Annotated in this window: 194 protein-coding genes, 9 tRNA genes and 1 riboswitch (1 of these 204 running past the window's edge); of the genes, 109 read left to right on the top strand and 94 right to left on the bottom strand. The window is 59.4% G+C overall.

Going from position 1 to position 218778, the window contains the following annotated elements; translation table 11 throughout:
- Positions 1–65 precede the first annotated feature (65 nt).
- Positions 66–1079 (bottom strand): D-alanine--D-alanine ligase, encoded by a 1014-nt coding sequence (locus LRL22_RS02525; protein ID WP_270904629.1) that lies wholly within the window; start codon positions 1077–1079, stop codon positions 66–68.
- Between the two features lie 204 nt (positions 1080–1283).
- On the bottom strand, positions 1284–1892 hold the full coding sequence (locus tag LRL22_RS02520) for a 2OG-Fe(II) oxygenase (RefSeq protein ID WP_040066372.1): 609 nt from the start codon (positions 1890–1892) through the stop codon (positions 1284–1286).
- Between the two features lie 350 nt (positions 1893–2242).
- On the opposite strand from LRL22_RS02520, the gene LRL22_RS02515 reads away from it, so the two are divergent.
- Together LRL22_RS02515 and LRL22_RS02510 are read left to right on the top strand one after the other, a co-directional pair.
- Positions 2243–2719, top strand: coding sequence for a glutathione peroxidase (locus LRL22_RS02515; RefSeq protein WP_270904628.1), 477 nt, complete (start codon positions 2243–2245; stop codon positions 2717–2719).
- Positions 2720–2901: 182 nt separating this feature from the next.
- The gene (locus LRL22_RS02510; protein WP_266133891.1) at positions 2902–4302 is read left to right on the top strand and encodes a DEAD/DEAH box helicase; all 1401 of its coding nucleotides are present in this window, start codon (positions 2902–2904) and stop codon (positions 4300–4302) included.
- Between the two features lie 98 nt (positions 4303–4400).
- Here the strand turns inward: LRL22_RS02510 and hutW are convergent, their stop codons facing one another.
- Positions 4401–5762: a heme anaerobic degradation radical SAM methyltransferase ChuW/HutW gene (hutW, locus tag LRL22_RS02505; RefSeq protein WP_270904627.1), complete on the bottom strand. Its 1362-nt coding sequence runs from the start codon at positions 5760–5762 to the stop codon at positions 4401–4403.
- A gap of 254 nt (positions 5763–6016) precedes the next feature.
- On the opposite strand from hutW, the gene LRL22_RS02500 reads away from it, so the two are divergent.
- Positions 6017–7612, top strand: coding sequence for a methyl-accepting chemotaxis protein (locus LRL22_RS02500; RefSeq protein WP_064336256.1), 1596 nt, complete (start codon positions 6017–6019; stop codon positions 7610–7612).
- A 126-nt stretch (positions 7613–7738) separates the two neighbouring features.
- Here LRL22_RS02500 and aroG read toward each other — a convergent pair whose 3' ends face one another.
- The 5 genes from aroG to LRL22_RS02475 all read right to left on the bottom strand — a co-directional run bounded on the left by aroG (position 7739) and on the right by LRL22_RS02475 (position 13512).
- Entirely contained in the window at positions 7739–8794 is a 1056-nt protein-coding gene (gene aroG / locus LRL22_RS02495; RefSeq protein ID WP_005351268.1) for a 3-deoxy-7-phosphoheptulonate synthase AroG, read from the bottom strand.
- A 220-nt stretch (positions 8795–9014) separates the two neighbouring features.
- Positions 9015–10298, bottom strand: a complete 1284-nt coding sequence (gene aroA, locus LRL22_RS02490; RefSeq protein ID WP_270904626.1) for a 3-phosphoshikimate 1-carboxyvinyltransferase — start codon at positions 10296–10298, stop codon at positions 9015–9017.
- Between the two features lie 224 nt (positions 10299–10522).
- Entirely contained in the window at positions 10523–11611 is a 1089-nt protein-coding gene (gene serC / locus LRL22_RS02485; RefSeq protein ID WP_270904625.1) for a 3-phosphoserine/phosphohydroxythreonine transaminase, read from the bottom strand.
- A gap of 225 nt (positions 11612–11836) precedes the next feature.
- On the bottom strand, positions 11837–12763 hold the full coding sequence (locus LRL22_RS02480; protein WP_123173227.1) for an electron transfer flavoprotein subunit alpha/FixB family protein: 927 nt from the start codon (positions 12761–12763) through the stop codon (positions 11837–11839).
- Complete coding sequence (locus tag LRL22_RS02475; RefSeq protein ID WP_270904624.1) at positions 12760–13512, bottom strand: electron transfer flavoprotein subunit beta/FixA family protein; 753 nt, start codon at positions 13510–13512, stop codon at positions 12760–12762. The genes LRL22_RS02480 and LRL22_RS02475 overlap by 4 nt, the downstream gene beginning before the upstream one ends.
- A gap of 169 nt (positions 13513–13681) precedes the next feature.
- Between LRL22_RS02475 and LRL22_RS02470 the strand changes: the two genes are divergently transcribed.
- From LRL22_RS02470 to LRL22_RS02460, 3 genes are all read left to right on the top strand, one after another.
- The gene (locus tag LRL22_RS02470; RefSeq protein WP_270904623.1) at positions 13682–15325 is read left to right on the top strand and encodes an electron transfer flavoprotein-ubiquinone oxidoreductase; all 1644 of its coding nucleotides are present in this window, start codon (positions 13682–13684) and stop codon (positions 15323–15325) included.
- A gap of 293 nt (positions 15326–15618) precedes the next feature.
- On the top strand, positions 15619–16566 hold the full coding sequence (gene corA / locus LRL22_RS02465) for a magnesium/cobalt transporter CorA (RefSeq protein ID WP_026456618.1): 948 nt from the start codon (positions 15619–15621) through the stop codon (positions 16564–16566).
- Between the two features lie 149 nt (positions 16567–16715).
- Positions 16716–17177: a DUF2919 domain-containing protein gene (locus tag LRL22_RS02460; protein ID WP_247822659.1), complete on the top strand. Its 462-nt coding sequence runs from the start codon at positions 16716–16718 to the stop codon at positions 17175–17177.
- A gap of 35 nt (positions 17178–17212) precedes the next feature.
- Here LRL22_RS02460 and LRL22_RS02455 read toward each other — a convergent pair whose 3' ends face one another.
- The gene (locus LRL22_RS02455) at positions 17213–17932 is read right to left on the bottom strand and encodes a hypothetical protein (RefSeq protein WP_425292802.1); all 720 of its coding nucleotides are present in this window, start codon (positions 17930–17932) and stop codon (positions 17213–17215) included.
- A 292-nt stretch (positions 17933–18224) separates the two neighbouring features.
- Between LRL22_RS02455 and LRL22_RS02450 the strand changes: the two genes are divergently transcribed.
- Entirely contained in the window at positions 18225–18776 is a 552-nt protein-coding gene (locus tag LRL22_RS02450) for a lipoprotein (protein ID WP_270904621.1), read from the top strand.
- A gap of 195 nt (positions 18777–18971) precedes the next feature.
- The gene (locus tag LRL22_RS02445; RefSeq protein ID WP_042080399.1) at positions 18972–20969 is read left to right on the top strand and encodes a hypothetical protein; all 1998 of its coding nucleotides are present in this window, start codon (positions 18972–18974) and stop codon (positions 20967–20969) included.
- Positions 20970–21053: 84 nt separating this feature from the next.
- Here the strand turns inward: LRL22_RS02445 and glgC are convergent, their stop codons facing one another.
- A complete protein-coding gene (gene glgC / locus LRL22_RS02440; RefSeq protein ID WP_005337070.1) occupies positions 21054–22328 on the bottom strand; it encodes a glucose-1-phosphate adenylyltransferase in 1275 nt (424 codons plus the stop codon).
- Between the two features lie 189 nt (positions 22329–22517).
- Between glgC and LRL22_RS02435 the strand changes: the two genes are divergently transcribed.
- The gene (locus tag LRL22_RS02435) at positions 22518–24158 is read left to right on the top strand and encodes an EAL domain-containing protein (protein ID WP_031227665.1); all 1641 of its coding nucleotides are present in this window, start codon (positions 22518–22520) and stop codon (positions 24156–24158) included.
- Here the strand turns inward: LRL22_RS02435 and LRL22_RS02430 are convergent.
- The 9 genes from LRL22_RS02430 to LRL22_RS02390 all read right to left on the bottom strand — a co-directional run bounded on the left by LRL22_RS02430 (position 24121) and on the right by LRL22_RS02390 (position 32267).
- Positions 24121–24615, bottom strand: coding sequence for a hypothetical protein (locus tag LRL22_RS02430; RefSeq protein ID WP_042055706.1), 495 nt, complete (start codon positions 24613–24615; stop codon positions 24121–24123). The two genes, LRL22_RS02435 and LRL22_RS02430, sit on opposite strands and share 38 nt — an antisense overlap.
- Before the next feature lie 175 nt (positions 24616–24790).
- Complete coding sequence (locus LRL22_RS02425; RefSeq protein WP_005337077.1) at positions 24791–25153, bottom strand: DUF2750 domain-containing protein; 363 nt, start codon at positions 25151–25153, stop codon at positions 24791–24793.
- Positions 25154–25333: 180 nt separating this feature from the next.
- Complete coding sequence (locus LRL22_RS02420; protein ID WP_005337079.1) at positions 25334–26638, bottom strand: inosine/guanosine kinase; 1305 nt, start codon at positions 26636–26638, stop codon at positions 25334–25336.
- Positions 26639–26824: 186 nt separating this feature from the next.
- Entirely contained in the window at positions 26825–27217 is a 393-nt protein-coding gene (locus LRL22_RS02415) for an MAPEG family protein (protein WP_005346381.1), read from the bottom strand.
- Positions 27218–27251: 34 nt separating this feature from the next.
- On the bottom strand, positions 27252–28226 hold the full coding sequence (hemH, locus tag LRL22_RS02410; RefSeq protein ID WP_270904620.1) for a ferrochelatase: 975 nt from the start codon (positions 28224–28226) through the stop codon (positions 27252–27254).
- Positions 28227–28324: 98 nt separating this feature from the next.
- Positions 28325–28969, bottom strand: coding sequence for an adenylate kinase (gene adk, locus LRL22_RS02405; RefSeq protein ID WP_005337083.1), 645 nt, complete (start codon positions 28967–28969; stop codon positions 28325–28327).
- A gap of 303 nt (positions 28970–29272) precedes the next feature.
- On the bottom strand, positions 29273–30031 hold the full coding sequence (miaE, locus tag LRL22_RS02400; protein WP_005346385.1) for a tRNA isopentenyl-2-thiomethyl-A-37 hydroxylase MiaE: 759 nt from the start codon (positions 30029–30031) through the stop codon (positions 29273–29275).
- 205 nt (positions 30032–30236) lie between these two features.
- A complete protein-coding gene (gene purF, locus LRL22_RS02395) occupies positions 30237–31757 on the bottom strand; it encodes an amidophosphoribosyltransferase (protein WP_270904619.1) in 1521 nt (506 codons plus the stop codon).
- 21 nt (positions 31758–31778) lie between these two features.
- Positions 31779–32267 carry a CvpA family protein gene (locus tag LRL22_RS02390; protein ID WP_270904618.1) on the bottom strand — a complete coding sequence of 163 codons (489 nt, stop codon included), beginning with the start codon at positions 32265–32267 and terminating at the stop codon, positions 31779–31781.
- Between the two features lie 8 nt (positions 32268–32275).
- Here LRL22_RS02390 and LRL22_RS02385 point away from each other — a divergent pair, with 8 nt between their 5' ends.
- Positions 32276–32452 (top strand): hypothetical protein, encoded by a 177-nt coding sequence (locus LRL22_RS02385; RefSeq protein WP_155395816.1) that lies wholly within the window; start codon positions 32276–32278, stop codon positions 32450–32452.
- 2 nt (positions 32453–32454) lie between these two features.
- Here LRL22_RS02385 and serS read toward each other — a convergent pair whose 3' ends face one another.
- The 5 genes from serS to lrp form a co-directional block, all read right to left on the bottom strand.
- Positions 32455–33750 carry a serine--tRNA ligase gene (serS, locus tag LRL22_RS02380; protein ID WP_005337087.1) on the bottom strand — a complete coding sequence of 432 codons (1296 nt, stop codon included), beginning with the start codon at positions 33748–33750 and terminating at the stop codon, positions 32455–32457.
- Between the two features lie 306 nt (positions 33751–34056).
- Positions 34057–35394: a replication-associated recombination protein A gene (locus LRL22_RS02375; protein ID WP_100646088.1), complete on the bottom strand. Its 1338-nt coding sequence runs from the start codon at positions 35392–35394 to the stop codon at positions 34057–34059.
- Positions 35395–35470: 76 nt separating this feature from the next.
- Positions 35471–36079: an outer membrane lipoprotein chaperone LolA gene (lolA, locus tag LRL22_RS02370; RefSeq protein WP_270904617.1), complete on the bottom strand. Its 609-nt coding sequence runs from the start codon at positions 36077–36079 to the stop codon at positions 35471–35473.
- An 80-nt stretch (positions 36080–36159) separates the two neighbouring features.
- A complete protein-coding gene (locus LRL22_RS02365) occupies positions 36160–38670 on the bottom strand; it encodes a DNA translocase FtsK (protein ID WP_120414441.1) in 2511 nt (836 codons plus the stop codon).
- A gap of 202 nt (positions 38671–38872) precedes the next feature.
- Positions 38873–39364 (bottom strand): leucine-responsive transcriptional regulator Lrp, encoded by a 492-nt coding sequence (lrp, locus tag LRL22_RS02360; RefSeq protein WP_005300047.1) that lies wholly within the window; start codon positions 39362–39364, stop codon positions 38873–38875.
- Between the two features lie 150 nt (positions 39365–39514).
- Between lrp and ald the strand changes: the two genes are divergently transcribed.
- The 3 genes from ald (at position 39515) to LRL22_RS02345 (ending at position 43076) form a co-directional block, all read left to right on the top strand.
- Positions 39515–40630 carry an alanine dehydrogenase gene (gene ald / locus LRL22_RS02355; protein ID WP_005337098.1) on the top strand — a complete coding sequence of 372 codons (1116 nt, stop codon included), beginning with the start codon at positions 39515–39517 and terminating at the stop codon, positions 40628–40630.
- Positions 40631–40815: 185 nt separating this feature from the next.
- On the top strand, positions 40816–41766 hold the full coding sequence (gene trxB / locus LRL22_RS02350; RefSeq protein WP_158110050.1) for a thioredoxin-disulfide reductase: 951 nt from the start codon (positions 40816–40818) through the stop codon (positions 41764–41766).
- 62 nt (positions 41767–41828) lie between these two features.
- Positions 41829–43076, top strand: a complete 1248-nt coding sequence (locus LRL22_RS02345; protein WP_005351207.1) for a diguanylate cyclase — start codon at positions 41829–41831, stop codon at positions 43074–43076.
- Positions 43077–43184: 108 nt separating this feature from the next.
- Here LRL22_RS02345 and LRL22_RS02340 read toward each other — a convergent pair whose 3' ends face one another.
- Positions 43185–43655, bottom strand: a complete 471-nt coding sequence (locus tag LRL22_RS02340) for a glycine zipper 2TM domain-containing protein (RefSeq protein WP_058059142.1) — start codon at positions 43653–43655, stop codon at positions 43185–43187.
- 19 nt (positions 43656–43674) lie between these two features.
- Between LRL22_RS02340 and aat the strand changes: the two genes are divergently transcribed.
- From aat to infA, 3 genes are all read left to right on the top strand, one after another.
- Positions 43675–44382 (top strand): leucyl/phenylalanyl-tRNA--protein transferase, encoded by a 708-nt coding sequence (gene aat / locus LRL22_RS02335; RefSeq protein ID WP_158110048.1) that lies wholly within the window; start codon positions 43675–43677, stop codon positions 44380–44382.
- A complete protein-coding gene (locus LRL22_RS02330; RefSeq protein ID WP_005337108.1) occupies positions 44379–45095 on the top strand; it encodes an arginyltransferase in 717 nt (238 codons plus the stop codon). Before aat ends, LRL22_RS02330 begins: the two co-directional genes overlap by 4 nt.
- 68 nt (positions 45096–45163) lie before the next feature.
- Complete coding sequence (gene infA, locus LRL22_RS02325) at positions 45164–45382, top strand: translation initiation factor IF-1 (protein WP_005300033.1); 219 nt, start codon at positions 45164–45166, stop codon at positions 45380–45382.
- A 68-nt stretch (positions 45383–45450) separates the two neighbouring features.
- On the opposite strand, the gene clpA is transcribed toward infA, so the two are convergent.
- Complete coding sequence (gene clpA / locus LRL22_RS02320) at positions 45451–47706, bottom strand: ATP-dependent Clp protease ATP-binding subunit ClpA (RefSeq protein ID WP_270904616.1); 2256 nt, start codon at positions 47704–47706, stop codon at positions 45451–45453.
- Between the two features lie 59 nt (positions 47707–47765).
- A complete protein-coding gene (clpS, locus tag LRL22_RS02315; RefSeq protein WP_005337111.1) occupies positions 47766–48083 on the bottom strand; it encodes an ATP-dependent Clp protease adapter ClpS in 318 nt (105 codons plus the stop codon).
- A gap of 229 nt (positions 48084–48312) precedes the next feature.
- On the opposite strand from clpS, the gene cspD reads away from it, so the two are divergent.
- On the top strand, positions 48313–48531 hold the full coding sequence (gene cspD / locus LRL22_RS02310) for a cold shock-like protein CspD (RefSeq protein ID WP_005300025.1): 219 nt from the start codon (positions 48313–48315) through the stop codon (positions 48529–48531).
- Between the two features lie 117 nt (positions 48532–48648).
- On the opposite strand, the gene folD is transcribed toward cspD, so the two are convergent.
- Positions 48649–49503: a bifunctional methylenetetrahydrofolate dehydrogenase/methenyltetrahydrofolate cyclohydrolase FolD gene (gene folD, locus LRL22_RS02305; protein WP_005346435.1), complete on the bottom strand. Its 855-nt coding sequence runs from the start codon at positions 49501–49503 to the stop codon at positions 48649–48651.
- 213 nt (positions 49504–49716) lie between these two features.
- Here folD and LRL22_RS02300 point away from each other — a divergent pair.
- The 8 genes from LRL22_RS02300 to LRL22_RS02265 all read left to right on the top strand — a co-directional run bounded on the left by LRL22_RS02300 (position 49717) and on the right by LRL22_RS02265 (position 56084).
- Positions 49717–49793 (top strand) — tRNA-Pro (locus LRL22_RS02300).
- Positions 49794–49830: 37 nt separating this feature from the next.
- Positions 49831–49907, top strand: a tRNA-Arg gene (locus LRL22_RS02295).
- 52 nt (positions 49908–49959) lie between these two features.
- Positions 49960–50035, top strand: a tRNA-His gene (locus LRL22_RS02290).
- A 318-nt stretch (positions 50036–50353) separates the two neighbouring features.
- Entirely contained in the window at positions 50354–51064 is a 711-nt protein-coding gene (rstA, locus tag LRL22_RS02285) for a two-component system response regulator RstA (RefSeq protein WP_216977836.1), read from the top strand.
- Positions 51065–51085: 21 nt separating this feature from the next.
- On the top strand, positions 51086–52411 hold the full coding sequence (gene rstB / locus LRL22_RS02280) for a two-component system sensor histidine kinase RstB (RefSeq protein ID WP_270904615.1): 1326 nt from the start codon (positions 51086–51088) through the stop codon (positions 52409–52411).
- A 54-nt stretch (positions 52412–52465) separates the two neighbouring features.
- On the top strand, positions 52466–52648 hold the full coding sequence (locus LRL22_RS02275) for a hypothetical protein (protein ID WP_005337116.1): 183 nt from the start codon (positions 52466–52468) through the stop codon (positions 52646–52648).
- Positions 52649–52800: 152 nt separating this feature from the next.
- Positions 52801–55350: a bifunctional lysylphosphatidylglycerol flippase/synthetase MprF gene (mprF, locus tag LRL22_RS02270; RefSeq protein ID WP_270904614.1), complete on the top strand. Its 2550-nt coding sequence runs from the start codon at positions 52801–52803 to the stop codon at positions 55348–55350.
- An 11-nt stretch (positions 55351–55361) separates the two neighbouring features.
- Positions 55362–56084: an AcvB/VirJ family lysyl-phosphatidylglycerol hydrolase gene (locus LRL22_RS02265; RefSeq protein WP_270904613.1), complete on the top strand. Its 723-nt coding sequence runs from the start codon at positions 55362–55364 to the stop codon at positions 56082–56084.
- A 286-nt stretch (positions 56085–56370) separates the two neighbouring features.
- Here the strand turns inward: LRL22_RS02265 and LRL22_RS02260 are convergent.
- A tRNA-Ser gene (locus LRL22_RS02260) sits at positions 56371–56458 on the bottom strand.
- A gap of 183 nt (positions 56459–56641) precedes the next feature.
- Positions 56642–58378 carry a C4-dicarboxylic acid transporter DauA gene (gene dauA, locus LRL22_RS02255; RefSeq protein WP_270904612.1) on the bottom strand — a complete coding sequence of 579 codons (1737 nt, stop codon included), beginning with the start codon at positions 58376–58378 and terminating at the stop codon, positions 56642–56644.
- Positions 58379–58865: 487 nt separating this feature from the next.
- Between dauA and LRL22_RS02250 the strand changes: the two genes are divergently transcribed.
- Both LRL22_RS02250 and LRL22_RS02245 read left to right on the top strand, forming a co-directional pair.
- Positions 58866–58941: transfer RNA gene (locus tag LRL22_RS02250), tRNA-Asn, on the top strand.
- A gap of 4 nt (positions 58942–58945) precedes the next feature.
- Positions 58946–59021, top strand: a tRNA-Asn gene (locus LRL22_RS02245).
- A gap of 225 nt (positions 59022–59246) precedes the next feature.
- Here the strand turns inward: LRL22_RS02245 and LRL22_RS02240 are convergent.
- Positions 59247–60236, bottom strand: a complete 990-nt coding sequence (locus LRL22_RS02240) for a DUF2860 family protein (protein WP_270904611.1) — start codon at positions 60234–60236, stop codon at positions 59247–59249.
- A 278-nt stretch (positions 60237–60514) separates the two neighbouring features.
- On the opposite strand from LRL22_RS02240, the gene LRL22_RS02235 reads away from it, so the two are divergent.
- The 9 genes from LRL22_RS02235 (at position 60515) to LRL22_RS02195 (ending at position 72138) form a co-directional block, all read left to right on the top strand.
- Complete coding sequence (locus tag LRL22_RS02235) at positions 60515–61000, top strand: YqhA family protein (protein ID WP_005333692.1); 486 nt, start codon at positions 60515–60517, stop codon at positions 60998–61000.
- A 128-nt stretch (positions 61001–61128) separates the two neighbouring features.
- Positions 61129–61578: a hypothetical protein gene (locus LRL22_RS02230; protein ID WP_201936391.1), complete on the top strand. Its 450-nt coding sequence runs from the start codon at positions 61129–61131 to the stop codon at positions 61576–61578.
- A gap of 4 nt (positions 61579–61582) precedes the next feature.
- Positions 61583–64570, top strand: coding sequence for a YncE family protein (locus LRL22_RS02225; RefSeq protein ID WP_270904610.1), 2988 nt, complete (start codon positions 61583–61585; stop codon positions 64568–64570).
- A complete protein-coding gene (locus LRL22_RS02220; RefSeq protein ID WP_270904609.1) occupies positions 64570–65409 on the top strand; it encodes an FTR1 family iron permease in 840 nt (279 codons plus the stop codon). The genes LRL22_RS02225 and LRL22_RS02220 overlap by 1 nt, the downstream gene beginning before the upstream one ends.
- 102 nt (positions 65410–65511) lie before the next feature.
- A complete protein-coding gene (locus LRL22_RS02215; RefSeq protein ID WP_270904608.1) occupies positions 65512–66936 on the top strand; it encodes an FAD-dependent oxidoreductase in 1425 nt (474 codons plus the stop codon).
- Positions 66937–66970: 34 nt separating this feature from the next.
- On the top strand, positions 66971–67531 hold the full coding sequence (locus LRL22_RS02210; protein WP_139405458.1) for a hypothetical protein: 561 nt from the start codon (positions 66971–66973) through the stop codon (positions 67529–67531).
- A gap of 200 nt (positions 67532–67731) precedes the next feature.
- On the top strand, positions 67732–69060 hold the full coding sequence (locus LRL22_RS02205; RefSeq protein WP_270904639.1) for a hypothetical protein: 1329 nt from the start codon (positions 67732–67734) through the stop codon (positions 69058–69060).
- A 58-nt stretch (positions 69061–69118) separates the two neighbouring features.
- On the top strand, positions 69119–70813 hold the full coding sequence (locus LRL22_RS02200; protein WP_270904607.1) for a hypothetical protein: 1695 nt from the start codon (positions 69119–69121) through the stop codon (positions 70811–70813).
- Positions 70814–70926: 113 nt separating this feature from the next.
- On the top strand, positions 70927–72138 hold the full coding sequence (locus tag LRL22_RS02195; protein WP_270904606.1) for a Bcr/CflA family multidrug efflux MFS transporter: 1212 nt from the start codon (positions 70927–70929) through the stop codon (positions 72136–72138).
- A 75-nt stretch (positions 72139–72213) separates the two neighbouring features.
- Here LRL22_RS02195 and nhaD read toward each other — a convergent pair whose 3' ends face one another.
- Both nhaD and LRL22_RS02185 read right to left on the bottom strand, forming a co-directional pair.
- Positions 72214–73638: a sodium:proton antiporter NhaD gene (gene nhaD / locus LRL22_RS02190; protein ID WP_270904605.1), complete on the bottom strand. Its 1425-nt coding sequence runs from the start codon at positions 73636–73638 to the stop codon at positions 72214–72216.
- 107 nt (positions 73639–73745) lie between these two features.
- Positions 73746–74213, bottom strand: coding sequence for a DUF4357 domain-containing protein (locus tag LRL22_RS02185; protein WP_005333716.1), 468 nt, complete (start codon positions 74211–74213; stop codon positions 73746–73748).
- 197 nt (positions 74214–74410) lie between these two features.
- Between LRL22_RS02185 and LRL22_RS02180 the strand changes: the two genes are divergently transcribed.
- The 6 genes from LRL22_RS02180 (at position 74411) to LRL22_RS02155 (ending at position 81527) form a co-directional block, all read left to right on the top strand.
- Positions 74411–75091: an ABC transporter ATP-binding protein gene (locus LRL22_RS02180; protein WP_270904604.1), complete on the top strand. Its 681-nt coding sequence runs from the start codon at positions 74411–74413 to the stop codon at positions 75089–75091.
- A 30-nt stretch (positions 75092–75121) separates the two neighbouring features.
- Positions 75122–77545 carry an FtsX-like permease family protein gene (locus LRL22_RS02175; RefSeq protein ID WP_270904603.1) on the top strand — a complete coding sequence of 808 codons (2424 nt, stop codon included), beginning with the start codon at positions 75122–75124 and terminating at the stop codon, positions 77543–77545.
- A gap of 185 nt (positions 77546–77730) precedes the next feature.
- Positions 77731–78783 carry a lipocalin-like domain-containing protein gene (locus LRL22_RS02170; protein ID WP_270904638.1) on the top strand — a complete coding sequence of 351 codons (1053 nt, stop codon included), beginning with the start codon at positions 77731–77733 and terminating at the stop codon, positions 78781–78783.
- A 473-nt stretch (positions 78784–79256) separates the two neighbouring features.
- Positions 79257–79844: an anti-phage protein KwaA gene (gene kwaA / locus LRL22_RS02165; RefSeq protein ID WP_080768593.1), complete on the top strand. Its 588-nt coding sequence runs from the start codon at positions 79257–79259 to the stop codon at positions 79842–79844.
- Complete coding sequence (gene kwaB, locus LRL22_RS02160) at positions 79841–80830, top strand: anti-phage protein KwaB (RefSeq protein WP_042080437.1); 990 nt, start codon at positions 79841–79843, stop codon at positions 80828–80830. The genes kwaA and kwaB overlap by 4 nt, the downstream gene beginning before the upstream one ends.
- A 157-nt stretch (positions 80831–80987) precedes the next feature.
- A complete protein-coding gene (locus tag LRL22_RS02155) occupies positions 80988–81527 on the top strand; it encodes a hypothetical protein (protein ID WP_236294038.1) in 540 nt (179 codons plus the stop codon).
- 225 nt (positions 81528–81752) lie between these two features.
- Here the strand turns inward: LRL22_RS02155 and LRL22_RS02150 are convergent, their stop codons facing one another.
- Positions 81753–82544 (bottom strand): alpha/beta fold hydrolase, encoded by a 792-nt coding sequence (locus tag LRL22_RS02150; RefSeq protein WP_236294039.1) that lies wholly within the window; start codon positions 82542–82544, stop codon positions 81753–81755.
- A 118-nt stretch (positions 82545–82662) separates the two neighbouring features.
- Between LRL22_RS02150 and LRL22_RS02145 the strand changes: the two genes are divergently transcribed.
- The 3 genes from LRL22_RS02145 to LRL22_RS02135 are packed head-to-tail and all read left to right on the top strand — an operon-like array spanning position 82663 to position 83924.
- Positions 82663–83046 (top strand): MmcQ/YjbR family DNA-binding protein, encoded by a 384-nt coding sequence (locus LRL22_RS02145; protein ID WP_005333730.1) that lies wholly within the window; start codon positions 82663–82665, stop codon positions 83044–83046.
- The gene (locus LRL22_RS02140) at positions 83043–83531 is read left to right on the top strand and encodes a GNAT family N-acetyltransferase (protein WP_160880323.1); all 489 of its coding nucleotides are present in this window, start codon (positions 83043–83045) and stop codon (positions 83529–83531) included. The genes LRL22_RS02145 and LRL22_RS02140 overlap by 4 nt, the downstream gene beginning before the upstream one ends.
- A 57-nt stretch (positions 83532–83588) precedes the next feature.
- Positions 83589–83924 carry a DUF3802 family protein gene (locus tag LRL22_RS02135; RefSeq protein ID WP_005333735.1) on the top strand — a complete coding sequence of 112 codons (336 nt, stop codon included), beginning with the start codon at positions 83589–83591 and terminating at the stop codon, positions 83922–83924.
- Between the two features lie 261 nt (positions 83925–84185).
- Here LRL22_RS02135 and msrA read toward each other — a convergent pair whose 3' ends face one another.
- Positions 84186–84818, bottom strand: a complete 633-nt coding sequence (msrA, locus tag LRL22_RS02130) for a peptide-methionine (S)-S-oxide reductase MsrA (RefSeq protein WP_005352745.1) — start codon at positions 84816–84818, stop codon at positions 84186–84188.
- Between the two features lie 268 nt (positions 84819–85086).
- Between msrA and argA the strand changes: the two genes are divergently transcribed.
- Together argA and lysC are read left to right on the top strand one after the other, a co-directional pair.
- On the top strand, positions 85087–86415 hold the full coding sequence (argA, locus tag LRL22_RS02125) for an amino-acid N-acetyltransferase (protein ID WP_270904602.1): 1329 nt from the start codon (positions 85087–85089) through the stop codon (positions 86413–86415).
- A 107-nt stretch (positions 86416–86522) separates the two neighbouring features.
- A riboswitch (Lysine riboswitch) is annotated at positions 86523–86746 on the top strand.
- 90 nt (positions 86747–86836) lie between these two features.
- The gene (gene lysC, locus LRL22_RS02120; RefSeq protein ID WP_019446161.1) at positions 86837–88189 is read left to right on the top strand and encodes a lysine-sensitive aspartokinase 3; all 1353 of its coding nucleotides are present in this window, start codon (positions 86837–86839) and stop codon (positions 88187–88189) included.
- 82 nt (positions 88190–88271) lie between these two features.
- Here lysC and LRL22_RS02115 read toward each other — a convergent pair whose 3' ends face one another.
- A complete protein-coding gene (locus LRL22_RS02115) occupies positions 88272–89357 on the bottom strand; it encodes a hypothetical protein (protein ID WP_107684959.1) in 1086 nt (361 codons plus the stop codon).
- Between the two features lie 255 nt (positions 89358–89612).
- Between LRL22_RS02115 and LRL22_RS02110 the strand changes: the two genes are divergently transcribed.
- Positions 89613–91868 (top strand): LTA synthase family protein, encoded by a 2256-nt coding sequence (locus LRL22_RS02110; RefSeq protein WP_270904601.1) that lies wholly within the window; start codon positions 89613–89615, stop codon positions 91866–91868.
- A 78-nt stretch (positions 91869–91946) separates the two neighbouring features.
- Here the strand turns inward: LRL22_RS02110 and LRL22_RS02105 are convergent, their stop codons facing one another.
- Positions 91947–92963, bottom strand: coding sequence for a S66 family peptidase (locus tag LRL22_RS02105; RefSeq protein WP_270904600.1), 1017 nt, complete (start codon positions 92961–92963; stop codon positions 91947–91949).
- Positions 92964–93228: 265 nt separating this feature from the next.
- Here LRL22_RS02105 and LRL22_RS02100 point away from each other — a divergent pair, with 265 nt between their 5' ends.
- The 5 genes from LRL22_RS02100 (at position 93229) to cysG (ending at position 98782) form a co-directional block, all read left to right on the top strand.
- A complete protein-coding gene (locus LRL22_RS02100; protein WP_270904599.1) occupies positions 93229–94071 on the top strand; it encodes a patatin-like phospholipase family protein in 843 nt (280 codons plus the stop codon).
- Between the two features lie 200 nt (positions 94072–94271).
- Positions 94272–95330 carry an anaerobic sulfite reductase subunit AsrA gene (asrA, locus tag LRL22_RS02095; protein WP_270904598.1) on the top strand — a complete coding sequence of 353 codons (1059 nt, stop codon included), beginning with the start codon at positions 94272–94274 and terminating at the stop codon, positions 95328–95330.
- A gap of 1 nt (position 95331) precedes the next feature.
- Positions 95332–96171 carry an anaerobic sulfite reductase subunit AsrB gene (asrB, locus tag LRL22_RS02090; RefSeq protein WP_270904597.1) on the top strand — a complete coding sequence of 280 codons (840 nt, stop codon included), beginning with the start codon at positions 95332–95334 and terminating at the stop codon, positions 96169–96171.
- Between the two features lie 11 nt (positions 96172–96182).
- Positions 96183–97193 (top strand): sulfite reductase subunit C, encoded by a 1011-nt coding sequence (gene asrC / locus LRL22_RS02085; protein WP_270904596.1) that lies wholly within the window; start codon positions 96183–96185, stop codon positions 97191–97193.
- Positions 97194–97390: 197 nt separating this feature from the next.
- Positions 97391–98782, top strand: coding sequence for a siroheme synthase CysG (gene cysG, locus LRL22_RS02080; protein WP_270904595.1), 1392 nt, complete (start codon positions 97391–97393; stop codon positions 98780–98782).
- 100 nt (positions 98783–98882) lie between these two features.
- Here the strand turns inward: cysG and LRL22_RS02075 are convergent, their stop codons facing one another.
- The 9 genes from LRL22_RS02075 to LRL22_RS02035 all read right to left on the bottom strand — a co-directional run bounded on the left by LRL22_RS02075 (position 98883) and on the right by LRL22_RS02035 (position 109164).
- Positions 98883–99485: a hypothetical protein gene (locus tag LRL22_RS02075; protein ID WP_139731061.1), complete on the bottom strand. Its 603-nt coding sequence runs from the start codon at positions 99483–99485 to the stop codon at positions 98883–98885.
- A gap of 252 nt (positions 99486–99737) precedes the next feature.
- Positions 99738–100055, bottom strand: coding sequence for a heavy metal-binding domain-containing protein (locus LRL22_RS02070; protein ID WP_005333757.1), 318 nt, complete (start codon positions 100053–100055; stop codon positions 99738–99740).
- Between the two features lie 170 nt (positions 100056–100225).
- On the bottom strand, positions 100226–101026 hold the full coding sequence (dedD, locus tag LRL22_RS02065) for a cell division protein DedD (protein WP_005352757.1): 801 nt from the start codon (positions 101024–101026) through the stop codon (positions 100226–100228).
- A gap of 74 nt (positions 101027–101100) precedes the next feature.
- Positions 101101–102360, bottom strand: a complete 1260-nt coding sequence (gene folC, locus LRL22_RS02060) for a bifunctional tetrahydrofolate synthase/dihydrofolate synthase (protein WP_270904594.1) — start codon at positions 102358–102360, stop codon at positions 101101–101103.
- Positions 102361–102362: 2 nt separating this feature from the next.
- Positions 102363–103226, bottom strand: coding sequence for an acetyl-CoA carboxylase, carboxyltransferase subunit beta (accD, locus tag LRL22_RS02055; RefSeq protein WP_270904593.1), 864 nt, complete (start codon positions 103224–103226; stop codon positions 102363–102365).
- Positions 103227–103345: 119 nt separating this feature from the next.
- Positions 103346–104155 carry a tRNA pseudouridine(38-40) synthase TruA gene (gene truA / locus LRL22_RS02050; RefSeq protein ID WP_040066446.1) on the bottom strand — a complete coding sequence of 270 codons (810 nt, stop codon included), beginning with the start codon at positions 104153–104155 and terminating at the stop codon, positions 103346–103348.
- Positions 104156–104355: 200 nt separating this feature from the next.
- Positions 104356–106560 carry a FimV/HubP family polar landmark protein gene (locus tag LRL22_RS02045; RefSeq protein WP_270904592.1) on the bottom strand — a complete coding sequence of 735 codons (2205 nt, stop codon included), beginning with the start codon at positions 106558–106560 and terminating at the stop codon, positions 104356–104358.
- Positions 106561–106831: 271 nt separating this feature from the next.
- Positions 106832–107848, bottom strand: coding sequence for an aspartate-semialdehyde dehydrogenase (locus LRL22_RS02040; RefSeq protein WP_040066449.1), 1017 nt, complete (start codon positions 107846–107848; stop codon positions 106832–106834).
- A 194-nt stretch (positions 107849–108042) separates the two neighbouring features.
- Positions 108043–109164 carry a 4-phosphoerythronate dehydrogenase gene (locus LRL22_RS02035; RefSeq protein ID WP_270904591.1) on the bottom strand — a complete coding sequence of 374 codons (1122 nt, stop codon included), beginning with the start codon at positions 109162–109164 and terminating at the stop codon, positions 108043–108045.
- Between the two features lie 248 nt (positions 109165–109412).
- Here LRL22_RS02035 and LRL22_RS02030 point away from each other — a divergent pair, with 248 nt between their 5' ends.
- From LRL22_RS02030 to LRL22_RS02020, 3 genes are all read left to right on the top strand, one after another.
- A complete protein-coding gene (locus LRL22_RS02030; protein ID WP_270904590.1) occupies positions 109413–110156 on the top strand; it encodes a phosphatase PAP2 family protein in 744 nt (247 codons plus the stop codon).
- Between the two features lie 99 nt (positions 110157–110255).
- The gene (gene rnt / locus LRL22_RS02025; RefSeq protein ID WP_005333780.1) at positions 110256–110933 is read left to right on the top strand and encodes a ribonuclease T; all 678 of its coding nucleotides are present in this window, start codon (positions 110256–110258) and stop codon (positions 110931–110933) included.
- A 273-nt stretch (positions 110934–111206) separates the two neighbouring features.
- Positions 111207–112529, top strand: a complete 1323-nt coding sequence (locus LRL22_RS02020; protein WP_005361308.1) for a Na+/H+ antiporter family protein — start codon at positions 111207–111209, stop codon at positions 112527–112529.
- Between the two features lie 491 nt (positions 112530–113020).
- On the opposite strand, the gene LRL22_RS02015 is transcribed toward LRL22_RS02020, so the two are convergent.
- The 4 genes from LRL22_RS02015 to ydiJ all read right to left on the bottom strand — a co-directional run bounded on the left by LRL22_RS02015 (position 113021) and on the right by ydiJ (position 119292).
- A complete protein-coding gene (locus LRL22_RS02015; protein ID WP_270904589.1) occupies positions 113021–114922 on the bottom strand; it encodes a DEAD/DEAH box helicase in 1902 nt (633 codons plus the stop codon).
- Positions 114923–115102: 180 nt separating this feature from the next.
- Positions 115103–115564 (bottom strand): hotdog fold thioesterase, encoded by a 462-nt coding sequence (locus tag LRL22_RS02010; RefSeq protein ID WP_107685029.1) that lies wholly within the window; start codon positions 115562–115564, stop codon positions 115103–115105.
- A gap of 168 nt (positions 115565–115732) precedes the next feature.
- Positions 115733–116221 carry a hypothetical protein gene (locus LRL22_RS02005; RefSeq protein ID WP_120414494.1) on the bottom strand — a complete coding sequence of 163 codons (489 nt, stop codon included), beginning with the start codon at positions 116219–116221 and terminating at the stop codon, positions 115733–115735.
- Entirely contained in the window at positions 116221–119292 is a 3072-nt protein-coding gene (gene ydiJ / locus LRL22_RS02000) for a D-2-hydroxyglutarate dehydrogenase YdiJ (RefSeq protein WP_270904588.1), read from the bottom strand. The genes LRL22_RS02005 and ydiJ overlap by 1 nt, the downstream gene beginning before the upstream one ends.
- Before the next feature lie 167 nt (positions 119293–119459).
- Here ydiJ and LRL22_RS01995 point away from each other — a divergent pair, with 167 nt between their 5' ends.
- From LRL22_RS01995 to LRL22_RS01980, 4 genes are all read left to right on the top strand, one after another.
- The gene (locus LRL22_RS01995) at positions 119460–120386 is read left to right on the top strand and encodes a cation diffusion facilitator family transporter (protein WP_270904587.1); all 927 of its coding nucleotides are present in this window, start codon (positions 119460–119462) and stop codon (positions 120384–120386) included.
- Between the two features lie 300 nt (positions 120387–120686).
- Positions 120687–122222, top strand: a complete 1536-nt coding sequence (locus tag LRL22_RS01990) for a TerC family protein (protein ID WP_270904586.1) — start codon at positions 120687–120689, stop codon at positions 122220–122222.
- Between the two features lie 196 nt (positions 122223–122418).
- Positions 122419–123540 carry an alkene reductase gene (locus LRL22_RS01985; RefSeq protein ID WP_270904585.1) on the top strand — a complete coding sequence of 374 codons (1122 nt, stop codon included), beginning with the start codon at positions 122419–122421 and terminating at the stop codon, positions 123538–123540.
- 147 nt (positions 123541–123687) lie between these two features.
- On the top strand, positions 123688–124674 hold the full coding sequence (locus LRL22_RS01980) for a zinc-binding dehydrogenase (protein ID WP_270904584.1): 987 nt from the start codon (positions 123688–123690) through the stop codon (positions 124672–124674).
- 112 nt (positions 124675–124786) lie between these two features.
- Here LRL22_RS01980 and LRL22_RS01975 read toward each other — a convergent pair whose 3' ends face one another.
- A complete protein-coding gene (locus tag LRL22_RS01975; RefSeq protein ID WP_270904583.1) occupies positions 124787–125851 on the bottom strand; it encodes an adenosine deaminase in 1065 nt (354 codons plus the stop codon).
- Positions 125852–126048: 197 nt separating this feature from the next.
- Between LRL22_RS01975 and LRL22_RS01970 the strand changes: the two genes are divergently transcribed.
- The 5 genes from LRL22_RS01970 (at position 126049) to LRL22_RS01950 (ending at position 131543) form a co-directional block, all read left to right on the top strand.
- Complete coding sequence (locus LRL22_RS01970) at positions 126049–126798, top strand: HAD-IIA family hydrolase (protein WP_139405489.1); 750 nt, start codon at positions 126049–126051, stop codon at positions 126796–126798.
- A 51-nt stretch (positions 126799–126849) separates the two neighbouring features.
- The gene (locus tag LRL22_RS01965; protein WP_270904582.1) at positions 126850–128424 is read left to right on the top strand and encodes a cation:proton antiporter family protein; all 1575 of its coding nucleotides are present in this window, start codon (positions 126850–126852) and stop codon (positions 128422–128424) included.
- Positions 128425–128554: 130 nt separating this feature from the next.
- Positions 128555–128923, top strand: a complete 369-nt coding sequence (locus LRL22_RS01960) for a cupin domain-containing protein (RefSeq protein ID WP_270904581.1) — start codon at positions 128555–128557, stop codon at positions 128921–128923.
- A 192-nt stretch (positions 128924–129115) separates the two neighbouring features.
- Complete coding sequence (asnB, locus tag LRL22_RS01955) at positions 129116–130780, top strand: asparagine synthase B (protein ID WP_005352808.1); 1665 nt, start codon at positions 129116–129118, stop codon at positions 130778–130780.
- A 238-nt stretch (positions 130781–131018) separates the two neighbouring features.
- On the top strand, positions 131019–131543 hold the full coding sequence (locus LRL22_RS01950; protein ID WP_270904580.1) for an acyloxyacyl hydrolase: 525 nt from the start codon (positions 131019–131021) through the stop codon (positions 131541–131543).
- Positions 131544–131945: 402 nt separating this feature from the next.
- Here LRL22_RS01950 and LRL22_RS01945 read toward each other — a convergent pair.
- The 11 genes from LRL22_RS01945 to LRL22_RS01895 all read right to left on the bottom strand — a co-directional run bounded on the left by LRL22_RS01945 (position 131946) and on the right by LRL22_RS01895 (position 142152).
- A tRNA-Leu gene (locus LRL22_RS01945) sits at positions 131946–132032 on the bottom strand.
- Positions 132033–132073: 41 nt separating this feature from the next.
- Positions 132074–132147 (bottom strand) — tRNA-Cys (locus tag LRL22_RS01940).
- 35 nt (positions 132148–132182) lie between these two features.
- Positions 132183–132258 (bottom strand) — tRNA-Gly (locus LRL22_RS01935).
- Positions 132259–132439: 181 nt separating this feature from the next.
- The gene (gene pgsA / locus LRL22_RS01930) at positions 132440–132994 is read right to left on the bottom strand and encodes a CDP-diacylglycerol--glycerol-3-phosphate 3-phosphatidyltransferase (RefSeq protein ID WP_031227442.1); all 555 of its coding nucleotides are present in this window, start codon (positions 132992–132994) and stop codon (positions 132440–132442) included.
- A gap of 199 nt (positions 132995–133193) precedes the next feature.
- Positions 133194–135047, bottom strand: coding sequence for an excinuclease ABC subunit UvrC (gene uvrC / locus LRL22_RS01925; protein WP_270904579.1), 1854 nt, complete (start codon positions 135045–135047; stop codon positions 133194–133196).
- Between the two features lie 127 nt (positions 135048–135174).
- A complete protein-coding gene (uvrY, locus tag LRL22_RS01920; protein WP_005337448.1) occupies positions 135175–135819 on the bottom strand; it encodes a UvrY/SirA/GacA family response regulator transcription factor in 645 nt (214 codons plus the stop codon).
- 212 nt (positions 135820–136031) lie between these two features.
- Positions 136032–136781, bottom strand: coding sequence for a 3-deoxy-manno-octulosonate cytidylyltransferase (gene kdsB / locus LRL22_RS01915; protein ID WP_201906360.1), 750 nt, complete (start codon positions 136779–136781; stop codon positions 136032–136034).
- Positions 136778–136966 (bottom strand): Trm112 family protein, encoded by a 189-nt coding sequence (locus LRL22_RS01910; protein ID WP_005347033.1) that lies wholly within the window; start codon positions 136964–136966, stop codon positions 136778–136780. The genes kdsB and LRL22_RS01910 overlap by 4 nt, the downstream gene beginning before the upstream one ends.
- A 121-nt stretch (positions 136967–137087) precedes the next feature.
- On the bottom strand, positions 137088–138083 hold the full coding sequence (gene lpxK, locus LRL22_RS01905; RefSeq protein ID WP_270904578.1) for a tetraacyldisaccharide 4'-kinase: 996 nt from the start codon (positions 138081–138083) through the stop codon (positions 137088–137090).
- Entirely contained in the window at positions 138083–139846 is a 1764-nt protein-coding gene (msbA, locus tag LRL22_RS01900; protein WP_270904577.1) for a lipid A ABC transporter ATP-binding protein/permease MsbA, read from the bottom strand. The genes lpxK and msbA overlap by 1 nt, the downstream gene beginning before the upstream one ends.
- Before the next feature lie 104 nt (positions 139847–139950).
- On the bottom strand, positions 139951–142152 hold the full coding sequence (locus LRL22_RS01895; RefSeq protein ID WP_270904576.1) for a DNA internalization-related competence protein ComEC/Rec2: 2202 nt from the start codon (positions 142150–142152) through the stop codon (positions 139951–139953).
- A gap of 27 nt (positions 142153–142179) precedes the next feature.
- Here LRL22_RS01895 and LRL22_RS01890 point away from each other — a divergent pair, with 27 nt between their 5' ends.
- Positions 142180–142698, top strand: a complete 519-nt coding sequence (locus LRL22_RS01890) for a DUF2062 domain-containing protein (RefSeq protein WP_005350890.1) — start codon at positions 142180–142182, stop codon at positions 142696–142698.
- Positions 142692–143195, top strand: coding sequence for a DUF2062 domain-containing protein (locus tag LRL22_RS01885; protein ID WP_107682359.1), 504 nt, complete (start codon positions 142692–142694; stop codon positions 143193–143195). The genes LRL22_RS01890 and LRL22_RS01885 overlap by 7 nt, the downstream gene beginning before the upstream one ends.
- Positions 143196–143301: 106 nt before the next feature.
- Here the strand turns inward: LRL22_RS01885 and LRL22_RS01880 are convergent, their stop codons facing one another.
- From LRL22_RS01880 to glpT, 9 genes are all read right to left on the bottom strand, one after another.
- The gene (locus LRL22_RS01880; RefSeq protein ID WP_270904575.1) at positions 143302–144492 is read right to left on the bottom strand and encodes an amino acid aminotransferase; all 1191 of its coding nucleotides are present in this window, start codon (positions 144490–144492) and stop codon (positions 143302–143304) included.
- A 145-nt stretch (positions 144493–144637) separates the two neighbouring features.
- On the bottom strand, positions 144638–145579 hold the full coding sequence (locus tag LRL22_RS01875; RefSeq protein ID WP_270904574.1) for a hypothetical protein: 942 nt from the start codon (positions 145577–145579) through the stop codon (positions 144638–144640).
- 171 nt (positions 145580–145750) lie between these two features.
- Complete coding sequence (gene hdfR / locus LRL22_RS01870; protein WP_270904573.1) at positions 145751–146623, bottom strand: HTH-type transcriptional regulator HdfR; 873 nt, start codon at positions 146621–146623, stop codon at positions 145751–145753.
- Positions 146623–146994: a DUF413 domain-containing protein gene (locus LRL22_RS01865; RefSeq protein ID WP_005350885.1), complete on the bottom strand. Its 372-nt coding sequence runs from the start codon at positions 146992–146994 to the stop codon at positions 146623–146625. The genes hdfR and LRL22_RS01865 overlap by 1 nt, the downstream gene beginning before the upstream one ends.
- 298 nt (positions 146995–147292) lie before the next feature.
- On the bottom strand, positions 147293–147775 hold the full coding sequence (gene eco, locus LRL22_RS01860) for a serine protease inhibitor ecotin (RefSeq protein WP_005337529.1): 483 nt from the start codon (positions 147773–147775) through the stop codon (positions 147293–147295).
- A 219-nt stretch (positions 147776–147994) separates the two neighbouring features.
- Positions 147995–149083, bottom strand: coding sequence for a glycerophosphodiester phosphodiesterase (gene glpQ, locus LRL22_RS01855; protein WP_265061093.1), 1089 nt, complete (start codon positions 149081–149083; stop codon positions 147995–147997).
- A 106-nt stretch (positions 149084–149189) separates the two neighbouring features.
- Positions 149190–150677: a glycerol-3-phosphate dehydrogenase gene (gene glpD, locus LRL22_RS01850; RefSeq protein WP_201946019.1), complete on the bottom strand. Its 1488-nt coding sequence runs from the start codon at positions 150675–150677 to the stop codon at positions 149190–149192.
- A 316-nt stretch (positions 150678–150993) separates the two neighbouring features.
- Positions 150994–151752 (bottom strand): DeoR/GlpR family transcriptional regulator, encoded by a 759-nt coding sequence (locus LRL22_RS01845; RefSeq protein WP_005337538.1) that lies wholly within the window; start codon positions 151750–151752, stop codon positions 150994–150996.
- 102 nt (positions 151753–151854) lie between these two features.
- Positions 151855–153213, bottom strand: a complete 1359-nt coding sequence (gene glpT / locus LRL22_RS01840) for a glycerol-3-phosphate transporter (protein ID WP_158113941.1) — start codon at positions 153211–153213, stop codon at positions 151855–151857.
- A 489-nt stretch (positions 153214–153702) separates the two neighbouring features.
- Between glpT and LRL22_RS01835 the strand changes: the two genes are divergently transcribed.
- The 4 genes from LRL22_RS01835 to LRL22_RS01820 all read left to right on the top strand — a co-directional run bounded on the left by LRL22_RS01835 (position 153703) and on the right by LRL22_RS01820 (position 158737).
- Entirely contained in the window at positions 153703–154551 is an 849-nt protein-coding gene (locus LRL22_RS01835) for an MIP/aquaporin family protein (protein WP_042056320.1), read from the top strand.
- 54 nt (positions 154552–154605) lie between these two features.
- Positions 154606–156108, top strand: coding sequence for a glycerol kinase GlpK (glpK, locus tag LRL22_RS01830; protein ID WP_270904572.1), 1503 nt, complete (start codon positions 154606–154608; stop codon positions 156106–156108).
- 225 nt (positions 156109–156333) lie between these two features.
- Entirely contained in the window at positions 156334–158310 is a 1977-nt protein-coding gene (locus tag LRL22_RS01825) for a methyl-accepting chemotaxis protein (protein WP_270904571.1), read from the top strand.
- A 193-nt stretch (positions 158311–158503) separates the two neighbouring features.
- Positions 158504–158737 carry a hypothetical protein gene (locus LRL22_RS01820; protein ID WP_139442591.1) on the top strand — a complete coding sequence of 78 codons (234 nt, stop codon included), beginning with the start codon at positions 158504–158506 and terminating at the stop codon, positions 158735–158737.
- Positions 158738–158908: 171 nt separating this feature from the next.
- On the opposite strand, the gene LRL22_RS01815 is transcribed toward LRL22_RS01820, so the two are convergent.
- Complete coding sequence (locus tag LRL22_RS01815; RefSeq protein ID WP_043825711.1) at positions 158909–159811, bottom strand: LysR substrate-binding domain-containing protein; 903 nt, start codon at positions 159809–159811, stop codon at positions 158909–158911.
- A gap of 191 nt (positions 159812–160002) precedes the next feature.
- On the opposite strand from LRL22_RS01815, the gene LRL22_RS01810 reads away from it, so the two are divergent.
- From LRL22_RS01810 to dkgB, 4 genes are all read left to right on the top strand, one after another.
- Complete coding sequence (locus tag LRL22_RS01810) at positions 160003–160407, top strand: DUF6404 family protein (protein WP_270904637.1); 405 nt, start codon at positions 160003–160005, stop codon at positions 160405–160407.
- Positions 160408–161086: 679 nt separating this feature from the next.
- Positions 161087–161806 carry a hypothetical protein gene (locus LRL22_RS01805; RefSeq protein ID WP_236358317.1) on the top strand — a complete coding sequence of 240 codons (720 nt, stop codon included), beginning with the start codon at positions 161087–161089 and terminating at the stop codon, positions 161804–161806.
- 247 nt (positions 161807–162053) lie between these two features.
- Positions 162054–162350 (top strand): putative quinol monooxygenase, encoded by a 297-nt coding sequence (locus LRL22_RS01800; protein ID WP_270904570.1) that lies wholly within the window; start codon positions 162054–162056, stop codon positions 162348–162350.
- A gap of 65 nt (positions 162351–162415) precedes the next feature.
- Positions 162416–163219 (top strand): 2,5-didehydrogluconate reductase DkgB, encoded by an 804-nt coding sequence (dkgB, locus tag LRL22_RS01795; RefSeq protein ID WP_270904569.1) that lies wholly within the window; start codon positions 162416–162418, stop codon positions 163217–163219.
- A 161-nt stretch (positions 163220–163380) separates the two neighbouring features.
- Here dkgB and LRL22_RS01790 read toward each other — a convergent pair whose 3' ends face one another.
- Positions 163381–164391 (bottom strand): HAD family hydrolase, encoded by a 1011-nt coding sequence (locus LRL22_RS01790; protein ID WP_270904568.1) that lies wholly within the window; start codon positions 164389–164391, stop codon positions 163381–163383.
- Positions 164392–164743: 352 nt separating this feature from the next.
- Between LRL22_RS01790 and LRL22_RS01785 the strand changes: the two genes are divergently transcribed.
- Positions 164744–165922, top strand: coding sequence for an MFS transporter (locus LRL22_RS01785; protein ID WP_064338240.1), 1179 nt, complete (start codon positions 164744–164746; stop codon positions 165920–165922).
- A 143-nt stretch (positions 165923–166065) separates the two neighbouring features.
- Entirely contained in the window at positions 166066–166737 is a 672-nt protein-coding gene (locus tag LRL22_RS01780) for an NAD(P)H-dependent oxidoreductase (protein ID WP_040067796.1), read from the top strand.
- A gap of 113 nt (positions 166738–166850) precedes the next feature.
- Here LRL22_RS01780 and LRL22_RS01775 read toward each other — a convergent pair whose 3' ends face one another.
- The 8 genes from LRL22_RS01775 to LRL22_RS01740 all read right to left on the bottom strand — a co-directional run bounded on the left by LRL22_RS01775 (position 166851) and on the right by LRL22_RS01740 (position 173326).
- Positions 166851–167459: an HvfX family Cu-binding RiPP maturation protein gene (locus tag LRL22_RS01775; protein ID WP_270904567.1), complete on the bottom strand. Its 609-nt coding sequence runs from the start codon at positions 167457–167459 to the stop codon at positions 166851–166853.
- Entirely contained in the window at positions 167456–168250 is a 795-nt protein-coding gene (locus LRL22_RS01770; protein WP_270904566.1) for an HvfC family peptide modification chaperone, read from the bottom strand. The genes LRL22_RS01775 and LRL22_RS01770 overlap by 4 nt, the downstream gene beginning before the upstream one ends.
- Entirely contained in the window at positions 168243–169100 is an 858-nt protein-coding gene (locus LRL22_RS01765) for a DUF692 domain-containing protein (RefSeq protein WP_270904565.1), read from the bottom strand. Before LRL22_RS01765 ends, LRL22_RS01770 begins: the two co-directional genes overlap by 8 nt.
- Positions 169088–169417: a hypothetical protein gene (locus tag LRL22_RS01760; RefSeq protein ID WP_213389076.1), complete on the bottom strand. Its 330-nt coding sequence runs from the start codon at positions 169415–169417 to the stop codon at positions 169088–169090. The genes LRL22_RS01765 and LRL22_RS01760 overlap by 13 nt, the downstream gene beginning before the upstream one ends.
- On the bottom strand, positions 169410–170369 hold the full coding sequence (locus LRL22_RS01755; protein WP_042081514.1) for an MBL fold metallo-hydrolase: 960 nt from the start codon (positions 170367–170369) through the stop codon (positions 169410–169412). Before LRL22_RS01755 ends, LRL22_RS01760 begins: the two co-directional genes overlap by 8 nt.
- A 119-nt stretch (positions 170370–170488) precedes the next feature.
- Entirely contained in the window at positions 170489–170599 is a 111-nt protein-coding gene (cydX, locus tag LRL22_RS01750; protein ID WP_005337572.1) for a cytochrome bd-I oxidase subunit CydX, read from the bottom strand.
- Positions 170600–170615: 16 nt separating this feature from the next.
- Entirely contained in the window at positions 170616–171755 is a 1140-nt protein-coding gene (gene cydB, locus LRL22_RS01745) for a cytochrome d ubiquinol oxidase subunit II (RefSeq protein ID WP_270904564.1), read from the bottom strand.
- The gene (locus tag LRL22_RS01740) at positions 171755–173326 is read right to left on the bottom strand and encodes a cytochrome ubiquinol oxidase subunit I (RefSeq protein ID WP_224967905.1); all 1572 of its coding nucleotides are present in this window, start codon (positions 173324–173326) and stop codon (positions 171755–171757) included. The genes cydB and LRL22_RS01740 overlap by 1 nt, the downstream gene beginning before the upstream one ends.
- 122 nt (positions 173327–173448) lie before the next feature.
- On the opposite strand from LRL22_RS01740, the gene LRL22_RS01735 reads away from it, so the two are divergent.
- Positions 173449–174864, top strand: a complete 1416-nt coding sequence (locus LRL22_RS01735; RefSeq protein WP_270904563.1) for an aminotransferase-like domain-containing protein — start codon at positions 173449–173451, stop codon at positions 174862–174864.
- A 93-nt stretch (positions 174865–174957) separates the two neighbouring features.
- Here the strand turns inward: LRL22_RS01735 and LRL22_RS01730 are convergent, their stop codons facing one another.
- Together LRL22_RS01730 and LRL22_RS01725 are read right to left on the bottom strand one after the other, a co-directional pair.
- Positions 174958–175416, bottom strand: a complete 459-nt coding sequence (locus LRL22_RS01730; protein ID WP_101531498.1) for a GNAT family N-acetyltransferase — start codon at positions 175414–175416, stop codon at positions 174958–174960.
- A gap of 154 nt (positions 175417–175570) precedes the next feature.
- Positions 175571–176209, bottom strand: coding sequence for a tellurite resistance TerB family protein (locus LRL22_RS01725; RefSeq protein WP_139428430.1), 639 nt, complete (start codon positions 176207–176209; stop codon positions 175571–175573).
- A 141-nt stretch (positions 176210–176350) separates the two neighbouring features.
- On the opposite strand from LRL22_RS01725, the gene LRL22_RS01720 reads away from it, so the two are divergent.
- The 3 genes from LRL22_RS01720 to rsmS all read left to right on the top strand — a co-directional run bounded on the left by LRL22_RS01720 (position 176351) and on the right by rsmS (position 177395).
- Positions 176351–176653, top strand: coding sequence for a hypothetical protein (locus LRL22_RS01720; protein ID WP_088869296.1), 303 nt, complete (start codon positions 176351–176353; stop codon positions 176651–176653).
- A gap of 20 nt (positions 176654–176673) precedes the next feature.
- Complete coding sequence (locus LRL22_RS01715; protein ID WP_270904562.1) at positions 176674–177144, top strand: acyl-CoA thioesterase; 471 nt, start codon at positions 176674–176676, stop codon at positions 177142–177144.
- A gap of 95 nt (positions 177145–177239) precedes the next feature.
- Positions 177240–177395: a pleiotropic regulatory protein RsmS gene (gene rsmS, locus LRL22_RS01710; RefSeq protein ID WP_270904561.1), complete on the top strand. Its 156-nt coding sequence runs from the start codon at positions 177240–177242 to the stop codon at positions 177393–177395.
- A gap of 74 nt (positions 177396–177469) precedes the next feature.
- Here the strand turns inward: rsmS and LRL22_RS01705 are convergent, their stop codons facing one another.
- Positions 177470–178312: a LysR family transcriptional regulator gene (locus LRL22_RS01705; protein ID WP_270904560.1), complete on the bottom strand. Its 843-nt coding sequence runs from the start codon at positions 178310–178312 to the stop codon at positions 177470–177472.
- Positions 178313–178421: 109 nt separating this feature from the next.
- Here LRL22_RS01705 and LRL22_RS01700 point away from each other — a divergent pair, with 109 nt between their 5' ends.
- Both LRL22_RS01700 and LRL22_RS01695 read left to right on the top strand, forming a co-directional pair.
- Positions 178422–178952 (top strand): nucleoside deaminase, encoded by a 531-nt coding sequence (locus tag LRL22_RS01700; protein ID WP_270904559.1) that lies wholly within the window; start codon positions 178422–178424, stop codon positions 178950–178952.
- On the top strand, positions 178945–180219 hold the full coding sequence (locus LRL22_RS01695; RefSeq protein WP_270904558.1) for a cyanate transporter: 1275 nt from the start codon (positions 178945–178947) through the stop codon (positions 180217–180219). The genes LRL22_RS01700 and LRL22_RS01695 overlap by 8 nt, the downstream gene beginning before the upstream one ends.
- Positions 180220–180299: 80 nt before the next feature.
- Here the strand turns inward: LRL22_RS01695 and rluF are convergent, their stop codons facing one another.
- Both rluF and LRL22_RS01685 read right to left on the bottom strand, forming a co-directional pair.
- Entirely contained in the window at positions 180300–181301 is a 1002-nt protein-coding gene (rluF, locus tag LRL22_RS01690; RefSeq protein WP_270904557.1) for a 23S rRNA pseudouridine(2604) synthase RluF, read from the bottom strand.
- The gene (locus LRL22_RS01685; protein WP_005350832.1) at positions 181291–181413 is read right to left on the bottom strand and encodes a hypothetical protein; all 123 of its coding nucleotides are present in this window, start codon (positions 181411–181413) and stop codon (positions 181291–181293) included. The genes rluF and LRL22_RS01685 overlap by 11 nt, the downstream gene beginning before the upstream one ends.
- A 344-nt stretch (positions 181414–181757) precedes the next feature.
- Here LRL22_RS01685 and LRL22_RS01680 point away from each other — a divergent pair, with 344 nt between their 5' ends.
- Positions 181758–183338, top strand: coding sequence for an alpha/beta hydrolase (locus tag LRL22_RS01680; protein ID WP_270904556.1), 1581 nt, complete (start codon positions 181758–181760; stop codon positions 183336–183338).
- Positions 183339–183559: 221 nt separating this feature from the next.
- Here the strand turns inward: LRL22_RS01680 and LRL22_RS01675 are convergent, their stop codons facing one another.
- The 3 genes from LRL22_RS01675 to LRL22_RS01665 form a co-directional block, all read right to left on the bottom strand.
- A complete protein-coding gene (locus tag LRL22_RS01675; protein ID WP_005337594.1) occupies positions 183560–183928 on the bottom strand; it encodes a VOC family protein in 369 nt (122 codons plus the stop codon).
- A gap of 133 nt (positions 183929–184061) precedes the next feature.
- Entirely contained in the window at positions 184062–184355 is a 294-nt protein-coding gene (locus tag LRL22_RS01670; RefSeq protein ID WP_270904555.1) for a hypothetical protein, read from the bottom strand.
- A gap of 130 nt (positions 184356–184485) precedes the next feature.
- Positions 184486–184962 (bottom strand): very short patch repair endonuclease, encoded by a 477-nt coding sequence (locus LRL22_RS01665; protein ID WP_021230647.1) that lies wholly within the window; start codon positions 184960–184962, stop codon positions 184486–184488.
- 118 nt (positions 184963–185080) lie between these two features.
- Between LRL22_RS01665 and LRL22_RS01660 the strand changes: the two genes are divergently transcribed.
- Positions 185081–186490, top strand: a complete 1410-nt coding sequence (locus LRL22_RS01660) for a DNA cytosine methyltransferase (protein WP_080660189.1) — start codon at positions 185081–185083, stop codon at positions 186488–186490.
- Positions 186491–186530: 40 nt separating this feature from the next.
- Here the strand turns inward: LRL22_RS01660 and LRL22_RS01655 are convergent, their stop codons facing one another.
- On the bottom strand, positions 186531–187754 hold the full coding sequence (locus LRL22_RS01655) for a type II restriction endonuclease (protein ID WP_021230645.1): 1224 nt from the start codon (positions 187752–187754) through the stop codon (positions 186531–186533).
- 309 nt (positions 187755–188063) lie between these two features.
- Between LRL22_RS01655 and rsxA the strand changes: the two genes are divergently transcribed.
- The 8 genes from rsxA (at position 188064) to gloA (ending at position 195688) form a co-directional block, all read left to right on the top strand.
- Complete coding sequence (gene rsxA, locus LRL22_RS01650) at positions 188064–188645, top strand: electron transport complex subunit RsxA (RefSeq protein WP_005337600.1); 582 nt, start codon at positions 188064–188066, stop codon at positions 188643–188645.
- 2 nt (positions 188646–188647) lie between these two features.
- Positions 188648–189226 carry an electron transport complex subunit RsxB gene (gene rsxB / locus LRL22_RS01645; protein ID WP_005350799.1) on the top strand — a complete coding sequence of 193 codons (579 nt, stop codon included), beginning with the start codon at positions 188648–188650 and terminating at the stop codon, positions 189224–189226.
- A gap of 14 nt (positions 189227–189240) precedes the next feature.
- On the top strand, positions 189241–191931 hold the full coding sequence (rsxC, locus tag LRL22_RS01640) for an electron transport complex subunit RsxC (RefSeq protein ID WP_270904554.1): 2691 nt from the start codon (positions 189241–189243) through the stop codon (positions 191929–191931).
- 11 nt (positions 191932–191942) lie between these two features.
- Positions 191943–192995, top strand: a complete 1053-nt coding sequence (gene rsxD, locus LRL22_RS01635; protein WP_270904553.1) for an electron transport complex subunit RsxD — start codon at positions 191943–191945, stop codon at positions 192993–192995.
- 43 nt (positions 192996–193038) lie between these two features.
- Complete coding sequence (gene rsxG, locus LRL22_RS01630) at positions 193039–193671, top strand: electron transport complex subunit RsxG (RefSeq protein ID WP_270904552.1); 633 nt, start codon at positions 193039–193041, stop codon at positions 193669–193671.
- A gap of 15 nt (positions 193672–193686) precedes the next feature.
- On the top strand, positions 193687–194448 hold the full coding sequence (locus LRL22_RS01625; RefSeq protein ID WP_376867688.1) for an electron transport complex subunit E: 762 nt from the start codon (positions 193687–193689) through the stop codon (positions 194446–194448).
- Between the two features lie 13 nt (positions 194449–194461).
- Positions 194462–195103: an endonuclease III gene (gene nth, locus LRL22_RS01620; RefSeq protein WP_005350790.1), complete on the top strand. Its 642-nt coding sequence runs from the start codon at positions 194462–194464 to the stop codon at positions 195101–195103.
- 171 nt (positions 195104–195274) lie between these two features.
- Positions 195275–195688 carry a lactoylglutathione lyase gene (gene gloA / locus LRL22_RS01615; protein WP_005337610.1) on the top strand — a complete coding sequence of 138 codons (414 nt, stop codon included), beginning with the start codon at positions 195275–195277 and terminating at the stop codon, positions 195686–195688.
- Positions 195689–195772: 84 nt separating this feature from the next.
- Here the strand turns inward: gloA and LRL22_RS01610 are convergent, their stop codons facing one another.
- On the bottom strand, positions 195773–196648 hold the full coding sequence (locus LRL22_RS01610; RefSeq protein WP_005350788.1) for a flagellar protein MotY: 876 nt from the start codon (positions 196646–196648) through the stop codon (positions 195773–195775).
- A gap of 265 nt (positions 196649–196913) precedes the next feature.
- Between LRL22_RS01610 and LRL22_RS01605 the strand changes: the two genes are divergently transcribed.
- The 4 genes from LRL22_RS01605 to LRL22_RS01590 all read left to right on the top strand — a co-directional run bounded on the left by LRL22_RS01605 (position 196914) and on the right by LRL22_RS01590 (position 200594).
- Positions 196914–197837 (top strand): autotransporter domain-containing protein, encoded by a 924-nt coding sequence (locus tag LRL22_RS01605; protein WP_270904551.1) that lies wholly within the window; start codon positions 196914–196916, stop codon positions 197835–197837.
- Positions 197838–198618: 781 nt separating this feature from the next.
- Complete coding sequence (locus LRL22_RS01600) at positions 198619–199002, top strand: hypothetical protein (RefSeq protein ID WP_270904550.1); 384 nt, start codon at positions 198619–198621, stop codon at positions 199000–199002.
- A gap of 87 nt (positions 199003–199089) precedes the next feature.
- Complete coding sequence (locus LRL22_RS01595) at positions 199090–199473, top strand: hypothetical protein (protein ID WP_270904549.1); 384 nt, start codon at positions 199090–199092, stop codon at positions 199471–199473.
- Positions 199474–199553: 80 nt separating this feature from the next.
- The gene (locus tag LRL22_RS01590) at positions 199554–200594 is read left to right on the top strand and encodes an IS481 family transposase (RefSeq protein WP_270904636.1); all 1041 of its coding nucleotides are present in this window, start codon (positions 199554–199556) and stop codon (positions 200592–200594) included.
- Between the two features lie 224 nt (positions 200595–200818).
- On the opposite strand, the gene LRL22_RS01585 is transcribed toward LRL22_RS01590, so the two are convergent.
- The gene (locus LRL22_RS01585) at positions 200819–201856 is read right to left on the bottom strand and encodes a porin (RefSeq protein ID WP_021231018.1); all 1038 of its coding nucleotides are present in this window, start codon (positions 201854–201856) and stop codon (positions 200819–200821) included.
- A gap of 395 nt (positions 201857–202251) precedes the next feature.
- Between LRL22_RS01585 and dinG the strand changes: the two genes are divergently transcribed.
- The 3 genes from dinG (at position 202252) to LRL22_RS01570 (ending at position 206204) form a co-directional block, all read left to right on the top strand.
- Complete coding sequence (gene dinG, locus LRL22_RS01580; RefSeq protein WP_270904548.1) at positions 202252–204324, top strand: ATP-dependent DNA helicase DinG; 2073 nt, start codon at positions 202252–202254, stop codon at positions 204322–204324.
- A 142-nt stretch (positions 204325–204466) separates the two neighbouring features.
- Complete coding sequence (locus LRL22_RS01575; RefSeq protein WP_111899714.1) at positions 204467–205126, top strand: YccT family protein; 660 nt, start codon at positions 204467–204469, stop codon at positions 205124–205126.
- 181 nt (positions 205127–205307) lie between these two features.
- Positions 205308–206204 (top strand): histone deacetylase family protein, encoded by an 897-nt coding sequence (locus LRL22_RS01570; RefSeq protein ID WP_270904547.1) that lies wholly within the window; start codon positions 205308–205310, stop codon positions 206202–206204.
- Between the two features lie 156 nt (positions 206205–206360).
- Here the strand turns inward: LRL22_RS01570 and ylqF are convergent, their stop codons facing one another.
- A complete protein-coding gene (gene ylqF / locus LRL22_RS01565; RefSeq protein ID WP_005334061.1) occupies positions 206361–207311 on the bottom strand; it encodes a ribosome biogenesis GTPase YlqF in 951 nt (316 codons plus the stop codon).
- Positions 207312–207634: 323 nt separating this feature from the next.
- Here ylqF and LRL22_RS01560 point away from each other — a divergent pair, with 323 nt between their 5' ends.
- From LRL22_RS01560 to LRL22_RS01525, 8 genes are all read left to right on the top strand, one after another.
- Entirely contained in the window at positions 207635–209032 is a 1398-nt protein-coding gene (locus LRL22_RS01560) for an alkaline phosphatase (RefSeq protein WP_160881550.1), read from the top strand.
- An 11-nt stretch (positions 209033–209043) separates the two neighbouring features.
- Positions 209044–210435, top strand: coding sequence for an alkaline phosphatase (locus LRL22_RS01555; RefSeq protein ID WP_270904546.1), 1392 nt, complete (start codon positions 209044–209046; stop codon positions 210433–210435).
- Positions 210436–210507: 72 nt separating this feature from the next.
- The gene (locus tag LRL22_RS01550; RefSeq protein ID WP_270904635.1) at positions 210508–211194 is read left to right on the top strand and encodes a hypothetical protein; all 687 of its coding nucleotides are present in this window, start codon (positions 210508–210510) and stop codon (positions 211192–211194) included.
- Positions 211195–211276: 82 nt separating this feature from the next.
- A complete protein-coding gene (locus LRL22_RS01545; protein ID WP_270904634.1) occupies positions 211277–212014 on the top strand; it encodes a substrate-binding periplasmic protein in 738 nt (245 codons plus the stop codon).
- A gap of 245 nt (positions 212015–212259) precedes the next feature.
- On the top strand, positions 212260–212655 hold the full coding sequence (rnk, locus tag LRL22_RS01540; protein ID WP_005334070.1) for a nucleoside diphosphate kinase regulator: 396 nt from the start codon (positions 212260–212262) through the stop codon (positions 212653–212655).
- A 193-nt stretch (positions 212656–212848) separates the two neighbouring features.
- The gene (gene uhpA, locus LRL22_RS01535) at positions 212849–213439 is read left to right on the top strand and encodes a transcriptional regulator UhpA (RefSeq protein WP_005334071.1); all 591 of its coding nucleotides are present in this window, start codon (positions 212849–212851) and stop codon (positions 213437–213439) included.
- Positions 213436–214956: a signal transduction histidine-protein kinase/phosphatase UhpB gene (gene uhpB / locus LRL22_RS01530; protein ID WP_270904545.1), complete on the top strand. Its 1521-nt coding sequence runs from the start codon at positions 213436–213438 to the stop codon at positions 214954–214956. The genes uhpA and uhpB overlap by 4 nt, the downstream gene beginning before the upstream one ends.
- A gap of 21 nt (positions 214957–214977) precedes the next feature.
- Positions 214978–216312: an MFS transporter gene (locus tag LRL22_RS01525; protein ID WP_270904544.1), complete on the top strand. Its 1335-nt coding sequence runs from the start codon at positions 214978–214980 to the stop codon at positions 216310–216312.
- 18 nt (positions 216313–216330) lie between these two features.
- Here the strand turns inward: LRL22_RS01525 and LRL22_RS01520 are convergent, their stop codons facing one another.
- Entirely contained in the window at positions 216331–217467 is a 1137-nt protein-coding gene (locus LRL22_RS01520) for a GGDEF domain-containing protein (RefSeq protein WP_101529763.1), read from the bottom strand.
- A gap of 513 nt (positions 217468–217980) precedes the next feature.
- Here LRL22_RS01520 and LRL22_RS01515 point away from each other — a divergent pair.
- On the top strand, positions 217981–218778 hold the 5' portion of the coding sequence (locus tag LRL22_RS01515) for a transporter substrate-binding domain-containing protein (protein WP_005334079.1). The gene runs 3 nt beyond the window's last position; 798 of the gene's 801 nt are visible here — the first part of the coding sequence; its start codon is at positions 217981–217983; the stop codon falls past the right edge of the window.

Genomic DNA, 218778 nt, shown 5'->3' with positions numbered 1-218778 from the left:
CCCGCTTGATAAAGGCATAAAAAAATCCCCGCCGATTGGCGGGGATTTTTTTATTGGGTTCTGCTTCATCCCGCGAGCGGGAGAGCACGCTTAGCTGCCTTGCGCAGGATCTGCTCAAGGTAGTCGGCGAAGCGGTGACCGTGATGCTCCAGCAGTTTCGGGAACATGGAGATGGAGGTCATACCCGGGAAGGTATTGATTTCATTCAGCAGGATCTCCCCCTCCTCAGTCAGGAAGAAGTCGATGCGCGAGAGATGGGTCAGTTTCAGCTGACGGAACGCCTTGAGGGCATACTCGTGGATCGCATCGGCCTGCGCCTGGGTCAACCCCTCGGCACGCAGTGCCGTCTCGGTATGGCTGGCGCTGCTGTACTTCTCTTCATAGGTGTAGAACTTGTCCTGCGGCACGCAGATCTCGCCCGGATAAGTCGCCACCAGCTCGTCACCATACTGGTAAACCGCCACTTCCAGCTCGCGCGGCTTGACCGCCTTCTCGATCAGTACCTGCTCGGAGTAACCGAAGGCATCGGCAATGCCTTTCACCAGATCCGCTTCGTTGCTGGCGGAGTAGCAGCCAACGGAAGAGCCCTGGGAAGCGGCCTTGATAAAGACCTTGCCCCACTTGGCCAGCGCGGCTTTGGCCTCGGCCAGCGCGGCCTCATTTTGCTCGGTCAGGAACAGGTACGGAGTGTTTGGAATGCCAATGGCGGAGAGCCACAGCTTGGTGCTGATCTTGTTGAAGCAGATCTTGCTCGCCTCGGCATCGCAACCGAGATAAGGCAATCCGGCCAGCTCGAGGAAGGATTGCAGATCGCCGGTCTCACCCGGGTAGCCGTGGATGCAGGGCACCACGTAATCCACCGGACGGGCCACGCTGTCAAACGAAAGCAGCTTGTCGAGCCCCAGCTTGCACTCACGGCCATCGGCACTGAGCCAGCGATCGGCGAACATCTCGACGCGGGTCACTTCGACACCGGGCAGAAGGCCCAGTTGTTGCTCGAGGAAATTGGCGCTGCGCAGAGAAACCTCGTGCTCGGAGCCACCGCCGCCGCACAGCAGCAAGACATGCATGTTCTTCATTAGATGTGATCCCTTGGGAAAAGCGGCCTCGTCATGACCATTTGATAAGCCAACCACCATAAAAACCGGACGAAGCCAGATACGAACATAAGTGCGCGCCAGTGTAGCAAGGGAGATCAACCCTTGTCAGCTGATGGGAGACCCATGACCCCACTTCTTGCAGTGAAAAGTCTCCCCTGTGTCAAAATCGGGACACATTGCCCCTCAGCGCGGGGGATCGACCCTTCCCATGCCGTTGCCATTAACCCGAAACCAGCCGGCAATGCTGTAGCGCTCGCGATTGGCAGGCAGCACCTCGTGGGGAAACTCCTCGGAGAGAAACATGACCAGTCGCCCCCCCTTGGGGCTGACATCCATCAGAAACTGCTCCTTGTCGTCATACATGCGCAGCACTCCACCCGCTTCGGGCAGCCAGTCGTTGTTTAGGTAAAACACGGTGGTAAGACGGCGGTTGGAGCGACCGGCAAAAGCATCCCGATGAGTGGCGTAAAAATCCCCGCTGCGATAGCGCGCGAAGTGGGCCTCGTAGTCGAACAATCCCAGCATCAGCATCCGGTTGGCGGCAAGACGCAGGGACTCCATCCGGGCGAGGTAGTCGGCCACCGGCGCACCGAGGGAGGGCTCCAGCCAGTGGATCTGGTCACGGCGAATGTCGGGATTGCCCTGGTGCAGGGCGTCACGGCCGATCCCGGCCGGTTGCCATTCGCTTGGCAAACAGGCTTTGAGGGCATCCACCTCGGTGGCGGTCAAAAAATCATCCACTATCACCCATCCCCGGGTGTAAATGGCATCCATGGCAGCTTGATAGTCCAAGATTGGCTCACAATGAGTGGAAATAGGGCGCTTTGTAGCGACTTCCCGGCAAAGTCACAAACCGGTTTGCTTCTCTTGAGAAGTCCCAACATCAATACGCGAGTTGCTGCCCGCCGCCCCGCATTTTTGTCGCCAGTTGTGATCCCGCCCTGCCAAAGAGCGTATTGGCTGTCGAAACTGTGATGGCCCTTGCAATCGGGACGAGGAGGCGCCGCGGCCTCCTTGCGGTGCCAAGAGCCAGCCGATACCGTATCCGCATCGCCATGTTGCTGTTCATCCGGCGCTTGTCTCTGTCACCGACCGAACTACTCACGGCACAACCCGCGCATCACCCACGAAAGGAGCTTCTTATGCCTCTGCCCGCTCTCACTTTGCAACGACTGGATGGTACTCCCTACCCGCTGACTCAACTGGCGGGCAAGGTAGTGCTGGTGGTCAATGTGGCCAGTCGCTGCGGCTTTACTCCCCAATATGAAGGGCTGGAAACGCTCTATCGGGATCTCGGCCCCAAGGGTCTGGTGATTTTGGGCTTCCCCTGCAACCAGTTCGGCAATCAGGAGCCGGGGGATGCGGACGAGATCGCCCGCTTCTGCTCCCTCGACTATCCGGTCACCTTCCCCATCATGGCCAAGTGCGATGTCAACGGTGAGCATGCCCACCCCTTCTACCAGTGGCTCAAGCAACAGAAACCGGGCTTTCTTGGGCTGGAAAACGTCAAATGGAACTTCACCAAGTTCCTGATCGACCGCGATGGCAACGTGGTGGAGCGCTTTGCCCCCCAGGCCAAACCGGAGAGCCTGGCCGAGCAGATCCGCGAGATGCTCTGATGCTCCCGCACCGTTTTACGCCACTGCGTTGAACGATTCTATGGCGGCCGGTGCGACAGCTACTGCGCAGCGGCCGCTCTTTTGCTATATTACGGCCCCACTATCTTTTCCATATCGTGGCTGGCCCCAACATGCTAGCTACCCGTTGAGCCAAAGGCTCATCTCAGGAGTTTCTCTCGAACATGTCATTCAACGAACTGGGTCTGTCTCCGCATATTCTGCGGGCCGTCAAGGAGCTGGGTTACGAACAGCCAACCCCCATCCAGCAGCAAGCGATTCCGGCCATTCTGGCCGGTCAGGATGTGCTCGGCGGCGCCCAGACAGGCACAGGCAAAACGGCCGGTTTCACCCTGCCGATGTTGCAGCGTCTGCTGGCCAACCATGGCCGCGGCCGACGTCAGGTGCGCGCCCTGGTGCTCACCCCGACCCGCGAACTGGCGGCACAGGTGGGCGAGAGCATCATAAAGTATGCCCACCACCTGCCGTTCAAGACTCTGATCGCCTATGGCGGTGTCAGCATCAAGCCCAATCTGGACGCCATCAAGCTGGGGGTGGACATTCTGGTCGCCACCCCGGGCCGTCTGCTGGATCTGCTGACCCAGGGCGCCCTGACCCTGAGCCAACTGGAAGTGTTGGTACTGGATGAAGCGGATCGCATGCTCGACATGGGCTTTATCGTCGACATCCGCCGCATCATGAAGGCGCTGCCTGCAGAGCGGCAAACCCTGCTCTTCTCTGCCACCTTCTCAAACGACATCAAGGCGCTGGCCGATGACCTGCTGAACGACCCCACCCTGATCGAGGTGGACCCCAGCAATACTGCCGCCGAGCAGGTGACCCAACGCATCATTCAGGTGGATCGGGAACGCCGCCGCGAGCTGCTCTCCCACATGATTGGCCGTGGCAACTGGCAGCGGGTGCTGGTCTTTGTTCGCACCAAGCAGATCGCCGACCGCCTCGCCCAGCAGATGCAAAAAGATGGCCTCAATACCGTGGCGATCCACGGTGACAAGAGCCAGGGAGCCCGCAACCGGGCGCTGGCCGATTTTCGCAGTGGCGACGTTCGGGTATTGGTGGCAACCGATATCGCCGCCCGCGGTCTGGATATCGATCAACTGCCCTACGTGATCAACTTCGAACTGCCCCAGATGGCGGAGGATTACATCCACCGTATCGGCCGTACCGGCCGCGCCGGTCGTGGCGGCGAGGCAATCTCGCTGGTCAGCCAGGACGAGCTGGGTCAGCTCAAGGCTATCGAAGCCTTGATCGGCCAATCCCTGACCGTGGAGATCCTGGAAGGGTATGAGCCAAGCGGCAAGCCGAGTCGCCAGACTCTGCCGGGCAGCAAGCCGGTGCAGAACCCGCCCCGGGCTCGCGGCCATGCCAACGCCAAGAGCAATGCCAAAGGCAAACCTGCCGCAGGCAAGGGCAAAGCCAAGGATGATGCCTCCAAGAAGCCCGCCCAGTCTCCTCAAAACAAGTCCCGCAAGCGGGAAGTGGTGGGCGAGGATATCGGCTTTGCGCCAATGCGCCGCTTGCCCAAAGCAATGCGCGACAGCTATCAGGAGAGCAGCGACGAGTAAGCTCGCGCGACGCTAACTGCCAAGCCAAAAGAGGGAGCCTGCAAGGCTCCCTCTTTCGTTGTGGATCACACGGAGCCGTGCAAATGCTCCACTCGGGCTCAGACCAGCGAATGGCGCACCGCGGCGGTACCATGGCTAGGCGGCGCTGAACCATCGAGCGGATTGAGCTGCAGGAACTCGAACAAGCCAGCCTGCATATTGACGTTCCAGAAGCGTCCGGCAAGGGTGAGTTGCAGTCGCTCATGGCTTATCTCGGCCAAGCCATGCTGCTGCCAGGCTGAGATAAGCGGCATCAGATGAGCACGCAAGGAGACCGGCAGACGATCCAGCGCCAGCACGCCACTGTCGAGGGCACCGCGCAGCAGACCGTCCATCCTTGCATTGGGATTGCGCCCCATCACCATCCCGGGCGCCCGCTTGCCACTGGCCAGCGCGTCGTGCCAGGGGGCCAGATCCCGTCCATACATCAAGCCGTGGCCAAGAATGCTGCCCCCCGCACCGGCGCCAAAGGGGAGGATCTCCGCACCGCGCTTGGCCATCTGGTTATAACGACTCTGCTCGGCCGGACTGCGCCGCCAGTGACTGCAAGAGAGACGCTCCCAGCCGTGGGCTTCCAGTTGCGCCCCGCCATAGGCATACATGGCCGCCCGCTGCTGGCCATCGGCGAGCCAATCCAGGGTGCCCTTCTCCTGCGCCCGCACCAGATTGGTGCCCTGCATGGCGATGAGCTGATAGAGATCGACCCCGTGTACACCGCTCGCCATCACATCGCGGATATCCTGCTGCCACACGGCATCATCCTGACCGGGCAGACCAAAGATGAGATCCGCCACGATCACAGCCGCATCATCCCGGGTCAGCTCACCCAGACGGGTCAGCAGCGTCTCCCTGTCATCGAAACGGGCCGCCTGCTGACGCACCCGGGTATCAAAGCTCTGCACCCCGAATGAGAAGCGGTTGAAGCCCCCGGCCAGCGCCACCTGCCATTTCTCATCATCAAAGCCGTTGAGCCGCCCCTCCAGCGTCACCTCGGCATCGGCCGACAACGGAAAACGGCGGATCACGGCGGCCAGCATGGCCAGCTCGTCGGCGCTCATGTCGGTCGGAGTACCGCCCCCCACATAGACGGCTGAAAATGGCAGGCTCTGCGCCAGCGGGGTGTCAGCCGCCTGCGCAAGGGAGGCGCACAGAGCGTTGACATAGCGGTTGATCCGCGCCGGGTTGGCGCCATTTTCAAAGAAATTGCAGAAGCTGCAGCGCTTGCGGCAAAACGGAATATGGATGTAGAGGGCGCGCTCCTCAGCTTCACTCTCTCGCTGCCACCAGCTCTGCCAGCCAGCCTCATCCAGCGGGAAGGGGCGCATCCCTCCCCGACTGGCGTGGGCCGAGGTCTTGGCGCTAAAGGCAAACTTGAGGGGATCCGGCGAGGAGATACCGGTCATGGAAGGGGTCAGATTCATGGTGGTCACTATTTAGTAAATAATGACAATGATAACGATTATCGTTACTGGCATTTTGTTCTGGATCAACCCGCAGAGCCGTGCAGCTCGTCGAAGTCATTTTGGCAACCAGCATTACCGATCTGCTTAACAGATTATTTACTCAAGAGTGGTTATCGTGTGCCGATAGAGAACCATCTCCCGCCGTTTCTTCGTCTACGATCAAGATGATACGGGATCACATAACAACACCAAGCGCATGGAACTTGCCCAAAATGCATAACCTCTCCTTGAACTGGAAAATATTCCTCCCTCTTGCGCTGGTCATCAGCACCACCTTTGGCCTCTGCTTCGAACTCTCTGCCTGGCTGCAACGGGATCTCGCCATCCGGCTGGCAGAGGAGAAAGTTGAGAGCATGGCCAACACCTATATGGATCAGGTGAACGTGCTGATGATGACCGGTGGCATGGCCAATCGGCAGATAGTGCAGACCAAACTCAAGAGTGAAGCGGGCATCGTTGAAGCCCGTCTGGTACGCGCCCCCGCCGTCAGCAACCTGTTTGGCCCGGGTCACCCGGATCAGAAAGCGCAGGATCCCCTCGATGAGCGTGCCATCAATCAGGGCGAAGCCATCCTGGAGCAGCAGGGCAACCGGCTCACCCTGATCAAACCGTTCAAAGCCTACAAGGAGTATCGCGGCACCCAGTGCCTCACCTGTCACCAGGTCAATGAAGGAACAGTGATGGGGGCAGTGCGGATCAGTTATGACCTCAGCCACACCTTCGGCGAGATCCGCCACAACAACCTGATCCTGAGCGGCAGCCTGGCCGCCGTCTTCAGCATTGGCTTCGGCTTGCTCTGGTGGGTATTGCAACGCTACGTGAAACACCCACTGCGCCAGCTGCAGCTCACCATGATCCGGATGGCCAAAGAACGCGACCTCGCCCTCCCCCTGGTCAATCACAGCCGGGATGAACTGGGCCAGATGACCCGCGCCGTCAATGACATGGTGCAGGGATTCCGCCACAGCCTGCAGGAGGTGGAAGGGGCGACCCACCAGCTCTATCAGGAGTCGAACCAGATCCGTCAGGTGGCGACCCAGACCGAAAACTCGGCCCGCCAGCAAGAGGGGATGACTACCCAGGTCGCCGCCGCCGTGAGCGAGCTGGCCGCCAGCTCTCATGAGGTGCGCGAACATGCCCGCCACAGCGCCGAGCTCTCCGCCCTCACCAATCAGGATGCCGCTGACACCAGTCGCCTCGCCCAGCACTCCATCACCGATATGGGCGAGATGTCGGCAGAGATCGATCGGGTGGACCAGGTGATCCAGCAACTCGACAGCCGCTGCCTGGCGGTTGACGGTGTGCTCGAGGTGATCAAGGGGATTGCCGATCAGACCAACCTGCTGGCCCTCAACGCTGCGATTGAAGCGGCTCGGGCAGGTGAGCAAGGCCGTGGCTTTGCGGTGGTGGCCGATGAAGTGCGGGCCCTCTCCAACCGCAGCCGCGCCGCCAGCGAAGAGATCTCCCAGATGATCGCCGCCTTGCAAAATGAGGCCCAGAGCGCAGTTACGGTGATCGGGGATGCAAAAAGCAAAGCCGATGAGAGCATCAGCAAGACCGAAGCGACCCTGGCAGCCATGCAGAACATCATCGAGCGCATCGCCCGCATCAACGATCTCAACGCCCAGATGGCGCAGTCGGCCGAAGAGCAGGACAGGGTCTGCCATGAGGTAGACAGCTCGGTGAGCGATATTCGCAACACCTCCAACGACACCCTGGGTCAGGCGCACGCCGCCAATCTCGCCAGCATCCAGCTGGTGGAGCAGTGTCAGAAACTGGAGGCTCTGCTGAAAACCTACCGCTGGTAATCCACTTCACCAACAAAAAAGCGCGACCCGAGGGTCGCGCTTTTGCTTTATGGATTCGATTTGGCCGAACGGCATCGTTGCTATTCCAGCGGCGCGTTGACTATTAACAGCGCCGCAGGGATGGCTTTAGCGGGCGTTGCGGGTTGCGACGGCATCCGCCAGGTTGCGCAGCAGCACTTCGGTATCGGCCCAACCGATACAAGCATCGGTGATGCTCTGGCCAACAGTGAGTTCACACCCTTCCACCAGATCCTGACGGCCTTCCACCAGATGGCTCTCCACCATCACCCCAAACACCGCCTTGCTGCCGGCACGCAGCTGACCGGCTACATCTTCAGCCACCACCATCTGGTTCTTGAACTGTTTGCTGCTGTTGGCGTGACTAAAGTCGATCATCACCTTCTGTGGCAGACCAGCCTTCTCCAGCCCCTTCACAACTTCGCTGACATGGGCCGCGCTGTAGTTCGGCTCACGGCCACCACGCAGAATGATGTGACAGTCCGGGTTGCCGCGGGTCGCCACGATGGCGGAGTGACCGTATTTGGTGACCGACAGGAAGTGGTGCGGCGCACTGGCAGCGCCAATGGCATCGATGGCCACCTTGATAGTGCCGTCAGTGCCGTTCTTGAAGCCCACCGGGCAGGAGAGACCGGAGGCCAGCTCGCGGTGTACCTGGGATTCGGTGGTACGGGCACCGATCGCGCCCCAGCTCATCAGATCCGCCACATATTGCGGGGTGATCATGTCGAGGAACTCGGAGGCAGTTGGCAGCCCCATGTCGTTGAGATCCAGCAACAGCTTGCGACCAATGCGCAGACCGTCGTTGATCTTGCAGCTGTTGTCGAGGTACGGATCGTTGATCAGCCCCTTCCAGCCCACTGTGGTGCGCGGTTTTTCGAAGTAGACCCGCATCACGATCTCCAGCTGACCTTTCAGCTCGTCGCGCAGCGCCTTGAGGCGCTTGCCGTACTCCAGCGCGGCAACCGGATCATGGATGGAGCAAGGACCAATCACCACCAGCAGACGATCATCTTCGCCGGCCAGGATATTGTGAATGGCCTGACGGGATTCAAAAACGGTGGACGAGGCAACCTCGGTAGCCGGAAACTTCTCAAGCACCGCAACCGGGGGTAATAACTCTTTGATTTCACTGATACGAACGTCGTCGGTTTGATGCTGCATGACAATGCTTCCTGCTAGATGACTGCGATTAGGAAATCTCAACATAGCCCGCGACAGGGCATGTGTAAATAGGAAATTACAGCAATCATAAAACTATTTTATATATCAATCTTGCAAGTTATTGAAATGATGCTAGGCGAAATGGAAGTGCGGATGAGGAAGGCAAAAAGGCCCGCTCAGCGCGGGCCCGAAGCGTCGGTGATGACGGGTTTGTCAGTGATCAGCCACGCTGGCTGATACTGGCCAGCTTGTCGAAGTAATCCGGGAAGGTCTTCGAGGTGCACTTGGGATCATTGATGGTGACTGGGATATCCGACAGCGCCACCAGCGAGAAGCACATGGCGATACGGTGATCGTTGTAGGTATCGATCTCGGCATGCTTGAGCTGGGTCGGCGGGGTCACGGTGATAAAGTCATGCCCCTCCTCCACTTCGACGCCCAGCTTGCGCAGCTCGGTCGCCATGGCGTGCAGACGATCGGTCTCCTTCACCCGCCAGTTGTAGATATTGCGAATGGAGGTCGGCCCCTCGGCAAACAGCGCGGCAACGGCGATGGTCATGGCCGCATCGGGAATATGGTTCATGTCCATATCCACTCCGTGCAGCGGCGCCTGCTCCGCCTCGATGAAATCATCGCCCCAGGTGATGCGCGCGCCCATCTTCTCCAGCACGTCGGCGAATTGGATATCACCCTGAATGCTGTGCTTGCCGATACCGGTGACCCGCACCTTACCCTTGATGGCACCCGCCGCGAGGAAGTAGGAGGCGCTGGAGGCATCCCCTTCCACCAGAAAATCACCCGGGCTGATGTAGGTCTGGTTGCCCTTGATGTAGAACAGCTTGTAGTTGTCGTGCTCGATGACCACCCCGAACTGCTTCATGATGTGCAGGGTGATGTCGATGTAGGGCTTGGAGACCAGCTCCCCCTTGATGTGGATCCGGGTATCACCGGCCGCCATCGGCGCCGCCATCAAAAATGCGGTCAGGAACTGGCTGGAGACGGAGCCATCGACGTGCACATCGCCGCCCCACAGCCCCTTGGCATCCACCACCAGCGGCGGATAACCATCGTGTTTCAGGTACTGGATATGGGCACCCGCTTCACGCAGGGCATCCACCAGATGGCCGATGGGACGCTCTTCCATGCGCGGCTCGCCGCCCAGGGTGTATTCACCGGAGCCAAGGCATAGCGCGGCGCAGAGCGGTCGCATCGCAGTACCGGCGTTGCCGAGGAACAGATTGACCGGCTCTTTCACCGCGAAGCTGCGGCCCAGACCCTGCACAGTACACTCGGTCTTGTCGGCGGAGAGCTTGTACTTGACCCCGAGCTGGGTCAGCGCAGCCAGCATATGACGAATGTCATCGCTGTCGAGCAGGTTGGTCAGACGGGTGGTGCCACGAGCCAGCGCCGCCAGCAGCAGCGCTCGGTTAGAGACACTCTTGGAGCCGGGCAAATTGACCTCACCGGCCACACGTGAAATGGGTTCCAAACGCAACGAATTCATAGACTTCCTGTGCTATCTCAAAAATAAACGCCTGTCCGGACGTTAACAGCCTGCGTCCCGCTCGGCAAGGGCACTTTCAGCGGAAATCGCACGGCAAACGCCAGCGCGCTGGTTCTGTTGAAAAAAACGCCGGGGTATACCCGGCGTCTTGAATCACTGCAATAGCTGTAAGCGGCTCACGGGTTGTCACGAGAGGCCGCCAGCAAACAGGTGGAGCTCTCTTATCAGCCGTGGCGCTTGGCAAAGCCATCCATAAAGCTGACCAGGGCCTTCACCCCCTCCAGCGGCATGGCATTGTAGATACTGGCGCGCATGCCGCCGACAATGCGGTGCCCTTTGAGCGCCAGCAGACCAGCCGCTTCCGATTCGGCCAGGAACTGCTTGTCCAGCTCGGCATTTTTCAGCTGGAACGGGATGTTCATCCGCGAACGGCAGCTGACATCCACCTGATTGCCATAGAAGCTCGACTGATCGAGATAGTCATAGAGGAAGTCGGCCTTCTCCTTGTTGCGCGCTTCCATCGCCTCGAGGCCACCCTGTTCCTTGAGCCACTCGAACACCAGACCGGCCAGATACCAGGCGTAGGTGGGCGGCGTGTTGAACATGGAGTCGTTCTTGGCAGTGAGCTTGTAGTCAAAAATCGAGGGGACATCGGCTCTTGCCTGATCCAGCAGATCATCGCGCACGATGGCGATGGCAAGCCCGGACGGCCCGATATTCTTCTGGGCACCGGCATAGATGATGCCAAAGCGGCTCACGTCGAGAGGACGGGAGAGGATGGTGGAGGAGAGATCTGCTACCAGCGGCACCTCGCCGGTGGCCGGGATGTCGAACATCTCGATGCCGTCGATGGTTTCGTTCGGGCAGTAGTGAACATAGGCCGCATCGGCGCGAAACGCCGGCGTCGGCAGCAGGTGGGAGATCCCCTGCTCGTTCTTGGCAACCCCCTGGAAGGTCTGGATATCGCCATACTTTTTGGCTTCATCCACCGCGCTCTGGGACCAGACACCGGTCAGCAGGAAGTCCGCCTTCTTGTTGGCCCCGCCCAGCAGGTTCATGGGCACAGCGGAGAACTGACCGCGGCCACCGCCGTGCATGAAGAGCACCTTGTAGTTGTCCGGCACCGCCAGCAGCTCGCGCAGCTCCACTTCGGCCTTCTCGGCAACCGCCATGTAGGGCTTGCCGCGATGGGAAAGCTCCATGACCGAGGCTCCCAGCCCCTGAAAATTACAAAATTCGCGCTGGGCGCGCTCCATGACTTCAACCGGCAGCATGGCGGGGCCGGCGCAGAAGTTGTAAATCTGTTTGCTCATGACGCTTTCCGTGAGTGGATGAGAGTAATCGATGACTTGTCAGGTTTTACACAAGAGCAGCCAGCGGATCAAAGGCTTTTTGGGAGCTGGCTCAACCTTTTACCGTCACTCTGCGTCTCCCTTGCAGTAGAAAAAGCCCTGAACGGGTCAGGGCTTGCAGGGAACATGCACAGAAATGGCGGGCAGAGCGCATAAACGACCACAGCTCAGCCATTTCTGACAAATTTACAGTTTGGCGGTGAGCTCAGGCAGCAGAGTGAAGAGATCCCCCACCAGCCCGTAGTCCGCCACCTGAAAGATGGGGGCATCGCTGTCCTTGTTGATGGCCACGATCACCTTCGACTCCTTCATCCCCGCCAGATGCTGGATGGCGCCCGAAATACCGACCGCGATATAGAGCTCGGGTGCCACCACCTTGCCGGTCTGCCCCACCTGCAGATCGTTGGCGACATATCCTGCATCAACGGCGGCTCGCGATGCCCCCACCGCCCCACCCAGCTTGTCGGCCAGCGCCTCAATCAGGGCAAACTGCGCCTTGGAGCCCAGTGCCCGGCCACCGGAGACCACCACCCGGGCGGCGGTCAGTTCGGGCCTGCTGGAGCGCACCGCGCGGCGCTCGACCAGCCGGGTACGGCCAGCGAATTCGGGCACGGCCAAGTGCTCGATAAGAGCCTGTCCGCCTGTCGCCGCCTTGGCAAACGCGGTGGCCCGTACCGTCATCACTTTGACGGGCGCCGAGCTTGCCACTCTGGCAATGGCATTGCCCGCATAGATGGGGCGCAGGAAGGTGTCGCTGCTCTCGATAGCCGTCACCTCGGAGAGCATCTCCACCCCGAGCCGGGCCGCCACCTGTGGCAGCAGCGCCTTGCCCATGGTACTCGCCGCCATCAGGCAGTGGCTGTAACCCTGACACCAGCTGGCCAGCAGCTTGTCCACCCCATCCAGCAGCCCGTCGGCCAGCAGGGGATGTTCGGCAAGCAGAACCTTGTCGACACCGCCGAGAGTTGCCGCCTGTTCACCCGCCTCGGTCAGCCCCTGCCCGAGCAACAGCAGATCGACCTGACCGCCGATTGAGCCGGCTGCGGTCACCAGTTGTGCCACGTTGTCGGCCAGATGGCCCTGATGATGTTCGGCAATGATCAGCACGCTCATGGCAGCACCTTCGCTTCGTGTTTGAGTTTGTCCACCAGCTCGTCCACCGAGCCCACCTTGATCCCGGCGCTGCGGGCTGGCGGCGCCATCACCCCGAGCAAGCGGGTCTGATTGGCCACCTCAACGGCGAGTGTCGAGAACGGGGCGCTATCAAGCGGCTTGCGCTTGGCCTTCATGATGTTGGGCAAAGAAGCAAAGCGCGGTTCATTCAAACGCAGATCGGCACTTACCACCGCAGGCAACGGCATGCGCAGGGTCTCTAGGCCACCGTCAATTTCGCGAGTCACCAGCAGTTCTCCCGCTTCCACCTTGAGGGAGGACGCGCAGGTCGCCAGCGGCCACTCATTGAGGGCAGCCAGCATCTGGGCCACCTGATTGTTGTCTGAATCGATGGACTGCTTGCCGAGCAGCACCAGATCCGGCTGCTCCTGCTCACACACCTTGTGCAAGGCGCGGGCGACAGTCAGCGGGGTGAGCGTCTGATCGGTGACATAATGCAGCGCCCGATCCGCCCCCAGCGCCAGCCCATGGCGCAGTTGCTCGGCGGCAGCTTCAGGGCCAAAGGTCACAACCACCAGTTCGCTGGCAACCCCGGCTTCCCGCAGCCTGACCCCCTCCTCCACCGCAATTTCACAAAAGGGGTTGATCCCCATCTTCACATTGGCCAGCTCCACGTCGGAGCCGTCTCCCTTCACCCGAATCTTGACGTTGTAGTCGACTACCCGTTTGATTGCGACCAGCAGCTTCATGGGGTCATGCCTCGTCTCTTTGGATTGAATTCATTAGTGTGCCTCTGCGTTTGTTGCAGTACGCTCTTCCCTGATTTTTTGCTTTTTCTTGCTCAGTTTTGCTTACAACTGCTTTACGTTTACGTAAACTACCAGCATTACCCTAGGCCAACCAGAGCGCAGAGGCAAGATGGAACGGGAAGCAATGGAATTTGATGTCGTCATCGTCGGCGGCGGTCCGGCGGGGCTCAGTGCAGCCATCGCCCTGAAACAGCAGGATGCCACTCTCTCTGTCTGTCTGCTGGAGAAGGGAGCGGAAATTGGCGCCCATCTGCTCTCCGGCGCCCTTTTTGATCCCGTCGCCTTGCAAGAGCTGCTGCCGGATTGCTGGCAGCAAGCGCCGCTCGGCGTACCGGTCAACGACGATCAGGTGCATCTGCTGCAAAGCGAGCAACGCTCCCTGCAACTCCCCGCCTGGGCGGTGCCGCCCCGGATGCACAATGAGGGCTGTCACATCATCAGCCTCGGCAATCTCTGCCGCTGGCTTGGCCAACAGGCGGAAAAACTGGGAGTCGAAATATACCCTGGATTTACCGCCAGCGAACTTATCATGGACGCGGGCCGGGTCAAGGGGGTCATCACCGGCGATCTGGGGCTGGATCGGGTGGGCAATCCCAAGGCTGATCATGTGCCCGGCATGGCACTGCTCGGTCGCTACACCCTCTTTGCCGAAGGGGCCCGCGGTCATCTCGGCAAGCAGCTGATCGCCGACTTCAACCTGGCAAGCCCTGCCCAGCCCCAGCACTATGCCATCGGCTTCAAGGAGCTGTGGCAACTGCCTGCTGGCCAAGGCAAAGCAGGACAGGTGCTGCACGGCAGCGGCTGGCCCCTTGGCAAGCAGGGGGGCGGCAATAGCCACGGCGGTTTCTACCTCTATCACATGGAGGAGGATCAGGTCGCGGTCGGGCTGATTGTCGATCTCAACTACCAGAATCCCTGGCTCAGCCCGTTCGACGAATTCCAGCGCCTCAAACATCACCCGCTTATCGCTGGCGTGTTGCAAGATGGGGAGCGCATCAGCTATGGCGCCCGCGCCATCACCAAGGGGGGCTGGCACGCCCTGCCCCGCATGCACTTCCCGGGCGGCCTGCTGATCGGCTGTGATGCCGGCACCCTCGACTTTTCCCGGATCAAGGGGATCCACACCGCCATGAAGTCCGGCATGCTGGCGGCAAAAACCGTCGCGATGGCGCTGCGGGGGGGCGATGAGGGTGGCCGGGATCTGGCCCAGTATGGTGACGAGCTGCACCAGAGCTGGCTGGCCCGCGAGCTCAAGGCGGCGCGCAACTTCGGCGCGGCGCTTCACCGCTATGGTCCCTGGTTGGGCGGTGCCTTCAACTGGCTGGAGCAGCGGCTGTTTGGCGCAAACTCGCCCTTCAAGCTGCTCGATAAGGCTCACGATTATCGTCAGCTGCGTGTGGCCAGCCGCTGCGAGCCCATCCATTATCCCAAACCCGATGGCAAGCTGAGCTTTGACAAACTCTCGTCTGTGTATCTGGCCAACACCAGCCACAACGAGGATCAACCTTGCCACCTCAAGCTGCAGGACGAGCGCATTCCGGTCGAGGTCAATCTGCCCACCTGGGCAGAACCCGCTCAACGCTACTGCCCGGCCGGGGTGTTTGAAGTACTGGAAACGGAAGGTGCGGCCAAACTGCAGATCAACGCCGCCAACTGCATCCACTGCAAAACCTGCGATATCAAGGACCCCAGTCAAAACATTATCTGGACGCCGCCACAGGGGGGATCCGGGCCCAACTATCCGAATATGTGATGAAGCGGGGCAGCGGCAACAAGCAGCCCCAGCTAGCCCTCCTCCAGCCAAAGGCTGGGTTCTACCCCGCATAGCCGCTCAGGTGATCCGACCTCGCTGTTTTTTTGAACAAACAAGCTGAATCCCTGATGAATAGCCCCTGACAAGCGCGGCCCGCCCCTGTATAGTTCGCCGCATTCAGGTTTTCCATCGGCCCGATCTGCTTATCCACGGGATCGCCTTCTGCAGCGATCTAAGGCCGCATGACCTGTGCAACCATCCCTGATTACCCATGACTTTTTAAGGGGGGACAGATGATCACCGCCTACATTCTCAATAACAAGGTGCTGGACATAGTCACGCTCGGGCCTGACGACATAGTACCTGACAACACGGTCTGGCTGGATGCCTACAAGCCGGACACGGCAGAGCGAGAATGGTTGACGGGCCTGTTCCTGGAAGAGGTTCCCGACAAGGAAGAGCTCGACGACATCGAAGCATCCGCCCGTTTCTACTGGGATACCGATGGTCTGCACATTCACTCCCTGTTTCCCCAGCGGATCGGTCGTGACACCAAGGGTGTCCACGTATCCTTTACCCTGCGCAACAACCTGCTGATCAGCATTCGTGAAGATGACATCGGGCTGGTTCGTCTGCTGCGCCACTATATGCGCCAGGATCGGCTGGAGGTGGAGGATGCCCTCGACATCCTGCTGGAGGTGCAGAACCTCAAGGTAGAGTACCTCTCCGACCTTATCGAAGATGGTTACAAGACCTTGGAAAACACCGCCGATCAGATCTTCGAGCCGGATCAGATCAACCCCATGCTCAAGGAGTTGATGGCCCAGGAAGAGGCCAACGGCCAGATCCGTCTCTCCCTGCACGATACCCGTCGCGCCTTGCGCTTCCTCAAACGCAGCCTGCGCCAGCGCATGAGCCTTGAGCAGAACAAGTGGATCGACGAGATGCTGCACGACGTGGAGTCACTGCTGCCCCACACCCAGTTCCTGTTCGACAAGATCAACTTCCAGCTGGAGGCCTCCATGGGGGTAACCAATCTGGAGCAGAACAAGGTGATCAAGATCTTCTCGGTAGCCGCCGTAATATTCCTGCCGCCGACCCTGATCGCCAGTATCTATGGCATGAACTTTGGCCGCATGCCTGAGCTTGCCTGGGAGTATGGTTACCCCCTATCGCTGGTGCTGATGGTGATGTCATCGCTCGGCACCGGTCTATTCTTCAAGCGCAAAGGCTGGCTGTAACGCCGGCTGCCCGGTACAAAAAGATTCTCGCGCATTGGGGGGCATGTCCCCCCGATTAATTCCCGCCCCCTCCCGCGCCTTGCAAAGGGCTCGCCTTCGCCCCATATCCCTTGCATCACTTGCACTCTATGAATGGATATCGGGCAACCATGACCCTCTACCCCGAACACCGCTATGACGATCACGGCCAGCTTCGTCCCCCTCTCTGGTTCTGGCCCATCGCCCTGCTACTGACCCGCTCGGTCTGGCTCTTTCTGATGGCTGGCGTCACCCGCCAAAGCGGCAGCGAGATCCTTGAGCTCTTCTACCCCGACAAGCTCACCCTCTATATCAGCCTGCTGACCGATGTACCCGCCATGCTGGCACTGCTCGCCTGCGGCGGCACCTATCAGCAGACCCAAAGCATTCGCGCCAGACTCCGGCGCCACAGCCCGCTGCTGCTGCTCTGCTCTGCCACCAGCGGCCTGCTGATGCAACTGCACAGCCTCAACTTGCAGAAGTGGTCATTCAGCTGGCCCACCGCGCTGGTGCTGGTCGCCAGCCTCTGGGCGCTCTGGTATCTGCTACGCAGTCGCCAGTTGCGCGAATATGCAGCCGATGAGCCCCACTAACAGGGCTCCGGGCACGGATTGCGAAGCGTTCAGGCCTATTGGGGAGTAACCCGGATCTGCAGGGTCTGGCGATCGCTCTGGCTACCACGCCCGCCCTGCAACTGCGAACCAAGGGTGCTGCCCTGCTGCACCGAGCTGGTGGATAGCTCCCCCACCGTCAGCCACTGGCCCGGGGCTCCACTGAGCTCGGTGGCGCTCTGCCCACGATTGATGGTGCCCTGCTCCAGCCTCGCCTGCTCGCTGCTGAGCGCAACCTGCACCCTGTCCCCTATCAGGGTTGCGGTGGCATAGAGGCCGTTCACCAGCGGCATCATCCCCACTACCGCGCCCCCGTTCCACTGATAGAAGACGACCGGCTGATAGGAGCCCATTTGCAGCAACACGGGACGACCCGACAACCCGCGCACCTGCCAGCTGTCGTTCTGGCTGCGCTGGTACTGCTGGGCATTGCCATCGAGCAACCACTGCCGTTTGGCCTCGCCACGGCTTACTGAACCGCCCAGTTGTTCACTGCTGGAAAGCCCATCCACCCGCCACTCGATAAGCAGGCTTTGCGGTGGCTGGTTGATTTGCGCCAGAGTCGCCTCGGCTTCCTGCAATTGGTCCGGCGTCCCGCTCAGCACCAGCTGATTGCCCATGGCGCTTACTCCGAGCCGGGGATAGATCTCCTTGAGGGTCTGCACCGCCGCCTGCGCCTCGAATACCGGGATCACTTTCACCTCGGCCCACAACGACGGGCTCCAGAGTCCCATCATGCAGCCAAGCCACAGCAGCGCCCTGCGGCCAACCTTGCCCATCCGAACCATTACGCTCTCCTCGTTCTCTGTGCTCTTCTCGCTCTCTGTTCTCTCTCTGCTCAGGCGTAGACCTGCGCCCGCAGCCAACAGCTCAGCCCTATTCCGCTCACCCTTCGATGATGAACCCGGCGGTTGCCAAAAAACAATCGGGAATGCAGCAACTCCGTGATTTCCCACGGTATGAGGCTCTCATTCCACGCCCGTTATCGCGTAAGATAGCGCCATCATAGTTGCCCAAGCGGAATCCATCATGTTGAAACAGTTGTTGTTACTCCCCCTCGCCCTACTGCTGGGGGCCTGCTCCCTGACCCAGTACAACGTCAGCGAGGCCGAAATCAACCAGTACCTCAAGGATCTGGTCTCTTTTGAAAAACAGCTGGGGATCCCCGGCATCATGTCGAGCAAGATCCGTCTGGACGAGATGCAGAGCCGTATAGGCCGCAAACAAGCAGATCGCATCGAGCTGGACGCCGCTGGCGACCTGCAGGTGAGCAGCCCCCTTGGCAGCCAGCAGATGAAGATCCGCTTTGCCCTGAGTGCCCGTCCGGACTATGTAGCCGATCAAGGCGCCATCTATCTGCGCGACCTTGAGCTGGTCTCGGTCAAGACCGAGCCGGCCGATATCGGGGCCGCCCTCACCCCGCTGCTGCCCACCTTCAATCAGTCGCTCTCCCTGTTCCTGTCGCAGACCCCGGTCTATCGCCTCGACAGCAGCCGCAAGAACGAAGCCAGGATCAAGGAGAAGGTCGAAGCCCTCAAGGTAGAGCCAGGCCGTCTGGTCATCCCGTTCAAGCTGCTCTGATCACCGCCGCACCGGCACTTTCAGCGCGCTCAACAGATAACCGTCCTCTTCGACAGCGCACCTCCGGTTCAACGTGCAGCCGAATGGGGCGGTTTTTTACTTCTCAAGTCCCCGTCAACACAGCATAATGCAGACCATTCTCATTTAGATTCGTCATGAGAAGCGTCAATAATAAAACCAATGGTGAGAAGGGACATGAGAAAAACCGTACTGGTTCAGGCGATCGCCTGCGCACTGATTAGCGGCGCCGCACACGCTGCCGTCAAAGTCGAAGACAAAACATTCAATACCGCCGCCAACATGCTGGCCTATACCGAATTCGAGCTCTCCGGTGAGCCGCTGGCCGAAGCGCTGGGGCTGGATCTGGATGTGCTGGATGCCAACCGTGCCGATGAGCCGACCCCGTTCGACTTCGCTGCCGGCATCGAATCCTACGAATACTCCGAAGAGGCGATGTACGCCCTCAACTACCAATCCGGCATGGGCCCGCATCTGGTGAACGGGCCGCAAAACCTGGCCCGAGGCGGCACCATGGCCTCTCTGGGGCAACGGGTGTTGGCCATGGCCGATGCCGTTGGCTTCCCGGCTGATGAAGTGCCGCAGGGCATGTATCCTCTCTCCCTGCCCTACGCCTCCGCCAATCCGGAGTTTGCCCAGGCCGTCAACGCCACCCCGGTCAATGGCGACCAGATCACCATCAAGACCGCCAAAGGGACCGAGAAAACCGTCAAGACCCAGGTGCCAGCCTACTTCCGCGACTACAGCACCCTGCGCTGGAGCGGCAGCGACAACCTGCTGGTGCCCGCAGCGGTGGGCGGTATCCTGCTCAAAGAGGTGATGTGGTCGCAAGACTTCCTCGGCGGCATGCACGTGGCCAAGACCGATGAAGAGGTTGAAGCCGCCTCCGCCACCATGGATCAGGATGGCAAGCACAAGCTGGGCGTCTCTGCCGCCGATGGCTTCAATGGCATGATGCTGACCGAGCAGTCCATCGACAAGCTGGCCATCATGCAGAACCAGCTCGGCTTCGATGGCAAGCAACTGGGCGCCAAGATCACCCCGCAGTACGATCCGGCCAAGGGCGTGATTTACTTCCCCCATCAGGTGAAAGTGACTGAAACCAGCAACAACGATGCCGGTGCCATCGGCAAGCTGGAGGTGATGGATGGCTCCGCCCAGCTGCGCGATGCCTGGATGATGCTGTGGCCGCTCTCCGAGTTCTATGCCTTCAGCGATCAGCGCAGCGCCAACACCAACCAGAACCCGGCCTTCCACGCCGTGTTTGACGGCGCGCCCTTTGCCGCCGCACCGGCTGCCAACAAGGCCAATGACCTGGGCAAAGCGGTCGCGGGCAGCGATGCCTTCTCGCTGGCGATCAATCTCTCAAACCTCACCTTCAAGAACCTGGCAGCCCTGCACTTTGATGCCAAGGCTGGCACCCTGGTCGACAGCTGGCAGGCAGGCAAACAGGGCAAGCACGTCACCACCTTTGACGCTGCTTACGCACTGGTCGCCCTGCAGATCTTCCAGCGCGCTCAGGATGCGCTGCCGGTCGGTTACGCCGCCGGTGACAATGGCGAGCTGAACCTCAAGACCAAGCAGGGTCAAGAGGCGCTCGACTTGATCCGCAAACAGGCCGATTTCATCCTTGCCAACCTCAAGGGCAAAAATGGTCTGGTGCATGACGGCATCACCCTGGGTGGCAAGCTCGATGCCGGCCACTCCATCGATGCGCAGTTCGCAGCCATCCGTGGTCTGACCGCGGCGTTCCTCGCTACCTCCGATGCCAAGTACCGCACTGCCGCCCGCGAGCTGTTCATCTCTGCCGACAAGGCCTACTTCAATGCCAAGGCGGGCACCTGGCTGGCGGGTAAACAGGGTGAATACACCCCCTGGACCCAGGCTGCCATCTCCGGCGCCCTGCGCTCTGCCATGCTGAACCTGCGCAACGAAGGGGCCGAGAAGGCGCCCGAGCTGGAGCTGGCCAAGCTGACCGGTCAGTACGTCAGCTGGTTCCGTGGCACCGTCAACGGTGGCATGCAGATGGCCGAGTGGATCGGTGACTCCGGCGAGAACATCATCGAAGGCGCTGGCAGCGACACCGACGAAGATGGCGTACCGCAAGTGACCGCCGCCGGTGGCAAGCACGGCACCGCCATGGTGATGGCCGCCAAAGCAGTGGTTAGCGAGTAATCCTCGCCATTCACCAGCATGAAAAAGGGAGCCAAATTGGCTCCCTTTGCATTACAGCGTCTGACACAATTTCAAGGGCCTTCCTCAAACCAGCTTGTCCAGCATCTCCTTGGTCACCAGCACAATCCCCTGCTCGGAGCGGTAGAAGCGGCGGCTATCCTCATCGGCATTCTCGCCCACCACCAGCCCATCGGGCAGCACACATCCCTTGTCCACCACCACCCGGCGCAGACGGCAACCGGCGCCAATCTCGACCCCGGGGAAGATGATGGCCTGATCCAGGGTGCAGAAGGAGTGCACCCGCACATTGGTAAAGAGCACCGAGTTGAGCACGAACGACCCGCTGACGATGGTACCGCCCGAGAACATGGAGTTGATGGTCATGCCGTGCTGGCCATTGCGATCCTGCACAAACTTGGCCGGTGGCGTCAGGGTCTGGCTGGTCCAGATAGGCCAGTTCTGATCGTAGATGTCGAGCTCGGGCAGCACGGAGGCGAGATCCATGTTCGCTTCCCAGAAGGAGTCCAGCGTACCCACGTCACGCCAGTAGGGCTTTTGCCCCTCGCGCGCCCCGACACAGGACATGTTGAAGGGGTGAGCAAATGCCATCCCCTCCTCCACGATGCGGGGGATCACATCCATCCCGAAGTCGTGTTTGGAGTCCTGATTGTGAATATCCTCCTCCAGCAGTTGGTAGAGGTACTCCGCCTCGAAGATATAGATCCCCATGGAGGCCAGCGAGCGATCTTCGCAACCCGGCATGGCGGGCGGATTGGCCGGTTTTTCGACGAAGGCGCGGATCTTGCGCTGCTCGTCGATATCCATGATCCCGAAGGCGGATGCCTCGGCCCGCGGCACCTCGATACAAGCCACCGTCACCTTGGCGCCAAGGCGCACATGGTCGAGCAGCATGGCAGCGTAATCCATCTTGTAGATGTGATCCCCCGCCAGCACCACCAGGTATTTGGGGCCGTAGTCACGGATGATATCGACGTTCTGATAGATGGCATCGGCGGTGCCGCGATACCAGTGCACCTCGTCCACCCGTTGCTGGGCAGGGAGCAGGTCGATGAATTCGTTCATCTGGTAACGCAGGAAGGACCAGCCCGATTGCAGATGACGCAGCAGGCTGTGAGATTTGTATTGGGTGACTACACCAACGCGGCGGATCCCCGAGTTGATACAGTTGGAGAGCACAAAATCAATGATCCGGAATTTGCCACCGAAATGGACGGCAGGCTTGGCGCGGTTGTCAGTCAACTGCTTCAGGCGACTACCACGTCCACCCGCCAGCACCAGTGCCATACTCTGGTTCAATAATTGTCGTGCTTTGGCACTATTTTCGGGCTCTAACAACATGATTTACCTCTGCCTTGTTTGATCTATTTTCAACTCATCTTCGCCTGTTTCGGCACCTGTGAAAGTGGTTTCACTCACATTTAACCGATCTCAATTGACCCTTTTCACCGAGTTGCGAGGAATAGCATGCTTTGCTCCGCCAGCTTGGTTAAAATTCCCCCACAAAGCAGCCACTTCAAGGATGACAAGATGGTTCACAAGCTCGGACGTACCCTCTTTCTGATCGCCACCATAGTGACCATACCCCTGCTGCTCCTGCAAGCAGTTTGGTTAGCCCTGCAGAGCACACCGCTTACTTTGGCCATTATTCTGGCCACCACACTGCTTGGCATGATCCTGCTGTTGATGCTGGCCATCCGCACCATGGATGGCATGCTCCAGCATCAGGAGCTCACCTGGGTCAAGGCGATCAGGGGGCGGGATCCCTCACAACTCGATGAGCCCGCCTCCCAGGAGGTGCTTCAACAACTGCTGGAGCAGTTCGAAAGTGCCGAGCAGAGCGCCCATCGCCAGCTGACCGAGCTCAGCAACCTGGCTACCACCGACGAGCTGACTCAGCTACTCAACCGCCACGCGTTTCGCCGCGACATGACCGAGTTGCTGCAGCGGGATCAGGACACCCAGACCGCGACCCTGGTGCTGATCCGCGCCACCGAGCTTGGCAAGATCAACGCCCAGCGCGGCTTCCAGTCTGGCGATGCCTACATCAAGGACATGGCCGCCCTCATCAAACGGGTGGTAAGCCGCTTCCCGGGCAATCAGGTCTACCGCATTTCGGGGGCTGATTTCGCCGTGCTGGTGCAACCGGTGGCCAATATTCCTCCCCATCTGCTGGGGCAGGATTTGAAGGTGGCCTTCGATCACTATCAGGATCAGCACGAGCTGGAGAGCACCGGTTACTCGGGGCTGACCAAGCTCAGCAGCGGCCAGAAAATTGAAGCCGTGCTGGCCAGAGCGGATCTGGCGCTGGCTCGCGCCCAGACCGAAACCATCAACGGCTGGGCCATCCAGCAGGATGACAGCGCCTCCGATCTGCAGGGTCAACACCACTGGCGCGACGTGCTGACTGAAGTGCTGGCGCAGGAGCGACTCAGCTTTACCTACCAGCCGATCCAGCCCCTGCACCGCAGCATGCTGGCTTACAACGAGATCTACACCCGCTTCAGCGGCAATGACGGCACCGCCCTGCCCACCGACACCCTGTTTGCCATGGCCCAGCGGCTCGATATGGTGATGCGGCTAGAGCAACTGGTCATTACCCACATCATGCGCCAGTACCGGGCCTTTGGTGCCAACCAGAGTCGCTGGGGGATCAACCTCTCCCCCAACCTGCTGCAAAACAGCGCCTTCCTGATCTGGCTTGACCGCCAGCTGCTCAAAGATCCCAATACCAGCGCCAATCTGGTGTTCGAACTGGATGAAGAGCATCTGGAACGCAACCTGACCGGCGCCAAGCGGGTGTTTGAACTGCTGCGCCGCAACGGCAGCCGCTCGGCCATCGCCAATTTCGGCAAGGGGATCGGCTCCTTTACCCTGTTTCGCGAGCTCAAGCCCGACTACATCAAGCTGGACCCAGCCCTGATCACCGGGCTGGAGCAGGATCAGACCAACCAGCAGTTCGTGCGGATGATCGTCGATGTATCCCATCGGATGGGGTGTCAGGTGATTGCAGAGGGGGTGGAACAGCTTGGCCAGAAACAGCTGCTGCAGGGGATGTACGTGGATGGTTTGCAGGGCTATCTGATCGCCCGGCCGCAACCGCTGCGACCGGATATCAGCCAGCTGGGGCTCTTTACTGAGGATGCTTCAGCTTCAAAAGGGTCAGAATGATGTCATTGAGCTGGCGGTAACGCTCCAGCTCTTTCTGATCGTACCGGGTCGCCAGCGTGGTGGGGTTGTGGCGGTTCTTGAGGTAACGGTTGATTTGCAGGCGATTGAACCCCGCCACCTGATAGACCTGGCCAAGCAGGGTATTGAGCTCATCGTGCTCCAGACCGGCTCTGGCCAGATAGTCCCCATCGGCGGGACTCTCGGTCTGGTGACTCCACTTGCCAATGCGACCGCTCTCTTGCAGATAGCTGAGCCACTGCTCGATATAGAGCGGTTTGCACCCCGCCAACAGGTTGAAAAAGCCCACCGCGTCGCAACGACAACCGCTCAGAAGCACGACCGCCAGCTGATCGTCATCGCACTGGAAGGTCACTGGTCCGGCTTGCGCCCAATCCAGCGCCTGCACCCGAATGCTGGCTTTCTCACCCGCAGCTCCCGTTACGTCGAATACAAACATGGCGCTCCTCCCTTGGCAAAAGGTTGATGATGGACCATCCCCCTGACAGGTGCAAAGGCAAATCGGCTTTTAACTCATCAATCGGGCCATTCGACCATAAAAAAGACCGGCACCCTCACGGATGCCGGTCTTTGTCCCGATGGCCTGTGCGTTCAGGCCATCAATGGAGGCGCTTTCAGGCGTCCAGTTCAACCAGTGCCTTGGCCAGCTCGATGGGCTCGAGCTCCTGGCCTTCCAGATCGGCGTTCCAGTTCGGGCCGACCAGTACATCGTCTTCATCCAGATCGTTGATCCAGATATCGAGAAACTCTTCCAGATCGATCACTTCCGGCTCGTAATCGGCCCACTCGTCGACACAGTGCAGACGGGCGTCCTCTTCGGCAGACCAGAGCGGCATCACGTCGGCATCTTCAAATTCGGCGGAGCGGCAGACGACCCAGTCTTCCCCATAGCGCAGACCCCACACCTGACCCGACTCGCGGACTTGTTCGATAAACAGTTGGAAATTGGCGTCAAGGTTGTCGTTAAGCATGCTCATGGGATTCTCTCTTTCTTTCGGGTGCTGCGGCATTGTCGGGCGACAATACGATGGCCAAATGGTGTCGTAAAAGTGACATGGACTCAAGCATATTGGGGTTATTCCGGGAAAAAAGCCGGGATAACCCCCATTTGCCTGCAAAAACGCCTCCCGATGGAGGCGTCTTGCAGATTCAGGAGATCAACGCTCCCAGTAAACCTCTTCCAGGCTGTCCTCTTTCTCAGGCAAACCGCGGGAGAGACGTGGGCTGCTCTGGGCCAACACCTCGTAGCTGACGCGGTTGGCGTATTTGCACACCTGGGCCAGTGAGGAGTAGGTCAGGAACTCGGAGATGTGCTTGGCGGAGTTGGGCACATTCATCCGGTGATAGGAGTTGGCCACCATGTCGTGCAGCACGGCGGAAAGGGCGCCATCCCCTGCCCCGTTGGTGTTTTTGATCTTCTCCGGGCCACCCATGTACGGGGAGATGTGGGAGTAGATGCGGGCCGGTTTGCGGCACTTGGCACGGGCCATCGGGCGGCTGAACTCATACATATTGAACTCGGGGATAACGCCCGGCAGCAGGGTATGAGTGGTCTCGCGCTTGTAGTCCTCATCGGTGTAGCTCGCCATGTAGAGGCCGATGGGGCCAGCAGTACAGAGCACCATGTCGGCCCAGTCGAGCGCCTTGTCGGCCGCACCGAGCGGATCAGCGATACCGGTCAGGGCTTCACCTTCGTCTTCGTTCATCGCCAGAACAGTCACGTTCTCGGCAATGAAGTCGCGCCACCACTGGGGGTTTTCGTCGATGACGAAACGGGTGCCCAGGGTCAGCACCACGGGAATACCGGCCTCGCGGGCATAACGCACTGCGGTCATCGCCGCCTCTTTCATCGGATCACCATCATCACCGCGCACCAGATAGGCAGTGATCACCAGGGCAGACGCCCCTTTGATCACATCCTCCGGAATGTGCTGCACATCCAGCTGGTTCATCTTGCCGGCGTTGATGCCGAAGCTGCGCTCGCCGCACTCGGTGATGAAGGTGAAACAACGGCCGATTGGGCCATCAACCGGCTGCAGATAGTCCAGATTGACGCGGGAAGAGGTGTTGCACAGATAACGGTAGGCGTAGCAGCCGATGCGAATGTCCTGACTCATCACACCCAGCAGGATGGAGTGGGAGTCGGCCAGTACCGAGTAGTTGTGTACTGTGTTGCCAATGGTACCACCGGCAAACTCGCTCACTACCATGTTGTTGGCCTTGAGCTCGTCATAAATCCGTTCGGCTACATCGTCATTGATAACGACGGAGTGCCCCTTGCTCAGACCATAACGGGTCAGAAAGTCTTCATCCACATGGGCTTCGATATCAACCAGGGTCTGATCAATCCCGACCACGTAGGCTTTGCCCAGCTCGGTTAACAGGGGATTTTGCGGAACCAGGGGATCGCGTCTGTCGACAGGGAAGTAGTGTTTGGACTTGCGCTGACCGGGAAATTTCATGGCAATGTTCTGTGCTCTGGGGGAAAGAGGGGCGGGATTTTAACACAATCCGCCGCCCCGAAAAGTCGCCCTGTTTAAATAATGGAGTCAGTATAGACAAGGCTTGCAAGGAAAAACGTTTGCCTTTTCACCATAAAAAAACCACACCATCCGGCGTGGTTCCCTAGCATAAAAAAGCGCCTGTTTTCAGGCGGCCGCCATGCCCTGCAACAGGGCCAGTACCGAAAAGAGGCCGAGGGCGAGCCAGAACAGCAAGGTGCCCAAAAAACGGGGCACATTGGGGGCTTTGGGGATCTGGATGCCGATGGCATGCAGGATGCGGCCGACCAACAGCATGGCGCCACCGGCATGCAGCCAGAGCGCACCGGCACCGGATAGCTCGCACAGCGCCATCAGCAGCAGGGTCAGCGGCACATACTCGGCAAAATTGCCGTGGGCCCGGATCGCCGCCAGCAGCTCGGGGGCTTCCCCCTGCCCTATCATCACCCCGAACTGGGCACGGCGTCTGACCACCCAGAAGGAGAGCCCCAGAAACAGCAGCCCCAGCAGGCCTGCGTATATCAGCGTGATATGTACCATGACTCGACTCCTTGTTTGACTGACTGCCGGTCACTCATGCCAATTCGCGGCAGATGAGCGAGACCATCATCCTGATGTGGGCCTGATCGCTGTTGAGGGCCGGAATATATTCAAACCGCTCGCCACCGGCCTCCATGAAGATCTCCCGATTTTGTACCTGAATTTCCTCGAGGGTTTCGAGGCAGTCGGCGGCAAAGGCGGGGCAAATTACATCGAGCCGCTTGATGCCCGCTGCAGGCATACCGGCGATGGTCACGTCGGTGTAGGGCTTGAGCCACTCCTCCTTGCCAAAGCGGGACTGGAAACTGGCCGTCCACTGCCCAGCCTCCAGCCCGAGCGCCTCGGCCAGCAAGCTGGCGGTATGGCAACACTGGTGACCATAGGGGTCCCCTTCGTTCTCGTAGCGCTCGGGAATACCGTGGAACGACATCAGCAGGTGATCACCCTGACCGTGCTGCTCCCAGTGACGGCGCACACTCATGGCCAGCGCCTGTATATATTCGGGATGGGCGTGATAATCACGAATGAGCCGTACCACCGGCAGATTGCGCTCTTTCTTCATTGCCTTGCCCCAGGCATCAAAGACCGAGGCGGTGGTACTGACCGAATATTGCGGATAGAGCGGCAACAGGATCACCCGGTTGACCCCTTTGGCTTTGAGCGCCTGCCAGCCATCATTCACTGACGGGGAACCATAGGTCATCGCCAGCTCCACCGGCACATCGACCCCCTCCCGCTTGAGCTCCTGCTCCAGTGCAGCACGCTGCTGCTTGCTTATCGCCATCAGCGGCGAGCCCTGCTCGGTCCACACCTGCTGATAGAGCTTGGCCACTTTGGGCGAGCGCGTCGGCAAGATGATGAAGTGGAGCAGCGGGCACCAGAGGTAACGGGGCAGGTCCACCACACGGGGATCGTGCAGGAACTGGCTGAGGAACGCTTTGACGGCAGCGGTGGTCGGTGCGGCTGGGGTACCCAGATTGACCAGCAATATTCCGGTTTTCGTGGTCACGTTGGCTTCCTGTCTATCTGTCATTATGCAAAAAGGGCCCGACAGGGCCCTTCTCTTTATTTATCTGATGGCACGGGAAACAGTGCCGGCAGCAAAGATCAGCCCAGAATGGTGGCAAGCTGCTTGCTGACCAGATCAACCGGCTGGGTGCCGTCGATCTTGACGTAACGGGTGTGGCCCGCTTCCGCCTCTTTGCCGTAGAAACCGATCAGCGGCGCGGTCTGCTGATGATATACATCCAGACGCTTGCGTACTGTGGTCTCTTCGTCGTCGGCGCGGATCACCAGATCTTCACCGGTCACGTCATCCTTGCCTTCCACTTTCGGCGGGTTGAACACCACGTGGTAGGTACGGCCGGAGCCGGAGTGAACGCGACGGCCGCTCATGCGCTTGACGATCTCTTCGTCCGGCACATCGAACTCCAGCACGAAATCAACCACGACACCGGCGTCCTTCATGGCTTGCGCCTGGGGAATGGTGCGCGGGAAACCGTCCAACAGGAAGCCTTTGGCGCAGTCCGGCTGAGCGATGCGCTCTTTGACCAGACCGATGATGATGTCGTCAGAGACCAGCTGACCTGCGTCCATCACAGCTTTGGCTTTCAGACCGAGCTCGGTGCCCGCTTTGATCGCCGCACGCAGCATGTCGCCGGTGGAGATCTGGGGAATACCGTGTTTTTCCATGATGAACTGAGCCTGGGTACCTTTGCCGGCGCCCGGAGCCCCCAACAGAACAATGCGCATACACGCTCCTATTGATTGGTTATTCAAATCTTGCGAAGGCAAAAAAGTACACGGTTTCGCCCGTTTCTACAAGGGTGAGCCACCTGAATGAGCACTTTATCACCACAATAACCGGCTGATCGAACAGGATTTCATCGCAAGGGGAAGACGCAAAAATAGCCAGGGATTCAGCATAGAGCGCCAAATGCAGAAAGGAGGTACGGCAGAAAAAAAGATCCCGGCTCAGGGCCGGGAATTGCGCTCAAAAGTAACTACTTGTCGCTCGTAGTAGGAACAGGGCAATAGTAGTTTGCCCCCTGTGCGTCAACAACTGTCAGATGTGACAGGCAGGCCGCTATGAAACCGGAACTGCGGATCCGGCGAGCAGATTAGCTCGGCTTCCAGCTTGCCAAAGAAGGCCACCCGCTCGCTGATATCCTCCCCTGCGTACTGTTCGGCCAGGCTCAGGTAATCCTGATAGTGGCGTGCTTCGGAGCGCAGCAAAGAGACATAGAAGCGGCTCAACTCCTCGTCCAGATGGGGGGCCAGCTTGGCAAAGCGCTCGCAGGAGCGGGCCTCGATATAGGCGCCGATGATCATCTTGTCGACTATGGTGGCCGGCTCATGGGTGCGCACATGCTGCATCAACTGGCGGGCATAGCGGGAGGCCGTCACCGGCCCGTATTCGATGCCGCGGGCCTGCATGATCTCCAGCACCTGCTCGAAGTGGTGCAGCTCCTCCTGAATGAGTCGCACCATGGGAAACAGCAGTGGATTGCGCTCCAGCTCGGCAAAGACGGTGCGATCAGACTCCCCCATGCTGCGTTTGCCCAGGATCTCGGCCTTCTCCGGGATGGCATCCAGCTCGCGATAGAACTCCAGCTTGGGCAGCAGATGGCGCTTGCCCTTGGGCAGGCAGTAGCGGCGCACCAGACTGTGGGCAGTGAGTGCGGCCTTGGTCTCGCAGTTGGCGTGATCGATGAGCAGAGTCGGCAAACGGGCCGGATCTCGCGCCATCTCCACCCACTCATCCGGGGTCTCGCACTGCAAAAACTGGCGCACTGGGGCTAGCAGATCATCCATCTGAACTCTCGTCTCTTAAAAGCGTATAGATCATATATGTTGCCGCCTATGCTAGCGGATCCCGCTGGCCATGCCCATATCCGGCAAGATAAACGGATGTTTTTCAAACAGATACCCCCTCCACCTTCTGCCGGTGCAAGACAAAAACGACAATGGGGGCTACTGGCCCCCATTTCGCTATCCCATCCGGCAAAACCGCAAACGTTTAACTACCTTCGTTAAAAATTTCCAGATTGCTGGTGCCTTCCTGCCATTCACGCACCGCTTTGGTGTCATCGTTGCGCAGGGCGTTGAGGTGATCCAGATAGGTCTGATCCACGTCGGAGGTGACGTAGTGGCCATTGAACACCGAGGTCTCAAAGTGACGCAGATCCGGGTTGATCTCCCGTACGGCGGCTTCCAGATCTTCCAGATCCTGGAAAATCAGACCGTCAGCACCAATCAGCTTGCACACCTCTTCCACTTCGCGGCCGTGGGCGATCAGCTCGTTGGCGGTAGGCATGTCGATGCCGTAGACGTTGGGGAAGCGAATTTCCGGCGCTGCCGAGGCGAAGTAGACCTTGGCTGCCCCCGCTTCACGGGCCATCTGGATGATCTGCTCGGACGTGGTACCACGCACGATGGAATCGTCCACCAGCAACACCTTCTTGCCCTTGAATTCGGAGCTGATGGCGTTGAGTTTGCGGCGCACCGACTTCTTGCGCTGGGTCTGGCCCGGCATGATGAAGGTACGGCCGATGTAGCGGTTCTTCACGAAGCCCTGACGGTATGGCAGGTCGAGGGTGTGGGCGATCTCCAGCGCCACGTCACAGGAGGTCTCGGGGATGGGGATAACCACATCGACGTCGAGATCTTCCCACTCGCGGGCAATCTTCTGACCCAGCTTGCGACCCATGTTGAGGCGGGCGGCGTAGACCGAGACCTTGTCGATGCACGAATCGGGACGGGCGAAGTAGACATATTCGAAGATGCAGGAGCTCATCTGCGGGTTCTCCGCACACTGCTCGGAGAAGAGCTGGCCCTGCTCGGTGATGTAGATGGCTTCACCCGGCGCAATATCCCGCACCGTCTCGAAACCAATGGCGTCGAGCGCCACGCTCTCTGAGGCGAGCATGTACTCCACCTGGCCCTGCTCGTCCTGACGACGACCGAGGATCAGTGGGCGAATGCCGTTGGGATCACGAAAACCGATGAGACCATGGCCAATCACCAGCGAGACCACCGCATATGCACCGCGGATCTGCTGATGGGTTCTGCGCACCGCGGCGAAGATATCTTCGGGGCGCAGGGCCATCTTGTCACAGCGATCCAGTTCGTGGGCCAGCACGTTCAGCAGCACTTCCGAGTCGGAGGTGGTGTTGATGTGACGGCGGGCGACCTTGAACTGCTGCTCCTTGAGCTCCTTGGCATTGGTGAGGTTGCCGTTATGGGCCAGCACCATGCCGTAGGGCGAGTTCACATAAAAAGGTTGGGCTTCAGCGGCACTTGAGCTACCTGCGGTGGGATATCTGACATGACCTATGCCGATGTTCCCTTGCAAACGCTGCATGTGGCGCACTTCAAACACGTCCTTCACCAGGCCATTGGCCTTGCGTTGCCGGAAGTTTCCACTATCAATGGTCACGATCCCGGCGGCATCCTGTCCCCTGTGCTGCAACACCGTCAAGGCGTCGTAGAGGGCCTGATTGACGGGGGTGGTGCCAACTATACCGACAATACCACACATGTCTTTGCTACCTCGAAGTCACTATACCTGTTTAAGAAAACTGGATGAGTTCAACATGAACCCGAAAAACCACTGGATCACCGGCTTGAACTCCGGCACCAGCTTGGACGCCACCCACCAGTCGCTCTGGGAGAGGCTGGTGAAGGTATCCATGAAAAAAAGCAGGGCACTGACGATCAGCACCCCGCGAATTGCACCGAAGCAGACCCCCAGCACCCGATCGGTACCGGAGAGACCCGTCTTGTCCACCAACAGGCCCACCACATAGTTGACCACACTGCCGAGGATCAGGGTCGCCACAAACAGCGCCGCGATGGCCAGACCGTTGCGAACCAGCGCGTCGGAGAAGGAGGTGAAATAGACGGCGAGATCGGGATAGAAATGGCTGGAAATAAAGAAGGCGACGAACCAGGTGACAAGAGACATGGCCTCCTTGACGAAGCCGCGCACCAGGCTGATGAGAGCAGAGAAACCGACGATGCCGATGATGGCGTAATCAATCCAGACCATAGAAAAAGATGTCCTGCGAAATTGCGGCGCAGTCTAACAAAAACGATTGCGCATTGCTTGATAAAAATGTGTTAACTGTTCAAAGCGACGCCGAAAAGCCGCATTTTTTCAGCACTAAAACGGTTGATCGGCGCCAGAATGCACAACGCCATGGCAATGCCATGGCGTTGTGGTCTGCGGCGTGAACTTACCCGATGTGGGTCAGGCCACCCATGTAGGATTGCAGCGCAGCCGGGATGGCGATGCGGCCATCTTCCTGCTGGTAGTTCTCCATCACGGCAACCAGGGTACGACCCACCGCCAGACCGGAACCGTTCAGGGTGTGCAGCAGTTGCGGCTTGCCGTCGATGCGCACGCGAGCTTGCATGCGGCGCGCCTGGAAGTCGGTGCAGTTGGAGACAGAGGAGATCTCGCGGTAAGTGTTCTGGGCCGGCAGCCACACTTCCAGATCGTAGGTCTTGGAAGCGCAGAAGCCCATGTCACCGGTAGAGAGCGCCATCACGCGATATGGCAGCTCCAGCAGTTGCAGCACCTTCTCGGCGTGACCCACCATCTCCTCCAGCGCATCCCAGGATTTCTCCGGGTGAACCAGCTGAACCATTTCAACCTTGTCGAACTGGTGCATACGGATGAGGCCACGGGTATCACGACCGTAGGAACCGGCTTCGGAGCGGAAGCAGGGGCTGTGAGCGGTCATCTTGATCGGCAGCTCTTGCGCGTCAAAGATCTCGTCACGGGCCATGTTGGTGAGCGGCACTTCGGAGGTCGGGATCAGAGAGAACTTGCGCACCTTGCCCTCTTCTTCCCCTTCACCTTCGATACCGGTATTGAACAGGTCCTGGGCAAATTTCGGCAACTGGCCGGTGCCATAGAGGCTGTCCGGGTTCACCAGATAGGGCACGTAGCACTCGGTGTAACCGTGTTGCTGGGTGTGCAGATCCAGCATGAACTGAGCCAGGGCACGGTGCAGACGGGCAATCTGACCCTTCATCACCACGAAACGGGTACCGGAGAGTTTGACGCCGTTTTTGAAGTCAACGCCCTTGGCCGCTTCGCCCAAGTCGATGTGATCGCGTACCGGGAAGCTGAACTCGCGCGGGGTACCCCAGCGACGCACTTCCACGTTGTCGTTCTCGTCACGACCCACCGGCGTGGTCTCGCTCGGCAGGTTGGGGATGGCGTCGGCAATGGCTTTCAGCTGGGCCAGCAGGGCATCCAGCTCGACCTTGCTGGTTTCCAGCTCGTCGTTGATTTTGGTCACTTCGGCCTTGAGCGGGGCAACATCTTCACCACGACGGGCAGCTTCACCGATGGATTTGGAGCGGGCGTTGCGCTCGGCCTGCAGCTCCTGGGTACGGGACTGCAGATCCTTGCGTTTCTCTTCCAGAGCGTTGACAGCCGCTACGTCCAGAACGTAGCCACGTGTCGCCAGACGAGCGGCAGCCTCTTCGATATCGCTGCGCAGATATTTGGGATCCAGCATGGTTTACCTACTTTTTTAAAATGGGATCTGGGCCTGAGTCGTCATGACGGGCTGGGAAACAGATCCGGAAGTTAACATCGGTTGGCGCACCCCAATCGTCTTCAGAATCGGGCCTCAACAATCAGGCCTTCGAGATCAAGAAGATGGCGCAAGGCCAAGACAAGCGGGGTCAGACGGGCAGTGTAGCAGACCGCCCCCCCGCCCGAACAGGGACTATTTGTGTCGTTTTTACCGACTTTGGCACGCAAACCGTCCTGCATATTCAAACGTCTGACCAATTTTCAGCCATGCGAGGTAACAAAAGGGCTATTTGCCCCGTTGCTGCGGACTTTGCCTGTCCAGTTCATGGAGGTAATCGAGCTTCTGGCCAATCTGCTTTTCAAGGCCGCGATCGGTGGGCTGGTAGTACTGCTTGCCCGCCAGCTCGGGCGGAAAATACTGCTCGCCAGCGGCATAGGCGCCCGGCTCGTCATGGGCATAGCGATACTCGGCGCCATAGCCCAGATCGCTCATCAGCTTGGTCGGCGCATTGCGCAGGTGTACCGGCACCTCGAAGTCAGGGAGGTTTTTTGCATCATGAAGCGCCGCCTTCCAGGCGGTATAGACCGCATTGCTTTTCGGGGCGCAGGCGAGATAGACGATCGCCTGGGCGATGGCCCGCTCCCCTTCCGCCGGCCCGATCCGATGGAAACAATCCCAAGCCGACAGGGCGACCTGCATGGCGCGCGGATCGGCATTGCCCACATCTTCCGAGGCAATCGCCAGCAAGCGGCGGGCTATATAGAGGGGATCGCAACCGGCGCTCACCATGCGGGCGTACCAATAGAGCGCCGCATCCGGCGCCGAGCCGCGAATGGATTTGTGCACCGCCGAGATGAGGTCGTAGAAGTGATCGCCCCCCTTGTCGAAGCGGGCCACGTGCTCCCCCACCACGGCGGCGAGCAGGGCACTGTCGATCACCCGCCCCCCTGTGCTGTCGGTTTCGGCCATGTCGGCCAACAGCTCCAGATAGTTGAGGGATTTGCGCCCGTCCCCATCCACCGCCTTGGCCAGCGCCTCTTTGACACCGGGGGCGAAGGTGAGTGCCGGATCATTGAGACCACGGGGATCGGTCATCGCCTGATCGAGCATGGCGAGAATATCGCTCTCCTCCAGTCGCTTGAGCAGATAGACCCGGGCTCGTGAGAGCAGTGCGTTGTTGAGTTCGAACGAGGGGTTTTCGGTAGTGGCACCGATAAAGGTGATGGTGCCATCCTCGATGTGGGGCAGGAACACATCCTGCTGGCTCTTGTTGAAGCGGTGCACCTCATCCACAAACAGGATGGTGCGCACTCCGCGCCAGCTGTTCTCCTTCGCCTTGTCGATAGCGGCGCGGATCTCCTTGATACCGGAGGTGACCGCAGAGAGTCGCTCCACTTCCGCCTGACAGTAGTGAGCCATCAGCTCCGCCAGCGTGGTCTTGCCGGTACCGGGCGGCCCCCACAGGATCATCGAGTGGCAGTGACCCGCCAGAATGGCTTTGCGCAGGGGCTTGTCAGCCCCCAGGATATGTTGCTGACCGATATACTGGTCGAGGTTTTGCGGCCGCATCCGGGCCGCCAGCGGACGAAAGTCCGATGAGAAATCCAGCGACAAGTTGCTCATCTGTATTGACCACCCAACGTCACGCCACTCGCCTTTGACTGGCGCAGTGGCGAGCAATCCAACGACCGCTTGCTCATTAGCGCTGGTCGTCCAGCTCGACCCCCTTCGGGATCTTGAAAACAAATTCGTTGCCCTTGAGCACCGGCTTGCGGTTGAAGCTGCTCAGGGTGAATTCACTCCACTGCCCTTGCGCCTCTTTCACATCGAAACGACTGATGTTGTCTTGTCTGTCGAAGGTGACACGGAAGGAGGCGATCAGCTCATCCTTATTGCGGCTGGTGACGGTATAGACATCTCCCTGCTGGGTCACGTCATAGTTCTTCCAGAACTTGTCGTCATTGCCAGCGATCAGAATAAAGGGGGTGTTGAGCACCGCATCTTTCAGCTTGAGGGCTGTGACCTGCTCGACGAAGGGATCATAGACCCAGACATCCTGACCATCTGCCACGATCAGGCTCTCGTCCGGCGAAGTGGTGTGCCAGTTGAAACGGTTTGGCCGCTGCACCAGCAGGTCGCCGCTGGCCTTTTGCAGCTCCTTGCCCCTGCTGTCATAGACGGTCTGGGCAAATTTGGCGGAGAAGAGGCTCACCCCCGCCAGCTTCTGTTTGAGATCGCTGGCCGCATCGGCCCACACCTGGCTGCTGGCCATCAGCAGCACGGTACCCATCAACAGTTGTTTTTTCATCACGCTCTTCATAAAGACGCTCTCGATAAAAGGCCACGCCCGCGGAGGGCATGGCCAGGGATAGTATGAAACGGTGAGGCTTAGTCCCGCACCGGCGGCGGTGCCAGCACGTCGCGCTGACCATTGCCACCCGGTGAACTGACGATGCCCTGATTCTCCATCTGCTCGATGAGACGGGCTGCCCGGTTGTAACCAATCTTGAACTTGCGCTGGACGCTGGAGGTCGAGCCACGGCGGGACTCCACCACAAAAGCGACCGCTTCGTCGAACAGGGGGTCCAGCTCTTCATCGCCACCACCGCCATATTCGCCGCTGCCACCTTCGCCACCCGACTCACCGGAGAGGATCTCCTCGATGTAGTTCGGCTCGCCGCGCAGTTTCCAGTCTGCCACCACCTTGTGCACTTCGTGGTCATCGACAAACGCACCGTGTACCCGGGTCGGGTTGGAGGTACCGGCCGGCATGTAGAGCATGTCGCCCATGCCGAGCAGAGATTCGGCGCCGCCCTGATCGATGATGGTGCGCGAGTCGATCTTGCTCGACACCTGGAACGAAATACGGGTCGGGATGTTGGCCTTGATAAGACCGGTGATGACATCCACCGACGGACGCTGGGTTGCCAAAATAAGGTGAATACCGGCGGCCCGCGCCTTCTGGGCGATACGGGCGATCAGCTCTTCCACCTTCTTGCCGACGATCATCATCATGTCGGCAAATTCGTCCACCACCACCACGATGTGGGGCAGCTTCTCCAGCTCCGGCGGCATCTGATCCATGGAGTCACCCGGGCGCCACAACGGATCCAGCAGGGGTTCCCCCTCCTCGATGGCGGCCAGCACCTTGTCGTTGTAGCCCTTGAGGTTGCGCACCCCGACTGCCGACATCAGCTTGTAACGGCGTTCCATCTCGCCCACACACCAGCGCAGGGCGTTGGCGGCGTCCTTCATGTCGGTCACCACCTCGGTCAGCAGATGCGGGATCCCTTCGTAGACCGAGAGTTCCAGCATCTTGGGGTCGATCATGATAAAGCGCAGGTCATCGGGGGAGGACTTGTAGAGCATCGAGATGATCATGGTGTTGACCCCCACCGACTTACCGGAACCTGTGGTACCGGCCACCAGCAGGTGCGGCATCTTGGCCAGGTTCACCACCACCGGCTCGCCGGCGATGTCCTGACCCAGGCCCATGGTGAGCGGGTTGCGGCTATCGCGGAAGGCATCGCAGTCAAGGGTTTCGCGCAGGTAAACGGTCTGACGCACCCGGTTGGGCAGCTCGATACCGACATAGGTTTTACCCGGGATCACTTCCACCACCCGCACGCTGCTGGCAGACAAGGAGCGGGCCAGATCGCGCGACAAGTTGGTGATCTTGCTCGCCTTCATGCCCGGCGCCAGATCCAGCTCGAAACGGGTAATGACCGGGCCCGGATAGACACCGACTACCTTGGCCTGCACGTTGTAGTCGGCAAGCTTGGCCTCCACCAGACGGCCCATGCGATCCAGCTCATCCTTGCTCATCATCTGGGTCTTGGCCGGTGGACGGTCGAGCAGTTCGATACTCGGCAACGGCGGCATTGTTGACTGCGGACGACGCTTGGGCTTGGTCGGAGCGACAGCTACCGGCGCGGCGACCTCGTCGTCCCCTTCGGCCCACGGCAGATCCAGATCGTCATCATCATCGGCCACAGCCAGTACCGGCTGACGGCGCCCATTGGCAGCCGCCACCGCACGTTTCGGCTTGGCAGCCGGAGCCGGCTCGTCATCCTCATCATCAAACTGGGGATCGAACTCGAAGGTATCGTCGTCGAGTTCCGGCAGCCACTCTTCGGCGGCAGCCTTCTGGTTCTTGGCCTTGGGCTTGCGAGTCCAGCTGGTGTGCGGCTCATCTTCCTCGTCATCAAACGCGATGGCCCCTACCCCGCCTTCCAGCAAGGGATCCGGCCCCTCGTTGCGGGGTTGACGCCAGCCACCGGTCAGCCAGCGGCCGAGGGTGGTCGGAAAGTGGTAAACAGCGCTGACCGAACCGGTACAGGCCGCGCCGATCTGCTCGACGATCGTGAGCCAGGACCAGCCGGTAAACAGGGTGATGCCGGTTGCCACGAAGCAGAGCAGCATCAGGTTGGCCCCGACGCCGCCAAACAGCGGCACCACTGCAGAAGCAATCACATCCCCCACCAGACCACCGGCGGAGAAGTTTTGCATATCGTTGAAGTTCATGCTGGCAATGGCCGACATGCCGAGCACGGTCAGGATAAAGCCGATGATCCGCACCCCCAGGGTGAGGTAATCCACATCGAGCAGACGGCTCGGGCGCCAGAACAGACTCCAGCCCAGCAGCACCACCAGCGGCGGCACCAGATAGGAGAAGGCCCCAAAGGTAAACATGGTGATATCGGCGAGCCAGGCACCGGCACTACCGGCGAGGTTCTTCACCTCCCCTTGCCAAGAGGTCTGGGACCAGCCGGGATCAGCGGGATGATAGGACAACAGGGCAAGCAGAAGATAAGCAGCCATCAGGGTGATGGCGATCAAGACGGCTTCGAAGATCCGTTGTGTACCTGATAAAGGAGTAAACAGCTTTTTATCGGCCAAACTCCGGCTCCTTTCTGAAAACATGTAATGCAGGAAATAAGGGGGCCTAGTATCCCCGAAAAGCCCATCGATTGTCAGCCAGAGCCTGATGAGACGGGGCCATATTTGCAATTATCTTTACAAGAAGAAACGAGCGGACCGGCCGCTCGTTTCTGACTGTCATGGTGTCTCATATGGAAAAGATACCACGGCATAACCTGCTTTATCGGGTGCTGATCACCAGACGACTGCTCTGCTTGACCTCTTCCATCACCACGTAGGTGCGGGTGTCATTGACACCGGGCAGACGCAGCAGGGTTTCCCCCAACAGACGGCGGTAAGCCGACATGTCGCTGACTCGGGTCTTGAGCAGATAGTCGAAGTCACCGGAAACCAGATGACACTCCTGGATCTCTTCGAGCACCTGAACAGCCTTGTTGAACTGTTCAAACACATCAGGCGCCCCGCGATTGAGGGTTATCTCTACAAACACCAGCAGAGATGCGTCCAGATAATGAGGGTTCAGAATAGCGGCATATCCTTCGATATAACCTTGTCGCTCGAGGCGACGAACCCGTTCCAGACACGGTGTAGGACTCAGGCCAACTCGCTTGGACAACTCAACATTCGAAATCCTGCCATCCTTTTGCAGTTCATTAAGAATGTTGCGGTCAATCCTGTCCAAATCCTTTAGCCGACTCTTAGCTTCCATCATTTTATTCCATCCTTTGGCTATTTTTTGGTAAGAATCACCAGTCATTTTATAATTATGGTCACAAATCCTGTCAATACCTGAATATACTAGGCGCAAATGTTGGTTAACATTTTGGCAACATGAAACACCAATCTATAGACGAGGGATAGCATGATTATCGGTGTACCTAAAGAGATAAAAAACCATGAATACCGCGTAGGCATGGTTCCGGCCAGTGTACGTGAACTGACAGCACGAAACCATACTGTTTTCGTCCAAAGCGGTGCCGGAAACGGCATTGGCTTCAGCGATGCAGATTATATCGCTGTTGGAGCCGAAATTTTGGCCTCTGCTGCAGAGGTTTTCGCCAAAGCCGAGATGATCGTCAAGGTCAAGGAACCTCAGCCTGTCGAATGTGCCATGCTGCGTCCGGGTCAGACCCTGTTCACCTATCTGCATCTGGCGCCAGACTTGCCCCAGACCGAAGCCCTGCTGAAAAGCGGCGCCATCTGTATCGCCTATGAAACCGTCACCGACGGCCGTGGCGGCCTGCCCCTGCTGGCCCCCATGTCGGAAGTGGCCGGACGCATGTCTATTCAGGCGGGTGCCCAAGCGCTGGAAAAATCGCGCGGTGGTAGCGGTGTGCTGCTCGGCGGCGTACCCGGTGTCGAACCGGCCAAGGTGGTGATCATCGGCGGCGGCGTGGTCGGCTCCAATGCAGCCCGCATGGCCATTGGCCTGCGCGCGGACGTGACCATCCTCGACAACAACGTCGATACCTTGCGCCGTCTTGATAACGAGTTCCAGGGAGCAGCCAAGGTGGTCTACTCCAACAGCGAGACGCTGGAGCGCCATCTGCTGGCGGCCGATCTGGTCATCGGCGGCGTGCTGGTACCGGGTGCCACTGCGCCAAAACTTGTCCGCCGTGACCACATTGCGCGCATGAAGCCGGGTTCTGCTATCGTCGATGTGGCCATCGATCAGGGCGGCTGTGTGGAAACCTCCCACGCCACCACCCACCAGGATCCGACCTATATTGTCGATGAGGTGGTGCACTACTGTGTCGCCAACATGCCAGGGGCGGTGGCCCGCACCTCGACCGTGGCGCTCAACAATGCCACCCTCCCCTTTATTATCAAGCTGGCCCAGCAAGGGTATCGTCAGGCACTGCTGAGCGACCCCAACCTGTTGCACGGGCTCAACGTGATGGAGGGCAAGCTCACTTGCAAGGAAGTGGCCGTGGCACATGGCCTTGCCTACACGGATCCCCTGACCCTGCTGAACTGATCTGCGCTGGCCTGCGCCAGTTGGAGATGAGTGAAAATCCGCCCGCGATGGGCGGTTTTTTTATTCCTTTATTTTGCATGTCACCCCTTGTGAACACGATTAGTGCAATCGACTCACCAGCCTTTGACCCCGGATCACGAATTACCTACAATCGCGCAAACTCATCACATCCCGGAAATGACATCATGAGCCAAGTCACTCACAGCAAATTGCTGATCTTAGGGTCAGGCCCGGCCGGTTACACCGCGGCCGTCTACGCCGCCCGTGCCAACCTCAATCCCCTGCTCATCACCGGCATGCAGCAAGGGGGTCAGCTGACCACCACCACCGAAGTGGAAAACTGGCCAGGTGATCCGGAAGGGCTGACCGGCCCTGCCCTGATGGAGCGCATGAAAGAGCATGCAGAGAAGTTCGATACCCGCATCCTGTTTGATCACATCAACAGTGTCGAACTGACTCAACGCCCGTTCCGTCTCAAGGGCGACAACGGCGAATACACCTGCGATGCCCTGATCATCGCGACCGGTGCCTCCGCCAAGTATCTGGGTCTGCCCTCCGAAGAGGCCTTCAAGGGGCGCGGCGTCTCTGCCTGTGCCACCTGTGACGGTTTCTTCTACCGCAATCAGGAAGTGGCGGTGATCGGCGGCGGCAACACCGCTGTGGAAGAGGCCTTGTATCTGGCCAACATCGCCAAGAAAGTGCACCTGATCCACCGCCGCGACGAATTCCGTGCCGAGAAGATCCTGATCAAGCGTCTGCACGACAAGGTTGCGAGCGGCAACATCGTGCTGCACACCCACCAGACCCTGGACGAAGTGCTGGGTAACCAGATGGGAGTCACCGGTGTGCGCCTGCGCAACACTCAGGACAACAGCACCAGCGAGCTGCCGCTGATGGGCGTCTTCATCGCCATCGGCCACCAGCCCAATACCCAGATCTTCGATGGCCAGCTGGAGATGCAAAACGGCTATCTGAAGGTACGTGGCGGCCTCGACGGTTTTGCCACCCAGACCAGCATTGAAGGTGTCTTCGCTGCCGGCGATGTGGCCGACCACAACTACCGTCAGGCGATCACCTCTGCCGGTACCGGCTGCATGGCAGCTCTCGATGCCGAACGCTACCTCGACGCGCAATAAACAAGCGCAGATGTGATATAAGGCATACCAGTCGGTATGCCTTTTTTATTTAAAGGAGTCTAATGAAACAGAAGATATTGATTGTCGAAGATAGCCTGACCATCCGCCGTATGCTGACTCAGGCCATTGCCCAGCAGACAGGCCTCGAGATTGACGCCTTCGATACCCTCGAAGGCGCTCGTCACTGTCGGGGCGAGGAGTATGTGGTCGCGCTGGTGGACCTGACCTTGCCGGATGCGCCCCGTGGCGAAGCGGTCAACGAGCTGCTGGCTCGAGGTTTGCCGGTGGTGATCCTCACTGCCGACATCAGCGAGGATAAACGTGCCGCCTGGCTGGAAACCGGCGTGCTGGACTATGTGATGAAGGATTCGCGCCACTCGCTGCAATATGCCGTCAGTCTGGTGCACCGCCTCTATCTCAACCAGTCCATCGAAGTGCTGGTGGTCGACGACTCACGCACCTCCCGTCACCGCACCATGGCCCAGTTGCGCAAGCAGTTGTTGCAGGTGCATGAGGCCAGTCATGCCCGTGAAGCGATGGCGATGCTGGAGCAACACCCGGACATCCGGCTGGCACTGGTCGACTACTATATGCCGGATATCGATGGCATCAGTCTGGTGCGGATGCTGAGAGAGCGATACAGCAAGCAGCAGCTCGCGATTATCGGGATCTCGGTCTCGGACAAGCGCGGTCTCTCTGCTCGCTATCTCAAGCAGGGCGCCAACGACTTTCTCAACCAGCCGTTCGAGCCGGAAGAGCTGCAGTGTCGGGTCAGCCACAATCTGGAAGCCCTCGAGCAGTTCAACAGCATTCAGGAGTCAGCCAATCGCGACTACCTGACCGGTCTCTACAACCGACGTTACTGGTTCAACGAAGGGCAAAAATGGTTTGAAGAGCATCAGCGCCAGCAGACGCCTCTGGCACTCTGTGTGCTCGATGTGGATCACTTCAAGCAGGTCAACGATCACTGGGGCCATGCCATCGGCGATCAACTGCTCTGCCATCTGACCCGGCTACTGACCCAGTTCTTCCCCGATGCCATGATCGCCCGATTTGGCGGAGAGGAGTTTGCCATGATGGTGCCTCACTGTACCGTCCCCGTGTTGATCAAGCGTCTTGAAGGGCTGCGTCAGCAGCTGCGCCAGCAACCCTTGTCACCGGAAACCCCGCTCTTTGTTCGCGCCAGTTACGGCGTGATCAGCGTCGGGCGGATATCCATGGACGAGGCGCTGAGCGTAGCGGATCGGCTGCTCTATCAGGCAAAGAACACCGGTCGCGACAAGATAGTCTCTCAAGAGACAGCTATCTGAATCCTCAGGGCATCAGTCCCGTGTATTACCGCCCGACAGACTTTCCAGCAGGAGAGTCTGCGGGTTCCTTTCCTGCCACAGTCTCCCCATCACAATGACTATCGAAAGTCAGTAAGTCTTGTCGACCCGCACCCCATCATCGAAGTAGAGAATGCGCACCTTGTCCCCATTGGTAAAAACCATGGCGGGATCATAATCCTGGATCACGTTGATAAGGGCATTTTGCTCGTTGCGGATCAGCAGCTCCACCAGCTTGTTTTCCACCACTGTTCCCCCGGACTGGTATTGCTGCGCAGCCGCAGCACCTGCGAGCGCGCCGACGGCGGTGGCGATTTCACGGCCATGACCGCCGCCAAACTGGTTGCCCAGCAGGCCGCCCAACACGGCACCACCCAGCGTCTTCCAGCCAGAGTGCTCTGACTCCAGGATCTGGCGCTGGGTAATATTGCGCACCGTTTCGACCTGACCAAACACCACCTGATTGACCGGCCGCGCGGTATTGCGCTGGTAGACCTCCGCCCCGGCGGGCGCCGTGACAAAGCAGAGCAAGCTGGATACTATCAGGATAATGGCCTTCATCTATGAACCTCGTTGCCTTATGTCTCGCTATCTTACCCAACTGGATGATGAGCTTTGCTGGTTTCCCGACCCCAGCCATGCGCTGGAAGAGCCCAACGGCTTGCTGGCGATCGGCGGGGATCTCTCCCCAGCCAGATTGCTGGCAGCTTACCACAAGGGGATCTTCCCGTGGAATGAACCCCACCAGCCGACCCTGTGGTGGTCACCGGATCCCCGCGGAGTGATCCGCCCCGATCAGCTGCATGTGGGGCGTACCTTGCAGAAGATTATCCGCAAAACCCCATTCGATATTTCCGTCAATCGCGCCTTTAATGAAGTCATCACCGCCTGCGCCGCCCCTCGTCGCACTGCCGATGGCACCTGGATCAGCCAACCCATGATCGAGGCCTACCAGCAGTTGCACCGGCTGGGTCATGCCCACTCTATCGAGATCTGGCAGGAGGGAGAGCTGCAAGCGGGACTGTATGGCCTCTCTATCGGCCGACTGTTTTGCGGTGAATCCATGTTCAGCCGGATTGATAACGGCGCCAAACTTGCCATGGTGGCACTCTGTCGCCACTTCGCCCGCCATCGCGGCGCTCTCATCGATTGCCAGATGCAGAACCCGTTTCTGGCGACCCTGGGTATCGAGGAGTGGCCAAGGGCCCGTTTCCTGGCCGAGCTGGCGCGCCTTGGCCATCAACCACTGTTGGCTTCCTGCTGGCAAGAGGGGGAGATCAGCCTATGACTGAAGAAGTGATCCTTAAAGTAGGGCTGACTCCCAAGCATCCCTGCAGTTATCTGGACCATGAACAGGAGCAGTTGCTGGTGCTGATGGATCACAATCTGCTCAACGCCAACGGTTACGAGCGATTGTTGACTGCCGGTTTTCGCCGCAGTGGCAACGACATCTATCGCCCCCACTGCCCGGCGTGCCATGCCTGCCAATCCCTTCGTATTCACAGCGAACGCTTTCGTCCCAGCCGCGGCCAGAAGCGGATCCGCCAGCTCAACAGGGATATCGAGATCGTCCTGAGCTATGATGACAAACCCGAGTATTACCTGCTCTACGAACGCTATATCCGCGAACGCCATCACGATGGCAGCATGTATCCCCCCAACCGCAGCCAGTATCGCGGTTTTCTCCATTGTGACTGGATGCCACCACTCTATCTGGAGATGCGCAAAGAGGGCCGCCTGATCGGTGTCGCCACCACAGACCTGCTGCCCCACTCCTTGAGCGCCATGTACACCTTCTTCGATCCAGATTATGCCGATCGCTCCCTGGGCACCTTTGCCATCCTCTGCCAGCTCGATCTGGCCAAGCGAACAGGGCGAAGCTGGCTCTATCTTGGCTATCTGGTGGAGGCGTGCCGCAAGATGAATTACAAGCGCAATTATCTCCCTCACGAGCTGTTAATTCAGGGGGAATGGAAAAATATCGACACCAAGCCCGAGTAAACTTTACACATAGCCTTAAATCCGGCATGATCCAGCGGTTTTTTGTTGTGGCTTATCAAGAGGATTCAATGGCTAAAGAAGACAGTATTGAGATGCAGGGCACTATTCTCGAAACCCTGCCCAATACCATGTTCCGTGTGGAACTGGAGAATGGTCACGTGGTTATCGCTCATATTTCAGGCAAGATGCGCAAAAACTACATTCGTATCCTGACTGGAGACAAAGTAACGGTAGCACTGACTCCCTACGATCTCTCCAAGGGACGTATTGTTTTCCGCTCTCGCTAAGCCAGGAATTCAGCAAAAAACCCCAACCTTTCGGTTGGGGTTTTTTGTCGTTTTCTGATCACTGACGCTTAGTGGGAAACAGCTTCAACATTGACCTGAAAATCAAAGCTGAGGCTGTCATTTACCAACTCAACCTTCACAATTCCCCCGTCAACCAGTGAGCCGAACAGGATCTCGTTGGCCAGGGGTTTCTTGAGGTGCTCCTGGATCACCCGCCCCATCGGTCTGGCGCCCATGGCTCTGTCATATCCCTTCTCTGCCAACCAGTGGCGGGCACGCTCGGACACCTCGAGAGAGACTCCCTTCGCATCCAGTTGAACCTGCAATTCGACAATAAACTTGTCGACCACCTGATGGATCACCGTCATATCCAGATGGTTGAACCAGATGGTGTGATCAAGCCGGTTACGGAACTCCGGACTGAATGTCTTGTTGATCACCGCCATGGCATCGTGGCTCAAATCCTGTTGCTGGAAGCCAATCGATTTGCGTTGGGTCTCCTGCACACCGGCGTTGGTAGTCATCACCAAAATGACGTTACGGAAATCCGCCTTGCGCCCGTTGTTGTCGGTCAAGGTGCCGTTGTCCATCACCTGCAACAGCAGATTGAATACGTCCGGGTGAGCTTTCTCAATTTCGTCAAGCAACACAACGGAATGAGGATGCTTGATCACCGCATCAGTCAGCAGACCACCCTGCTCAAAACCAACATAGCCGGGAGGCGCACCAATCAGGCGTGAGACGGTGTGGCGTTCCATGTACTCGGACATATCAAAGCGCAGCATCTCGACACCCAATGCCTTGCCCAACTGCTGGGTCACCTCTGTTTTACCAACACCGGTAGGACCGGCAAACAAGAAGCAACCAACCGGGCGACGCTCGTTACCCAAACCTGAACGAGAAAGGCGAATCGCATCGGTCAGCACCTCGATGGCTTTATCCTGACCAAAGACCACCATCTTCAGATTGCGCTCCAGGTTCTTCAGCACCTCTTTATCCGAGGAAGAAACTGATTTCTCCGGAATGCGGGCGATCTTGGCTACGATGGACTCAATTTCCTGCACATTGATCACTTTCTTGCGCTTGCTCGCCGGCAGCAACCGCTGACCGGCACCCGCTTCGTCGATCACGTCGATCGCCTTGTCGGGTAGGTGACGATCATTGATGTACTTGGCGGAGAGCTCGGCAGCTGCACGGATCGCCTTGGCGGTATAGCGTACACCGTGGTGGGCTTCGTAGCGACTCTTGAGCCCCATCAGGATGCGAGTGGTGTCATCGATAGTCGGCTCGACAATATCGATCTTCTGGAAGCGACGGGCCAGCGCACGGTCTTTCTCGAAGATCTGGGCGTACTCCTGATAAGTGGTGGATCCCACACAACGGAGCAAACCATTTGAGAGCAGCGGCTTGATCAGGTTGGCCGCATCCAGCTGACCACCGGATGCCGCACCGGCACCAATGATGGTATGGATCTCGTCGATAAAGAGGATGGCCCCTTCCTGACGCTCAATCTGCTTGAGCAGTACCTTGAGGCGCTTCTCGAAATCACCACGGTATTTAGTGCCCGCCAGCAGACAACCCATATCCAGCGAATAGATGGTACTGCCCGCAATCACCTCGGGGACATCCCCCTTGACGATGCGATAGGCCAACCCTTCGGCAATGGCTGTTTTGCCCACACCGGCTTCACCCACCAGCAGCGGGTTGTTCTTGCGACGGCGGCAGAGCACCTGAATGGTACGATTGAGCTCCTGATCACGGCCAATCAGCGGATCGATGCGCCCTTCCAGCACCAGCTGGTTCAGGTTGGTGGCAAAGCTCTCGATCTGTGCGGCCGAGACATCATCATCAGACTCGGGATTGTTATTGCTGCCGAGATCCGGCTTGCTGTCCTTGCGCACACCGTGGGAGAGGAAATTGACGACGTCGAGACGGCTGATCTCGGCTTTTTTCAGGAAATAGGCAGCTTGTGACTCCTGCTCACTGAAGATAGCGACCAGCACGTTGGCGCCGCTGACTTCGGTATTGCCGGAGGATTGCACATGGAAGACGGCACGCTGCAACACGCGCTGGAAGCCCAGTGTCGGCTGGGTTTCACGATCTTCATCATCGCGCGGTATGAGCGGAGTGGTTTGGGTGATGAATGCGCGTATCTCCTTGCGCATCTGCTCAACATCGGCACCACAAGAGCTCAGCGCCTCATGGGCTGAACTGTTATCCAGAAGGGCTAACAACAGGTGCTCGACGGTCATGAATTCGTGGCGCTCATCACGGGCCAGTTTGAAAGCCTCGTTCAGCGTCTTTTCTAGATCTTTATTCAACATAGGCACCTCCCCTAGTACAGCTACAATGTGGTGTCACACTCGCCATCAAGTCATCAGATTCAAGCCTTTTCCATAGTACAGAGCAGTGGATGTTCGTTGTTACGTGCATAGGTGTTGACCTGGACAACCTTGGTTTCGGCGATCTCTGCGGTAAACATGCCGCAGACACCCTTACCACTATAATGCACACTCAGCATGACCTGAGTCGCCTTGTCCAAATCCATACCAAAGAACTTTTGCAGCACCTCCACCACGAACTCCATCGGGGTGTAGTCATCGTTGTTCAACACAACTTTATACATGGGTGGCGGCTGCAGCTTTGTTTTCTCTGCTTCTGCAATCTCTTCATTAGCAAAGAGTTCTTTCTGCTTGCTCATAATCGCGCTTTGGTACCTCTAGATTACTACCGTCTAACACAAGGTTGTCAATAGACTTGTTAACCAGATCACATCAGCTGTTAACAACTTCTTGACTCGCTCAAAAGTTAGACTAGATTGGTTACTTGCTAATCTGTGCCCGTCTGCTATGGGCCCATGTCCCTAGTTATAAAGGGCTGGCGCAGGTTACTCAACGACTTCTGGGTAATCAATAAAAGGATGTAGAAGTATGGCAACCGGCACAGTTAAGTGGTTTAACAACGCAAAAGGATTTGGGTTTATCTGTCCGGAAGGGGGCGGTGAGGATATCTTCGCTCACTACTCCACGATTCAAATGGAGGGCTACAAGACCCTGAAAGCGGGTCAGGCTGTCAATTTTGAACTGCAACAGGGGCCGAAAGGAAATCACGCCTCTGTGATTGTGCCAAACGAAGCACAAAATATGTAAATAACACCCGTTGGATAAATAAAAAACCGGTTCCTCTCTGAGCAACCGGTTTTTTATTGTCAGATTTCTGGCGAATCCTGCCTCCTCACGGGATCACAGAGTTATCACCAGCCATGATCAGTCGTGATATTCACTGCAGGCGATCAGGGTATTTTCCATCAGGCTGGCGACCGTCATCGGGCCCACACCACCGGGTACCGGAGTAATGAAGGAGGCATGGCTGCGCGCCGTCTCAAACTCCACATCCCCGACCAGCGAGCCATCAGCCAGGCGATTGATGCCCACATCGATTACCAGTGCCCCCGGTTTGATCCACTCGCCAGGAATGAAGTTGGGCTTGCCGACTGCGACAACCAGCAGATCGGCACGGCGTACCTGATCTTCCAGATCCCGGGTAAAACGGTGACAGGTCGTGGTCGTGCAGCCCGCCAGCAGCAATTCGAGGGTCATGGGACGCCCCACTATGTTGGACGCTCCCACCACGACCGCATGCAGACCGTGCGTCTTCACGCCGGTGGTCTCGATCAGCGTCATGATCCCTTTCGGAGTGCAGGGGCGCAGCGCCGGAATACGTTGTGCCAGACGGCCGACGTTATACGGGTGGAATCCATCTACATCCTTGTCAGGCTGGATCCGCTCCAATACCTGAGTGGTATCAAAGTGATCCGGCAACGGCAACTGAACCAGAATGCCATCTACGTGGCTATCCGCATTCAACTGGTCAATCAGCGCCAGCAGCTCTTCCTGACTGGCAGTGGCACTCAGATCATAGGAGCGGGAGAGAAACCCCACCTCCTCACATGCCCGGCGTTTGCTGCCGACATAGACCTGAGAGGCGGGATCCGCCCCCACCAGAATGACTGCCAGCCCTGGAGCCCGTTTCCCTGCCGCCAACCGCTGTTGGACTTGCGCCGCGACCTGGCTGCGAATCGTTTGCGCAACCTGTTTTCCATCTATGATTTTGGCAGACATCGTTCTCCACTCACCATGTGTTCAACTGCCGCGCATTGTCGCATTTTTTTAGCCGGGATGTTAGCGGCAGACGCGCGCCATACCTGTAGCGGGCAATAAGTAGGCACTTGAATTTACTGGGGGAAAAAGTCGTTGACGCTGGCCCTTACGCTTGGCTATGATGCCCGCCCGTTGCCCAGTACGACTCTTGTCGATATGCTGGTCAGGGATTTTCGGTGATTAGCGCAGCCCGGTAGCGCATCTGGTTTGGGACCAGAGGGTCAAAGGTTCGAATCCTTTATCACCGACCATGTTCATCGACTCGTCTTCAAGACGTGTTGGTACAAAGCGCCCTTAGCTCAGTTGGATAGAGCAACGGCCTTCTAAGCCGTGGGTCGCAGGTTCGAATCCTGCAGGGCGCGCCATTGATGCTCTCCTTTTCTTCTGGGTTGGCGAGCGTTGATGACAATTTCAGTGGTGGCTGTAGCTCAGTTGGTAGAGTCCCGGATTGTGATTCCGGTTGTCGTGGGTTCGAGCCCCATCAGCCACCCCATTATTCTGTCGATAATCGCCGTAAGGTGATGTCCATCGACTTGGTGCAGTGACCTTCTGGTCTACACCACAAAAAAACCGGCCTTGGCCGGTTTTTTTGTTTTTACGCCCGACAGCGCCTTGCCTTGTCTACAAGGCCATCATCCTCCAGATCGATAAACGCGGCTCTGCCCATTTGTCACGATTCGCGCCTCCCCATCGATACACACAGCCACACTCCCCCACGCACCAGCCTGCCCGGTTCTTTTTCTGTATTTCCCAAGCGCCATTGATATGCTGATCGCTCTTCTTCTCTCCTGCTTCCCGTTGGAGCTTTTCTATGCAACGCATTCTTTTTGTCGAAGATGATCCCGAGATTGGCCAGCTCATCAGCAGTTGGCTCGGCCGCCACGATATGGAAGTGATCCTCGAGCCCAGAGGGGACATGGCGCTGGCCCGGATCGAGGCCGAACAGCCCGATCTGGTGCTGCTCGATATCATGTTGCCGGGGCAAGATGGCATGTCCCTCTGTCGGGATCTGCGGCCGCGCTTCGACGGCCCCATCGTAATGCTCACCTCGCTGGATAGCGACATGAACCAGATCCTGAGTCTGGAGCTGGGCGCCAACGACTACATCCTTAAAACCACCCCGCCCCCCGTGCTACTGGCCAGACTGAGGGTGCAGTTTCGCCAGCACCAGCAAGCATCAACCCAACCGGCAGCCACCAGCAGCGTTCCCCAGCAGCTGCAATTTGGTCGGCTGCGGGTGGATGGCCCGGGGCGAGATGTGCGCCTCGATGGCGAGAGCATTGCTCTCTCGACCGCCGATTTTGATCTGTTGTGGGAACTCGCTTGTCACGCCGGCCAGATCCTGGGGCGGGAAGCTCTCTTTCGCAGCTTGCGCGGCCGGGAGTACGACGGTCAGGATCGCAGCATGGATGTGGCCATCTCCCGCCTGCGCCGCAAACTGGGTGATAACCCTGACAACCCGACCCGGATCAAGACGGTGCGCCAGAAAGGCTACCTCTTCGTCCCCCACGCCTGGGAATAACCCTCTTTCGGGAGCACCGCCATGCGCCGTCTCTTTATCCAGTTCTATCTGTTGCTGATCGGCTGCTTCACCCTGGCCATCCTGCTGGTGGGCGTGGTCTATCAGGTGACCGCCGAACGGGCGGGTGATCGCTATCTCGAACGCATGATGCAGGGCTCTCTTGGCCTGTTGACCGGCGAGTTGGCAAGAACCCCGCCAGAGCGCTGGCCCGATCGGCTGGCCGAGCAGAGCAGCCAGTTTACCCTCCCCCTCAAGATCGGCGAGCTGGTGCACCAGCCCCTGGCCAGCGAGGATCAGGCCTTTCTGGCTGCTGGCAACATTGTCATCGTCGAGGAGGATGACACCTTCCTGCAGCGCATCCCCGATACCGACCGGGTGCTGATTGTCGGCCCTGTACCCTACCTCTCCTACCTGCACGAGCTGCACTGGGTCGATGTGGGGCTCTTGCTGGTGATCGGCCTCTCTCTCGGCCTGCCCATCCTTCTGTGGCTGCGTCCCCACTGGCGCGGCTTGCAACAGTTGGAGCAAACCGCACGTCGCGTAGGCGATGGGGATCTCTCCTGCCGAACCAATCTGCCACCGGGAAGCAGTCTGGCCCGGGTGGGACGCACCTTCGATCAAATGGCGACCCAATTGCAGGCCATGATTGCCAGCCGCAAACAACTGACCGATGCCATCGCCCACGAGTTGCGCACCCCGCTGGTCCGGTTGCGCTATCGGCTTGCCATGCTCGATCCTGCCCCTGCCGAGCAGGAGCAGCAGGCGCTGGAGCGTGATCTGGGAGCGCTGGACGCCCTGATCGAAGAGATGCTCACCTATGCCAGGCTGGATAGACCCGAGCTGCCGTTGCAGCGCGACGAGCTGGAGCTCAGCCACTGGGCACAAACGCATCTCGGCGACTGGCAAGCGCTGGCACCCGAAAAGAGGCTCACCCTCGATCTGCCGCCACGTCACATGCCCTGGTGCGGCGATCAGCGTCTGCTGACCCGCGCGGTGGAGAACCTCATCGGCAATGCCCTGCGCTACGCCGAGAGCGAGGTTACCCTCTCCATCTCGCGGCTGCAGGAGAACTATCTGCTGGAGGTGAGCGACGATGGACCGGGGATCGATCCGGCGCTGGCGCCCCAGATCTTCGAGCCGTTCGTGCGTCTTGATCAGAGTCGGGATCGTCGCACCGGCGGAACCGGGTTGGGGCTGGCCATCGTGCGCAGCATTGCCCGTCATCACGGGGGGGATGTGGCGTTGCTGGCCAGTGACCACGGCGCCCGCTTCTGCCTCACCCTGCCTGTACATTTGGATACAAACCGTCACCAACCGCTCACTGAAGGGCCGCTGCAACCGTCATAGGATGACTGTCATGGAGAACGCTCCATAACATCAACCCGAATAAGGAAATTGAACATGAAAAAGATCATTCCCCTGACCCTGGCTGCCGTCTTCGCCCTCACCTCCGGTTTCACCATGGCGGCCACCCCGACCAAGACAGCCACGCCGCAGGCGACCCAGACCAAGGTGGTGAAAAAACACCATAAAGCCACACACGCCAAGACCCCTGCCGTCAAAGTCGCGCCGAAAACCAAGTGATCCAACCGGTCACTGGATATCACAGAGGGAGGCTGATGCCTCCCTTTCCATCTCTTCCCGAAATTTTCCTGACGAGTTCCTCCCTCGTCCAAACCGGATCCACGACCCGGCCCCCCTTTGCGGGAAACGGTCAATGACCACAGGAACATGGCATGTGGCGTCATCTGCTTAAATGGCTCGGCCCCGTGTGCAGCTTGCTGCTGCTCGGCACCGCTCTGACCGTGCTGTATCACCTGACTCAGGCATGGCACTGGCACGATATTCGTGTGGCCATCTGGTCCCAACCCCTGCCGCGACTGGCGGGCGCCCTGCTGCTGACCCTGCTCAGTTATGGTTGCCTCTGCAGCTATGACATGCTGGCGCTCCATGCGCTGGGCAAGCGCCTTCCCTGGCAACAGGTCAGCATCACCTCCTTTATCGCCTACACCTTCTCCAATACCCTGGGATTTGCCCTGCTGACCGGCACCTCGGTACGCTATCGCCTCTACTCAGCATTGGGGCTCGCCACCGGGGAAGTGGCACGCGTGGTGCTGTTCTGCTCCATCACCTTTTTCCTCGGCCTGCTGGCGTGGGGAGGTGGCGCCCTACTGACCTGCGATGTATCACAGTTGCTGCCTGACTGGCCGCAATGGGCAGATACCCTGCTCAGGCTGGCGGGCGGCATGGCTCTGCTGTTGGTGGCCAGCTACCTCTGCTGGCCTACACACCGTCTCTCTTGGCGGAAACACACCCTGACCCTCCCGGGCTTTCTGATACGTCTGTTGCAACTGCTGGTCGCGCTGGCCGACTGGATGGCCGCCGCCGCCGTGCTGTTTGTGCTGTTGCCTGCAGATAGCGTCCCCTGCCCTGTGCTGCTCAGTGCCTTCGTGCTGGCCAGCTTCCTCGGGGTACTGGCCCACGTGCCGGGTGGGATCGGCGTGTTCGAAGCGAGCATGAGCCTGCTGCTGGCTCACTACCTGCCAGCCGACAAGCTGCTCGCCTCGCTGCTGCTCTATCGCTGCATCTATTACCTGCTGCCTTTTCTCTGCGCCCTGCTGCTCTTTGCGAGTCAGGAGATGCTGCAACAAAAAGCGCGCTGGCAGCGGCTACAGGGGCTGATGAGCGCGGTGCGCGAATTTCTGCCTGCCCTTATCAGCATGGGCACCTTTGCCGCCGGCAGCCTGCTGCTCTGCTCGGGGATGATCCCGACCATACGCAGCCACATTGAAGTGTGGCTGCAGGTGTTGCCGCTCCATCTGCTGGAGCTCTCCCACGTGCTCGGCAGCGTGAGCGGTATCCTCCTGATCCTGCTGGCGCGCAGCCTCTACCGCCGTCACGACGCCGCGTTTCGCACCACCCAGCTGCTGCTGGCACTGGGGATCGCCTTCTCCCTGCTCAAAGGGGGGGACTGGGAGTCAGCCCTGCTGCTCGGCAGCTTCCTGCTCATCATGACCCCCTGCCGCGCCCTCTTCTATCGCAAGGGGTCGCTGCTCTATCCCCAGTACACCTCGGGCTGGCTCATTTCGGTCGGCGCCGTGCTGCTGGGAGCCCTGTGGCTGCTGCTCTTCTCCTACCGTCAGGTGGAGTATGACCACGCCCTCTGGTTCCACTTCTCGCCCCACGGCGGGGCTGCCCGCAGCCTGCGCGCCATGGGGAGCGTGGTGGCCGTGCTGGCCGTGGCCGGGGTTGCCCAGCTGCTTGCGCCGCTGCGCGTAGTCGGTGAAAAGCCGGACAAGGAGACGCTGGCGCGCGCCCACGAGCTGGTGGTACGCGAAGGGGGGATCCACGGCTATCTGGCCCAGTTGCAGGACAAGTCCCTGCTGTTCCACTCCGCCGGCGACGCCTTCCTGATGTATGGCATCGAGGGCAACAGCTGGATTGTGATGGGGGATCCGGTCGGTCGCCCCGAGCAGATCGAAGAGCTGCTCTGGCAATTTCGTGAGCGCTGCGACGAGCACGACGCCAATCCGGTCTTTTATCAGGTCTCGGCCCGCTATCTGCCACTCTATCTGGAGCTGGGGCTGATCCCCTTCAAGCTCGGTGAAGAGGCGATGGTCGATCTGGCTACCTTCGATCTGGCGGGCAGCCGGCTGCGCAACCTGCGCCAGAGCCACGCCAGGGGCAAACGGGAAGGGTTGACCTTCGAGGTGGTCGAGGCGAGCGCCGTGGCTCCCCTGCTGCCCAGATTGCAGACCGTCTCAGATACCTGGCTGCAGAGCAAAATGGGCAAGGAGAAGGGGTTTTCGGTCGGCCGCTTCGAGCCTGACTACCTGACCTTGAGCCCGGCTGCACTGGTCTGGCACGAGGGGCAGATTGTCGGCTTTGCCAACCTCTGGGTGAGCGATAACAAGGAGATGCTCTCCATCGATCTGATGCGTTACAGCCTGGATACCGGCACCGCCCCCATCATGGATTTTCTCTTTGTCGAGCTGCTGCTGTGGGGCAAGGCGCAAGGGTACGCCAGCTTCAATCTGGGGATGGCCCCCATGTCCGGCTTCAACGATCACCCGCTCAACAGCTACTGGGCCCGACTTGGCAATACCCTGTTTGTGCGTGGCAGCCGTTTTTACAACTTTCAGGGGCTCAGACGCTACAAGGAGAAATTTTCGCCCCGCTGGGAACCCCGCTACCTGCTCTGCAGCAGCAAGCTGGTACTGCCCAGAACCCTGACTCACCTGATCACCCTGATTAGCCGCGGCCCGCTGGGGCTGATCAAGAAATAGGAGCATGGCCAATGAGAGCCTTGATTTTGCTGTTACTCAGTCTCGTACTGCCCGTTTCGTCCTTTGCGGCGCACGCCGCCCCGGTCAAGGATGACCTGAACCTGATTGAGCTGCCGGTCAAGCAGCCATCCGAGGCCCCCATGGTGATCTTTCTCAGCGGCGATGGTGGCTGGGCAGCCCTCGACAAGGGGTTGAGCGCCCAGTTTCAGCTGCACGGCATGCCGGTCGTGGGCTGGAGCTCCCTCACCTACTACTGGAAGAAGAAAACCCCGGAGCAGGTGACCGCCGATCTGGAGCGGATCCTCGATGATTACCAGACTCGCTGGCAGCGCCCCCGCTGGTTGCTGGTCGGCTTCTCGTTTGGTGCAGAGATTGCCCCCTTCGTCATCAACCGGTTGCCGGAGCACTATCGTCAAGGGCTGGTCGGGGCCGTGATGCTCTCCCCCTCCACCAGCTCGGATTTCGAGATCCACGTCAGCGACATGCTGACCCACAAGGCCCGCAGCTACCCGACCGAGCCGCAGGTGAAGACCATCCGCGATCTGCCGATGCTCTGCCTGCAAGGAGCCGATGACGATGATGACGACCGCCTCTGCCCCCGTCTCAACCAACCCAACGTCACCAGCGTCACCCTGCCGGGAGGACACCATTTTGACGATAACTACCCCCAGCTCTATCAGGCCATCACCAAGCATCTGAACCTGCCCCCAGATCCGCTGACTGTGGAACATTAACCCGTATCACCACGGAATGCCTTTTAAGTACCGAGCAGGGCAAATCAGTGAACAATGAAAAGGGCCTCTCTTGCGAGAGGCCCTTTAACTGAATTCGACAGCAAGTTTGACAGGATCAGGCTTGGGTTCGGCAGCAAGATCAGTGCGGCTTTTCACTACGATTAGTCAATCGGCTCAACCAGCTGCTGGGCTATCAACAATGCGAATTTGCAGTCCTATGCTGACAACCGCTCGGGATTGCGCCATAAAACAAAAGCCCTGATGTTTCCATCAGGGCTTTGCAATTTGGCGGTGAGGGAGGGATTCGAACCCTCGATACGTTGCCGTATACACACTTTCCAGGCGTGCTCCTTCAGCCACTCGGACACCTCACCAAATTTTTGCTCACTGCTTTATGTGCTTGAGCTGCACATTCGCTGGCGGACCATGCCGCGGCGACGGGGCGTAATGTAAGGGATACGATGGCTTTTGGTCAATGCAATTTTTTACTTTTTGCGTTCGTTTGCTCAATATCCGAACCAAGTGACCAAAAATATGCCGTTTCGTATCCCTTTCAATCAATTTACTGCCGCTTCGTGCAAATGTTCACCTTTGAGCGCCTCTTCCAGCGAGCCGTAAAATTCCAGCTTGCCGGGCTGCGGCCGTACCTTGGCACGGGCCAGGGTCTTGAGCGGTTGGAACTGCAACTCGGCCACCCGTAACTCGACACCGGCTTTAGTCATCTGCTTGCCAAAGTGGAGGAAGGCTGACAGGCCGCCCGCATCGAGGATGGAGACCGCCTCCATCTGCAACACCAGCACCTTGTGCCCTTTCACTTGAGCTTCCAGCTCGGCAAAGACCCGTTCGGCCGCTGCGAAGAAGAGCGGGCCGTTGATCTTGTAGAGCAGGCCGTTGTCCGGCACCTCGCGGGCATAGCGTTTGTGCTCGGCCAAATCGTGCAGTTTGGTCATCTTGGCGATTTCGCGCATAAAGAGCAGGGACGCCAGGATCACCCCGAAGGTGATGGCGATGACCATGTCGAAGATAACGGTGAGCGACAGGCAGACCAGCAGCACCAGCACATCGGATTTGGGCGCGCGACGGATCAGCTCCACCACCTTGTGCGCTTCACTCATATTCCAGGCCACGATGAGCAGCAAGGCAGCCATGGCCGAGAGTGGCAACCAGGAGAGCCAGGGGGCCAGCACCAGAATGGCGGCCAGCACCACCAGCGCATGGACGATCCCCGAAATGGGGGACGTAGCGCCGGCACGCACGTTGGCGGCAGAGCGGGCGATGGCGGCGGTAGCAGTAATGCCGCCAAAGAAGGGAGCGAAGATGTTGCCAAGCCCCTGCCCCACCAGTTCGGCGTTGGAGCTGTGTTTGCGACCGGTCATGCCATCGAGCACCACAGCGCAGAGCAGCGACTCGATCGCCCCCAGCATCGCCATGGAGAAGGCGGCAGGCAGCAGCCGCTCAACAGCCGCCAGGTTCCATTCGACCGGCAAGCCATCCGGTCCGGGCAAGGCCCAGGGCATCACCAGAGTTGGTGCGATGGGCGGGATCCCCATCCCTTGGGTGCCGTCGGCCAGGGTATAGCTGAACTTGCTGCCGATGGTGGCCACATCCACCCCGAAGTAATGGAGGCCAAAACCCAGGCCCACCCCGACCAGCACCGCGGGCAAGTGGCCGGGCACAGGCAGACGCAGGCGCGGCCAGAGCAGCAGCACGGCCAGCGTTGCGACCCCCACCAGGGTATCGCCCCACTGCCAGCTTGGCAGGGCGGCGGCCAGCGCCTCGACCTTGCCCAGATAGGTTTCCGGCATCTCGGGCACGTTCAGGCCGAAGAAGTCCTTGATCTGCAAGGTGGCGATCACGATGGCGATACCACCGGTAAAGCCCAGCGTCACTGACGGGGGAATGTACTCGATAAGGCGGCCAAGACGGGCCATCCCCATCGCCACCAGAAAGAGGCCGGAGATGAGCGTTGCCATCAACAGACCACCGACCCCGAACTGCTGGGCGACCGGGTAGAGGATCACCACAAAGGCAGCGGTCGGGCCGGAGATGGAGTAACGGGAACCACCGGTCACGGCGATCACGATACCGGCGGTGATGGCGGTATAGAGACCGTGTTGCGGCGGTACACCGCTGGCAATGGCCAGCGCCATGGCGAGCGGGATGGCGATGATGCCCACCGTCACACCGGCAATAAGATCACGGCCGAAGCGGGCCATGCTATAGGGTTCATCAATACAGGACTGGCGTAAGGCTATGGCGAGCTTCACGCTATTTAAAGAGGCTTGCTTGTGCATGTATATCGTAATACCAGAAGAGGGAGATAAAGGCCGGAGAGATCCGGCGCCCGATCATCATCAAGGGCCGGCAGGGCTGTCGACGCGGCGATGGTATCCTGCGTAACCTTACTCCAGCCGGGCCATTTTTTCGATGGGCAGGATCAATGAAACGCGCGCTCACCCATTATTTGGCCTATTTGCCGCCAAATCGCCGATGTTGACGATTGTGCTCCTCAATTTAGCTGCAAAGTTCACCACTTGAGTCTTGTTGGCTTACCAGCACGTTCGCGACATCATGCTGGCATCATCAGGTTGATGCGAACCGAGCCAATAACCCCTAGGCCGGTTGGGGGCGGTGATGGCAAGGGACTGATTGTGCTGAAAATAAACCGCAAAGCACAACTTTTGGGCAAACAGTCCGAAAATCCGGTTTTCGGGAAATTCGCGGGTTGACACCCGCCGCCCTGGTCATTAATATTCGCCCCGTCTTAACGAGACAGGCAATTCCTCCTTAGTTCAGTCGGTAGAACGGCGGACTGTTAATCCGTATGTCACTGGTTCAAGTCCAGTAGGAGGAGCCACTTTTCCCTCGTAGTTCAGTCGGTAGAACGGCGGACTGTTAATCCGTATGTCACAGGTTCAAGTCCTGTCGAGGGAGCCATCTTATAAAGCCCAGCCTTTTGGCTGGGCTTTTTCGTATCTGCTGCTTGTTCCCTTCCCTGCTGCGCACGCCCCTCAAATGCCCTATGTCATAACGTCTCTTGTCTGCATGTGATGACCAACCTGCATACAGCTTGAATTGTCTATTGAGCTCCATCCCATAAACAATAGAGCTGGATTGACCAGCCCCTTTGTATGCACCTCATCTCACTGCCGGATGCCGGGATCAGAAACGGTAGAGCAGACCCGTGGTGATGCTGGTGGCGCGAATATCGTAAAAGTCGATCCTGGAGTTTGCCGTGGCGTAGCTGGCGCTCAGGAGTGCAGAGAGCGGCGCAATGCCAAACAGCTGGTGCCAGAAGAGGGTGGCATCGATGGCCATGTCGCGGCTGTCGGCACGCTGGCCAAACAGCGGGTTGGCCTCGTCATAGTCGCGCTTGCCCAGATAGAGGTTGCTGACAAATGACCAGCGGGGCGAGGTTTTGGCGTACGTGAGCTGCAACCCCTTGCTCACGTAAGACTCGGTACTGCCCGCCAGATCAGCCTTCTCATAACGCAATGCTGGCTCGAGGAACTGATCGTCTGTTAGCCGGAACTGGTAGGAGACCTCGGCGGAGTTGACCCGGCCATTGCGATCCAGCATCCCCATCACCGCACGACCATATTGCTCGCCATTTGACTCCCCATCCACCTTGACGTCGCGGCTGGTGACGCTGCCACTGAACGCGCTGCCCCAGATGTTGTCCCACGCCAGACGGGCGCCGTGGGATCGCACATCACTTTCCTGACGTGCCACACCCACAGCAAAGGGATCGCGCCACACCTTGACCGGGGTGGCATTGAACACCAGCGAACCGGCCACGATCCCCTTGTCCCCCAGCTGCTGGCGCAGCCCGAACTGCTGGGTACCGTCGCCGCGAATGGCATCCTGAATGAGGTTGCCCAAAAACAGCTGGCTACCGGTGGAGGCAAAGGTGTAGCGCAGATCCCCGTTGATCACCGGATCAAGGTGGCGCTGCTGCGCCGCAGCCCCCAAAGCGTCAATACGCTCGCTACCTGCACTCCCCGTGGCAAAATTGGACTTGGTCTCGCCAACGCTGGCTCCCGCCAGCACACTGCCGGAAAAGCCAGATTCCTCAGGAATGGCACCCAGAGCTTCAGCCTGAACCCCGCTTGCAACCAGCATCCCCATACTCAACAGCAGACCAATACGCATCGCAACACTCCTGGCAAGCGGCCACTCTCGGTGGGCCGAGCCTGATAAATAGGAGGGAGACAGTCGCCCCCCTGAATTGAGAAGCGGCATGTTACGGCAGGGAAAAATCACAAATAAGACAGCGGGATGCGGTTTTATTTTTTATGATGGCTTTTTATTTTTTTATAGGCGCAAGCAGGGGGCGACCCGGCATAATGAGCCCCCACAGCCTTGCAACGCTGCGGGCTGCTCGCGCCATACTCACTCTATTTAGCCCTGTTCCCAACATCGGAGTTCTCATGCGTCGATTCAATTTCATGCTCAATGGCAGCAGATTGATGATGTTCCCCTTCTACATTGGCATTCTCATCTGCGTGGTATTGCTGATGGTGAAGTTTGCCATGCAGCTCTATCAGCTTTCTGTAAACATTTTCGAGATCCCCTATCTGGACCTCATTACCGGCGTGCTGACCCTGGTGGACTTTATACTGGTGGCCCAGATGCTGATCCTGGTTGCTATCTGTGGCTATGTGCAATTTATCCAGACGGAAGAGCAGCGCGCCTCCCTTAGCAGCAACTGGCTTAGCAAGATCAACTTTGCCTCCCTCAAGCTCATCGTCATCAACTCGCTGGTGACTATTGCCGGAGTGGAGGTGCTCAAGGCATTTCTCGAAGATGGCATCATCAATGAAGTCGATATGAAGTGGTCCGTGGTGGTGTTTCTCGCCTTCTCGCTGGCCGCGCTCATCTATGCGGTGACCGAGCGGATGGCGGAGCATAAATAGTCGAGCTTGATCACAGTGCTTGTTCAGCCTTGATTCACCAGCAATACAATTGATAACACTTTTCATTACTCTTACTGCGTTATAAACTTGCTCCCCCCGGGCTGCCCCGCCCGGGTGCTGGAGCCTTTATGACAAGCCTTTCTCTCTCACCCCGACAATTCAGGCAGTGGCTGGCCTACCACCATCAGGCCGCCGAGGGCACCCTCTATCTGATGTTCTTCTCCGGCCTGCTGCTGTGGGAGCCGCTGACCCCGCTCTGGTCGCTGGCGCGCTGGAATCTGTTTTTCCATGTGATGCTCTCGCTCACCCTGTTCCCGCTGCTGTTTGGCGCTTTCTGGCTCTCCCATCGCAGCTTGTTGAACCGCAGCAACAAACCCTTTTTACGCACCACGGGGCGGATTATTGAAGCCCTGCTGCTGATCTGTCTGGCCAGCGGCCTGCTGCTGGTGCTGCACGGCACTCCGGGCGATGCCATGGGCAACCTCGCCAGCTGGGCCCACTGGCTGAGCGCGTTGGCGTTAACTCCTCTGGTGCTGCGCCACGCCTGGCGCTGGACCATCTTGAAATGGCGCTCCTGATCCCATGTTGAAGTCATCGTTCTCTGCATATTTGTCACACCTGCTGGCCCTCCTGCTGCTGGCCAGCCCCTTCGCGTTTGCCCAGCAGATGAGTTCAGGGATGCTCGCCTATGAGGAGGGAAGCGCCCCGCGCCTCGTCACCGCCAACCTGAGCGCAGGCTCGGTCACCCTGCTTGAGCGCGATAGCGGAAAACGCCTAAAAGAGGTGCAGCTGGGGGGCGATCTGCGCCAGCTTGCCCGCGCCGATGATGGCACCCTGCTGGTCACCGATTACAGCGGCGATCGCCTGCTGCTGCTGGATGATGATCTCGATCTGGAAAAGGCGATCCCCACCGGCCATAGACCCTATGGGGTCATCTTCGATGCCAAACGGCAGTGGTTCTGGGTCACGCTGTTCGAATCCGCTCGCCTGCAGGCCTATGACACCGCAGGCAACCTACAGCTGGATGCAAAGACCGCCGAGACTCCCCGCGGGCTGGCCTTGACCAACGACGATCGCCTGCTGCTCACCCACGCCATGACAGGCCAGCTCGCCATCTATGATCTCGCCAAGCTTGGCCACGGCGCCAAGGGATCTTCGCTTCCCAAGCCCAAGCTCATTACCCTGGCCGAGACCCATAGCGACACGCCGAGCGACTCGCAGGGATTGCCGCGCCTGCTCGATGGCATCGCCCTCTCCCCCGATGGCAGCGAGGCCTGGCTGCCCCACGTGCTGTGGAGCTTCAGCCACCCCTTCCAGTTTCAAAGCACCGTCTTTCCGGCCGTCTCCATCATCGATCTCGATGAGGAGAAAGAGCGGGTCGATGAAAGAAAGCAGCTCTTTTTGCAGATCAACCTGCCAAGCGTCGGCAACCGCAGCCAGATCGTCTCCAACCCGTTCGCAGCGCGCTTTGCCGCCGATGGCAAGCGGGTCTATCTGACCCTGGCTGGCTCGGAAGATCTGCTGGTGTTTGATCTCTCCCGCAGCGGCAAGTCCAACAACAACCGCCACCGCCGCAAGAAGTTTCAGGGGGGCGCCAAGGCGACCCAGCTCTTGCGTCACCTGCCGGGCCAGAATCCGCGGGATCTGCTGATCGATGGCGACCATATTCTGGTGCACAACGCCATGGGGCAGGATCTTACCCGCCTCAATAGTGGCGGCAGCGGCCCGTTTGCCCGAGTCACGGTCGATGTGCCCCAGTTCGCCAAACTGGTAGAGACGGATCCCCGCCCCGAGCCGCTTCAGCGCGGCGAGCGGCTATTCAACCTTGGTAACACAGCGTCCAACTCACGCTTCCCCATGGCAGGAGACAACTGGATGAGCTGCAACTCCTGCCATCTGGACGGGTTCAATTTCACCAACCGCTATCTGATGGCGGCCCATCGCCAGAAGAGCGGCGACAACGCCATCAACGGCCACGCCAACCTCACCAACATGGTGGCGGGGGATTTTGTCGGCGAATACCTGCGCATGACCCAGCAGACCCAGGGCGGCATGGGGCACGACACCCGCGATGGGGCCGAGGCAGTTGACCCCGCGAGGCCCCAACCGGAAGTGAAAGCGATGATGGAAGAGTTGCACGCCTTCGTCACCGCCGATGGCAACCTCCCCTATCTGGCCAACTGGCTGCGGCTCGATGCCCCGCGCACGGATCCCGCCAGGGCGCCGACTACCCACCCGAAAGAGTGGCTCAACTCCGCCTCCTGCCAGAACTGCCACCAGCAGGCGTTCAAGGACTGGAGCGAGAGCAACCATCGGCTGATGGGCAACTCCCACCCCTACTACAAGGTGGCGCAGGCGCTGGCACGCGAAACCGAAGGAGAAGCGTTCGGTCAGTGGTGTCAGGGCTGCCATATGCCCCAGCAGGTGATGACAGGCCAGCTGGATCTGCCCAAGGGCTCCCACATGTTCGAGCAGGGCGGCGCCTCACTGATTGCCGCCCACAAGACGGGTGAACCTGTGGTTGAGGAAGGGACCGGCTGCGTGCTCTGCCATCGCATCACCAAGGTGGAAGATGCGGGCGGCAACAGCGCCTTTACCGTGAATTTGAAAGACCGCGAGAGCTATGTGTTCGAGGATGCCCCGGGCGGCAGCCTCCAGCACTGGCTAGCCGAGCGGCAGATCAACGCCCGTCCGGCGGCCCACAAAGCCTCCTATCAGAAGGATTTCTACCGCGACGCGGCTCTGTGCAAGTCGTGCCACAACGAGTTTGCCCCCGGTACCGGCGCCAATATCGTCAACACCTGGGACGAGTGGGAAAAATCCAGCTTCGCAAACGCGGAGGATCCCGCCAAGCGGCGCACCTGTATCGACTGCCATATGAACCCGGAGCCGGGCAATGGCGGTGCGCCGGTGGCGGGCCAGTCCACCGAAAACGGCACCATGAAGGCGCGGCTCTATCGCCACAACTTTACTGGCGCCCAGCACCAGCTGGTGGGGCTGCGCAACCCCGACCTTGAACAGGAGAGTCTGGCCCTGCTGCGCTCCAGCGCTACCCTTTCGGCCCGTATCGAACAGGCTGCCGATAGTCAGCGGTTGGTGGTGCGGGTCGCCAATACCGGCGCAGGCCATGCCCTGCCCACCGGGGTGGCCGATTTTCGTGAACTCTGGCTGGAGCTGACCGTCACCGACGCCAGCGGCAAGCTGGTGCTTGCCAGCGGCCAGCCGGTGGATGGTGCAGTCCCCGAAGATGCGCGACTGTTCAGAAAAGTGTTCGGCGATGCCGAGGGCAAGCCGGTGGGGCTCAAGTTCTGGCGCTACGCCAAGCTCTTGGAAGATACCCGCATTCCGGCCGATGGCTGGCGCGATGAAGCCTGGCCGCTACCCGCAGATGCCCAGGGGCCCTTCAAGGCCGATATCAAACTCAATTTCCGCACCTACCCCAAGTGGGTCAATGATGCGGTGCGCGCCGCCGAGCCGAACTTGCCGGAGCCACCCATAGTGCTACTCAATCGGCTGCAACTGACCTTGCAGCCTCTCCCCGTCACGCCCGCTACGGAGCCTCAATCCTGATGTTTGCAAGTTTTCTCATTACTCTGCGCGAGGGGCTGGAAGCCTTCCTGCTGGTCGGCATCTGCCTCTCCTACCTCGCCAAGCTGGGGGCGAGCCGCTACAACAAGTTCATCTATCTGGGGGTGGGGCTTGGCCTTATCGCCTCACTTGTGGTCGCCTTCCTGTTCCAGGTGGTGGTGAGCCAGTTCGAGAGCGAGCGCTACAACCACCTCTTGATGGCGGGGATCCTCATCTTCGCCACTCTGGTGCTCACCTATATGGCGATCTGGATGCAAAAACAGGCTAAATCCCAGGTGGGGGCCATGACAGCGCGCATCGATGCGGCCATCGATGGCGGCAACCTGTTTGGTCTGGTGCTGCTCGCCTTTCTGGCGGTGATGCGCGAAGGGTTTGAAACCGTGCTGTTCTTCTCGGCCCTGGTTTACTCCGGGCAAGGGGTGGATCTGCACGAGGGGCTGATGGGGGCGCTGGGCGGCCTGCTGCTGTCGGTGGTGCTGGTGTGGGGGCTGCTGCGCTCCACCCGCAAGGTGGCGCTGGCCCCCTTCTTCCGCTGGACCGGCCTGCTTATCATCATCATCGCCGCAGGCTTGCTCTCGTCCGCCGTCAACATGTTGCAAGCGGCAGACATCATCACCTTCTGGACCACTCCGGTGTTCGATATCAGCCACATTCTCGACGATCAGGGGGTATTTGGTACCTTCCTGCGCGCCCTGTTTGGCTACAATGCCTCACCCGCTGGCTTGCAGCTGCTGACCTGGGCCCTCTATCTGGCGATCTTCGTTACCCTCTGGCAGCGCAGCTATCGCCCGCAGGTGAGCGCCGCATCCAGCAAGGGCTGAGCCAACACGCCCTGTGGCAACAAGGGCACGGAGTAACAACACCATTCGGGAGCCGCGCCTTGGCGCGGTTTCCTTATCTATCAAGCAGTTTCGGAATAGGTCATGAGCGATAACAACAAGAAAAGCATTGCAGTGCTGGGCGCTGGCCCCGCCGGTTTGATGGCGGCCTGGCGCCTGCGCTGCGCCGGTTTTGCCGTCACCCTGTTCGAGCAGGAGCCGGTGGTCGGCGGCATGTGCGCTACCCAGACCTTCAAGGGGCGCGATGGGGAGTATCGCTTCGACTACGGCGGCCACCGCTTTATCACCAAAAACCCCGAGCTGCTCGCCTTTATCGACGAGCTGATGGGGGACGATCTGCTCCACGCCGAGCGCAAGAGCGTGATCCGCTTTGGCGGGCGCACCTATGACTACCCCCTGAACCTGCCCAACCTGCTAAAAACAGCGCCGCTGGCCCTGATGGCCGGAGCGGTAAAAGATTTGCTGCTGTTGCCCTTTAGCAAGAAGCCGGACGATTTTGCCAAGGCGAGCTTTGCCGAGTGGATCCAGAGTCACTTTGGCCGCACCCTCTATCGCCAGTTCTTCGAGGGCTACACCGGCAAGCTGTGGGGCATCAATCCGGACAAACTCTCCGCTGACTGGGCCGGCCAGCGCATCAGCCTCATCGATCTCAAAGACGTGGCCCGCCGCCTGCTGCCAAGACGCAACGGCAGTATCTCGGTGCGCACCTATGCCCGCAAATACCGCTACCCCAAATATGGCTTTGGCCAGATCTTCACCACCCTGGGGGAGCGGCTGGTGGCAGAGGGCGTTGAGCTCAAAACCAGTGCCACCATCACCCGCCTTGAGCAGGCCGATGGCCGCATCGAACGGGTTTATTGGAAACAAGATGACGTTGAGCTGAGCGAACGCTTTGATCAGGTGATCTCCACCCTGCCGCTGCCGCTCACCTGCCAGCATCTGGGCTTGCCGTGCGATCTGCACTACCGGTCGCTTCGCTTCGTCAATATGCCGCTCAAGCAGGAGAACCTGTCGGACAACACCTGGCAGTACCTCTCCGACCCCCATATTCTGGCGACCCGTTTGCAGGAGCCGCGCCGCCGCAGCCCCTTTATGGCGCCCCAGGGCCAGACCTCGGTGATGCTGGAGATCCCCTGCAATACGGGGGATGCCACCTGGCAGGCTCCGCTGTCCGATCTGCGCGGTCGGGTTACCACTGATCTCGCCAGCCTCGGCGTCGATACCCAGAAGCTTAGTGATGAGACCTTCGAAGCCCGCAGCGAATACGCCTATCCGCTGATGGATTTGGGCTATCAGGCGCGCCGCAACGAAGCGATCAAGGCGCTGATGCCCATCACCAACCTCATCATGACCGGCCGTCAGGGGACATTCCGCTACATCTTCACCGACACCGCCATGGAGATGGGGATGATGGCCGCTGACATGGTGATCGACGGGGTGGACAGACGTCACGCCATCTTCAACCATCGCAACGAAAATACCGTGATCGAAACCCAGAGCGTGGCCTGATGGCCGCGCCATTGGCATAAGTAAGGAGAACAGGATGACCATCCGCCCGGGTTTACTCGCCCTCACCCTGCTGCTGGCCATGAGCGGGCAGGCGCAGGCTTACTCCTACGCCGCCGCCGGCAAGGAGCCTCTGATCGATGCACGCGAAGCGCTGCTGGGCGCCGCCACTGGCGGCAAGGATGCCAGCGCCACCTTGAGCGAGATTGCCGATGAGCTGACCTATCTGGAACAGCACCACAAGGTGGAGCTGCAAGGGCCGCTGGCCGCCGCCATCAAGGCCAAAGACGCTGCCGCCACCGCCGCCCTGCTTAATCGCGCCTATAAAGCGGAGATTGAGCGCCGCCTCGAAGGGGCCAGCCAGAATCTTGGCGACTACCAGACCGCCAAGGTGCTGGTGGTCAAGAGCAAGCGCTTCCTCGACTTGATCCTCCCATCACTCAATGAAGGGGATCGCAAGGCAGCCGAACAGGCGCTGGCCAAGGTGCTGGATGCCATCGGCAACCCGGGGGTATTCGGGGTGGGCGCCAAGCCCGCCGATGCCGCCGCCTTTAGCGATGCAGAAAAAGCGCTGATGGCCGTGCTGGCGCCGCTTTGATGGCAACCTGCCCATCATTGCGTCACCTCGCTGTGACTAGAGGTGGGTTTCGCTGTGCTCTACTCACCCTACGCACGGCCTGCCGATAGATGCACCCGGACGCCGGTTTGCCCCCTTCTCACCTTGCGGGAGAAGGGCTGGGGATGAGGGGGAAGGCAACGTATCGGCGTTGGGCTTCCACCAGCTCAATCACCATGTGGCTGCTTGCCCTGCTGCAACTGGCCTGGCTTGGCTGGCTGCTGACCTTCCCGGTGGCGCTGGATTCCGACGATGCCCTCAATTTCGCCCACGGGGTGACGCGCTTTAGCGTGCTGGAGTTCTCCCCCCACTTTCCCGGCTACCCCGCCTTTATCTGGCTGACGCGGCTGATAAATCTGGCGGTAGACGATCCGGCCCGCGCGGTGCAGTGGGCAAGCCTGCTCGGTAGCAGTTTGCTGGCGCCGCTCGCTGCTTTGCTGGCGGTGAAGCTGTGGCAACGGCCAAGCCTGCTGGCACCCGTCTGGCTACTGGTGCTGGCACTGCCGCTCACCCCGACGCTGGCGCTCTCCGGCCTTTCGGACGGGCCCGCGCTCGCCGCCTGGCTCGGGTCTCTCTTGGCCTTGCAGCAGCGCAGAATTGCACTGGCGGGTCTGCTGCTGGGTCTATTGCTGGCGCTGCGTCCCTCCTACTTCGTGTTGGCCCTGCTGCCCCTGTGGCTCGGGCTGGCGCAGGATGGAACGCGCGTCAGGTTTGTGCTCCCCATCGCACTGGTTGGGCTCACCAGCCTGCTGTTTGTCTGGCAGGCCGATGGCTGGGCCTATTTCAGCGAGGGGCGGCGCTTTACCGACGGCCACTTTACCCTGTGGGGCAACACAGCGGCGGCCCACGGCGATAGGCTGCTGAGCTGGGCGCGCACCTTCGACGATCAGCTGACCCCGCTTTGGCCGCTGTTGATCGGGGCATTGCTGGTGCTGCCGCTTTGGCAAAGATCAAAAAACCACCCTGCCGCCCTCCCCCCGCTCTGGACACTCTATTGGCTTGTCCTACTGCTCTGGACCCTGTTTGGCCAGAACCCTGACAATCCCCGCCATCTGGCGCCCATCACCCTGCTCGGTATTGTGCTGCTGGCAGGCTGGCTGCCGCGCCGTGGCGAGTGGGTGGTCGCGGTCGCCGGATTGCTGCTGCTCGGCGTGACCTTTACCCTGCCCCGTCCGCCCGCCATGGTGCAAGCGGCAAAACTGGCAGAAAAAGCGTGCCCGGCGCTGGTGACCCAGTGGGGGGTAAGGTTGCTGCGGGAGACCACAGCTCTGCCGGTCACGGACGGCTGGTACAAGGGGGATGCGGCGCTTGCGCTCTCTCAAGGAGCCTGTCGCCTCAGTCGCCGCCCCATCGCCGCGAGTGAGATGTCCACTGTGGTGCGCCAGCACTGGTTTGCCCCGCGCTTTGCCGCCGAGCCCGGCCTCTGGCTCGCCATTCCCTCGCTGCAGACACCCCATGGGGAAAGTGACAAGAAACACAGAAAGAGCACAAAAAACCGCCAAGACAACTAAAAAAGAGGGGAACAACTCGGGTACACTCACTGCGCATCCATAACAGACGAGTCTCCTTATGCGTGTAACCAGAGAGTGGCTTTGGGTTTTGTCGGTGCTGAGCGTGGCCTGTGCCCTCCTGTTGCTGCCATTCTGGCTGCGTGGCGGCAGTCAGGGCCATGATCTGTTTCACCACCTGCTCTCCGGTCACTTCTTTGCCGTGCAACTGTGGCAAGGTGAGCTCTATCCGCGCTGGTTGATGGAGATGAACGGCGCCTTTGGCAGCCCGGTCTTTTTCTTCTATCCCCCCCTGCCCTACTATGTGAGCGCCCTGTTCGCCGGCCCCACCCCACTGGCCCACGAGGCGATGACGCCGCTGCTCTGGAGCAGCAGCGTGGCACTCTGGCTCTCCGGCCTGTTTGCCTATCTCTGGTTGCGCCCCTTTGCCGGCCACGGACGGGCGCTGGCGGCCAGTTTGCTCTATATGGCGCTGCCCTATCATCTGGCCATCGATATCTACGCCCGCTTTGCCCTGGCGGAGAGCTGGGCCTTCGTCTGGGCACCGCTGGCACTGCTGGCGCAGGATCGCCTCTGCCGCGGCGCCCCCTTTGCGCTACTACTGCTCGCACTGGCCGTCTCCATGCTGACGCTTTCCCATCTACCAAGCACCCTGCTCATTCTGGGCTTGCTCACCCTGCGCAGCCTGCTGCTGGTCTGGCGCTACAAGGGGAACACAGCGCTTGTCAGTGTCCCTGTCACCGCCTCCCCGCTTATCGGCACCCTGCTGGGCCAGCTCTGGGGGTTGGCGATGGCCAGCCTGTTGCTGCTGCCCGCCCTGCTGGATCAGGGGGGGATCTCCATGGAGCAGATGCGCACCGGCATGTTCGAGTTTCAGCGCAACTTTCTCGATCGTTTGCCCCAAAGCCGTGATGACTGGCGCTTTCGCGGCCATCTCGCCTGGCTGACTCTGCTCACCCTGGCTCTGCTGTTGGTAGCTTGGGCTGCCGCCCGCGAGCCGCGCCATCCCGAGTTGCTGCTCTGGGGGGTCATTGGCACCCTGAGCTTTCTGATGATGCTGCCACCAAGCGAGCCCCTGTGGCGCCTGCTCACTCCGTTGCAACTGGTGCAATTTCCCTGGCGCCTAAATCTGCTGCTGGTCATCGCTACCGTCGCCGTGGTGGCGCTGGGTACCCCCACCTATCGCCCGTGGCAGTGGGTCTGGTGGCTACTGCTTGCCCTCACCCTGCTCTCGCAGGGACTCTATGTACGCGAGGCGCCGCTCACCCAGGCTCCCGTAAAGAGTCAGCTCGACGGGGAGTTCGACAGCAAGCGCAGCGCCCGCGAATACCGACCAACGCAGGTGCCACGCGGCATGTTTGCCCCCACCCTCCTGGCCTGGAAAGAGGAATTCCAGCCCGCCATCACCAGTGACCATCAGGGGGTGAAGTGGCAGATCCAGCGCTGGCAGCCTCGTCATATCGAATTGACAGTGGATGCCCCGGCGCCCGCCAAACTGATCCTGCACCAGTTTGATTACCCGGGCTGGCAGGCAAGGCTCGACCAGCATCTGCCCCTTAGCGTCAGCAGCACCCGCAACGGGCTGGTGCAGGTCTGGGTGCCCGCCGGACAACACAGCCTCACCTTTACCCTCACCGCCCGCTGGCCGGAGCGGCTCGGGTACGCCATCTCGTCGCTGGCCTGGCTGCTCTGGCTGGGGGGGGTGATCCGCGCAGCGCGCCCCCATGACCGCAAGCGTGCACCCCAAGGTGGCTGAGCCGCCGGGCACCTCCCCCTTTTGAGGGGGCAGGAACGTCATGCCGAGCGGTGGCAAACCTGATAGACTCGCCCTTCTCCCTTTTTCAACCAAGGTTCACCAGCGGATACCCTATGCCCCAATCGCCAACAGCTCAGGCTGCCGCCCTCTCCCCCCGTTTTCTGTTTATCCTGCTCGGCGCTCTGGCGGGTCTGACCCCGCTGGCGGTGGATATGTATCTGCCCGCCATTCCGGCCATCGCCCGGGATCTGGTCACCAGCATCGACGGCGCCCAGCTCACCATCAGCGCCTTTTTGGGCGGCTTTGCCATCGGCCAGCTCTTCTACGGCCCGCTCGCTGACAGCTATGGCCGCAAGCCGGTGATCCTGGCGGGGCTGGTGATGTTTGCCATCGCCTCGGTGGGCTGCGCCATGGCGGACTCCCTGCCTGAATTGCTGGCCTATCGGATGTTGCAAGCGGCGGGCGGTGCGGCGGGTTCTGTGGTGGTCAATGCCCTGCTGCGCGATCTGTTCGAGAAGGATGCGTTTTCTCGCGCCATGTCGTTCGTCATTCTGGTGATGACCCTGGCGCCGCTGGTGGCGCCTGTGGTGGGCGGCTATATCAGTGCCCACGCCGACTGGCGGGTGATCTTCTGGCTGCTGGTGGGGATCAGCCTGCTGATCTGTCTGGTGATGCAGTGGAAAATTCAGGAAACCCTGAAACCCGAGCACCGTCAGCCCCTTAATCTGGGCCAGATCCTCAAGAACTACTGGGGGGTGCTCTCCCATCGCGGCGCCATGGGCTATGTGCTGTGCGGCTCCCTCTCCAGCTCCGGCATGTTCGCTTTCTTAAGCGGCTCCCCTTATGTCTATATCGAGTACTTCAAGGTGCCGACCGAGCACTACGGCTGGCTGTTTGGCCTCAATATCCTGCTGATGATGGTGGTCACCTTCGTCAACAGCCGACTGGTGAAAGGGGTGGGCGCTGAGCGAATGCTGCAATACGGCCTGCTGGTGCTGCCCTGCGCGGGCGCCCTGCTGGTCTACAACGCCTGGAGCCAGACCGGTGGCCTGTGGGGCATCGTCATTCCGGTGGTACTGTTTGTCGGCCATATCAGTCTGGTGGGTGCCAACGCCATGACCGGCCTGATGGGCCACTTCCCGCAATCTGCGGGCACCGCCTCGGCACTGGCGGGCACCCTGCGCTTTGGCATCGGCGCCCTGGTCGGCATTCTGGTCAACCTCAATCCGCCCCACTCGCCGCTGCCGATGGCCATCGCCATCGCCTGCTGCGGGGTGGGTTCGACTCTGAGTTACTGGCTGCTGACCGGCAAGCGAGGCGATTGATCCCCCTCCCCCGGTCAGAAAAACGAAAGAGGCTTCCGTCAACGGAAGCCTCTTTTCGTACTGGCGGCCGGACGTTCAGAACTGGGCACTGTTGAGCCAGAGGTGCGCCCCTATGCTCACCAGATAACCGAGCAAGATGGCAGGCAGCCACTTCAGGTGGCCAAAAAAGGTATACATGCCGTGGGCCTGTCCCATCAGGGCCACCCCGGCCGCAGAGCCGATGGAGAGCAGGCTGCCGCCCACTCCGGCTGTCAGGGTCACCAGCAGCCACTGCCCCAGCGCCATATCCGGGTTCATCGACAGCACGGCAAACATCACCGGAATGTTATCCACGATGGCCGACAAGACCCCGATGAAGATGTTGGCCATGGTGGGCTCCCCACCGGCATACAACCAATGTGATACCAGCTCCAGATACCCCATAAAGCCCAGCCCACCGACACACATCACCACCCCGTAGAAGAAGAGCAAGGTATCCCACTCCGCCTTGGCCACCTTGTTGAACACGTCAAATGGCACCACAGAACCCAGACTACGCAACCGCACCTCATCGCCATTGCGTTCATAGAGCGCACGCTTGCGGGCAAGGGATCGTGGCAGCGACTTGCGCAAATAGAAGCCGAAAAACTGCAGATAACCGAGCCCCAGCATCATGCCCAGTACGGGTGGCAAATGGAGGAAACTGTGGCATAGCACCGCCGTGATGATGGTCAGCAAGAACAGCGCGACGATGCGGCGGGCCCCCCGCTTGAGATCGACCACCTCGTTATCAGCCTCCGGCACATGGCGCGGCACCATCAGGCTCATCAGGATGGCCGGGACCAGAAAATTGAGCAGAGAGGGAATAAGCAGGGTGAAGAACTGGCCAAATTGCACCTTGCCCGCCTGCCACACCATCAGGGTGGTGATATCGCCAAAGGGACTGAACGCCCCTCCGGCGTTGGCGGCGATCACTATGTTGATGCAGGCAAGATTGACAAAACGCCGATCACTGTTGGCCACCTTCAGCACCACGGCGCACATCAAGAGCGCAGTAGTCAGGTTATCTGCCACCGGCGAAATACAAAAAGCAAGCCCGCCGGTCAACCAGAACAGGGTGCGCAAGTGAAAGCCGGATCGCACCAGCCAGGCGCGCAGGGCATCGAACAGCCGCCGATCCTCCATGGCGTTGATATAGGTCATCGCCACCAGCAGGAACAGCATCAGCTCGGCATATTCCAGCAGGGTATGGCGGAAGGCCTGCTCGGCCGCAGGGCTCATCCCCTGCTGTGCATAGGCGATACCGATCAGGATCCAGATCACCCCGGCGGCCACCAGCACGGGTTTGGACTTGCGTAGTTGCAGATACTCTTCGGCCATCACCAGGGCGTAGGCCAACACAAACAATCCGACACAAAAAAGTCCGATTGAGGAGGATGTCAACAGAACAGGGCCACTACTGGCATGGGCGGGAGGGATAAACAGGGACAGCAGCAAAATAACAGGGGTGAGCGCAGACATGGTCTCTTCCTTTTAGAACCATCTGGCAATGATGCTAACACCTGGATGAAAAGAAAAATTCATCCAGGTCAATTAACGCTTAATTGGTTTGCTGTCGAAACGCGGGATTATTTCTTGCCGAAACCCGACTGCTTGAGGGTATAGCCTGCGCTGTTTTGCCAGGCATCCAGACCGCTGCGGTTATTGCCCGCCACCAGACTGGCGGCCAGACTCGGGCTGTTGAACAGCTGATCGGCGGTAAAGACAAAGCCGCCCTGACTGCGGGGCACTATGACCCCCTTCTCCAGCAGTTCGTGACGCAGCTCGATCACCGCTTCACGCAGGGAAGCGGCATCCTCGCCATTGGCGGTGGAACCGGCCAGCACCATAAAGCCCGGATTTTGCCGCTTGCCCACCGGATAACCGTGGGCCTCGGCCCCCTTGCCGTTGAAGTGGTAGAGCTCGCGCTCCCCCGGCCGGTTGTCGGAGAGTGCCTTTTGCAGGGTCATCAGCTCGTTGTAGATCTCGATGGGGACGACGGCAGCCTGCTTGTTGCCCTTGCTATCGATGATAAAACTGACTTGCTTGTGTAACATCCTTGCTCATCCTGTGACCCATGGAAGCCCCTATTCTAACCACCTCGGGCAAGCGGGATCCAGCGAGGATCCACTGCTCTTTTGCCGCCTTGATCACTAACTGGCACTCTTGATCAACCGTAAGGGGTGTTGATCAATGCTGGCCGTGCTAGCGTACCAAGCATGATGAAAGCCATTGACCATCAAACGGTTATCCCATGCTGACCCTGCGCAACCTCTGCAAGAGCTTCGATAACGGCAGTGAACGACTGCCGCTGTTCCACCATCTCGATCTCGCCCTCCCCGCTGGTGAGATCACCCTGCTGCTGGGCCAAAGCGGCTGCGGCAAGTCCACCCTGCTCAATCTGATCGCCGGGCTGATTGCACCGGATGAAGGGGAGATCTGGCTGGGGAAGACCCGGATCGACACCCGCTCACCCGATGAGCGGGCGCGCCTGCGGGGCCGCCATTTCGGTATCGTCTATCAGGATTTCAACCTGTTGCCGACCCTCAACGTGGTCGAGAATCTGGCCCTGCCGCTCGCCATCAACGCTCTGCCACCGGATGAGACAAGGATTGACCAGTTGCTGCACCGGCTCGATATGAGCCACAAGCGCCATGCCTGGCCGGAGCAGCTCTCCGGCGGTCAGCGACAGCGGGTGGCGCTGGCCCGCGCCCTTATCCATCAACCCGGTTGGCTGCTCGCCGACGAACCCACCGGCAGCCTCGATGAGCATAATGCCGAACAGGTGATGGCGCTGATGGTGGCGGCGGTTCGCGATACCGGCGCAGGCTTGCTGCTGGTGAGCCACAACCCCGCCTATGCGGCCTTGGCCGACAGAGTGCTGCGCCTCGAAGGGGGGCAACTTATCGAGCTCAAGGGGCCCCGCCATGACTAAGCGGCGACTGCGCCTGCCGGAGTCACGCTGATGCTGCCACTTAAAGCGCTGCTGCGCCTCTATCGCAGCCACCCTTGGTTGCTGCTGATGAGTCTGGCCGGGCTGGTATTGGGAGTGTCGCTGGTGGTGGCCATCGAGCTGCTCAATCACAGCGCCCGCACCAATTTTGTCGCCGCCCGCAGCCAACTGGCAGGGGAAGCCAACTACCGGCTGGCCCCCGCTGGCGGGCTGGATGAGCAGCTTTACGTGCAGCTGGTGACCAGCCAGCCCGCCTTGGATGCCATGCCCCAGCTCCATGGCTGGCTCAAAGATGAAGAGGGGCGCAGCTTTCAACTGCTGGGAATGGATCTCTTCAACCCCGGCCCCCTGCGCCAGCTGTTTGGCGCCCAACCCGCGAGCGAGCCCGACTTTTCCCTCAACCATGCCGACAGCATCTGGCTGGCGGCCCCCGAAGCGGAGCGCCTTGGCTGGCAAGCGGGCCAGAGCCGCCGTTTTGTGCTGAGCGGCAGCGATGGCGCCAGCGCCCTAACCCTGACGCTGGTGGGCACGTTTGAACCGGGCGCCGTGCCCATGGAGCGGCTGCTGATAACCGATATCGGCCTCGCCCAGCCGTTGCTGGATAAAGCGGGTCGGCTCGATCGCATCGTCTTCAAGCTAAGCGACGCCGAGGCTCGCACCCTGCAAGCCACCCTGCAAACCGATTACCCCAACCAGCCCTTGTGGCTTGAGCCCATCAGCCCGGCGCTCGATGCCAGCCAGCTTGGCGATGCGCTGGCCCTTAACCTGACGGCGCTGTCATTGCTCGCCATGGCGGTGGGATTGTTTCTGGTGTTCAACGCCCAGCGATTTGTCCAGAGCGTGCGTCGCCCCCAGCTGGCCCAGTTGATCATTCTGGGGATGGGGCCGAGCCGGGTGCTGCGCTGGCTCATTCTGGAGCTACTTATTCTCGCCACCATCGGCACCCTGCTCGGGGTGCTGCTCGGCAGCCTGTTGGCGCTGGCGCTGATGGGGCAACTGACCCAGGCGCTGGCCGATCTCTATGGGCCCAACCCCATCGATCTGCTTCGCCTCTCCCCTGTGAGCCTGCTCAAGGCGCTGTTGATCGGGCTGTTCGGCACGCTGGCCGCTAACCTGCCCGGCTGGTGGCAACTGCTGCGCCAATCCCCTCTCGAACTGCGTGCCGGGAGCAGCCGCCCTCCCGTGCACCCGTGGCGGCGGCGCGTGCTGGCCATCGCCATCTTGCTGCTGTGCGCTCTGTGCCTGTGGTTGCCGCAAACGGGTCTGACCGGCGCCCTCTTTATCGCCGGCGGCTGGCTGCTGGCTATGGCACTCTGGCTGCCCGATGCCCTGCGCGGCCTGCTTGGCTGGCTGCGACGGCGCGCGGGCGGCCCCCTCACCGCCCGGCTCGGGGTGGCCGAGACCCTCTATCACCTCGATCGCACCGCCATCGCGGTGATGGCGTTGCAGCTCGCCATCGCAGCGGCCATCGGCATCGGGGTCATGGTGTCAAGCTTTCGCTCCAGCGTGGAGATCTGGCTCGGCCAGCGTCTGGCCGCCGATCTCTATGTCACCGCCCCCAAGGGGGTGGCGGGCAACAAGGGCACCTTGAGCGACACAACCCTTAAGACCCTGCTCGCCAACCCGCTGGTGAGCGCCGCCTCGCGCCGCTCGGTTCACCCCGCCCGCTGGCAGGGGCAGCCCATCGAGTGGGCGCAGATGGACTTTATCCCCCAGCTTAAAGCGGCCTATCCGCTGCTGGCCGGACGCTGGCCGACCCACCCCGACGAAGTGCTGGCGAGCGAACCGCTGACGGTACGCCTCGGGGTCAAGGTGGGCCAGCAGCTGGCGATCAGCGGCGAGCAGGGGCCACGGCAGTTCACCGTCACCGGCGTCTATCAGGACTACGGCAGCGACAAGGGGCAGCTCCTGCATGCGTTCGAGGCGGGGGCGGTGCAATCCCTCGCCCTCTTTAGCGACGACCCCGAGCAGCTGGCCGACCGCCTGCGCGAGCGCTTTGGCGAGCAGCTCAATCTGCTCTCCGCCCCTGCCATCCACAGCGCGGCACTCAAGGTGTTTGACCAGACCTTTGTGGTGACCGAGCTATTGAAACTGCTGATCCTCGGCATCGCCTTTGTCGGCATTGGCTCGGCCTTTATGGTGCTGGGGCTGGCGCGCCGTGGCGAGCTGCAGATCTTGCAGAGTCTGGGCTTGAGCCCCCGCCACTGCCGCCAGCTGCTGGTGTGGCAAGGGGCGGGATTGGGGCTGCTCACCGCCCTGCTGGCCCTGCCGGTGGGGTATGGCCTCGCCTGGGTGCTGATCGAGGTGGTCAATCCCCGCGCCTTTGGCTGGCGTCTCGCCTTCGAGGCCGCCCCCCTTCATGCGGTCACCGCCCTTTTGCTGGCGCCGGTCTGTGGCGCACTGGCATCCTGGTATGCAGCAAGGAGAGTGGTATGACATATCGGTTAGCGCAGTGGCTCAGCCATGGCTTGAAGCTCCCATCGACCACTTCCCTCTCTCCGCCCCTTCTTCAGCGCAAAGAAGAGCAGAGTGCGGCATTGAACCATCCCCTCTCCCTTCGGGAGAGGGCCAGGGTGAGGGGGATCTTGTCCTCCTTACAGCTTCTGTGGCTCGCCACCCTCTTGCTCCCGCTGATTGCCATGATCGGCAGCGCGCAGGCCAGCGATCTGGGCGCCCTGCTCGGCGGTGGCAGCGACAGCTTTAAAAAGGTGCTGCCGGGGCAAACCATCCAGCTGCCGGAGGATCACGCGGCCCACCCCGATCACCGCTCCGAGTGGTGGTATCTCACCGGCAACCTCAAGGATGAACAGGGGCGCGAATATGGCATGCAGTGGACCCTGTTTAGGCAGGGTATCGAGCAAGAACTCCGCACCAGCAACCCCTGGCTCACCCCCCAGCTCTGGCTGGCCCAGTTTGCCATCACGGATCTCGACCGTGGCAGCCACCAGCAAGATGAACGGGCCAGTCGGCAGGGACCGGGACTGGCGGGGGCCAGCGGCGGCCAATATTGGCTCAGGGAGTGGCGGCTTGCCTCGCAAGGGGCGGCGCTCTTCCCCGCCACCCTCAAGGTGCAGAGCAAGATTGGCGAGCTGAACCTCACCGTCACTGCCGCCAAGCCGCTGGTGCTGCAAGGCAAGGCCGGTTACAGCGAGAAGAGCCCGGGCAACGCCTCCTTTTACTACTCCTACCCGCGCCTGCAGCTGAGCGGCACCCTGACTCGTGATGGCGAGACCCGCACCGTCAGCGGACAAGGGTGGTTTGATCACGAGTGGAGCAGTTCGGTATTGGCCGAGTGGCAATCGGGCTGGGACTGGTTTTCGCTGCAACTGGCCGATGGCCGCGAGCTGATGCTGTTTCGCCTGCGCACCAAGCCGGGCCGCGCTAATCCCGAAAACCAGCCAGAAAACCGCTACGGTATTTTGATTGAGCGGGATGGCAGCAGCCGGGTGCTCGCCCCCGACGCGATTCACCTTACGCCGGGCAACACCTGGCGCGGCCCCAAGGGGCAGAATTACCCCGTTGAGTGGCAGCTAAACGCCGCCGGAATGAGCCTCACCATCAAAGCCCGTCAGCCCAATCAGGCCATGACAGGTCGCTTTGACTACTGGGAGGGTGCGGTCTCTGTCTCGGGGGATGCCAAGGGGGTCGGCTATCTGGAGATGACCGGCTACTGAACACCCTCGACAAACGTGGCCGGTCTGCTCGATGACCTAAAAACAAATCGCCCTTATAACAGGGCATCACTGTGATATTGCCCAGACACTTCTGTCACTTGGCGCCAGTCGTCGAGGATGCCTTATCTGTTTATTTAGTGAACTCACCTCACCCACTCAACCCGCTGCCAACTTGGCTCAAGTCTGATCCTCGTCAAAAAACCTTTCAAAATCCGAGCGATATCTAACTTTTCACTCAATTAAATTGGTCGCTGTTTGATATATTGCCCATGCGGCACCCGCAGCCCCAAAAGCAACCGAGGTCAGCCCATGATTTACCCATTTTCAATCTGGTTAAAAGCAGCACTCAGGGAACTGTAACCCCGTGCGGTAGCTATCCTATCACTGACAGGCAAGAATGAATTCTAATAAAATTAAAAACTATGGGCGCTCCATATCGGTGCAATGGTTAATATTATCCTATGGTGTTATCAATGAAACTTGATGAGACATTGAAGAAATTTGAGCTCTATATAGTATCGCTATGGTTATTATTTTTTCTAATTATTGTCGTTACTGCAGACATCCCTATATGTTATGGAGAAAACTGTAATTTCATTGGCTTTAGTTCACTCTTATCAAGAAACATCATTCCCTTACTCTCATTATTATTTTTATTGATTGGTGTTTTTTCATACTTAAGGTTTGACTATAGAGTTTCTGGCAGCAAGAAAATACCTTCAAGAATAGATAAAATAGAAGATCTTAATTATGAGCACTTAACATTTCTCACAACATATATTATCCCATTGATTTGTTTTAACTTATCCAGTGCTAGATATGTTTTTGCCTTAGTATTTTTATTAGTCATCATTGGAATAATATATGTAAAAACAGATAAGTTTTATGCCAACCCAACTTTAGCTGTTTTGGGTTATAGATTATACAAAGTAACAATAACATCCCGCACAGAAGCGAGAGAGAATGTTGTATTAATAACAAAAGAAAGACTAACTAAAAACGATCAAATAAGAATTATAGATCTCGATGAAAATGTTTGTTTTGCAAGGAAAATAATATGACAACAATAGAAACTCTTAAACAAGGAATTTCCTCCATCATCAGTGCAAATGGATGTTCAGCAGAATTTTTCTTCTTGTTTGACGATAAGAATGGCATGAGAATCAAATCCGTCGATATAAATGGGTTTGATCACGATGAATTAGAAAAGATTTTCATAAAATCAATTACTGACACATTACTTTTAAATGATGACTTAACACTTATTTCACTGTCAAGTGCAGATGATCGTAAAAATGCAGTGTATCATTATGATTTGGATGACGTGCCAGTTAGTCTTACGTATTTAAAAGAAATAATTAAGAATGACAAAATAGATGGTTTTAAGTTAGCTGATGATGACTTATCAACACTAGAAGGAATATTGATCCTTATTGGAAATCAAGACTTTCAGTTTGCTTTATATAAACATCAATATCCTGTAACCCTGATGAAGCCGGATAGTGGTTTCAGCTTGATGAAACCAAAGGGGAACAATAGATTCAAAAAGTTAGACACCGACATACTAAAGATAAGTTCTAAATTTGAGTTCATTCAGTACAATAACGAGTATTACATTTTTGATATTAAAGCACTAGAAAGATTCTTCGGCTTTCATGATGCTGTAAGAAACATTGCAGTAAAGGGTGTTGAAAACATAAAGAAAACAGCAATCGTGGTGAATTGTGATGTTTTTAGTTCTCGACTAGATGACATATCTTTCGCAAGAAAGTTAGTAAAGTCCGCTAACAATTCACCTGTTTTAAATGTGATCCCAAACGAACAAATAATTAACTTTACTCAAAACCACCCTGCATTAAAAGGCAAGTTCAAATACAGCAAAGACAAACTTCAAATTAATTTAAAAACCAAAAAATCACAAGATTTGTTTTTGAAATTGCTGAATGATGACTTTCTTCAGTCAGAGTTAACCAAGAAGTATTACGATAGCATTGCAAAGGATAGTGTAGATATAACCGAGACCCAAGTAGAGTTAGCCTTAGGTTAGAAAAAAAATAATACATCCACTACTTTTCTGTATGATGCCTCCTTGCTTTAGATAAAAGCAAAACCTTATCGGAAATCGAAACAACATACATTATTTAATCAAGACAAAACCTTAAATTAAATGTAAATCCCCATTTAACATATGGAAGTATTATCAAATGAATAAGTTACTATTAACAATTGCAATTTCATTCATAAGTTACGCACATGCCGGTAATGAATTAGTGGAAAAGGCCACTGTTTTGGATGTTATAAAAAAATATTCAGAAACGGTGGCATGCTCGACAAATTTTGAAGAAAATGAATCCTTGGAATCATTTCTTAAAAATGTTTACACTATAGACAGAGACCCTGACACAGGAGCTTCAACTTACTATATTTTATGGGAAGGTGATATGGGTTGCCCTGGAGGTTCAGGCACATACTCCTATTATATTAGTGAAGTAAGCCGTCACTCAGACACCAGACCTTTCTTAGTTCAAAATGATGACGCATTTGGTAATGATGTAGCTAAAAAAGTGAATCCAAGATTCATAGAGAATCTAAAGAAAATTGATTCAAATAAATTCACTATTGTATCGTCAGAGTTCGCAGAGAATGATAGCAACAACTTCCCTAGCATAAAATATGAGTATACTATTCAACGTAAAGAGCAATGGTCACCTTGGTTGGTAACCACAAAAAAACTCATACAATAAGCATATTAATTTATAACTAATACCCCCGACAATGTTTACTCTATCGGGGGTTTATTTATCTCACAACTAACGCCACCAAAAAATCTGTGATATGGAATGCTTGTATGCAGAACCTATCTCATCTAATAGATGTTGCGACTACTCCCTCCGAGGATATTCAGCTAAACCTTCAGCGAGCAATCGATATATAATCGATTTTGTTTGGGAAGAGCTAAGGCTGAGAGATTATGTCCTCCCGCTCCCCAGCGATTGAATAAATGCCAGGGTACGACGATTAAACTGCTCCGGCTGCTCCACATTGCAGACATGGCCACACTGTTCGATCACCGCCAGTGAGGAGCTGGCATCGCGGGCCACCTGTTCGCGCACTGGCGCCAGAAACATATGATCCTCCTCCCCCATCACATAGAGGGTGGGAATGGGCAGGGAGCGTTCGCGGAAATAGCGCATCAGCGGGTTAACCTCGGTGGCGAGGCGGAACCAGCGTTTGAACTCTTTCTGGCAGAGCTTGCGGGCTTCGCGCACAAAGAGGTTGCGCGACTCCTGATGGTGCTGGCGCGGCATGATGATGAAGGCAAACAGCCGGTAGAGCCACATATAGGGGAGGAAGTGCTGGCCGAGTCGGCCCAGCTGTACCAGCACCCGCGAACGGATATCGAGCCGCAAGATAGCGCCCCCCAGTACCATGCTTTTCACCCGCTCCGGGCAGAGCTCGGCCAGATGGCGAATAAGGATGGTGCCAAGGGAGATGCCGACAAAGTGGGCGCGGCGGATATCGAGATGATCGAGCAGCCGAACGATATCTTCGGTCACTTCCCGAAAGCTGTAGTGGCCCTTGACCACCTGTTGCAGCTGGTGGGACTGGCCGTGGCCGCGCAAGTCCAGCAGCAGCACGTTGAAGTGCTCGCGATAGGCGCGCAGCTGCTTGAACCAGATGGAGGAGCTGCCACCGGCGCCGTGGACAAACACCACCCAATCCCGCTCGGGACCCAGTTCGAAAGTCTTGTGATACAACATCCAATAGGCTCCCTTGGTGATGGGGGGTATACTCGGCTGCGCGCATATTAACAGAACAGGCCCGCCGATAGATATGCGCCTGACATGACCCGGATCACCCCTTGCGCGAGAACTTTCCATGGATTTGACCCGTTTGCGCCACTTTCTGCTGACCCTGCCGGGCGCCACCGAAGATACCCCGTTTGGCCCGGAGATCCTGGTCTATCGCATCGCGGGCAAGATGTTCGCGCTGGTGGATTGGCAGGCCGAGCCGCTTACCATCAACCTCAAATGCGAGCCCGAGCTGGCGTTGCTGCTGCGCGAGATCCACCCCGAGGTCAAACCGGGCTGGCATATGAACAAGCAACACTGGAACACAGTGACCCTGAACAGCACCTTGCCAGATGATCTGTGGCAGGGCTGGGTGCACCACTCCTATGAGCGGGTTGTCGCGGGTCTGCCCAAAGCCAAACGGCCACAGGCGCCGCGCCCCCTCTCCCCCACTGACGACCCAACCTTATGACGCCAGCACTTAGTCCAGCACTGCGTATTGTCCCCCTTGGCGAGGCACATATCCCCGCCCTCGTAACCCTGTTTGAGCAGGCGGTGCGACGCAGCGGCCCCGAGCACTACAGCGCCGAACAGGTGGAGCAGTGGGCCCTCGGTTCACAACATCCGGGCTTTGTCAGTCAGCTGCGCGAGCACCACGGCTGGGTGGCGGAGCAGGCAAATGTGCCCCTCGGTTTTGTCACTCTGAGCCCCGATGGCCACCTCAGTCTGCTCTATGTCAGCGCCGACCATCAGCGCCAGGGACTGGGCAATCTGCTGCTCACCACGGCGCTCGCAGGGGCCCGAGGGCTCGGTCTGACGCTCATCACCACCGAGGCCAGCGCCTTCAGTTATGAGCTATTTTTACGACATGGCTTTACGTTGACCGGGCTGGAGTGCGTGGAGCGGGGCGGAGTCAGTTTTACTCGCCATCGCCTGCACTGCTGCTTGCCAAGCTAGGGCAAGCCACTAAAATACGCTTAATTTTCGTATTGTTACTGTATTGAGGCAGCAACCATGGTGGTAGAAAGTGAAGGCTATATCTCGCTGATCGAGTATCTGGTGGAGAGTTTGGGATTGTTTGAATCCCAGCAGCAGAACGATGGTGAAGAGACCATCGAAGATCTGGTCAGTGGCCGTGTTGCCAGCAACCTGATGGCCATTTGCGAGCAAAACCCCCAGCTCGATCCCAAGGTGCGTTTCGCTATCATGCAGGAGGCCGACGCCGTGGTCGCCGATCTGGAAGAGGTACTCTCCGCCGTCTGGCTGCGCGCCCCGACCCCGGAACAGAAAACCTTCCTCATCGAGTTTATCGATCTCATCAAGAACCTGTTCGACAGCGCCATCGGCTGATCTGCCGTCCGGCTCTCCCGCCCAACGCAAGATTTCAAAGCAGCAGATAAGGAAAAGGGCCGCCTTGGTGGGCAGCCCTGCTTGCTATCATTTTCAACCCGCCAGTGCGTTCATTCATCAGGCGGTTATCAAGGCAAGAAATGTGTCTGGACTTTGCATCCGATCCCTGGACGCTACCTAGTTAGTCCCGACTGGTCGCAATAAGTTCCCTCCTCCGACCATTTATTTTCACTTTTATTAAGAAATCGACTACAAACCTGTTCAGCGGTTCAGGCTGGGAGGTAAACAGACTCCAATGCCACCCAATCCGCAGTAACCATCCGGATTTTTCTCCAGATATTGCTGATGGTAATCCTCGGCGTAGTAGAAGGGCGCCAGCGGCAGAATGCGGGTGGTAATGGCACGACTGTCGCCGCTTGCCGCCATCGCCTGCTGGTAGGCCGCCATGCTCTGCTGGGCAATGATCTGCTGACTCTCGTCGCCATAGAAGATCACCGAGCGATACTGGGTACCAATGTCCCCGCCCTGACGCATCCCCTGCGCCGGATCGTGCTGCTCCCAGAACAGTCTGAGCAGGTCGCCGTAGCTGATCACCGCCGGATCAAACACCACCTGCACCGTCTCGGCATGACCGGTCAGGCCGCTGCACACCTCTTTGTAGGTGGGATTCTGGGTCACGCCGCCCTGATAACCTGCCGCGGTGGAGTAGACGCCCGGCTGCTGCCAGAACAGGCGCTCCACGCCCCAGAAGCAACCCATGCCAAACCAGGCGATCTCCATGTTCTCGGGCCAGGGACCCTGGGTCGGGTTGCCGTTCACCGCATGCTGCTGACCAATCACCATCGCTTCGCGTCGTCCCGGCAGGGCATCTGCCGGTGAAATAATCTGTTCCATGAATTCTGTCCTTGTATAAAACCCTGTGAAATCACACAGCTGACGAAAAGGAGCATCGAAGATAGCAGTTTATCGCGCCGGATCAACCGGCGGGCCCCTCCCCGCTCGCTCCGGCGGCCGTCTGCGCTTCCTGCCACCTGTTCCCAATCCGCACGGCCAAGCCGCGCCTCATAGACCAGAAACGGCAAAAATCAATATTTAGTCTTGATTTGTGAATTAATTTTCATATATTGAGCCAATAGCTGTTTTTTTATGGAAGAAATATCAAGTGCGTGAACGCGAACCCAGTCTGGTCAATGCCTTCCGGCAATCCACCCCCTATGTCAATGTCCATCGGGGTGCCACCTTTGTGCTGATGATGGGGGGAGAAGCCATCTGCCACCCCAACTTCGCCAATATCGTCAGCGATATCGCTCTGCTGCAGACACTGGGCATACGCCTGGTGCTGGTGTTTGGTTCACGTCCGCAAAACGATGAAGCGCTGGCCCGCGCCGGTATCGAGGCCCAGTATCACAAGCGGATCCGGGTCACCGATGACGAGAGTTTCACCATCATCAAACAGGTGTGTGGCGGCCTGCAATATGACATCACCGCCCAGCTCTCCATGGGGCTCGCCAACACCCCCATGCAGGGAGCGCGGATCAGCGTGGTGAGCGGCAACTTCGTCACTGCCCAGCCGCTGGGGGTGGATGATGGCATCGACTTTTGCCACAGCGGCCGAGTGCGCCGCATCGACGTCGAGGGGATAACCCGCCAGCTCGACCAGAAGAGTCTGGTGCTTATCTCCCCCATCGGCTGCTCGGTCACCGGTGAGAGCTTTAACCTGAGCTCCGAAGAGGTGGCCCGCCGGGTAGCGGTCGACCTCAAGGCGGACAAGCTAATCTGCTTCAGCAGCACCCAGGGGGTGATGGACAGACGCGGCGAGGCCATCTCCGAGCTCTTCCCCGAACAGGCCGAAGAGCTGCTGGTGGAGCTGGAGCAGGCGGGCGAAGAGATGTCCGGCACTGCCCGCTACCTGCGCGCGGCGATCGCATCCTGCCGCGGCGGCGTGCCCCGCTCCCATCTGGTGAGCTATCAGGATGATGGCGCCATGCTGCAGGAGCTGTTCAGTCGCGACGGCCTCGGCACCCAGATAGTGCGAGAAAGTGCCGAGCAGGCCCGCGCCGCTACCATCGAGGATATCGGCGGCATTCTTGATCTCATTCGCCCGCTGGAGGAGGAAGGCATTCTGGTGCGCCGCTCCCGCGAGCAGCTGGAGATGGAGATCGACAAGTTCACCATCATCGAGCGCGATGGCCTCATCATCGGCTGCGCGGCCCTCTACTGCTTTATGGAAGAGGCGATGGCGGAAATGGCCTGCGTCGCCATTCACCCCGACTATCGCAACTCCAACCGGGGTGATCAGCTGGTGGCCAAGGTGGCCGAGCGCGCCAAGCGGCTTGGTATTCGCCGCCTGTTCGTGCTCACTACCCGCTCCATCCACTGGTTCCGGGAGCGGGGCTTTGATCCGCTGGAAGTGGAAGATCTGCCGGTGGCGCGTCAGCGTCTCTACAACTGGCAGCGCCGTTCCAAGGTTTTGTCAAAGACCATTACCTAAGTCATTGATCCTGTGTTGAGTTAGCTGACAATTTGAACTTTTTCACAAACTCGATTGACAGTGCAATCCAACGCAGGGTATTTCTAAATGCACTCCACCGCCCTGGTGGAGCCAGAAGAGGAGCGCTGCCCAGGCAGCCCAAGGGAGGACGCCAGCGTCCGGTGAACTTGGGTCAGGGGGAGCAGCGCCGAGACGAGTGAGGAGACTGGTAACCTCAACGTCGGCTGCGGGGGCTGAATCCCCCGGGTTGTCATCGGTAGTGATCATCCCCCACCGCGCCCTGTCAGGGGCGGTACGGGATGGGCTCTGCAGGTGGAGTGCTTCTGGCCGGGATAGCTTCGTTCATTCCTGCCATTTTCAGCCTCCTCCTCTCTTTTTTGCCCGATGGAACCGGAATCTTAAAATAAGACAGGAGTAAGCAATGAGCCCGATCAATGTCGCCAAGTTTGGCGGAACCAGTGTCGCCAACTTCCCGGCCATGAATCACTGCGCCGATATCGTGCTGGCCAATCCCGCCACCCGGGTGGTGGTGCTGAGCGCCAGCGCCGGTGTCACCAACCTGCTGGTCGCTCTGGCACAAGGGGAGCTGGACGAAGCGGGCCGCGACGAGCAGCTAGCCAAACTGGCCGGGATCCAGCAGGCCATTCTGACCGATCTCGGCAACCCCGTTGATGTGAGCGCCCTTATTCATGGTCAGCTGGACGAAATTCGCCTCATGGCCCAGCAAGCCCACCAGCATACCGATGCGGAGCTGGCCGATCGCCTCATCGCCTGCGGCGAGCTGATGTCTACCCGTCTCTTTACCGAGCTGTTGCGCCAGCGCGGCGTCAAGGCCCACTGGCAGGATGTGCGCCAGCTGATGCGCACCGACAGCCGCTTTGGCAAAGCCACCGTCGATCTGGCCACCACCCGCACTCTCTGCCAGCAGACACTGGGCCCGCAGCTTGGCGACAGCCTTATCATCACCCAGGGCTTTATCGGCGCCGATGGCGATGGGCGCACCACCACGCTGGGGCGCGGCGGCTCTGACTACAGTGCGGCCCTGCTCGCCGAAGCGCTCGATGCCGCCAGTATCGAGATCTGGACCGATGTGCCCGGCATCTACACCACGGATCCGCGCCTCGTCACCCGCGCCCGCCCGATCCCGGAAATCAGCTTTGTCGAAGCGGCCGAGATGGCCACCTTCGGCGCCAAGGTGCTGCACCCCGCCACATTGCAACCGGCGGTGCGCCAGAATATTCCGGTGTTTGTCGGCTCCGCCAAGGATCCTGCCGCCGGTGGTACCTGGATCCGCGCCAGCACAGATTCAAGCCCGCTGTTTCGCGCCGTCGCCCTGCGCCGCCAGCAAGTGCTGGTGACCCTGCACAGCCTCAACATGTTCCACGCCTACGGCTTCCTGGCCGAAGTGTTCGGCATTCTGGCCCGTCACCGTATCTCGGTCGACCTCATCACCACGTCGGAGGTGAGCGTGTCACTGACGCTGGATCACACCGGCAGCCAGAGTAACGGCGAACCGATCCTGAGCGACAAGGTACTGGCCGAGCTGGGCCAGCTTTGCAAGGTGGAGGTGGAAACCGGTCTGGCACTGGTGGCGCTCATCGGCAACCGGATGAGCGAAGTGAACGGGGTGGGCAGTCAGGTCTTTGACGCCCTGCGCGAGCACAACATCCGGATGATCTGCTATGGCGCCAGCGCCCACAACCTCTGCTTCCTGGTCAAGGAGAGCGAGGCGGGCAATATCGTCAACCGCCTCCATCAGGAGCTGCTGGACTGACCCTCACCGCGAGGTGAACCAGACCATGCAACAGGGCGCCCGCAAGGCGCCCTGTTTATTTGTATTCCGCAAAGGTATCGACTCAGGCAAGGCTGGTGGCTGGCAACTGACAGGCGACGGCTTCCCGGCGCAGCTGCTGCAAGCGGGCCAGCAGCCCGGTCTGGCCCAGCTCCGTCTCCTGAGGCGAGAGATTGTCCACCAGCAGCGAATAGTGATCCGTCACCGCCTGCATCAACCAGTCGAGGCGACGCAGGGTGAGCGGGCCGCAGCTCTGGCCGCTCAGATCATCGGCCACATCGAGCCGGTGGCTGCGATACATGTCCCGCCACCAGTTGGCGACCAGCGCCTCGTCGCTCGCCAGCGCGGCACTCCACTCCCCTTGCAGGGCATGCAGGCGGGCCAGCACGGGGGCGCTGGCCCCTTCGCGGATCAGGTGGTGGATCTCCCGTTTCACCCATTTCAGACAAAGCTCACGCCAGTAGCGAAATTGCGGCAGAGGATCGGCCTCATCGAGCCAAAGCCCTGAGAGGGTGCGGGTCTCCAGTCGCTCCGGCACATGGAACTGCGGGTCGACCAGACCATTGGAGTTGTATTCAAAGCGGGGATCGAAGGTCCACATATAGCCAAAGTCGAACACGCAGATCTGCTCGCCGTCATCGAGCAGGTTGCCCGGGCTCGGGTCCCAGTCAAACCAGCCCCAGCGGGCCAGCTCCCCCTGCACCTCCAGCATCTGGGCCAGATTGCGTTCGTTGAGCTGATGGACCGGCACACCCCGCAACCAGGGAGAGACCAGCACCCCGGCCCGCGCCGAGCCGAAGCTGGTGCAGACCACGTGGGAGAGGACAGTAGGGTGCAGCTCGCGCAGCGCCTCGATTTCGCGCCGCCGCTCCAGCTCGGTCAGAAAGGCGGTCTTGCCATCGAGGTTGGCCACCAGTGAATCCTGACGGCGCCGCTTGAGGCACCAGTGATGCCCCTCCACCTTGAGGTGAAACACCTCGGCGGTGAGACCGTGGCGATACACCTTGACCACAGCCGGATGGCTATCCTTCAGCTTGACCAGTTGGGCCAGCGGCAGCGGGCAGTCGCGCTCGCGTCCGATCCGGATCTCTTCCTTGCTCTCCAGCATGCGCAGCAATCTGGCCTGACGTGCCATCACTTTGGGATTCATACATGTACCTCCAGTCGCTATCGAGAGACTAAACAGCAGATCCCTCCCAAGCCAGTGGCAAAACCCCATGATGACGCTTTCATCACATATTCCGAACAACCCCTCGATCGGGATCACAATTTGCAAGGTTGAGCTGTAACCAAATATTCATTAAGTGGTCATTAAATTGACAAGCTGAAACAAGGCCCGCACCATCGGGTCAAACTCTATGCGGATGAACGATCTCTCCCTCACTCGCTCAAAGGATGAGCTTATATGAATCGCCCCTCCTCAGGCCGCCCCCGCGTCCTGAGTCTGCCCTCTCTGCTGCTTGCCCTGCTTGGCGGATTGCTGCTGTTGACCCTGTTGTTGCCGCTGATCAATCCCGGTAGCTGGCTGGGCCGTGCCCAGCCGCTGGTGCTGGGCCCCGCCGACAACCCGCTGGCCACCCTCACCCGCCACGCCCTGCTCTATAAAAGCGACAGCCGCGGCCTCTATCTGGTGGTACGCAGTCAGTGGCAGTTGCGAGGGCCGCTGCAAGCGGGGGACAAGGTACGGGTAGAGCTGCTCAACGACAAGGGGGAGCGGATTGACCAGCTGAGTCAATCGGTGGATAAGCGTCAGGTGTGCCGCAATAACCGCTGCTCGCTGGATCTCAACAGCACCTTGCGCGCCCCGGACGATGCACTGGCCAGCCGCTATCAGCTGCGCATCGGTCTGCTGCTCAAGGATCGCCCCGAGAGCGGCGATTTCAGCCAGATCCTGCAAACCCTGCCGGAGCAGGGCTTCAACCTCACCTATCTGATGGTGAGCCTGACCCTGGTGCTGGCCCTGAGCGCCGCCGTGCTCAAAACGGTGCTGCCAACGCTGCGCCGCAGCCTGCGCTGGCGGATCATCGGCAGCCTGCTGCTCGGCAACCTCACCTTCGTGCTGCTGCACGGCTTCGTGGTGTTCAAGCTGGGGGAGTTTCTGCTCTGGTCAGGCTTTCGGCCGGAACACTACTATCTGGCCTGGGGCAGCATGGTGCTGGGCTGGAGCCTCTGCGCGCTCGCGGGCTTCAACCTCTATATGGGGCTGGTCTTTACCGCACTTTCGGGAATAGGCCTGCTGGCCAACTTTATGAAGATCGCCATCTACGGGGTGCCACTCGGGGGTGATGATTTTGGCAACCTGCTGGCGCTGCTGCGGATTCTCCTCGATCAGCACCCCATCCTACCCATCTTCACCCTTTTGCTGGCACTGTTTCTCTGCTGGCGCTTTGCCCTGTCACGCTGGGTGCTGCGCACCGCAGCCGCCACCGTCGCCTTCTTTGCCCTCTGTGTCTTTGCCACCCAGACCGGCAACAAGTTGCTGGGGGCCAACATTCGTTACGTGGATCGCGCAGTCAACTACCACAGGGACATCATCCGCTCCGGCCCCGGCCTCTATCTGTTCAATCTGGTGGACGAGATGCTGCAACGCGGCAGCGTGTTTCGCTACCCCTTGCAGATCAACGAGCTGACCCCGCAGTTGAGCCATCCGCCCCAAGGCATTGCGCCGCGCTGGGATCTGGTGATCGTGCTGCAATATGAGTCGCTCTGGCTCGACTGGAAGGGGCGTATCTGCGCCCCGGCCCCCACCCTATCCCTGCCCGCCAGCGTGCAGCAGTGGCAAAAGACCATCCACTCCCCCACCACTGGCGGCATGACGGTGCTGGCGGAGTTCGAGATGAATACCGGCCTGCCGGTGGGCTTGCTCAAGCAGGGGGTGGTGCCCTACTACTACCTCTCGGAGCAGGTGCCGGGGCTGGCCCAGAGCGCCAGACAGAGCGGCTATAAGACGCTGTTCGCCCACCCCTACGTAGAAAAATTCTGGGGCCGCGCCAAGGCAATCCCGGCGCTCGGCTATGAGGAGCGTTGGTTCGATACCCGTTTTACCACCCTTGAGTACAAGGGGCTCTATATCTCAGATGATGCGCTGATCGACCACCTGCTCAAGCGCAGCGAACAGGATGATAAGCCGCTGTTTGCCTATGCGGTCACCATGCAGGGGCACGGCCCCTTCGATGGCCCCCGCTATCAGGGGCAGGAGCGCAGCGGCGCCTGTCCGAACCAGAGCGAGAGCGACACCCAGTTACTCAACACCTATTACACAGGGGTGGTGGATGCCATGGCCTCGCTGGAGCGACTGCTCAAGACCCTAGACCAGTCGGACAAGCGCTATCTGGTGGTGGCCTTTGGCGATCACCAGCCGTTTTTGATGTCTGCCGGCAAGGGGATTCACGGTGACAAGCCGGCGCGCGATGCCACCTACCAGATCCCCATGATGGCCTTCACCCGCGCCGATGACCCCCTCAATCTGGCGACCCAGTTTGCGCCGGTGCGCCAGCTCTACCAGATGGGTCAGGCCACCCGCCAGCTGCTGGCGGGGGATATCACCCCCATCGAAGAGAAGCCCCTGCTCCATCCGGTGTTGGGCGAGGAGAAAGGCTTCGACCCATCAAGCCTGGTGCCGCAGATCCGCGCCAGCTTCCGGCCCGATGCCCTGCCCTGATCCCTCTCCACAAAAACAGACAAGGCCGCATCAGCGGCCTTGTTTTTTGACACCCATTTTTTGACATTCATTTCGCCCTCATTCTGCTCGCCACCAGGGCTCCAGCAAGGTGAGCTGCTGGCGGTCGAGATCGAGCGCTACCTCGATACCCAGCGGCAACGTCAGCATGGGGTGAGTATGGGCGCAGTCAAACTCCGCCAGAATGGGGAAGTTTGGCTCCCCCACCACCTCCAGCAGGATATCGAGGGGGCGCTTGCCGCAACCCTGATCGTTGAACAACTCGTGCTTGCCGAGGATAAGGCCGCCGATCCGATCAAACACCCCGCACAGTTTGAGATGGGCAAAGGAGCGCTCCACCGTCTCGGCAGATTTCAGGCTGTCCTCCAGCAGCAGAATGTCGCCGTGCTCGATGGGCGGCATATAGGGGGAGCCCCAGATCCCCGCCATGGTGTTGAGGTTGCCGCCCATCAGCCGCCCCTCAACCCGGCCAGAGCCCACCGAGATCAGCCGATTGGGCTGGCACTGCTTGGCCCGGGTCTGGTTCTCCCAGTCCAGCCGTTCATCGCTCCACTTTGCCGGGGTGGGCAACGTGCAGGGGACGCCAGCTTCATCGGCCAACGCAATCTGTAAAAAACTGGCCAGCGTCTCATCCACCAGCGGCGGCAACTCGCCAAAGGAGGCCACCAGCGCCGGGCCATAAAAGGTAACCAGACCAGTTTGGGCATGGATGCCGAGCAGCAACGCCGTCACATCGGAGTAGCCAACGATGATCTTGGGATCGCGCCTCAGCGCCTCAAAATCGAGGTAGGGCAACAGGGAGTTGGAGTTGCTGCCGCCAATCACCGATATGATGCAGCGCACTTCTGGGTCGCGAATAAGGGCGTTGAGCTCCTCGGCCCGCGCGGCGATGGAGCCGGATCGCCAGTGATCCTGCTGGCCAGTGAGGCTGCCCGCCTTGAGCCTAAAGCCCTGCCCCTCAAGAAAGGCTTTTGCGCGGGCAAAACGGTTGGGGGCCCAGGCGGTCGCCGCGCTGGAGGGGGAGAAAAAAGCGATGGTATCGCCACGTTTAAGCAGCGGGGGAACCAATAACGTCATGACACACTCATCCTTGCCAATATCCAGCCATCACAGAGTCGCTGAGACTCCTACACAACCCCTTTGATCACAACGGGTTTATCACTATCGTTTAGAAATACAAAACACTTGATTCATTATTAACAGATATTCTAAACACCATCCCCTTCCTAGAATGACCTCATTGCGATGGCCAGCCCCTGTTGGTTGTCAGAATGGTCGGCCTGACAGCCCGAACGTTCTCTTTTCCACTTTTTCTCTCTGACTTATCAATGAGGTGCCTGTCATGAACAAAACCGCATCCACCAGCGCATTGGTTGTAGAAGGCGGCGCCATGCGCGGCATATTTGCCAGCGGCGTGCTGGATGCGTTTATCGAGCATGACTATCGCCCCTTTGACTTCGCCATCGGCGTCTCGGCGGGGGCCACCAACTTGCTGGCTTATCTCGCCAGCCAGCATGGCCGCAGCCACGAGATCCTGACCAAACTGGCCTGCAGCCAGCAATTTATGGATCCCCTGCGCTTTGCCAAGGGGGGCAATCTGGTGGATATCCACTGGCTGTGGAACACCAGCTGCCGCAAGTATCCCCTCGACATTCACGCTTACCGGGAGACCGGTATCCCCTTCTATGCGGTGGTGACCAATACCCTGACCGGCAAGGCGGAGTACATCCGGGTCAAGCCAGAGAACATGAACGAGGTGCTGCCAGCCAGTTGTGCCATTCCCCTCGCCTCCCACGAATACCCGGAGGTACACGGGGTACCGATGACAGATGGCGGGGTGGCCGACTCCATCCCGGTGATCGAGGCCTACCGCCGCGGTGCCCGTCACCTGACGGTGATCCTCTCCGAGCCCCTTGGCTATCGGCTCAAGCCGATGCCCTTCCCCTGGATGATCCGCACTCTGCTCAAGACCCGCCCCGCGCTGGCACAGGCGCTGGAGCAGCGGGATCGCAGCTACAACGAGGCGCTCGATTTTATCGCCAATCCGCCGGAGGACTGCCAGATCGAGGTGATCGCCCCGGCCGACTACTTCCCCGTCTCCCGTTTCACCCGCGATATCAACAAGCTGGAGATGGGATACGTGATGGGCAAGTGCGCAGGCTATCAGGCCGCCCTGCTCAATTGATAAGGGTTTTACAGGCATGACCCGACCTGCCGCGACGCACGCGCCTCCAACACAATAACAATCGGGTCAGTTGAGCAACATGAGTCATAAAAACAGACCGTGGCGAGGCAAGCGCGGCCAGAACCGATGCCAGACACTCTTAGCTGCTTGCTCCTCATCCCTATGCCAGGGCATCTCACCCTCATACAAGGTGTTTATTTATGTCGTTTCTTCTCACCCATCCCGCGCTGGCGCAGCTGTTCGAGCGGCTGCTGCCCGATTACCGGATCATGGCGCCCGCGGCCGAATATCGGGGCGGCCGCTTCTCCGACACCGACAACGTCACCTACCACAGCGTCCGCCATCCGGCCGATCTGGTGTGGCAGGAGAAGTCCCACTTCTCCCCAAAAGAGGTGGTGCTCCCCATCACCCAGACCCTGTTCCACTTCGACAATCTGGAGCTGCGCGAATCAAAGGTGGAGGCCAAGCCCACCCTGCTGTTCTTGCGCAGCTGTGATATCCACGCTCTGCGCAGGCTGGATCAGGTCTACCTGAAAAATGGCCAGAACAGCGACGTCTACTACGCCCGGCTGCGCAGCAAGCTCAAGCTGGTGCTGCTGGAGTGCCGCGAGAGCTTCGAGAACTGCTTCTGCGTCTCCATGGGCAGCAACGAGACCCAGGACTACGCCGCCGCCATTCGTCTGAGCGATGAGGGTGCACGCATCGAGGTGAAGGATCCCGAGCTGCTCGGCTACTTTGCCGAACTGGGTGAATCCGACGACTTCACCCCGGAGTTTGTCCAGAGCAACCCGGTCAAGGTACGCACCCCGGACAGCGTCTGTGATGACCCCCAGCGGATCCGCCAGATCCTCACCGCCCATCCGGTCTGGGCCGAGTACGACAGCCGCTGCATCGGTTGCGGCCGCTGTACCACCTCCTGCCCGACCTGCAGCTGCTACAGCGTGCACGACCTCACCTATGCGGAGAACCCCCAGCAGGGCGAGCGCCGTCGCCAGTGGGCCAGCTGCATGGTGGATGGCTTCAGCGACATGGCCGGTGGCCACGGTTTTCGCGCAAAGCATGGTGAGCGCCTGCGTTATCGCGCCTTGCACAAGGTCAACGACTACAAGGCCCGTCAGGGAGAGGAGCACATGTGCGTCGGCTGCGGCCGCTGCGACGATCGCTGCCCTCACTACATCTCCTTTAGCAACATCATCAACAAGATGACCGATGTGGTCGAACAGACCATCGCAGCCGACAACGCGCAGGGGGCGAACTGATATGTGCCAGTGCCAGCAAACCGCAACAGCAGAACCGCAGCAGGACGTGGTCGAAAACCGCCTGCTGCCCAAGGCCTACACCATTCTGGCCATCGAGCGCCACACCGAGCTGGAGTGGAACTTTCGGGTCTCCCGCGACTTTGATGTCCACTACGGCCAGTTTGTGGAGATCTCCCTGCCCACCGTCGGCGAGGCGCCCATCTCGGTCTCCGACTATGGCGATGGCTATGTGGATCTGTTGATCCGCAAGGTCGGCAAGGTGACCGATGCGCTGTTTGCCCTCGATGTGGGCGACAAGGTGTGGATGCGCGGCGTCCACGGCAACGGCTATCCGCTGGAGACCTACCACAACCAGCATCTCATCGTGGTGGCGGGCGGCACCGGCGTCGCGCCGGTCAAGGGGCTGCTGCGCCGCTTCAGCAAACATCCGGAAGAGGTGAAATCCCTCGACATGATCCTCGGCTTCAAGAACGAGCAGGCGGTGCTCTATCGCCACGAGATGCCGCTCTGGGCCGAGCAGCAGAACCTCATCGTCACCCTGGACGAGGGCAAGGAGAGCGAGCAGTTTCGCATCGGCCGGGTCACCGACTACATCGATCAGCTGGATCTCGCTGACAAGGAAGACATCCAGGTGATCGTGGTCGGCCCCCCCATCATGATCCGCTTCGTGGTGCTCGCCTTCCTCGAACGGGGCATCCCCAAGGATCGCATCTGGGTCGACTACGAACGCCGCATGGCCTGCGCCGTGGGCAAATGCGGCCACTGCCGGATGGGCGACACCTATATCTGCGTGGATGGACCGGTCTTTCGTTTTGACCAGGCCCAGCATCTGATCGACTGAGGGAGAACACCATGAGTCTCGATATCGACATCATCAAGGCCCGCGCCAAGAACGAATACCGCCTCTCCAAAGTGCGCGGCGAAGCAATGATCAGCGTACGCATTCCCGGCGGGATCATGCCCGCCCACCTGCTGGCAGTGGCCCAGCAGATCGCCGAACAGTATGGCAACGGCCTGATCCACCTCACCACCCGCCAGAAGCTGGCGATGCCCGGCATCAAGTATCAGGACATGGACAAGGTCAACGCAGCCCTCGAACCCTTTATCAAGGAGATCGAGGTGGAGACCTGCGGCATCGAGGTAGAGGACACAACAGCCGGTTACCAGACCATCGGCGGGCGCAACATCGTCGCCTGTCAGGGCAACACCATCTGCCAGAAGGGCAATATCGACTGCACCGGGCTGGCCCAGCGGATGGAGAAACACCTCTACCCCAACCCCTATCACCTCAAGATGGTGATCGCCGGCTGCCCCAACGACTGCGCCAAGGCCAACATGGCCGACTTCGGCATCCTCGGCATCGCCAAGATCCACTTCAATGCCGAGCGCTGCATCGGCTGCGGCGCCTGCGTCAAGGCGTGCAGCCACCACGTAGTGGATTGCCTCGCCATCAAGCATGGCAAGGCGGTCAAAGAGGAGAGCAAGTGTATCGGCTGTGGCGAGTGTGTGCTGGCCTGCCCGACCCTGGCCTGGCAGCGAGATCCCAAGCAGCTCTATATGGTCAAGCTGGGAGGACGCACCAGCAAGAAGACTCCCCGTACCGGCAAGCTGTTCCTCAACTGGGTGACCGAAGAGGTGCTGCATGCGGTGATCAAGAACCTGTTCGAGTTCGAGGCCGAGATGCTGGATGGCAAACCCATCTACCTGCACATGGGTCACCTTATCGACCGGGCCGGTTATCACAAGTTCAAGGAGCGGGTGCTGCGCGGCGTCACCCTCAACCCGGAAGCCATGGTCGCTGACCGTATCTTCTGGGCCGAAGATCAGTACGTCGCCAACATGCACGTCAAAGCGGTGCAATAGGAAAAACCTCGTTTGGGGAAGCGTGATCAAGTGGCCGACACCGGTGGGGATCTGTCGTTGGCCCGGGCGTAGATCACCCTTCCCCTTTTTTATTCCCGTCGGGGGATCTTTCCCCCGACCATCCGGGCCGCGTCACGGCGCGCCCTGCTATCTCGCCCGGCGCGGCATTGCGAGCGGGCCAGCATCCGGAGCCTGTTATGGACTTTCTCCCTCTCTTCTGTCAGTTGCAAAACAAGCCGGTCCTGATCGTCGGCGGCGGTGAGGTGGCGGTGCGCAAGGCGCGCCTGCTGCTCGATGCCAAGGCGAAGATCACCATCAATGCCCCGTATCTGGAACCCCAACTGATGAGCTGGGCCGAGCAGGGTCGCCTGACCGTCTGTGCCGCCGATTTTCATCCCGAACTGCTCGATGGCAAGTGGCTGGTGATCGCCGCCACCAACCAGCCCGAGGTCAACCAGCAGGTCTTTCATGAGGCGAACCTGCGCCAGATCTTCTGCAATGTGGTGGACTCTCCGGCCCACTGCAGCGCCATCATGCCCGCCATCATCGACCGCTCGCCGCTGATGGTGGCCATCTCCAGCGCAGGTTCGGCGCCGGTACTGAGCCGCCAGCTGCGGGAAAAACTCGAAGCGTTGCTACCGCAACACCTCGGCCAGCTCGCAGCGCTGGCGGGCAAGCTGCGCGAGCGGGTCAAACTCATTCCGGACAAGCTGGCCCACCGCCGCTTCTGGGAGCGATTCTTTAGCCACGATCGCCTCGCCCGCCAACTGGCCCGCGGCCAGCAGCAAGCTGCCGAACAGAGCGTCGCCGAGCTGCTCGATGAGCAACCGCAGAGCAAGGGAAGCGTGACCCTGGTGGGCGCCGGCCCCGGCGATGCGGGCCTGCTTACCCTGAGCGGTCTACAGCAGTTGCAGCAGGCGGATGTGGTGGTCTATGACCGGCTGGTGTCGCAGGAGGTACTGGCGCTTGTGCGCCGGGATGCCGAGCGGATCTTTGTCGGCAAGGAGGCGGGTCGCCACTGCGTGCCCCAGCAGGCGATCAACCAGCTGTTGCTGGAGCAGGCTCGTCTCGGCAAACAGGTGGTCAGGCTCAAGGGGGGCGATCCCTTTATCTTTGGCCGGGGCGGCGAGGAGCTGGAGATTCTGGCTGAGGCGGGCATCCCCTTCTCGGTGGTACCGGGCATCACGGCAGCGTCGGGCTGCGCCGCCTACAGCGGCATTCCCCTCACCCACCGAGATCACGCCCAGCGGGTGCAGTTCATCACCGGCCACGACAAGGAGGGCAATATCGCTCAGGAGTGGTCGGCGCTGGCCGCCCCCCGCCAGACCCTGGTCTTCTACATGGGGCTGGCCCACGCCGCCCGCATTCAGGATGCGCTGCAAACCCACGGCATGTCCGGTCACACCCCGGTGGCGCTGGTGGAGCAAGGCACCCAGCTCAGCCAGCGGGTGGTGCGCGGCGAGCTGCAGCAGTTGGCCGAACTGGCCCGTCAGGTGAAGAGCCCGAGTCTCATCATCATCGGCTCGGTGGTCACTCTGGCCGACAAGCTGGACTGGTATGGGGAAGCCAACGCCATCCACGGCATCTAACCCCGCACGGCTATCACCCAATAGAGACAACAAAACAGAGAGCGGCCATGCCGCTCTCTGTTTTTTGCATCAATGACCAAGCCGTGGCACGGCGTGTCTGTTACTCGAGCCGGATGGGGCCGGTATTCTGAACATCGCTGTCATTCCAGTCGCTCTCATCGCGAATACGCGGATCCCCCTGCAAGGTGTAGAGGATGGTGCCCTGACGAAACTGCAGCGCGCCATCGGCCCGCTTGGCCTTCACCTTGACTCCGTTGACCCACACCTGCTCCTTGCCATCCACCTGAATATTGGCCACCGTGGCACCTGTCTCGCGGTTCTTGGCTACCCACTTGCCCTGATAGGGCGAGTCTCCCTTGGCCATCGGCAGTGCGGCTGCCTTGCCCGCCGACCAGGCGTGCACGGTGCAAAAGCCGTGGGCTCGCCGATCATGCTTGATGACGTAATCCAGGATGGGTTCGCTGGCGGGCAGATCGAAGGTGATCCCGATGACCACCTTGCCGTTTGTGGCCGAATAGGCGGCGGGCGCCAGCGTTTTCAGGGTCGCCTTCTTGCCATTGATAAAGACGTTGCCCCCTTGCGACTTGACCCGGATATCGGTGGGGCAAGTGGCGCTGAAGTTGGGCAGCGCCGCGAGGGCACTGCCGGCATGGGCGGTCATGGCCAACATGACAAGGGTCAGCAGAGCGGGTGTTTGATTCATAGTGATACGCCTTCAAGAGAAGAGAACCTCGTCCGTGAGCGGTGTCGTTCCTGATGGCGGCACTCTAGCTTGACCCTCTCGGGCCACCCAGTGAAAAAAAACAAAACCGGTCCGTGGAATTATCAATAAATATAAATATTTAAAATCAATAACTTAAGTGATGACCCTGCCAGCCACCACGTATCAGACAGGCAATAAAAAAGCCGATAACCCAGTTATCGGCTCATTGCCCATGCAGAGGCGGAGGCCCGATCAGACCACCACAGCGGTGCCACTGATGCTGACCATCAGCATGCTGCCGTTTTGCCCCACCACTTCGTAGTCGATATCGATGCCGACTACCGCATTGGCGCCAAGGGCGGCGGCACGCTCTTTGAGCTCATCGAAAGCGATCTCGCGGGCACGGGCCAGCTCTTTTTCATAGGCACCGGAGCGGCCGCCGATGATGTCGCGGATCCCGGCAAAGAGATCCTTGAAAATGTTGGCGCCGAGAATGGCTTCGCCAACCACGATGCCGCGGTATTCACGAATGGTTTTGCCTTCCAGCGTGGGGGTCGTCGAGAGGATCATCTTGAACTCCTGTGAGTAGCAGAAGGGCTCAGACTACCCCAACTGCCCGAAAATCCCAACCGGGGGGTGACCTGTACGACGCCGTCCTTAAAAATCACGACGGCCAGATAAAAAACACCGCGCACGGGGCGCGGTGTTTGTTTCAGAGGGCCATTGCCAACGGCAAGCCGTCACGGATTGTAAGAGACCACCGAGCCACTGAGGCCGGTCATCTGGGAGATCCGACCCTGCATCCCTTGCAGTTTGGCCTTGGAGACATCCGGCCCGATAAAGACCCGGTTGAGCTGACCCTGCACCGGTGTGCGCGGCGAGGTGTGGGCAGAGTAGCCCGCCGCCCGCAGCTTGCTCACCAGCGCGTTGACGCTGTCGACGTTCTTGAAGGCGCCAAGCTGGAGGATCCAGCTACCCTGTGCCGGTGCCGCAGCAGGCGCGGGGGTGGTCGGCTGGGTCATCTTGCTTTCAATCAGATCGTCGAGGGACTTGATCTGACCCGCCTGCGGCTTGGCCGGTGCGGGGGCCTTGGCCACTTCAACCGGTTTGGCTGGCGTCGGCTTGGGTGCTGGCTTGGGCGGTTCGACCGGTTTTTTGGCTACCACTTCCGGCTTGGGCTGTGGCTTGGGTTGGGCATTCTGTTGCGGCTGGACCGGTGCCGGTGCGGCAGGGGTTGTCGCCGGCTGCGCACCGTTGCCCTGACCGGCGAGGGTCATGGGGTCAGCCACCTCTTCCACTTGCCACTGCTGGGCCGCAGAGGCCTGTTGCTGGCTGGCCAGATGATCGGCTGGCAGGCTGCTGGCAGCCGAGACCTGCAGCGCAGGCTTGGCAGGCTCCAGCTCGGGGCGCAGCGGGATCTTGGCAAAGGCCTCCTCCTTTTGTGCCAGCTTGTGACCATCCAGCAAGTCCGGCAGGAAAATAACAACCAGGGCCACCAGGATGACGGTGCCCACCAGACGGTTTTGAAACTTCGAGGCCAAGTTGAATCCTACCTTTACGTAACTCAATATGCGATTTGGCTCCCCGCCCGAAGACCGGGGAGCCGGGGTGTGGCCTAGATGGCGACACCCGCCAGAATGTCGGCGACAGTGTAAAACGAACCAAACACAATGACCATATCGTCCGGACTCGATGCGGCCAACGCTGCCTGATAAGCAGCGCTGACATCATCAAACTCTCTGGCAGGCCCCTTGCCCTCCCCCAACGCCGCAGCCAGTTGCGCAGCGGTGGCGGCGCGCGGGCCAGTGAGACTGGCCAGATACCACTCGCCAATCAAGCCATCGAGTTCGGCAAGGGATCCCGCCATGTCCTTGTCTTTGAGCATGCCGACCACTGCGCGGCACACACCCGCGCAGGGCATCTTGCGCAATTGCGCGGCCAGATAGGCCGCCGAATGGGGGTTATGGGCCACATCGACGATCACCAGCGGCGCACTTTGCAACTGCTGCATCCGGCCAGCCAGCCGGGCATTGGCAAGCCCGTCACGAATGGCGGACTCCGGCAGCGGCAAGCCGAGGGATTCCAGCGCCGCCAGCACGGTCACCGCGTTCATCAGCGGCAGCGCCGGTTTTGGCAGATCCCGCCACTGGTTGAGGCCGTGATAATCCCAACCGCTCTCGTGCTCATCGCCACGAAAATCGATACCGACCTGACGCAGGTTGGCGCCAAGACGCTGTGCTTCGCTCGCAATAGTCGCTGGCGGATTGGGCTCACCGCTGATGGCGGGCTTGCCAGCGCGATAGACGCCAGCCTTCTCCACCGCCACAGCTTCGCGGGTATCACCCAGCCAGTCGCAGTGATCGAGGGCAATGGAGGTGATCATCGCCACATCGGACTCCACCACATTGGTGGCGTCGAGCCGACCACCCAGCCCCACTTCCAGCAGCAGCACATCGGGAGCGGCGCGGCAGAAGAGCCACAAGCCGGCCAGGGTGGCGAACTCGAAGAAGGTAAGGGCAATCTCGCCGCGAGCCGCTTCCACCTCAGCAAAGGCGGCGCAGTGATCGCTGTCGGCCAGCTCCTGGCCGTTGACCCGCACCCGCTCGGTAAAGCGCAGCAGATGGGGCGAGGAGTAGACGCCGACCTTGTAGCCTGCGGCTATCAGAATGCTGGCCGCCATGGCACAGCTGGAGCCCTTGCCGTTGGTGCCCGCCACCGTGATCACCTTGAACGGCAGCTGGGTAAGCCCCATGCACCGGGCGACAGCACCGACCCGATCCAGCCCCATGTCGATATTGACCGGATGGATCTGCTCCAAATAAGAAAGCCAGTCGACAAGCGACCGGCTTTGGGATTGTTGCATGTTTGAACTCATCTTCACTCTTCGATGACGTGAGTATTCAGCATTTTGGCGAGCAGGCTGGCCAGACGGTTACGCATTTCACGGCGATCGATGATGAGATCGATGGCACCCTTTTCCAGCAGGAACTCGGAGCGCTGGAAGCCTTCCGGCAGTTTCTCGCGCACGGTCTGCTCGATAACGCGCGGGCCGGCAAAGCCGATCAGCGCCTTGGGCTCGCCCACGTTGATGTCACCCAGCATCGCCAGACTGGCAGAGACGCCACCCATGGTGGGGTCGGTCAGCACGGAGATATAGGGCAGGCCGGCTTTGGACAGACGGTCCAGCGCCGCACTGGTCTTGGCCATCTGCATCAGGGAGAACAGCGCTTCCTGCATGCGAGCACCACCGGAGGCGGAGAAGCAGACCAGGCCACGGCCTTCCTTGATGCACACCTCGACGGCGCGCACAAAGCGGGCACCGACCACGGAGGCCATGGAGCCACCCATGAAGGAGAATTCGAACGAACAGGCGACAACCGGTACCCCTTTGAGGGTCCCTTTCATCACCACCAGCGCATCTTTCTCCGCCGTCTCTTTCTGAGCGGCAGACAAACGATCCTTGTAGCGCTTGGAATCCTTGAATTTCAGTACATCCTGCGGCTCCAGCTCGGCACCGATCTCGGTACGACCCTGCTCATCGAGGAAGCTCTCGAGACGGGCGCGGGCGCTGATGCGCATATGATGATCACACTTGGGGCACACTTCGAGGTTGCGCTCCAACTCTGCCCGGTAGAGCACCTGTTCACAAGCACTGCACTTGGTCCACACCCCTTCCGGAATGTTGTGACGACGGGGCGCAGTGATCTTGCTCTTGGGAAGAATCTTCTCAAGCCAGCTCATGGAATTCCTTAATGCTTTTGTGCCTGACAAAACGCATCGAGCCTAGATTGTTCAATGACTTAATAGCTCGATGGCAACAAATGACGGGTCATTAAACCACAATTTTTCGGGCGCAGTTACTAAAAACTGGTCGTACCCGGTGCCGAGTCCGGCAGCCACAGCGGGCCGAGCGGCAACTGCGGCAGAGCAAACTCGGCCGGGTAATCCACGTCGACCAGATAGAGGCCACCGGCCTTGGCGGTCGGCCCGGCCAGATTGCGATCCTTGGCAGCCAGCACCTCGGCAATCCACTCCACCGGTTTGAGCCCCTGCCCCACCAGCAGCAGGGAGCCGGTGATGTTGCGCACCATATGGTGCAGGAAGGCGTTGGCCTTGATGTCGAGCACGATGTAGGGGCCGGAGCGGCTGACACACAGATGGGTCACATTGCGCCACGGGGTGTTGGATTGGCAGGCGACGGCACGGAAGGTGCTGAAGTCGTGCTCCCCCAGCAGGCTCTGGCCCGCCTGGTGCATCAACTCGGCATCGATGGTCTCGTGGTAGTGGCTGACGCCACTGCCGAGGATCGCCGGCCGGTAGTTGTGGTTGTAGATGACATAGCGGTAGCGACGGGCGGTGGCGCTGAAGCGGGCGTGGAAGCTCTCGTCCACCTGCTTGACCCAGCGCACGGCGATATCCGGCGGCAGGTTGGAATTGAGCCCCAGGGTCCAGGCCCCTTCGGCACGGTTCGCCTCGGTATCGAAGTGGATCACCTGACCGGTCGCATGGACACCGGCATCGGTGCGTCCGGCACACTGGATGGAGACAGGGTGGTTGGCAATCCGGCTCAGCGCCGTCTCCAGTTCAGCCTGCACGCTGATCACTTCACGCTGACGCTGCCAGCCGAAATACCGGCTGCCGTCATATTCAATACCTAGGGCAATTCGCATGGATAAACTTGTCTTGTTGTGAAAACGCAGTGAAAGAAACGGGGCGGATTATACGCGCTCAGCCTGAAAAGTCCCACCACGCACGCAATTGGCCCAGATTGAGAGCCTGCGCGGCCATACTCGCACCGTTGCAACTCGCCAAAAGAAGAGGGCAGCCTGCTGGCTGCCCCCGTTTTGCTGATCCCGTGATGGGAAATGCTTTAGCCCAACCGCTTGAGCAACTTCTCGGCTTCGGCGCGCTGGTGATCGCTGCCCTGCTCCGCAGCCTCTTGCAGCAGCTCGCGGGCGCTATCCTTGTCATCAATCTCGAGGTAGGCACGGGCCAGATCCAGCTTGGCACCCACACCGCCGTCGTCGGCATCCACGTCAAATCCGGTGGATTCCGGCAGCACCTCGGGGAAGCCATCGAGCCCCACATCCAGCGAGAAGCCCTGATACGGCTCCTGCTCCGGCGCGGTGGCATCCGCTTCGGCCAGCAGCTTGTCGATCTCGACGTAGCCACTCTCCTGTGCCTGCTCACGGGGCTGGAGATCTGCCGGATGTGATTCCACCTCGGCGAACGCATCTTCGAAATCGGAGAGCGCCAGCTCGTTGGGATCCCACTCCAGATCCAGCTCGGCATCCTTCGCCTTGACAGGCTCAAGACCGAGCTCGGCCAGCATGGCATCCGCACTCTCGTCGGCGTCCTCTGCGGCACTGAGATCAATGGCGTTGTCATCTTTCCCTGTGGCGGGCTCGTCGAGGGCACTGTCGAAATCGCCGAGATCGAAGCTCGCCAGATCGTCATCAGCGGCGCCGACTTCGTCGATGGAGCTCAAATCGGGCTCGAGGTCAGCGGAGAGATCCGCATCCAGCTCGGCAAACAGGGCTGCCTGCAGCTCCTCTTCGCTCATGATCTCGTCAGCGGCCTTGGGCTTGGGGTTGAACTCGCTGGCCAGATCCATGGCGGGCTCGTTGGCCAGCGCAATGGGCTCATCCAGCGAGAGATCGAGATCCGGCACCAGGTCCGGGTCACGACTGGCTGGCTGGGCCGCCATCCGCTCAGGCTCAAAGCCCTGCAGCTCCATCTCGCCCTCATCGCTGAACACCAGATCGACATCCGGCTTGGCGGCCGGCTCGTCAGGCTCCATCGGCATAAAGCCATCCGGGGTGTTGAGATCCGGCACCGGGCGTACCGGCTCGTTGTCGGTCACATCGACGCTCAGCAGATCATCAAACTCGCTCTGCTCCTGATCCATCATCATGGCGGTGGATTCGGAGAGGCTCTTCTCCTGCTCTTCCAGCTCGCGGCGGGCACGGGCACGCAGCCACAGGGTCACCAGCGCCAATACCAGCAGCACCGGCAGCAAAATGATCATGGCGAGGTTGAGCGGTGAGGAGAGCAGGTCCATCAACCAGTTTTTCTCAGGCTCAGGCTCGGCTGCCACCGGCGGGACCGGTTGAGCCTTGAGCTCGGCAATCTCTTTTTGCAGCGCCGTCTGATCCTGCAGCTGCGCCTTGAGGGTCTCCACCTCTTCGGTCAGGGATTGCAGACGCAGCTTGAGCCTGTGGTTCATCTCGGTCACCTGGCCGAGCTGGGCATTGGCATCTTCCAGTGCCAGCGCCATCTCGGTGGCCGGTTTGCCCACCGGTTTATCCAGATCGGAAGGCAGAGGCGCCGGGGTAGTGCCTTCTGCTGCGCTCGGAGCTGGTGCTACCGCCTCTTTCGGCGCAGGCTCGCTCACCTTGGCCACTTCTTTGGTTTCAGCAGCCGGTTGCGGTGCCACCACCGGGGCGGGAATGGGGGCGGCTTTCGCCACTGGCAGCGGCGCAGGCGCAGCCTTCACCGGCTCGGTCTTGGCGGCTTCAACCTTCACGGGTTTGGTGGCAGCCGGTTTGGCGGTGTGAGCCTGCTTGTCAGCCAGATATTTGGGGCTTAACCCCTTCCAGCTGGCGTTGTCGCTACGGAACTTGGCGCGGGCCTCGGCATCGGTGATAACGCTCGCCTCGGCCGCGGTCGGCAGCAGAATGCGGGACCCCACCAGAATGTGGTTGATATTGCCATCGGCGAAACTGCGGGGGTTTTTCTCGTAAATCGCCACCATGGTCTGGTAGACGCTGACCCGATTGGAGGGACGATATTTGCTTGCCAGGCTCCAGAGGGTATCGGTCGGACGAACAGGGCCATAACTACCGGCATTGGCAGTGACCTGACGCACCACCGGCTGGGCGGTTGCTCGCACCGGTTGCGCCACGGGTCTGGCGACCGGCTGCGCCAGCGGCTGGGAATTGACGGCGGGAGGTGCGGGTTCGTCAGGGCCTTTTAGCTCGACAAAAAAAGGCTCCCGCGCCGAGTCTTCAGCCTGGACGGTGCCCAGCAGACCCAATGCGAGTAGCGTTGCCAATGTTATGCGGGAATGTCCCATATTCGTTCCTTCGTATGACGGCCCTATCACATTGAAAAATCTGGATAGTTACCCCAAAACAGTCGGTTCAATATAAATCAGGCTCGCCTGGCAAGCCAGCAGTCCGACACATTTAGCACCCAACTTGACCCTGAGTGTAGGAAAAAACTTAATCAGTTGATATCGCAACAGAATCTTGAAGTGACGGAGTGCGGCATGGGTCACACCCCGGTTTGATCACAGGCCGGATGCGCAGCACTCCCTGCTGCGCATCGGTGGCATCTGACCAGCCTTACAGATAGTCGCGAACCAGCAGCTCGGCAATCTGTACACTGTTGGTTGCCGCGCCCTTACGAACGTTATCGGCCACGATCCACATATTGATACCACTCGGGTGAGAAATATCCTGGCGCACCCGACCCACCAGCACCTCATCCTTGCCGGTTGCGTCACGCACCGGGGTCGGATAGTCCCCTTCGTCATCAAACAGGGTCACACCCGGCGCACTGCGCAGCAGATCCTTGACCTGTTCGGCATCGAGCGGCTGGTGCAGTTCGACGTGTACCGCCTCGGCGTGGCCGTAGAAGACCGGCACCCGCACGCAGGTGGGGTTCACGGCAATGCTGGCATCGCCGAGGATCTTCTGGGTTTCCCATACCATCTTCATCTCTTCACGGGTGTAGCCGTTGTCAGTGAAGCTGTCGATCTGCGGGATCAAGTTAAAGGCGATCTGCTGCGGATAGAGGGTCGGTTCCACCGGACGACCGTTGAGCAGATGAGCGGTCTGACCCGCCAACTCGCTGACCCCCTCTTTGCCGGAGCCTGACACGGATTGATAGGTGGCCACGTTGATGCGGGCAATGCCCACTTCGTCGTGCAACGGCTTCAGGGCCACCAGCATCTGGATGGTGGAGCAGTTGGGATTGGCGATGATGTTGCGATTGCGAAAATCGGCCAGCGCATCCGGGTTCACTTCCGGGATCACCAGCGGGATATCTTCGTCGTAACGGAAGCAGGAGGTGTTGTCGATGACGATGCAGCCGTGTTCGGCAGCAATCGGCGCCCACTTGGCCGAGACCTCGGCACCGGCGGAGAAGAGTGCGATCTGTACCTGGCTCCAGTCAAACTCCTCCACATCGAGGATCTCGAGGTTCTTGCCGCCAAAGCGCACGGTATCACCGGCGCTGCGGCTGGAAGCCAGCGGATAGAGGGTCGCTACCGGAAATTCGCGCTCTTCCAGGATCTCGATCATCGCCTGACCCACGGCGCCGCTGGCACCCAATACCGCTACGTTAAACTGCTGGCTCATTCTGTTCTCCTCTGATAATGCTGCAATGGCGCCGGGGTGGCGCCATGGTCGGCAGGCTCCCGCACGGCGAGATGACGCTGCCTGATATGGCTGAGCCGGCGCAGCAGGATCTGCGCCAGCTCAGTAAAAAATGGGGTCGAGGTAGCCAGTACGGCTCATCCCTTCCGGTTATCTTCCAACTCCTAGTCCCCGATTCAGGGACGTGACAGCGCAAATCCCAACGCGCCCAGCGCCTGGTCGGCAAAGGCTCCCTCAACCTGCAGGGAGGATAGTTCACGGCGCTCGGGGTAGTGTTTGCGCTGCTCGTCAAAGCTGCCGGGCAGGCCGAGTCGGGCCCGGAAACGGGCATCATCGCGGCGCACATCATAGACCAGATGCACCAGCTGCTTGATCAGCGCCTGATCCGGCGCGCGGCCCGGCACCACTGCCTGCACATCGGGGGCGGGCAACAGCCGACTCAAATCCTGACGAGGCTGGCGTCCCAGCTGCAGGCAGAGCGCCTTGTAGAGCATCGAGGTACCACGGGCCTTCCCCTCCAGGCTGTAACCGGCGATATGGGGGGTGGCAATCTCGGTATGAGGCACCAGCGCTGCCAGTGGCTCGGGCTCGTTCTCCCACACATCCATCACCAGTCGCAACGGCTTATCGCTCAGCTGGCGTGCCAGCAGGGCCCGGTTATCCCACACCTCGCCACGGGAAGCATTGATCAGGATCTGCCCTGCCGGACGGGCGGCAATCTGCTCGGCATCGAGCAGATGGTAGGTGGCATCCTGCCCTTCGCGGGTGATGGGCACGTGGAAGCTGACGATATCGGCGCCAAGGGCGGTCTGATAATCGACAAAATCCGCATCGGGGGCATTGCGCGCCTTGGGTGGATCGCAGCGCAGTACCCGCATGCCGAGCGCTTGGGCCTTGGTCGCCACACACTCGCCGGTATTGCCCGCGCCAATCACCGCCAGCGTCATGGCCGAGAGGTCGAGTTCGTAGCGCTCGGCCAGCACCAGCAGGGCGGAAAGCACATAATCCCCCACCGAATACTTGTTGCAACCGGGGGCGCTGAAGAAGGGAATATTGCGGCTTGCCAGCAGGGCCTTGTCCACATGGTCGGTGCCTATGGTGGCGGTGCCGACAAACCCGAGTTTGGGGCTGGTCGCCAGCAAATCGCCGTTGACGCGGGTGACCGAACGCACCAGCAGCACATCGGCATCGAGCAGATCGCGGGCCTGCATCTGCCGTCCGGGCAAGGGGATCACCTCGCCAAATTCGGCAAACAGCTCCACGGCATGGGGCATATTCTCATCAACGACTATCTTCATCGGGCTCTCTTTGGTCACAACCGCCACGGGGGCGCCATTCTAGCGCAAAGCCGCCCGAGATTTCAGCCTGTGATGCAATCCGGCGCGAAACGGGACCACATTGTGCGGCAGCCGTTCCATCCGCCCGCTCAAAAAGAGGATGTCGCCACAAATATGTAAGCAGAGGTAACAAACGTGCTGCTCGGCTTTGTCCGGGCATATCACGGTGGCACAATGCCCCTCTTTTTTCGCGATCGCCCATACCCACCATGCCGTCACACGCTTCGTCGCTCCCAACGTCAACCGCTTCACTCACCCGCAGTCAGGTACTTGGCTTCACTGCCCTGTTGATCCTGCCCCTGTTACTGCTCGCCACCCTGCCCTGGCAGCCTTTTCTGACCGGCTCCCTGCAATCAGGCTGGTTATGGTGGTCATACGCCCTCACCCGCATGGTCGATATTCCCGGGATCGGGGTCAGTGGCGCCCTCTTGCTGATGTTGACTCGCTACAAACTCAAACTGGAGCTGACCCCCTTCATTGCGCTGGGGTGTGCGCTGGCGGCCCTGCTCGCCAGCGACTGGGGGCTCAAGAGCCTGATCAAACACCTGACCGAAGAGCCCAGACCCTATCTGCTCTGGCTTGAGAGTCAGGCGCTGATCCCGGCCATCAAGCACTTCTACGCCAGTAGCATCGATGTGCGCAGTGAACAGGTTCACGCCGCCAGCCAGCTGCTGGCCCTGCCAGAGTGGCTCGGCCACCACTGGCAGGCCGAGGTGAACTACGCCTTCCCTTCTGGCCACAGCATCGCCGCCATCAGCCTGGCCCAATTTTTTGGTCTGATCTGGCTGGCCCGCGCTCCCACGGGCGTCTGGCTGCTGCCACTGTGGGCACTAGGAATTGGTCTGTCGCGCATGGTAATGGGGATGCACTGGCCGGTGGATGTACTGGCCAGCGCCCTGCTGGGGTCGCTCACGGCGCTGATTGCCGCCCGCTGGTGGCTGCACAGATATTAAATCGAGCGCCACCTTGCCGCAGCCGACTGCGTGGGATGGGGGGACAAGCCTGTGCTTTTTTGCCATAATGCCGCCTCATTTTATCCCGACCGAGATCCCATGACCGACGCAGTTCATACCCTCAAGGGCCGTTTCCGTGGTTTTTACCCCGTCGTCATCGATGTTGAAACAGCCGGGTTCAACGCCAAGACCGATGCCCTGCTCGAAATCGCGGCTTACACCCTGAAAATGGATGAGCAGGGCTGGCTCGTTCCCGATCAGGTATTCCACTTTCATGTCGAGCCCTTCGAAGGGGCCAACCTGGAAAAGGCTGCGCTGGAGTTCACCGGCATCGACCCCTACAACCCGTTGCGTGGCGCTGTCTCAGAAAAAGAGGCGCTGACCGAGATCTTCAAGGGGATCCGCAAGGGGATGAAGGAGCAGGATTGCGGCCGCGCCATCATAGTGGCCCACAACGCCACCTTTGATCACGGCTTCGTGATGGCTGCCGCCGAGCGCGCTGGCCTCAAGCGCAATCCGTTCCATCCATTCGCCACCTTCGACACCGCTGCTCTCTCCGGATTGGCGCTGGGGCAGACCGTGCTGGCCAAAGCGTGCCAGAGCGCCCGCATCCCGTTTGACAATAAAGAGGCGCACTCTGCCCTCTATGACACCGAACGCACCACAGAGCTGTTCTGTCATATCGTCAACCGCTGGAAGAGCATGGGGGGCTGGCCGCCAGCACATCCGGATGATGACACAACCGATGCCCCTGCCGACGATGAGGGACAAGAATAAACGGACGAAGGCTGCCACTGGCAGCCTTCGCTTTTTGGGGACGTGATTGATTGCACAGCGCACCGGAAATCGCTATCAGCGTCACTATCCACCGCAGCACACGGGATGCACGGAGACAAACAGGCCACAAACCCTCATGTTGAGCAACCTTGTGCCACATGCTGCTGCGATATGAGGGGTTTGACTGATTTTTTACTCGACATTTGTCACATTTTTCGCAAACTAACTCCCCTTCACATGACAGACAGCAATAACAAACTATAAGGAAATCAAATGAATCCAGTTGTTATCGCAGTCGGGCTGATGCTGGTGCTCAGTCTGCTGCGGATCAATGTGGTGGTCTCGCTGGCGCTGGGGGCCATTGCTGGCGGCCTGGTCGGTGGGCTGTCGTTGACCGATACCCTCACCACCTTCAGCGGTGGCCTGGGCGGTGGCGCCGAGATTGCCCTCTCCTACGCCATGCTGGGCGCCTTTGCGGTTGCCATCTCCCGCTCCGGGATCACCGACCTGCTGGCCCGCAAGGTGATCAACCAGTTGGGCAAGGATGCCAGCTCGACCCGCATCATGTGGGTCAAAACCCTGCTGCTCTCTTCCGTGCTGGCCGTGGCGATCTCCTCCCAGAACCTGATCCCGGTTCACATCGCCTTTATTCCCATCCTGATCCCGCCGCTGCTGCATGTGATGGCGCAGATGCAGATCGACCGTCGTCAGGTGGCCTGTGTCATCACCTTTGGCCTGACCGCCACCTACATGGTGCTGCCGGTCGGCTTTGGTGGCATCTTCCTGAATAACATTCTGGCCAAGAACCTGATCGATAACGGCGTGCCCATCACCACCAGCCAGATCCCGCTGGCGATGGCCATTCCGGTCGCCGGTATGGTACTGGGCCTGCTGATTGCGGTATTCATCAGCTATCGCAAACCGCGCCAGTACGATCTGGCCAAGATCCTGGATGCCGAGCCCGAAGCAGTCGAGCTCAACCTCACCCACATCTGGGTGGCCCTGCTGGCCATTGGCGTGGCGCTGGGGCTACAACTGATGACCAACAGCATCGTACTGGGTGCGCTGGCCGGTTTTGTCATCTTCACCTGCGGCGGCGTCATCAAGTTTCGCGAAAGCCAGGATGCCTTCACTCAGGGGGTGCGGATGATGTCGCTGATCGGCTTCATCATGATCTCCGCAGCCGGTTTTGCCGCCGTGATGAAGGCGACCCACGGGGTCGACTCTCTGGTTCAGGTGGTCGCCTCCGGCATCGGTCAGCACAAGGGGATCGCCGCCTTCCTGATGCTGCTGGTGGGCCTGCTCATCACCATGGGGATCGGCTCCTCCTTCTCCACCGTGCCCATCATCGCCACCATCTATGTGCCGCTCTGTCTGCAGCTTGGCTTCTCACCAATGGCGATCATCGCACTGGTCGGTACCGCAGGCGCGCTGGGGGATGCGGGTTCACCAGCCTCCGATTCAACGCTGGGCCCCACCTCCGGCCTCAACGCCGACGGCCAGCACGACCATATCTGGGACAGCGTGGTGCCCACCTTTATTCACTACAACATCCCGCTGGTGATCTTCGGCTGGATTGCCGCCATGGTGCTCTGATAGCCCCTCGGGCTGCGAACTCTGCACGTCACAATGCACAACAAGAAGGCGACCTGATGGTCGCCTTCTTCATTGATGCCAACCAATTACCCCGCTCGATATGAATAATGACGGCCAGCCAGACAAAGCCTCTGAGCGGCCAACTAGTCGCCACCCCTTGCGACCGCCGGAGTCAGCGGGCGCAATGCTGTCACTCCCCATCCAACTATCCGCCCAAGTGCACACGTCCCAACGCTTGCCAATACAAAGAAACGGCTGCCAGCCCAGACCTATGGCAGAACGGCGGATGATACCCAACCACGTCACAACCGCCTGTCGAGTAGAAAAGGTATTCTCTCTTTCCCCGACATCCAGTCATCAAATAGTGGCCATCATGCGCTCCCCCATTTAACGGCTTATGCCGATCTGGCGTTCAGTAAGAACACAGGGTAAACCGCAGGCAGAAAAAAAGGCCGCTCAATGAGCGGCCTTCTTCATAACGGGATCAGCAATCAGCTTTCGCGACGCTTGCCACCGAATTTGCGATCTTTGTTGAAGCCACCTTCACGGCGCTCCCCGCTCTTGTTGAACGGACGGTCACCCTGGGGACGGCGATCCTTGTTGAAAGGACGGTCGCCACGGAACGGACGATCACCACGGGGCGGACGGCTGCTGGTGTTGCCACCGGCCGGTACTTCGGTGTAGCGAGTGATCTGCAGCGGACGCTGGCAAACACGGGCTTTCTTGATCACTTCCAGTACATCGGCGGTCATGCCTTTCGGCAGATCGACGGTGGAGAAGTCATCAGCGATGTCGATGTTGCCGATGAAGCGGCTCTCGATATTCGCTTCGTTGGCGATGGCGCCCACGATCTGGCCCGGCTTGACGCCGTGATGGGCACCCACGTCTACGCGGTAGCGCTCCATCTCCACATCCGGGTTGTCTTTCAGCGGACGCGGCTCCAGGGACGGCATGCGACGGGCAGGACGATCACCACGGTCACCGAAATCACGACCGCCACGGTCGTTGAAGTCACGGCGCTCGAAGCCACCACGATCGCTGCTGTTGTTGAACAGCGGATCCGGAATGGAGTCATCCAGCAGCAGCGGTTGGTCACCCTGTACCAGCTTGGCCAGTGCAGCAGCCAGCTCCAGCGGATCGGCAGAATCTTCTTCGATCAGCTCGTTGACCAGGTTGTGGTAGATCTCGAGCTCTTCACCCATCATGGTTTCGCGGATGCGCTCTTTGAACTTGGCCAGACGATGCTGGTTGATGTCCTCGGTGCTCGGCATCTTCATCGGCTCGATGGCCTGACGGGTTGCGTGCTCGATGGCGCGCAGCATACGACGCTCGCGGGGAGCCACGAACAGGATGGCTTCGCCTTTACGACCGGCACGACCGGTACGGCCGATACGGTGAACGTAAGATTCGGTGTCGTACGGAATGTCGTAGTTCACTACGTGAGTGATGCGCTCAACGTCCAGACCACGGGCGACAACGTCGGTGGCGATCAGGATATCCAGCTGGCCTTGACGCAGTTTGTCGACGGTACGCTCACGCAGTTTCTGCGGGATGTCGCCGTGCAGCGCTTCACAAGCGTGGCCACGGGCGGCCAGCTTGCCAGCCAGCTCTTCAGCGGCGTTCTTGGTACGCACGAACACCAGCAGGGCTTCGTAGGATTCCACTTCCAGCAGACGGGTCATGGCGTCCAGCTTGTGCAGACCGGTTACCTGCCAGTAGCGCTGGCGAATAGTGGTAGCGGTAGCAGTCTTGGAGGCAATCTTGATCTCTTTGGGCTGCTTCAGGTGCTTCTGGGCCACGCGACGGATCTGCTCCGGCATGGTGGCAGAGAACAGGGCAACCTGACGAGTGCTCGGGCACTGCTCCATGATCCAGTCAACGTCGTCGATGAAGCCCATACGCAGCATTTCATCAGCTTCGTCCAGTACCAGAGCTTTCAGGCCGGAGAGGTCCAGGTTCTTGCGACGGATCAGGTCCATCACGCGGCCCGGAGTACCGACGACAACCTGGGCACCGCGACGCAGGGCGCGGGTCTGGGTTTCGTAGGAGGCACCGCCGTAGATGGGCAGTACGTGGAAATCAGGCATGTGGTGGGCGTAGCGTTGGCACGCTTCAGCCACCTGCAGCGCCAGTTCGCGGGTAGGCGCCAGCACCAGGATCTGGGTGTTGCGGTTACCAGCTTCCAGACGAGACAACAGAGGCAAGGCAAAAGCAGCGGTCTTCCCTGTACCGGTTTGCGCCTGCCCCAGCAGATCGTGTCCCGCCATCAGGTGGGGAATTGCTGCGGCCTGGATCGGTGACGGGCGCTCATAGCCCACGTCCTGCAGCGCTTTCAATACAGGCGCGGCCAGTCCAAGCTCACTAAAAAGGGGCAGTTGTTCGGTATCAGACATAGATTCTTCCAGATTAAGGCAGGCGGCTAACACCGCGGAATAGCAAAAAGGCGGCGATTATAGCGCCACTTTGTTCTGCTGTCTTGAAAAATGTGATAAGCCTCTCAAGACGTTGGCAATTATAGAGGGATCTGACGAGTATGGCTTGCTTATTTTGCACTCATAGTGCGTTATTATAGATCACTCCTCGCTGGAGTCCTTGCCCCGCTTGTGTTTGAGCACCGCCATGGTCAGTCGGCTGGTGCACAATAAACGCTCACGTTCATCCCGAATTTCAATCTGCCACACCTGGGTTGTTGCTCCCAGATGGAGTGGCGTGCAACGCCCGGTCACCACCCCTTCCCGCTTGGCTCGCAGATGGTTGGCATTCACCTCCAACCCCACACAGTAGCTATCTGGCCCCACCGCCATATTGGCCGCCAGCGACCCAAGCGTTTCCGCCAGCACCACGGACGCGCCACCATGGAGCATGCCAAGGGGCTGGTGGGTGCGGTGATCCACCGGCATAGTCGCTTCCAACCAGTCGGGGCCAAAAGCGGTGTAGACGATGTCGAGATGGGCCATCAGGGTGTTGCGAGAGGTGGCGTTGAGCCCCTCCAGACTCATGGGTTTACGCCAGATGGGCGCAATATCGTGACTCATTGCGAGCAGACTCCTTATGTAAGCGATGAATGCGTACCGATATGGGTGAAACGCCCTCCATCGGCAACATGGTTCGGTTATATGAGTTGTTGGTTACCGGGTGACGTGGTAACAACGCAGCCCCGACCCGGAGCTGCGTGTTACACAATCATGCCCTTAAGCGGGATGTCACCAAGGGTAGGTAACGCCGGGCCACTCGGACCAAGGCACTTCTCGCCCCGGCAGACGGGGTTCTGGCCACTGCCACACCCTGGCGAGCCAGTCGCGCAGCTGAATCTCCAGCTCCTCATCCGTGATAGGCGCCTCGGCCACCTTCCAGAAGAAGAGCTCCACCGCTACCTCCGGCAACACCGAGGGGTAGAGATAAACCCCGCCCCAAAATTGCGGCTCCCGATCCGGACTCCAGAGGCCATAGGCAAAGGAGCGCTTGGCCAGAAACTCCGACTGCTGCCACTCCAGATCCCCTTCGTGCTGGCTCAGACTGAAATTGGCGGAGGGCCAGAGATCGTTCGGGCGAAACAGCTGATGGAGCTGCTCGCGCTCGCGCAACATGGCGACAAACTCCACCACCGCCTGAGCGGGAGTGGCGGGTAACAGTAAGAAACGCGGGTGCCGATAGGCCTTCGGCACCCGAAACCGCTTGGGAAACGTCAGCATCAGAGCAGCTCCAGCAGGGCTTGCAATGGATGTTTGAGCTTTTCCCCCTCCATCCGCTTAACCTGACTGCGGCACGAATAGCCGGTCGCCAGACAGCGCGCTTTGGGTAGACGGGCGAGCGGGTCGGCCCAGCTCAACCCATAGATGCCCTTGGAGTTCTCCACCTGTTTGACGTCGTGACCATAGGTGCCCGCCATACCGCAGCAACCCACAGAGACCGGCTGCAAGCTGGCCCCGAAACGGCCAAACAGGGTGCTCCAGTCACCGTGAGTGGAGGGCTTGGCGGTCTTCTCGGTGCAGTGGGCAAAGAGATACCAGGGCTCGCCCCCCTCCTCGCTCTTGGTCTTGTCAGTGCGAGCAGGCAGTTGATCTGCTGGCAGCGAGAGCAGCCACTCCTGCGGCAACAACACCTGAAAATCACCGCGGGCCGACCCCAGCGCCTTGGCATACTCGTCGCGATAGCAGAGCACCATGGCAGGATCCACCCCCACCATGGGAATGCCAAGCGCCGCCACCTTGTTGAGGAACTGGGCGCTGTTGGCAGCAGTGCGGGCAAAGGCACGCAGGAACCCCTTGATATGCTGGGGTTTACCGTTGGGTTTAAAGGGCAGCAAGTAGGGCTGGAAGCCGAGCTTGCTGGCGAGTTTCACCAGGTCGCGCACCACGGGGGCGTCGTAATAACTGGTGAAGGGGTCCTGCACGATGAGCACTACCTGTTTGCGTTGCTCGGCACTCATCCGCTCCAGTCCCGGCAGATCAAAATAGCGGGCGCGGTTATCGTGCAGGCTCTCGGCAAGGGTCGGCACCGAGAGCAGCGGCACATCGACCATGCCGATGCTCTTCTCGGTCGCCTTCTGGGCCCACTCTTTTTCGAGGAAGAAGTTGACCAGCTTCGGCGCCTTGGCAAGCAACGGCGCATAGCTCTCCACCGTGCCGACGAAGTAATCCTTGGGGGCGCGCAGGTAGCGGCCATGATAAAGCTGCATAAAGCGGGCGCGAAAATCGGGGACATCCACCTTGATCGGGCACTGGCTGGTGCACGCCTTGCAGGCCAGACAGCCTGCCATCGCCTCCATCACCTCGTGGGAGAAATCATACTCGCCGCGCTGTTTGGCCCAGCTGTTGCGCACCTTGTCCACCAGCTGTTTGAAGCGCACGCCACCGGATTGCAGCGCCACCTCTTCCGCCAGCGGATCGAAGCCCTGCTCCGCCAGCTGACGCAACCATTCACGCATCAGGCCCGCCCGCCCCTTGGGGGAGTGGCGGCGATCGCGGCTGATCTTGACCGAGGGGCACATGGGGGAGTCGGTCTCGAAGGTGAAGCACAGACCATTGCCGTTGCAATCCATGGCGCGGGTGTAGCTGGTGCGCACGGCGAGCGGGATCTGGCGGTCATACTTGCCGCGCTTGGGGCCATCCACCGACACCAGCTCGGCGCCGCTACCGTAGGGGATACAGATCTTGCCCGGGTTGATGCGGTTGGCCGGGTCGAACGCCCCCTTGACCCGCTGCAGCTCTTCCCACAGCTCGCCAAAGAAGGCGGGACTGTATTCGGAGCGAAAGCCCTTGCCATGTTCCCCCCACATCAAGCCGCCATATTTGGCGGTGAGCGCTACCACCTGATCGGAGATGCGCCGCAGCAGCACCTCCTGCTCGGGATCGCACAAGTCGAGCGCCGGGCGCACGTGCAGCACACCGGCATCGACGTGGCCGAACATGCCGTAGTCGAGGCCGTGGGCATCCAGCAGTGCGCGAAACTCCATGATGAAATCGGCCAGTGACTCGGGCGGCACGGCGGTATCTTCGGTGAAGGCCACCGGCTTCTTGCGCCCTTCGGCGTTGCCCAGCAGCCCCACCGACTTCTTGCGCATGGTGTAGATGGTCTCGATGCTCGGCAAGTGGTCACACACCTGATAGCCGATGATCCCCGCCTCGCCCTTGGCCAGCAGCGCGTCGATACGGCGACAGAGCTCAGCTACCTTGGCCTTGTGTTCTGCCTCATCGGTATCGGCAAACTCGACGATGTTGAGCCCCTGCAGATCCTTGCCGGGCACATCCTGAATAAGTTCTTTCACCGAATGCCAGATGATGTCGGCACGGGCCAGCCCGAGCACCCGGGAATCCACCGTCTCCACCGACAGCGCCTGGGCCTGCACCATAAAGGGGGCGTTGCGCAGAGCAGAGGGGAAGCTGTCGTACTTGACGTTGACGAGAGTGCGATAGCGCGGAATGCGTGTGATGTTGAGTTTGGCTTCGGTGATAAAGCCGAGAGACCCTTCAGATCCGCACAGCACCCGGCTCACATCCAGCGTGTCGGTATCGGGTTGATAGAGGTGCTTGAGATCGTAACCGGTCAAAAAGCGGTTGAGCTTGGGGAAGGTCGCCTCGATGTCGGCGCGGCGCTCCTTGCCGATACGATAGAGGGTGCGATAGATCTCCCCTTCCCGATTCTCCAGCGCCAGCTTGTCGGCAAGCCGTTCGCTACTTAGCGGCTCGGTCGCCATGATGTCACCATTCTCCAGCACGGCTTTGAGGCCGAGCACGTGATCCGAGGTTTTGCCGTAGACCAGTGACCCTTGCCCCGAAGCATCGGTGTTGATCATGCCGCCCAAAGTGGCGCGGTTGGAAGTGGAGAGATCCGGCGAGAAGAAGTAGCCATGGGGCTTGAGATAGGCGTTGAGCTGGTCTTTCACCACCCCAGCCTGGGCGCGCACCCACCCCTCCTCCAGATTAATTTCCATGATCTGGTTCATATAACGGGAGAGATCGACGATAATGCCGCCGCCCAATGACTGACCATTGGTGCCGGTACCGCCACCACGAGGGAAAAAGCTCAGGGAGGCGAACGCCGGCTCTGCGGCCAGCTTGAGCATTGCTGCTATGTCGTCCGCATTGCGCGGATAGAGAACCGCCTGAGGTACTACCTGATAGACGCTGTTATCCGTCGCCATCGCCAACCGGCTTGCATAAGACTTTTCGATATCACCACGAAAGGCGCTGCGCCCTAGCAACTCTAGGAACGACAGGGTTGTGGGTGACAAACTGTCCTGGTAATCGAGTCTCGGGATCATGAATCCTTGTTCCCTTATTTTGCTTGATGCCGGCACCCCGGCGACTACGACTGGCCCCTCGCCTATCAATGGCAATCAGGCCAGTCCGCTCACATGTGAGCGGGCAGTATATCAGCTAGAAAACCCCTTGCGCGTAGCAATATTAACCATTTGAAAGGAGGACTTTTATGGCTCACCACAGCCATGTTATCAGTACGCTGGTCACCACAGAGAAGCAGGCACTCACCCTGTCGCTGTTTGGCTGCATCACTTTCGCCATCTTCGGCATCAGCTACGGCCTCTTCGTCGGTTCCAACGCCATCATGCTCGATGGTATCTTTACCCTGTTCAGCATGGGCATGACAGGCCTCGGTCTTGTTACCGCCTATCTCGTTACCCGCCCTTCCGATGCGCGCTTCCAGTACGGCTATGCCCACTTCGAGCCCATCACCAACGTCATCAATGGCGCCATTATCTTGCTGCTCTGTCTCGGCGCCCTCTATAGCGGCATCACCACCCTGCTGGATGGCGGACGGGAGATCGATCTCGGCCACGCCCTCATCTATGCCGCCGTCTCCACCTTCTTCTGCGCCATCATCTATCGCATCGAAGCCCAGGTCGCCGAGCAGGTAGACTCCGAGCTGGTGCGGGTCGACTCCAAAGAGTGGCTGGTGGATACCCTGCTCAGCGCCACCCTGCTTATCGGTTTCGTGGTCGCCATTGGCCTTGATGCCATCGGCTACGGCCAATACAACCGCTACATAGACCCGGTGCTGGTCTCGCTGCTGGCCCTCTGCGCCACCCTCATTCCCATCAAGGTGCTCGGCCGCAACCTGCGGGAAGTGTTGAAGATCGCCCCCAAGGGGGATGTGCCACGGCAAGTCGAGCAGGAGATCGAGGCGCTGCGCCAGCGCCACGGCATCGAGTGCTACAGCCATCTGGCCAAAAGCGGTCGCCGCTTCGATCTGGAATTGAACATTCTGGTGGCGCCGGGTCAAGAGTGGCCCGTCGAGCGTCAGGATGCCCTGCGTCAGGAGCTCTGGTCCCGCCTCGGCGATACCCTGGGGGATGCCTGGCTCTCGGTCTGTTTCACCCGCGAAAAGCGCTGGTTGTAACGACCGCACGGGGGAGCGTGGCACGGCCTCCTCCCCTGTCGCATCACAACCCCATCACGCCCCGCTGACGCTGCTCTTGCCAAATTGGCGCCAGCCGCTATCATCAGGGCTCATTTTTCACCCGAGGTTTTATTGCCCATCATGGACAATCCCCGAAGTTGCCCTTCGTCTCTCTCTGTCAAAGCCTATCTTTTTCTGCTTAATCAGCGCCTCTGAATAACACCTTTGCCTTGCTGTTACTGCGGCCATCGTGCGCCGTGATCACTGTTTGCTCTGTCTGTTTTTATTGAGGTCGTCACAATGGAATTGCTGCTGGATCCCCATATCTGGATCGGTCTGTTTACCCTGATCATTCTGGAAATCGTGCTGGGGATCGACAACCTGGTCTTTATCGCCATTCTGGTGAAAAAACTGCCTCCCGCCCAGCGGGACAAGGCACGCGTCATCGGCCTGTCGCTGGCCCTGCTGATGCGACTTGGACTTCTGAGCGTCATGTCATGGCTGGTCACCCTGACCACCCCGATTTTGCACCTGTGGGATCACCCCTTCTCCGGTCGGGACCTGATCCTGATGGGGGGCGGCCTGTTCCTGCTGTTCAAGGCCACCTCCGAGCTACATGAGCGGCTGGAAGCCAAACCCCAGGATGATGGCCCGGTCGGCGCCTACGCCAGCTTCGGCGTGGTGATCGCCCAAATTCTGGTGCTCGATGCGGTCTTCTCGCTCGACTCCATCATCACCGCCGTCGGCATGGTGGAACACCTCGGCGTGATGATGGCCGCCGTGACCATCGCCATGGTGGTGATGGTGCTTGCCTCCAAACCGCTGACCCGTTTCGTCAACGCCCACCCCACCGTGGTGGTGCTCTGTCTGAGCTTCCTGCTGATGATCGGCTTCAGCCTGGTGGCGGAAGGGTTCGGTTTCCACATTCCGAAGGGCTACCTCTACGCAGCCATCGGCTTCTCGGTGCTGATCGAGTTTTTCAACCAGCTGGCCCAGCGCAGCGCCATGCGTCACGAATCCAAGCTGCCCCTGCGTGAGCGCACCACCGCCGCCATCTTCAAATTGATGGGGAGCAAGGCGTATCAGGACAGACCGGATGACGATCTGGATGCCGCACCTGCCGAACCGCTCAGCTTTGGCGAGGAGGAGCGCTATATGGTGACCGGCGTGCTGTCGCTGGCCGAGCGCTCCATTCGCACCATCATGACCCCGCGCTCGGAGATGGCCTGGATCGATATCAACGACTCCAGCGACGAGATCCGCGCCCTGCTGCAGCGCGAGCCCCACAGCCTGTTCCCTATCTGTGACGGGGATCTGGACGAGGTGATCGGAGTGGTCAAGGCGCGCGATCTGCTGTTTGCCTTGAACGAAGGGCAATCCTTGAGCGAACTGGCCAAGCAGAACGATCCCATAATCGTGCCGCAGACCATCAACGTGATCCGCCTGCTGGCGGAGCTGCGCAAAGCCAAGGGGAGCCTTATTCTGGTCTCCGACGAGTTTGGCGTCATTCAGGGGCTGGTCACCACCCACGACCTGCTGGAGGCCATCGTCGGCGAACTGCCGGACGAGGACGAAACCCCGGATATCGTGCGCGATGGCGAAGGGTGGCTGATCAACGGCAGCACCAACATCCACCATGTGGAGCAGGTGCTGGAGTACGAGGGGCTGGTGAGCGAGAGCGATGAATACGTGACCCTGGCGGGCATGCTGCTCTCCCACTTCGGCACTCTGCCCACCCCGGGCCAGCAGTTGCAACTGCAGCAGCTCAACTTCGAGGTGATCGAGGTGAGCGAGCGGCGCATCGAGCGGGTGAAAGTGATGCCCGCCGCTGCTTGAGCCTGCCACCAGCAGAAAATAGAAGAGGGCCAGACGGCCCTCTTTTTTATGCTTCAACTTTATGCCTCAACGCCTTCTTTCCCGGCGGTTTGTGCTGATTGCTGCATCAAGCACAATTCTCTTGTGCAATTACCCCTCTTTTTCACAACAAGATGGCGGCATAAAGTGGCCTCACTTCCACCATGAGGAACTCAAGATGAGCCACGATCACCTGTTCTGCCCGCTGCGCCTCGGCCAGCTGCACCTTGCCAACCGCATCGTCATGCCCCCCATGACCCGCTCCCGTGCCAGTCAACCCGGTGATGTGGCCAACGCCATGATGGCCAGCTACTACGCCCAGCGCGCCGAGGCGGGCCTGATCATCAGCGAAGGCACCCAAATCGACCCCATGGGCAAGGGCTATGCCTGGACGCCGGGGATCTACAGCGCCGAGCAGATCGCTGGCTGGAAAGGGGTGACCGATGCCGTGCACGCCAAGGGGGGCACCATCTTCGCCCAGCTCTGGCACGTGGGCCGCGTCACCCATCCGGATAACATCGGCGGTGCCCAGCCCATCTCCGCTTCAGCCCTGCCCGCAGTGGGCGTCAAGGTGTTCGTCGATAACGGCAGCGATGCGCCGGGCTTTGTCGAGACCGTCACCCCGCGCGCCATGACTAAGGCCGATATCGATGCAGTGGTGGGCCAGTTCCGTCAGGCGGCCCGCAACGCCATCAGCGCCGGTTTTGACGGCATCGAGCTGCACGCCGCCAACGGTTATCTCATCAACCAGTTCCTCGACTCCGAATCCAACGCCCGCACCGACAGTTACGGCGGATCGCTGGAAAACCGGTTGCGCTTCCTCAAAGAGGTGACCGAGGCGGTCTGCAGCGAAATCGGCGCCGACCGGGTCGGGGTGCGTCTTGCGCCGCTCACCACCCTCAACGGCACAGTCGATGCCAATCCGCAGGAGACCTATCTGGCGGCCGCTCGTCTGCTGGGCCAGCTCAACGTGGTCTACCTGCACATTGCCGAGGCGGACTGGGACGATGCCCCCCTGATGCCGGAGCACTTCAAGCAGGGTCTGCGGGATGCCTTCCCCAACACCCTGATCTATGCCGGCAAATATGATGGCGAGCGGGCTCGCGCCGCCCTCGAAGCCGGCTGGGCCGACATGATTGGCTTTGGCCGCCCCTTCGTCGCCAACCCGGATCTGCCGAACCGTCTGCGTCACGGCTATCCACTGGCCCCCCACGATCCGGCCACCCTGTTTGGCGGCGGCGAAAAAGGGCTGACAGACTACCCCGTCTATCAGGCCGAGGACACAACAACCAGCCGCTGATTGCCGATGGCCAACCGGCCACGTAAAGCAGGCCCCACAGGTTGGGGCCTGCCGTATTGTTGCGCATTAGCAACAGTGATATGACTGACCGAATCACTGTTGCAATGATCTCGTTGTTCTCTCCCCTCGCTTTCACAAGGAGTCATCATGAATCACACCCAAGCCTGGTGCTGGCATGCCCCCGGTGAACCGACCCAGCTTACCCTCGTCGACCTGCCCCTGGCACCGCTCGCCCCTGACGAGGTACTGGTGGCAAACCGGGTTATCGCCTTCAATCCGGTGGACTGGAAGCTGATCGAGTATGGCCACTCCAACTGGCAGGATGGTCAGGTGCCCGGCGTCGATGGCATGGGCACTATCGTGGCCCTCGGCGCCAACGTCAGCCATCTGCGCCTCGGTGCCCGGGTCGCCTATCACACCGACCTGCGCCACCACGGCAGCTTTGCCCGCCACACCCGGGTACCAGCCCGCGCCCTGCTGCCAGTGCCCGATGCCCTGAGTGACGAGGCGGCCTCCGCCCTGCCCTGTCCCGGCCTCACCGCGTGGCAGGCGCTGGCCAAGCTGCCGCGCCTGCACGGGGAAGCACTGCTCATCACCGGTGCTGGCAGCAGCGTCGGCCGCTTTGCGGTACAGCTCGCCCTCAAGCAAGGAGCGCGAGTCTTTGCCAGCGCCAGCCCACGCCACCATCACTGGCTCAAACAGATCGGTGTGCAGGGTGTAGCCGATTATCGGGATCCCGACTGGCTGGCCACCTTGCAGACTGCCAACGGCAACGAGCCGTTCGAGGGGATCATCGATCTGGTCTCCAGCCAACAGGCAGAGAGCCTGCTGCCTGCCCTTGGCTACTACGGTCACATGGTGACTGTGCTCGGGCGCATCCCGCACAATCCGTTGCCCGCCTTTAGCCATTGCCACTCATTGCACGAGATTGCGCTGGGCGCCCAGCACGCCTTTGGCTCGGACAAACAGTGGAGCCGACTGGTGGCCGCCGGTGTCGCCATGATGGAGCAGATGGTGAGCGGCGAGCTGACCCTACCGCCGCTGGTGGTGGGCGACTTCGAGGCGCTGCCCACCCTGCTCGAGCGCTTCAAGCGCGAAGGACAGGGTGAGAAGTTTCTGGTGCGAGTGGCGTAACACTGCCTTCCCCGGCAACCACACCAGCCTTTGAAAGATGAGAGGCCCGCCAGTGATGGCGGGCCTCTCTTTATATCCACTGCATATCATCTCGACTTCATTGGCGCCTGACTCAATGCAGGATCACCCCGTGAGTCTCGGCATAACTGCGGATCTCCCGGGTCAGCCGCGCCTTGTCGGCCAGAGAGAGCCAGCTCGCCTCAACGGCATTGAGCGACAAGCGGCAGAGCTGACTCATGGTCGCGCCAAGGCCATCGGCCAGCGCCGCAAAGTTGGCATTCATATAGCCGCCAAAGTAGGCGGGATCGTCCGAGTTGATGGTGACGCAGATCCCCTGCTCCAGCAGTCGCAACACATTGTGCTGGGCCATATTGCCGAACACCTTGAGCCGGGTGTTGGAGAGGGGGCAGACGGTAAGTGGCAGCCTAGTATCGGCCAGATAGCGCAGCAACTCGGGATCGTCTGCCGAACGCACCCCGTGATCGATGCGGCATACCTGCAGCTCGTTGATCGCCTGCCAGATGTAGTCGGCAGGCCCCTCTTCACCGGCATGGGCCACCACCGGCAGCCCCAGCTCGCGGCATTTGGCAAAGACCCGGGCAAATTTAGTGGGCGGATTGCCCCTCTCCCCGGAGTCGAGGCCGATGCCGTGAATGCGCGACAGGAAAGGCATAGCCTCTGCCAACATCGCAAAGGCCTCCTCCTCGCTGAGGTGGCGCAAAAAGCTCATGATAAGGCGCCAGCTGATGCCAAACTCCTTCTCCCCGGTCTGCAGCGCCCGCTCGATGCCGCCCAGCACAGTAGCAAAGGGGACGCCGCGGGCGGTATGGGTCTGCGGGTCAAAGAAGACCTCCACATGCACCACCTTGTCGGCGGCGCAACGCTCAAGATAGGCCCAGGTGAGGTCGAAGAAGTCCTGCTCGGTCACCAGCACGCTGGCGCCGCGATAGTAGAGGTCGAGAAAGGATTGCAGGCAGTCAAAGTCATAGGCGGCGCGCACGCTGGCCACGTCGGGCCAGGGCAGTAGCACGCCGTTGCGGCGGCCCAGCTCAAACATCAGCTCGGGTTCGAGGCTGCCCTCGATATGCAGGTGCAGCTCCAGTTTCGGCAGTCCGGCGATAAATTGCGCGGCGGTGAGGTGTTCGGGTGTGACTGGCTTGGGAATCGGGGTGTCCATGGCAACGGCTCCATCAGCAAAGTGATCCGGCGTCAGCCCCTCCACCAGACTGACCCGACGGCAGCTTTATTGTGCACCGAAGTGGCGAGACAGGGGAGACTTGTCATCAAACAGACTTATAATGGCGTCACAAAAATCATAAATGATTGAACATCTTAACGATTGGCGGCTCGCCTGCGCCCTGACAAGGAGTTTTCATGAAGAAGAACGTCATCTGCGATATCGACGGTGTCATCCTGCACAACAACGATCTCATCCCCGGTGCCGACCGTTTCGTCCATCGCCTGCTGGAGCAGGGCAGCAAGCTCTTGTTCCTCACCAACTACCCGGCGCAGACCCAGAAGGATCTGCAAAACCGCTTCCGCTCCGCCGGGATCGACGTGCCGGAGGAGTGCTTCTATACCTCCGCCATGGGCACCGCCGACTTCCTCAAGCGTCAGGATGGCAAGAAGGCCTATGTGATCGGTGAAGGGGCGCTGACCCACGAGCTCTACAAGGCCGGTTTCACCATCACCGACATAGACCCGGACTTCGTGGTGGTTGGCGAGACCCGCAACTACAACTGGACCATGATGCAACAGGGGGCCAAGTTCGTCGATCAGGGGGCCCGTTTTATCGCCACCAACCCCGATACCCACGGCCCCATGATGCACCCGGCCTGCGGCGCCCTGTGCGCCCCCATCGAGCGGATGACCGGCAAGAAGCCGTTCTATGTCGGCAAGCCCAGCGCCTGGATCATTCGTGCGGCGCTCAACCGGATGGAGGCCCATTCCGACGACACCATCATCATCGGCGACAACCTGCGCACCGACATTCTGGCGGGCTTTCAGGCCGGTCTCGAGACAGTGCTGGTGCTCTCCGGGGTGAGCAAGGTCGCCGATATCGACCGCATGCCGTTTCGGCCGAACCATATTTTCGACTCCGTGGTCGACATCGATATCGTCTGATACCCAAGGATTTAAACAGGGCAGGTCTCCCCTGCCCCAGCTGGACCTGTTATGGAACCCATTCTCATCGCCGTGGCCTTTGGCTGCGGCATGGTAGTCAATCTGATTGGCCTGCCCCCCCTGCTCGGCTTTCTGGCCGCCGGTTTTATCCTCAACGGCATGGGATATGAAAATACCCCCGCCCTGAGCGAGGTGGCCGATCTCGGCGTCACCCTGCTGCTGTTCACCATCGGTCTCAAGCTCAATATCAAGACCCTGATGCGGCGCGATGTGTGGGGCACTACCAGCCTGCACCTGCTGCTCTCCACTCTGCTCTTTACCGTAGTTCTGCTGGTCTGCAAGGGACTGGGGCTTGAACTTGCCCTCTCGCTGGACTGGAAGCTGGCGCTGCTGCTGGGTTTTGCCCTCTCCTTCTCCAGCACCGTCTTTGCGGTCAAGGTGCTGGAAGATCGCAGCGACATGAACGCCCTCTACGCCCGCATCGCCATCGGTGTGCTGGTGATGCAGGATGTATTCGCAGTGGCGTTTCTGGCCTTCTCCAGCGGCAAATGGCCCAGTATCTGGGCACTCTGGGTGCTGGGGCTGCCGCTGCTACGCCCGCTGCTGTTCAAGCTCTTGGAGCGGGCCGGTCACGGCGAGCTGCAGGTGCTGTTCGGAGTCTTTCTGGCGCTGGTGGTCGGGGCCGCCGGTTTTGAAGTGGTTGGCCTCAAGCCGGATCTGGGAGCCCTCATCATTGGCATGCTGCTCGCCTCCCATCCTGCCGCAGCTGGGCTGGCCAAGGCGCTCTTCAACCTCAAAGACCTGTTTCTTATCTGCTTCTTCCTCACCATCGGCCTCAACGGTCTGCCGACCCACGACACCATGTTGCTGGCGCTGGCGCTGGTGCTGGCCCTGCCGCTCAAAAGCGCGCTCTACTATCTGGTCTACAGCGGCGCACACCTGCGAGTACGCACCGCGCTGCTCTCTACCCTGGCGCTCACCAACTTCTCGGAGTTTGGCCTGATCGTCGCGGCTATCGCCGCCAAGGCGGGCTGGATCTCCCACGAGTGGCTGGTGGCGGTCTCGCTGGCACTGGCGGCCAGCTTTATGATCTCCGCCCCGCTCAATGCCCAGAGCGAACGTATTTATCACCGCATCGGCCACTGGCTGCGAGGATTGCAGGCGAGCAACCTCCATCCGGAAGACAGACCCATCGAGCTTGGCGATGCGGAGGTGATCATCCTCGGCATGGGACGGATCGGTCAGGGGGCCTACTTCGAGCTGGAGAACAAGTACGGCAACGTCATCCTCGGGGTGGAGAACGACAGCGAGAAGCTGCCGACCCTGCGCGCCCAGGGGATGAACGTCATCGAGGGGGATGCCACCGATACCGACTTCTGGGACAAGGTGCTGCTCTCCAATCAGGTCAATCTGGTGCTGCTGGCCATGCCCCACCACTCGGGGAATCTCTACGCCATCGAGAAGCTGCGCAGCCACGGTTTTGCCGGCAAGATAGCCGCCATCGTTCGCTTCGAGGATGATATCGCCTCCCTCAAGGAGCAGGGGGTGGATGCAGTGTTCAACGTCTACAACGAAGCAGGCAGCGGCTTTGCCCGCCATGTGATCCGCCGCTTGCAGCCGCTCTGAGTCGTCGCCCAGCAGCCCTTGGCAAGGGAATGCGCATCGTTTAAGTTATGCACAACCTCGTTTAATAAAACGAACAAACGCGGGGCCGGGATGGCCCCGCGTTCCTATCTGCCGAAGCCAAGGAGGCACCATGAAGACCCTCAACGACTGGATTTTGCCGGACCGCCACGAGGCGGCCCCAACCCCGCTGATGCCCGCCCCCGAGCGCATTAAAGCGGGCAACCCGGCGCAAACGGTGTGGAACCACTACTCCGACCCAAGCCAGCAGTTTCACGTGGGCTTCTGGGCTTGCGAGCCCGGCCGCTGGGCCATTAACTACACCGAGCACGAGTATTGCCAACTGCTGGAGGGGGATGTGGTGATCCATGACAGTGAGGGCGGCCAGCTTGCTCTCAAACCCGGCGATCAATTCGTGATTCCGGCAGGCTTTGTTGGCGAGTGGGAGACCCTCACCCCCTGTCGCAAGGTCTATGTCATCTTCGAACCCGCCTCGACTTGACGTTCACGTCACCCTGCCCCGTTGCAGCAACCCTTATCCTGTTGATCTGCTTGACGCTTACGGCATGATTTTCTGCGGTTTTCCCGCTTGCAAAAGGTTTTTCCGCTAGGCATTGTGTCTGACGAGGAATGTAAATGGAATTTCGAGCCCAAACGTGGGGGGCTCATATAAAAATCAAGAGGATTACCGCCAATGTGTTCAATTTTCGGCATTCTGGATATCAAGTCCGATGCAGTCGCCCTGCGCAAATCGGCGCTGGAGATGTCCAAGCGACTTCGTCACCGCGGGCCTGACTGGTCCGGCGTCTACAGCTCCGACAAAGCCATCCTGGTGCACGAGCGTCTGGCCATCGTCGATCCGGGCAATGGCGCCCAGCCACTCTACAACCCCGAGCGCACCCATGTGCTGGCGGTCAATGGCGAGATCTACAACCACAAAGAGCTGGAGAAAACCCTCAAGGTCGACTTCCAGTTCCAGACCAAATCCGACTGTGAAGTGCTGCTCGCTCTCTACAAGGAGAAGGGCCCGGCGTTTCTCGACGATCTCAACGGCATCTTTGCCTTCATCCTTTATGACGCCGAACAGGATGCCTACCTGATTGGTCGCGACCACATGGGGATCATCCCCCTCTATACCGGCCGCGACGAGCACGGCAACTTCTATGTCGCCTCCGAGATGAAGGCGCTGGTGCCGGTCTGCAAGAGCGTCGAAACCTTCCCGCCGGGACACTACCTGTGGAGCAAGGATGGCGAGCTCAAACAGTGGTACAAGCGCGACTGGATGGAGTACGCCGCGGTCGAGCACAATGTCAGTGACAAGGCCGAGCTGAAAGCCGCGCTGGAAGCCGCTGTCAAGCGCCAGCTGATGTGTGACGTGCCCTATGGCGTGCTGCTCTCCGGCGGGCTGGACTCCTCCGTTATCTCCGCCATTACCAAACTCTATGCGGCGCGCCGCATCGAGGACGATGGCAAGAGCGAAGCCTGGTGGCCGCAACTGCACTCCTTCGCCGTCGGTCTGGAAGGGTCGCCGGATCTCGCCGCCGCCCGCAAGGTGGCTGACCATCTGGGCACCATCCACCACCAGATCCACTTCACCGTGCAGGAGGGTTTGGATGCCCTGCGCGACGTCATCTATCACCTCGAGACCTATGACGTCACCACCATCCGCGCCTCCACGCCCATGTATCTGATGGCCCGCTACATCAAGGCGATGGGGATCAAGATGGTGCTCTCCGGCGAAGGCTCCGACGAGCTGTTCGGTGGCTACCTCTACTTCCACAAGGCGCCCAACGCCCGCGAGTTCCACGAAGAGAACGTGCGCAAGCTCGCCTCTTTGCACCTCTATGACTGCCTGCGCGCCAACAAATCGATGGCCGCCTGGGGTGTCGAGGGTCGCGTGCCCTTCCTAGACAAGGAGTTCATGGACGTGGCGATGCGCCTGCAACCTGCCGACAAGATGTGCGGCAAGGGCAAGATCGAGAAGCACATCCTGCGCGAAGCGTTCGAGGATCTGCTGCCCCACGAAGTGGCATGGCGCCAGAAGGAGCAGTTCTCCGACGGCGTAGGTTATTCGTGGATCGACAGCCTGAAAGCCATGGTGGAACAGGAAGTGACGGATCAGATGTTCGAGGCGGCCGCATTCCGCTTCCCCATCAACACCCCGCTCACCAAGGAAGCCTACTTCTACCGCGCCATCTTCGACGAGCACTTCCCGCTGGAAGCCGCCGCCCGTACCGTGCCCTACGGCAAGTCGGTCGCCTGCTCCACCCCCACCGCGCTGGAGTGGGATGCCAAGTTCAAGGAGATGGCCGACCCGTCAGGCCGCGCCGTGATGGATGTGCACCAGCAAGGCTACTAAGCCCGAACGGGTTCACCCGAGCGGATAACGCCAGATAGCAAAAAGCCCTTCACCATGGTGAAGGGCTTTTTCATCTCCCCATTTCCACGCCCGCCAAATCACATCAGGCCATGCAGATAGTTGATTTTTCATAAATATTTAATTTTTTTAACGAGTGACCATGCATTGACAGGGAGCGCGTCGATTGACTATGCCTGAAGGGTGATCATCAGGATGACAACAAGGATCGGGAGGGGGCATGGACGCTAACACTCTATCAAGGATCGGCCTGCTGACAGCACTGCTCGCCAGTCAGGCTGCAATGGCCAATGACAATATCGTGGTACTGCAGCTTGGCAAGGCCTTCAGCAATGAAAAGCTCGACATCAACATCGCCGACGCCAAGTTCCACCATATGTTTTGGCGTTGGGGAGACTCCGGCTGCCAATTTGGGCTGGGGGTACGTGGCGGTATGCTCAAGGTTGAAGATGAAGAGAGCGCCAGACTGGGGGGCGGCGCCCGTATCGAATGCCAATGGGGTAACTGGGTAACCTGGCTCCCCGGCGAAATGGTCTGGCTCGATCAGTACCAATTTGGCACTCGCGGCCACGGCTACAAGGATTACGGCGGCCCCTTCCAGTTCGCTCTGGGTATCGGTCTCGGTTACGCCATCACCAAGAATTGGCTGATCGGCTATCAGTATGAGCACATGTCCAACGCCTATATGTATGACAAGAACCCGGGGCTGGACAGCCATACCCTCCATATCGAGTACCGGTTCTGATTACAGGCTTATGCCTCGGTCTGTAGACTACGCAACGGAATACAGGTGTGCATGGTCCAAAAGACCAGACGATAACATCGTTCACCAACGGCGATGCCACCCAGAAGAAGAATATCGACGTGCAGCTAGAAGAAACGCAGGAGTGATAACTGGATCCGAGAATGGCCCCACAATGTGGGGCCATTCTCATTTCTCTCTGACAACACACCGAAACATGGCCAGGGAAAGTCGCCGCATGAAGTGCACCATCAGGCAGAGCTGCATCCTACAAGAAGATCCTGTTACTCCACATGACAGGAAGGGTGAACCACTTAAAAAAGCGCTGTCGCCACTTTGTCGCCATTTAGACAAAAGAAAAATGGCCACTATTTCTAGTGGCCTTTCGTAACTCTTTGATTTTAATGGTGCCCGAGGCCGGAATCGAACCGGCACGACGCGAACGTCGAGGGATTTTAAATCCCTTGTGTCTACCGATTTCACCACTCGGGCACCGTAATCGGTATCAAGCTCGCGCCGCGGGCTTGTCAATATGGAGGCACGTTCCGGAGTCGAACCGGACTAAACGGATTTGCAATCCGCTGCATAACCGCTTTGCTAACGCGCCATGCAAAAGAGAGTTGACTCTCTATTGTCTGAATTTGGAGCGGGAAACGAGACTCGAACTCGCGACCCCGACCTTGGCAAGGTCGTGCTCTACCAACTGAGCTATTCCCGCATTGGTCTGGCTGACTGCCTGACTACGAGGACGCATTCTAGCGATGTTCCTCGCCCAGTCAACCAGAAATATTTAATTACCTGATCGTTCGGGCATTTTTTGCCCTTTTTGAACAGTTTTAGCGCCTTTGGCCGTTTCCTGCCTCAAATCAGCGGAAACCTCACCTTGCGGCGCAAGTGACTCACAGGTTGGCGTGGTGGGTCAAATCGCCCCAGGCGGCCTTCATGTACTGGAACATAGACCAGAAGGTGAGCACGGTAGCGACATAGAGCATCACATAGGCGAGCCACACCATCCAGACGTTATATTGCCAAATCAGACCGGTGAGTGACACCATCTGGATCATGGTCTTCCACTTGCCAATCCAGCTGACCGCCACCGAGGAGCGTTTGCCGAGCTCGGCCATCCACTCACGCAGAGCAGAGATGATGATCTCGCGGCCAATCATGGTCATGGCGGGGATGGTCACCCAGATGGTGTTGTAGTGCTCGACGATAACCACCAGTGCGGCGGCAACCATGATCTTGTCGGCAACCGGGTCAAGGAAGGCGCCAAAGGCGGTGGACTGATTGAGCTTGCGAGCCAGATAGCCATCAAACCAGTCGGTGGCAGCGGCCAGAATAAAGATGATGGCGGCAGCCAGATAGGACCATTGATAAGGCAGATAGAACAGGATGACGAAGACGGGAATGAGCAAAATCCGGAAAAACGTCAACAGGTTAGGTATATTTGTCATTATTTTCAGCCACTTCTTGTACGTCGCTACATAGTGCGCCAAAGCCGATTTGCGATGCAACCGCACTGGCGCCCGTCTTGGTCTTTTTAATCCATCAATCTTCTCAAAATGCGAGGGCCATTATGGCATTTACGGCCCCCCCGCGTCACGGCTCTTGTGCATCAAGGAGTTAGCGATTTTGCCATGCTGCTAACCCTGCTCAGGCGCTGTGCAAGCCATCGTGGATGGTCTGGGCCAGCTCCTGACTGATGCCGGGTACCTTGGCCAGTTCATCCACGCTCGCCTTTTTAACCTCCTGCAGGCCGCCCAGATATTTGAGCAGCGCCTGCCGCCGCTTTGGCCCCACCCCCGGAATATCCTCCAGCGTGCTGCTGGTGCGGGCCTTGGCCCGTCTGGCACGGTGGCCGGTAATGGCAAAACGGTGGGATTCATCGCGAATATGCTGAATAAGGTGCAAAGCGGGCATATCTGCCGGCAAATGCAGCTCTTCGTGGCTCTCCCCCATGATAAGCGTTTCCAACCCCGCCTTGCGGGTGACTCCCTTGGCAATCCCCACCAGCAGCGGGTATTTGCCGCCGAGAAACTCCAGCTGGCGCGCCAGGATCTCTTCGGCGCGGCGCAACTGGCCGAGGCCGCCGTCGATAAACAGCACGTCCGGCACCTTGTCCGGCTCCTGCTGCTTGCCAAAGCGGCGCTCCAGCGCCTGCTCCATTGCCGCGTAGTCATCACCACCGGTGATGCCGTCGATGTTGAAACGACGATATTCCGATGAGAGCGGCCCCTCCCGGTTGAACACCACGCAAGAGGCCACCGTGCGCTCCCCCATGGTGTGGGAGATATCGAAACACTCCATGCGGGCGATTGGGCGATCCAGCTCCAGCAGCTCTTCCAGCTGATCGTAGCGAGCAGTAATGGTGCTCTTGTGAGCCAGCCGCGATCGCAGCGCCGTCTCGGCGTTGATGGAGGCGAGCTTGATAAAACGAGCCCGTTCGGCGCGGGTACGGCTCACCACCCGCACCTTGTAGCCTGCGGTCTGGCTCAGAGTCTCGGCGATGACGCTCTCGTCCTCAAGGGCCACATCGAGCAGCACCTCGCTCGGGATCTGCCGCCCCCCCTGCCCCGACAGATAGAACTGCAGCAGGAAGGATTGCACCACCTCATCAAGCTGGGTATCAGCAGGCACTTTCGGGAAGTAGCTGCGTGAGCCGAGCACCTTGCCCTGACGGATAAAGAGCACGTGGATGCAAGCAGCACCTTGCTGGAAGGCGACCCCCACCACATCCAGCTCGTCCAGTACGTTGCCGCTCACCGACTGCTGTTCGGTGACCCGGCGCAGCGCCAGGATCTGATCCCGGTAGCGGGCCGCCTCTTCAAAGCGCAGATCGCCGCTGGCAGACTCCATCTTGCCCACCAGCTCGCCAATCACTTGCTGGTTCTTGCCCGCCAGAAACAGTTTGGCAAGCTCCACCTGCTGGGCATATTCGGCCTCGCTCACCAACCCGGGTACGCAAGGGCCAGCGCAACGCTTGAGCTGATAGAGCAGACAGGGACGGGTGCGGTTGGCATAGACCGCATCCTCGCACTGGCGCACCGGAAAAATCTTCTGCATCAGATGCAAACTCTCGCGCACCGCACCGCCAGAGGGGTATGGGCCGAAGTACTCCCCCTTCACCTTGCGGGCGCCGCGATGGACGCCGATGCGCGGATGCTGGTGCGCGGTGATGATGATCCAGGGGTAGGATTTGTCGTCCCGCAGCAGCACGTTGTAACGGGGCTGGTACTGCTTGATAAGGTTGTGCTCGAGGATCAGCGCCTCGGTCTCGGTGTGGGTGACGGTGACCTGAATATCGGCGATCTGGCGCACCAGGGTGCGGGTCTTGATGCTGTCGACGTTGGTGCGAAAGTAGGAGGCGAGCCGCTTTTTCAGATCCTTGGCCTTGCCCACATAGATCACGGTGCCACCGCTGTCATACATGCGGTAGACGCCACTCTGATGGGTGACGGCGCTCAGAAACGCCTTGCTGTCGAAGAGAGGTTCGGGAGAGAAGGTCATCAGCTACTCGGCTCACACAAAGGCAAAAATTGACGGGCAGAGCATACTGCCCTCGCCGCCCGAAAAGCAAAGGGGCAGAAAAGCAAAAAGGCGGCACTCGCCGCCTTTGTGACCACACGCCAGCCGATTAGAGGGTATCGGCATCCAGCATGCCATAGCGAATGGCCAGATGGGTCAGTTCCACGTCACCGTTGATCCCCAGCTTGCTGAACAGACGATAGCGGTAGCTGTTGACCGTCTTCGGGCTCAGGTTGAGCTGCTCGGAGATATCGGTCACCTTCTGCCCCTTGGTGATCATCATCATGATCTGCAGCTCGCGCTCGGAGAGGGACTTGAAGGGATTCTCGTCAGCGGAGGCAAATTGGCTGAGGGCCATCTGCTGGGCAATCTCCGGGGAGATGTAGCGCTGACCGGAGTGCACCAACCGGATCGCCTGGATCATCTCGTCGGGAGCAGCCCCCTTGGTCAGGTAACCGGCGGCGCCTGCCTGCATCACCTTGGTGGGGAACGGATTTTCTGAATGAATGGTCAGCACTATGATGCGCACATCGGGGCGGATCCGCAGAATTTTGCGGGTCGCTTCCAGACCACCAATACCCGGCATGTTCATGTCCATCAGGATCACGTCCGGATGGTGTTGGCGACAGAACGTAACTGCGGTCTCGCCGCTCTGTGCCTCACCCACCACCTTGATCCCGCGCACATCTTCAAGAATGCGTCTTATCCCTGTACGCACCAGCTCATGATCATCGACCAGGAATACATTTATCACCCAAACACCCCGTTTTATCTCGTTTTAGCCGCCCGGTTAGGGTTAACAGGGCGTCTTGCATCATAACCAAACTCGTCGCTTTGGCAAACCATGCACGCCAAAAGTTTGAGAAAACCCATGTTTAGCGTTTAAAATCAAATAATTATATAAATTTTCAAAACAAAAAACGGTGCCTTGCGACACCGTTTTTCATGACGTTAGTGCTGTGGCCATCACTTGGCCAAAAAGGCCCGCACCTTCTCCAGATCGGCCTGAGTATCCACCCCGACCGGCGGCGCTTCAAGGGCCTGGGCGACGTGGATCTTCTCCCCGTACCAGAGCACCCGCAGTTGCTCCAGTGCCTCGACCTGCTCCAGCACGCTCGGTGCCCAGTCTACGTAACGCTGGATAAAGCCGGCGCGATAGGCATAGATACCGATATGACGCTGGTAGTGGTCACCAATCTGCTCATGGCTCTTGGCAAAGCGATCCCGATCCCACGGGATGCTGGCGCGACTGAAGTAGAGGGCATAGCCATCCTTGTCAGTCACCACCTTGACCGCATTGGGATTGAACGCCTCTTCAGCATCCTTGATCGGCACCGACAAGGTCGCCATCGGCGCCGTGGCGGCGGCCAGATTGTCCGCCACCTGACGAATGATGGCGGGCGGAATGAGCGGCTCATCCCCCTGCACATTGACGATGATGGTATCGGCGGCGAAGCCGTAGTGACGGCACACCTCTGCCAGACGCTCGGTGCCGGACTGGTGATCCGGTGAGGTCATGCACACCTCGACGCCGGTGCTCAGCAGTGCCTGCTGCACCCGCTCGTCATCGGTGGCAACGATCACCCGATCGGCACCTGATTGCAGAGCTTTCTCCACCACATGCTGCACCATGGGCTTGCCATGGATATCCGCCAGCGGCTTGCCCGGCAGACGAGTTGACGCATAGCGGGCAGGAATGACGACGACGAAACTCATGACGGCAGCTCATCGCTGTTGAGAGGACGGGCACGGTTCTCCAGTAGTACCGGGATCCCCTCTTCCAGCGGATAGGCCAGCTTGTCGAAGCGGCAGACCAACTCATGAACTGCTTTGTTGTAATGCAGCTTACCCTTGCAGACCGGGCAGGCGATGATGTCGAGCAACTTGATGTCCAAAGCCAAAACGATACTCCTTCAACGATGTCGCGCTGGCGGCTTCATCACGCCAGCGATGGATGTCGAGCAACCAGCTATTCCATACGGGGCATATCAACCCCCAGCTCCCCCGCCGAGGCGAGAGAGATTAATCTTGCGCCCTGGCCGCGCCCTTTGCCTTCGCCCCCAGCTTGTGCAGCAGGGTGTCGAGCAGGGAGGCGGGCAACTCGGCGCTGACCGGTAGATACCACCAGTTATCGAGGGCAAACGGGCGGCACTTGACCGCATCCTTCTCGGTCATCAGCAGCGGCTTGCTGGCAAAGCGCCCAACCAACTCATCCCGATCGAAGGGGTGATGATCGCCATAGGCGGCCTGCTGCTCCAGCTGGTAGCCGAGCCCTTCCAGGGTGGCAAAGAAGCGGGGCGGATGACCGATCCCCGCCAACGCATCGACCGGCCCCGACAAGGGGGCGGCAAGCGGTGCATCGTCGCGCACCCGGCGCGGGGTGTCGGCGATCAGTTGCATGGGGTACTCCCCCTTGCCCGGTTCACCGCCGTTGCAGATGATGGCGTCCACCCGTTTGAGACGAGTGACCGGCTCGCGCAGCGGCCCCATCGGCAGCAGGCAGGCATTGCCGAAACGGCGCGCTCCGTCCACCACCACCAGCTCGATGTCGCGGGCCAACGCATAGTGCTGCAGACCATCGTCGGTGATGATGATATCCACTTCACCGCTCTGCTCCAGCAGTCGTACCGCGTCGGCCCGTTTTGGGGCAACCACCACGGGGCAGCCGCAGCGCCGGGCAATCAGCACCGGCTCATCACCTGCTTGCGCCGTGGTGCTGGTTTCATCCAGCCGATAGGGGTAATGGGGCGCCTTGCCGCCATAACCACGGCTCACCACCCCGGGGCGATAGCCGCGGGCTTGCAACTGTTCCACCAGCCAGACCACCACCGGCGTCTTGCCGTTGCCGCCCACCGAGATATTGCCCACCACGATCACCGGCAAGGAGGAGCGATACCCCTTGCGCCAGCCGTGGCGATAGGCGTAGCGGCGGGTGCCGCTGATGATGGCAAACAGCAGGGCAAAAGGGGCCAGCAACCAGCGCCAGCCACTTTTGCGATACCAGAGCCGTTCCAGCATCAGGCCTTGTTTCCTGCATTGCCAAACTGAATGGCACGCAGTTGGGCATAGGTGCCGCGCTGCTCCATCAATGCTTCGTGGTTCCCGCGCTCGACGATATGACCTTCGTCGATCACCAGTATCTCGTCCGCCTTCTCGATGGTAGAGAGACGGTGGGCGATCACCAGCGAGGTACGGGCCTTGCAAAGCTCGTCGATAGCCGCCTGAATGTGGCGCTCGGATTCGGTATCGAGGGCCGAGGTGGCCTCATCCAGCAGCAGAACCGGCGCATCGCGCAGCAGGGCGCGGGCAATGGCAACACGCTGGCGCTGACCGCCGGAAAGGGATGCACCGTTTTCGCCAACCACAGTGTCATACCCGTTGCTCATCTTGCTGACAAACTCGTCGGCGTGAGCGATACGGGCTGCCTGCACGATCTGGTCGCGGCTGTATTTGTCTTCCGCCGCGTAGGCGATGTTGTTGGCCACCGAGTCGTTGAACAGGTGAACATGCTGGGAGACCAGCGCGTACTGCTTGCGCAGCTCGCTCAACTTGTATTCGCGGATGTTGATGCCGTCCAGCAGGATCTCGCCCTGATCGATGTCGTAGAAGCGGGTCAGCAGGCTGGCAATGGTACTCTTGCCAGAGCCGGAACGGCCCACCAGCGCCACCGATTTACCCGCCTCCACCTTGAAGCTGACGTTGTGCAGCGCCGGGGTGTCCTTGGTCGGGTAGGTGAAGGTGACGTTGCGAAACTCGATCTCGCCGCGGGCACGTTCCAGAGTACGGGTGCCGGTATCCTGCTCCGGCTCGGTGTCGAGCAGGCCAAACAGACTGTGGCAGGCGGTGATGGCGCGCTGGAACTGGTTGTTGACGTCGGTCAGGCTTTTCAGCGGTTTGAGCAGCATCATCATGGAGGTGATCATGACGGTAAACGTACCGGCAGTCAGGGTTGACTTGACACTGTCGATGGTCGCGACGTAGAGGAAGGCAGCCAGCGCGATGGATGCCACCATCTGCACCACAGGACTGCCGATGGCATCGGCGGCGACCATCTTCATGGTCTGCTGGCGCATGTTGTTGCTGACTTGGAAGAAGCGTTTCTCTTCCACCTTCTGGCCACCAAACATCAGCACCTCTTTGTGCCCTTTGAGCATCTGCTCGGTGGAGGTGGTGATATCCCCTACCGCCTGCTGGATGTGACGGCTGATCTGGCGGAAACGACGGCTGATAAGGCCGATGATGACCCCCACCAGCGGGCCAACCACCAAAAAGATCACCGACAGCTGCCAGGAGTGCCAGAACATCAGGCCGAGCAGGCCGGCCACGGTCGCCCCTTCCCGCACCAGGGTCACCAGCGTGGTGCTCGCCGCCGAGGAGACCTGACTGGCGTCATAGGTCACCTTGGAGAGCAGATGACCGGTATTCTGACGGTCGAAGAAGCTCATCGGCATCGCCACCATGTGATTGAACACCTGCTGTTGCAGACGCATCACGACGTGGTTGCCAACCCAGGCCATGCAGTAGTTGGAGAGAAAGTTGGCGACACCGCGCAGGGCCACGATGCCGAGGACGAAGAAAGGCATCCATTTCAAAACGGTGCTGTCGTTGCCATTAATGCCCTGATCGATCAGCGGCTTGATGGAGTAGACAAAGGTGGTATCCACGGCGGCGTAGCCCAGCATCCCGATGATGCCACCGACCAGGCCCAGCTTGCGATCACGGACATAACCGAGCAGGCGTTTGAATACTGGCCAGCTCTCTTGTGAGGTTTCTTGTTGCATGAATAGCCGTTAGTAATGGAAATGACGGGCTATTCTAGCCAAAGCGCAGGCTTACACCAAGCGCCGCCACCTATATCGCATTCCTCCACGGCAGAAATGGCGGATTATTGCTCAAACCACACTCGCGGTCGCCACCAGTCGTCACTGCGCCGGTACCAGGGCCCCACATCTCGCTCGGCGGTGACGCTCAAGCCCGTTGCGGTGGGTTCGACCAGCATCGCCCCTTGCTGACCGGTGATCCACTGGCGGGCATCCCGATAGCGGGCCACTACATCGGGACGGGGAAAGCCCCACTGATTCATAAAGCCGGCGCTGTGGATCACCTCCTGCGCCGCTACCGCCGCAACAAACGGGGGCGTGGAGGAGGTGCGACTGCCATGATGGGGGCTCACCAGCAAGGTGCTGGCCAACCCCTCTCCCTCCAGCGCTACCAGCCGTTGCTCGGCCTGCCGCTCGATATCGGCGCTCAGCAGCACGCTGCGCTGCCCATCGCTGATACGCACCACGCAGCCATCGTTATTGCGCCCGCCACCGGGGCGCTCGGGCCAGAGCACTGCAAACGAGAGCCCCTGCCAGCGCCACTGTTGCCCACGCTGGCAGAGCGTTGTTCCCTCACTGAAGGGGTAAGAGGAGAGCTCGTGACGCACCGGCATGGCGCTGAACAGTCGCTTGCGATTGCCGGCATGGTCCCGATCCTTGTGACTGATGATGAGGCGATCGATGACCCGGATCCCCAGATGGCTCAGCTGGGGCAGGATCACCGCGTCCGCCATGTTGTAGCCTCCGGGATAACGATCGCCGGTGTCATAGAGGATGGCACGCTCCCCCTTGCTGATCAGCACCGCCAGCCCCTGCCCCACATCCAGCACCCGCAGTTGCCAGCGGGCAGGTGTTGGCCAGAGCGCCAACAACAGCGCACACAGACCCGGTAGCAACAGCCAGCGTGCCGGGCGCCACTGCGCGGCGAACCAGAGCAGCAACAGCAGGGTGCAAAGCGGCAGCCACCAGCCGGGCAGTGGCCACCACAGTTGCAGTTGATCGGCTAGCCAGTTCAGGATCGTCAGCACCCACCCGATCCCCAGATCCGTCAGCCAGAACAGACCATAGGCGAGCGAGGTGGAGAGCGGCGCAAGCAGCACACCGATCAGGGCCAGCGGAATGATAGCGATACAAAAGAGCGGCACCGCCAACAGGTTGATCACCATGGCAAGGGGCGCTATCCCCTCGAACAACGCCAGCTGCAGCGGCAGTAGACCGAGCAGCAGCCAGAGCTGGATCTGCCAGAGCCCCGGCTTGTCGTAGACATATCCCACCAGCAGCAAGATGGCCACCGCCAGAAACGAGAGCCAGAAGCCGGCCGAATAGAGGGAGAAGGGATCCCAGAGGGTAAGCACAACAAAGGCCCACAGCCAGATGCGCCAGGCCGGCCACTCTCGCCGGCTCCAGCGCAGCACACTCCACACCAGCACCATGATCAGGGCCCGCTCGGTCGCCACCGCAAACCCGGCCAACGCGCTGTAGACGGCGGCAAACAGCAGGGAGGTGATGATGGCGCCGCGCAGACCAAACAACCTGCCCAACCACCACCCGAGCACCGCCACCAGCGCGATGTGTTGCCCTGAAATGGCGATGATATGGGTCAGGCCGCTGCCGCGAAACAGCTCCCACTGGGCATCCGTGATGCCGCTCTGCTCGCCAAAAGTGAGCGCCGCCAGCAAGGGGGCATAGTCAAGCGGACGCCAACTCTCGGTCGCGGCCCCCAACCAGCGTTCACGCCACCCCGCTGGTGCCTGTTGAATGTCGATCACCCGCCGCAAATTGCCAGTGGCAGTGATCCCCTTGCCCAGCAGCAGACGCCGCCCATCCAGCCCCGCCTCGTTGGCCAGACCGTGAGCCGGTTTCAACGAGGTCACCAGGGTGATCCGGCTACCTACCGTCATGGCGGGCAATGCCTGATAGGCATTGACCCGGATCAGGGGCTCAGGTGTCACCGGTTGCTCGTCGAGGGTGCTCACCCGCAGCAGCAGCCGGACAAATTTATCCCCCTCGGGCTCTGCACTTTGCAGCTCTGCGGTTATCATGTGGCTCGTCTGATCGCCCAACCGCTCCAGCCAGGCCAGCCGATAGGCAAGATTGGCCTGCATCCAGAGGATGCCGAGCAGAAGAAACAGCCACAGCCAGGCACGGCAATATGCAAGGGGGATCAGCAGGGACAGCAACAGGCCCCCCCATGCGAGTGAAGGTAACCATGGCCAGAGCAGTGAGGAGCTTGCCCCTAGGGCAAACGACAACAGACGCAGATCCATGGAGCAAGTATTTAGCAAGGTTTCAATATGCCCAAACGACTCATTAAACGCTGGATGCCCGATCAGCAAACCCTGAAAGAACACAAGCACCTGCGGCTGTTCGGCAAACTGCTGCTCGATGCCAACCTCTGGCACCTCAACCGCCGCTCGGCCGCCGGGGCATTTGCAGTGGGCCTCTTCATGGCCTGGGTGCCGCTCCCCTGCCAGATGCTGTTGGCCGCCGGTGGCGCCATCCTGTGCCGGGTCAATCTGCCGCTCTCGGTGGCGCTGGTCTGGCTCTCCAACCCCTTTACCATGCCGCCCCTGCTCTATGGCGCCTATCTGGTGGGTTGCCAGTTGCTGGGACATTCGGCGCAGCAGATAGAGATTGAATTCACTTGGGAGTGGCTGGTCTCGGTACTGGGCACAGTGGCACCGCCGCTGTTGCTGGGCTCGCTGATCCTGGCCCTGCTCAGTTCCCTTATCGGCTACACCCTGATCCGCACCTTCTGGCGGATCAGCACGGTGCGCCAGTGGCAAAAACGCAAGATGGCACGCCCATGCTGAGTCGCTGGTTTGCCCGCTTCAAGCTAGATCCCGATACCCTGCGCCAACAGAAGTGGTTTGCCCTGTTTGGTGAGCGACTGCTTGCCCCAGCCCTCTGGCAAGGGGGCACTCGCGCCCTGAGCGGCGCGGTGGCGGCCGGGATCTTCGCCTGCTGGTTCCCCATCCCGATGCACTCGCTTATCGCAGTCGGTCTGGCGCTGGCATTCAGCCTCAACCTGCCGCTGGCACTGCTGGCGGTCTGGTTCAACAATCCGCTGACCCTGCCATTCATGTATCTCTACGCCTATCGCACCGGCTGTCTGGTGCTGCACAAGACGCCGGAGCCTTTCCACCTCAGCTGGACCCTCCACTGGCTGGAGCAGGAGGCGGCCACCCTGGTGCCCCCCTTCCTGCTCGGCAGCCTGCTGCTGGCGGTACTCACCGCCCTGAGCGGCGGCGTCCTGACCGCGCTGCTGTTACAACTGCGCAAGCTGTGGCAAGGTGCCCGCCAACAGTGAGTCCCCCTTCCTATCGTTTGACGATCAGCCGTTGGCGATCAAAAAAGCCCGTCACCAAGGTGACGGGCTTTTTCATGGCATAGTGCCAGAGCGCAAGGTGATGCGATTACAGCACCTTGGCGATCGCCTCGCACAGGGGATCGATATTGGCGCGGGTAATACCGGCCACGCTGATCCGGCCTGAGCCGACGATGTAGATGGCAAATTCGCTCTTGAGGCGCTCCACCTGATCCTTGGTGAGACCGGAGAAGGAGAACATGCCGTTCTGCTCGCGGATAAAGCTGAAATCCTGGCTCACGCCGAGGGCAGCCAGCTTCTCTACCAGCAATTCGCGCATCTCGCGAATGCGCACCCGCATGGCAGCCACTTCTTCGACCCACTCGGCATAGAGAGCCGGATCGCTCACCACGGCGGTGACCACAGCGGCGCCGTGTGACGGCGGGTTGGAGTAGTTGGCACGAATGACTGTCTTGACCTGAGTGAAGGCCACATCGGCGATCTCTTTGGTCGCGCTGACCAGCGTGAAGGCGCCGACCCGCTCGTTGTAGAGGCCGAAGTTCTTGGAGAAAGAGCTCGCCACCAGCAGCTCGTCATGGCACTCGGCGAAGATACGCAGGCCTTCGGCATCCTCTTCGATACCACGGGCAAAACCCTGATAGGCAAAGTCAAACAGCGGCAACCAGCCGGCGGCAGCACTCTGCTTGGCCAGAGCGCGCCACTGATCGCTAGTGGGGTCGATACCGGTCGGGTTGTGGCAGCAGCCGTGCAGCAGCACCAGCTCACCCGGCCGCACTTCGGCCAGCGAAGCCTGCATGGCGGCAAAGTCGAGCCCCTTGGTGGCGGCGTCGTAGTACTTGTACCACTTGACGGTCAGACCGGCGGCCTGGAATACGCTGACGTGGTTGGCCCAAGTGGGATCGGAGATCCAGATGGTCTTGGCCAGACCGTTGCGCACCACGAATTCGGCCGCGATACGCAGGGCACCGGTACCGCCCGGCGCTTGCGCGGTCTTGGCGCGGCCACTGGCAACCAGCGCAGAGTGCTGCCCGAACAGCAGTTGCTGCACGATGCGGCCATATTCGATATTGCCTTCAATACCGAGATAGTTCTTGGTCTTCTCGTCGGTCAGCAGCTTCTGCTCGGCTTTCTTGACGCAGTGAAGAATGGGGGTGGCACCGGACTCGTCCTTGTAGATCCCTACGCCCAGATTGATCTTGTGGCTGCGAGAGTCAGCGCGGAAGGCTTCGGTCAGGCCCAGGATCGGATCCGCTGGGGCGGCAACAACCTTTTCAAACATGGTATTCCCTGTATTCCGTTGAGTTCGTTGGGTGGCAAAGCGGCTTGATAAACAAAAGCGCTCATCTGGCGAGCGCTTCGTCAACTCTTTATATCACCGCGTTCAATGGGGGAAAACCGCTTTTTGGCTCGCTTTCAGGCCAATTTCAACCAACGGCATGCCACGCTGGCGCCAGCGCACATACCTCGGCCGACAAGCCACCATTGGACTCAACCAAACCGCTACAAACTGCTAACAATGGCTTGGGGATCCGGCTCGGCTCCCACGGCCTAGCCTCAGTCAAAGGTTGGGCATACGCACTGAGAATGGGGGCCAGATCACGGGGCAACCACCAGCTGGCCGGACGACCCAAGCGCTGGGCAAGCGCCTGCAGCCGATCCACCCCTGCAGGGTCGAGGGCGGTGAGATGACTCCACAGCACATTGGGGGGCAAGGCGGCCACCACCTGCAGCAAAGCTAGAGGAGCCGATGGGGGAGCCCACACCAGCAAGGTGCCAGCATCAAGGGGCATTTCGGCAAAGGCGCCGACGCTATCTGTGGTGATCACCCGCTCGATACTCCCCTCCCCCCACAGGATCTTGCCAAGACCCGCCAGGGTGCGCTCGGGTAGGGCCACCTCCCCCAGCGCCTGCAACCAGGGGGCTGCGTCGATCAGGGTGCCGCCGCTAAAAAAGAGGCTGAACGGCTGGGCGGCGCGCAAGCGCAACAGCTGATCGGCACAGAGCCGGATCCCCTTGTCCTCGAAATCGATCTGTTCGTTGGGGGTGAAGTTCACCTCGCTCTTGCGATAGAGCGCCGCCAGCACCCGTTCGTTGACCTGCTCCCCCAATTGCCAGCCCTGAGCATGCAACCACTCCTCGGGCTCGGGAGGAGCGGTGGCGATCTCGGCCAGCATCAGCTCGCGGGTGAGATAGCGCCGCCCGGCCGGGGTGAGCTCATAGCTGTGGCTGCCATGGGCGAGCAGCAGCTGGTTATCCTTGAGCAGGCCCACCAGCGGTTGCCACTGGCGGCCACGGATCACCACAGGTGAGTGGCTCAGCAACTGCTGCGCCAGCGCCCGCCATTCGGGGTGACTAAAGTCGATCAATTACAATCCATCCCTGTCAGTGCTCAATCGGATAAACAGCCTGAAAAGGTACCGTTACAGGCCGATGACGCCAAGCCTCCCGCGCCAATTACGTGACCTCGCTCCCTGCAATTTTCCCCAAACAGAAGAGCCCACCGTGGGGTGGGCTCTTCCTTGGATAACACTCGACGCTTATTCGACGTTGAGGCGCAGCTCGGCGTCGTGCCAACCCAGTGGCAGGGTCAACAGCTGATCGATCAGATCCCGGCGATCGGATTTCTCCAGATAGGCGAGATAGAGCGGACGGCTCAGCGGCTGGCCCCCCTCCACCAGATGGAGCGCCCCCTTCTCGAGGAAGGGGCTGACCATCCGCCGTGGCAGGTAGGCAGCACCACCGTTGGCCAGCACGAACTGCAACGCCATGCTGGCGGAGCTGGAGTGCAGCACCGGGGTCTTTTGCAGGCTCTGCAACCGGCTGGATTGCGGCTCGAAGCTGGTGCCCCAGTCGAGGTGGATGTGCGGCATCTGCATCAGGTTGTCGGCATTGGCGGCCGGATCCCGGCTCACCAGCTCGAACACCAGCTCACCGATGGGATGCAGGGCAATCTCGTCGATCTTGGTGGGCTCGGAGAGCAGGGCCAGATCGAGCGAGCGCTCCAGCAACTGGCGGCAGAGATGCTCGCGGGAGGCTGTTTCCAGCCGCACCGCCAAACCGGGCGCCAGTGCATAGATGTGATTGAGCCAGTCGTTGAAATCGAGCTCCCAGAACACCGCGGGCGCGCCGATAGCCAACTGCTGGCTGAATCCCGGTGAGAGCGCCACATCCTGCTTGGCACGGCCAAGGGTGTGCAAGATGGCGTCTGCGTAGGGCAGCAGACGCTCACCGGAGGCTGTCAGGCGGATGTTGTTGCGATGACGGGCAAACAGACTGACACCCAGTTGCTGCTCTAGCTGGCGGATCCGGAAACTCACCGCCGACTGGGTCAGGTAGAGATTTTCAGCAGCCCGGCCAAAATGCCGGGTCTTGCTCACCTCGATAAAGGTCCGAAGCAGCTCGGTATCCATTAATCGATGGACTCGTCACTGCCACCGCCGCTGCCACCACCGACATCAAAGCTGCCGCCACCGCTGCTCTCTTCGCTGGCGCCGCCAACGACGGTGCAGAGGCGATGAACGCGCTTGGGACCGATCACCTTGAGGTACTTGAACCACACCTTGGCATGGGGGTTGGCACCGGCTTCGCCGGATTTGACCTGTTCGACGAAGGCGGACTCGACATCGTCACGGGGTGCCAGGTTGCCCTGGTAGAGTGCCAGCATGGCGGTACCATACTTTTCCAGACTGTCCGCTTCGGCCACAGTGAATTCGCCACTGCGACGCAGGCCACGGGGAAAATGTTTGAAGTCGTTGAAACGCTTGTCTGATTCGAAGCTCATAGTGCTCTTTTTTCTGGTTAGTTTGACCTTTGCGGGCAAGTATCATCAGGCCATCGCCGAGTGCAAAATCAATTTTCTCACTATGTTAATAAATATCTTTTATCGAAGTCACTTTGCCCCATCGCTGACGCCGATTTTGTGGCATAACACACAAAAAACGTTGATAAATAATAAACTTATGTAAACGTGCAGCCAATTTGCACGTCACTTTTTGGACTGTGCAGGCAAAAATAAAGCGCCATACGGCGCTTTATTTATCACATCAGGTGAACCAGCTGAACCTTTGGTTCAAACATGCTTACTCAATCATGGCCGGTTGGGCCAGGTTGTCGGCACGCCACAGACGGTAGCGCACTTCATACTCCTGCGGCACGTAGATCACGAACGGCAGTTTTGAGTTGTAGTTCACGAAGAAGCCCTGACCGTAGATCTGGACGAAGGTCTCTTTCTGCTGGTTATCGGGGCACATCATCAGGGTGCTGATGGGGTCGGAGACCTTGCCCAGTTTCAGGTAGTTGTAGCCCCAGCCTTTGACGCTGTGCTGTTCCAGGTTGCCTGCAAAACGCGGTACGTTGCAATCAACCATCATCTTTTTGCCGACCTGCAGCTCGACCATCATGTCGGCTTCTTTTTCGACTTCAGGCAGGCGGATCACCACACGTTCCTGATTCACGTCAGCGGCTGGGAACATGCTGATATCAAATTTTTTCGGCTCGGCGGCGAAGGCATGGCCACCCAGCAACAAGGCGCCCAGCAGGCTAAAACGCAATACGGTTTTCATCTGTACCTCATGGGGGTTGGTTCAACGCCGCTAGACTAACCGCTCTGCCGATTTCATGCCAGCGATCTGCTACGTAAAAACTGCGTAAAATGATGCAGATCCGGCACACCATGACGTGATCTGGCTATTTTCTGACAGGGCGCACACTCCCGTTACGGGAACCTGAAACAAAAAGCGAGGCCAATTGGCCTCGCGTTGCATTCAAATGGCGCCAGTGTGCTATTTGGCCGCCTCTTGATGGGCCTTGATGACGGCCACCGCCTTGTCGGGGAAGTCACTGAACACCCCATCCACATCGGCCTGATAGAGGAAGATGTTAAGGAGATCGGTGAAGTCCTTGGCATAGGCCGGGATCTGCCCCTCATCCTGACGGAAGGTATAGGGGTGAACTTTCAGGCCCGCCGCGTGGGCTTCTTTTACCATGCCGGTGAAGACCGGTTTGCCCAAAATGCCCGGCTCGGTGACGATCATCGGCTTCCAAGGGCCAATCCCTTCGGCATAGCTGGCGATGGTTTTCATCGCCCCCGGCTTGAACATCCAGTCATAGTTGTAGGGGGTCGCCTTGCCCTTGGCATCGTAGACCATGGTCTCGTTCCAGTCGGTCTCGGCCATCAGCTGCACCAGTTTCAGATCCATACCCATGGCGGGCATCAGTTCGCTGTTGATGCGCTTGAGTTCATCGGCATCGAAGCACTGCAGATAGACCTTGTCATCCTTCCCGGTGTAGCCGTACTCCTTGAGCACCTTCAGCACCGCCTTGGAGATATCCTTGCCTTCGTGACGGAACAACCAGGGCGCCTTGATTTCCGGGTAGATGCCGATGTTCTTGCCGGTGCTCTTGTTGAGCCCCTGGATCATCTCGATCTCCTCCTGGAAGGTGTGGATCTTGAAGTCTGACTTCCAGAGCGGGAAACGGGCCGGATAGACCGGCACCTGCTTGCCATCCACCAGCTGGAACGGCTCGGTCATACGCAGGGAACGCACCTCGTCCAGGGTGAAATCCACCACATAGTAACGACCGTCCGGACGGGCACGGCCAGGGAAGCGCGCAGCCACATCGGTGATGCCATCGAGGAAGTGATCGTGCATCACCACCAGCTGGTCATCCTTGGTCATCACCAGATCCTGCTCCAGATAATCGGCCCCCATGCCATAGGCCAGCGCCTTGGACTCCAGGGTATGCTCGGGCAGGTAGCCGGAAGCGCCACGGTGGGCGATCACCACCTTGCCTTCATCGGCAGCCAACACGGGTAATGAGAGGGATGCCCCAAGGCTCAAGGCGATGAGGGAAACGGCGAGTTTTTTCATATGTGATGCTCTTTATTATTGTGTGTAGGTAATTGTTCTATCAGAGGTTTGTTGCACATTTACGGTGGAAAGCGGTGGGCAGCCGCGCACTGCCCACCGTCACTCATCAGCTCGCCTTGCGCAGAGCCTGATGGTATTGGTCAAGCCAGATCTGCAGCATCTGCTGCTCTGAATCGTTCAGGCGCAGCCCCAGCTTGCTGCGGCGCCAGAGGATATCGTCCAGTGAACAGGCCCACTCCCGCTCGATGAGATAACGCACTTCCGACTCGTAGAGGCCACCACCGAAGTGAATGCCGCGATCCTCTTTCAGCCAGAGACGGGCATGGGCGCCATAAGCTTCGGCAATGCGCAGGGCGCTGCGATCATCGAGCCAGTCAAACTCCAGCGCAAAGGCGCGGGCCAGCTCGCGTACCGAGCAGTCAAACTCGCCGCCGGGCAGCCGGCTGGTCGCAGTCCAGTCATCCCCCATCTGGCTAAACCAGGGCTTGAGCTTGTTGCAGGCGGCCTGTGCCAGCTTGCGATAGGTGGTGAGCTTGCCACCAAATACCGAGAGCAGCGGCGCGCCGTCAGACTCGCCAGAAAGTTCGAGGGTGTAGTCGCGGGTCACCGCCTGCGGCGAGTCTGACTCGTCGTCACAGAGCGGACGCACCCCGGCATAGGTCCAGATCACATCTTGCGGCGCAATTTGGCGAGTGAAGTGGGCGTTGACCACCTTGCACAGGTAGGTGATCTCGGCCTCGCTGATCTTCGCTTCCCGAGGGCTGCCGTGGTGCTCCACATCGGTGGTGCCGATAAGGGAGTAGTCCTGCTGATAAGGGATAACGAAGACAATGCGGTTGTCTTCGTTTTGCAGGATATAGGCCTCTTCGCGCTCGTGGATGCGCGGCACTATCATGTGGCTGCCTTTAATAAGGCGAATGCCGCGGGGGGATTTCTCGTGCAGGCTCTCGTCATAGAAGGTCTTGACCCAGGGGCCCGCCGCATTGACCAGACCACGGCAGGTGACGGTGAACTGCTCGCCCCCTTCCCGCTCCAAAGTGAGCGTCCAGTGTTTGGAACCGCGCACCGCCTTGATGCAGCGGGTGCGGGTCTGCACATCGGCCCCCTTGTCACGGGCCATCATGGCGTTAAGCACAACCAGCCGGGCATCATCGACCCAGGCGTCCGAATATTCAAACCCCTTATTGATCCCTGCGGTCAAGCCATCTTGCGGGAGGAAGCGCACACCACAGCTCCCCTTGAGCTTGTCGCGCTTGGCCAGATTGTCATAGAGGAAGAGACCGGCGCGGATCATCCAGGCCGGACGCAGGTGCGGGCGGTGCGGCAGGCGAAAACGCATGGGACGGGCGATGTGAGGTGCCATACCGAGCAGCACCTCCCGCTCCGCCAATGCCTCTTTCACCAGCCGGAATTCGTAATGCTCGAGATAGCGCAAACCGCCGTGGATCAGCTTGCTGGAGTTGGACGAGGTGGCAGAGGCGAGATCTTGCGCCTCAAACAGGGCAACCTTCAGACCCCGTCCTGCCGCATCGGCTGCGATGCCGACCCCGTTGATGCCGCCACCGACGACGACCAGATCATAATGTTCGCTCATGTTCACCTACTTTCATTTTTATGATTGCTATAACAGCAATGTTTGATTTCGCTCATTTTAGAACATGAAAATACAACAAACGAACATTTTATGATGAAAGTGTGATCGCCACAGCCCGCCAGAGGTGGCAAAGGGGACAGGTCAGCGGAGCAAATGGCGTCGGGCCAACATCGGCGGGTTAATAGCCAAAAAAACCAGATTGAATAGTGGTTTTGGCAATACCCATAAAGGGGTGAGATGAGTGCAGGAATGGGAGACAAAAAAGAAAGGAGGCCGCCCTGACGGGCGACCGGCACAGCCTTGGCGTGTTTCGCCGTCAGCAGATGTGGCAGGCGATCTGGTGTTGCGCCATCAATCGCGCCAGCTTTTCCGGTGGCTCCTGATCGGTAAAGAGGGCGTGGATCTGGCTGAGATTGCCCAGATTGACCATGGCATTGCGACCGAACTTGGTGTGGTCGGCGGCCAGGAACACCTGACGGGAGTGGGCGATGATGGCCTGGGCGATCTTCACCTCGTGATAGTCGAAATCGAGCAGGGAGCCGTCGTTGTCGATCCCCGAAATCCCGATGACGCCATAGTCCATGCGAAACTGGCCGATAAAGTCGCGGGTCGCCTCCCCCACGATGCCGCCATCGCGGTTACGGATCTCGCCGCCGGCAATGATGACGGTGAAGTCATCCTTGGCCGTCAAAATGCTGGCCACGTTGAGGTTGTTGGTGACGATGCGCAGCTCGCGGTGATCGAGCAGGGCGCGGGCGATCGCCTCGGTGGTGGTGCCTATGTCGATAAAGAGCGATGAGCCGTCGGGAATATTGGCCGCTACCTCGCGGGCGATGCGCTCTTTCTCCTTAAGTTGCATCACTTTACGGGCGCTGTAGGCGGTATTGACGGTACTCGAATGCAGGGAGGCACCGCCATGATGGCGCCGGATCTTGTTCTGTTCGGCGAGATCGTTCAGATCCCGGCGAATGGTCTGGGGGCTGACGTCAAAGTGGGTCACCAGATCGTCGGTCGAGACAAATCCCTGCCGCGTCAGGACGTCCAGGATCTCCAGATGTCGTTGGGTTTGCTTCACGCTTGCACTCCGATGATGAGACAAAAAAAGGCCCCGGCAGATGCGGGGCCTTTTGGCAGTTTACCTGATCCCCTTTGGGATCAATAAGCTGAGGATCACGTTTTATGCCTTATGGGCAGCCGCTTTTTTGGCCGCAACAGCAATGTTCTCGTGCTTGAGGGTCATCGCCAGCAGGATGATGGAGAGCACGCAGGAGACGGTCAGCACCATGAAGCCGCCGTCCCAACCGAAGTGGTCAACGGTATAACCCAGCATGGCGTTGGCTGCCACGGCGCCGCCCAGATAACCGAACAGACCGGTGAAACCTGCCGCAGTACCGGCTGCTTTCTTCGGTGCCAGCTCAAGGGCATAGAGGCCGATCAGCATGACAGGGCCGTAGATCAGGAAGCCGATAGCCACCAGCGCCATCATGTCGATGGTCGGGTTGCCGGCCGGGTTGAACCAGTAAACCAGCACAGCCAGGGTCACCAGCACCATGAACAGGATACCTGCCGGGGCACGGCGGCCCTGGAACATCTTGTCAGAGATCCAGCCACACAGCAGGGTGCCCGGAATACCGGCCCACTCGTAGAGGAAGTAAGCCCAGGAGGAGTTGTCGACGGTGAAGTGCTTGGCCTCTTTCAGGTAGGTTGGCGCCCAGTCCAGCACACCGTAACGAATGAGGTAAACGAAGGCGTTGGCAATCGCGATGTACCACAGCAGTTTGTTGCGCAGCACGTACTTGACGAAGATCTCCTTGGCGGAGAACTCCTGCTCGTGGCTCTCGTTGTAATCCTTCGGATAGTCGTTCTTGTACTCCTCGATGGGAGGCAGACCGACCGATTGCGGGGTATCACGCATCACGAAGAAGGCGATCACTGCGATGGCAGCCGCCGCTGCAGCAGGCACATAGAAAGCGCTGCGCCAGTCGTTGAACCAGCCCATCCCGAGGATAAACAGCGGGCCAATCATGCCACCACCCACGTTGTGTGCCACGTTCCAGACCGCAACCACTTCGCCGCGCTCTTTCTGTGACCACCAGTGCACCATGGTGCGACCGCAGGGCGGCCAGCCCATGCCCTGTGCCCAACCGTTCAGGAACAACAGCACAAACATGATGGCAATACTGGAGGTGGCCCAGTGCATGGTACCCATCATGAACATGATGGCAGCCGAGAGCAGCAGACCGGCGGAGAGGAAGTAACGGGCGTTGGAGCGGTCAGAGACGTTCCCCATCAGGAACTTGGACAAACCGTAAGCGATGGAGACCCCGGAGAGCGCGAAACCGAGATCACCACGGGAGAAGCCCTGCTCGATCAGATAGGGCATCGCCAGACTGAAGTTTTTCCGTACCAGGTAGTAGCCGGCGTAACCGAAGAAGATCCCGAAAAACACCTGCCAACGCATGCGTTTGTAGAAGGGGTCGACCTTGTCAGCCGGGAGCCTGTCGATGTGCGCCGCAGGCCTGAAGAGACTAAGCATGTTCTGCTTCCTTATTGTTGTTATGGGCGGTTGAGGATGCCCTGACCATTCCAACGAATCATGTGAGTCCGCTGATTCGTAAGCGAGCCTATTGTGCTCATATGCGCTCATTTAATCTGTGATGCATGCTCAAATATTGCAGTTTTATTACAAATAAAAGCTCCAAATGAGAAATCACTCAGCAAGCGCCAGCCCTTGTGTGGCAAGGGCTGCAAGCTACCCCATAAGTGGTAACTGGCGGTTATCAAGATGCTTTACGTCACATTTTCTTAGCAATGAGTGGGATCTTGTCCACATTTCCTATGGAGGGGGGATGGTGAAATTATTGGGAAGGGTTATTTTCTGTCACGACCGATAACGAGCGCAAACGAGCATAACGTTTGCGCAAGACGCAAAAACAACAAGGAAACGTTTTCGGCGACAACGGATAGACACAAAAAGATAAAACGGAACATCAAACCTCTACGGGTGGATATAAGGAACAAAAGTATGAGCATACAAAGACCCAATACCCTGCTTGGCGAGTGCATCGCCGAGTTTATCGGAACCGGCCTGCTGATATTTTTCGGCGTCGGATGTGTGGCGGCACTGGTGCTGGCAGGCGCCAACTTCGGGCAGTGGGAAATTTCCATTACCTGGGGTCTGGGTGTGGCCATTGCCATCTATGTGACCGGCGGCATTTCAGGTGCCCACTTGAACCCGGCTGTAACCCTGGCGCTGATGACCTTCTGCGGTTTCGACAAGCGCAAGGTGGTGCCCTACATCATCGCCCAGATGGCCGGTGCCTTCTGCTTCGCGGCCCTTGTCTATTTCCTTTATGGTAACCTTTTCACCCAGTGGGAAGTGACCCATAACGTAGTGCGCGGTAGCGTCGAGAGCCTCGGCACCGCCGGGATCTTCTCCACCTACCCCAATGCCCTGCTGACCAATATGCAAGCTTTTGCCGTCGAGCTGGTGATCACCGCCGTCCTGATGCTGGGCATCATGGCGCTGGGTGACAACAACAACGGCGCTCCCAAAGGTTTCGCAGCCGCTCTGCTGATCGGTATCCTGATCGCGGTGATCGGTGCCTCCCTTGGCCCGTTAACCGGTTTTGCCATGAACCCGGCCCGTGACTTTGGTCCGAAACTGTTCGCGTTCTTTGCTGGCTGGGGTGATGTTGCCCTGACCGGTGGTCGTGACAACCCCTACTTCTGGGTTCCGATCCTTGGCCCCATCGTTGGCGCCCAGATTGGTACCGCTCTGTATGTCAAAGTGCTGGCTCCCTGCGTCCCGGGCAACCGTGTTGCCGCCACCGAGCAAGCAGCCCAAACCGCCAAAGAAGAGGCCGCCGCCTAAGAGCGCCCCTCCCCAACGTGTAAAAACGTGGAAAATAGAAACGTGGAGAACATCATGTCTGCTGAAAAGAAATATGTCGTCGCTCTGGACCAGGGTACTACCTCTTCCCGCGCCATCGTCTTTGATCAGGATGCCAATATCGTTGGTACCTCCCAGCGCGAATTCACCCAGCACTACCCGAAAGCGGGCTGGGTAGAGCACGACCCGATGGAGATCTGGGCAACCCAATCCTCCGTCTTCACCGAAGTGCTGGCCAAGACTGGCCTGCGCAGCGAAGAGATCGCCGCCATCGGTATCACCAACCAGCGTGAAACCACAGTCGTGTGGGAAAAGGCCACTGGCAAACCCATCTACAACGCCATCGTCTGGCAGTGCCGCCGCACCGCAGCCATCTGTGAAGAGCTGAAAGCACGCGGTCTGGAAGAGTACGTCCGTGAAAACACCGGTCTGGTGCTGGACGCCTACTTCTCCGGTACCAAGGTGAAGTGGATCCTCGACAACGTCGAAGGTGCCCGTGAGAAGGCAATGAACGGCGAGCTGCTGTTCGGCACCATCGACACCTGGCTGGTCTGGAAGATGACCAACGGTGAAGTGCACGTCACCGACCCGACCAACGCCTCCCGTACCATGCTCTACAACATCCGCGACCTGAAGTGGGATCAGCGCATGCTGGACGAGCTGGGCATCCCCATGTCCATGCTGCCGGAAGTGAAACCCTCTTCCGAGGTGTATGGCTACACCACCCGTGGCGGTGGCTCCCGCATCCCCATCGCCGGTATCGCCGGTGACCAGCAGTCAGCCCTGTTCGGCCAACTCTGCTTCGAAAAAGGGATGGCCAAGAACACCTACGGCACCGGCTGCTTCATGCTGATGAACACAGGTAGCGAGCCGGTTCGCTCCAGTAATGGCCTGCTGACCACGGTCGCCATCGGCCCGAAAGGGGAAGTGAATTATGCCCTCGAGGGTGCTGTATTTATGGGCGGCGCTACCATCCAGTGGCTGCGTGACGAGCTCAAGATCATTCACGATGCCCGCGACACCGACTACTTCGCTTCCAAGGTTGGCGATACCAACGGCGTCTATCTGGTACCGGCCTTCGTCGGTCTGGGTGCCCCCTACTGGGATCCGTATGCTCGCGGCACTATGGTCGGCCTGACCCGCGGTGCCAACCGCAACCACATCATCCGTGCCGCGCTGGAATCCATCGCCTATCAAAGCCGCGATGTGCTGGATGCGATGCAGCAGGACTCCGGCATCAAGCTGGCAGCCCTGAAAGTAGATGGTGGCGCTGTGGCCAACGACTTCCTGATGCAGTTCCAGTCCGACATGATGCACACCCCGGTGGTGCGCCCGACCCGTATCGAGACCACCGCCATGGGTGCCGCCTTCCTGGCAGGTCTGGCCGTCGGCTTCTGGAAAAGCTCGGACGAGCTGGAAGACAAGTTCAGCGTGGATCGTGAGTTCATCCCGCAGATGGACCGCGACGACCGTGCCAAACGCTACAGCGGTTGGAAGAAAGCGGTCGAGCGTTCACGCCGCTGGGCTGAAGAGGATTGATCGGGCACCCGACATTCCGTTGAGATAAACAACAAAGAGGCCGACCGCAATGTCGGCCTCTCTTTTTATGCTTTCCCTTGCCGCTTTCTGCCCCCTTCCCCGCTAACTGCTCCCTCCCTTTTTCTGCCGCCCTCTGTTATTACCATCCGTCACAACGCAATTGAGTTCTCTATCTATAATCATCATCTGGGTCGCATATGCGACCTTATTTATGAGGAGAGCGATATGGAGAGGGCGATACACCGTTTTACACTGCACTCACTCTGGTCAGGGCTCGGGATCCGCACCCGGATCCTCGCTGGCGTGGCGATACTGATGGCCATTGCCATCAGCTGCATCACCTTGATCCTCGAGCAGATATCCCACAGTCAGGCCCAGCAGCGGGTCGAACGCTACGAGCTGCCAAGCAGCGTGGATCGCATTGCCAACCAGCTGACCGCCCAGCTTATCCAGCACCTGACCGAAGCGCAGGCGCTGGCCAGCAACCGTTTTGTCATCGACTGGCTGACCGCTGGCATGCCAGAGCAAGAGTGGCCCGCCATGGAACGCTACTTTCAGGATCTGCAACGGCGGATCGGCGGCAACGTCTTTATCGCCCCCCGCCAGAGCAGCACCTTGATCAACTTCAGCGGTGGCCCCACCGCCCAGAAATCGCTGAGCGAATCAGACCCGAAAGATGGGTGGTTTTTCGGCTTTCTCATACGCAGCAAACCCTATGAGCTGAACCTCGACATCTCCGATTTTGACAAGCGCGCCTCCCTCTATATCAACACCGCCGTCACCCACGAGGGCAAAACCCTGGCGGTGGCAGGCACCTCCATCGACATGAGCGCCCTGAGCAAACTCATCAGCGGCTACCGGATCGGCAAGAGTGGTCAGGTCTATCTGGCGGACATGGAGGGCAATATCGAGATCCACCCCGAGCAGGAGGTGGAGGGGGCCGCCCACCACCAGCAATCCTTCCTCGATACCGTCAAACGGCTTATTCCCAATGCTCGGGAACAGGTGGCCGTAGAGGCGCTAACACTGGAGGGGCAAACCTACCTCATCGCGGTGCGTTACATCCCCACCCTCAACCGGCTGCTGATTGGCGAGATCAACAGCGCCGAGCTGGAAGAGGGACTGCAGGAATCCCGCCAGCTCATCATCATGGTCTCGCTCGCCATCGGCGGGATCGCCATGCTGGCCTCCGCCTGGCTGGCTCACTCCATCAGTCGCCCGATTCGTCAGGCAGCCGATGGCATGCACCACATCACCGCCGATCGGGATCTGGCGACCCGCCTCGACTTCTCTGACGAGTCGGAGCTGGGCATGATGGCCCAGAGTTTCAATCAGCTGATCCAGAGCCTGAACCAGAGCTTCTCCCGCTTCCAGCAGTCAGGCAGCGCCCTTTCCGCGCAGTCGTCCCAATCCATGCAGCAGGCCCAGGCACTGGCAGGAGAAGCGTGCCAGCAGGCCCAGAGCATTCAGGAGCTGACCACTGTGGTCACCACCATCGGCGACAACGCCGAGCAGATCGCCAGCCGATCTGAGGGGGTCAACGACGTGACCCAACGCATCGCCAACCATATGCTCAGCATCGAGCAGGATGTGACCCAGAGCGCCGCGCAACTCGACAGCTTGCGCAGCAGCATCGGCAGCTCCTCGGCCCTGCTCGATGAAGTGGTGAAAGACAGCAACAACATCACCCAGATCATGAACCTCATCCGCGATGTCTCGAACCAGACCAACCTGCTCGCCCTCAATGCGGCTATCGAAGCGGCCCGGGCGGGGGATATGGGACGGGGCTTTGCGGTGGTGGCCGACGAGGTACGCCAACTGGCGGTGCGTACCCAGACCGCCACCAAGGATGTGCAGGATCTTATCTTGCGCCTGCAGGAGGGAACCCGGCAGGCCAGCAGCTCGATGGCAGACTCCCGCAACCTGAGCGAAGAGGGATACAACCGGATGAATCAGGCCAGAAAGGTGCTGGTTGATGCCACCAGCCAGATCAACCAGACCGCCCTCGAGATCAACGAGATCAGCGCGCTGGCGCAGGCGCAGAATCAACAGATGGGGCAAGCCAGAACGGCGCTGGACGAGCTGGCCATGGTGGCCGAACACCAGCGGGAACACGCGCAGGAGAGCAATGCCGCCAGCCGCGAACTGTTCGAACTGGCCAAGGCCATCGACGAGCAGATCCGCCAATACCGGATTGGCTAGACCCGGCGCGTCCCCCTCTCCCTCTCAATAACCAAGACGCCACCACAGGGTGGCGTTTTCATTTTGCAAATCATTTTGCCTGCGCTCTCGAAACGGGAATGACGACAAAACTCGCAAGACATTGATAATTAACATTAAAAAATGTGGAACGGCCATTGCTTAGTGATACCAGACTCAACAGAGGGATATCGCCATGAAACCGACTACCACTCAAGCGCCCGTAGCTCACGTCGCCACTCAAAAAGAGACACTGACCCCCCGCGAAGGCACCTTCCTGATGATGGTGGCCCAGCTGGTGGTGCTCACCTGCATCGTACTGGCCGCCACCGTCGGCGGCCTCTCCTGGCAGTGGACCCTGCTGCTGGCCATTCCGCCGGTGATCGGCGGCGCCCTGCTCAGCCGGGTATGGGGCAAACTGCCCCAGTAACTCCGCTTCAGCTCACACACCTTCCCGAACCGGCGGCCGACCCTCAAGTCGGCCGTCTGTTTATCTGCCGGCTGGCTAATGCTGATGGGCCGCAACGAAGGCGCGGCTTGTTCTTCGCCAAGCAAACCGCAGCGACGAACCATTCAAACAAACCGAACAAACCAACCTGAACTACAGGGTATGGCTGCCCAGCTGCTCTTTGAGAAAATCGAGCCAAACCCGCAGCCGGATATCCCGCTGGGCATCGGAGTAGAAGACCGCGTTGATGGGGCGCGAGGCGCCACTGTTGCTGCGGGCCAGCACCTCCACCAGCGCGCCGCTCTCCCGATCCGGCCCGGTCATGAAATCCGACAGACAGACGATCCCCTGCCCAGCCAGCGCGAGCTGACGCAAAGTTTCGCCGCTGCTGGCACGCAGGCTGGGGGTAATGGCAAAGCGATCCCCCTGCTCGGCACTGAGCAGCGGCCAGTGGTTGAGGTGATCGGGATGCAAAAAGCCAAGCAACTCGTGACCGCTCAGCAGATCCGCCGGTTGGCGCGGGGTGCCGCGCTCGCTCAAATAAGCGGGAGAGGCCAGCAGCCGCAACCGCGAACGGCCCAGCGGCAGCGCGCGTAGGGAGGAGTCGGTCAGCTCGCCGATGCGGATGGCCATGTCCACCCGCCGCTCCATCAGATTGATAAAGCCCTCCGAGCTGTGCAGCTGTAGCTCGATGGCAGGGTAGCGACGGCGAAACTCGCCGATGAGCGGCACCAGCCGGTGCAGGATAAAGGGGGTAGCGGCATCGACTCTCAATACCCCTTCGGGTTGTTCCCGGCGCATCAGCAGATGCCCCTCCGCCTCGCTCATCTCGGTCAGGATCTTCACCGCCCGCTGATAGAACCAGCTCCCCTCCTCGGTCAGACTGACCCGGCGGGTGGTGCGATTGAGCAAAACGGTGGAGAGCTTCTCCTCCAACCGCTTGATGCCACGGCTCACCACCGAGTTATCCATACCGAGGTTCTCTGCCGCCTGGCGAAAACTGCCCGCCTCCACCACCGCCACAAACAGGGTCAGTTCATCAGAATGGGTCTTCATTGCTGTTATCCGGACAAGAGTAATGGGCCTTTATAGGCGCAGCCGCTGTGGATTAGCAAGCGTGCTCAGAGAGACGATCTTGTTTTTCGAAGAGAAATAACCAGAGAGAATCACTATCGCTCATCCTGTTTAATCAGTAGAATGCCATCAGGAGGAATCGTATGAAGCCAGATCATCAAGGAGATACATTAATGGAGTTTGAAGAACGGCTGGCTATTGCCCATCAACTACTGGCTGATAGTGGCCTCAAGGAATTTCACTACAATCCGTGGCTGTTCAAATTGCTGCGTAAACTCGGCGTCCCCGTCAAGCCGCCTTATTACGCGGGCTGGCTTACCAATTTCCTCTGTTCCGGCCTCTATATTGCGCCGTTATGGGGTCTGATTATGTGGACATTCGTCTGGCATCCAGAGGGAAGGGATCTTTTATCAGCCCTGTTCAACACAGCCATGTTCGCTGGCGTATTTGGTCTTTTCACCTTAATTGGACTCTGGCTCAAGCGCCGGCAGCTTGGATTGACCCCATGGGAGCAGTTGGATCACCAGCACATCAGTGAAGGCACAGAGAAGAAGGTCAAAGCTCCTGCTGCCGATTGAAACTGGGTGCAATACAGGTTCTGAAGAGCACACTTTCACAGACTCGGACTCTCACCTTGCCAGATTTCGTTAAATTTTTTATCAGCTTTTCAATTAACTGCCTCATCCAAACCGCCATTGGCCTCTTGGTTCTCGCCTACAGGCTTTTCCGCCACCACAATGGCAACTGGCGCAGCTATCGACGAAGCTGGGATCCTCTCCCTCTATTTGCCTCCATTTTCCTTGGCATGGTGATCGCAAAAAAGCTTCATCCGGCCATCACGGCAGCCTTGTAGTGATTGGTCATAGCTTGGACAACGTTCACTGCCACAGATAACCGAACAATTCACTAGATGAACAAACAGTTGAGTGCCTACAGCAAGATATGAAGAACTCTCATCACTCAGAGCGTCCTTCTGTTAGTAAATGAGGAGGGACAAATAAGCATCTGCTAACTTAATTTCTTGATCTGACCATTGCAAGGAAGGCCTCAAATGGAATAAAATTCACATCCATGGTTTTTTGGAAAAACCATAATTTTTTGCTCTTTGAAAAAAATTAATTTAATTAATCAAAACTTATTGGATTTTCAGTAAATCATGCATCTTCACCCTAATTTAAATAATGGTTTTTATTAAGAAATGAAGTGGGGGCATGATTATAATTTACTTACCTTTTATTTATTTTGATCGGGGGTTGCATGGAAAATAAAAGTATACTTGGATGGTCTTTTGGTTTCTTAACCTCACTTCTTGGGGCCGGCTGGGCAGTATTTACATACGTTGTACCAGACCCATCAGTTTTGGGAATGGAAGCAATCAACTGGAAAAACGTCCTTTTATTTACCTCTTCCTTAGTTGCCATATCTTGGGTCGCTGTGTATTTTTTCCTTCAAAAACTCCCTTCCGTCATTCGTCACCTATCGATTGTAATTCTATATTCAGTGACGGCATTTAGCTTTTTCTGGGTGGGAACAAAATACCAAGACCCATTATTTGGAAGTTCGGAGCAAGAAGCTGTTTACGCCTACAATGACAGTGCAACTATTCTTGGAAAACGTATAGAAACCATCGAGAACATCTCGATCCAACTGCGTGGATGTCAGAAGGTAATGGGAAAAATTGCGTGCAAATTAGATCTTCTAAATAATAATGCAGATCGGGATGTTTCTTTTTCTGGTGATACTCGCGCCTTTGATGACGTAAGCAATGAGATGGAGCTTGACTCATTAGTTATAGGCTCATCAAATGTATCAACATATAAAACCTTCGCTTTGCCAAAAGGTGTAAAAACAACCGTAATGATTGCATTTAAACTGACTAATGAAAACTCCCAGAAGTTAACCTCACTACGCATAAAACTCTCTGGCTTAAATGGAGTCAGGAAAGGTGTGAAATTTGATGGCGTTCCATTAGTTTAATTGAATTGAATTGAATTGAATTGAATTGAATTGAATTGAATTGAATTGAATTGAATTGAAGTGGTGTTAACCTGTATAACACCACTTCATAATAATTAATATAAGCTCAAGCGTGAACAGTGCTGGAATAATCTGCATAGTTATCCCCATTGCTGCTCTCCCCTCAATACTGTTTTGCAACCAGCGCCCTGTTTCCAGCAAGTCACGGCAGGCATACTGACCCTTCGTTTTTGCCAAGGAGGTTCAGATGTCATCACCCGTGATTGTGATTGCCCAGCTTGAAGCCAAACCCGAATTCGCCGCCCAGTTTCGCGCCGCCCTTGAGCCACTGATTGCGGCCACCTTGCAAGAGGCGGGCTGCCAGCGCTATCAGCTGCATCAGGATCTGGACAATCCAAACAGCTGGATGCTCTACGAGGTGTGGGAGAGCGAAGCGGCCCTCACCACCCATCAGGGCCAACCCCACTTTACCAAATTTGTCGCCAAGGCCGAGCCCTGGTTTGCCAGCAGCACCATTCGCCGCTATCAGCCACTGGGCGCCTGATTGGCCCTAGAGCCTGTTTCTGTTCAGCCCATCAAGGGCCAACCACCACCCCATTGAGGAACGAGATGATCAATATGCCACCCATGGGTCTGGGCACTTTCCGCCTGAAGGGCGAGCCGCTGCTTGCCACCCTGACCAACGGTCTGGAGCTGGGCTATCGCCATATTGATACCGCCCAGATCTATGACAATGAAGCCGAGGTCGGCGCCGTGCTGACCCGCAGTACTGTTGCCCGTCACGAGATCTACCTGACCACCAAGGTGTGGACCTGCGAATTCGGGCCGGGCAAGGTGATCCCGAGCCTTGAGGTGAGCCGCGAAAAACTGGGCACCGACTATCTGGATCTGACGCTGATCCACTGGCCCTCCCCCAAAGATGAAGTGCCGATGGCGGTCTATCTGGAGCAGTTGGCCGAGGCCAAGGCCCGGGGCCTGACCCGGGAGATCGGGGTCTCCAACTTCACCGTGGCCCAGCTCAAACAGGCTATCGAGATTTTGGGGCCTGGGGCCATCGCCCACCAGCAGATCGAGGTTCATCCACTGCTGCAAAACCGCAAGGTGGTCGAGTTCTGCAAGGCCCACGGTATCGCCGTCACCGCCTATATGCCGCTCGCCTATGGCAAGGTGCTGAGCGAGCCGCTGCTGATGGAGATTGGCCAGCGCCACTGCGTCTCGGCGGCCCAAGTGTCGCTGGCCTGGCTGCTGGCTCAGAATATGGCGGTGATCCCGAGCTCCACCAAGCGGGAGAATCAGACCGCCAATCTGGCCGCTCTCGATATTACCTTGAGCAGCGAGGAGATAGCCGCCATCGCCACGTTGGATCGGGGCGAGCGCTGCGCCAATCCCGACTTTGCCCCTGCATGGGACTGACGCGAAAGGAGTGAGACTAACGCGAAAGAAAGGCTGGCTCGCCAGCAAGCCAGATAAAACAGGGAGAGCATCATGCTCTCCCTGTCTCTTTTCTTGCCTCACGCTTTGCAGCGCTTGCTGAACGTCCAGTCGCCACATTGATGCCAGATACAGCCCCGCAATCAGGGCGCGTTCTGGCAAAGGGCGGGATCGAACACTTGCTTCCAGTCTGATTTCATATCGACCACCACCCAACCTCGTGCTTTTGCCTGCGCCAGCCCGTCGATCAGTTTGCCACTGGCAGGAGGATGGCTGTCGTAGACGTATTCGCGCTTGGCATCGGTGTGGTGCACCAGCAGGCCGAAAGTGTGGTAATCCGGGTTGGTCGAAGTGTATTGCAGCATGGGCACGTCGCCATCGCTGTTACCAAAGGCGCCGACCGGACGCTGCCCCATAAAGAGGTGGATGGCGGCCGGTTTCGCCTTGCTGTCATCGAAATAGGCGCCGTTCATGGTCTTGCGGATCTCGCTGCCCTCCCCGGTCAGGGCAAACTCGCCGAGGGTAAAGGAGCCAATCACCTGCTGGGGCGGGATGCCATACATCTGCTCGGACATCACCCGCATAAAATCGACGCCGCCGCCGGAGACAATCCAGGTCTGGAAGCCATTATCCCGCAGATACCCCAACAGCTGCTTCATCGGCAGATAGCCGAGCTGATCGTAGTGGCAGCCAAAACGGGGATCCTTGCTGCTGTTGACCCAGCGAGTGACCCGCTCGGCAAACTCGGTGGTAGTCATGCCGCTGTGGGTCAGTCCCACCAGCTTGGCGAGCCCCTTCTCCCCCGATTTGGCCACGGCCTTGAGGTCGTTGTTCAGCACTGCCGCGACGATGGGGTCGGCCTTCCACTCCGGGTGTTCCGGCGCCAGGCGCTTGATCTCGTCCATCGCAAACTGCAGCTGATAGGTCATGGGCACTTCCGGCCAGAGGGTGCCGTCATTGTCAAACACCACATGGCGCTTCTCTGGCGGAATATAAGTGGGCTGCTGCTGATCGGTGGCATTGGTTACCCAGCGGGTGATCGCCTGCTTGGCCGCCGTGTCATTCCAGGCAGAGAGGGGATCGCTCTGGCCAGCCTGTACCGCAAAGGCGCCGCACAGCAGCAAAAGAGAGGAGAGTCGATTCAATGTCATCATGTTACCTGTCAGCTGGATATTGCCTGTCTATTGCCTGTAGATGAAAGCGCACGGCCATCACAACACCGGCGCACATGGGTTCAACACACACGGGTTTCACAGGAAAAATCCTATGGCTGCCAGCTTGTACTGGAGCTTAAGCAAGCTCAGAAAAGGAGCAGCGTTCATCCCGTTCTGCGAGGCAGATCACTGCGTTGCGCTCACGCCGCGGGCACCACAATCCCCTCCCCCCCCATCGCCATTGCTGCTGATTTGGCAAAAGTAATTTGATGTCATCATCATTTTTGCCAACAAAACCCATCGGCATACTGGCGCCATTCTCCCGTCGGGAGTCCCTAACCAAGGAGTTGTTATGCCACTGGCGTTATTTGCCCTTACCCTGAGTGCTTTTGCGATCGGCACTACCGAATTTGTGATAGTGGGGCTTATTCCCACCATCGCCGAGCAGCTCAATGTCTCGCTCCCCTCGGCGGGCCTGTTGGTCAGCCTCTATGCCCTTGGCGTAGCCATCGGTGCCCCCGTGCTCACGGCGCTCACCGGCAAGGTGCCGCGCAAGTGGTTGCTGGTGGGACTGATGGCACTCTTTACCGCCGGCAACCTGCTGGCTTGGCAGGCCCCAGGTTACGAGAGCCTGATCGTGGCCCGCATCCTGACCGGATTGGCGCACGGGGTCTTCTTCTCGGTGGGCAGCACCATCGCCACGGGTCTTGTGGCCAAAGAGAAGGCGGCGAGCGCCATCGCCATCATGTTCAGCGGCCTTACCGTGGCGCTGGTAACCGGCGTACCGCTCGGCACCTGGATTGGTCAGGTCTTTGGCTGGCGTGAAACCTTTCTGGTGGTGAGCCTGCTCGGCCTCGTCGCCATGGTGGGTAGCCTGCTACTGATCCCGAATAACCTGCCCAAGGGGGCAGCCTCCACCATCCGCGAACAGCTCTCGGTACTGACCAAAAAACCGCTGCTGCTGGTCTACGCCAAGACCGCCCTCGGTTATGGCGGCGCCTTCACGGCATTTACCTTCCTCGCCCCCATCCTGCAACAGGTGAGCGGCTTTAGCGCTGGTGCGGTGAGCCTGATCCTGCTGGTCTACGGGGTATCGGTTGCCGTCGGCAATATCTGGGGTGGCAAGTTGGCCGACAAGATGGGTCCCCTGCCGGCGCTCAAGCTGCTGTTTGCCGGTCTGGCGCTGGTGCTGCTGGCCCTCACCTTCACCGCCCCCCATCCAGTGCTGGCCGTGCTCACCGTGCTGGTGTGGGGCGCCTTTGCCTTCGGCAACGTGCCGGGTCTGCAGGTACTGGTGGTGAAGCAGGCCGAGCTGCACACTCCCAAGGCGGTGGATGTGGCATCGGGCCTCAATATTGCCGCCTTCAACGTCGGCATTGCACTGGGATCTGTGGTCGGTGGTTTTGTGGTGGAACACCTCGGCCTGATGCACACACCCTGGATCGGCGCCCTTATCGTGCTGCTGGCCTACGGGTTGACCCATGTCAGCGAGCGCCGCGAAGCCCTCCGGCTCGCCGCTTGTCAGGCATAAGCTGCGCCAGCAGGCGTCACGCAAGGGCGTGGCGCCTGCTGCAATCGGTGCGGCAGGCTTCTATGCTGTGACACAGCCTCAACCCCTCAACTGTTTCAGCAACCAAGCCTGTCACCCTCGCATCCTTTGCCACGGAGTCTGTTATGAAGGTGCTTATTGTCTATGCCCATCCCGAACCCAAAAGTTTCAACGGTGCCCTCTTCTGCCACGCCATCAGGGCACTGGAGCAGGCGGGTCACACAGTGATGACCAGCGATCTCTATGCCATGGGCTTTGATCCCGTCTCGGATCGGCGCAACTTCACTGCCGCCAGCGATCCCGATTTTCTCAAGCTACAACTCGAAGAGCTGGCTGCCACCGAGCAGGGCAGCTTCGCCCCGCAGCTGGAGCAGGAGATGCAAAAGCTGGAGGCGGCCGATCTGCTGATCTTCCAGTTCCCGCTCTGGTGGTTTGGCCTGCCCGCCATCCTCAAGGGGTGGGTGGATCGGGTCTTTGCCATGGGGCGGGTCTACGGTCAGGGCCATATCTACGAGAGCGGCAAGTTTCGCGGCAAGCGGGCGCTGCTGAGCCTCACCACCGGTGGCCCTGCCGAGACCTATCTGCCCGACGGCTTCAACGGCGATATCGACGGGGTGCTGCGCCCCATCCAGCGCGGGATCCTGCAATTTGTCGGCTTCGATGTGCTGCCCCCCCATATCTGTTATGCCCCGGTGCGGGTCTCGCAAGAAGAGCGGGAAGACTGGCTCGCCCAGTGGGCCGAGCGCCTTGGCCAAATTGAGCAGGAGTCCCCCATCGCTGTCGGCCGCTACCAGTAACAGCTGACGCAGCTGACACTCCCCCCACACAGCACAAAAACAGCGAGCGGCACCCGGCCGCTCGCTGTTTTTCACGCTCTGTCGTTATGGTTTTTGTTATCCGTTAGCGGGTCTTATGCCGCCTGTTGCACGCCAGCTTTGCCTGTCACCGCCCGCTTGAGCCAGTAGTCGAGGCTGACGTAGCGGCCCCCGCCGTAAACCAGCAGCACCAGCAGCATCACGAAGTAGGTAGCGGCAAACTCCATCCCGTTGTTGAGCATCACGGGATCCCCGAGCTCGGTGATGTAGTTGTAGCGACCGGGGAAGTTGGCGGCCAGCCACTCGATAAAACCATTGAGGCGCAAGGTGGCCTCCATACTGCCGGTAGTGATGGCATCCCAGCCGTGCTTCCAGTGCACCATGGCGCTCGCCACGCTCATCAGGAAGATGGTGGGAATGGCCATGATGCGGGTAAAGAGGCCAAGGGCGATGCAGATGCAGCCCAGCACCTCGGTACCTGCCGCCAGAAAGGCGAGCAGGGTCGGGAACGGCAGGTTGAGCCCCCCTTCCGAGACTGGCGCACCAAACCAGGCAACGGTGCCGGCAAAGCCCATCACCTTGGAGTGGGCCCCCACATAGATGACCGGAATGAGATAGAGGCGAATGGCCAGCAGGGCCAGAAAATCGAGCCGCTTGCACTGGGCTACCGCCCGCTCGTACCACTGGATCAGGGTGTTGTTCATGAGAATTCTCCTTGGTGTTTGCTAAATGGGGGCAAGGGGGTGCCGGACTGGCGCTCGCCAACGGACAAGGTCAACAGACCCAGCCGGTGAAAATGGCGTGCCCACCCTGTCAGATCAAAATCACGGCGAACCTGTTGCACCTGTTGCTGGAACGCGGCTTGAGTGATCCCAGGCTGCTGTTGCAGCAACTGGATCAGCGCCACATCCCATTCGCGCAGCCGCTGGGTCACCACCTGATGATCCGGGCTGCGAAACAGGCCATAGAAGTGGCTGCCCTGCCGGGTCGGCACCACGCCGCTGCGACGGATGGCAAAGGGGAGTTCAAGCAGTTGCAGGGTGGGATTGAGCAGAAGTGGACTCTCCGCCGTCACCTCAACCCCCGATATAACTTGCGGCACCACCCCTTCATCAATCTCGACACAGAGGCAGGCCCACTCATACTCCAGCAGCGCCAGCCGCTGCCTGGGCCAGTTGAGGGTGCCTTCGCGGTGGCGATGCTGCACATAGCGGACAAACTCGGTGGCGATATGGTGAAACTCGGGGGCCTCGGCGCCGTGCGCGATGACAAACCCCTCCACCAGCTGCCCTCTGTCCACCGGCGCCCAGTGAGCGTGGGTGAGCGCAAAGGCGCTCTCCAGCACCGACTCCACATTGGCTCGCACGCTGCGGGCATAGTGGCTGGCGATGCCATCCTGCGGCAGCCGCACCCGGCTCGCCAGCCAGGCGGTCTGCTGCTGCATCCGCTGCGGCGCCGTTTTGGACGTGCTGATAAGAGATAACCGTCTATCCATAGCGCACCTCCCGCACCTGACGGTCGATCGCCTCGCAACAGGCGCCGTGCACCCGTGCCAGCTCGGCCTCCAGCTCTGCCAGCGGTGGCAGATGGTGATCCCGCTCCAGCAGCAGGGGGCGCAGGCCGTGGGTCTGAACCGTATAACGGGCCAGCGCTACCACCTCCTCGCAGACCGGACGACCATGGGTATCCAGCAAGGTGCCATCCGCCTCTTCCAGATGACCGGCGATATGGAAGTAACGGATCGCACTGCCCGGCAGCCCGGCGATCATCCGTTTGGGGCAGTAACCGTGGTTGCGGCTGTTCACAAAGACGTTGTTGATATCGAGCAGCAGCTCGCAACCGCTGCGTGCCACCAGCTCGGCGAGAAAATCCTCCTCCGGCATCTCATGGTCATAGCCGTGGTAGTAGGAGATATTTTCCAGCACCAGCGGGCGGGCCAGCGCCTCCTGCACCTGCGCGATCCGCTCTGCCAGATAGGGGATGTTCTCCCACTGACGCGGCACCGGCAGCAGTTCGTAGAGATAACCCTGTTGGTCGCGGGAAAAGCTCAGGTGCTCGCTGTAGATCCCGATACCGAACTCATCCAGAAAGGTGCGGATCTGGCTGAGCAGGGTGCGGTTGAGGGGCTGACAATCGCCGAGGGAGAGGCTGAGGCCGTGGGCCACCAGCGGGTAACGCTCGGCCAGCTGATGCAGCTGCGCCCGCTTGGCGCCGCCGATGGCCATCCAGTTCTCCGGCGCCAGCTCGAGAAAGTCGATGCTGGGGCGGACGGGGCCGGAGCAGAGCGCATCCAGATGCTCCTGCCGCAGCCCGATCCCCCGACTGCGGGAGCTTATTGGCCGCATACCCCCTCCGTCATCTTGCTGCCCTTGCTGGATTTGTCGCCATCAATCCCCTCGCCCGCCACGCCACACTTGCCATCGCGGGCGCGCACCAGTCGACCCTGCGGATCACTGTCGAGGGCTTGCTTCTCGAAGCGCTTCTCGGTGCCGCACTTGCCCGCCGCACACTTGCCACCGTGCTGTTCGCTGGGGGCGGCCTTGACTGGGGCATCGCTCGGGGTGGCCGCCAGCGCCAGCCCCGGAGTCAGGGCAATCAGGCTGGTCATGGCGATGGAGAGGGTCAGTTTGCCGGTGGTTTTGTTGCTGCTTGAGTTACTCATGGGCGGACTCCTTGACGGATGAAACGGGATAGCTGGAGAGATCGCGGGCGGCCACGATCTGGCCGTGGAACTGCTGTTTGACGATGGCCATCGCCTCTTTCTTGTGATTGAGGCCAACCCCCATCCAGTGGTTGAGCACCAACAGCTTGGGGTTCACCTCGGCGGCAATCTTGGCCACCACAGATGGCTTGGCGTGAAGCGAGGCGGAGACCGGGTCGGCCCCTTCGTGGATGGCGAGCGGCATCACCAGAATGTCGGCCCCCTTGGCAAACGGCACAAAGGCCGGGTTGCTGCCGTTCTGATCCGCCGAGATAACGATGGTTCCCTCGGCGCTCTCGATACGATAGGCCAGACAGGGCACGTCACCGTGAGGGATGCCGAGGGCGGTGATGGTCAGCCCATCCTGCTGATAGACGGTGTGGGGCTGCGGGCTCTGGTAGGGCACATCATGGAGAGTGATGGGGAAGAGGCCATCGGTGCCATCCTTGAAACCGCTCAGGTAGGCATAAGCGCCCTTGTCCTTGTTGAAGAGGGCATCGAAGTAGCCGCTCATGCTGGGGAAAGCCGAGCCGGCCTCTGGCCCCGCCAGATCCAGCGGATCGCTGCGCTCGAAGAAGTAGGCCCCCTTGAGCAGGGCGGGCAGGTCGGTCACATGGTCGGTGTGAAAGTGGGTGATGCCGATAAAATCGACCTCTTCGAGCTTGGCCCCCGCCTGGCCGAAGCGCAGGTAGACGCCGCCACCGGCATCGATCAGGATGCGGGATTTCCCCTTCCACCAGATCACCTCGCTGGAGGAGGCGCGCAGATCGTCGGAGATGGGGCCACCACTGCCGAGCACCTGCAGGGTGAAGGTTTTATCCAGTGGCGTCAGTTGTACCGGTTCGGCACAGGCCGGGGCGACGGTGAGCGCGCAGCCGATGGCCAGCGCCACCGCTTTCAATCTCTGTTTCATCACAATTACCTGTCGGTTGGTTGTCGGTTGAAAGTGTGTCGTTTAAAGAGGGGGAGAGAGGGGCCGATGGCGACGTGTGAACGCCAACCACCGGCCGTGGCGGGGCGCGAACCCCGCCGTCAGTTACCGTCCCGTTCGTCCGCCTGCCAGCGCGCTTCCAGCCAGAGCAGGTTGCACAGGCCCAGCAGCAGGGCGAATCCGAGGCCCAAAATCCAGGTGAAGTACCACATAGCAGATCCCTTGAGGTCAGTAAAGTTGATGGCTGTCGCGCTTGATGCGGGCACGGTCGAGCTTGCCGCGCACCACCCGATAGACCCAGCCGGTGTAGCCCAGGTTGACCGGCATCAGCACCAGCACGAGGCCGAACATGATGGCCAGGGTCTTGTAACTGGAGGTGCTGTCCCACAGGGTCAGGCTGCTGACCGCATCGAGGGATGAGGGCAGCACGAAGGGGAACAGGGCGATGGCTACCGAGCAGAGCATGGCGGCGCAGGCGATGGCGCTGGCCAGCAGCGCAATTCGGCCCCGCTCCAGCCAGGAGGCAATCCCGCTCACCAGCGGCGCCAGCGTCCCGATGATCGGCACCAGCCACAGCAGCGGATAGTCAAAGTAGTTGCGCAGCCAGCCTCCGGCGTGGGGGATCACCCCCTTCATCAGCGGGCTGATGGCAGCATTCGGGTCAAAGGGTTGTGTGCCGACACCGGTCAGCTGAAACCCTTGCAGATCCACCAGATGCCAGCCGGCCAGCAGGTAGCAGAGGCTCACCAGCGGGGCCAGCAGGATGGCGATCCCCCGTGCGCGCAGCGCTGGGGTGCCGGTCACCTTGGCTTGCAGAAAACCGGCGCCGTGCAGCAGCAACAGGCTGATGGCAGTGGCCAGCACCGAGAGCAGCCAGCCCCAGTGGAAGTCGAAGGCGCCATAGTGCAGACGCAGCGCCGTGTCGAAGCGAAACGGCACCCCCTCCATCACCAGACCGATAGCCGCACCGAGGATGAGCGCCGGTATCAGGCCCCCGGCCACGAGCGCCCGATCCCACCAGCGGCGCCATACCGGATCGGCCAGCTTGCTGCGATAGTCAAAACCGACCGGACGCAAAAATAGCCCGAGCAGCAGCACCACCATGGGGATGTAGAGCCCCGAGAAGGCGGCGGCATAGACCAGCGGCCAGGCGGCAAACAGGGCGCCGGCACCGGCAATCAGCCACACCTGATTGCCCTCCCACACCGGCCCCACGCTGTTGATCACCAGACGGCGGTCGTCATCATCTTTCGACACCACCGGCAGCAGCATGGCGATGCCGAGATCGAAGCCATCCATCACGATAAAACCGACCATCATGAAGAGCACCAGCGCCCACCAGATGAGTTTCAGGGTTGCGTAATCCATCAGGCGATCCTCGCAAGTTCGGGTTGTTCACCGCTGTAGCGGCCGGTATGGAGAATGGCGGGCCCCTTGCGGATCACATGGCGCAACAGGAACAGCTCCACCACCAGCAACAGGGTGTAGATGGAACAGATGGCGATGAGACTGAACCAGAGTTGGCCCGGCTGAAGCAAAGAGACCGAGGCCGAGACCGGCAGCACGTCGCTGATGGTCCAAGGTTGACGGCCGAGTTCGGCCACCAGCCAGCCCGCCTCGATGGCAATCCAGGGCAGCGGAATGCTCCAGAGCAGGGTCTTGAGCAGCAGTGGCGAGTCTTGCAGCCGGTTGCGGCAGAGCTGAACAAAGCTCACCACCATCAGCCCCAGCATGGTGACACCGAGCCCCACCATCACCCGAAAGCCCCAGAAGAGCGGCGCCACCGGCGGGATGGAGTCATCGACCGCTTTGGCGATCTCCGCCTCACCGGCCTTGGCGATATTGCTGGCATAGGGGGTTAGCAGCATGCCGTAGCCGAGATCCTTGCCATGCTGCTCGAAGCGAGCGCGGTTGGCCGGGGTGTCATCGCCCCGCCGGATCTGGTCGAGGGCCTCTGCCGCTACCATGCCGCTGCGAATGCGCGCCTCGTTCTGCACCTTGATATCCTTGAGGCCGGTCACCGCCTCGTCGATGGAGCGGGTAGCGATGATCCCCATCAGATACGGGATCTTGATGGCGGCGTGGGTGGTCTCGGCAGTCTGATCCGGGAAGCCGAACAGGGTAAAGGAAGCTGGCGCTGGCTCGGTCTCCCACTCCGCCTCGATGGCGGCGAGTTTGACCTTCTGCACCTCGCCGGTGCGATAGCCAGACTCATCCCCGAGCACAATGACCGAGAGAATGGCCGCCAGCCCGAAGCCAGAGGCAATGGCGAAGGAGCGCAGGGCAAACTGCACCTCGGTTTTGCGCAGCAGATACCAACTGCTCACCCCCATCACAAACATGGAGGCGGCCACATAGCCTGCCGCAACGGTGTGAACGAACTTCACCTGCGCCACCGGGTTGAACAGCACGGCGGCGATATCTACCAGCTCCATCCGCTGGGTCAGCAGGTTGAACTCGGCCCCCACCGGGTTTTGCATCCAGCCGTTGCCGATCAGGATCCAGAGCGCCGAGAGGTTGGAGCCGAGCGCCACCAGCATGGTCACCAGCAGGTGCTTGCCGCGAGAGAGCTTGTCCCAACCGAAGAAGAAGAGCCCCACCAGGGTCGATTCGAGGAAGAAGGCCATCAGCCCCTCGATGGCCAGCGGAGTACCGAAGATGTCCCCCACATAGTGGGAGTAGTAAGCCCAGTTGGTGCCGAACTGAAACTCCATGGTGATCCCCGTGGTGACCCCCATGACGAAGTTGATGCCAAACAGTTTGCCCCAGAAGCGGGTGATGTCCTGATAGATCACCTTGCCGGTCATCACATAAGCCGACTCGGCGATCACCAGGATCCAGGACAGCCCCAGCGTGAGGGGCACAAACAGGAAGTGGAACAGGGCCGTGGCGCCAAATTGCAGGCGAGACAGGCTGACCACGTCATCCGGATTGATCATGCGTCACTCTCTTTTGTTGTATTTGCCTTGCACGTTTCGTGCGTGACAAGTACATCACGGAGCATGACACCTATAACAGATGCAGTTATATTGAATTACACCTATAACAGTTGATCCAGATCATGCCTCTTTACCAACAACTGGCCGAACGCCTGAGCCGCGAGATCGATGACGGCATCTGGCAACCGGGGGAGCGCATCCCCTCCATTCGCCAGAGCTGCAAGACCCACGGGCTCAGCCCCATGACGGTGTTGCAGGCCTATCAACTGCTCGAAAGTCAGGGGCGGATCCTCGCCCGCCCCCAGTCCGGCTACTACGTCAAAGCCGCCTCACCACAGCTCGTGCAGCACACCCCGAGCCAGACCCACTACAGCGGCTCGGTGGATATCAACGATCTGGTGTTCGAGGTGTTGCAGGCGAGCAAATCGCGGGATCTGGTCCCCCTTGGCATGTCGGTGGCCGATCCGACCCTGTTCCCACATCCCCAGCTCGGGCGGGCGCTGGCCAGCTGCATGCGCAAGCTCGATCCCTTTAGCACGGTGGCCGACCTTCCCCCCGGCAACGAAGCGCTGCGTCGTGCCATCGCCCAGCGCTACGCCAGCGATGGGGTGGCGGTCAATCCGCAGGAGATCATCATCACCACCGGCGCCATGGAGGCGCTCTCCCTCAGCCTGCAGGTGCTGACCGAGCCCGGTGACTGGGTGGTGGTGGAGTCCCCCACCTTCTATGGCGCCCTGCAGGCCATCGAGCGGCTGAAACTCAAGGCGGTGGAGATCCCGGTCATTCCGGGGGTGGGCATCGATCTCGACCTGCTGGCCGACGCCCTCAGCCAGATGCCGATCAAGGCGTGCTGGCTGATGGGCAATGTGCAGCACCCGCTCGGCCACACCATGCCTGATAGTCACAAAGCGCGGCTGATGGCGCTGCTCAACAGCCATGGGGTGCCGCTGGTGGAGGATGACGTCTATGCGGAGGTCTACTTTGGCCGCGAGCGCCCCAAGCCGATCCGCCACTGGGATCAGCGTGGCGACAGCCTGCTCTGCAGCTCCTTTTCCAAGTGCCTGGCGCCGGGCTTTCGGGTCGGCTGGGTGGTGGCGGGGCCCCATGCCGAGCGGGTGCAGCGGCTGCAACTGATGTCCACCCTCTCCACCAATGTGCCGAGCCAGCTGGCGCTGGCCGAGATGCTGCGCCAGGGCGGAGTCGATGCCCACTTTCGCCGCCTGCGCCACACCCTGGCCCAGCGCCAGCAGCAGATGCGGGCGGCCCTGCAACGGCTGTTGCCGGACGAGGTGCGGATCTCCTCCCCCGATGGTGGCTACTTCCTCTGGCTGGCGCTGCCTGCTCATTTCGACAGCCGCGCCCTGCACGCCAAGGCTCTGGGCAGCGGTTTTTCAGTGGCTCCCGGCGCCCTCTTTTCCAGTCAGGGACAACACAACCACTGCCTGCGCCTCAACAGCTCCCATCCCTGGAGCGAACAGCTGGAGCAGGCCCTCACCCGGCTGGCCGCACTGATTGCCGCACAACTCGGTGAAAAGTAACGTGGCAAAGAGCCGCTGACGAAACGAACAAAGGCCCGTAACGGGCCTGTGTAGTTGGGGAGTGACGCGCCTTGGCTCGCCATCAGAAACTGGTTATCTGGCCATGATCTGCGACTGCACCTTGAAGCCCAGCGCCTCGTAGAGCGCTTGGGCACGCTCGTTGAAGGCCATCACCTCCAGCCGGATTTGCTGAGCATCACGGGCCTTGGCCCACTCATCGCAATGGGCGATCAGCGCCTTGCCAATCCCGCGGGAACGGTGCTGCTCATCCACCACCACCGAGCCGATGCGGCAAATCGGCGCACGGGTGAGAAAAGGCACGCTCTCATTGATGTCGATCCGCGCCGTCAAAAAGCCCACCACCCTGCCATCCTGCTCGGCAACGCAGAACAGACGCCCTTCTGCACCGATGGCGCCGAGCAGAAATGCCCGCTCCTCTGGCGAAGGGGGGCTGAACACTTCGGGATAGTGCTGATGGTGGATCTCTCCTATCTGCCGGTTCAGCTCGACAATCGCGTCGATATCCAGTTCGCTTGCCTTGCGTATCTCCAACGGTTGCTCCTTGCAAAAAGGGTGATGGTCCTGCGCCATCTTAGGGGCTGTGCCCCACAATCCAAATAGGCTCATCCGTATCTTTTGGCGGGCAGCAGAAACAACAACGCCCCTTGAGCGGGGCGTTATCGGCAATCCATGGCGATGAGGGGTATCAGGCGGGGGCGTTAAGCTGGGCCACCTGCCGCTCGATGCTCCCTTTGAGGTTGTCATCGAGTTTGAGGGCCCGTGCCAGCTCGTCGAGATAGCCTCGCTCCATAAAATGATCCACTTCGATGGCGAGCAGGGAGGCGAGATAGACCTCGGTGGCCAGCTCCATATCGGTCACTTCCCGCGCCAGCGCGTGGGGATCGAGGGGACGGGCCAGCTCGGCGTCAATCCAGCGGGCGACATCGCTCTGACCCTGTTCGGTCAGGTACTCCTGAATTTTCTGGCGCTCGGCGCCGTCGATATGGCCATCGGCCCGTGCCGCAGCCACCATGGCGCGCACCAAAAGCGCCGCACGGGCATCCAGCGCATTGCCTTCCAGCCCACTGATGGGATGGGTGGGCTGGGCCGGTGCCGCCTGCTGGGCCTGCCAATCCTGATAGAGCTTGTAGGCCAGCCCGCCAAGGGCCGCCGCGCCGCCCACGGCAGCGGCCTTGCCGCCATATTTGCGCACTTTTTTATTGCCCAGCAGCAGACCGAGCGCGCCACCGGCCAGCGCCCCCTGCATCTGCCCCTTGCGCTTCTCTCCGCCTTCGTTGAGCCAGCCTTTGCCAGCCCCCAGCAACTGTTCCAGCATCTGTTTCATCGTGACACCTCGCTATTGTTCGCCCCATGCTGGCGCTGGCGTCATGAACCAAGAGTGAATGGGCCCCATTATTGCGCCGTCCCCTGTGCATCCTGCCGCCATTCGCGGTATACCTGAAACAGGTCAACAAGGAGCATCAGGATGCGCATCATAACCCCTTTCGTGGTTCTGCTGTTGTGCGGCACTGCCAGTGCCGCCAGCGAGCTGGATCGCTCAGCCCAGCAGGCCAAGCTGGATGCCGCCTGCCAGCAAGCTCAGCAGCAACTGGTCGAGCAGGGCAAGCAACAGCGGATCGACGCCTGCATCAAGGAGGGCGGCAAGGCCGACAAGTGCCAGCAGGAGTTCGCCAGCTTCGGCCAGCGCGAGGGCAACAAGCGGCCCGACCTCAACAACCTGCCCCCCTGCCAACAGGCTGACGCCTACCGCAAGAGCTACCGTCAATGACCCCGAACTAAGGAGAGAGCATGACCCCCCCCCGCGAACTGACCCTGCAATTTCTGGCCGAACCCTCCGACGTCAATTTCGGCGGCAAGGTGCATGGCGGCATGGTGATGAAGTGGATCGATCAGGCGGGCTATGCCTGCGCCGCTGGCTGGTGTGGCGGCTATGCGGTGACCGTCTATGTAGGGGGGATCCGCTTTTTGCGCCCCATCCAGATTGGCCAACTGGTAGAGGTGCACGCCCAAGTGATCCACACCGGCACCACCAGCATGCATCTGGCGGTGGATGTCTACAGCCGCCATCCCACCGAGACCGAGCGCCACAAAACCACCCACTGCATCATCATCTTCGTGGCGATGGATGAGCACGGCAAGCCGACCCCAGTGCCCCAGTGGCAGCCGGTGAGCGAGAGCGATCTGCAGTTGCAGCTGTACGCCAAAAAGCTGATCGCCCTGCGCGAGGAGATCGACAAGGAGATGCGCCAGCACCTCTGACCTTGGTGATTCCCCTTCCCGATACAGCGGGCGCTTTCGGCCTGCGGCGGCGCCCCTGTATAATCCCCCCTCTTCCCGCAACCGGAACCCTGCCCATGTCACTGGAAACTGCCCCGCCCGAGGTGAAACTCGCGGTGGATCTGATTGAACTGCTGGAAACCAACCAGCTGCCCCCCGAGCTGGTGCTGGCGGCACTGACCATCGTCAAAAATGACTACGAGCGCAAGCTGGCGGAGGAGAAGGATCACTGATCCCCCCGCACTTTTTCCGCCTTATCTTGCCGACGTCAGTTTTTCCCCACAGAAGTTTTTCCCCACATAGCCACTCACTGCGGCCCCATCACCTCGTCACAGAGGGCGATCAGGGCCGCGCTCAAGCGGGTGAGCGGCTCGCCCCCGCTTACCCCGGCATGGAGCGCCAGCTCCACCGGCGCCACCTTGGGCCACTGAGTCAGGGCCAGCTGAGCGGCGGGCATCAGCCGTTTGGGCAGCAAGCTCACGCCAATGCCCGCACTCACCGCCCCCTGCAAGCTGGCGAGGCTGGCGCTGACATAGGCGATACGCCAACGACGACCGAGGCCATCGAGCGCCTCGGTCATCTGCCGCCGATAGAGCCCTTCGCTCGGGAACACCACCAAAGGCAGCGGATCCCGTTCCCGTGCCGGCCAGTCGCGACTGTCGACCCACACCAGCGGCTCGCGCCAACTGGCAAGGGGTGCCCCCTGCCCGCGCGTCTGCTTGACCAGCGCCAGATCCAGCTCCCCCGCCTCGAAGCGCTGCCAGATCTCGTGGCTCAGGCCACTTTGCACCTCCAGCCGCACCTCGGGGTAGTCGCGGGCAAAGGCGGCCAGCACAGGGGTGATGGCGCCTGCGGCAAAATCCTCCGGCAGCCCGAGGCTGAGCGCCACGCTCCCTTCCGTCACTTGTTCTTCGGCCTGCGCCAGCAGCGCCAGAATGCGGCGGGCCAGCCCCAGCAATTTTTCCCCCTCCGCCGTCGCCACCACCCTTCGGCCAGCGCGATCGAGCAGCGGGCAGCCGAGCTGCTGCTCAAGGCGGCGGATCTGCTGGCTGATGGTGGATTGGGTCAGATGAACCCGTTCACCGGCGCGGGTAAAACTGCCGGTGTCGATAATGGCGACAAAACTGCGCAGCAACAGGGGATCCAGCATGGGGCACTCCATTTACAAAACCACTGAAACTAATTCTATCATTTAATTTCCAAATGACTTTTTTCGCCGCTAGGCTGGCATTTGTTCTGTCAAGTCAGGGTTTTTCATCATGTCACAGCCTCTTGTAGCGTCTACCCCTCTTCGCTCGCTCACCCCATCAACCTCACTCCAGACTCACCGACAATGGCTGGAGCAGGCGGTGCAACTGGCCAGAGCAAATCACCGGCAGGGCGGTCGCCCCTTCGCCGCCCTGCTGGTGCGCGATGACCAGCTGGTGGCGAGCGCGGTCAACGGCATTCATCTGGATGGCGATCCCACCCGTCACGCCGAGCTGGAGGCGCTGCGCAAGGCAAGCCAGAGCGCGCCGCTCGCGGGCAGCATCGTCTATGCCAGCGGTCACCCCTGCCCCATGTGCCTCGGCGCGCTGGTGATGAACGGTATAGCCGCCGTCTATTACGCCTTTGATAACGCCGATGCGGCCCCGTTCGGCTTTGACAGCACTGCCGCCTATCAAACGCTGGGACTGCCGCTGGCACCGCCACCTCTGCCGCTGGTCAAACTGGCCGTCACCATGACGGCGGCGGATCTCTACGGCTCCCAGTTACAACAAGCCACACAAGCAACGCCTGATCATGAGTAAAGGGACAAGCGAACGCCCGGCAGAGGGGCGCCGCCAGCAGTTTGCCCTGCTGGTGCTGGTGATCCTGACTGGCCTGAATCTACGCCCCTTTCTTACCGCCATCGGCCCGCTGAGCGGCGAGATTGGCCGCGCCCTGTCGCTCGGGATGGATACCCTGGCCTGGCTCACCCTGTTGCCACTGTGGCTCATCGGGGTCGGCGTGCTGCTCACCCCGCGCCTGCGCAGCCTTGCCAGTGCCACCACCCTGCTGGGGCTGGCCCTGCTGCTGCTCGCGGCGGGCAGTGCCCTGCGTTTTGATGCCCAGAGCGGCGCCCTGCTGATCACCACCGCTGCACTCTGCGGCCTGGGTTCGGCGCTGGTGCAGGGGGTGCTGCCCGCCCTTATCAAGCAGCACTTTGCCCGCAAGGTGCCGCAAGTGATGGGGATCTTCTCTGCCTGCATGATGGGGGGTGGTGCGCTCGGCGCCAGTCTCACGCCACGGTTGGCGGCGAGCCTCGACTGGTCGCAGGCACTGGCGCTCTGGAGCCTGCCGCTGCTGCTGGCCCTCGTCTGGCTAGGGTGGAAAGTGCGTCTGCCAAGCACCGCGGCGGTCGCCATTCCTCATGGCGAGCAGCGACTGATCACCCTGCCCCGCAGCTGGTTGCTGATCGTCTGCTTTGGCATCATCAACAGCGGCTACGGCATAGTGGTGGCCTGGCTGGCCCCCGCCTATATGGCGCAAGGGTGGAGCGCCGCGCAGGCGGGCGAGCTGGTCGCCTGGCTGGCACTGGCGCAGACCGCCAGCGGCCTTGGCTTGCCGCTACTGGCGGCGCGCAGTCTGGATCGGCGGCCGTGGATGGGGCTTGCCATCGCCATGCAGCTGGCGGGATTTGGCGGCCTCTGGCTAGCGCCAGCCAGTGCCCCGATCCTCTGGTGCATGCTGTGTGGTGCCGGTCTGGGCGGCAGCTTTTCCCTCATCATGGTGATTGCGCTCGATCACCTGCCCGACCCGCGCCGCGCCGGCACCCTGAGCGCCCTGATGCAGGGCTTCGGCTTTATGCTGGCGGCCACCGGCCCCTGGGTCGCCGCCCGCCTCTATCACCTGTTCGGCGACTTCGCCGCCGCATGGCAGTGGCAGCTGGGGGGATTGCTGCTGATGAGCCTGCTGGTGCTGCGCCTCGACCCGCACCACTACCCTCGCGTCATGCGGTTACCGATCGCCAGCGAGCCAACCCTTTCGACGGCCCTCCCGGCCAACTCTGCGGCCCAAAGCAACACACCGGCCTGAGGCCGGTGTGTTGGAGATAATAGTGTTGGGGATAACCGTATTGGAGATGACTGGCGGCTGATGCCACTCAGAGGGGCAACTCAGCGCCCCTTCTTCTGCCGTCCGCTGTTAGCAGTGCGCGGCTTGCCTGCGGCCGGTTTGCCTCCCTTGGGAGCCCCTTTGCCTGCACTGCCCTTGCCAGCGCCACCCTTGCCCACCGGCAGCTTCTTCTCGAAGGCTTCCGGGCCCGGCACATTGGGACGCCCGCCAATCTCGTGATCATCATCGCGGCGCGGCTTCTTGCCTTGGGCCGGCTTGGCGGTTTGCGCCGCAGGGGCCTTGGCCGCCTTCGGTTTGTCGCCTTTGGCCGGTTTCACCTCGGAGGAGGAGTCCTCAATCAGCTTGAACAGATCGATCAGCTCGTCGTCGGTGAGATCGCGCCACTCGCCCACCGGCAGCCCCTTGAGGCTGACGTTCATGATGCGGATGCGCTCCAGCTTGGTCACTTCAAAACCGAAGTGCTCGCACATGCGGCGGATCTGGCGGTTCAGCCCCTGCACCAGGGTGATGCGAAAGACGAACGGCGCCTCTTTCTTCACCTTGCACTTCTTGGTCACAGTACCGAGGATCGGCACCCCGGCCGCCATGCCGCGCACAAACTCGTCGGTCACCGGCTTGTCGACGGTCACCAGATACTCTTTCTCGTGATCGTTGCCCGCCCGCAGGATCTTGTTGACCAGATCGCCGTGGTTGGTGAGGAAGATCAGCCCCTGCGAATCCTTGTCGAGCCGCCCGATGGGGAAGACCCGGGTGCTGTGGTTGACGAAATCGACGATGTTGTCCTTCTCGCCCGCCTCTGTGGTACTGACGATACCCACCGGCTTGTTGAGGGCGATCAGCACCAGACTGTCCGCCTCGCGCGGCTCGATCACCTGACCGTTCACCTTGACCAGATCGCCAACCTGCACCTGATCGCCAATCCCGGCACACTTGCCGTTGATAAAGACGTGGCCCTGCTCGATAAAGCGGTCGGCCTCGCGACGCGAGCAGATACCGCTCTCGCTGATGTATTTGTTCAGGCGCATGGATTCGTTAGCCAGCATGGGTCACCTGCCACAGGGTCTGGGCCGCGCCCGGTTGTGCCATCGCCTGTTCCGGCTGCGCCGGGGAGGCTGTTTGCTGCATCAGCCAATTCACTACGTCAAAGTTCTGCATACCATTCCATCTTCAAAAAAGGCCAATGCCAGCTTATCCATCAAAAAACGCCGCTACAGTAGCATAATTGCCCCCTCTCAGGGGCAGATAGTTGCAAGGTCGCAGCGCCCAAGCGGGCATCCGCGGACAAGTTCACACCGCCAGATGGCCGCGATGCAACCTTCGAACGGCCAGCCTGATGCCAACGGCGGGATCAGGCGCCCACAGCCAGCGCGGACGAACGCCATCAACTATACATATCACCTTGTTTCCATTAGGCTTTAAGCCGGTTGGCAGCGCCTTGGATGCTGCGCCAAACTTGCCCGCCCAGAGGCGGCCCCACCCCTATCGCCAAGGATTGCACCATGCTGGCTCACACTCGCCGCCTTGTTCGCCGTGCTCTGCTAACCCTGTTGCTGCTGTTGCTGACCGCATGGGCGGTGATCGCCTACTTCGCCTGGCAGGCAGCGCCGCTGCAACTGTGGCACACAGTGGTGCCCCCCGAACTGAGCGCCGATGAGCTCGATCGCAGCGACTGGCAAGCCTATCTGGCCCGCGAAGCAGAGCTGTTCGAGCTGGTGGCCACCGAGGTAGTCGCCAAAACGCCGCCCGAGCAGCAACTGGCCAGCAATCGCTACTATCAGGGCGCCCCCATCAATCCCGCCCGCTTTCAGCAGAACTGGAACCGCTCCTACCTGCTGCGCCCCGAGGGGGAAGTCAAAGGGGTGGCGGTGCTGCTGCATGGCCTGACCGACTCCCCCTACAGCCTGCGCCATCTGGCCAGACGCTATCAGCAGCAGGGCTTTATCGCGCTGGGGCTGAGGATCCCCGGCCACGGCACCGTGCCCGCTGGCCTCGTGGATGTGGATTGGGAGACCTGGCTGGCCGCCACCCGACTGGCGGTGCGGGAGGCCAGATTGCTGGCACCGGGCAAGCGGCCGCTGCATCTGGTGGGCTTTTCCAACGGCGGCGCGCTGGCGGTGAAATATGCGCTCGATGCACTGGCCGACCCGAGCGGCACGCTGGCAAAACCGGATCGGCTGGTGCTGATCTCCCCGATGATCGGGGTGACCCGCTTTGCCCGCTTCGCCGGCCTCAAGGCCGTGCCTGCCCTGCTGCCCGCCTTTGCCAACGCTGCCTGGCTCGACACCATGCCGGAGTTCAACCCGTTCAAATACAACTCGTTCCCGGTCAACGGCGCGCGCCAGTCCTATCGCCTGACCCACGCCATCCAGCAGCAGGTGCGCCAGCTGGCCGCCAGTGGCGAGCTGGCGGCGTTTCCCCCCGCCCTCACCTTCCAGTCGGTGATGGACTACACCGTCAGCACCCGCTCCATCATTGCCGATCTCTACCACTACCTGCCGGCCAACGGCAGCGAACTGGTGCTTTTTGATATCAACCGCAGCACCCTGTTTGGCCCGCTGATGAGCTCGGCCTCCGAGCTGGCGCTGCACCGCTTGCAGCCAAACGCCCCTCAGCACTATCGCCTCACCGTGGTGGGCAATGTCGAGCCAACCTCCCCCGCGACGCAGGCCAGAACGCTGGCCAGCGCAGATCAGCCTGAGCAGCTCCGCCCGCTGGGTATCGATTATCCCAAGGAGATCTACTCCCTCTCCCATGTGGCGCTCCCCTTCCCGATGGACGACCCCCTCTATGGCATGGCGGCGCGCCCGCAGCAGCGGGAGCAATACGGCATCAATCTCGGTGGTCTGGCCCTGCGTGGCGAGCGCGGCGTGCTGATCGTCAACCCCGGCGCCCTCACCCGCACCTCCTCCAACCCCTTCTACCCCTATCTGCAGCAGCGGGTGATGGAGACCCTCACCGCCCCTCCCGTGGCCCCGTCTGCTGCCGTACCCCCTGCCAGCAGCGGTCAACCTGATGCGGCCTATCAGGCCGAGCTGGAGCAGTTTTTACAGGAGAGCGACGAGAGCAGCGCGCCTTTCTAGGGCGTGTGTGGCGAATCGGCGAAGCTGCGCGGGCACTTGGCGCGATAGCGATACGAGAAAGGGGCCGTCAATTGACGGCCCCTTTCTGTTGATGATGGCGATGGAACTGATGGCTTGGTGAACTCAGGGATAGATGCTGACTTCTATCAGGTTCTGGTCCGGATCGAGGAAATAGAGTGACTCTGATAGGTGTTACACCGTTAAGCGCCACGCCAACCCTGTCAGGGGTAGATGCTCACTTCTATCAGATTCTGATCCGGGTCGAGGAAGTAGATGGATTCTATCGGCCCGCAGGCACCGCTTTTGGTCACCGGCCCCTCGACAATCTCCACCCCGTGGCAGGCAAGCTGGGCCATCACCTGCTCCAGCGGCCAGCGGGTGATAAGGCAGACATCCCCCGACCCCACCTGCGCCCGATTGCGCGGCTCCTGCCCCAGCAGTTGCAGATTGATCTTCTGGTTGCCAAACCCTACCGCCCGGCGCCCCGCACCGAAGGTGATGGCCTCCATATTGAGCACCGAACTGTAAAATGCCACGGCCCGTTCAATATCACTGACCGTCAATACCAGATGGTCGATATGGCTGATCATGGTTACCTCCTAGTGGTGATCTATCACTGCCCAACCACAAGAGATAAAACCATATTTGATCACCAAATAATGTTAGTGCTATCTCTTTTTAGAAAAGAAAATTTCAAGCACAACCGTTAGGTGTCAAGAAAGTCTATTCTCTGCAATCAATTCCTGCCGTTTCAATTACATTTGACAGAGAACCTGAAAATACCATCCTTGTAATTAAGTCTTCGTCATCATCATATGAAAATGATAGTAACTCATACGAACCGCTATCTTCATTTTCGAAGATTACCAGTCCATTAGTTACATCACCGCTTATTAGCCATGTCTGATAAACCCAATCAGCAGACAAACCAATCATAGGGTAACGACGATTCAACACACCTATCAAAACATCAGAATTCATATCACCACCATTACCAGCCACATCATTTTTCAACATTCAGAATCATACCATCCACACATATGAATGGATAATAAAAAATAATATCCACCACACGTTTAAATCATACAAACTGATATAAAAAGGGGGTTAGATAAATAGCATCCTTCAATATTAATGTGATTATTTTCTATTCATTCTGATAATTTAACTCACATCCACCAGCAATTTCACCATGACTTGTACCACTGGTCAGCCACCAGCTGATAACCAGGATCAAACGTTCTGGATCATGTCGCAAGCGCCCTTTCAGAGCACACTCCCAGATCGTCAAACGGCGGATCCCCAGCTGTTCAAGCTCGGCTAGGTGACGAGCATCACGCGCACGATTGCTGGCAATCTTGGTCTGCCAGAAGTCGGTTCTGGTCGATGGGAGTTTGAAGAGATGGCAGTCATGTCCGTGCCAGAAACAACCATTCACCTCGATCACCGCACGGTAGCGCGCCAGCCAAAGGTCAGGCTTACCCGGCAAGGCTGCATTGTGCAGACGGTAGCGAAATCCGGCATGATGCAGCAACTGGCGAATCTGTATCTCCGGCTTGGTATTGGCATTCTTAATCCCGGACATAAACCGGCTTCTGGTCTCTGGATTCACTATGTCGGGCATACAGATACTCGTTTGAAAGCGAATGATTGATACTGTATTTTTTTACAGTCTCGGGCGTTCTCTCTGGGTTAAATGAGTGATAAGATTCCGCGCAACTGCAACACGCCCAGATTTTGATATGACATACTCAACCACCTCTGCACACAACACACCTGAAGAAGATCAGGCATTCTCCAGCAAACGCCAAGCTGAAGATCGCCATCTGATGGATAAAGTCCTGGAAATCTACGACCAAAAGCAAGTCGCTGAAAAGTTGCGTGCATTGGGCGATGCCGACTGGACTCGTGAATCCCTGAACCGCTGGCTCAATGGCAAGATCGAACAAAAGCCGCTGACTCATCTCGAAACAGAGATGCTGAAAAGTCTCATCCCTTCGCCCCCCAAGCATCATGGCCATTACGATTTCAAATTTATTGACCTGTTTGCGGGTATTGGTGGCATTCGGAAAGGCTTTGAGGATATTGGTGGGCAATGTGTCTTTACCAGTGAATGGAACGAACAGGCTGTCAGAACTTACAAAGCCAACTGGTACTGTGATGAAACTGCACACAAATTCAATTCCGACATCCGTGAAATCACCATGCCGGACAATGACGATCGTGATTTTGTCTATGCCCACATAGATAAAGAAATTCCAGATCATGACGTACTGCTTGCCGGATTCCCGTGTCAGCCCTTCTCACTGGCAGGTGTATCCAAAAAGAACTCTCTTGGTCGCGCTCATGGATTTGAGTGCGAAGCTCAGGGAACCTTGTTCTTTGATGTGGCTCGTATCATTGATGCCAAAAGGCCAACAGCTTTTGTGCTTGAGAATGTGAAAAACCTAAAGAGTCATGACAAAGGCAACACATTCCGGGTAATCAAGGAAGCATTGACCGAGTTGGGATATTGGGTTGCAGACTTGGATATCAACGGTTCAGATGACCCCAAAATCATCGATGGCAAACATTTCATCCCTCAGCACCGGGAACGTATTGTACTTGTCGGTTTCAGAAAAGATCTGAACCTGCATGAAGGTTTTACGCTAAGAGATGTTTCAACATTATTTCCTGAAAACAGGATTACTTTCGCAGATCTGCTTGAGCCAGTTGAAAAACTCGACTCGAAATATATTCTGACCCCCAAGTTGTGGTCTTATCTATATCAATATGCGAAAAAGCATCAAGCTAAAGGAAATGGCTTTGGCTATGGTCTTGTTGACCCCAAAAACCCGACAACTGTCGCTAGGACTTTGTCCGCTCGTTATCACAAAGATGGTTCTGAGATTCTGATTGATCGTGGTTGGGATATGACTCTAGCGGAGACTGATTTCAATAATGAGCAAAATCAGCAAAACAGACCACGACGTCTTACCCCCAGAGAGTGTGCACGGCTGATGGGATTTGAACAACCGGGTGAATATAAATTCAGAATCCCTGTTTCAGATACACAAGCCTATCGTCAATTTGGTAACTCTGTCGTAGTTCCTGTATTTGCTGCCGTTGCCAAGTTGATGAAGCCATACATAATGAAAGCAAAGAAAAATTAATAAAAAAGCCCGTCATATATTCTATGACGGGCTTTTTTATCTACTGACAGCCTTTTACCTCGTTAATGAAATCTCGAAATGACATTAATTGAGGTTGCTGCTGGGGCGTATAAGTTTGTTGAATAGTCGTAGGTACAACAAGTTGCAAGTTATTTGCTTGCATTTGCTCTGTCTGATTCTCACTGATTGCAGGCTCCATAGTAATCAGATGCTTACGCTCCACCCTCGCAGCCTCTGCCAAGACTTGACGCCATCTGTCTTTACAAGTGGTTTTAGCCCCTAATATTCTCAGCTTTTCGGAAGGGAAATTTTTATCTGCATAACAAGCAGAGCTTGGAAATATGAAATCCGGTTTCTGACGAGCCTCAGTCAAAGCACCTCGTTCAAAGTAAACACCAGACTTGTTTAAAATAAATTCAATATGATTTTCAAAAGCATGACCACTACGAGATTTCCGACGATTCTGCACACTCAGAGAAAAGCGAACAAACTCATCTACGTCATCACCATTTTCCCCAAAACCTGCTAACAGAGTCTTTTTTACAATATGCCTTTCCAATTGACGAAATGCAGACTCTTCTACCTCCATCCATTCAATCAGTGCACTATCGGGCTCTTCAACAGGACAAATATCTTTTCCCAATGTTCTGGTAAATGCAGAGAAGTCTTTTGTTTTAGGAAATGCAGCACCAAACTTTTCCAAAATAGTGTCTAGATAGTCTGGGCCATTATGACCAATTTCGATGCCGTAACGAGCAAGCATTAACCTGATGGGAACAGCCAACCCCATTTCAATATTTAATCGTGTCAGACCCTTTTCATTGGCTTCCACACTCCTCGCCCCGAATAGTGACCGGATTTGCACTTCAAAATCGCTATGTGGAGGACAAAATATCATCAGGAGAGAACCTTCCCGAGTCAGGGCAATCAGGAAAAAATCACCGGGCTTGAAACGGTTGCTGACATCATTTGATTTGTAGTAAAGCCGCCACTCAGCCCCTCGGTCCTCTTTTTGATACCGAGCATCATACCAAGTAACAATATCTTCCGAGACCAGCGGCTCATCATAGCTTTCGCTCAAATAGACCATCGTCGCCCGGATAGTGAGTTGGCTCCCATCGTCAGGCATCCCCAATTTCCTACCAATACCGGCATTAACAAGGCCGCCGATTTCATGCTGGTGGGAGCTTTTGGGATCCGCATCAACAACGGACAGGTACTTGAATGCGGCAGAAGAAAAAACGTCAGCAAGCTGTTCGAACATGTTCATTACTCTGTCTACAGGCGAGGAAACCATAGAGTAACGTGGCTGATTGCGTTATGCATCAATATGTTATGAGCATGTGACGCCATCACCACCCACAATCTATAAAACTGTGCGAGCATTCACACCCTTCCAGAATTGGCTACAGTCCTCTCCGCCCAAAAAGTGCGCAGAGCCTCCTGGAACTGTGTCGATATTGGCTATTTGACTAATAACCATGCGGCCTTGCGGTTGTTTAACTGGCCCTAACGTCAGATAATACCGCCCGCCTTCAAACCCCGATAACCCGACTTTCAGTGACGGTAATTGATGACTGAGTACCTGCTTTTATTGATCGGCACCGTGCTGGTTAACAACTTCGTGCTGGTGAAATTCCTCGGCCTCTGCCCCTTTATGGGGGTCTCCGGCAAGCTGGAAACCGCCATCGGCATGGGGCTGGCGACCACCTTCGTGATGACCCTCGCCAGTGCCAGCTCCTATCTGGTGGAGCACTATATCCTGCTGCCGCTGGATATCGCCTATCTGCGCACCCTCGCCTTTATTCTGGTGATCGCCGTGGTGGTGCAGTTTACCGAGATGGTGGTGCGCAAGAGCAGCCCGACCCTCTATCGCCTGCTGGGGATCTTCCTGCCCCTCATCACCACCAACTGCGCGGTGCTCGGGGTGGCGCTGCTCAGCATCAATGAGCGACACGACTTTATCCAGAGCGTGATCTACGGCTTTGGCGCCGCCACCGGCTTCTCGCTGGTGTTGATCCTGTTTGCCGCCATGCGCGAGCGTCTGGTCGCCGCCGATGTGCCCGCGCCGTTTCGCGGGGTGTCGATTGCCATGATCACCGCCGGTCTGATGTCGCTGGCCTTTATGGGCTTTACCGGCCTTATCAAGATATAACCATGATCCATATTCTCTTTGCCATTCTGGTGCTCACCCTGCTGGCGCTGGCGTTCGGGATTATCCTGGGCTTTGCCGCCGTCAAGTTTCATGTGGAAGCAGACCCCATCGTCGATCAGCTCGATGCCCTGCTGCCCCAGACCCAGTGTGGCCAGTGCGGCTATCCCGGCTGCAAACCCTACGCCGAGGCGCTCGCCAACGGCGATCAGATCAACAAGTGCGTGCCCGGTGGCGAGGCCACCATGCGCAAGATTGCCGATCTGATGGGGGTCGAGCCCCAGCCGCTGGGGGGCAGTGACGAGGCCGCTGTGCCGGTCAAGAAGGTCGCCTTTATCCACGAAGATCAGTGCATCGGCTGCACCAAGTGCATTCAGGCCTGCCCGGTGGATGCCATTGTCGGCGCCACCAAGGCGATGCATACCGTGATTGCCAACGAGTGCACCGGTTGCGATCTCTGTGTCGATCCCTGCCCGACCGACTGCATCGAGATGATCCCGGTGCCTACCACGGTCGATAACTGGAAGTGGGATCTCAATAACGTGCATGTTCCGGGCAAGATTCCGGTCAAGATAGTGGAATAAACAGCGGAGCAACCATGCATTCCTTACTCGAACGTATCAAAGCCGGCACGCTCTGGGACTTTCACGGTGGCATTCACCCCGCCGACAACAAGCTGCAATCAAGCCAGAGCCCGGTGGTAGACGCCGGTCTGCCACCGCGCCTCATCATTCCGCTGCGCCAGCACGCAGGCCCCGCCGGCGATCTGCTGGTGCAGGTGGGCGACAAGGTCAAAAAAGGGCAGCCGCTGACCCGTTATGCCAAGGGGCGGGTCGTCCCTGTCCATGCCTCTACCTCCGGCACCATCACCGAGATTGGCAACCACACGGTTGCCCACCCCTCCGGACTCGGCGATCTCTGTGTCATTCTCACCCCGGATGGGGAGGATGAGTGGGGCGAGCGCAATGGCAAAGCCGATTACTGGAATCTGGAGCGGGGCGAGCTGCTTGAGCGCATCCAGCAGGCGGGGGTGGCGGGCCTTGGCGGCGCCGTGTTCCCCACTCACAGCAAGCTCGATGGCCGCGGCCAGCTCACCGAGATCCTGATCGTCAACGGGCTGGAGTGCGAACCCTATATCACCACCGATGATCGGCTGATGCAGCAGTATGCCGACGAGATCATGGATGGCATCCGGGTGCTCAAGCACCTGCTCAAACCGAAACTCACCCTGATCGGGGTGGAAGACAACAAGCCCGAGGCAATTGAGCAGCTGACCCGCCACGCCACCGACGAGGACGTGCTGGTCAAGACGGTGCCGACCAAGTACCCCTCGGGCGGTGCCAAGCAGACCATCGAGCTGCTGACCGGCCGTCAGGTACCCAAGGGGGGCCGCGCGGTCGATATCGGCATCATGGTGCTCAATGTCGCCACCGTGTTTGCTATCAAGCGCGCCATCATCGACGGCGAGCCGCTGATCGAGCGGATCGTCACCCTCACCGGCGACAGCTTCAAGAAGCCCGGCAACGCCTGGGTGCGCCTGGGTACGCCGGTTCGCTGGCTGTTGCAGCGTTTCGAGCTGCAACCGGAAGCGGAGCAGCGGGTGATCATGGGTGGCCCCATGATGGGCTTTACCCTGCCCCACGCCATGGTGCCTGTGGTCAAGGCCACCAACTGCCTGCTGGCGCCGACGCAGGCCGAACTGCCCGCCCCCGGCCCGGAGCAGCCCTGCATCCGTTGCAGCGCCTGTGCCGATGCCTGCCCGGCCGCTCTGCTACCGCAAGAGCTCTACTGGTACAGCCGGGCCAAGGAGTATGACAAGGCCGAAAAGCTCAACCTGATGGACTGCATCGAGTGCGGCGCCTGCGCCTGGGTCTGCCCGAGCGAGATCCCGCTGGTGCAGTACTACAAGATCGCCAAGGACGACATTCGCGAAGCCCGCGCCGAGGCCGAAAAAGCCGAGCGCGCCAAGCAACGTTTCGAGGCCAAGCAGGCCCGCTTCGAGCGGGAGAAAGCGGCCCGCGAAGCGCGCCATGCCGAAGCCGCCGCCCAGCGCCGTCAGACAATGACGGCCGCAGGCGGGGAAGATCCGGTGGCAGCGGCTCTCGCCCGCATCAAGGCCAAGCAGGATGCTCCCATCACAGCCATTACCGCCACCGCAGAGGGCTTGCCTGACAACAGCGCGGTGATTGCCGCCCGCGAAGCCCGCAAACGGGAAGCGGAGGCGCGCCGCGCCGCCAAGCTGGCGGAGAGCGCAAACAGCGAAACAGCCGCTACGGCGCAACCCGCCGAGGCGGTGGACCCCGCCAGCGATCCCAAAAAAGCAGCCATCGCCGCCGCACTGGCCCGCGCCAAGGCCAAGAAAGCCGCGCACGCGGGTGATAGCGCCGAGCCTGTGACTGCCGAAGCCATTGCTGCCCCAGCGGTAGATGCTGATCAGCAAAAAGCAGAGGTTGATCCGAAAAAAGCGGCGATTGCCGCCGCCATTGCCCGAGCCAAGGCCAAAAAGGCCGAGGCGAATGGTGAACCGGTAAGCGCAGATATCAGTGCGGTAGCCGACGCAGGCTCGCAAGGCGACGCGCCCGTCGATCCCAAGAAAGCTGCAATTGCCGCCGCGATTGCCCGGGCTAAGGCCAAAAAGGCGGCCCAGCAGGGCGGCAGCGCTGAGGCCGATCTGACTGCAAACGCAGGCACCAGCGAATCCGCTGCAACCCAAAGCGATGCACCATCTGTGGCCAGCGAAGCAGTTGATCCCAAGAAAGCCGCTATCGCCGCTGCCATTGCCCGCGCCAAGGCCAAAAAGCTGGCCCAGCAGGGCGAAAGTGCCGGTGCTGAGGATGCGCAGAGTGAGCCAGCTGCCAGCGCACAGACCCGCGACATGACGGTAGCCAAGAGCGAAGTAACCACCAGCCACAGCGATACAGCTGCAAGTGAAGCGGTCGATCCCAAGAAGGCCGCTATCGCCGCTGCCATTGCCCGGGCCAAGGCCAAAAAGCTGGCCCAGCAGAGCGAGCGTATCAGTGCTGAGGTAGAGAGTGCCGGAGCTGAGGGTGAGCGCGCACCGGCCGAGCCGATGCAAAGCGATGCAGCCAGCAGTGAGCAACCACTTGCCGTCACTGCCACGCCTGAAGCGAGCGCCCCTGCGGCTGATGCCCCGGTTGATCCGAAAAAAGCGGCCATTGCGGCTGCCGTGGCCCGCGCCAAGGCGAAGAAGCTGGCGGCCGAGGCAGCCAGAGCAGCAGAGACCACCGCTGAAGATGCCCCGTCAGCCGACCGAACAACCACAAGGTAATCGACAGACTCATGTTCAATATTGCGACTGCGCCGTTTGCCCATAACCGCAAACAGACCCGAACCCTGATGCTGCTGGTGATCCTGGCCTGCGTGCCGGGCTTGCTGGCCCAGACCTGGTTCTTCGGCTGGGGCTCCTTTATCCAAATCCTGCTGGCGCTGGTCACTGCGCTGCTGTGCGAGGCGCTGGTGCTCAAGCTCCGTGGCCGCGCCATCAAGCCTGCCCTGATGGATGGCAGTGCAGCGCTCACCGCCGTGCTGATCGGTCTCTCCCTGCCGCCGCTGCTGCCGTGGTGGATGCTGGTGGTAGGCACGGCCTTTGCCATCATTGTCGCCAAGCACCTTTACGGCGGACTGGGTCAGAACCTGTTCAACCCGGCCATGGTCGCCTATGTGCTACTGCTGGTCTCCTTCCCGGTGCAGATGACCAGCTGGCTGCCGCCGGAGAGCGTGCGCGCCTACAGCCTCGGCTTTGGTGATGCGGCGTCGGTGATCTTCACCGGCTTTAGTCTCGACGGCTACAGCATGGCGCAGCTCAAGCAGGGGGTGGATGGTCTCACCATGGCGACCCCCCTCGATACCCTGAAAACCGGCCTGACTCAGGGGCTCACCACAGGCGAGATCCTGAGCGGCCCGCTATTCGAGGGTTGGGGCGGCATCGGCTGGAGCTGGGTCAACCTCGGCCACCTGCTGGGCGGCCTGTTCCTGCTGCAACAGAAGGTGATCAACTGGCGCATTCCCACCGCCATTCTCGGTGCCCTGCTGGCGGCCTCCACCATCGGCTATCTGGTGAGCCCGGATGCAACCGCCACGCCCATGTTTCATCTCTTTAGCGGCGCTACCATGCTGGGGGCCTTCTTTATCGCCACCGATCCGGTCAGCGCCTGCACCACGCCACGCGGCCGACTGTTCTATGGCGTGCTGATCGGGGTGCTGGTCTACATCATCCGCCGCTTTGGCGGCTATCCCGATGCGTTCGCCTTTGCCGTGCTGCTGGCCAACCTTTGTGTGCCGTTTATTGACAGCCTGACTCGCCCGAAAGTGTATGGAGCTCGTCGCCAATGATGTTTCTGCCCTTTTCCCCCATCACAGCTGACGGAGCCCGTACATGTTAAAGAGCATGCGCAAGAACGGCCTTATTCTGGCGATGTTCGCGCTGGGCTGTACCGCGCTGGTGGTACTGACCAACGAGCTGACCAAGGATAAAATCGCCCACCAGCAGCAGCTGGAGAAGCAGCAGACCCTCTCGGTATTGCTGCCGGAGGGGAGCTATGACAACGATCTGGTGGCCAGCTGCCAGCAGGTGACCAGCAGGAAGTATCTCGGCAGCGATCAGCCGCAGGCTCTCTATACCGCCAGCAAAAATGGCGTGGTGACCGGCTATGCGCTGGAGGCGATCGCGCCGGATGGTTACAGCGGAGCGATCCGCATCGTGGCGGGCTTTGATGCCAAGGGCACCATCACCGCCGTGCGCGTGCTCGCTCACAACGAGACCCCGGGCCTCGGTGACAAGATCGAGCTGAAAAAATCGGACTGGATCAACAGCTTTGCCGGAAAATTCCTGACCCAGGATAACGAGCCTCAGTGGGCGGTGAAGAAGGATGGCGGCGAGTTCGATGCCTTTACCGGCGCCACCATCACCCCGCGAGCCGTGGTCAAGGCGGTGAAAAACCTGCTTAAACTGCAGCAGGAGCAACCCGAACTGCTCAGCAACGCCCCGGCTTGCCCGGCGGCGAACTAACGGAGTCGAGCCATCATGAACCAGATGGAACAGATTGAAACGGGCGCAGCCCCGATTGCCGAGCTGGAAAGCCGCAAGGGCGAGCTCAAGGAGCTGATGAGTCAGGGGCTGTGGAAGAACAACCCCTCGCTGGTGCAGGTGCTGGGGCTCTGCCCGACCCTCGCCGTCTCCTCCACCTTTACCAATGCGCTGGGGCTGGGCCTTGCCACCATGGCGGTGCTGGTCTGCTCAAACCTCGCCGTCTCGCTGGTGCGCAACTGGGTGCCGAAGGATATTCGCATCCCGGTCTATGTGATGATCATCGCCTCGCTGGTGACCAGCGTACAGCTGCTGATGAACGCCTACACCTATGGCCTCTATCAGGCGCTCGGCATCTTTATCGCCCTCATCGTCACCAACTGCGTCATCATCGGCCGCGCCGAGGCCTATGCCTCCAAGAACCCGCCGCTGCTGGCGGCCCTCGACGGCCTGATGATGGGCCTTGGCTTTACTCTGGTGCTGCTGGTACTGGGCGGCATGCGCGAGATCATCGGCATGGGCACCCTGTTTGATGGCGCCGAGCTGCTACTGGGCGAGTGGGCCAAATCCCTGCGCATCGAGCTGTTCCACGCCGATGCCAGCCTGCTGCTGGCAATTTTACCGCCGGGCGGCTTTATCGGGCTGGGACTGCTGATCGCCGCCAAGAACGCCATCAACGACTTGCGGGACCGCAAACAAGCAGCCACAGTGGCCCACTGCAACGTTGCCCCGGCCCGCGTCCGGGCGACCGAGCTATGATCGGACGCAAGCCATGAACAACCAGAAACGCAGAGAGATCCTCGAGCGGCTGCGGGCAAACAACCCCCACCCCACCACAGAGCTCAACTTCAACTCGCCGTTTGAACTCCTGATCGCCGTGCTGCTCTCGGCGCAGGCGACCGATGTCAGCGTCAACAAGGCGACCGACAAGCTCTATCCGGTGGCCAACACCCCGCAAGCTATGCTGGATCTCGGGGTGGACGGGCTCAAGGAGTACATCAAGACCATTGGCCTCTTCAACACCAAGGCCGAGAACGTCATCAAGACCTGCGCGATCTTGCTGGAGCGCCACGGCGGCGAGGTGCCGGAGAATCGCGAAGCACTGGAAGCCCTGCCCGGCGTCGGCCGCAAGACCGCCAACGTGGTCCTCAACACCGCCTTTGGCTGGCCCACCATCGCTGTCGATACCCATATCTTCCGGGTATCGAACCGTACCGGTTTTGCGGTGGGCAAGAACGTGGATCAGGTGGAGGAGAAGCTGCTCAAAGTGGTGCCCGCCGAGTTCAAGCTGGATGTCCACCACTGGCTGATCCTGCACGGACGTTACACCTGTCTGGCTCGCAAGCCCCGTTGTGGTTCCTGTATCATCGAGGACTTGTGCGAGTACAAAGAGAAGGTCTATCCAGAAAGCTGAATGACTGGGCGCCACAACCGTTCTACCTGTCTCGCTCGCAAACATCCGCTGCAGTGGTTCCTGTATCATCGAGGACCTCCGCGAGTACAAAGAGAAGGTCTATCCCGAAAGCTGATAGCCTCGCAACCGAGATTGAAAGCAGTACACATCACCAACCCGGAGAACTGAGCAATGAGAATTCTGCATACCATGCTGCGTGTCGGCGATCTGCAACGCTCCATCGACTTCTACACCCGCGTCCTTGGCATGAAGCTGCTGCGCAAGAGCGAGAACAGCGAGTACAAGTACACCTTGGCTTTCGTCGGTTACGGTGACGAGAAGGATGAAGCGGTGATCGAGCTGACCTACAACTGGGGGGTGAGCGAGTACGAACTGGGCTCCGCCTACGGCCATATCGCGCTGGAAGCGGACGACATCTACGCCACTTGCGAAGCGCTGCGCGCCGCCGGTGCCAAGATCACCCGTGAACCGGGCCCGGTCAAGGGCGGTACCACCGTTATCGCCTTCGTCGAAGATCCGGACGGTTACAAGATTGAACTGATCGCCAAGAAAGATGCCGGTACCGGCCTGGGTGACAGCTTCTAAGCAGCCCTAATCCCGCTGCCGAATGGCAGGATCAAAAAAGAGCGCAGATGCGCTCTTTTTTATATCCGGCTGCCGGGGACGGCGCTAGATCTCGCCATTGCGCCCCATGCTGATCACCACCCGCCGGTTCTTGGCACGACCCTGCTCCGTTTCGTTGGAGGCAACGTGCTGCTTCTCGCCATGCCCCTCCACCGAGATCTTGCCGGGATCTATCCCCAGATCGACAAACACCTTCTTGATGGCATCGGCCCGCTTCTCGGAGAGTTTCAGGTTCGGCCAGCGGCCGCCATAGCTGTCGCTGTAAGCATCGATCACCACCACGTCGATGCCCTTGTCCGCCTTGATAAACTCGCTGATCATCGCCAGCCGCCGCTTGGAGGGAATGGAGAGCTGATCGCTGTTTTTGTCGTAGGTGAGCACGCTAAAGGCGATGTCGTTGAAGCTGTAGGGCAACAGCCCACTCAGACAGTCGATAAAGGCCTGATATTTCACCCGAAAGTTAACCGACGAGAGGGACACTCGCACCGCGCGGTTCTGGCGATACCAGTCCCGATACTGGAAGGTCGGCATCCGCCCCCCCTCCAGCTCGTCGAGCATGGTCCAGGCAGTCTGCCCCTCCACCAGCCCATCGAACTGCTGATAGAAACGCAGTTGACTCACTTCTCGCCCGGCTATTCCCGGGCGCCATACCGGCGGCATGATGCCAAGGCTCACCGTCTGGGTCTGGGCCTGCGGCCGCTTGCCCTTGAGCTCAAAGTCGAGGTTGATCTTGCGACCGGCACGACTGACAAAAGCCCCCGTTCCCCAGTTGGGAATAGGATGCTCGAGGCGACACTCAATCTGGGTATCGGAGGTCAAACGCCAGACGGATTGATCCAGACCGGCACCAAATTCGGTGACCCCAGCCTGTAACTGCATACTCACGGATATGCTGACCAACCCCAACACCCAAGCGTTCAATTGCTTGTCCTCCACACGATCTCACAAGAGATATCGGCGGCAAGAGGCCAAGCTTTAGCGACAAACTGCAAAGGCGTGCCGTTGGTGTGGCAAAGGCTTGCCCCCAAGCGGCAATCGACCGCAAGCGGCGCTTATTCCCCCCTCTTAGCTCCGTGCCAACCGGCGGGAAGCTCGCTACAGTAAAACCAGGGCAACCAGACGCCGCTTATCGGGAACCAAACTCATGCACCGCTCTTGCTCCTCTTCATTGCAGATGTTGTTGCCAATGCTGCTTGCGCTATCCGGCAGCACCGTCAAAGCTGCAACACAGGATCAGGAGTGGGCACAGGAGCGCGCCAATGCGGTGCTCTCGCTGATGACCTTCACGGTGGTGCCCGACATCACCGCCAGCAACCTCGATATCGGCAGCGGCACCAATCAATCTGCCGCCCTCAACATGACCCAGATCGGTGGCGGCGCCACCATGAGCGAAGCCGTGCCCATCTATCTGGAAGGGGCGATCGGCTTTAGCCGCTACGATCCCCAGTTTGTGGTGAGCAACGGCACCGAGAGCCGCACCCTCCCGACCAAATGGAACAGCCTGACCGCCTCTGGCGGGATCGGCTGGGATATCGCCCTCCATGAAGACCCGCGCGGTGGCCACTGGGTACTGCGCCCCATCGCCAACGTCTCGCTCGGTACCATGGCCAGCGATCTGCGGATCGGCAACTGGCTGCTGGAGCGCACCAAGGGCTACTCGCTGGATTTTCTCGATGGTGGACAGCTCAATATGTACGGACTGGGCGGCTCGCTGATGCTCGACTACGAGCTCTTTTCAAAGGCGCAGGATATCGATATCGAAGTGCGTTACTCCTACCAGCACCTGCAGAGCTTTGGCGGTACCTCGACCAGCGTCAGTGGTCACGCCGAGGCGGAGAACCTTGGTCTCTATCTGCGCCGCCGGGCCCCGCTGTTTGACTGGACTCTGCTCGACAGACCGGTGCGCTATGTACTGGAGGGGGCCCATACCGCATATCTGGGGGAACAGCGGGGGTTGCTTGGCTTTGACTCCCTCAACTCCATCGGCGCCGGTCTGGAGCTGGACAGCAGCAAATACGACATCATAGTCACCCGCACCCGGCTGGTTGCCCGCTATATGTTCAGCCACAACACCAGCGGTTATTCCATCGGGTTGGCCATGAGTTTCTGAGTCGTTATTTTTACCTGCCAAGAGTGGGCAATCCTCAGGGAAAGCAAAGTAACACTCCGGATAATTATGCCCGTATTGATGGAGAATTTATTGATCTGCCCCCTTTCATATTTCTCACGACCCAGTCATATCAGGTAAAAATATCTGCCTGCTGGTAGGCTAATTCCCCCCCCTCGCACACCGAATATTGGAGTTTTTGTATGTATATTTGCGGCGCGCAATGGCTGATTTGCCCTGTGATGTCGCCAGCCTGTACCCGCTTGCAACAGAGAAAATACTCAACTCCAGATATTGCAGCCCAATGGCCAACTTTATCGATGCCCATAAGGAACCAACCCGGAGATCCCCCATCATTTGCACAGTGACCTGAACAACACCTAACTCATTGTTTTAAATGATTTATGTTTTTTCATATTTTATGAATCCAATTAATCCTGTTTTATTTTACTTACATCACCCGACTGCTAAATTTGGCGTCATCCCGGCAGGACGAGGCGCACTGAAACGACTGACTGCGGGCTACCGATAACAGGTGTGCAATGGGCACAGAAATAACGTTAAGGCATAGCAACCGTTATTTTGACGACATCACACTTGCTGATCCTTGTTGATTTGAGGTTATCTGATGAAAAAAACGCTGCTTGCTCTCTCTGTATTGGTCATGACCGGAACCGCATATGCAGGGGTGCCTGATTGATCCGCTAGCTGTCCTGGACATATTAATCTTCGCATCGAAGATGGCACGGCTTATATCAATAACCAGCAAATTCCACTTAAAAAAGTGAATTCAAATTTCTACGAGGCGAGCAAGGGGCGCACCACCCTCTCCATGGTGAAAAATGGCGACTGGGGCATCACCTATTTTGTCAAAAATGGCGACAGCGGCGCCTGCCAGCTCAATGACGATGAGAACGATGACGACGGCGATGATGAGAACGCCAGCAGCAGTGCCTACAACGGCAGCACTGTGCAAACCAAGGTTGCCGAGAACGCCTGCATGAACGCCGTCGCCAGAAAAGCGGGCGTCAGCCGCAGCAAACTGACCCTCGACTATGTGGCCGACTCCCAGGCGGGGATGATGATTGATATCAAAGGGTCCCATGACCGGCTCTGGCACTGCCTCACCGACGCCCGCGGCCATATTTCTGGCATCAATCAGGACTGATTTCGAGCCACGGCTCAGCGGGGCCCACACCGACCGTGGGGGCTCCACCCCTTATCCATTGCAATTATTTGATACAGGTAAATGAAGATGAAATCCAAACAGACTCTGCTCAATGTCACCCTCGGTTGCCTGCTGGCGGTAGGTATCTCCGGCTGTGCCGTGGCCAAAACCCATCACGGCCACAAGACCCAAGCCCAAGCGCACGCTCAGGAAGGGGCCGTGCAGTATGGCGACGAGAGCCCGTGGGCTGGCAACTATAAAGCGGTTACTGACGATGGCCGCACCGTGGCCGAAATTCACGTCGATACCACAGGGGAGACCTATATCGATGGCAATCAGGTCAAACCAAGCCACAGCGGCAGCGACTACCTGAAATTCAAGCAGGAGACCATCACTTACACCCTGCGCAAAAGCGGTGCCAGCTGGAAAGACAGCGATGCCGGCACCAGCGGCCGCATCCTGTTCGATTGATAATCCCGACACCGGCCTTGCCAGACACCAAGCCCCGCCAAGGGGCTTTTTTGCACCTGCAAAATACTATCAGCCTCTGCATGATCACCAACGAGAAAGTAGCACGTCGCAAACTCAGCCTGCTAGCGCTCGCCAAAGAGCTCAATAATGTCAGCAAAGCCTGCAAGCTCATCGGCTACAGCCGTCAGCAGTTCTACGAAATTCGCCGTAATTACCAGACCTATGGCGCCGAGGGATTGCTCGACAAATTGCCGGGCTGTAAAGGGGCTCATCCCAACCGGGTTGCGCCCGAGATTGAACAGGCCATCCTCGATTACTCCCTCACCAGACCAACTCATGGCCCGCTGCGAGTCGCGCAAGAGCTGGCTCTGCAAGACATCAATGTCAGTGCGGGCGGTGTGCGTGGCGTGTGGCAACGGCACGACTTGCTCTCCAAACACGACCGCTTGCTGCGCCTTGAGAAAACTCACCGTGAGCAGACCATTGAGCTCAATGACGAGCAAATTCGCCTGTTAGAACGCTTCAGCCCCGAGTTTCGCGAACGCCAGATAGAGGTTCACTACACCGGAGAACTGGTGGCGGTCGACACCTTCTTCGTCGGCGCGCTCAAGGGGGTCGGTAAGGTGTATCTGCAAACCGTGCTGGACTGCTACAGTCGCCACGCCTGGGGGCGGCTCTACACCAGCAAGCTGCCGGTGACCTCGGTTCATGTACTCAATGAAACGGTGCTGCCGTTTTTCGAGGCCCACGAGGCACGGGTCTATACCATCCTGTCGGACAACGGGCGCGAGTTCTGTGGACGACCTGACCACCATCCCTACGAGCTGTTCCTGCAACTGGAGGGGATTGAGCACCGAACCACCAAGGTGCGCAGGCCGCAGAGCAACGGCTTTATCGAGCGACTGCATCGAACCTTGCTGGATGAACACTTCCGTATCAAGGGAAGGACGACCCGGTATGAGTCGGTAGAGCAGATGCAGACAGACCTGGATAGCTATCTGGAGCACTACAACACCCAACGGCCACATCAGGGCAGGATGATGGAGGGTCAAACCCCCTACAACATGTTCAAGAAGGGTCTGAAATTGATACCGAAGGAAGTGCGCACTAAAGTAGCGTAAACAAGACACCGGTTTGAGGCCGGTGTCAGGTGATAACTAGATCTGTACAAATTAACCGAGACCGGCAATTTGCCAACTATCACTAGAAATTACAATCCGGCGATTCACCAGAACTCCGTTACGCAATAGCAATGCAGCCAAAAAAGAAAATGGCCGAGATATCATCTCGGCCATTCGTAGCCTGGTCAAAGACTCAAGCCAGGATATTACTCATGTGCAACTTATTAGAAGTTGTACTGCAGAGCAACAGTCCACTCGTCGTCTTGCTTGTCGATGCCCTGGATCTTGTACTCGGTGTAAGCTTTCAGCTTCGGAGTGAAGGCATACTGAACACCCAGCAGGGTCTCGTCAACCAGATCCTTGTAAGTAGAACCGGCAGCTTGAGCGTTGGCCTTGCCTTCTTTGAAGTTGTAGCCAGCCAGGAAGGTCCAAGCGTCTACGTTGTAAGAAGCAGCCAGCTCGTAACCACGGCCGTCATCTTTCATGCCCAGGCTCTTGTTCTTCACTTCGCCTTCAGTGTAAACACCAGCGAAGTAGAAACCATTGATAGCGTAGTGCGCGCCCACAGCCCACTCGTCTTTCTTACCAGTGTGGCCATTAACTTTGTTTTGCAGGTCAGAGTAGGCATAACCGGCATTGAAGCCCAGACCGAAGTCAAAGTCATAACCAGCAGCTACGCCGTAAGCTTTCTTACGCTTAACGTCTTTACCCCAAATAGCGTCTTCTTTGATCTTCTGACCAACGTCAGTGATTTTGACCGCTACGTCATCGTTGGTTTGGTAGGAAACTTTACCTTTGAAACCACCGAAGGTGTTGGAGTAGATGATTTGACCTTCTTGACGACCGTCATAGAAGTTACCGGCATCGCCCCACTCGTTGAAAATATCGGTCGGCTCGAGTACGTCGTAGAAAGCGGTGTCGGTCTGACCGAAGATGATTTTACCGTACTGGGAACCATCAAAACCGGCATAGATGTGACGCGGATCGATGTCGCTGGTATTGCTACCAGAGTTTTCAGCAGCTACTTGCCACTCGGTTTTAGCAATGGCAGACCAAGTGTTGTTCAGAGCTACTTTACCAGACCAGCCCAGACGGGTTGCACCAACCAGTTCTGCTGATTTGTCGTTAGCTTCGCCGTAGTAGTTAGCTTGTACACGGCCGTATACGTCGAAAGTGGTACCGTCTTTGTCATAGATCACTGCGGCGTTAGCGGCGGATGCAAACAGAGCCGGAATAGCAATAGCCAGAATTGTCTTTTTCATAGTTTCCAATGCCTACTGTAATTAAACACTAAGTTGTTGTTATTCCCTGTGTTAGCGATGTTCTTTGCATCACTATGCCGCCGAGACTAGCACCGGATTTTTTGAACCGCAATGAAAAAACTTGGAACTTTTTACGGAAACCATAGTCATGGAGGCAAAAATGTGAGCCAAGTCTCACCTGACGGCAAGGCAAAAGGAAAACGTTTACAATGAATCCTGCTGATTATTTGGACTCAAATAGTCTATTTTGCATGCAAACAACGCTAACTACCTGATAAACAACCAAAGTGGTCTGAACAGCGTAAAACTGCCGTGATAATGGCTGTTGCCTCGACCTCACCAAGGGGTTGCGGGTATCCTTGTCCTTCGATTAACCCTTAACTGGCCTTCTCTTCATGCTCTCTACTCGTCTCAAAGCCACCATTCGTCAAACCTATCGCCAGATTTCGGATGGATTACCCGGTTTTGTACCGCGTAAAGAGCAGAACTTTCTGGTGGCCGAGATAGCCAAAACCCTGACCGGCGAGTACGACAAACAGCGCCGGATCCTGGTGGCCGAAGCGGGAACCGGTATCGGCAAATCTCTCTCTTATGCGCAGGGCGCCATCCCGGTGGCACGGCTCACCCAGAAGAAGCTGGTGATCTCCACCGCCACCGTGGCCCTGCAAGAGCAGCTGATCCACAAAGACCTCCCTTTTTATCATCGCCACAGCGAGCTGCCGTTTCGTTTTATGCTGGTCAAGGGGCGGCAGCGTTACTGCTGCGAGCATCTGCTGGAGCAGGCAGCCAGTGGCGCCGAGATGGCCAACTTCGAGCTCGACTTTGGCAGTCTGAGCAAATCCAAACCATCGGACAGCGACAAGGATCGCTACCAGGCGCTGTGGCAGGCCTACACCAATGGCAAGTGGGACGGGGATCGGGACAACTGGCCGGAGCCCATTCCCGACACGTGCTGGGATCGCATCGCCGCAGACCGCCACACCTGCAACAAGGCGCTGAGCCATCACCAGCACTGCCCCTTTCATCGCGCCCGCAACGACATGGAGAGCGCCGATGTGCTGGTCGTCAACCATGCGCTGCTGCTTTCCGATCTCACCATGGGCGGAGGTATCATCCTGCCACCCCCAGATGAATGCATCTATGTACTGGATGAAGCCCATCACCTGCCTACCATTGCCCGGGATCACGGCGCGGCGTCGGCCAGTATCAAAGGTTCACGCCGCTGGCTGGAGAAGCTGGTGCAAAGCGCAGGCAAGCTGGCGCGGACGCTTAATAAGGAAAGCCTGCTCGACCCCCAACTCAAATTGCAGGATGCGCTGGCCTCCATCCAACCCGACTTGAAGGCGGTCGAGCAGTGGCTCGGCGCCAACGATCGGCTGTTTGGCAGTGACCCCCACTATCGTTTCGCCGAGGGGGTGTTGCCGGATCCCCTGCCCATGCTGGCAGAGAACCTCAAGGAGTCGAGCAAGAAAGCGTTGCGGGCGCTGGATAGGATGCAGGGAGCGATCGGTGAAGCACTGAAAGATGGCGAGATCCGCCGTAAGGAGGCAGAACCCCTGCTGGCCGAGAGCGGTTTTCATCTGCAGCGGCTGGAGAGTTTCTGCGCCCTGTGGGAGATGCTGGGGCGCCATATCCCGACAGGCAAAACCCCGCTCGCCCGCTGGATGGCCAAGAGCGATGATGGCGATATCTGGCTGCATGCCTCCCCCATAGAGGTGGGATATCTGCTGGAGGAGTGGCTCTGGTCGAAATGCCTGGGGGCCGTGCTGGTCTCGGCAACGCTCACCGCCCTCTCATCCTTTAGTTATTTTCGCCATCAGGTAGGGCTCAAAGAGCATGACGGCACCCGCTATCTGCGCCTGCGTTCACCCTTCGACTATCAGAAAGCCGAGCTCTATCTGCCCAAGATGGAGCACGAACCCAACTCGCCAGCCTTTACCAACGAACTCATCAGCGTACTGCCACGCATTTTGGCGGGCAAGGAGGCGAGTCTGGTGCTCTTCTCCTCCTACCGCCAGATGAATGAGGTGGCCATTGGCTTGCGAGCCAAGGGACTGTCACTGCTGGTACAGGGGGAAGCCTCCCGCAATGCCCTGCTCACCCTGCACAAACAAAAGTGCGATGGCGGTCAGGCCAGCATCCTGTTTGGTACCGGCAGCTTCTCGGAGGGGCTGGATCTGCCGGGTCACTATCTTACCAATCTGGTGATCACCAAGCTCCCCTTTGCGGTGCCCAACTCGCCGGTCGAGGAGGCCACCGCCGAGTGGGTGGAGCAGCGAGGCGGCAACCCTTTCCTGCAACTGACAGTGCCGGAGGCATCGCGCAAACTGATCCAGGCCTGTGGCCGCCTCATCCGTAAAGAGGCCGATCGGGGACGAGTCACCATTCTTGACCGGCGTCTGCTGACCAAGCGTTATGGCAAGGGGTTACTTGATGCCCTCCCCCCGTTTACACGGCGGATCGAATAAATAAGTCGGCCGCTATTGATAAACAAACTGACAGCGGCGCAAACATCGAGCACCAGAAAGAGCCATTGCCGCAGTAGGCCAAACCTGTAAAAATGAGCCCCTGTTTTCAGTGGGCAATCGCCTGACTGTTCAAGGAGATGAAATGAAACTGACTGTTCTGGTACCGGCGCTGGCTGGTCTGTTGTGGGCCGGTAGTGCCCTTGCTGATGCCCAATTGGAAGTGTCCACCCCTTATGTCGTCCAGCTGATCGATGGTCAATCCATCAACCCCAAGCTGCTCGACAAAACCAGCACCTTCCCCCTCTCTGCCGGCAAACACCAGTTGGTCGTCGCCTTTGAAGGCAACTACTCCAGCCGTAACGAAATCAAGCTGGTCACCGCCGAGCCGCTGGTGCTGAACTTCACTGCCGCCGACAACCAACAGCTGGTGCTGGACTATAAAAAACCCCGCAACGAAGCCGAAGCCAAGCAGTTTGTCAAAGATCAGAAAGTGGCGCTGAAAGACAAGGTCAGCGGCCAGCAGGTAAGCAGCGAACAGTTCGTGATGCCGAAAGTAGAAGGCTTCCAGCTGACCCGTGACTATCAGCAAGAGCTGATCAACATGGGTAAAGCCTTCAACCAGCCTAAAGCAGTGGCCGTCTCTTCTGCTGCCGTGATGGCTGCCGCCAGCGCACCGGTTCAGGTTGCCCCCAGCAAGGCTCAAAGCAATCCGGAAGCCCTGACCCAATTGCAAAACTGGTACAATAAGGCAGATGCGGAAACCCGCAAAGCCTTCCAGATCTGGGTTATCCAGCAGCAATAAGCCGGGCTGGGATATTGACTGAAAGGGGAGCCAAGCTCCCCTTTTCCATATCCTGCGGTCTCACTCACGACGCGTCTTGATTTATGCGCAGCTACTTCCCCTTTATATAGGGAGTACATATATGGATTCATCTGCTGATTTCATATATAGAAAGCGCCACCTTGCCAGGGAGAATGGCACCATGTCGTTGCGCATTTTCTATCACCCTCTCTACTCCTCCCTGACGCTACCCGAGCGCCATCGCTTTCCGCTGGCCAAGTATCAGGGGTTGTTTGAGCGCCTGCAGGTGCAGGGTTACCCCCTTGGCGAAGCGCCGTCGGCCACCCGGGAGCAAATCTGTCGCATTCACGATGCCGATTATGTCGCAGCGGCCCTGAGCGGCCAGCTTGAAGAGCGCGCCATCCGCAAGATCGGTTTTCCCTGGTCACCCATGCTGATGGAGCGCACCTTGCGCTCAGTCGGAGCCACTATTGCCGCCAGCCGCCATGCTCTTGAGCAGGGATGCGGCTTGCAGATCTCCGGAGGCTATCACCACGCCCATCGCGATCACGGCAGCGGTTTTTGCCTGTTCAACGATCTGGTGATTGCGGCGCAAGCTTGCCTCGACGAGGGGCACTGTGAACAGGTGCTGATCGTCGATCTCGATGTTCATCAGGGGGATGGCAGTGCGGCCCTGTGTGCCGGACGGCGCGATATCATCACCCTCTCCCTCCATGGTGAGCACAACTTTCCCCACAACAAAACCACCTCTCACCTCGACTTTCCGCTGCCAAGCGGCATGGCAGACGATGCCTATCTCACCACATTGCAGCAGGCGCTCTCGCTGGCACTGCGCCTCTATTCGCCGGATCTCATCCTCTATCAGGCGGGCGTCGATGTGCATCATGCCGACGAGCTTGGCTATCTCTCCCTGAGCGATGAAGGGGTGCGCCTGCGCGATGCCATGGTATTTGACTGTGCAATCAAGCATGGGTTGCCTGTCGCCGCTGTACCCGGTGGCGGCTATCGCCGCGACTGGCAACAGCTGATCCCGCTTCATATGTCGCTGTTTGAGACGGCACGCCACCGTTTTGGCTGATGGCATGGCTTGATAGCGCGGACACCCCATCAGAGTGGGCGGCATTTCACCAGATAAAACAGAAGAGGCGACCCTTGGGGTCGCCTCTTCGTGTTTCGTCATCTGGGTCACACAAGCTCGCTCGTTGTCAGGCAAGCTCGGGACACCTGAGGATAATTATTTCTGACGCTTACGGGCGTACTTGCGACGGGCGCGGGCCTGACGCTCCTCTTCCCGCTCGGCCTTCTCTTTGGCTTTTTGCTCGGCTTCTGCGGCGGCTTCGACAATCTCGACGCTCACCATCTCCGGCGTCTCCAGCGAGATGCGGCCAAGCAAGCCGGAGCGGAACTCGTTAATCAGGATCTCGGACGCCTTGTGCAGGTCGGCCAGCCCCCCTTTGCGCATAAACGCTCGCTGGCGGGCGATCATCTCCAGCAGCTCGATCTCGGTCTCGGGCAACTCGTCAATCTGGTAGCGCGCCTTGATCCGCTCCGGATAGGCCTTGATGAAGTAATCGGCGGCAAACATGGCGATATCGGCATAGTCGAACACTGTGTCCTTGATGGCCGCGGTGATGGCCAGACGATAACCACAGGAGGGCGGGTTGAGCTTGGGCCAGAGAAAACCCGGGGTATCGGTCAGGATAACGTTGTTATCCAGCTTGATCCGCTGCTGGGACTTGGTCACCCCCGCCTCGTTGCCGGTACGGGCGATGATGCGCCCGGCCAGGGTATTGATCAGGGTGGATTTGCCCACGTTGGGGATCCCCATGATCATCGCCCGCACGCCGCGCAGCTCAAAATTGCGCTCCGGCAGCATCTCGTGACAGAGGGTCAGCAGTTGCTTGATCTTCTCCGGCTCTTGTTGCGTCAGCGGCAGCGCCTTGATCCCCTTCTCTTTTTCCATGTGCGCCACCCACAGATCGGTGATCGCCGGATCGGCCAGATCCGCCTTGTTCAGCACCTTGATCACCGGGGTATCACCACGCAGCTCGGGCACCAGCGGGTTTTCGCTGGAGAAGGGGATGCGGGCATCGAGCATCTCGATGATCACATCGACCTGGGGCATGACCTCGGCAATCTCTTTGCGGGCCTTGTGCATGTGACCGGGGAACCAGTTGATGGACATATCCGTTACTCTCTGTGGGGGCTGCGGGCGCGCGCATGGAACAACAGGCGCTCTGCCGCGGGCATCGAACGAAGGGGGCGCATTTTACCTGCTGCGGGCCTCTTTTGACAGGTCATTCTAACCATCACCTCATCAAATCAGCAAACCGCCGAGGCGGAGCAACCTTGCCGGAAGCGACCGGACCAACTGGCTCAATTGATAGATAACACATTGATATAGTGTAACATTTTCATCACTTTTTCACACAACCGTCACCGATAGTCAGTAAAAGTGTCATCTGCCCCCTCTAGGCTGCGCTCAGGTTTTACAAGGAGCGAACCCCAATGAGAAAAATGGCAGGACTTGCAGTGATGATCGGCGCCGCCCTGGCTGCCGGCTGCAAATCAGACAATGACACGGTGGCGACCAAGCCCGCAGCCCAACCCACCAACGTCATCTTCTTCCTCGGTGACGGCATGGGCCTCAACACCCTGACGGCAGCCCGCATCTACGGTGTCGGCGAAGAGGGTGATCTCACCATCGATACCCTGCCAGAGACGGCCTTTATCAAGACCTTCTCCCACGATGCCCAGGTCACTGACTCGGCCCCCTCCATGGCGGCCTACATGACCGGGGTCAAGAGCAACAACGGCGTCATCAGCATGGACGGCGATGCCACCTATGAGAGCGACTGCAGCAAGAGCGCCGGCAAGCCGGTGACCACCCTGCTGGAGCTGGCCAAAGCCGATGGCCGCGGTACCGGTGTGGTGACCAGTACCCGGGTGACCCACGCCACCCCGGCGGCAACCTATGCCCATATCTGCAACCGGGATCTGGAAGCGGATATCGCCGTCCAGCTGGTACCGGGCGGCAAAGGCTACAACAGCGCCCTCAAGGAGGGGCTGGATGTGGTGCTCGGTGGCGGCAGCAGTTTCTTCCTGCCCAAAGCTGACAAGGGTAAGCGGGAAGATGGTCGCAACCTCATCAGCGAAATGCAGGCCAAGGGCTACCAGTTTGCCAGCAATCTGGATGAGCTGAACAAGGTCGATGCGGGCAAGCCACTGCTGGGCCTGTTTGGTTCCAGCCACATGAAATATGACCTGGACCGTCCCGCCAGCGAGCCGTCACTGGCCCAGATGACCCTGGCCGCCATCAAACAGCTCAAGGGCAAAGAGAAGGGTTACTTCCTGATGGTGGAAGGGGGTCGCATCGACCACGCTCTGCACGACACCAACGCCAAGCGGGCGCTGCAGGACACCATCGCCTTCGACAACGCCATCAAGGCCGCCATCGACGAGGTGAAAAAGAGCGACCCCGAGCTGAAAAACACCCTGATCGTGGTCACCGCCGACCACGACCACACGCTCGTGCTCAACGGCTATGCCAAGCGCACCGGCAAGACCACCGCCGACAACCCCGGCGTACTCGGGCTGGTGAAGAACTACGAGACTGGCGAGCCAAGCAAGGATAGCGAGGGCATGCCCTACACCATCATAGGTTTTGGCAACGGCTACAACCGGGTGGATGGCCCGCGCAGCAGCGTCGCCCCGCTCGACGATGCCACCGTCTCCGCCAATGACTACCACCAGGAAGTGGTGGTCAAGGTAGGCGAGATCGGCAACGAGACCCACGGCGGCACCGATGTCTTCCTCGGCGCCATCGGCAAGGGGGCTGACAGCTTCCATGGCTCACTCGATAACACCGCCGTGTTCGGCAAGATCAAGGCTGCGGCCAAGCTGTAAGGAGCACTTTCATGAGCAAACAGATGAACACATCCATCAAGCACACGCTGGTCTGCGCCGCCCTGTTCAGTGCGCTGGGCGCAACCTCCCAGGCACAGGCCGGTGATGCCAAAAACGTCATTCTCTTTATCGGTGATGGCATGGGCCCCACCGTGCTCACCGCCACCCGCCTGTTCAAGGTGGGGGAGGAGGGCAATCTGGAGATGATGAAACTGCCGCGCAGTGCCCGCATCAAGACCTTCTCCAACGATGCCCAGACCACCGACTCGGCCCCCTCCATGGCGGCCTACACCACCGGGGTCAAGATGAACAACGAGGTGATCGCCATGAGCAGCGACACCAAAGCCGTCGCCCCCGGCAAAGACGTCAATGGCAACAAAACCGTCAACAATTGCAGCAGCGATAACGGCAAGCCGGTGCCCACCATTCTCGAGCTGGCCAAGGCGGCAGGAAAATCGGTCGGGGCCGTCACCACCACCGAGCTGACCCACGCGACCCCGGCGGCTACCTACGCCCACATCTGCCATCGGGATGCCGCTTATGACATCGCCGCACAAGCTGTTCCGGGAGGCGCTGGTTTCAACCAGGCGCTGGGGGATGGGGTCGATGTGCTGATGGGCGGTGGTGCCAACCACTGGACCCCCTACAGCGCCAGCAACAAGGGCGGTCGCAATGACAACCGCGACCTGACCACCGAGATGAAGGCGCAGGGATACAGCTATGTCACCACCCAAAGCGAACTGGCCAAGGTCACCAGCGGCAAGGTGCTCGGTCTGTTCAGCAGCAAATCCCACCTCGACTACGAGCTGGATCGGGTCGCCAAGGGGGCAGCCAATACCCAGCCGTCCCTCTCCGAAATGACCGCCAAGGCGATCGACCTGCTGAGCAAGAACAGTCAGGGTTACTTCCTGATGGTAGAAGGCGGCCGGATCGATCATGCCCTGCACGGCACCAACGCCAAGCGCTCGCTCACCGACGCGGTGGCACTGGATGAGGCGGTCAAGACGGCGCTGGGTAAAGTGGATCTCAACAATACCCTGATCGTGGTCACCGCCGACCATGACCACACCATGACCATTAACGGCTACTCCGCCAAGGGCAATCCGGTGCTGGATCTGGTGAAAAATGGCGATGGCTCGACCCAGAACGACGTGGATGGCAAGCCCTTCACCACCCTGGTGTTCGGTAACGGCCCCAACCGCCACGATGTACGCCCGGTCCTCACCAGCGATCAGGTGATGGCCAATGACTATCTGCAGGAGACCGGCGTCAAACTGACATCGGAAACCCACGGCGGCGGCGATGTGATGCTGTTTGCCGATGGCGCCGGCAGCAACCGCTTCAAAGGCACACTGGATAACACCAAGGTGTTTGGCAAACTGCGGGAGGCGCTCGGCCTGTAAGCAGCAGGGGCCCGGGTGCATCTGAGCGATTGACTCAGCGACCCGGGCCCCGGCTCTTTCGAGCGACAGATGATGATGCGACTTTTGCTTTCGTTATGGCTGCTTGGCAGCACCCTCGCCTTCCCCCTGCATGCTGACGACACGCCCCCGGACCTCGCCGCCCGGATCAGCTATCACGACCGGAATACCGGCAGCGATGGCATCGCCAGAGAGAGTGTCTGGCAAGAGAAGTGGCTGCGCGTGGGCAATCAGGTGTGGAGCCAGCGGCTCATTCCCCTCCCCCTTGCCCGTGCCTATCACGCCACTCACGACGCCACGCCCGGCCACAAGCACTTTACCCACCAGATGGCGGCCCGCTGGGTCAGTCGCAGTGATGAGGGTGAAATTCAGCTGCGCTATGCCGACAGCTGGCACAACCAGCTGGTTGAGGTGCCGGTGGAAGAGTATGGCCAGGTGGCCTTCAAACCCGACTGGCCGCGGATCCGCCATCTCGTCAACCCCACGCTGATCGAGGGGATGACACCGCTGGATGAGGCCGCCCCCGAGCAGGCCCGCTGGTATGAAAAGCGCGAAGGGCAGCAACGAACCCGCATTCTCTGGTCGAGTCAGTGGCAGATCCCGCTGGTGGTCGAATCGGCCAGTCTAGACGGCTATCGCAGCTACCGGATGGAGGTGACCCTGCGCAAGCTGCCTGCCCAGCTCCCCTGGCAGCGACTCGCTGATTACGAAGTGCGCGATCTGCGGGATTTCTTCGACTGAGATCCCAACCCCTCAGCAGGCACAACGACAACGCAGGCAGGAATGTTACACTCTGCATATTCGACTCTGGCTCACGACCTTGATGCGCGCTCTCTGCCTGCCCTTTTTTGCCCTGCTGTTATTGCTGGTGAACACCGGTGCCCAGGCTATTGTGCTGGTGGCGGCCGAGTTGCCCCCTTACGTCATTCAGTCTTCCCATGGTAAACCCAGCGGGGTGGGTATCGAGATCATGGAAGAGGCGGCGCGACGCCTTAAAGAACCGCTCACCATCGAGCTGATGCCACTTCCACGTGCACTGACCCAGACAATTCACCGCCCCGATGTATTGATGATACCGCCCGTGCGAAGCAGTCAGCGAGAGCACCTATATCAGTGGGTAACGCCCATCCTCGATGAACAGTTTTTGATCGTCAGCGATCGCCGGTTTCACCCAAAAGCACTGAAAAGCAGCGATTTGAAAAACCTTGATGTGGGCGTGCTGCGCTACTCGTTTGGTCAACACCTACTCAAGCAACGCATCGGGATCCGAGGAGAGACAGTGGCAGATGAGCAACTCAACGCTCATAAACTCCATCGCGGTCGCATTGATGCCTGGGTCGCCGCATGGAATGTCATCCTGTATGCCCAACAACAAGACAAACGCTCATCACAGCAGCTGGTTCGCGGGGAAGTGTTGATGAACACCCAACTGTTCCTGGCCGCTCACAAGGATTTCCCCTTCAAACAAGCGCAGCGCTGGCAAGCCGTGATCGACGAGATGCGCCATGATGGCACACTGGCGCGGATCATCCGTCAGTACAACTATCAGGCTCCTGAGTAATCACTCAATCACGGTTGCCAAGGCCGGCCAGAATGGTTATGGTAGCCCCATGAAAATACTCGCTATTTCCTCGCATTTGCTCACACCCTGCTGAGCCCCCGCCTCGCTCCTTCGGCCGCGAGTCGCTTGGGGGCATGGCATTTTCAATCGATTGAACCTGTTGAATCCATTTTTGTAACACCCAGTGTGATGGCCAACCGGCACCCGCCGGTATGGGCCTATCCGCTATTGATAAGGAATATCTTATGAAACAACCTCATCTGGTTATCTCCAGCCTTGATCTGGACCGTATTGAACAACTGCTCGGCAACCACCCGCAGCATCTGGCCCTGCAAGAGGAGCTGGACCGCGCCGAGATCCGCGAACCAGCCGACATGCCGCCGGACGTGGTCACCATGAACAGCAAGGTACGCTTCAAGATGCAGAGCAGCGGCAACGAGTTCTGCCTCACCCTGGTCTACCCGCGCGATGCCAAGGGCGACGAGAGCAACATCTCGGTACTGGCGCCGGTAGGCAGCGCCCTGCTCGGCCTGAAAGTGGGCGACAGCATCGCCTGGCCGGGCCCGGCCGGTCGCACCATCGAGGTAGAAATTCTGGAAGTGGTCTATCAGCCGGAGCGCGCCGGCGAGCTGCACCGCTGAGTACCCCGGGCTGGTCATCCCCCTGTTGATCAGCCCGTTTGCTCGCCCTTGCCAACTGATCCCGATCAAGCTTTGCGCACCTTGCCCCCCGGTTTTTAGCCCCTTTTCCTGCTGCTGCTTGAGCCTGACTCGGGGGGCAGGTATCTTGTTGGCCGCGTCATGGTCATGACGCACCGAATTTCAGGCTGACATCATGATAAAAATTGCCCTCATCGACGATCACCAGATCGTCCGATCCGGTTTTGCCCAACTGCTCAATCTGGAGCCCGATCTGCAGGTGGTCGCCGAATTCGGCTCCGCCAGCGACGCCCTTGCCGGTCTGCCCGGCAGCGGGGCGCGGGTCTGTGTCTGTGACATCTCGATGCCCGACCAGTCGGGACTGGATCTGCTCAAGCAGCTCCCCTCCGGCTTGGCTGTAGTGATGCTCTCGGTGCACGACAGCCCGGCCCTCATCGAGCAGGCCTTGCAAACCGGCGCCAAGGGGTTTCTCTCCAAACGCTGCAGTCCGGACGAGCTGATCGCCGCCGTACGCACCGCCGCCCAGGGGGGGTGTTATCTGACGCCGGACATCGCCCAGAAGCTGGCCAGCAGCAGCCGGGATCCCCTCACCAATCGGGAGCGGGAGATTGCCCAGTTGCTGGCACAGGGGCTGGAGGTGAAGGCCATCGCCGAGCAGCTCGGCCTCTCCCCCAAAACCGTCCACGTCCATCGCGCCAACCTGATGGACAAGCTCAAGGTCAGCAACAACGTCGAGCTGGCCCACCGCATGCTGGATAGCTGGTGATCTCCCGTTTTGCCAGCTATGTCGCCATCGCGCTGGCGGCCTGCTTCATCTTTGCCGCCGGCTGGTTTTGCCTCTGGAGCATCAGCCTGCATCTGGCGGGCGGCCCGGCGCTGGCGGTGTTGCTGTTCCCCTTCGGCCTGCGCCTCGGCTTGCTGCTGCAAAGCCCGGGCCACTACTGGCCGCCGCTGTTATTGTGCGAAGGGCTACTGCTCTACTGGCTCAATCTGGAGGTAGGGCTGCCCCACTGGCTTTGGCTGGTCGCGGGCAGTCTGCTGACCCTGATACCGCTACTGATTGCCCGTCGCCAGCAGGTACGCAACGACTGGCAACAACTGTTGCTGCTGCTCGCCACCGTCACGGCAGCGGCGCTGCTGCAAGCCCTGCTCTGGCATCTGGCGGGGGAAGATGGCCTTTCGGCCCTGCTGCTCAGCCTCACCGGCGGGCTGACGCTGACCTCCACCTGCATGCTGATCTGGCACTACCTCACCCGCGCCACCTGGGTGCCGCTGGGGCCTGCGCTGGTGGATCAACCGGTGGAGTGGCGCTTTCGCCATCTGGTCTGGTATCTGTTGCTGTTCGTATTGAGCCTCTGGCTGCAACTGGGATTGCCCAACTCGCTGGTACGCTTCACCCCGTTTTGTCTCGCCATCCCCATCATCGCCATGGCGTGGCGCTACGGCTGGCAAGGGGCGCTGCTCGCCACCCTGATGAACACCATCGCCCTGCTGGCCAGTCAGGCCTGGCACGATCACCCTCTCGATCTGCTGCTCTCATTGCTGGCCCAGAGTCTCACTGGCCTGCTGCTCGGCGCCGGGATCCAGCGCCAGCGCGAACTTAATCAGGCGCTGACCCGCCAGCTCGCCCACAATCGCCAGCTCACCGAGCGGCTGCTGGAGACCGAGGAGAGCATCCGCAAGGAGGTGGCGCGCGAGCTGCACGACGACATCGGCCAGACCATCACAGCCATTCGTACCCAGGCCGGGATCGTGCGCCGCCTCGCCCCCGATAATGCCGGGGTGGGCCAGAGCAGCGCCCTGATCGACACACTGTCGCTCGGGATCTATGACGCGGTGCGCGGCCTGCTCGGGCGGCTGCGCCCGCGCCAGCTCGACGACATGACGCTGGAACAGGCGGTACGGGCGCTACTCAGAGAACTGGAGTTGGAGCGTCACGGCATCGTCACCCGGCTGGAGTGGCAGCTGGCGGATGGCGATCTCTCCGATGCCCAGCGGGTCACCCTGTTTCGGGTCTGTCAGGAGGGGCTCAACAACGTGGTCAAACATGCCAACGCCCACTCGGTCACCATTCGCGCCCGAACCAGCGGCGAGCTGTTGCAACTGGTGCTGGAAGATGATGGCCGCGGTTTGCCGGAAAGCCGCCCGCAACAGGGCTATGGCCTGCTCGGCATTCGCGAACGGGTACAGGCGCTCGGGGGCAGTCTGCAACTCTCCTGCATCCACGGCACCCAGCTGACGGTCAACCTGCCCAGCCGCAGACGGGAGGAGAGTCATGGCTAATCACCACCAGAGGGCCTGCCTGTGCTCAGTTTTATGAGAAGCGCGCCGCCCCGGCCCCTTATCCGGGATCAGGCCGAGATCGATGCCACCTATCGCCACTGGCGGCTGCACCTGCTGCTGACCATGTATCTGGGCTACGCGGTCTTCTACTTCACTCGCAAGAGTTTCAACTTCGCCATGCCGGACATGCTGGCGAGCGGCATGCTGGACAAGTCCGATATCGGCATGCTGTGGACTCTGTTCTACATCACCTACGGCTGCTCCAAGTTCTTCTCCGGCATCATCAGTGACCGCGCCAACCCGCGCTACTTTATGGGTGTCGGACTGATGGCCACCGGCGTTATCAACATACTGTTCGGCCTCTCGTCGGCACTCTGGATGTTTGCCGCCCTCTGGGTCGCCAACGCCTTCTTCCAGGGCTGGGGCTGGCCCCCCTGCTCCAAGCTGCTCACCAGCTGGTATTCGCGCACCGAGCGCGGGGTCTGGTGGTCGGCCTGGAACACCGCCCACAACGTCGGCGGCGCACTCATCCCTCTCATCGTCAGCACCATCGCCCTGCAGCATGGCTGGCGCTACGGCATGATAGTGCCCGGCCTTATCGCCATCCTTGCGGGATTGTTCCTCTGCTGGCGACTGCGGGATACCCCGAGCGCCATGGGATTGCCAACAGTGGGCGAGTGGCGCAAGGATGCCATGGAGCTGGCCCAGCAGACCCAGGATGCGGGGCTCTCCCACCGCCAGATCCTGCGCAAATATGTGCTGGGCAACCCCTATATCTGGCTGCTCGCCTGCTGTTACGTGCTGGTCTATGTGGTGCGCACCGCCATCAATGACTGGGGCAATCTCTACATGACCGAGCAGCGCGGCTTCAATCTGATGAGCGCCAACTCGGCCATCTCCATGTTCGAGGTGGGGGGCTTTATCGGTGCGCTGGTGGCGGGCTGGGGATCGGACAAGCTGTTCAATGGCAACCGTGGCCCGATGAACCTGATCTTTGCGGTGGGAATATTGCTGGCGGTGGGCTCACTGTGGCTGATGCCCTTCTTCAGCTATGTGATGCAGGCGGCCTGCTTCTTTACCATCGGTTTCTTCGTGTTTGGCCCCCAGATGCTGATCGGCATGGCGGCGGCGGAGTGCTCCCACAAAAACGCGGCGGGGGCGGCCACCGGCTTTGTCGGCCTGTTTGCCTACATGGGGGCGGCGCTGTCGGGCTATCCGCTGGCCAAGGTGATGGAGATCTGGCACTGGAACGGCTTCTTCGTGGTGATCTCTGTGGCAGCGGGCGTCTCGGCCCTGCTGCTGCTCCCCTTCCTCAAGGCGCAGGCACCGCGCCCCCAGCCTGCCGAGATAACGTAATACCGGACTGAACGGGAGTTACACCTCCCGACCAGCCTGACAGACCCGGTTCTTGCCTTGCCGCTTGGCGCTGTAGAGCGCATGGTCGGCCTGAGTGAACAGAGGGTCAAAGTGCCACTCCCCTTGCCAGTGGGAGAGTCCCATGCTGACCGTGATGGAGAGGCCGCCCATGTTGCGGTTCGCGACCTCCTCCAGCAATCCCTCGCAGCGCTGCAGGGCCAGCACGCCGGGCTGCGAGAAGAGCAGCACAAACTCCTCGCCACCGAAACGACTGCACACCAGATCGGGCTGACTACCCAGATAGGCACCGAGCTCGGCCAGCACCCGATCACCCACCTCATGGCCATGCTGGTCATTGATCTGCTTGAAATCATCGATGTCGAGCACGGCCAGCGCGCCACTGTCACCCCACTTTTGCTGCTTCAGCTGCTCCATAAAGCCACGCCGGTTGAGCAGACCGGTAAGAGGGTCATGGCTAGCCTGCTGGCGCAGCGCCAGCGCACGATACTGGGTACAGAGCAGCAGCACCCCGAAGGTGGAAAGATAGCTCCCCATCAACATGGAGAGGAAGGGCAGCACATTGACCCCGCTCTTATCCATCAGCATCTGTACGTTGTCCTGCCAGAGGAACCAGAGCCGCATCAGGTAGAAGGCGTAGAGCAGCACGTTGACCAGGGTAAAGACCATCACCGCCGGCAGATAGTGGGGGTAACCGTGGCGCCAGACCAGATAGACGATCACCGCACCCAGCATCATGTAACTCAGGCAAGCCAGCAACACCCGGGACGCCATCCCCCCCTCCACAATGCACCAGCTCAGAAGCAGCAGATAGACCAGCATGAAGAGCCCCCCGGCACGCCAGTTCGGGGGCTGTCCGAAAAAGCGCTGCAGCGCCGGCGGCATCAACACAATGCAGAGCGTGATCAGGGTATTGGCCAGCCAGATGCCGGAGGAGCTGGGGAAAAATGCCTGTAACGAGAAAAGTATCTGGGCCACCAGCGCACAGAGACTGGACCACCACCATAACCCGATGCCCGGGATCTCCCGGTGGGTCGACCAGATAATGGAGAGCGTGATAAACCCGAGGCTATATCCCCCCAATGCCATCACCATCAGGGTAAATACATCCAGCTTCAGCAACAACGAGACATCCATATCAAAACCAGGCAGAGGGAGGTAAGTGAGTATATGAGAACCGTTTGCCAAGACCCAGAGACCCTGACTGTTTTCACAATAAAAACATATTGTTCGTCTGTTTTTCACACCACCAGATAATTCACACCATTCCGCTATAGCAGGTTTGAGATATGCAAGAAAGATAAGCCCAACCAGAATAGAGCCACATACGAGCCCCTCTCTATGTAACAAAATGTCTTGGGGATAATTTGGGCTTGAACCCACCCCATTAGATAGATATGTTGTTTTCGTGTGATTTTATGAATGAAGCCATGAGCAATAAATGTCTCTAACCTGTTGAGTCTTCTGACACAATCTGTTTTTGGTACATTTTTCACTCAACCACTATTCATAGCATCTCATATGGGGCTTTTGTCCCGCTCAAGACATTCATCCTGTCTTGCCTGTTGCCGGATGCAGCAGTCTCTTGTGCCACGGAGTCGCACGGGATCAGGTTCAAGGCCGAACACACCACCGACAGAGACGTCACTTATGATCAAAAAACTGATTCTTTCTACCCTGCTGTTTTGCGGGATCGCCACGGCGGCCCCGACCCCTGCCCCCACCTCCACCCTGGATGCCGTACTCGAACGCGGCGTGCTGCGAGTCGGCTTCGATGCAGGCTATCAACCCTTCGAGATGACCAACAAGCAGGGCCAATACATCGGCTTTGATGTGGATCTCGCCAAGATGGTCGCCAAAGAGATGGGCGTGAAGGTCGAGTTCGTCAACACCGCCTGGGATGGCATCATTCCGGCGCTGCTGACCAACAAGTTCGACGTCATCATGGGCGGCATGACCGTCACTCCCCAGCGCAACCTGCGGGTCAACTTCGCCGATCCCTACATCGTGGTCGGCCAGACCATAGTCCTGCGCAAAGAGAAGGCGGGCGAAATCAAATCCTTCACCGACCTCAACGACCCGAAATACAAGATCGCGGTCAAGCTCGGTACCACCGGCGAGCAGGCAGTCAAGCGCCTGATCCCCAAAGCTACCCTGCTGCAGTTTGAAACCCAGGATGACGCCAAGCTGGAAGTGATCAACGGCAAGGTCGATGCGTTCGTCTATGACCTGCCCTACAACGCTATTTTTGCCTCCCAGAATCAGGGCGCCGTAGTACACCTCGACAAGCCGTTCACCTTCGAGCCGCTGGCCTGGGCCATCCGCAAAGGGGATCAGGACACCCTCAACTGGTTCAACAACTACCTGCGCCAGATCAAGGGCGATGGCAGCTACGACCGTCTCTACAAGAAGTGGTTCGAATCCAACGCCTGGCTGAATCAGCTCAAA

This window comes from Aeromonas sp. PI_26 (assembly GCF_027854445.1).
GTDB lineage: Bacteria > Pseudomonadota > Gammaproteobacteria > Enterobacterales > Aeromonadaceae > Aeromonas > Aeromonas veronii.
The sequence above is the reverse complement of the archived record's forward strand: the minus strand, read 5'-3'. Positions and strand labels throughout refer to the sequence as shown.

Bases quoted from the DNA above. Each gene is read 5' to 3' on its own strand.
- LRL22_RS02525 (WP_270904629.1), bottom strand. From the start codon at position 1,079: ATGAAGAACATGCATGTCTTGCTGCTGTGCGGCGGCGGTGGCTCCGAG.
- LRL22_RS02515 (WP_270904628.1), top strand. From the start codon at position 2,243: ATGCCTCTGCCCGCTCTCACTTTGCAACGACTGGATGGTACTCCCTAC.
- LRL22_RS02510 (WP_266133891.1), top strand. From the start codon at position 2,902: ATGTCATTCAACGAACTGGGTCTGTCTCCGCATATTCTGCGGGCCGTC.
- hutW (WP_270904627.1), bottom strand. From the start codon at position 5,762: ATGAATCTGACCCCTTCCATGACCGGTATCTCCTCGCCGGATCCCCTC.
- LRL22_RS02500 (WP_064336256.1), top strand. From the start codon at position 6,017: ATGCATAACCTCTCCTTGAACTGGAAAATATTCCTCCCTCTTGCGCTG.
- aroG (WP_005351268.1), bottom strand. From the start codon at position 8,794: ATGCAGCATCAAACCGACGACGTTCGTATCAGTGAAATCAAAGAGTTA.
- aroA (WP_270904626.1), bottom strand. From the start codon at position 10,298: ATGAATTCGTTGCGTTTGGAACCCATTTCACGTGTGGCCGGTGAGGTC.
- serC (WP_270904625.1), bottom strand. From the start codon at position 11,611: ATGAGCAAACAGATTTACAACTTCTGCGCCGGCCCCGCCATGCTGCCG.
- LRL22_RS02480 (WP_123173227.1), bottom strand. From the start codon at position 12,763: ATGAGCGTGCTGATCATTGCCGAACATCATCAGGGCCATCTGGCCGAC.
- LRL22_RS02475 (WP_270904624.1), bottom strand. From the start codon at position 13,512: ATGAAGCTGCTGGTCGCAATCAAACGGGTAGTCGACTACAACGTCAAG.
- LRL22_RS02470 (WP_270904623.1), top strand. From the start codon at position 13,682: ATGGAACGGGAAGCAATGGAATTTGATGTCGTCATCGTCGGCGGCGGT.
- corA (WP_026456618.1), top strand. From the start codon at position 15,619: ATGATCACCGCCTACATTCTCAATAACAAGGTGCTGGACATAGTCACG.
- LRL22_RS02460 (WP_247822659.1), top strand. From the start codon at position 16,716: ATGACCCTCTACCCCGAACACCGCTATGACGATCACGGCCAGCTTCGT.
- LRL22_RS02455 (WP_425292802.1), bottom strand. From the start codon at position 17,932: ATGATGGGACTCTGGAGCCCGTCGTTGTGGGCCGAGGTGAAAGTGATC.
- LRL22_RS02450 (WP_270904621.1), top strand. From the start codon at position 18,225: ATGTTGAAACAGTTGTTGTTACTCCCCCTCGCCCTACTGCTGGGGGCC.
- LRL22_RS02445 (WP_042080399.1), top strand. From the start codon at position 18,972: ATGAGAAAAACCGTACTGGTTCAGGCGATCGCCTGCGCACTGATTAGC.
- glgC (WP_005337070.1), bottom strand. From the start codon at position 22,328: ATGTTGTTAGAGCCCGAAAATAGTGCCAAAGCACGACAATTATTGAAC.
- LRL22_RS02435 (WP_031227665.1), top strand. From the start codon at position 22,518: ATGGTTCACAAGCTCGGACGTACCCTCTTTCTGATCGCCACCATAGTG.
- LRL22_RS02430 (WP_042055706.1), bottom strand. From the start codon at position 24,615: ATGTTTGTATTCGACGTAACGGGAGCTGCGGGTGAGAAAGCCAGCATT.
- LRL22_RS02425 (WP_005337077.1), bottom strand. From the start codon at position 25,153: ATGAGCATGCTTAACGACAACCTTGACGCCAATTTCCAACTGTTTATC.
- LRL22_RS02420 (WP_005337079.1), bottom strand. From the start codon at position 26,638: ATGAAATTTCCCGGTCAGCGCAAGTCCAAACACTACTTCCCTGTCGAC.
- LRL22_RS02415 (WP_005346381.1), bottom strand. From the start codon at position 27,217: ATGGTACATATCACGCTGATATACGCAGGCCTGCTGGGGCTGCTGTTT.
- adk (WP_005337083.1), bottom strand. From the start codon at position 28,969: ATGCGCATTGTTCTGTTGGGGGCTCCGGGCGCCGGCAAAGGTACCCAG.
- miaE (WP_005346385.1), bottom strand. From the start codon at position 30,031: ATGGATGATCTGCTAGCCCCAGTGCGCCAGTTTTTGCAGTGCGAGACC.
- purF (WP_270904619.1), bottom strand. From the start codon at position 31,757: ATGTGTGGTATTGTCGGTATAGTTGGCACCACCCCCGTCAATCAGGCC.
- LRL22_RS02390 (WP_270904618.1), bottom strand. From the start codon at position 32,267: ATGGTCTGGATTGATTACGCCATCATCGGCATCGTCGGTTTCTCTGCT.
- LRL22_RS02385 (WP_155395816.1), top strand. From the start codon at position 32,276: ATGTCCTGCGAAATTGCGGCGCAGTCTAACAAAAACGATTGCGCATTG.
- serS (WP_005337087.1), bottom strand. From the start codon at position 33,750: ATGCTGGATCCCAAATATCTGCGCAGCGATATCGAAGAGGCTGCCGCT.
- LRL22_RS02375 (WP_100646088.1), bottom strand. From the start codon at position 35,394: ATGAGCAACTTGTCGCTGGATTTCTCATCGGACTTTCGTCCGCTGGCG.
- lolA (WP_270904617.1), bottom strand. From the start codon at position 36,079: ATGAAAAAACAACTGTTGATGGGTACCGTGCTGCTGATGGCCAGCAGC.
- lrp (WP_005300047.1), bottom strand. From the start codon at position 39,364: ATGATGGAAGCTAAGAGTCGGCTAAAGGATTTGGACAGGATTGACCGC.
- ald (WP_005337098.1), top strand. From the start codon at position 39,515: ATGATTATCGGTGTACCTAAAGAGATAAAAAACCATGAATACCGCGTA.
- trxB (WP_158110050.1), top strand. From the start codon at position 40,816: ATGAGCCAAGTCACTCACAGCAAATTGCTGATCTTAGGGTCAGGCCCG.
- LRL22_RS02345 (WP_005351207.1), top strand. From the start codon at position 41,829: ATGAAACAGAAGATATTGATTGTCGAAGATAGCCTGACCATCCGCCGT.
- LRL22_RS02340 (WP_058059142.1), bottom strand. From the start codon at position 43,655: ATGAAGGCCATTATCCTGATAGTATCCAGCTTGCTCTGCTTTGTCACG.
- aat (WP_158110048.1), top strand. From the start codon at position 43,675: ATGTCTCGCTATCTTACCCAACTGGATGATGAGCTTTGCTGGTTTCCC.
- LRL22_RS02330 (WP_005337108.1), top strand. From the start codon at position 44,379: ATGACTGAAGAAGTGATCCTTAAAGTAGGGCTGACTCCCAAGCATCCC.
- infA (WP_005300033.1), top strand. From the start codon at position 45,164: ATGGCTAAAGAAGACAGTATTGAGATGCAGGGCACTATTCTCGAAACC.
- clpA (WP_270904616.1), bottom strand. From the start codon at position 47,706: ATGTTGAATAAAGATCTAGAAAAGACGCTGAACGAGGCTTTCAAACTG.
- clpS (WP_005337111.1), bottom strand. From the start codon at position 48,083: ATGAGCAAGCAGAAAGAACTCTTTGCTAATGAAGAGATTGCAGAAGCA.
- cspD (WP_005300025.1), top strand. From the start codon at position 48,313: ATGGCAACCGGCACAGTTAAGTGGTTTAACAACGCAAAAGGATTTGGG.
- folD (WP_005346435.1), bottom strand. From the start codon at position 49,503: ATGTCTGCCAAAATCATAGATGGAAAACAGGTTGCGCAAACGATTCGC.
- rstA (WP_216977836.1), top strand. From the start codon at position 50,354: ATGCAACGCATTCTTTTTGTCGAAGATGATCCCGAGATTGGCCAGCTC.
- rstB (WP_270904615.1), top strand. From the start codon at position 51,086: ATGCGCCGTCTCTTTATCCAGTTCTATCTGTTGCTGATCGGCTGCTTC.
- LRL22_RS02275 (WP_005337116.1), top strand. From the start codon at position 52,466: ATGAAAAAGATCATTCCCCTGACCCTGGCTGCCGTCTTCGCCCTCACC.
- mprF (WP_270904614.1), top strand. From the start codon at position 52,801: ATGTGGCGTCATCTGCTTAAATGGCTCGGCCCCGTGTGCAGCTTGCTG.
- LRL22_RS02265 (WP_270904613.1), top strand. From the start codon at position 55,362: ATGAGAGCCTTGATTTTGCTGTTACTCAGTCTCGTACTGCCCGTTTCG.
- dauA (WP_270904612.1), bottom strand. From the start codon at position 58,378: ATGCACAAGCAAGCCTCTTTAAATAGCGTGAAGCTCGCCATAGCCTTA.
- LRL22_RS02240 (WP_270904611.1), bottom strand. From the start codon at position 60,236: ATGCGTATTGGTCTGCTGTTGAGTATGGGGATGCTGGTTGCAAGCGGG.
- LRL22_RS02235 (WP_005333692.1), top strand. From the start codon at position 60,515: ATGCGTCGATTCAATTTCATGCTCAATGGCAGCAGATTGATGATGTTC.
- LRL22_RS02230 (WP_201936391.1), top strand. From the start codon at position 61,129: ATGACAAGCCTTTCTCTCTCACCCCGACAATTCAGGCAGTGGCTGGCC.
- LRL22_RS02225 (WP_270904610.1), top strand. From the start codon at position 61,583: ATGTTGAAGTCATCGTTCTCTGCATATTTGTCACACCTGCTGGCCCTC.
- LRL22_RS02220 (WP_270904609.1), top strand. From the start codon at position 64,570: ATGTTTGCAAGTTTTCTCATTACTCTGCGCGAGGGGCTGGAAGCCTTC.
- LRL22_RS02215 (WP_270904608.1), top strand. From the start codon at position 65,512: ATGAGCGATAACAACAAGAAAAGCATTGCAGTGCTGGGCGCTGGCCCC.
- LRL22_RS02210 (WP_139405458.1), top strand. From the start codon at position 66,971: ATGACCATCCGCCCGGGTTTACTCGCCCTCACCCTGCTGCTGGCCATG.
- LRL22_RS02200 (WP_270904607.1), top strand. From the start codon at position 69,119: ATGCGTGTAACCAGAGAGTGGCTTTGGGTTTTGTCGGTGCTGAGCGTG.
- LRL22_RS02195 (WP_270904606.1), top strand. From the start codon at position 70,927: ATGCCCCAATCGCCAACAGCTCAGGCTGCCGCCCTCTCCCCCCGTTTT.
- nhaD (WP_270904605.1), bottom strand. From the start codon at position 73,638: ATGTCTGCGCTCACCCCTGTTATTTTGCTGCTGTCCCTGTTTATCCCT.
- LRL22_RS02185 (WP_005333716.1), bottom strand. From the start codon at position 74,213: ATGTTACACAAGCAAGTCAGTTTTATCATCGATAGCAAGGGCAACAAG.
- LRL22_RS02180 (WP_270904604.1), top strand. From the start codon at position 74,411: ATGCTGACCCTGCGCAACCTCTGCAAGAGCTTCGATAACGGCAGTGAA.
- LRL22_RS02175 (WP_270904603.1), top strand. From the start codon at position 75,122: ATGCTGCCACTTAAAGCGCTGCTGCGCCTCTATCGCAGCCACCCTTGG.
- kwaA (WP_080768593.1), top strand. From the start codon at position 79,257: ATGAAACTTGATGAGACATTGAAGAAATTTGAGCTCTATATAGTATCG.
- kwaB (WP_042080437.1), top strand. From the start codon at position 79,841: ATGACAACAATAGAAACTCTTAAACAAGGAATTTCCTCCATCATCAGT.
- LRL22_RS02155 (WP_236294038.1), top strand. From the start codon at position 80,988: ATGAATAAGTTACTATTAACAATTGCAATTTCATTCATAAGTTACGCA.
- LRL22_RS02150 (WP_236294039.1), bottom strand. From the start codon at position 82,544: ATGTTGTATCACAAGACTTTCGAACTGGGTCCCGAGCGGGATTGGGTG.
- LRL22_RS02145 (WP_005333730.1), top strand. From the start codon at position 82,663: ATGGATTTGACCCGTTTGCGCCACTTTCTGCTGACCCTGCCGGGCGCC.
- LRL22_RS02140 (WP_160880323.1), top strand. From the start codon at position 83,043: ATGACGCCAGCACTTAGTCCAGCACTGCGTATTGTCCCCCTTGGCGAG.
- LRL22_RS02135 (WP_005333735.1), top strand. From the start codon at position 83,589: ATGGTGGTAGAAAGTGAAGGCTATATCTCGCTGATCGAGTATCTGGTG.
- msrA (WP_005352745.1), bottom strand. From the start codon at position 84,818: ATGGAACAGATTATTTCACCGGCAGATGCCCTGCCGGGACGACGCGAA.
- lysC (WP_019446161.1), top strand. From the start codon at position 86,837: ATGAGCCCGATCAATGTCGCCAAGTTTGGCGGAACCAGTGTCGCCAAC.
- LRL22_RS02115 (WP_107684959.1), bottom strand. From the start codon at position 89,357: ATGAATCCCAAAGTGATGGCACGTCAGGCCAGATTGCTGCGCATGCTG.
- LRL22_RS02110 (WP_270904601.1), top strand. From the start codon at position 89,613: ATGAATCGCCCCTCCTCAGGCCGCCCCCGCGTCCTGAGTCTGCCCTCT.
- LRL22_RS02105 (WP_270904600.1), bottom strand. From the start codon at position 92,963: ATGACGTTATTGGTTCCCCCGCTGCTTAAACGTGGCGATACCATCGCT.
- LRL22_RS02100 (WP_270904599.1), top strand. From the start codon at position 93,229: ATGAACAAAACCGCATCCACCAGCGCATTGGTTGTAGAAGGCGGCGCC.
- asrA (WP_270904598.1), top strand. From the start codon at position 94,272: ATGTCGTTTCTTCTCACCCATCCCGCGCTGGCGCAGCTGTTCGAGCGG.
- asrB (WP_270904597.1), top strand. From the start codon at position 95,332: ATGTGCCAGTGCCAGCAAACCGCAACAGCAGAACCGCAGCAGGACGTG.
- asrC (WP_270904596.1), top strand. From the start codon at position 96,183: ATGAGTCTCGATATCGACATCATCAAGGCCCGCGCCAAGAACGAATAC.
- cysG (WP_270904595.1), top strand. From the start codon at position 97,391: ATGGACTTTCTCCCTCTCTTCTGTCAGTTGCAAAACAAGCCGGTCCTG.
- LRL22_RS02075 (WP_139731061.1), bottom strand. From the start codon at position 99,485: ATGAATCAAACACCCGCTCTGCTGACCCTTGTCATGTTGGCCATGACC.
- LRL22_RS02070 (WP_005333757.1), bottom strand. From the start codon at position 100,055: ATGATCCTCTCGACGACCCCCACGCTGGAAGGCAAAACCATTCGTGAA.
- folC (WP_270904594.1), bottom strand. From the start codon at position 102,360: ATGAGTTCAAACATGCAACAATCCCAAAGCCGGTCGCTTGTCGACTGG.
- accD (WP_270904593.1), bottom strand. From the start codon at position 103,226: ATGAGCTGGCTTGAGAAGATTCTTCCCAAGAGCAAGATCACTGCGCCC.
- truA (WP_040066446.1), bottom strand. From the start codon at position 104,155: ATGCGAATTGCCCTAGGTATTGAATATGACGGCAGCCGGTATTTCGGC.
- LRL22_RS02045 (WP_270904592.1), bottom strand. From the start codon at position 106,560: ATGGGACATTCCCGCATAACATTGGCAACGCTACTCGCATTGGGTCTG.
- LRL22_RS02040 (WP_040066449.1), bottom strand. From the start codon at position 107,848: ATGAGCCAGCAGTTTAACGTAGCGGTATTGGGTGCCAGCGGCGCCGTG.
- LRL22_RS02035 (WP_270904591.1), bottom strand. From the start codon at position 109,164: ATGAAGATAGTCGTTGATGAGAATATGCCCCATGCCGTGGAGCTGTTT.
- LRL22_RS02030 (WP_270904590.1), top strand. From the start codon at position 109,413: ATGCCGTCACACGCTTCGTCGCTCCCAACGTCAACCGCTTCACTCACC.
- rnt (WP_005333780.1), top strand. From the start codon at position 110,256: ATGACCGACGCAGTTCATACCCTCAAGGGCCGTTTCCGTGGTTTTTAC.
- LRL22_RS02020 (WP_005361308.1), top strand. From the start codon at position 111,207: ATGAATCCAGTTGTTATCGCAGTCGGGCTGATGCTGGTGCTCAGTCTG.
- LRL22_RS02015 (WP_270904589.1), bottom strand. From the start codon at position 114,922: ATGTCTGATACCGAACAACTGCCCCTTTTTAGTGAGCTTGGACTGGCC.
- LRL22_RS02010 (WP_107685029.1), bottom strand. From the start codon at position 115,564: ATGAGTCACGATATTGCGCCCATCTGGCGTAAACCCATGAGTCTGGAG.
- LRL22_RS02005 (WP_120414494.1), bottom strand. From the start codon at position 116,221: ATGCTGACGTTTCCCAAGCGGTTTCGGGTGCCGAAGGCCTATCGGCAC.
- ydiJ (WP_270904588.1), bottom strand. From the start codon at position 119,292: ATGATCCCGAGACTCGATTACCAGGACAGTTTGTCACCCACAACCCTG.
- LRL22_RS01995 (WP_270904587.1), top strand. From the start codon at position 119,460: ATGGCTCACCACAGCCATGTTATCAGTACGCTGGTCACCACAGAGAAG.
- LRL22_RS01990 (WP_270904586.1), top strand. From the start codon at position 120,687: ATGGAATTGCTGCTGGATCCCCATATCTGGATCGGTCTGTTTACCCTG.
- LRL22_RS01985 (WP_270904585.1), top strand. From the start codon at position 122,419: ATGAGCCACGATCACCTGTTCTGCCCGCTGCGCCTCGGCCAGCTGCAC.
- LRL22_RS01980 (WP_270904584.1), top strand. From the start codon at position 123,688: ATGAATCACACCCAAGCCTGGTGCTGGCATGCCCCCGGTGAACCGACC.
- LRL22_RS01975 (WP_270904583.1), bottom strand. From the start codon at position 125,851: ATGGACACCCCGATTCCCAAGCCAGTCACACCCGAACACCTCACCGCC.
- LRL22_RS01970 (WP_139405489.1), top strand. From the start codon at position 126,049: ATGAAGAAGAACGTCATCTGCGATATCGACGGTGTCATCCTGCACAAC.
- LRL22_RS01965 (WP_270904582.1), top strand. From the start codon at position 126,850: ATGGAACCCATTCTCATCGCCGTGGCCTTTGGCTGCGGCATGGTAGTC.
- LRL22_RS01960 (WP_270904581.1), top strand. From the start codon at position 128,555: ATGAAGACCCTCAACGACTGGATTTTGCCGGACCGCCACGAGGCGGCC.
- asnB (WP_005352808.1), top strand. From the start codon at position 129,116: ATGTGTTCAATTTTCGGCATTCTGGATATCAAGTCCGATGCAGTCGCC.
- LRL22_RS01950 (WP_270904580.1), top strand. From the start codon at position 131,019: ATGGACGCTAACACTCTATCAAGGATCGGCCTGCTGACAGCACTGCTC.
- pgsA (WP_031227442.1), bottom strand. From the start codon at position 132,994: ATGACAAATATACCTAACCTGTTGACGTTTTTCCGGATTTTGCTCATT.
- uvrC (WP_270904579.1), bottom strand. From the start codon at position 135,047: ATGACCTTCTCTCCCGAACCTCTCTTCGACAGCAAGGCGTTTCTGAGC.
- kdsB (WP_201906360.1), bottom strand. From the start codon at position 136,781: ATGAGTTTCGTCGTCGTCATTCCTGCCCGCTATGCGTCAACTCGTCTG.
- lpxK (WP_270904578.1), bottom strand. From the start codon at position 138,083: ATGCTGGAACGGCTCTGGTATCGCAAAAGTGGCTGGCGCTGGTTGCTG.
- msbA (WP_270904577.1), bottom strand. From the start codon at position 139,846: ATGCAACAAGAAACCTCACAAGAGAGCTGGCCAGTATTCAAACGCCTG.
- LRL22_RS01895 (WP_270904576.1), bottom strand. From the start codon at position 142,152: ATGGATCTGCGTCTGTTGTCGTTTGCCCTAGGGGCAAGCTCCTCACTG.
- LRL22_RS01890 (WP_005350890.1), top strand. From the start codon at position 142,180: ATGCCCAAACGACTCATTAAACGCTGGATGCCCGATCAGCAAACCCTG.
- LRL22_RS01885 (WP_107682359.1), top strand. From the start codon at position 142,692: ATGCTGAGTCGCTGGTTTGCCCGCTTCAAGCTAGATCCCGATACCCTG.
- LRL22_RS01880 (WP_270904575.1), bottom strand. From the start codon at position 144,492: ATGTTTGAAAAGGTTGTTGCCGCCCCAGCGGATCCGATCCTGGGCCTG.
- hdfR (WP_270904573.1), bottom strand. From the start codon at position 146,623: ATGGATACCGAGCTGCTTCGGACCTTTATCGAGGTGAGCAAGACCCGG.
- LRL22_RS01865 (WP_005350885.1), bottom strand. From the start codon at position 146,994: ATGAGCTTCGAATCAGACAAGCGTTTCAACGACTTCAAACATTTTCCC.
- eco (WP_005337529.1), bottom strand. From the start codon at position 147,775: ATGAAAACCGTATTGCGTTTTAGCCTGCTGGGCGCCTTGTTGCTGGGT.
- glpQ (WP_265061093.1), bottom strand. From the start codon at position 149,083: ATGAAAAAACTCGCCGTTTCCCTCATCGCCTTGAGCCTTGGGGCATCC.
- glpD (WP_201946019.1), bottom strand. From the start codon at position 150,677: ATGAGCGAACATTATGATCTGGTCGTCGTCGGTGGCGGCATCAACGGG.
- glpT (WP_158113941.1), bottom strand. From the start codon at position 153,213: ATGCTTAGTCTCTTCAGGCCTGCGGCGCACATCGACAGGCTCCCGGCT.
- LRL22_RS01835 (WP_042056320.1), top strand. From the start codon at position 153,703: ATGAGCATACAAAGACCCAATACCCTGCTTGGCGAGTGCATCGCCGAG.
- glpK (WP_270904572.1), top strand. From the start codon at position 154,606: ATGTCTGCTGAAAAGAAATATGTCGTCGCTCTGGACCAGGGTACTACC.
- LRL22_RS01825 (WP_270904571.1), top strand. From the start codon at position 156,334: ATGGAGAGGGCGATACACCGTTTTACACTGCACTCACTCTGGTCAGGG.
- LRL22_RS01820 (WP_139442591.1), top strand. From the start codon at position 158,504: ATGAAACCGACTACCACTCAAGCGCCCGTAGCTCACGTCGCCACTCAA.
- LRL22_RS01815 (WP_043825711.1), bottom strand. From the start codon at position 159,811: ATGAAGACCCATTCTGATGAACTGACCCTGTTTGTGGCGGTGGTGGAG.
- LRL22_RS01810 (WP_270904637.1), top strand. From the start codon at position 160,003: ATGGAGTTTGAAGAACGGCTGGCTATTGCCCATCAACTACTGGCTGAT.
- LRL22_RS01805 (WP_236358317.1), top strand. From the start codon at position 161,087: ATGGAAAATAAAAGTATACTTGGATGGTCTTTTGGTTTCTTAACCTCA.
- LRL22_RS01800 (WP_270904570.1), top strand. From the start codon at position 162,054: ATGTCATCACCCGTGATTGTGATTGCCCAGCTTGAAGCCAAACCCGAA.
- dkgB (WP_270904569.1), top strand. From the start codon at position 162,416: ATGATCAATATGCCACCCATGGGTCTGGGCACTTTCCGCCTGAAGGGC.
- LRL22_RS01790 (WP_270904568.1), bottom strand. From the start codon at position 164,391: ATGATGACATTGAATCGACTCTCCTCTCTTTTGCTGCTGTGCGGCGCC.
- LRL22_RS01785 (WP_064338240.1), top strand. From the start codon at position 164,744: ATGCCACTGGCGTTATTTGCCCTTACCCTGAGTGCTTTTGCGATCGGC.
- LRL22_RS01780 (WP_040067796.1), top strand. From the start codon at position 166,066: ATGAAGGTGCTTATTGTCTATGCCCATCCCGAACCCAAAAGTTTCAAC.
- LRL22_RS01775 (WP_270904567.1), bottom strand. From the start codon at position 167,459: ATGAACAACACCCTGATCCAGTGGTACGAGCGGGCGGTAGCCCAGTGC.
- LRL22_RS01770 (WP_270904566.1), bottom strand. From the start codon at position 168,250: ATGGATAGACGGTTATCTCTTATCAGCACGTCCAAAACGGCGCCGCAG.
- LRL22_RS01765 (WP_270904565.1), bottom strand. From the start codon at position 169,100: ATGCGGCCAATAAGCTCCCGCAGTCGGGGGATCGGGCTGCGGCAGGAG.
- LRL22_RS01760 (WP_213389076.1), bottom strand. From the start codon at position 169,417: ATGAGTAACTCAAGCAGCAACAAAACCACCGGCAAACTGACCCTCTCC.
- LRL22_RS01755 (WP_042081514.1), bottom strand. From the start codon at position 170,369: ATGAAACAGAGATTGAAAGCGGTGGCGCTGGCCATCGGCTGCGCGCTC.
- cydX (WP_005337572.1), bottom strand. From the start codon at position 170,599: ATGTGGTACTTCACCTGGATTTTGGGCCTCGGATTCGCCCTGCTGCTG.
- cydB (WP_270904564.1), bottom strand. From the start codon at position 171,755: ATGGATTACGCAACCCTGAAACTCATCTGGTGGGCGCTGGTGCTCTTC.
- LRL22_RS01740 (WP_224967905.1), bottom strand. From the start codon at position 173,326: ATGATCAATCCGGATGACGTGGTCAGCCTGTCTCGCCTGCAATTTGGC.
- LRL22_RS01735 (WP_270904563.1), top strand. From the start codon at position 173,449: ATGCCTCTTTACCAACAACTGGCCGAACGCCTGAGCCGCGAGATCGAT.
- LRL22_RS01725 (WP_139428430.1), bottom strand. From the start codon at position 176,209: ATGAAACAGATGCTGGAACAGTTGCTGGGGGCTGGCAAAGGCTGGCTC.
- LRL22_RS01720 (WP_088869296.1), top strand. From the start codon at position 176,351: ATGCGCATCATAACCCCTTTCGTGGTTCTGCTGTTGTGCGGCACTGCC.
- LRL22_RS01715 (WP_270904562.1), top strand. From the start codon at position 176,674: ATGACCCCCCCCCGCGAACTGACCCTGCAATTTCTGGCCGAACCCTCC.
- rsmS (WP_270904561.1), top strand. From the start codon at position 177,240: ATGTCACTGGAAACTGCCCCGCCCGAGGTGAAACTCGCGGTGGATCTG.
- LRL22_RS01705 (WP_270904560.1), bottom strand. From the start codon at position 178,312: ATGCTGGATCCCCTGTTGCTGCGCAGTTTTGTCGCCATTATCGACACC.
- LRL22_RS01700 (WP_270904559.1), top strand. From the start codon at position 178,422: ATGTCACAGCCTCTTGTAGCGTCTACCCCTCTTCGCTCGCTCACCCCA.
- LRL22_RS01695 (WP_270904558.1), top strand. From the start codon at position 178,945: ATGAGTAAAGGGACAAGCGAACGCCCGGCAGAGGGGCGCCGCCAGCAG.
- rluF (WP_270904557.1), bottom strand. From the start codon at position 181,301: ATGCTGGCTAACGAATCCATGCGCCTGAACAAATACATCAGCGAGAGC.
- LRL22_RS01685 (WP_005350832.1), bottom strand. From the start codon at position 181,413: ATGCAGAACTTTGACGTAGTGAATTGGCTGATGCAGCAAACAGCCTCC.
- LRL22_RS01680 (WP_270904556.1), top strand. From the start codon at position 181,758: ATGCTGGCTCACACTCGCCGCCTTGTTCGCCGTGCTCTGCTAACCCTG.
- LRL22_RS01675 (WP_005337594.1), bottom strand. From the start codon at position 183,928: ATGATCAGCCATATCGACCATCTGGTATTGACGGTCAGTGATATTGAA.
- LRL22_RS01670 (WP_270904555.1), bottom strand. From the start codon at position 184,355: ATGTTGAAAAATGATGTGGCTGGTAATGGTGGTGATATGAATTCTGAT.
- LRL22_RS01665 (WP_021230647.1), bottom strand. From the start codon at position 184,962: ATGCCCGACATAGTGAATCCAGAGACCAGAAGCCGGTTTATGTCCGGG.
- LRL22_RS01660 (WP_080660189.1), top strand. From the start codon at position 185,081: ATGACATACTCAACCACCTCTGCACACAACACACCTGAAGAAGATCAG.
- LRL22_RS01655 (WP_021230645.1), bottom strand. From the start codon at position 187,754: ATGTTCGAACAGCTTGCTGACGTTTTTTCTTCTGCCGCATTCAAGTAC.
- rsxA (WP_005337600.1), top strand. From the start codon at position 188,064: ATGACTGAGTACCTGCTTTTATTGATCGGCACCGTGCTGGTTAACAAC.
- rsxB (WP_005350799.1), top strand. From the start codon at position 188,648: ATGATCCATATTCTCTTTGCCATTCTGGTGCTCACCCTGCTGGCGCTG.
- rsxC (WP_270904554.1), top strand. From the start codon at position 189,241: ATGCATTCCTTACTCGAACGTATCAAAGCCGGCACGCTCTGGGACTTT.
- rsxD (WP_270904553.1), top strand. From the start codon at position 191,943: ATGTTCAATATTGCGACTGCGCCGTTTGCCCATAACCGCAAACAGACC.
- rsxG (WP_270904552.1), top strand. From the start codon at position 193,039: ATGTTAAAGAGCATGCGCAAGAACGGCCTTATTCTGGCGATGTTCGCG.
- LRL22_RS01625 (WP_376867688.1), top strand. From the start codon at position 193,687: ATGAACCAGATGGAACAGATTGAAACGGGCGCAGCCCCGATTGCCGAG.
- nth (WP_005350790.1), top strand. From the start codon at position 194,462: ATGAACAACCAGAAACGCAGAGAGATCCTCGAGCGGCTGCGGGCAAAC.
- gloA (WP_005337610.1), top strand. From the start codon at position 195,275: ATGAGAATTCTGCATACCATGCTGCGTGTCGGCGATCTGCAACGCTCC.
- LRL22_RS01605 (WP_270904551.1), top strand. From the start codon at position 196,914: ATGCTGCTTGCGCTATCCGGCAGCACCGTCAAAGCTGCAACACAGGAT.
- LRL22_RS01595 (WP_270904549.1), top strand. From the start codon at position 199,090: ATGAAATCCAAACAGACTCTGCTCAATGTCACCCTCGGTTGCCTGCTG.
- LRL22_RS01590 (WP_270904636.1), top strand. From the start codon at position 199,554: ATGATCACCAACGAGAAAGTAGCACGTCGCAAACTCAGCCTGCTAGCG.
- LRL22_RS01585 (WP_021231018.1), bottom strand. From the start codon at position 201,856: ATGAAAAAGACAATTCTGGCTATTGCTATTCCGGCTCTGTTTGCATCC.
- dinG (WP_270904548.1), top strand. From the start codon at position 202,252: ATGCTCTCTACTCGTCTCAAAGCCACCATTCGTCAAACCTATCGCCAG.
- LRL22_RS01575 (WP_111899714.1), top strand. From the start codon at position 204,467: ATGAAACTGACTGTTCTGGTACCGGCGCTGGCTGGTCTGTTGTGGGCC.
- LRL22_RS01570 (WP_270904547.1), top strand. From the start codon at position 205,308: ATGTCGTTGCGCATTTTCTATCACCCTCTCTACTCCTCCCTGACGCTA.
- ylqF (WP_005334061.1), bottom strand. From the start codon at position 207,311: ATGTCCATCAACTGGTTCCCCGGTCACATGCACAAGGCCCGCAAAGAG.
- LRL22_RS01560 (WP_160881550.1), top strand. From the start codon at position 207,635: ATGAGAAAAATGGCAGGACTTGCAGTGATGATCGGCGCCGCCCTGGCT.
- LRL22_RS01555 (WP_270904546.1), top strand. From the start codon at position 209,044: ATGAGCAAACAGATGAACACATCCATCAAGCACACGCTGGTCTGCGCC.
- LRL22_RS01550 (WP_270904635.1), top strand. From the start codon at position 210,508: ATGATGCGACTTTTGCTTTCGTTATGGCTGCTTGGCAGCACCCTCGCC.
- LRL22_RS01545 (WP_270904634.1), top strand. From the start codon at position 211,277: ATGCGCGCTCTCTGCCTGCCCTTTTTTGCCCTGCTGTTATTGCTGGTG.
- rnk (WP_005334070.1), top strand. From the start codon at position 212,260: ATGAAACAACCTCATCTGGTTATCTCCAGCCTTGATCTGGACCGTATT.
- uhpA (WP_005334071.1), top strand. From the start codon at position 212,849: ATGATAAAAATTGCCCTCATCGACGATCACCAGATCGTCCGATCCGGT.
- LRL22_RS01520 (WP_101529763.1), bottom strand. From the start codon at position 217,467: ATGGATGTCTCGTTGTTGCTGAAGCTGGATGTATTTACCCTGATGGTG.